Origin of the sequence: Enterococcus sp. 9E7_DIV0242 (assembly GCF_002140975.2) — a bacterium.
GTDB lineage: Bacteria > Bacillota > Bacilli > Lactobacillales > Enterococcaceae > Enterococcus_L > Enterococcus_L clewellii.
In genome coordinates, this window is record NZ_CP147247.1 from 2,605,001 (window position 1) to 2,835,686 (window position 230,686).

Genomic DNA, 230,686 nt, shown 5'->3' on the forward strand with positions numbered 1-230,686 from the left:
ATTCCTTAGAAAGGAGGTGATCCAGCCGCACCTTCCGATACGGCTACCTTGTTACGACTTCACCCCAATCATCTATCCCACCTTAGGCGGCTGGCTCCAAAAGGTTACCTCACCGACTTCGGGTGTTACAAACTCTCGTGGTGTGACGGGCGGTGTGTACAAGGCCCGGGAACGTATTCACCGCGGCGTGCTGATCCGCGATTACTAGCGATTCCGGCTTCATGTAGGCGAGTTGCAGCCTACAATCCGAACTGAGAGAAGCTTTAAGAGATTTGCTTAGCCTCGCGACTTCGCGACTCGTTGTACTTCCCATTGTAGCACGTGTGTAGCCCAGGTCATAAGGGGCATGATGATTTGACGTCATCCCCACCTTCCTCCGGTTTGTCACCGGCAGTCTCGCTAGAGTGCCCAACTGAATGATGGCAACTAACAATAAGGGTTGCGCTCGTTGCGGGACTTAACCCAACATCTCACGACACGAGCTGACGACAACCATGCACCACCTGTCACTTTGTCCCCGAAGGGAAAGCTCTATCTCTAGAGTGGTCAAAGGATGTCAAGACCTGGTAAGGTTCTTCGCGTTGCTTCGAATTAAACCACATGCTCCACCGCTTGTGCGGGCCCCCGTCAATTCCTTTGAGTTTCAACCTTGCGGTCGTACTCCCCAGGCGGAGTGCTTAATGCGTTTGCTGCAGCACTGAAGGGCGGAAACCCTCCAACACTTAGCACTCATCGTTTACGGCGTGGACTACCAGGGTATCTAATCCTGTTTGCTCCCCACGCTTTCGAGCCTCAGCGTCAGTTACAGACCAGAGAGCCGCCTTCGCCACTGGTGTTCCTCCATATATCTACGCATTTCACCGCTACACATGGAATTCCACTCTCCTCTTCTGCACTCAAGTCTCCCAGTTTCCAATGACCCTCCCCGGTTGAGCCGGGGGCTTTCACATCAGACTTAAGAAACCGCCTGCGCTCGCTTTACGCCCAATAAATCCGGACAACGCTTGCCACCTACGTATTACCGCGGCTGCTGGCACGTAGTTAGCCGTGGCTTTCTGGTTAGATACCGTCAAGGGATGAACAGTTACTCTCATCCTTGTTCTTCTCTAACAACAGAGTTTTACGATCCGAAAACCTTCTTCACTCACGCGGCGTTGCTCGGTCAGACTTTCGTCCATTGCCGAAGATTCCCTACTGCTGCCTCCCGTAGGAGTCTGGGCCGTGTCTCAGTCCCAGTGTGGCCGATCACCCTCTCAGGTCGGCTATGCATCGTTGCCTTGGTGAGCCGTTACCTCACCAACTAGCTAATGCACCGCGGGTCCATCCATCAGCGACACCCGAAAGCGCCTTTCAAATCAGAACCATGCGGTTCCGATTGTTATACGGTATTAGCACCTGTTTCCAAGTGTTATCCCCTTCTGATGGGCAGGTTACCCACGTGTTACTCACCCGTCCGCCACTCCTCTTTTCCGGTGAGTGCAAGCACTCGGTGGAAAAGAAGCGTTCGACTTGCATGTATTAGGCACGCCGCCAGCGTTCGTCCTGAGCCAGGATCAAACTCTCATAAAAAGTTTAAACTTGACAGTCTTGCGACTGTTACGCTCAATTTGTTTGCTAGCATATTGCTTGCTTGTTAAATCATGTTGTTGTCTTGATTAAATCAAGACATACTACACATTTGGTTTGTCTTACTTTGTTCAGTTTTCAAAGGTCTACTTGATTGCCTTGCAGCAACTTTTATATCATATCAAAGTTCTGATTTGATGTCAACTCTTTTTTTGAAGAAGTTGAAGTTTTTTTCTGCTTGGCTGTTGTCGTTTTGTTTCATAACAACTTTTATATCTTATCAACTTTTTTGTTATTTGTCAACAACTTTTTTATTGATAAAACAAGTTTTTTCTTTTACTCAGCTGTTATTCTATTATGCTGTTTAAAAGTGGTTGTTGTGTCTCAGCGACATGTATTAATATACCAAGTTTCTCTTCTCAGGTCAATCAAAATATTACATTTTTTTAAACTTTTTTTCATTACCGATTATTACTTGCTACATCACATGTTATCGTTCGTTTCTAGGCCGATTTCCTTCCATATTATTTAGTTTTCGGTAATGTATTTAAAATTTCTGTAATATACACGACTTTTTATCTCTTTTCGCGTTTTTTTGTTAAAATGTAAGGGACGATATTATAGAGATGGAGGATATTACCCTTATGAAAATTTTAGTAGCAGATGATGACAAAGAGATTGTTGAGCTTTTAAGTATCTATATCCACAATGAAGGATATGAAGTGGTTAAGGCGTACGATGGAAGAGAAGCTTTATCGAAAATTCGGACAATTCCGGATATCGACTTACTTGTATTGGACATTATGATGCCTATAATGGATGGAATGCAAGTAGTTAAGGAATTACGGAAAGAATCTCAGATACCTATTATTATGTTGACAGCTAAAACAACAGATATGGATAAGATTAAAGGGTTGGTCGCTGGGGCAGATGATTACGTGACAAAACCATTCAATCCATTGGAAGTAATGGCTCGTGTCAAATCAATTCTACGTAGAAGTCAGATGCAGCAAAAGGTTAATGAACCGGATGTGTTAGAAGTAGGTTCATTGATTATCAATAAAGACTCTCATGAAGTAAAAACCATTGACGATAACGAAATTCAATTGACTGCATTGGAATTTGGTATTCTTTATCTTTTGGCTAGCCATCCAAATCGCGTATTTAATGCGGACGAGATATTCGAGCGTGTTTGGCAACAAGAGAGTGTTGTTTCTGCAAAAACGGTGATGGTTCACGTCAGCCATTTACGAGATAAGATTGAAGAAGCAACTGGTGGAGAGAAAGTTATTCAAACAGTTTGGGGTGTGGGGTATAAAATTGATGCCCGCTAAACAAGGTAAGCCAGAAAAACAGCGTCGGATTGCTTTGACCTCTAAAGAAGTCAGCGAATTGTTAGCCGAAGGAATTTTGACTGTTATTCTTTTACTACTATTAAATGTCGCAATTATCGTGCTCGTTTATCAGTTCATACAGGGATCACCTGCTTTGAGAAATATTATTTTTGGAACAAAGGGTGCGTTAGCAGATTATCTTGAAACAGATGTCTTTTGGAGCTGGAGTAAATTTGTCATTCCGGTTTTCCTGATTATTGACTTTGGTGTTTTGTATTGGCGTCTGATCAGACGTTATCATCAAATGCAGCTACGCCATATTATTAGTGAACTGCACTATATTGCTGATGGCAATTACGATCACCGAATCCCATTTGAGTTAAGCGGCGACTTGGCTAAAGTCATTGCCAGTGTCAACGGATTAGTTGATAGTACGATTGCTGCCATCGAGGATGAACGACGGATCGAAAACTCAAAGGATGAGCTGATTACAAATGTCAGTCATGATATCCGAACACCACTTACTTCTATTATAGGTTATTTGGGCTTGATTGAAGATCGACAGTTTCATTCTCAAGAGGAACTACTCAAATATACTCATACAGCTTATGTAAAAGCAAAGCAGATGAAACTATTGGTTGATGACCTTTTTGAATACACTAAAGTTCGACAACCAGCTGTTCCCTTAAATGCGATTTCGTTTGATATGACTCAGCTATTAGAACAACTGGCCATTGATTTCGAGTTGGAAGCCAACAAACGAGGTATGGAGATTATGGTTAAAACAACGCCGGACTCTATTCCGATGGAAGGCGATACAGAAAAGCTTGTTCGTGTCTTCAATAATCTTTTATCCAATGCTTTGAAATATGGAAAAGGCGGAAATACGATTTTAATGGAAGCCAATAAGGTTGGAACTGAGGTCGTTGTAGCTGTTCGCAATGACGGGCCGCAAATTCCACAAAAATCGCTTGATCAATTATTCGATCGCTTCTATAGAGTAGAAGAATCACGTTCACAGGAAACTGGCGGAACAGGTTTGGGCTTGGCGATTGCACAGAGTATCGTGGCTTTGCATGGCGGTTATATCTATGCAAAATCTGATGCAAATTGGACCTCGTTCATTATTCATTTACCGATTCAACGAAATGCAGCGTCTTCCAAGTAAGTCATTGACATCTCATAGGAAATTTTGTATGCTAAGTGAAAACAAAGAGAACTAGTATTTGTAGCTCTGATTTCCAGAGAGTTTGCGGTGGTGCGAGCAAACAATCATCTATAAAGAATCCATCTCTTACCTATGTGTCTGATGAAATAAGTCAGATCGGTAGCAGCCGTTATCTGCTTAATCAAGGGCAGCCAAATTGGCTGAACTTGGGTGGCAACGCGAAATCCTCGTCATTTCGTCCCAAGATTTTTTCTGGGGCGAGGTGGCGTTTTTTATTTTAAATAATTATAGGAGGAACAACTATGTTAGATGTAAAAATGATCCGTCAAAATTTTGATGAAGTACAACAAAAGTTAAAAACTCGCGGTGTAAAGGAAGAGGTATTGGTTGAATTCTTACGCCTGGATGAGAGTCGCAGAGCGTTACTTGTAAAAACAGAGGAACTAAAAAAATATAGAAATGACGTATCTACTGAGATTGCCCAGCTGAAAAGAAATAAAGAGGATGCTACTGAAAAAATCAACGAAATGAAAGAAGTCGGTGGAAAAATCAAGGCATTGGATACTGAGATTACTGATGCAGATGAAGAACTGAAAGCTATTGCTTCTGCTTTGCCAAACCTACCGCATGAATCCGTTCCAGTTGGCGCCGGAGAAGAAGAAAATGTGGAAGTGCGTAAATGGAGTGAGCCTAAAACCTTCGATTTCGAACCAAAACCGCATTGGGAGGTCGCTGAAAATCTTGGCATACTTGATTTTGAACGCGGTGCTAAAGTTGCTGGAAGTCGCTTTGTCTATTACAAAGGATTGGGCGCACGTCTTGAACGTGCATTATATAATTTTATGTTGGATCTCCATGTCTATGATCATGGCTATACTGAAATTATTCCACCATACATCGTCAACAGTAATTCTATGTATGGGACTGGTCAATTTCCTAAGTTCCGTGAAGATGGTTTTCAACTAGAAGATACTGATTTTACATTGATTCCAACAGCTGAAGTGCCTTTAACGAACTACTACAATGGTGAAATTTTGGATGGAAAAGAGCTGCCGATTTACTTCACTGCTTTAAGTCCATCTTTCCGTTCAGAAGCTGGAAGTGCCGGTCGTGATACTCGCGGATTGATTCGTCTCCATCAATTCAACAAAGTAGAGATGGTTAAATTCAGCGATCCTGCTCATTCTTATGAAGAACTGGAAAAAATGACTGCAAATGCGGAAGAGATTTTACAAAAGCTGAACTTGCCTTATCGAGTAATGGCTTTGTCTACAGGAGATATGGGCTTCTCAGCTGCGAAAACCTATGATCTAGAAGTATGGATTCCCGCTCAGGACGTCTACCGTGAAATCAGCTCATGCTCAAACTGTGAAGACTTCCAAGCGCGTAGAGCAATGATTCGTTACAGAGATGAAGATGATAAAGTGAATTATCTTCATACGCTCAACGGTTCTGGTCTGGCTGTTGGACGGACAGTGGCTGCCATTCTTGAAAATTATCAGAACGAAGATGGAACTGTAACTATCCCTGAGGTGTTGATCCCTTACATGGGTGGACTAAAAGTCATCAGTTAAATTTTTAACTACTAAAAAATTTGAAAAGAGGGCTATGCGCTTCGCACAGCTTGAACCTCCTAAAACTGAATAAAAGCTGTTCTCAAAACAGCTTTTTCGGAAATAAGCCGAATAATCCCCAAAATAGGAACTACTATTTTCGGATTATTCGGCTTATTTTTCGGAGCCAGCTACGTTAGTCATGACTTTTTTTATGAGTACATATTAATCCCCTCTTAATAGTCGTATCAAAATCAGTTTTGCATCTTGATTTTCTATAGTGACTCCCTTAGACTTTAAAAGTGATGTATGCCTTCTTGGCGGAGACACTATTTCTTAGCAAAAGGATTTGACTGGATATGGAGCAAAACGAACTTTCTAAGCTCTCTCGAAAAGAGCTTAAAGAAAAAGGGCATTTAATCATCCCAAGTAAAAAGAAAAATACATTACTGATTCTCAGTCTTTTTTTAATAGGAATAGGTATCAGTACTCTAATGTACTATTACAATCAAGTTGAAAATCAAAAAAAAGAAGAGCAAAAAGCGATTGCTGCGGAAAAGGACTTAGAGCAGAAATTGTTGGTAACAATAGAAGAGCAACAGAAAGAATTAGGAAATGCAAAAATAGAAGATAGGACTATCAACGACCAAATCCAGCAACTGATTTACCTTCCAACCACTGCTCAAAGGAAGACATTAAAGCAGGACTTAGAAAAATTATTGGCAGAAGCAGGTAACCAATTAAATAAAAATGAATCGTTAAAACTAGTTGGTTATATAAAAAAGAACGCTCTTTTTGGGAAAATCACTACTTATTCTCCTGTCGTTGATACTTATCAAAAAGAGAAAACAGAATGGACCGTTCGTTCTTCTTCATCAGGAGAGGCGCTTTATATGAATACAGATACAGCCGATTTACCTAGTATGATGGATCTTTTTCATGAGCAAAGTAACCTTACTGCTATTCAGCCGTTAGTAAAACAACAGTTGCTGAATGAGGCAAAAGAACCCACGAAAGTGATTGATCAAATCCTGTCGTTTCCGGAAATGACCATGGAACAGAAAGTCCTTAGCTACACGCCTGACAAAGTAACCCTGTCTCTTCCAAAAAATCAATTGGGCATAACTCAAGTGAATCTCTCGTTCTCAGAGTTGTTGGACTTTACAGATTCTGAATTCATCGATCCAATAATCAGCAATGAAAATACAGCACCAGCATTAGATCCGAATAAAAAGTATATCTCTTTAACCTTTGATGATGGGCCAAATCCAATTACAACGCCCAGACTTCTGGATATCTTAAGTGAAAAAAATGTCAAAGCCAGCTTTTTTATGTTAGGGCAAAATGTGGTCAATAACCCTGATTTGGCGCGCCGAGTAGCCACCGAAGGACACGAAATAGGCAACCACTCCTATTCACATCCCAATTTGGTAGCACTAGATACGGAAAGCATACGGACACAGGTCCTAGAAACAGATCGAGCGATCGCCTTGTCTACCGGAAGAATCCCTACGGACTTCCGTCCACCCTATGGCTCTGTAAATAAAGCTGCAGCCGAGATTATCGGGCGACCGATCATTCAATGGTCTGTGGATTCTGAGGATTGGAAAACCAAAAATACACAAAAAATCATCAATCGCGTCATGAAAACTAGCTATGGCAATTCGATTATCTTGATGCATGATATCTATCCGGAATCAATTGATGCCGTCCCTCAAATTATTGATTCACTGCGGAGAGAAGGGTATGAAATTGTCCCTGTTGATGTTTTGCTAACAAAGAAAACGGCACCCTTACACCTTTATTATGGAAACAAATCTGAACAAATCATTCAATAATAGTGTAAATGATGCAACATAGAACAACTCTTTTTCACTATCTATACATTCAATTCTGCTCGATTATTCTGTTGCTGAATACACTCTTAAGAATAATAAAAAACGAGACACCGTCATTACTCTGACGATTGCCTCGTTTTTTATTGTCTCACTTTTATTGTTCTACAGAGTAGTTTGGCGCTTCTTTCGTAATTTGAACATCATGAGGGTGGGACTCTTTCAAGCCATTTCCACTCATTTGAACAAATTGTGCTTCTTCACGAAGCTGTTTCAAATCAGCCGCACCTACATAACCCATCCCAGACTTCAAGCCACCCATCATTTGGAAGATGATATCTGCTGCACTACCTTTATAAGCTACGCGACCTTCAATCCCCTCAGGAACTAACTTGTTCGCTTCGTTAACACCACCTTGGAAATAGCGATCACTTGAGCCTTTTTCCATGGCACCAAGAGAGCCCATCCCACGATATGTTTTAAAGCGACGGCCTTGATAAATTTCAAATTCACCCGGTGACTCATCTGTCCCTGCAAGCATGCTTCCCAACATCACTGCATGTCCGCCTGCTGCAAGTGCTTTGACGATATCTCCGGAATACTTGATTCCACCATCTGCAATAATTGCCTTGCCATATTCACGAGCAACAGAAGCCGCATCATAAATGGCTGTTAATTGAGGAACACCCACACCGGCAACCACACGTGTTGTACAGATAGATCCTGGTCCGATCCCAACTTTCACAACATCTACCCCAACATCATACAGGGCACGAGCGCCTTCGCCAGTAGCAATGTTTCCGGCAATCAAGGTTGCTTCCGGGAATGTATCACGAATCTCTTTGATTTTACGAATCACACCGGCACTGTGTCCATGTGCTGTATCAATGACGATTGCATCTACACCAGCTTCAAGCAATGCTTCTGCCCGCTCAAATGTATCACTTGTCACGCCAACTGCTGCTGCAACAAGTAAACGACCATGTTCATCTTTAGCAGCATTAGGAAATTCAATCACTTTTTCGATATCTTTGATTGTGATCAATCCGCTCAAACGACCATCATTATCAACGATTGGCAGTTTTTCAATTTTATGTTTTTGCAGGATTTTTTCTGCATCTTTTAGAGAAGTACCAACTGGGGCAGTAACTAAATCATCTTTTGTCATAACATCTTCAATTAGAATCTGATAATCCGTAACAAAACGCATGTCACGGTTTGTGATGATTCCTACTAATTTACGATTTTCCATCGTTTCAACGATTGGGACACCGCTGATGCGATATTTACTCATCAATGCTTCTGCATCAGCAACCGGACTTGATGGTGTCAGGAAAAACGGATCTAAAATCACGCCGCTTTCTGAACGCTTTACCTTACGAACTTCATCTGCCTGTTGTGCGATGCTCATATTTTTGTGAACGACACCTAATCCACCCTGACGCGCCATTGCTATTGCCATTTTGCTGTCTGTAACGGTATCCATACTTGCACTGATCAAAGGAATATTTAACTTGATATTTTTGGCCAGCTGCACACCCATATCTACTTCATTTGGTAGTACGTGACTTTCAGCCGGAATCAGTAAAACATCATCAAAAGTTAGACCTTTTTTCGCAAATTTCGTTTCCCAGTTAGACATTGCCTGAACCACTCCTCTATTTTAATTTTATTTATGAAAATAACAGATAATAAGCGATAAGTCAACCGCATTTTCTCGTTTATGAAATATTTCCGTAAATTTTCCATAACATTAGTTATTTCTAATTGTTCTATCAGTGAATTGATAGAATTCACCTGTTTTTTAGAAAAAGACCTGAGTCAGGATTGTTCCTAGCTCAGGTCATACTTTTAATAGAATTATCTTGCTAAACTGCTTTGCATGTTGTATTTCTTTTTGAGGAAATAACGAGCCAACAATACAGCTCCTCCAATAATGATGATAATCATTGGATCTAACACCGGATTAATACTTGTCGGTAATAAGGCTGAACCGGCAAATGCCAGTAACCAAAGGAACATCGCTCCCACCATGATTGCTCCAGATTTCAAAAAACCTGGTCGTTGTGCTTTGTTCGCTCCAGGTCTATCGTATTGATAAACATATTTATACATTAGATAAAGAACATAACCTCCAACTGTACCTCCGGCAAGCAAGGTCACCAGTCCCAATTGTTGATTGTTGTTTTTAAACAGCAGACTCGTAGCAGACATCATGATTGCCAATGCTCCAGTTAATAGCATAGCGTTGTCCAACCACATCAAAAATGGTGTCGCTGCTTCCTTTTCTGCCGGTTTATTCAAGATAGCTTCTGTCCGCTCTGAGACGGTACCAAAAAGCTGGCGCGCTGTTTTTCCGCTTTTTTGCTCTTCTACCATTACCGGTAGAATTTCATGCAAAGCCAAGGTTTGCTCTTGCTCTGAAAGATTAGCCGCGTTCATCGACTTTTTCAAGTCAAAAATATACTGCTCATTTCTTTTCGTCAAATTCTTTTCCAGCTCACGATTTTCAGCAACGATTTCCTGCAGTTTTTCCAGTTCCATTTCCTTGTGCCCCCTAAGCCTGCTGTCGCAGAACAAACTTTATCTATATAAATCCTGTAAAAGATTCTATGCACGAAAAGTTGCCCACGCGTTTACATGTAAATGTGTTTGTATCGAGAATCATATAACTCACAGATACAGATATACTCTAAACCAAAATGTTTTAACAGAATGGTACGCGCAGCAAGAATTCTATGAATTGTGACAATCCATACCCTAAAAAGTTAGCTGACCATTGCTTTAACATAAAGAAAAAGTGAATCACAATAAGCCAAGCTACTTCATGGGATTTATATACTTGGTATTTTATCATACTCTCCTCAGAGAAGAGCGATTTTATTTGAAATAATTATACATTGAAACGGAAAAGCATCACGTCGCCATCTTGCACGATATAGTCTTTTCCTTCCAGACGTACTTTCCCCGCTTCCTTCGCTGCCTGCATATTGCCGTACGTATTAAGATCCTCGAAGGATACTGTTTCAGCACGAATGAAGCCTCGCTCAAAGTCCGTATGGATAATCCCTGCTGCTTGAGGTGCTTTGATCCCTTTTCGGAAAGTCCAAGCTCGCACTTCCTGCTCTCCGGCAGTAAAGTATGTCGCAAGTCCCAATAAATCGTATGCTGCACGGATCAGCTGATCTAAACCAGATTCTTCAATGCCCAAAGCTTCCAAAAATTCAGCCTTATCTTCTTCATCCAACTCAGCAATTTCTTCTTCTGCACGAGCACAAACAACGATTACTTCGGCATTTTCATTCGCAGCAAACTCTCGAACCTGTTGCACATACTGATTATTGTCAGAATCAGATACTTCATCTTCAGAGACATTCGCCACATATAAGATTGGCTTTGTCGTCAACAAGAATAAGCTTCTTACGATTTTCTTTTCTTCATCGTCGAAATCGATCGTTCTTGCAGAAAGCCCTTCTTCCAAAACAGGCTTGATTTTATCCAAAATCGCTAATTCAGCCACTGCAGCTTTGTCTTTTGTTTTAGCAATTTTCGCTACACGAGTATGACGCTTCGTCACAGCATCCAGATCCGCTAAAACCAATTCCAGATTGATCGTATCGATATCTGCCAAAGGATCAACTCTTCCTTCAACGTGGGTAATATTCTCATCATCAAAACAACGAACAACATGACAAATCGCATCTACTTGACGGATATGACTCAGAAATTGGTTTCCAAGACCTTCACCTTTACTTGCCCCTTTAACAATTCCTGCGATATCTGTAAATTCAAATGTTGTTGGAACGGTTTTTTTAGGTTTTACCAATTCTGTCAATCGCTGTAGTCGATCGTCAGGAACTTCTACCATCCCAACATTCGGATCGATCGTTGCAAACGGGTAGTTTGCAGCTTCTGCTCCTGCTTTTGTAATTGCGTTAAAAAGAGTAGATTTCCCAACGTTGGGTAAACCTACGATACCAGCGGTTAATGCCATGTCTGTTCACTCTTCCTTTATCTCATTCTATAGTATGGAATAAATTTGTATATGCTGCACGCTTTCAAGCCCTCATAAAAACAAGCACAACTACCGTATCAGCGCGAAGTAGTAAAGATATTAGCTAATCTGATTCAATCTAATCATTGCCAATAAATCTACTGCCAACAAGCATGACAAATCTATTGTATTCTTTGGTTCCGAGTCGTTTGTTCAACCTGTTCTTAGTGCCAAGCACTTATCATTTCGTTCTATTCTTATGCCTTCTTTTCCAGAACCTTTTTCAAACGTTTCTCAAAATCGCGACGGGTCATCATGACGATATGCTGACAATTCAAACATCTGATTTTTATGTCGGCACCCATGCGAATAATTTCCCACCGATTGGTCTGACAGGCATGAGGCTTTTTCATTTCAACAATGTCTCCTAGATCATACATAGTCTCATTTCCCCTCTAAGATTCTTCTTTCTATACAAAGCATCCGTCTCCCTTTAAAATAAAAAAGCAGATAAACTTACAATACCATTTTTTTTCGTAAGTAGCAAAATCTATTTTCTTGTTTCTTTACTTTTTTATCAATAATCCAGCTGTTTTAATCGAAGCAAAACTGTCTCTGTACTGATTTTTTTTATATAGTATAATTGGGTGATCGTTCGCCGCATACTTTTTTCTTCTTTACTAAGTGGCTCCTTCAATTCAAATAGACGGATAAACAGGTATTCAATGATCAGCTGCATTCCTCCACTACCCAAATCTGCTCCCATCCGTTCTGTATCAGTAAGCTGTTCTTTTTGTAGCTCATAAATTTCTGCAGCTAAAGGACCAATAATCAGAATTTCATCCTTTTTCTTCTTCAAACAATGCAACAACTCTTCTTTGGTTTCTACCAATTGTGTGGTAGTTTCTTCTTTTCTAGTCAAAGTACCGGCCTCCTTTTGTGCTAAAGCAAAGGTATGCAGCAACACTGCATTTTCTAACGAGCCTTTATGGAAATCAGCCTGCCCATTACGCAATTTCCCTATCATTTGCCGAGAAATACCTGTAGCAGAAGAAATTTTGTAGCTGCTGACCGATGAGTTCAATAAGTCTTCAATCAGCTCTGTGTCTAATTTCATAGCTTCCCTCCTTTTTAAGCTTAGTATAGCGTAAAACACGAATTACGTAAAACCCATTTTACTATCAGGTGCGAAAAAAGCCTTTGAACCTGCCATTACGCAAATTCAAAGGCTCAAAGTTATTTGGTAGTCAACGAATTATAAACCAAATTCGTTTTCTTTCTTTTTCTTCAAAACATAGGCTGCTTGTGCAACTAAGATCATTCCTGCTGCAGCAACAACCATATTTTCTTTCTCACCAGTCTCTGGAAGAGATTTTTTCACTTTTGCAGATTTAGGCTTAACTTCTTTTGTAGCCATAGGTTGAACTGCTGGTCTTACTTCCTCAACAACCGGTACTACTGGATCTATTTGAGATGGTTCATACGGCGCTGGTTCATCAATTACTACTGGCGCTCCATAAACCAAGACAAAATGCTGATCTGTTTCACCCATCGTTACGGTAATTGGTAGGTCAGCCTCTGAAAACGGCGCACCGTTAAAGCTGATCAATTCCAATCCTGAGAATGATGCAGGCGTAAATGCGTAAACTTCGCCATATTTACCAGTATATGTTTCATCTGCAATCAATGGATTCCCTGCAGTATCTAAATAAGTCACTGTCAGTTTTGTTTCAACACGTGTATAAACGACAGGAATTTCTTGTAATGTATCTGTCAAAGTGACCGAAACTGTCCCACCACTGTACGTATATCCTGGAATTACAGGAGGGTCATAACTAACTACTTCGCCTACTTCGCCACCCAACATAACATTCGGTGCACCGTTGACTGGATTTCCAGCTTCATCAACAAAATTGATTTGTGCATCACCTGAAGCATTAAATGCTCTCATTGTAACAGTAAAATCAGTTGTTGCTGCGGTTACAGTACCAACCAAGTAAGGGTTTAAATTTTCATCTAATTCTACAGAAAAACCTGAATTAACTGGTGTGTCTACAACAAAATAACCATTTGTTGGTAGAGCGATCACGGCTACTGTTCCTTCTTCTTTACTAATGGGAGCAGTTCCAATCAATGCACCTGTTGTCTCGTCGACAAAAGAAACCTCGAAGTTTACCAATGCACGTGCAGCTTTTTCTTCTTCTACTGGAGCTTCTTTAGGTGTTTCTGTACTTTCAACAGTCTCTTCAGATACTTCTGTTTCTTCAACAACTGTATTACTTGTCTCTTCTGTTGATTCTTGTGTTTCTTCAGTTGCTACCGGCGCTTCTTCTGAAACTTCCGGTGCTGACTCAACAGGAACCTCTTCTGGTCCACTCTCTGTTGTTCCCTCTTCAGCTGCTACTGTTTCACTCGTCGGAGCTGTTTCACTAGCAACTTCCTCAGCAAATACTTGTTGAGTATTCAACATAATCGGGCAACACAAAGATAACAACGCAACATAAACTTTTTTCTTCATTCTTTTCTCCTCCTTATTTTGATACTCTTCAATTTTAACATAACAAGTGTTTCAATCAAGTCCTTTTATCAGAAGTAGTTAGAAATTCCTAGCTTACAATCTATCTCTCACTCCACAAACGTTCATAAAGATTTATTTCATATAAAAATAAAATAATATTCATTTAAAATAACGAAAAATATGCGGATTATAAATAATCCGCATAGCAAAATTTTATCTTATTCTTCATCGAATTGTATATTTAGTATATCAAGGATTCTTGTCAGATCAGACTCAGATAGATATTCTATCTCGATCTTTCCTTTCCCTTCTTTTTCCTGGATAACAACCGTCGTACCAAATTTATCCATCAAACGGTCTTCACTTTCACGAATATAGTACGGTTTTTCCTTCGCTGCTTTTTTGACCTTTTTCACAGCCTTTTTGCCTTCATCCTCATTGATTTCAGTAACCAGCTGCTCCAACTGTCGTACAGTCAATCCTTCTTTCACTGCACGATTTGCAAGTGTAAGAATGGTTTTCTTGTCTTTCAATCCTAATAGCGTTCTGGCCTGTCCCATTGACAAGGTTTCCTGTTGGACCATGTCCTTAACCAGGCTGGGCAATGTCAAAAGACGCAGATAGTTCGCAATATACGGACGGCTCTTTCCTAAACGCTCCGCAACTTCGGCTTGTGTCAACTTCAAATTCTTCATCAACATATCATACGCTTCGGCTTCTTCTAAAGCATTCAAATCTTCTCTTTGTAAATTTTCCAACACTGCAATTTGCATCATGGCTTCTTCGTCAAATTCTCTGACGATTGCAGGAATCGTTTCTTTTTCTGCAAGCTTAGAAGCACGGAAACGTCGTTCTCCTGCAATGATCTCGTACCCCTTAACAGAAGACTTACGCACGATGATTGGCTGGAAAACACCTGACTGTTTGATTGAATCTGCTAATTCACTTAAAGAGCTTTCATCAAATGTTTTTCTGGGCTGATAAGGATTTGGACGAAGATCGCTCAAGGGGATTTCTATGACTTCCTCTTTTTTTACATCAACTTCTTCCAAACTGGCAAAATCTTGAAATAATGCATCAATACCGCGTCCCAGACCTTTTCCTTTACTCATTACCCAACACTTCCTTTGCTAGAGATAAGTAGACTTCGGCACCGCGTGAACGCGGATCGTAATCAATGATCGATAAGCCGTAGCTTGGTGCTTCTGATAGTCGAACATTTCGAGGAATAATCGTATCATAAACCTTTTCACGGAAATATTTACGAACTTCTTCTACCACTTCTGCCCCTAGATTTGTACGAGCATCGTACATTGTTAATAAAACACCTTCAATTTTCAGATCCGGATTGAAGTGCTTTTGTACCAGTCGAATCGTATTCAATAGCTGACTCAGCCCTTCCAACGCATAGTATTCACATTGTACAGGGATCAAAATGGAGTCGCTCGACGTGAATGCATTGATCGTCAAATGTCCCAAAGAAGGTGGGCAATCAATGAGAATAAAATCATACTCATCCTGAACCTCTTCCAATGCCGACTTTAATCTGGATTCTCTTGCAATCATCGATGTCAGTTCTATTTCAGCTCCTGCTAATTGGATCGTTGCAGGTACAATATCAAGATTTTCTCTCGTCGTTGTCAAAATCACATCTTTCAGTGGCTGTTCATTGACTAATACATCATAAACGTCATGGGCAACGTCCGGTTTTCTCACACCTACACCACTTGTGGCGTTTCCCTGTGCATCAATATCGACCAATAATACTTTTTTTCCATAATAGGCCAAGCATGCCCCTAAATTAACAGTGGTAGTGGTTTTTCCTACTCCGCCTTTTTGGTTTGCTACAGAAATGATTCGTACCATGTATTTTGTTCCTCCATCTTATTTGATCGGCTGTTTGTTCGGTAGTCCTGGTTTTCTCGGATATTTCTTCGGTGTTTCTTTCTTCTTTTGTATCATAACGATATGTCGTTCATCATGTGTAATTGGCAATTCAAAGGATTTCTCTTGTTCAAATTTCCCGCCTAAAACAGCAATCGCTTTTTTTGCTTCAAGAAGCTCTTCTTCACTTTTGGCGGCTTTCAGTGCCAGAAAATAGCCCTCTTTTTTTACTAATGGCAGACATAATTCTGACAAGACGCTCAAACGCGCCACTGCACGAGCTGTGACATAATCAAATGCCGCTCTAAATTCTGACTTTTGACCAAAAGTTTCTGCACGATCATGGTATAGCGAGACACCTGTCAACGATAATTCTTCTATTAAATGCGTTAAAAACGTAATACGTTTGTTTAAGGAGTCTACGATGGTGACCTCCAAATCAGGAAAAACAATTTTTAAGGGGATACTTGGGAAGCCTGCACCGGAACCTACATCACAAATTTTTTTTCCGGATGAAAAATCCTCAAAAAGAGCCAGCGAAACAGAATCATAGAAATGCTTCAGATAGACTTCCTTTTTTTCTGTAATAGCGGTCAGATTCATCTTCTCATTCCACTCGACTAGCACTTCATAATAGCGTTCAAACTGTTGCATCTGCTGGTCAGACAAAACGATTCCCTTTTCCGTCAAAAACTGCTTAAATTCTTCTGGTGTCATAATTATCCTTCCTATTCGTGAAACACTAAAATGTTTCACAGTTTGCTTTCTTTACTTTAACGTAAATACCTCATTCATGCAATGGTTTTGATAATATTTAACAGCATTCTTAAATTGACAGAAGCGTCTATCTCATAATCAAGCTTGACGTATTTTCAAAACCAGGAATGGAAGTCTCAGCTCAGCAAGATGTTCGTTTACTTGCAATGATTCCATGTAAGAATAAATGTTGAATGAGGAAATCAGAAGGGAAAGGAGATGAACTGGTATACAGCAAGATTTAGGGACTATCGTTCCTAATTTTATCGATTTATGTAATAAACCAACGGATGTCTGCGTTCGTGTCTGACATCCGTTGGTTTATCTTTTTACCACCTATCTATTTCAGTCCCATATCCACATGAGGAATGTCATCCTCTAAATAGACATCGGAAATCACCTTAAAGCCAAATTTCTTATAAAAATCAGTCGCGTATTCCTGTGCGCCTAAAACAATCAGTCGTTCCGGAAAAGCTTTCTTTGCTGCTTCGAGTGTTCTTTCCATCAACAGCTCCCCGTATCCTGCGCCTCTGTATTTCTTGACTGTCAGAACTCTCCCAATATGGACTGCATCTACTTCATTAATAATCCGTGTATACCCAATGATCTCAGTTCCTTCTTGCAACCATGTATGCAGCGCTTGATCATCCTGATCATCGATTTCCTGATAAGGACAGTTTTGCTCCACCACGAATACCGCAACTCGTTCCTTCATGATCGCCAACAATTCTTCTGATGTTAATTCCGCTATTGTCTTTACCTTATATTCCATCACTATCCATCCTCTCTTTCATTCATATCTGTACTTCTCGATTTTCTTCAAATTACAGTCAATTTCATAAAGAAATGGGCTGCTATAAACATACACAATATCATAGTAAAGCTCTGTTCTAATCTCAGAAAGATGTGCCAATAGCCGCCATATATAAGATTCATCTTCCCAAAAAACAAAGATGAATAAATCATTTTCGTTAAAAAGTGTATAATTGCCGCTTTGAAGCTTCTTTAGTTTGTTGTCATAGGCTTCAGTCAGATTAAAGAGACTATCCCAATTCGCCAGTGAAATCCCCACACGTTTCATGGTTCCATCCGGCAAGGTCAACGTCATCCTGATTGTATCTGTCCCATGCTCTTTCTTGAGCCTATCAACCATGTCCTGCTCGCTTCGAGAAGATGTATAGCTTTCTCCCAACGCATGCAAAACCCCTTCTTTTAATGATTGTGTTACTTCCACACCGATACTTTTCGACGCATTTTGGATATCTGGCTTATCCACAAGGGCTGCATCTCGGTATTTTTCCGGAAAAACTGTTTGCAAAATCTCCAACGCTCTGCGTTCATCTGGTCGTTCCACCACTTTTTCTACCTCTCCGTCCAATTTTTATTATTATACTATATTATCCCATAACTGGCTGTGATCATTTCTACTTGTCTCAGACTTTGTACTGATTTTTCTGATAGGTCACGACTTTTTCTTGTGTTCTCACATACTGTGTTATACACTGTACTGTGTGAGGTGCATATATGAATATCAGCGACTGGAAATCTCAAGTAAAACGAGGAACACTTGAACTATGTATATTATCATTGCTAGCAAAAAGAGCGTACTATGGCTATGAATTAATTGAGGTATTAAGCAGTTGGGATATGATTGCAACGAATGAAAATACGATGTATCCATTACTGCGTCGCTTAACTAAAGAGGGCTACCTAGAAAGCTATTGGCAGGAAAACTATGACCTTCCCCGAAGAAAATATTATCGAATCACTGATTCTGGTATGCAGTATTTAATTGAAATGACTGGTTTATGGAAGACATTGACCAAGGCCGTCAGTGATATTCAAAATCATAAGGAGGAATTATAATGAATGAAAAAGTCACACATTACTTGCAACTGTTGAATAAACAGCTTCATCGTTTGGAAACACAGGAGAGAGCGGATATTCTTGAAGAAGTGGAAAGTCATATTTTTGAAGCTGTCAGTAATGGTGCTTCTGTTGATCATGTCCTTGAAACACTAGGTGATCCTGCCAAATTAGCAGCCTCTTATACCAGTGAGGCGATACTGAAAAATGGCTCATTCAATTTAAGCAGCTTAGCACAATTGGTAAAATTCTATTTTGTTACTGGTTTTTCCGGTATGTTCATCATTCCTATTGTCGGAATTTTATCGATTGCTTTCTACTTCTGCTCTTTCGTTGTAATTGCTGCGGGTGTAATCAAAACAATTGGTCTATTCTTCGGGTATTCTCTACCAATTTCAGTGATGAACTTCGGGTTCTGGCAAGCACCTGATTTTATGGTCCTACCGATTTGCCTGGTGTTTGGTGCTTTGTTCTATGTTGGTAGCCGCAAAATGTGGCATTGGTTGAAGGATTATCTCTTTTCAATTTCGGTTGCTCACCGCAAGCTTAAAAGCTCGAACTAAAAAGAAATAGCGAGTCAGAAGTTCACTTCTGACTCGCCTCTTTTTTTATCGATTTTTTGTTTCAAATAATGGGCTGACTGGTTTATTCTCATGGATACGTTTGATCGCATCACCAATCAGTTCGCCAACGCTGATTTCATCGATTTTATCGATTTTTCTATCATCTGACAAATAGATAGAATCTGTTACAACCAACCGTTTGATCGCTGATTCTTCAATACGTTCTAAAGCTGGTCCGGAAAGAACCGGGTGTGTACAAGAAGCATACACTTCTTTTGCTCCCGCTTCCTGTAAGGCATTGGCAGCCAATGAAATCGTTCCTGCTGTATCGATCATATCATCAATCAATACGCAGATTTTTCCTTCAACTTGGCCAATAATATTCATGACTTCTGCTACATTCGCCTTTGGACGACGTTTGTCGATAATGGCAATTGGAGCCTTCAGATATTCAGCCAGCTTCCGGGCACGAGTTACTCCGCCATGGTCGGGAGAAACGACAACCACGTCATCCCCTTGGATGCCATGATCCATAAAGTAATCTGCAATTAGAGGCGCACCCATCAAATGGTCCACTGGAATATCAAAGAACCCTTGAATCTGCACAGCATGCAGGTCTAATGTCAACATTCTTGTTACGCCAGCCTTTTCAAGCATGTTCGCAACTAATTTTGCAGTGATCGGCTCACGAGCACGAGCTTTACGATCTTGACGAGCGTAACCGTAATAAGGCATCACTACGTTGATTGTTTTCGCACTTGCACGTTTCAATGCATCGACCATAATCAACAGTTCCATCAAATTATCGTTCACAGGACTACTGGTTGACTGGATCAAGTAAACATGGGAACCACGGATACTTTCTTCGATGTTGATTTGAATTTCACCATCACTGAACTGACTGACAGATGATTTTCCTAATTCCACACCAACAGCTTTCGCAATTTTTTCTGCTAACGGACGATTTGAGTTAAGAGCAAAGATTTTCAATCTTGGATCAAAATAATGTTTTGACATTGGGACCTCCACTTTCTATTACTGAACAATTGCTTCCTTATAAATAGTAGTCATTTTTTTGAAATAAATCAAGTGATTTTCCTGTGGAAACACTATTTTGTTTTGACATTATTCGTCTTTCAAGCTTTTTTTCTCTTTCGTTTAATTATTATTGTTTTTTACCTCTCAATTGCGACCATTTTGGACACTCAATCAGGAATGTCTAAATCCCGAAGGCTATCATTTGCAGGAACACCTTGATGCTCGGATAATGGATGTAGTAACAAAACAAGAAAGGATGATTTGTATGTATCGAAGTAATGGGAATTATGAGGCATTCGCACGTCCTAAAAAACCAGAAGGTGTAGAAAATAAATCAGCTTATTTGGTTGGTGCAGGTTTGGCTTCTCTATCTGCAGCTGCTTTTCTAGTCAGAGATGGCCAAATGAAGGGTGAAAACGTCCATATTTTAGAAGAACTGCCGATTTCTGGTGGTAGCTTAGATGGTATTTTAAACCCAACAAGAGGCTTCATTATTCGTGGTGGTCGTGAAATGGAAAATCATTTTGAATGTCTATGGGATCTGTTTCGGTCCGTTCCTTCTCTAGAGGTGGAGGATGCTTCTGTTCTAGATGAATTCTACTGGTTAAACAAAGAAGACCCTAACTACTCAAAATGCCGGGCAATCGAAAACCGTGGGGAACGAATTCCAACAGATGGAAAATTTACCCTATCTGATGCTTCTTCAGAAGAAATGGTTAAGCTGTTTTTAACAGCTGAAGATCAGTTGCAGGATAAAAAAATCACGGACGTTTTTTCAGATGAATTCTTCGAATCCAATTTTTGGCTGTATTGGTCTTCTATGTTTGCTTTTGAAAAATGGCACAGTGCAATGGAAATGCGCCGTTATATCATGCGCTTCATTCATCATATTGATGGCCTGCCTGACCTATCTGCCTTGAAATTCACTAAATACAATCAGTATGAATCTTTGGTATTGCCTTTGGTCAACTACTTAGAAGAGCATGGTGTTCACTTCCAATACGATACAGTAGTAAAAAATGTTTTAACAGACTCTACTAACGAAAAAATCGTTGCTCGTACATTAGTCCTTGAAGTAGGCGGACAAGAACAAGCCGTCGATCTGACAGAAAATGATTTGGTTTTTATCACCAACGGAAGCATCACAGAAAGCACAACTTACGGAGACAATGATCATCCCGCTCCTGTCACTCATGACTTGGGTGGCAGCTGGTCCTTATGGAAAAATATGGCTGCACAAAATCCAGCCTTTGGGAAGCCAGAAAAATTCTGTGAAAACCTACCTGAAGAAAGCTGGTTTGTCTCTGCGACTACTACCACGCTAGATAATAAAGTAGCACCCTATATTGAAAAAATCAGCAAACGTGATCCATATGCCGGAAAAGTTGTTTCAGGCGGGATCGTAACTGTCAAAGACTCCAACTGGATGCTGAGCTATACCTTGAACCGCCAACCGCATTTCAAAGCACAGCCAAAAGATCAGCTGGTCGTTTGGATTTATGGTCTACTTTCAAACAAACCAGGGAACTTTATCAAGAAGAGTATCACTGAATGTACAGGAAGTGAAATTGCTCAAGAATGGCTGTACCATATGGGTGTACCTGTAGAAGAAATTGCTGATCTTGCTAATAATTCCTGTAGTACGATTCCTTGTTATATGCCATATATCACTTCCTATTTCATGGCGCGTGCAGAAGGTGACCGTCCACTGGTAGTTCCCGAAGGTTCAAAAAATCTAGCCTTTATCGGTAATTTCAGTGAAACAGAAAGAGATACCGTCTTTACAACCGAATATTCTGTTCGTACTGCAATGGAAGCCGTCTATACTTTGCTAGAGGTAGACCGCGGTGTACCAGAGGTCTTTGCCTCTTCTTACGATATCCGTACCTTGCTAAAATCAACCGGACGATTGTTAGACGGAAAGAAATTAAAAGATATTCATGTACCATGGCTGATTCGGATTCTAGAGAAAAAAGGATTGGAAAAAGCACAAGGCACAATGATTATCGAATTACTGAAAGATGCAGATTTGCTTTAGTAGACTCAACGCTGCTATTGACTTACTAGAAATACCACAAATTTCTTAATGTTCTCCATACGTAGTACTAAAAGGAGTTCGAAGGCTTTGAGCCGACCCCCAAAAGTTAGACCTGAAAATCTAACTTTTGGAGGTTTTTTTGTATGGTAAAATACAGTTTTGAATTTAAACTTAAACTTGTCCATGACTACTTATCTGGTCAAGGAAGTACATGGTTTCTCACTGTCTCCTTATTTTTTTAAATTAATCTATCGATTTTCGTATATTTTATGCCCTTTATTGTAATATTTATATTTCTTTATGTACATAAATTTGTTATTATGCTAAGTGTAACAAAAAAATTGGAGGAAGAATGATGAAGAAAAAATTATTTATCACTGCGAGCTCGCTGATGATTTTAGGGAGTCTGGCGGGGGCTATTTCAGCAAAAGCTGAGGAAAAAATACAACAAGAAGTCGGCGGGGGGATCTATCTTGTTGAAAAAGAGGCAACAAACTTTTCTACATATGTAGGCGAGCAAACAAATCAAGCTAGTGCTTGGCAGAAACAGTTGAAGGGATTGACTGAGGCAGAGAGGCAAGAAATTTCAGGATATCTTGAAAAATATGTGGAAAAATTTGCTAGTAAAGCTTCTTTGGGTAGAGGAATCATGGATACTATTCTTGATCGTATCGTTATTGAACTAGCATTTGATTTTGGTTTTAGGAGAGATGACACACTTTATTCTATGGTTGTCGGTTCTAACGCTACAGTCCCGGAAGAGAGTTTAGCTCCCTTTGTTTCATGGTTCAATAGCTTGACCAATACATCTGAACGGTATCAGACAGTCTATGAAGCGGCAACAAAACAGAATATCACGCTTTACTCAAGGTATATCGATAACGGTTCAGCTCAAACAGTGGTCGTTCATAATGGGTATCGAGCTGGTCAAAACAGTATGTTAGCTCATGCAAAAATGTTTTCTGATATGGGCTATAATGTGCTGATTCCTGATATCCGCGCACACAACAATAGCGAGGGGGCGTATATTACATTTGGTCATTATGAAAAAGAAGATCTCAATGGATGGATCGATCAAGAGGTTCAAACGAAACCAGGACAAGAAATCATTTTAGCCGGCGTTTCCATGGGAGCCGCAACAACTATCCTTTCACAGGAAACTGCTCATCCTAATGTGATTGCCTATATAGCTGACTGCGGGTATTCGTCAGTTGAGCAACAATTCAAAGATACCCTAGGACTGCTTGCGCAATACCTCGAATCCTCTTCCACGTTCAAAGATTATGATTGGAAAGGTAGAGAAGAAACACTAATCCATAAATTGAACGAGGAAAAAACAAAACCACTTTTAGGTATGGATATTTACAGTGTCTCACCCCTTGAAGCAGTCGATGATACAGGTGTTCCTAAATTATTTATCCATGGAGATGCGGATACCTTTATCCCTCCTGTAGCACAGGATTTATTATATGATAAAGCAATCGGCTATAAAGAAAAATTAACGATTCTAGGCGCTGAGCACGGTGTCTCACTGGCAACAGAACCAGAGCTATATATTCAAACGATCACCTCATTTTTAGCGACAATTGGAAAACTGGAAACAAAACATCCGGAAATAGCTGCGGACGTCAATTTGCTGAAAAACCCAACATTCATTTCTACGAACACACACCTTAAGGAATGGGCAATTAGTGTGGATAATCAACAATTTAGTACAGCTCCTTTAAATAAAAATGAATTAGGTGAGTTTATTCTTAAAAAAGAGCTTGATATCGATGTCGTTAAAGCCTTTCAAGTAGGAGAAGCACTTCGTATTTACAGTAAAAATTATAATAATTTCGGTGTGATTGGACAAATGATTCCAGCCAGAGCAGGAGAAACCTATGAATTAACCTTCTCTGCTTTGAATGATACCTATTCTCTTGTTACCTATCCAAATGTTGTTTATCGCTTGGGGGATACAACAAAAGATGAAGCTTTGAAGGGGACCAAAAAACAAAGTAGACGTCTGACTTATCAAGCGCAAAAAGATGGAGATATGAATGTCTCTTTGGGTGCAAAGCTAGGCTATAAGATATTTTTCTCAAAAGACTACGCACTTACTATTCTTTCAGAGCCTAGAGTTGTCAATGTAGACCGAACACCACCTGTCGCGGTGACAATCACAAATATCCTCGAAACAGATGAAGGGTGTATGGTCCAAGGAACAGGGGAACAAAACACAGAAATAATTATTGAAAATACAGCTGGAACCCTTTTAACACGTACTTCAACAGATGCTCAAGGCGCTTTCCAGATCAATATAGCGAAAGGACAGGAAAAACTGGTTCATTTAATTAATAAGGATTACAAAGGAAATAAAAGTGAATCCAGAATAATTGTTTTCCAATAATAAAAATAAGGTTGGGACAGAAGTGTTCAGCTTCAAGCACCAGGTAGGTACTTTTCATCATCGGTTCTGCTCAAAAGAGCAGTCACAGTGATTCTAAGCAATAAGGCGAAATTCACGAAAATTACATCATAAATTTTTGTTGAATTTCGACTTATTGTCGAAGAGCCTTGAAACACAGTGGTTTACCACTGATGCATTCTCGCTTGTGGCTCGTCGCAGTTTAGGGCCTACGAGTGTTGAGCGGACATCGACGCAGCTCGCTGCTAGTAGTTGCTTCTGTCCCACCGTTTATTCGGTTATAGATGTATAGAGGCATGTGGGATTGAGTTATGTCGCACACTCATTGAGTCAACCCTTCATGAATCTTTTCCAGATTCCACTTCATCATGGTGTAGTAGCTGTCACCAGCTTCACCTTCTTCTGCCACTGAGTCAGTGAAAATCTTACTATAGATAGGTAGCCCCGTTTCTTTAGACAAACGTTCCATACTGCGGGCATCAACGGATGTTTCAACGAATAGAACCGGTACTTCAGATGCTTTTACCGTTTCAATGATCGTCTTCATTTGCTCTGGTGTTCCCTGACTCTCTGTGTTGATTTCCCAAATATAAGCAGCTGTCAGGCCATAAGCTTTTGAAAAGTATTTAAAGGCTCCTTCACTTGTAACCAAAAGCTTTTTATCTTCCGGAATATCCGCAAATTCTGCTTTTGCCGTTTGATCCAATTCCTTTAGTTTTTTCGTATATGCCTGACTGTTTTCCTGATAGGTTTCAGCGTTGTCTGGATCTTTTTCAGCAAAAATCTGGGCAATTTCTTCACTGTAAGCAATCCCGTTAGAGATATCCAGCCATGCATGAGGATCTTCGGTGTGACTACTTTCCTGACCAGACAGATACATCGGTGTGACTGTTCGGCTAACTGCAAAATAGTCTTCATCCTCTTTTTTCCCTGCAGTCTCCATCAATTTCTCAAACCAGCCATTTCCTGTTTCCAGATTCAACCCATTATATAGAACAACCTCGGCTTCACTTGCTTTCTGGATATCCTGCGGCAATGGTTCATATTCATGTGGATCTGTGCCAACTGGGACAATGCTATGAAGATTAATCTGTTTCCCACCAATTTCTTTCGCCATATCTGCAAGGATCGAGTTGGTCGCAACAACCTGTAATTTCTCATCAGTACTGCTTTCTTTAGATGTGTCTGTCTCTGATGTTCCTGAACCACAAGCCGCCAATAAAAACAGACTTGCTGCAGCTACTACTAGTGTACTTAGTTTATACTTCATATTGTTTGCTCCTCCTTAAATCAAAAATGAGTCCTTTGGTTGGTGAAAATAGAAAAGCTAAGATAAAACACACGGCTGCTGCTAAAACAATAGTAGCACCAGAAGGGAGATTGTAGCTATAGCTGAAAAACAAGCCGACAACCGCACTCAATAAACCAAAACCACTAGCCAAGCCAATCATTTTCGGTAAGCTGTTTGTTAATTGATAGGCCGTTGCTGCCGGTGTAATCAGCATCGCAATGACTAAAATCGTGCCGACTGTTTGTAGCGAAGTGACCGCAACCAGAGTGAGTAAAAACATTAGCATATAATTGATTCCTGTTACATTCATTCCATACGAACGAGCGCTTACCGGATCAAAAGATGTCAGTTTCAATTCTTTATAAAATAAGAAAACAACAGTCAATACGATCACTCCAACAATTGCCGTCAGCAGCATATCCGAATCTCTTACAGCCAACACATTTCCAAAGAGAATATGGTACAAATCGGTCGAGCTTCGTGCAAAGGAAATCAAGATGATTCCTAAAGCGAAAAAGGAGCTGAAGACGATCCCGATCGCTGTATCATTCTTAAGCTTACTGTTTTTAGTCACAAAACCGATCAGCCCGGCAGAAACAAGTCCAAATAGTGTTGCCCCAAATATGTAGCTAGTTCCCATCATATAGGACATAGCAACGCCCGGTAGTACCGCATGGGAGATAGCATCCCCCATCAAAGACATGCCGCGTAGGATAATGAAAGAACCTATTACGCCAGCAACGATGCCTACGATCACCGAAGTGAATAACGCATTTTGTAAAAACTGATACTTCATTAATCCATCAATAAATTCACTGATCATTTTTTCGTTCCCCCATTCGTATCATTTCCACGATCTCTTCACCATATCCTTGTTTCAAATTTTCGATAGTAAAGGTCTGTGTTACCTCACCATATGCAATCACCTGTTGATTCAACAAAACCAAGTCATCGAAATAGTCGGTGACCTTGTGCAGGTCATGGTGAACAATAACAATAGACTTTCCTTCGTTGCAAAGCTGCTTCAACAAATCAATGATCATTCGTTCACTCGATGCGTCAATCCCCACAAATGGTTCATCCAAAAAGAACCAGTCTGCCTCCTGTGCCAACGCTCTAGCTATGAATACACGCTGTAGTTGACCTCCAGATAATTCACCAATTTGTCTCGTTGCAAATTCTGTCATACCAACCTTTTCAAGACAACGCCAGGCCAGTTCCTTTTCTTTTTTCCCCGGCCTGCGAATCCATCCAATTTTAGGATATGTCCCTAAAAGAACCACACCAAACACATCGATTGGAAAAGATAAATCGGCGTTTTGCCGTTGCTCCACGTAAGCAAAGCGACGCTGATTGTTTTTTAATGGTTCGTTTACATACATGATATTGCCGCTATTTTTAGAAATCAGCCCCAAGGCGGCCTTCATCAAGGTCGATTTTCCGGCACCATTTGGTCCAACGATTCCCGTCAGCTTCTTTTCTCTCAGAATCAAGTCAACGGATTGGAGTGCCTGCTTGCCTTGATACGAAACAGAGAGATTGTCTATCCATACATTCTTGTTCATTCTAAAACACCTCATTTTAGGTATATGATTATTTATTTTTAGGCTAACCTAACTTTTAAATGAATTATACCTTAATTTATGCCAAAGTCAACTGATTTACATTAAAAGCTAGAACGTTTCACGCTTATCGTTTTTATTCCCCCCCAAAAAAATAGACTGTTCGGTCACTCAAAAAACTGAGTTAGTCCCTATCTCCTCAACTTAAGAATTTTCTCTTATTAAACTCCTACTCTTCTATTTATGCCTCTTTTTTCACTATGCCTTTCTTATAATGTCAGTTTTTTTAACAAAACACTGAAATACTGTTTAGAAAACGTTATATTTTTGTTAAAATGACCCTGTACTACAAAAAAATTCTCATGAAGGAGCGTTTGTTTTGTGAAAAAGATAGGGAATAAAAAGTTTAGACACATTCTTCAATTACTTGCAGCCTCAACTCTATTGGTGGGTGGCATGACCTCAACCGCATTTGCGGAAGAGAGTAGCGCAACCCCAAAAGCTACCGGAGACGCCCAAAGATTGACCATCTTAGGAACATCCGATGTCCATGGTCAGCTTTGGAACTGGTCGTATGAAGACGACAAAGAAACAGCAGTAGGACTTTCACAAGTCAGCACTGTTGTTAAAAATGTGCGTGCAGAAAATCCTAACGGTACGATCCTGATCGACAACGGAGATATGGTTCAGGGAACGATTTTAACGGACGATCTGTATAACAAAGCACCTTTGGTCAGTGAGCCGCACCCAATGATCAAAGCCATGAATGAGATCAACTACGATGCCATGGTTTTGGGGAACCATGAGTTCAACTTTGGTCTTGATTTGATCGACAAGATAAAATCAGAAGCAACTTTTCCGATTTTGTCGGCAAATACGTATTTAAAAGGAACAGAAAACCGTTATGTCGGCGGAACCACGTTAAAAGAAATTGATCTGGATGGCGACAAGGTGACCGATCTTACTGTCGGTATCATCGGATTAACGACACCTCACATTCCAAAATGGGATGGTGCTAAAGTCGACAGTCTTGATTTCAAAGCCTTAAGATCAGAAGCTGAAAAGGCGGTTTCTGAACTGGAAGGTAGCGCCGATATCATCGTAGCCTCTATTCATGCCGGAAGAGCGGATAGTGATCCAGCGGCCAGTGCCGATCAGGTTATCAACAATGTTGCGGGAATTGATGCTTACATCCTTGGACATGACCACCGTTCTTTCTCTGAAAAAATTGAAAGTCCGAGTGGAACAACAGCTGTAGGTGCACCAAAAGATACAGGCGTCCAAATGGTGCGGATCGATCTTGATATTGAAAAGGTCAACGGCGAGTGGGAAGTGACCAACAGCGAGCCTTCGATTATTGACACTACAACAGTTGAAGCAGATGAAGAGCTGAAGGCTGCTACTAAAACATATCATGATACAACCCGTCAGTTTATTTCTGAAACGATTGGTACTGCAACTGACAGCTTCTTACCAAAAGAAGAGGTAACCGGTATTCCTGAGGCTCAGCTTCAGCCAACGGCAATGATTTCTCTGATTAATAACGTACAGAGAAAATTCACCGGCGCTCAGCTTGCTGCTTCCGCTTTATTCAAAGCAGACAGTAAATTTGAAAAGGGCAACATCTCTTATTCGAATATTTTTGATATCTATAAATACCCAAACACATTAGTCAGTGTAAACATCACTGGGGCGAACCTGCTGACCTATATGGAAAATCAGGCAAATTACTACAATGCGCCACAGCCGGATGACTTAACAATCAGCTTTAATGAATCCATTCGTGTGTACAATTACGATATTTTCTCCGGCGTTGATTATAAGATCGACATCTCCAAGCCGGAAGGACAACGAATCATCAATCCAACTATTGATGGAAAAGCAGTTGATCCGGCAGCAACCTACACAATCGCGATGAACAATTACCGTTATGAAGGGTTACTGGCAGCTGGGATCGTGACAGAAGAACCGCTTGTTTCTACCGATCCGGAAACTTTACGGGGGTATATCGCTCAATACATCAAGGATAAAGGAACACTTGATCCTGAGAAGGAAATTGAACGCAACTGGGAAGTCATCGGTTATAATTTTGATGAAGACTGGCGTGCATTAGCTGTTGAATTAGTCAACAACGGTACATTGCAAACCACTCCATCTGCGGATGGACGGACACCAAACGTGAAGCCAATTACAAAACAAGATGTTCGTGATGCAGGCTTCCAACCAACAACGGTAAATATCATGCATACAAATGATATTCACGGACGTTTAGAAGCGGCGGACGGTGTTCTGGGAATGGCACGTTTGAAGACCTTTAAAGACCAGAAAAATCCGACATTACTGATCGATGTTGGTGATGCATTCCAAGGCTTGCCGATTTCTAACTTCTCTGAAGGAATGGATATGGTCAAAATTATGAACGAAGTCGGCTATGACGCCATGGCTGTCGGAAATCATGAGTTTGATTTTGGCTTGGACCGCACATTGGCTTACAAAGACAACTTGAACTTCCCTCTTCTATCCAATAACACATATAAAGATGGGAAACTTGTTTTTGAACCTTATACGATTATTGAAAAAGATGAGAAAAAATTTGCAGTGATTGGTGTGACAACACCAGAAACAGCAACAAAAACCCATCCAAACAATGTGGTCGGCGTGACCTTTGCTGACCCAATCGAAGAAACGAAAAAAGTCGTAACTGCTCTGAAAGAAAGCAATAAGGACATCGACGCTTTCATCATTGCCGGTCATCTGGGTATTGACGAAACAACACCAAATGAATGGCGAGGGGATACATTAGCAGAAGCGATGAACAAAGCCTTCCCTGACCTAAACATGGTCGTATTGGATGGTCATTCTCACACAGCTGTTGACGGCGGCAAAATGTTTGGTAATGTCCTCTATACACAAACAGGGAATTATTTAAACAATGTCGGTCTAGTAAAAATCGATCTAAACTCAGCAGAGAAGAAATCAGCTTCGCTAGTCAAAGCGGCAGATTTGGCTGAGCTGGAAGAAAATGCAGCAGTTAAAAAAATCGTTGACGAAGCCAAAGCAAACTTTGAGGCTTGGGGTTCAGAAGTCGTTATCGAAAACAATCCTTATCTGTTTAACGGAGAACGTGACAATGTTCGGACAAGAGAAACTAATCTTGGAAATCTGGTTGGGGATGCGATGATGAGGTACGGACAGAGCGGCTTCAGTGAGCCAACTGATTTTGCTGTAACAAACGGCGGAGGCTTGCGTGCTAACATTGAACCAGGCGCAGTTACTCTAGGTGATATCATTGCGGTCTTGCCATTTGGAAACAGTATTTCTCAAATCAAAGTCACTGGTGCTCAAGTAAAAGAGATGTTTGAAATGTCTCTTCGCTCTACAGCACAGAAAGACGAAAATGGTAAGGTTATTCTTGACGATTATGGTCAGCCGAAATTGGGTGCAAACGGTGGTTTCCTTCATGTATCAAGCTCGATTCGTGTGTATTATGATTCCACAAAACAAGGAACCTTACTGGCAAATGATGAAGGCAACAACACAGAGAAAACAATTGTAGGACAACGTGTTCTTTCTGTTGAGGTCCTAAATAAAGAAACCGGAAAATTCGAGGCCATCAAAGATGACGCAACCTATAATATGGCAACTAATGACTTTCTGGCTGCCGGTGGCGATGGTTATGATATGCTCGGCGGAGAAAGAGAAGAAGGACCCTCTCTTGATACTGTGCTGACTGACTATCTGAAGCAAGCAACAACAATCCGGGTACTGGATGCCGCGACAAATATTGACCTAAGTCAATATGAAGAGCAATTCCCCGGTAAACGTATCGTTTCCATTGCTGAAGTGGACTTCAATAAGATTCCAGGAGAAGGCGACGGAACAGATGATTCTGGAACAAAAGACAGTACAACCGACAGCACAGATAAAAATACAGAAAAACCTGCTGGAGGCAACTATCCAAATACAGGAGAACGCATTGTATCCTATCTAAGTATTGGACTATTAGCAGCCGGAACAGCGGGCGCGGGCTTTTATCTTTATAACAAAAGAAAAGTATCTTAAGTAAAAAAGTTTAACAAACTTGCCTAACTAAACAATAAAAAAGCGATCCCTGTCAGAAACTGACAGCCGGATCGCTTTTTTCTCATCTATTCTTTGCCTTCAAAATATGGAAAATCTTTGGCATAGCCTTCTTTATTGACTTGTCTAGATCGCGCAATAGCTAAATCGTAGGATTGAACATCATTTGTAATGGTTGAGCCCGCAGCAATCACTGAACGTTTAGCAATGGCCAATGGTGCAATCAAATTAGAACCCGAACCAATAAAAGATTGATCACCAATTGTCACACGGTGCTTGTCTTTGCCATCATAGTTGACCAAAACAACGCCACAGCCAACATTGATATCCTTACCTAGGTCTGCATCACCGATATAAGACAAATGCCCCACTTTTGTATCTTCATCGATCGAAGCATTCTTCACTTCAACAAAGTTTCCAATATGAGCTCGCTCACCAATTTCTGCATTTGGACGCAGATGAGCAAACGGTCCGATATCTGCGTGACTACTAATGACACTTTCCTCTACAACAGAGTGTGTAATTTTCACATTATCTTTGATTATACTGTCAACAATCTCTGTTCCAGATCCAATAAAGCAATCTTCTCCGATCACTGTTCTCCCTTTGATACAGACCCCAGCTTCGATGATTGTATCTGAACCAATTACGACACCTTCATCAATATACGTATTCTCTGGATCGATAAAGGTCACACCATTCGTCATGTGCATCAAATTCAAGCGCTTGTACATGATTTTATTGGCTTTTGCCAAAGCAATACGGTCATTGATTCCCATCGCTTCATCGAAATCATCCATGCGATAAGCGGCAATTGTTGCACCATCACGTTTCATGATTTCAATAATATCTGTCAGATAGTACTCCCCTTGCGCGTTGTTGGTATCGATTTTGGAAAGTGCCGCAAATAACGCTTCATTATCAAAGCAGAACGTACCTGTATTGATTTCTTTGACTCTTGCTTCTTCTTCTGACGCATCCTTTTGTTCAACAATTTTCTCTACAATCCCTAAATGATCACGAATGATTCGACCATACCCTGTTGGATTGTCTGCTTGTGCAGTTAGTATCGTTGCACTGGCATTTTTTCCTTGATGATAGTCAAAGAGGTTCGTCAGCGTATCCGCTGTCAACAATGGTGTATCTCCTGTGATTACTAAGGTTGTTCCCTTTTTACCTTCTAGAAGCTCTGCTGCCTGCATAACCGCATGACCAGTTCCCAGCTGTTCTTTCTGTAGCGCATAATGGGTACGATTGCCCAAATGCTCTTTTATTGCGTCTGCTCCATGCCCTACGATCGTTACGATTTCAGAGGGATTTGTTTGTTCTACTTGATCGACAATGTGTTCTACCATCGGTTTACCAGCTACAGAATGAAGCACCTTATATAATTTTGATTTCATACGTGTACCTTTACCGGCAGCTAAAATAATAACGTATCTGCTGTTTTCCATCTTCGACACTCCTAAAATTTATCATATCCGTATCTATCACGGATGTGTATTCCTTCTTAGTTTAGCTTACGAGACTATCTTTTTCAACCAAACCAATTCAGAAATATCATAGACCAATTAGTAGAGAATGAACATGGACTCACTCGGGATCAGGTAATAAATCAAATCTTAAGTTCGCTTCATACTTAAATACAACTAAAACTTCTGTCTTAGGGATGAGACACAACTCAACTCCTACGCTCTATCTATACTATACCTAAAGGCGAATAAATAGTGTTCCCAAAGCAACTCTTTCGAAAACAAGCCGAATCATCCCCAAAATAGGTCAGGCTATTTCTCGGAGCTAGGCGCTTTTGTCACAATCTTTGTCATTCAAAAATACAGCTAGACCATTACACCCCTACTTTTTCACTTAGTGCTTCGTTTGCTTTTGGGTCTCTTTTTTCGTTTCTTCTGTTTTCTAAGCTGTTCCTGTTGAAGAACCAGTGCCCGCTGACGTCTTATAAAATAAAAAACGAGAACTGCTAAAACAGCCACTACCCCTAATAAAAGATACAAAAAACGATCATCCTTTACATTATTTGAAGTTAATCCCAATGCAGATTTATTTACTTCTTCTGCATTATCCTTAGTGACAGTAAATGATTCTTTAAATTCCCATTTATTTCCATCTTGATCAGCAGCAGATAGTATCAGTTCATACTCTCCAGCCTCTAACGCTTGATCTTCCCACGAAATTGCGTAGTCAAAATTAGAATTAGGAGCCATAGAAAGTCCCTGCTTTTCAGCCGTTTTTAGTACCTGTTCTTGCCCTTTTTTGCGAACAGTGGCTTTGATATCCAGCTCTTTTATATTGATGGGCTGTGTATTCTGTAAATTAACGGACATCTGCGGACGATAATTTTTTAAATCTGGTGTGATCCCTGTCAGCTTTAGCTCAGGGGTAATATTTTCTTCTTGCTCACGCAATACGACACCCAACGCGTAAGAATATGTATTATTGATTTGTCCATCTGTTCTTTCTGGTGTCTCCTGTCGAACATGGAATCCACCCAATATCATCCCTTTAAACGATTCTTTGGGAACTGTTACTTTAAATACAGCCAACGCATTACTATTCGGACCTACTGTTATCGTTTCGTCATGCGCGACAAGGTCAGAAAAAGCATGATTCAGTGTACTATCACGTTCCTGCTCTTTATCCGGACGTGTGTAATCAATAATACCATTACTATTGGTAATAGCTGTATTTGCTTCAAGAATAAATGTTTGTTCCTTATCTGAAGAATTGAATATATTGACCGTCAGCTCTTGCTCTTGGCCTGGGGTAACGATCAAATCAAAATATGTAGAGTTGCCTTCTCGTTGATTTTCTGGAAGATTCGCACTAATGGAATAGTCCACATTATTTTCTGAAGCATTTCCTGTATATGCGTAACCAAATAACCAAACCAACGAAAAAATACCGACAATTGTCATTACGTGTTTGTTTTTCATAACATTCCCTTTCTATCCATAAAACAGACTGTCTCTTTTGCTAGATCAGCAAAGGAGACAGCCAGTTGCAAGACAGAGTCCGTTTAACACATACGTTTCCCTCTATCTCGTCTTACACACTTAGAGTTTCTGACAGCTACTTAGAATAGTGGAACTAGATGCCGCTAACTAATGTATAATCGATTGTTCCGCTGTAATTGCCCTTTACAGCTGTTTCCGCAACTGATATTTTTGCTGCTGCCGGTGCAAATGTCGTATTCCCTCTTCCAACAGATGCACGCCCAACAATGTCAGCAGTTCCCAAAATATTGACCTCATTGCTGACTGTTACACTATTCTCAGCAGCTGTTGTTGGTGTACCCAATGTCAACTTGAATGCTGTTGTCGGCAAAGCAATGTCACTAGACGTTTTCAATGCTGAGGCCACAGCAGTTACACGCCAAGGAAGTGATGTATCACTATTTTCCAATCCACGTCTATCATCAACTGCCACAGGTGTTGAACTTGTTGCCTTCAGTTCGTAAAGACCATTGACCGCATCAGTAGATAAGTCTAATTCACCAAATGTCATTGCTCCGCCTGCAGAAAGTTTGAATACAGGTGTGTTTCCGTTGTTTCCACCATCATCAACACCAACTGTTGTTGTTGTTTGATTCACTGCATAAGCAGAAGGTCCTGCCAATAGTGCTGCTCCTAAAAGTAACGCGCTTAATCCAATAATTGTTTTCATTATGTGTTCCCTCCAAAATTAATAAATGTGATTATATACTATCTACTAACAACCAAGTTTTTTCCGAATGAAAAGTGCCTTGTGGTTGATTTGGTGGTAAATAAAGCCAAATATCCGAAGCCTTGATTGTGTAGGTAAATATCCCTTTTTCTGTTCCTTCACTGACAAGAACCTTACTGAATTCCTCTCCCTCTGTATTACTGTCAGAGGAATATTCTTGTCCAATGATCGTTGCTTTTTCTGCTGAAACCTTACCGATCCCCAGGTGGTAACTTATACCTTGTAGCTTCTCTTTCTTTTCATTGATAAACGGAGACAACTTCAAGTTCAGCTGCCAAGGAGAGGCCGCGGCTCTGGAATCTTCCAACTCAAGAACCAGGTCTGTCGCTGCATAATAATTATCCGCTGATTTTCTCAGCACCTTTTCTCCAAATCCTACATAACTGATTCTGTTTATTCTCAAGCTACCGGAGGATGCTCCGGAGTCTGTCACAGAAACATGTGTGTTTTCCGTGCTCTCACCATAAACAGGCCGTATGATGAATGATAGAATCATGACAAACAAAGCAACGCAGACTTTACTGCTTTTCATCATAACTGAACCATCTCCTCTTCACACAGAGCAAACCAATAATTCCGATGCCTAGAAGGATATATTGTCCTTGTATCTTTTCTCCTGTTTTCGGAAGATCCTCATTAGTATAGCTATATGTTTTATTCTTAGAAGCTGAAGCTTGCGACTCGGAAGATGAAACGGATTCTTCTTGTTGGATAGTGATACCGACTGTACTCTTCCCTCCAGTTGCTTCTACCGGATGAGCAGGCATTGAGAACAGAAGAAATAGGGAGATAACCAGATAGTTCAAACGTTTTTTTCCTTTTTTCATTCCTCTACACATCCTTTACTCTCATAGACCATCCTGAAGGGTCCAGTTGATTGTCGCTGAGTAACTGCCCTTAATCACTGTATCTCGAACCTGAAGTAAAATCCCTTCATTTTCCTGCCACGTTTTAGTGAGCGAACCATTTTGGCGAATGGTAATCAGCTGCTCATTAGGGTAATTATTGTCCGTACCTCCTGCACCAACTTCCGAATTGAACAGCTTTCCTGAAAAGCTCTGCACTTTCCCTTCCACCGTCATTGGTTGTTGAAGCGTGGCCTGTAAAATCCATGGTGAAGCGGAGGTCGATCGAAAATCAGCGACTTCTACTGTCATTTTATTTCCCGATGCACGTTCATACTCCTTCTTACCATTTTCGATTTGATTAATTGCGACTTCGCCAAAATCAAGGATGTCGGGTACTGAAACCAAGGTTAATGTGCCACGAACAGTAATATTCTTCGTAAGCTCATTCGACAGCTTTTGATTTTTATCTCGGGCTTTCACAGTCAGTCGATAGCTACCTGCAGAGAGTTTTCCGAAGTTTGCCTCAGCTGTTCCTTGTCCTAAATAACTACCTGAGTTATTTGTGTTGAAGCTCTGTTCTCTTTTCATATCCTCTGTCTGACTTGTACTCAAATCATCCAATGTAAACGAGACTATTCCCTCATCCAGAGCATTCCACTCTTCCCAGTTCACTTTTGCAGTAAAATCTTCTGTAATCGGTATCTGGTCGACGGCTTCCAGCTTCCGTAATTCTGGGGCTAGATTACTGTCCAAATAGAATACCCCTGCGTGATGCATCTCAGACAATAGGCTCCCCATATTATTTTTTGCTATTACCGCTGTATCGCCACTATCGATTTGAAGCTGCAACGGTTTACCGGATGTTTTTTCTCCGGGCTTCATTTTCACATCAAAAGCGACACTCAGTTGGTCACCTTTTATTAAAGACACCGGCTGCTTTCCTAAAAATAGCCACCATCCTTGTTGCTGTTGAATCATTCCTTCAACAGGCTGACCATTTTTTAGTAAACGGACATTTGCTGTCTCTTGTGAGAATTGTATATTGGGATCGATTTTTTTCATGATTGTTACATCATTCAAGATCCCTGTCCCTTTGATATCATTCAACGTGACTTGGTAGGTCAGCTTTTGCTCTTCGGCTACGGTACGATCAAGAACTGATTCTCCGGATTCATTGACAATCGTCTCATCCACTCGTGTAAATATCGGTCTTGGAAACTCTTCAAAAGCCACACGAGCATCCATTTTTGCAGCACCCGTGGACCCTGTAAATCCCCAATAAACAATATTTGTTCCAAAAATAAATTGCGTATCGAAGGAGATTGTTTTTTCCGGTAAATTATCCAACTTATACGTCAGCTGCTGTTGCCCTGAATCCCACTTAATCGAGAATTGATGCCAGCGATTATCACCAAATGTGTCTACTGCTTGTGCATCATTATGGTACTGAGTACGGGATGTCCCATTTTTACCATAAGTGTATTCTTTTCCCGGCATTCCCCATGCGATATGTCCATAAGGCTTGGTTCCATCATTACTGTTGGTTGTATCCTTATCCATCCCAGTCTTATTGATATGGTTATCAAACTCAATTGCCAGAGAGTTCGTGATTGCGCCTTTTATTCCCCCAGTTGTATTCGCCTGTGCCCAAACACCAAGCGATGCACCACCACCAAAAGTATTATTTCCTCTGGATGATTTGGCGAATGCATTCTTCCCCTCCGGATCGGCATGCATCACAAATGCCATACCATCTCCAACTTTTTTTTCTTCCGGCTTGGTCCCACTTTCCGGATCTTTTCCGAAATAAAGCCACATGCTCGTTGAAAAATCATAATTTAGGTCCATACGAAAACCATCTTCCGACCAAATAGCTCCATTTCCAAAAGTCGTGCCTCTCTTCGTCACATTCACAATGTCATACCCATCCATATTCGTCACATTACTTACGACACCTTGACCAGAAGTAACGGGATGAAAATAATTGTCTAATTTAATTAGGCGGTCTTTGACTTGATTAATATCGGAAATACCACCTAATGCACTGTATGGGACTATTTTTCTGCTTCCAGTATCAGAAGATTCCCCTTCAGCTGAAATTGGGATTGAAAATAGGAATACAAAAAAAAGAATGACGACCATTCCCTTTGATTTTTTCATTTTCAAAAAAGTAATTCCCTCCTTTCTCAAAAATATTTGGTTGTCTCAACTGACTCAATCAGTATATAGTCCGTTTTTCCAAATAACAAATAGGTCAATTAAAATGTACATCCAGATTACTTTCTAATCAAATCATTATTTTTTAAGTGTTTTTCTAATAATAAAAAAGGCGCCTTTTAAAAAACACTAGTTATCCCTTGTTTATTAATAATATCAACGATAAAACCTTTACAAAAACCATGACAAAAAATTTGTTACATCCTTCACACATCGTTCTTGATTTGTTATTTATAAACAAAAAACTTTCCCTTTTTTTAAAAAGGGAAAGTTTTCTTAATTATTACGATTTAATAATTGTTGTATTTTTTTACTTTTTTTATAGTTTTTTTCTATCGAAAATCACAATAGCCTAAAATAACTAGATAAACACAGATGATAAAAAATCAGTCTTTGAAATAGTTGCCGGGAACAACATTGATTGTTTTCGTTTGAGTGTCCACGTCTTTTACATACAGCAGTGAAGTATAATCATTGATTGCCCTTTGACCATTAAATTTGGATTCAGCAAATACGGTGATACCAACCAACTCTGCTTCAAATTCTTCGATCAAACTCTTCATTCCGTTGACCGTTCCGCCGCCTTTCATGAAATCATCGACAACAAGTACTCTTGACCCACGAGCCAAGCTACGCTTAGACAGTTCCATTTTTTCGATCCGCTCAGATGAACCCGATACATAATTCACACTTACAGTTGAACCCTCTGTGATTTTCGAATCTCTACGAACAATGACAAATGGAACATTCAAGTAATAAGAAACGGCCTGCGCAATCGGCACACCTTTTGTTGCTACTGTCATTACCGCATCTACTTTTTGATCCAAATACATCGACGCAATCACACGCCCAATCTGACGTAACAAGTCCGGTTGCCCCAACAGATCAGATAAGTAGACATAGCCTCCTGGTAATAAACGGTCTTGCTCAGAGAGACGATCTCCCAGCCCCATGATGAATTGCTTCGCCTCTTCATATGGAATCTTTGGAATGAACTGTACGCCACCAGCTGCTCCCGGAACAGTTTCCAACAAGCCAGTACCTCTCTGCTGGAATGTCTTTTTGATAATCGCTAAATCTTCACTGATGGAAGACTTCGCGGATTGATATCTTTCTGCAAAAAAAGTCAACGAGACTAATTTATGTGGATGATCCAACAAATAATGAGTCATGTCAATCAAACGTTCACTTCTGCGTGTTTTCAAATTTGTCACTTCCTTTTCTCTCTATCGTTCCCTATTATAAGGGTTTAGACTAAAAAATTCGAGCATTTTAGGAAAAAAAACTAAAATAGTTCGCTATTTATAGAAAAAAAAAGAAGATAGATGGCCTAACTTTCGTTTTTCCATCTATCTTCTCTATTAACGCGCTTTGATTTTTCTATTTCTTAATGTGACAGTGACCAGGTATCGAATGATATTGATGAGTAGAAAAATACCGATAAAGGTCAATGTAATCGTTGCACTTGGCGGTGTTTCCAAATAATACGAACCCGTCAATCCTGTAAGCATTCCTATCAATCCAACAACCGTACTGATTAGAATCACTGAATTGAAGCCTTTCCCAATTCTCATCCCTGTTGCCGCAGGAAGTACCATAATCGCAGAGATCAATAACGCCCCGGCAATCGGGATCATCACGGCAATCGCCACACCGGTGATCACATTAAAAAGCATCGACATCCAACGAATCGGCAAGCCGTCCACATGAGCTGTATCCTCATCGAAGGTCAGCACATACATAGGCCGTTTGAACAGAAAGAATAAGACAATCAGTACGACGAATAAAATCGCCAAAACCACGACCTGCTCCCATGTGATCGTTACGATAGACCCAAACAGATAAGACTGAATACTTGTCGCAGAATTCCCACTGTTCATATTCATCAGGACCAACGCCAACGCTAATCCACCGGACATTAAAATCGCGATGGAAATCTCAGAATAGGTGCTGTAAATCGTTCGCAGATACTCTAAAATCACTGCAGCAATAATTACGACGACCAAGGTCATAATACTCGGACTCAAATTGAAAAACAGCCCTAACGCGACACCTGCCAATGACACGTGCGAAAGCGTGTCTGCCATCAATGACTGCCTGCGGATCACTAGAAAAACACCCAGCATCGGCGCAATCACTGAAATAAACCCAGCGGCCAAAAAGGCCCGTCTCATGAACTCATATGAAAACATCTCCATTGGGAATCCTCCTTCCGGACCAAACGGATTTGTCGGTCTGCATACGCCTTAATATCCTCATGGTCGTGAGTAATCATCAGAATCGATTTGCCATGATCATGGGCATTATGCCTCAACAGACGGTAAAACTCGTTACGGGATTCCTCATCCATCCCTGTGGTCGGTTCATCCAAGATAAATAAATCCGGATCTGTCGCAAAAATTCGTGCTAAGCTGATTCGTTGCTTCTGACCGCCCGAAAGCTCGCCAATCCTCTTATTGCGCATATTCCACATGCCAACAGCCTTCAGTGCTTTTTCGACATGCAGTGTATCTTTTTCTGACAACCGCTTAAACCATTTCCCTCTTGGATAACGTCCGGACTGAACCAGCTCCAGAACAGTGCTTGGGAAACCTGCATTGAATGACGCAACTTGCTGCGGAATATAGCCTATGCTGATTTTCTTCCCCTCTGCATTTTTATCCGCGATGGAAACTGTACCACTAGTTGGCTTGAGCAATCCCATCGTACTCTTTATCAAGGTTGATTTTGCAGCCCCGTTTTCTCCAGTCAAAATAACAAATTCACCAGGATCAACATGGTAAGAAACATCTTCCAATACCGGCTCATCGTCGTAATAGAACGTTAAATTTTTTACTTCAATATAATGCATCTTACTGTAATGCCTCCTTCTTGATACACGAAAAATCAGCCTAATGTTCTTTCTTCATCCTTTTCCACATAAACAGGAAAAAAGACAGTCGATCATGTATTTATCCTCTTAGTTAATACTCTTTTTCAACGCTTCCAGATTTTCCTGCATAACAGAAATGTAATCCTTCCCGGCTTTTTGCTCGTCCTCTGTCAGACTCTCCAACGTTTGTAAAACAGAAAGCTCCACTCCTGTTTCTTTCGCCAAAGTTTCTGCTACCTTTGAAGAAGCTGTTGCTTCAAAATAGATAACAGATACCTTGTGCTCGTCGATGAATTCCTTTAGTTGAGCCAAACGACTTGGTGAAGGTTCTTGATCTGGTGAAATCCCTGAAATCGATTCTTGTGTCAAATCGTATTGGTGAGCAAGGTAACCAAACGCCGCATGCTGTGTCACAAAAGTTTTGTTTTTCGCACCAGCAAATGCTTCTTTGTACTCCGTATCTAAATCTTGCAGCTTTTCAATATATGCCGCAGCATTTTTCTCAAAGGCCTCTTTTTTATCTGGATATTTCTCAATCAATCCATCACGAATCGCTTCGACTTCTTTTTGAGCCAATACAGGATCAAGCCAGACATGAGGATCTACGTCATGACTATGGTCATGGTCTGCATGAGCTTCTTCGTCCTCATGAGCATGCGCATCGCCTTCCATCAACTCGATATCCTGACTGGCTTCAACAACCTTGACCTTCTTTTGATCAACGTTTGCCAAAATGTACTCCGCCCATGTTTCAAACTCAGTACTATTATATACAAAAACATCAGAATCGGAAATTTTTGCGATATCCTTCGCACTCGGCTCGAAGTCGTGGGCATCTGTGCCAGAAGGAATTAGCAGCTCTACTTTCCCTTCATCTCCTACGACCTGCTCCGCAAAGTTGTACATTGGATAAAAGGTTGTCATAACCGTGATTTCATCCCCAGAATCCTCACTAGATTCATTCTTGTTCCCACAAGCTGTTAAAAAGGCCGCACTTAGCAAAAGCACTCCGGCACCGATACTATATTTTAAAAATTTTCTTTTCATCTCGTTTCTCCATTCCGATTTATTTTCACAAACCGTAAAAATTACGATTTAAGAGCAAGAACTACTTTATCAGAAGAAAAAAAAAACGTCAAGACAAATAGGAAAAAAAAGAAGTATTTGTTCAAAATTCTATGTATATAGAGTGATTTGAAAAAAAGGCTGTGGCATTAGTGTGCCTCAGCCCTTTAAAACTAGATAAATGGTGTTCCAGAAGCAGTTACTAGCAGCGAGCTGCGTCGATGTCCGCTCAACATCAGTGGTAAACCACTGTGTTTCAAGGCTTTTCAACAATAAAGCGGAAATTCGCAAAAATTTATAGGACAATTTTCGGAATTTCCGCCTTATTGCTTGAAGCTGACCGCTTCTGTCACAACCTCTTGAAGAGCTTGGGGCATTATTTAAAGCCCAAGCTCTCTTTATATTAAAAAATGAATAGATGGTATGCCAGTAGCTTTACTTCAAAAATCGCAAGCAAGCATATAGAAAACACATCATCTTATGATAGCAATCGACTAATATGCCATGAGCCACGTAAAGTAGCTTTAGCTCACATCAGCCTTACTTCAACGTTCGTACAAGATAGACTTCTTCACAGAAGCCTTTCAACCCATTATAAATCCGCTGTGCTCTGGTCTTTTTATCACATAGAGCAAATACGGTTGGCCCACTACCACTCATTAGCGCAGCATCCGCACCAAATTTTAACATCCGATCCTTGATTTGTTGGACCACTGGATGCTTTTGAATCGTTACACCCTCCAACGCATTACCGATTGTCTGAGTCATTTTATCATAGTCATTAGCCATTACCGCTGCTTTCAACGCAGGAATATCCGGATGTTGAATACTGTTGAATGATAGGCTTCCAAATATCGAGCCCGTAGAAACACTCATCTTCGGTTTTACCAATACTACCCAACATTGCGGCATTGGGGGCATTTTCTCGATTCGCTCGCCTCTTCCTGTAACAAACGCTGTTCCGCCTTCGATACAGTAAGGAACATCTGAACCAATCTCACTGCCTAGATCAGCCAAATCTTGATTTGACAAACCCAAATTCCAAAGACGATTTAAGCCTCTCAACGTTGCGGCACAATCGCTGCTACCGCCAGCCAAACCAGCTGCTACAGGAATCCGTTTTTCTATATAGATTCGTACACCTGTCTCTATCTGAAATTTTTTCTTAACCAGCTCTGCCGCTGCGAACGCATGGTTCTTTTGATCGACAGGGATAAACGAGTTGTCTGTCTCGATAATAATCTGATTCTCTGTTAGTGTCTCAAAAAAGAGGCGATCCGCCAAGTCTACACTGGCCATTACCATCTCTAATTCATGGTAACCATCTTCTCTCTTATATAACGCATCCAACCCTAAATTGATCTTAGCTGGTGCTTTTTCAATTATCTCCATTTCTCCACCTATTTCTATACATGCCAGTCCTTATACACAGTCTTCTAAAATTCTAACATATGTCTTTCTGGAAGTACATACAGAATAGCTGCAGCCCCGCCTCAGGCAACAAAAAAAAGCTATGTAAAACAATCGTCTTACATAGCTTGATTTGTTCATTCTTAGACAGCTTCACCAATAAATTCAATCTCTACAGTGCGCGTCAATACATCTGAATAACTATAAGAAACTCGTTCGAACGAATTTTCATCTGGATCCAAGTCTACAACAAAAACAGAAGGGTATGTCTCAGTCAGTACGCCTGTACGCTCTGTTTGTCGCTTTCTTCCCGTTTGTGCAGTTAATGTGATTTTACTGCCAATCCGGCATTCCAAATCTTGTTTTATTGAAGCTAAAGTTGTTGGCATTACACTCACCTCAATATACATTATACTCCATTACCAAAGAAATTACAAGTTTACCACAGCACAAAAATAATTGCAACTCTCAACGATATTATTTGTTATTCATAGGAAATTTCTTCTCTTTTTTTAATCAGAAATCAATGATCTAATTTTTTTCTTTGCCCGATCATAGGCACTTCTGACTTTTATCAGCTGTACCTCATGTGTTTGAGCAATCTCACTCAATTCTTTCCCATCTATATATTCTTCAAAAGTAACACGCTCGAATGGGGAAAGAACATTGGGAAAGTCCTCCAGTTTTTCTCGAATAATCAAATAATCCAAAGCTTGTGATTCCTCGATTTGAATCCCATCAAAGAATGTTTCACCTTGTGTATCGATTTTTTGATCCAACGAGACAGCCAGCATATCCCCCTTCCGCTTGAAGGCACACTGTTTTCGGACCAGACTACGTATATGATTTTCAAAATTTAGTTTAAAAAAATTTCCAACTGTCACTTTATGCCCATCTTTAAACTTTTCTAATGAGCGAAAAAAGACGATTCTTCCCTCCTGTAACCAATCATCTCGATCAAACCCTTTCAAATAATACTTCGTTTGCATCTTGAACACCACTGGATGATACTGGCGGTATAATTGATCAAATGCCTCAAAATCCCCCTTAAGAATCTTCTCAAACCGATTCACAAATACTCCCCCTTTTTACCAATCTGTTGCTAAAAAGAGCGTAACATTTTATTAATCAAAAAAAGAAGAAAAAAAAGAAAAAAATACATAAAGACCTGTATTTTCTTCTTTTGAGAACTATTTTTTATCTAATAATATGTTTTTGTGTGATTTAACTTACAGTTTTACTTTTTTCGCGTAATATATAACTGTATGTTAATCCTTTTTGGAAAGTTCATCCAACACATCCGACAATTTGGATAGCTGTTCAAGGTTCCACGGTGAATTTCTGCGAAAACTCTGAAACTGGATATCCGACGCGTGAATTGCAATGGTTCGTTCTGTTTTTCTTATCTGATCATACAGCTCTCTGGCAGATACACGTAGCGCACCTTTGGAGAAAATCAGCCACTGCTCCGCCAGATCACTTGTCGCCACTGTTACCTGTGTCAGAAGGTCATTTTTCTCTCCGGCTGTTCGTTCAATAAAGCTATCGGCAGTCTCATCCTCTTTCGTAAAGATAACCGTCAGCTGATATTTTTTGTAACTTTGTTGAATACCAGGAACTAGCTGTGCATCAAACACAACCATAATCTCTGTACCTTCATATTTCGCATAATTCGACAATCGATGAAGCAATTCTTCACGCGCATCCTCTAGCTTATTCTGTTGCTTCAGACGGACCAGCTCCGGCCATGCGCCGATCATATTATAACCATCTACGATCAACAATTGCTTTTTCATCGATGCTGCCTCCTCATGACTTTGGATTTCTTCCTCTATATACTTCATACATTAACAGACCTGCGGCAACGCCGGCATTCAAACTTTGAACATGCCCGACCATCGGAATCGTCAGCAGTTCGTCTACCTCTTTATGCAACCCTTTGCTCATACCTCGTCCTTCATTCCCGATAATCAAAGCAACAGAACCATCTGTATTCCACCGACGATAATCAGTCCCTGTCATATCCGTTCCAAAAATCCAGAAGCCTGCTTTCTTCAAATCAGCAATAGCTTGAGTCAGATTGGTCACTCGAGCAATTGGCACATGCTCTACTGCACCCGTAGAAGCTTTTACAACAACAGAAGTCACACCGACTGCCCGATGCTTTGGAATAATAATCCCATCTACACCTGTCGCGTCTGCTGTTCGTAATATCGATCCAAAATTATGTGGATCTTCCAGACTATCCAAAATAAGAAAGAACGGTGTTTCTGATTGTGTGGAGGCCATTAGCTGGTCTAATGTCAGATACTCATACTCTGTTGTCGCCAACACGACCCCTTGATGGACACCATGATCACTCAATGTGTCCAATTTTTGTTTAGGGACCCATTTCACAGGAACGGAGTGGTCTTTCGCCGCCGCCTTCAATCGTTCCGTTTTTTCGCCAGAGCTGTCTTCCTGTAGAAACAGCTTGTTTCCTCTCTCGTTTCCAAGCGCTTCTAGTGCCGCATGATAACCAAAGACAAATTCACTCTCTTCTTTTTGCTCCGGCGCATCTACTTTCTGGTTTTTACGAGGCTGGTTTCTATCCGATCTCTTTCCTCTAGCCTTGAAACGATCATTATTTCTGTTTTGCTTCATTTGAATCGCCTACCTTCTTTATACACCAATTAATCAGTTCTTCCAAACGTTCCGTCTGCTTCAACAAATGAAGATACCCCATCAACGCCTCAAAGCCTGTAGCGACTCTATATGTCGTGATATCCGCATTTTTGGCGGAAGTATGGCTCTTGGCATTTCGTCCTCTTTTATAAATCAGCTCTTCTTCTTCCGTCAGCAGATTTTCAGCCAGCATCGTCTGAATCAGAGCAGCTTGTGCCTTTGCAGATACATAATTCGTTGCTGTTCGGTGCAGGACATTTGGTTTTGTCTGTCCTTCGGCAACCAGATAATCTCGAATATAGATTTCATAGATTGCATCACCAACATATGCTAATGCCAGACCATTCAACTGTGTGTAATCTCTCATTCTCCACGTCTCCATCTCGTTCCTTGCGCCGTGTCTTCCAAAATAATCCCCTGGTCCTTCAGCAAATCTCTAATCTCATCACTACGGGCAAAATTCCGATCTTTTCTTGCCTGAATCCGTTCCTCGATCAACTGGTCAATCTCGTCGTCCAACAGCTCATCCGATGAAAAAACGATACCGAAAATTTCCAACAGCTGCGCATACACTCTCAAGGATCGACTAATTACTTCACTGGAAACAACCGGTCTTTCGCCATACTGATTCAACCATTTTGCCAACTCATAAACAACAGTGATGCCATTTGCTGCATTCAAGTCATCGTCCATCTCTGCAATGAACTTCGCCTCTAGTGTATCTAATTCCGCCAGCATCTCTGCATCATTTTCCAGGGATGCTTCCGCAGTTTCCTGTCTAAAGGAAAGATTTTCAAAAGCGATTTTCAGCTTTTGATAATTTGCCGCAGCGTCTTTCAAGGTTACTTCACTATAGCGAATTGGACGGCGATACTGTGTTGTTGCCATAAAGAAGCGCAGCACCTGTGGATCAACTTCTTTGATCATTTCATGAACCGTAATGAAGTTCCCCAGCGATTTACTCATTTTTTCGTCATCTTCACCAATTGTTACATACCCATTGTGCATCCAGTAGTTCGCAAAAGTCTTACCGGTCTTTGCTTCACTCTGCGCGATTTCATTTTCATGGTGGGGGAATTCTAAATCCTGTCCACCGCCATGAATATCAATCGTCTCACCCAAATGTTTTGTCGCCATGACCGAACATTCGATATGCCAGCCGGGGCGACCAGGTCCCCAAGGAGAGTCCCAAGAAATCTCACCTTCCTTTGCTGCTTTCCAAAGAGCAAAATCAAGCGGATCCTCTTTTTGCCGCTGTTCTTCTCCCGTACGCTGACTCGCACCTATCTCTAATTCATCAATCGATTGATGGCTTAGCTTACCGTATTCTTTGAATTTTCTTGTCCGATAATAGATATCTCCTTTTGACTCATAAGCATATCCCTTGTCCACCAACACTTGAATAAATTGAATGATGTCCGACAAATGATCCATCACACGTGGATTTGAAGTAGCTGGCTTCACATTTAGCGCTTCTGTATCTTCTTTAAATGCTTGAATGAATCGGTCTGCTAATTCAGGCGCAGTTACACCCAGCTCTTGAGCTGCACGAATGATTTTATCATCAACATCCGTAAAGTTAGATACATAGTTTACTTCAAAACCGCGATATTCAAAATAGCGACGGATCGTATCAAAAGCAATCGCACTTCGCCCGTTACCGATATGAATGTAATTGTACACAGTCGGTCCGCAGACATACATGCGGATCTTTCCCTTTTCAAGAGGGACAAATTCTTCTTTTTTTCTGGTCAACGTATTGTAGATTTTAATCAATTTTATCCTCCCACTTTCTCTCCTTTTATTCGAACAATTTTCGCCGGAATCCCTACGGCTGTAGCATCATCCGGAATGTCGATCAGTACGACAGCAGACGCTCCGATTTTGGCACGCGCTCCGATTGTCACAGGTCCTAAAATCTGTGCATTGGCCGAAATGATCGCCCCTTTTTTTACTGTTGGATGCCGTTTGCCCTGGTCTTTTCCGGTACCGCCTAATGTTACGCCATGGAACAGAATAACATCCTCCTCTATTTCAGCGGTCTCACCGATAACCACGCCCATACCATGATCGATAAAGACACCTGGTGCAATTCTCGCTCCTGGGTGAATCTCGATTCCTGTCATAAACCGCCAGAACTGTGCGTGCATCTTTGCAAGCAAATAAAGACGATGGTTATACAGAAAATGAGAGATTCTATGACAAAATAATGCGTGTACCCCAGGGTAAGTAAGCAGAACTTCTGCTGTTGAACGTGCTACCGGATCGTTCTTCTTCACGGCAGCAACAGCTTGTTTTAACCAACCCATCAACTAATTCCCCCTATTTAAAACAATCTCTAACGAAACCTCCAACCGGTTTTAGCATTTCTGTCGACAGCCCTATTTTCAACAATCCATTCTTCCCACCGATAATCTTTTTTTACAAGCACTATTCCTTTTTATATAAAAAACGCCCTTTAAATGAGTATCTTCATTTAAAAGACGTTTCCACGCGGTTCCACTTTTTTTCGCAAAACAGAATCGTTTTGCCTTGATACAGGTAACGTCTGTCTACGTTTCCAGCTACTTAAATTTCGCTGAAACCACTCAAAGAGGCATTTCAAAGGTGCTTGATGACTATTTCCACCTGCCATAGTCTCTCTGGTAAGCAAACGTCCTTTTACTTCTTCTTTTCTGCGTGTTTTCTGTTGTATTTAATTATAAAACGTTCGTCAAGTGAGCCAACGCTTTTTCCTTACCTAACAGCTCAATTGTCTCAGCTAGTTCCGGACCATGCATCTGTCCCGAAACAGCTACACGAATCGGCATAAACAAATTCTTTCCTTTGACGCCAGTTTCCTTTTGAACAGCTTTGATCGCCGCTTTGATTGCTGGAACATCCAATACATCTGTATTTTCTAGTTGAGCTTTGAACGCATTCAACACTTGAGGAACTGTTTCTCCTGCAAGCACCTCTTTTGCCGCCTCATCCAATACAGGATGTTCATTGAAAAATAGGTCAGATAGGTTGACGATTTCTGCCGCATAGCTCATTTGAGCTTGATACAAGCTAACTAATTTTTTCAACCATTCGACTTTTTCAGCTGATGGTTCTTTCTCTACTCGACCATCGGCAATCAAATATGGAATACACATATCCGCCAAAACATTTAAATCGATTTGTTTCATGTATTGATTGTTGACCCATTCCAGTTTTTTACCATCAAAAGCTGCCGGAGATTTGCTCAAGCGCTCTGGATCAAACATTTTAATCAATTCTTCTTGTGAGAAGATTTCTTCTTCCCCAACAGGTGACCAACCCAACAAGGCGATAAAGTTGAACATCGCTTCCGGTAAGTAACCTAGCTCACGATATTGTTCAATGAATTGAAGGATCGTTTCATCTCGCTTGCTTAATTTTTTCCCTGTCTCAGAATTGATGATCAAGGTCATATGTCCGAAGCTTGGTGGTGCCCATCCAAATGCTTCATAAATCATCAATTGTTTTGGTGTATTAGCGATATGATCATCCCCACGTAAAACATGAGTGATTTTCATCATATGATCGTCTACTGCTACAGCAAAATTATAGGTCGGCATACCATCACGTTTTTGAATGACAAAATCGCCACCTGTATTGTCTGATTCAAAGACGATTTCACCTTTGACCATATCTTCAAAAGAGTAAGACGTATTTCTCGGTACACGGAAACGAATCACTGGTTCTAAGCCCTGTGCTTCTTTTTCTGCCTGTTCAGACGGTGTTAGATTGGCACATTGACCGGAGTAATGAGGCATTTCCCCTCTCGCACGCTGTGCTTCACGTTCAGCTTCCAACTCTTCTTCTGTACAGTAGCATTTATAAGCGCGATTACTACTCAACAGCTGATCGATCAGCGGCTGATAGATTTCTTTTCTTTCTGATTGGCGATAAGGTCCATATTCACCAGGATTTTCAGGCGATTCATCCCAATTGATTCCCAACCAAGACAGGTTTTCCAATTGACTCTTTTCACCATCTTCAATGTTTCTCTTCTGGTCAGTATCCTCTATACGAATAATAAATTCGCCATCATTATGACGAGCAAATAAATAATTGAATAGCGCGGTTCTTGCATTTCCAATATGCAGATGTCCTGTTGGACTTGGTGCGTAACGTACACGAACTTTTGTCATAGTCTTCTTCCTCTTTCTATTTTTCAAGTAAAGCGACCGCCATCGCTCCCATACCTTCTTCACGACCGATAAAACCCATTTTTTCCATCGTTGTTGCTTTCAAATTGATTTGATCCTTGTCAATCTTACAGGCAGCAGCAATATTTTCCTTCATTGCTTCCAGATACGGTTTCATTTTCGGCTGTTCTGCTAAAATTGTACAATCAATATTGTTAATAGTAAAGCCTGCATCCAGAACTTTTTCATTTGACTGACGTAATAATTCCAATGAATCTGCATCCTTGAAGACCGGATCTGTATCCGGAAACAAATGACCGATATCGCCCATTCCGGCAGCGCCCAACAATGCATCTGTGATTGCATGCAGCAGAATATCCGCGTCAGAATGTCCCAATAATCCCTTATGAAAAGGCAGCTCTACACCGCCGATGATCAACTTGCGGCCCTCTGCCAATTGGTGGACATCAAATCCCTGGCCAATTCTAAACATGATCGCTTAACTCCTTTTTCGTTTGACGATTGCTTCACCAATCAACATATCATCCGGTGTCGTCAATTTAATATTCTCATAGCTTCCAAGTACCATCGTCACAGGAAGTGCACTGTATTTCTCCATCAAAGAAGACTCATCTGTCCCCAAAAAATCATCTTCTTTAGACTTTTCGTGCGCAGCTAAAAGATCCTTGCCATAAAAAGCTTGTGGTGTCTGTATTTGCCATAATGTCTCTCTTGGAATCGTTTCTTGAACGGTTCCCTGAAATACTCGTTTAATTGTATCCTTGACCGGTACGCCTAGGATCGCAGTACTGGTTTCCAATACCTTGGCATGCAGAGCTTTCAATTGAGCCAAGGTAACAAACGGACGTGCACCATCATGAACCATCACAATATTTTCCAAATCCTTCATCTCTTGGAGTCCATTGTACACACTGTATTGCCGCTCACTGCCACCTGAAACAAAAGTAACAGGACAAGTCTTCTTGCTTTTCATCTTTCGTACTGTCTCCTTAAGCAGCTCTTGCTCGTTTGCTTGAGTGACCATAATGATATGTTTACATGCTGGATCTTCGTAAAATGTTTTCAACGAATATAAAATGATTGGCTTTCCCATAAGCTGCAGTAAAATCTTATTGCGAGAAGCCTTCATTCGTTTTCCTTGACCAGCGGCTAATAAAATAACTTCGTATTCTTTCATAAATTACTTCTTCTCTTTTGCCTGATCATGATTATTTTTATGTTCATCAATCCCACGCCCAGAATGTGCCGGTTTAGCAAAAATCATTCGACCGGCAGCTGTTTGCAACGCACTCGTCACAACAACAACCAACTGTTCATTCATATAATGCTGTCCGTCTTCAACAACGACCATCGTGCCGTCATCCAGATAAGCTACCCCTTGTTGACGCTCTGTACCGGCTTTGACAACCATCACATTCATGGTTTCACCGGGGATAACTACTGGCTTCACTGCATTGGCCAGAGCATTGATGTTCAAAACAGGGACATTTTGAAACTCAGAAACCTTATTCAAATTGTAATCATTTGTTACAACAACACCGTCTAAAAGCTTCGCCAGCTTGATTAACTTGCTATCTACTTCAGCAATATCCTCAAAATCACCATCATACATTTCCACAGAAATACCGTCTTCTTTCTGCAAAGCATTCAGGATATCCAACCCACGACGTCCACGCACCCGTTTCAGACTGTCGCCTGAATCGGCAATATATTGAAGCTCATATAACACAAAGTTTGGAATCAAAATGACCCCTTCCAAAAATCCTGTTTTAGCAATATCGTAAATCCGACCATCAATAATTACACTGGTATCTAAGATTTTATACTTATGAAAATGGTCCTCAACCTTGCGATCCAACACTTCACCTTCATTTTCAGGTGCAGGTTTCTTTTGACGAGCTGTAAAAATCTTTTTCCATTCCTCGATTCTCGTAGTTCCCATTCGAAAGCCCAGATATCCTAATGTAATCATTACTAAAATTGGCAGTAAGCTGTTCACGATAGGTATTGCCAAATTATACATTGGAATAGAGATGATTACTCCAAGTGTCAATCCTAAAATCGCACCAATACTTCCAAATAACAGGTACGTTAAACTCAATTCATTTAATGATTTTTCCACTCTTTTAACTGCTGAAACAATATATTTTGCTAACACTAAAGATAAAATAAAGAAAATAATTGCACCAATCAGACTGTTAGTAAAATTGTTGTTTAGCCATTGATTATCTGCCTGTTGAACCATTAGCCAAGCCGATGGTAGTAAAGAAATTCCCAAGCTTGCACCAATAATGACCATCAGTACAGTGATTACTCGCTTTTGCACATGTTCTCCCCCATTCTAGGTTTTAGTTTTAATGAGACTGAGCTCGTGTTTGATTTTTTCACCGATACTCAGTCTCAGCTCTTTCGTTCTATATATATATTCTTTTTGTATGACAAAATCTATTGTTATTGAAAGACCTTTCTTAAGGTTTCCCCTATCGTCGCCACACCAATTATTTCGATGTTTTTTGGAGGTTCCCAACCGCCTAAATTATTTTTAGGAATATATACTTTGGTGAAGCCGAGCTTTTCTGCTTCCTTTACGCGCTGCTCGATACTGTTTACGCGACGGACCTCACCTGTCAATCCGATTTCTCCGATAAAACACTCTGTCGGCTTTGTTCCCTTTTCTTTATAACTTGAAGCAATACTAACTGCCACTGCTAGATCGATAGCCGGTTCATTCAACTTCACGCCACCTGCTGCTTTCAAATAAGCATCCTGACTTTGAAGCAAGAGACTTGCCCGTTTTTCCAGAACAGCCATAATCAGAGAAACACGATTAAAGTCTAACCCAGTTGTTGTTCGCTTGGCATTTCCAAATACAGTCGGTGTGACCAGTGCCTGCACCTCGACCAAAATCGGTCGACTACCTTCCATCGCTACAACAATTGCCGAACCAGTCGCACCATCCAATCGTTCTTCCAGAAAAACTTGAGAGGGATTCGCTACCTCTTCCAGTCCTTGCTCACGCATTTCAAAAATACCGATTTCATTCGTCGAACCAAAGCGATTTTTTACCGCACGTAGGATTCGAAAGGTGTGGTGCTTGTCTCCTTCAAAATAGAGAACCGTATCAACCATATGCTCTAGCATCCGTGGACCGGCAATCGAACCTTCCTTTGTCACATGTCCGACAATAAAGATGGCAATGCCATTCGTTTTAGCGATTTTCAACAGCTCAGCGGTCGTTTCTCTTACCTGACTCACACTTCCGGCCACACTGGTTACATCCGGCTGAGTCATCGTCTGAATGGAATCAATGATTACATAATCCGGTTCAAGCTGTTCGATTGCACGAGCAATCTCATGCATATCTGTTTCTGCATAAAGATAAAAATCAACATTTGCTTTTCCTAAGCGCTCTGCTCGCAATTTAATCTGATCTGCACTTTCTTCACCGGAAACATAGAGCACCTTACCGCCAACCTCTGTCAGCTGTTGAGAAACCTGCAACAGCAGTGTTGATTTCCCAATACCCGGATCGCCTCCAATCAGAACTAATGAGCCTGGAACAACACCGCCGCCTAAAACTCGATTCAGCTCTGGAAGCTTTGTTGCTACTCTTGGTTCCTTTTTTGGTACGATTTCTGTTAAACGCTGAGGCTGTGTTTTTTTTCCGGAAAGACTGACTCTCGTCCGTCTGTCAGTAGTGTCTTGGATCGTTACTTCAGTCATAGAGTTCCATTGCCCGCAGTTTGGGCAACGCCCTAAATATTTAGGAGAAATATAGCCGCAGGATTGACATTCAAACTGAACTTTTGCTTTTTTTGCCATATGATAGCTCCCTGCTTACAATTATTTCATCATAACTGTTAATAGTTTAACATACTATGTTCCTTTTAGACTAAGAGTTGGGGTTTATCTCTTGAAGTTTAAAGAGATTTTAATTTAATAGAGAGCTCATGAAATCGTTCACTCACAATCAGTAGCTACTTGCTCTGATTAAAGCGATAAAAATCATCGCCAGTCTCATACATTTTTTGATTGGATAGATTATTGTCCGGAAGAACCAAAACCACCTGTCCGTTCCGTTTCTACATGGTCGTCATCCGCCAGTAAAAAATTCTTAAAGATTCCTTGGCCAATTCGTTCGCCCTTTTCAATGCGGACCTCTTCATAGCCAAAGTTCAAGAATTGAAACATAATATGCCCCTCATTATCAGTGTTGTTATAATAATCTCTATCGATCACACCAACCCCATTCGCTAACATCAAAAAGCGTTTTAACGGATTAGAGGAACGACTGACCAATTCAAGATACTCCGATTCACCCATGAATGCCTTAACACCAGTCTTAACTAATGTTGGTTTTGGCGCCTCACCTTTTTCTTTTTGCTGCCAAATACTTGGGACAATAACTGTTTCCGCAGCTTCAAAATCATAGCCGGCAGCACCTGTTGTTGCACGCTCCGGTAGATTGATTTCCTGCTCGTTATACACTGAAATAATTTCAAAACCACGTTGCTTCATAAATGCGTTTGCTCCTTTTCTCTTAAAAAACGTGACAAAACATCACCGTTCTTTTCCATGATTAAATAATAGAATCAATACTTGTCAGCTCTCTTAAGAACTTATGTTCATTTTAACATATTATAGGAATCGTACGAAATCATTCGTTGCATTAAAAAAAGCGGAACTTCCCATGAAGCTAGACCCTTTCGATAATTGTTCCTTAATAATCTGAGCGTACCTAAAACGTTCTGTGTTATCCGAACTCCTATAGCTATAATACGTTTTTTTAGTGCTTTCTCTTTACTTTTCCAGAGACTGTCACTATTCTTCAAACGGCATTTTTTTATTTTTGAATAAGCGCTCATATAAAATAAAAAACAGTAAGTAGAGCAATAAACCTATGCTCAGATAATGGATGGTATCCACAATCCTCAAAACATGTAAGTCGCCGCTTTTATGTGCAGTAATCTGCAGGACTGTATTCATAGAAAGACCAAACTCTTTTACCATGATCCAAAGACCTGTCATCAACAAAAATTGATGTGTAATGCTTCCTTTTGCCTGTGTCGTGTATTTGATAATGATCTGCTGATTTTCAGGAAGTTCTTCATTTTGAGCATATAATTGATTCAAATAAGTGCTGGTTCCGCTTATGAAGAAACTGAACAAAAAAACAGCGATCGGGAAAATTACAGGTAACAGCATCAGCAATAAAGAGCCGATTAGTCCAATGATATGAATGACTTCTCGATCAAGAAAAGCAAACATTTGATAGACATACCGCATCAGTAGCTTAGAGGTCAAAATCCCCAATATATATGGTACATACAGATATAACGCAATTTTGTTATTTCCGAAATAGAACGCCGTATAGAATGTCCCAAAAAGCAGGATATAATTCATACACATGCCATTGATAAATGAAAGCATATTGAGCCAAATTGGCAGCTTCCACTTGTGATGTACACTATTGATGTACCAGGCGGCAATAATCAAAAAAGCGGAAAACCCCATCATTGCAACAGTCAGATAGTTCGAATCGAACAACGCCCGTGCTAGACGAATGATGATCAATAAAATGAAATACACCAGAAAAAGTAGAAACTCTTTCATAAAAAATGTTTTTTGATCGATTTTATCTACTTTTCTATCTGGGATTGGATAACCACTGATTCCTCGAAAAGCAATTAAATAAAGAAGGGTATATTCAGTGAAAATAACTACTGTTTTCCCTGGAAAATCGAACACTAAAGCACTTAAAAATATCCCCAGTAAAACAACCAGAAAAACAAAATCAAAAAAACTCGTTTTTGCTTGTTTGATTTTCAATTCTTTTCGTTGGTACTTGATTGTTGTATTCGCTGGCGGAAGCCATGCTGCACTTAAACCGATCAGTACTGCTGACAGAAAATAACATGGGTACCACCACTCACCTAGGATGCCAAAAAAGCTGCCGATCCCACCGCAAATCAAAGAAAGAAGCAAGACATGAAGCGTTGCTAAACCTAAACGGAAACTCTTCAATAAAAAAATCCCGGTCATTCGCACCGTGTAAAATAGAACAAAGGGTAATACGCTTTCCATATCAGAACCTGTATGCATCGTCAAAAAAACTAAATACGGGACAAACGTGATCGTGTTTGTCAGGACAAACGGCACTGCTGGAAATAATTTTTGTGTCACTGACTTAGTAGAGGGCATCTTTTCAACTCCTTCTATTTCTTTTTCTACTTACAGTCTATCATTGTCGATAAACAAAATCGAAAAAAACCGTTATTTCTTTTCGTGAAAATAACAAAATGATTCTTATTATACAGATTTTATCTAAGTGAGATCGAGCCCATAATTATGTTTGTCGTCAGTAACAAGCTCCCCTTTTCCTTTACTACTATCCATTGTAAAACAAAACGTACAATAAAGAAACATATCATTACAACAATAGTCCCTTTTAGTTATTTATTTAGCAATATCTTGCCAGAATCTGAAAAAAGAAAATAAGCTCTACTTAAGCGACACGAACAGTTCGCTTAAGTAAGGCTCAAAATTTAGAAAAGGACTACTAACTCCGTTAATACCTATTTACGTATGATTTTATAAATATGATTCTAGATTTTGTTGATAACCTTTATATTTTATTGCTAGTAATCGACCACAATCGTAGGATTCTGCAAAATGGAGTAAAGCTTTATCCATTTTCCGATAGAATGTACTTTCGCTTATATGATAGTTCATACAAAGCGCCACATTTGTTTTTTTCCTGTCAATAAACTTATCGTAAACCAACTGACGCTCAAATAAATCTAATTTATCGATCCCTTTGACTATCTTTTGTAATTCTAATTCAGCATCCGTGCATTCAGGGAATGTAGCAGATAGCTCCTGTCCCGAAGCTGTTTCAAATGTAATATAGTAATTTGATGTAACTTTCAATTTTAATGATGTCTGTGCACGACGAAAAAAATGAGGATACATGCCCAGAAGTTTTTTGACATTTCTTTTCGTCTTCTTTTGGTCTATTTCAAAGAAAATAAGCATACGAGTCACTCCTTTTCATACTGTTGAAAACATCTATAAAAAGTTTCCAATCACTTAGCTATGTATGCTTATGTTATCATTCAACCAAGTAAAGAAAATTCGAAAATAATTCGCTTTATACATGATTCAAAAGCTTATTACTAGCACTGAATAATCCTTTTATCAGCATGACAGAAATGAGAGGTTTTCGAAAGTTTTGAAAATAGAAATGGATGTTCCAAACTAAAAAAAGGTAACCCGATCTCATAAAATTTACAAGATCGGGTTAGGAAAGTATTAAATGAAAAAGTTTGGTTATTGGGTATCTATAGAATACCTCGCTTAGCTTAAACCAACCTTAAATATGCAAAAATTATTTGTAGTAATCACATTCTGCGTCTGCTACCATAACAATAGTGATGAAATTAGAGTACCCAAACGGAGGATGGAAAATGAACATTTTATTATTGATCAGTGCATTATTCTTGCTAGCTGCCTGTTCCCCAAAACAGGAAGAGCAAACACTAGCAAGCTCTTCTTCTACAGCTATCTCCAGTCTTTTTAATTCCGAAAAGAATGAACTGGTTTATGATGTGGAGGATTCAGAAATTGTCGAACATATAATAGACACTATTCTATCAAGCGAACAGAAGGAACGTGAGGAGCTAACATTTCGTATCTATACCTTGAATGATTACAATGACCGAGTTATCTGGCTAACTGAAGCTAGAGCACAAGACAGCAGCAGCTATTGGCTCTACATAAAAGAAGCCGACCAGCTGACTGAGATCAACAAAAATGAATTTGAAGGAAAACGGATCAGTATTCAAAAGCAAAACCAGTCTGACTTACCACTTTATGAAGAAGACAATCTTCAGTGAGTACGTACAATTTTTATAGTTCAGCTCCCCTTAAGTCGTACATATTGACTTGGACTAGCCCTTCTGCCTTAACATTCACGAACTGGTCCCATCGCTTCTTTTAGATGCTGAAGCGATGAGGTTGTCAGCAATGCCACACTTCCACCAAACTCATTCGTAAGCTGATCCAATACCCAGCGATTCGGGTTCTTTTCTGTCGCTAGCAGTTGTTCCAGCTTCTGTCTGTTTGCAGCTGTATCATAGACAGGATTCAGTATTTCTGACGTGTTATACTGCCCTTTTAGCAGTGGCGAATAGGCAACCAACCTGAGCTCTGGATGTTCCGTTAAATAGCTTTTCATATCCGCATTCAAAGCTACTTGGGGAAATAGCTCTGCATCCATCACGGGAGAAAGATAACTGTATCGTTGCTGAATAGCGCTGAAAAAAGGCCAGTCAAACTGTTGGCAAATTTGTCGTGCACGTTCGGTCCGCCAACTAAAAAAATTGCTGCAACCCAACTCTTTTATTAAGCCTTGCTCAACCAACTCTGCTAATGTTCCCATGGTTTCTTCCTGAGGAGTAGCAAAGTCGTCCACATGTAAGTACAGTAAATCGATCGTGGTCTGCAAATGATTCAAGGAGCGGTCTACTGCGCGCAGTATCGTTTCTCTGCTCAGTCCCTCCATATTAGAAAATCCTTTCCCAGAGCTAGTGCTTAGGGCACCAAGCTTTGTTGCAATTACCAGCTTTTCTCGATCGTTTCTTTGTGCGAGCCACATCCCGATTGTTCGCTCACTCTCTCCTCCATCACCGCCATTCCATACCGCATAATTATTAGCTGTATCAATAAAATTCCCACCTAAACCCACATATTCGTTCATCAGGGAAAAAGCGTCTGGTTCGGAAATTTTGGTACCAAAATTGATTGCGCCTAAACCGATTCGGCTAACAGTTAGTGTTGATCCGATTGTTGTTACCTGCATCATTTACCCACCCTTTTCTCTTAAGAATAACGATTCATCCTTAGTATAAGGGACCGTCAAAGACTGCGGCAAGAAGGCACTTTATTGTGGTATACTTACTAAAAAGTGGTCTTTGTCCCATCAAAGGAGCAAGCAAGCTACCATGCATCCAATCAGTAGCTTTAGCCCATGAAAACGGAGGTCTACAGATGAAACAGATGGACTGGGAAGACACTTGTCCCTTAGTAACAACACAACGAATCATGGCAGGAAAATGGAAGCTTTCAATCATCTGGTTTCTTGCAGAGCATTCTGTTCTGCGTTTCAGTGAATTAAAGGCCGCCTTTGAAGATCCTACACTCACACAGAAAATGCTGACACAGCATTTGAAAGAACTTCAAGAAAATCATTTAGTGATTCGAACAGTCTATAATACCGTACCACCCAAAGTAGACTATCGCTTAAGTGAACTGGGGAAAACCTTCATTCCAGTAATGCGCGCGATGGAATCTTGGGGTGAAACCTACCAAGAACAAGTGGATGATTTCAGTAAATAAAAAAATCTTGTAATAGTCTATTTTTCCTAGACTATTACAAGATTTTTAATTATGGCTCTCTTGCAACCTGTACATCTGAATCCTTTGTTTCCTTAAACAAGTAGTAGCATAGATAAGAAACCAAAAGGACAATAGCTGCTATACACATCACTGGCAGAAACACACTAGTCGTTGTTTGCTTGAATAACAAACCGATCATCATTTGTCCCAAAGGAACTGCACACTGTGCAACTGCAATAATTGTTGCCATGACTTTGCCGATATTTTCTGTTGGTGTGATTCGTTGAACAACTGCAATTAAGTAGATTGAGATACTGCTCATTAACATACCAATCGGAACACCGGTAACCACAAAGAACATGAAACCAATCATGCTACCTGTTCCACTGCCGGCAAACGTTAAGCCTAGATTCATAACAATCAATAGCAGACCGGAAATTGTAAATGTCCAATAGAAGTTACTGAATTTCAGTTTCTTCGTCAAAGGACCCGCAAACACAGCACCTAAAATATTGGCTAAACTAAATAGCGACATACCAATACCATATACAGAATCATTGACCTGCAATACTACTCTTAAAATAATTGGTGTTCCAACGATAAAGAATGGTGTCAAAACAAAGTTGATCAGTGCAGCAATAAAGATTGTTTTCAAAATAACCTTATTATTACGAACTTCACGAAATCCATCAACTAAATCTGCTTGTAGGGTCTTTACCATACCTTTTTCCATTGCTCTCTTTTGGAATGGGATACGGATAAATGTTTCGATTATAGCTGCAAGAATAAAGAAAACTATACTGCTAGCTACCATCATTTGTGCACCCATGAAGCTGTAAAGAACACCACCAATGATCGGTGCAACAACATTCGACATGGAAAGAACACCATTGACCAACCCATTGATTTTTTCCAGTTCGCTTTCCTTTACTAACAAAGGGATACTCGCTGTTACGACAGGTGTATCCAAACTGCCTACAGCTGATAAAACAAACAATAAAATACCTATCAACAAAATCGACTGGCTAGTTCCTAAAACGAGAAACAGCAATACCGCTAAGACTGCATTCGCTACATCCATCAATACCATCAACATTCGTCGGTCAAAACGGTCCGCAATCGCTCCGCCAATTGGCGAAAACAAGACTGGAATACTAGATATCGCCAACACTGTAGCAAAAATATCTGCGCGACCCGTCTGGTCTAACACATAAAGTGACAACGCAAAACGTAAAATCGCTCCACCAAAAACTGAAATAAACTGCCCCAATACCAAATATAAAATGTTCCTCTGTTCTTTTTTCATCCCTATCTCCTTATCCTGTCGTTATTCCCCAACAATAACATCCGTTTTTCCACCCTTTCAGTGTAACATTTCTTTTGCTTTCCTCGTTCAGCCTGTAGCATGAACTTCTCTGGTACTTTAGCCCGAAAAAACCCGGTAAACAGCGTAAGACCTCATAGGTCCTTGCCATTTTACCGAGCTAATAACCACTCTTATTGCCTATTTATCTAGCATCAACAATCAAATAGACACAGGTGCGTATGTAAGATTCTCAAAGGTATCTCACTATTATTGCTAATTGCGCTGAGCAAAGCATGTGTGATCGTCTTTCCTAAGAATTCATGAAAATACTCGGTCTGACAATAACAATCCGTCTTCCAACTATGCCCGTCAAAGTACGAGGAAAAAAGCTTCTCCAATCGACGCTCCAAGCAGTCAAAATTTGGTTCCTGAATCGTTTGATTCACCGCGTATAAACGTTTAATCTTCAAGCAAAACTCTCTGTCCTTTAAAAGGTGGTCAAACACCGCAATCAACAAGGCGATTCTTCTAGGATTCTTCATTTTGATCAAAAGAAAGCTTTGCAGCTGAATAATCAATAGATGATTCAAGTGATCAAGAAAATCATATTTGTCTTCATAATGAGAATAGAATGCCTGCCTTGAAATCCCTGCTCTATTTGTTAGCTCACTGATTTTCACGTCATTAAAATTCTTCTCTTCTAAAAGGTCGAACAACGAACCACAGAGCAGCTGTTCTGTTCGCCTATACCTTAAATCCTTGATACTCATCTGCACACATCAACACCCTTACTGAATTGTCCTCAGAAAATATCTGGAAACAGGACCCACAATCAAAAGCTGCAAAGGAAAGGCACATACAGCATTTAGACTCATCGCTTGAAGATAGTTAATCAATACATTTCCTGAAAAATTTTGCTGCATGATCAAACCAAATAATGACATGCACAGAACCATCCCTAAAACCATACACCCGGAGATCACCAACGCTGTCAGAGGCATTTTCCCCTTATTTTTTCCTAATAGCTTAAACGCAATATTTTTTGCGAACGGTCCCACAATTAAAACATCTAGTACCAAAGCAACTAAAAATGCGGGTAAAAAGCCCGGTAAAATTTCGGATGGCGTCATTCCTCCCATCCCTTTATGTAGGAATGTATTATAAACACTCATTCCAAAAACCATCATTGTACACATCATCAATGTAAAAATAATACTTTCTTTTTTATTTGTTGGCAAAATCATTCTCTCCTCTATCTTTTATACTGCTACATGAGTTTGTACGACTATCTATCCATACCTCTTTCAAAAAAGTATCTTCTTTCAAATAGATAGTTACCATCTGCTTGAAATACCGCTTCACACTATTTCAAGCGGTTTCCCAATAAAACAAGGTTTATACATCTTTTTGAGCAGCGTCTACTATGGTATCAAAAATCAAGCATCTTCGTAAGCATTTTTTTCTTGAAATAATACTTTTTTTCTGCACACCCTTAGTAGCAGACTTTCATGTAAAAAAAAGACTGTTCCACACTAAAAGGTCCTTCCCTAACCGTATTGTCATTTCTCAGAGAATAGCGCATAAAAAAAGACCGAAAATATTTTTCCGGTCGCAGAACATTCAATTATTCGGTTATTTAATTAGAAGAATAAGTTGAAAAAGTTCAAAGTTGCGCTTAACCAGTATTGAACAACACCACTAATGAATGACATGTACACCCCTCCTGTCTCTTTGTAACGTAATAATAACATAGAGTTTATTTTTTGTCATCTATTTTTTTCTAAAAAACCAAAATAAACTATTTTAAGCGTGTTTTATATGTGTGAATAGAAAATAAGTATGTTCTTTTAATTGAACTATCTTGTTGTCCAATTCAAAATGTTTCACATGAAACAAATGGAAGAATCTCATACCTAACGATAGCTACTATGTAGTAGATAGGAAATGACCGCATTAATTTCTATTAGTTATTTTACTCATAGCTCTCAGGTCCCTCTGTATTCAACATTCCATTCATCTTTTTTTGTGTAACAAAAATAATTCATCTATTTCGTCTCAAAAGGACTCGACTATTTTATTTCTAAATCCAATCAAATGAATAAATATTTTAAACCTATGCAAAAAAACAAACCGCATTTTTAGACAGTCATAACTGTTCAAAAATGCAATCTGCTTTATGAGCTATTTTAAATAAATACTATAGTTCTATTTCCAATGTAGAGGGACAATTGCTTCTCCAGAAAAATTGAAGTAGCCTTCGTCTGTATCACTTCTCGCGTTCCAACTGTATCTCAATTCTGTCGTATCACTGCTCAAGTTATTCCAACTCAAAATACCATTCTCACAAGTAAAACCCTCATCGTTCGATTCATACTCTACCTCAGTATCGCCAAAATGATTTGACAAAATAACCGGATCTACCAATTGATACTGAGTCATGCCATTTTTTAGAACAATTGTTTGGCTATATCGTGCTTCTTCCAAAATAGTCAAACTCGTTAGGTTAGTCAATGGATTTAGGACCGTTAAATCTAAAATCGGTCTAAGAGAAGTATCCCCTTCGTCCATGCCAACGCCCAATTCCAAATAAATTTCCTCCAGCTGATTCATATTTTGAAAAAAGTCAATAGAATACGCCGGGGCATGCCAATCTTTAAATTCTTTTAATTTAGTCAGCTTCTCCAATGGTCTATAGTCAACCGCTTCTGATCCTTCAGAAGCATACTCAGTAATATTCTCCAAATATTGAAGGCCTTCTAAACTATATGCACCTGATTCATCATCATACTTTCTTGTTAGATCTCTTAATACATCTTTTTCTATCAACCCGTATTCTTCGTAAATTTCATCTGAGCGAACACCACTCATGTGGGCAAGCATTTCTCTTAGATCATAATCAGGAATATACGCATAGGGAGAATGATCTCGATTTTCATTCCCATATTCTGCTGAAGCCAGCAGCCCATTTCCAACCGATATTGCTAAAAGACCCAAACCAACGACACTCAACAGTTTAAAACTTTTTTTCATTTCTTTATTCTCCTTTATTTTTTCATTTAGATTATAATTTTATCATAAAAATAAAACTAAAACTATATTTAAATAAAAATAAAGAACAATAAGTAATTTTTATCAGGATAATAAATAATAATTTGCGAAGCAACTAAAACTTGAAATAATTGATATTGATTCTAGCAAATAAAAATGACCTCTAGCAACTAGAAGTCATTTTTACTCGCTATCTCTTTATATGTTTAGATCTTTTTTGTCTCTACCTTCGCAATCTTCCCCTGTTCGATATAGTCTCAAGACTTGATATCATTAGAGTTCAAAGCAAGTTATATGGTAATATAAATAGAAAAATGACTGGTCTAACTAGTCATTTAAACTCAACTAAAATCAATAAGACGGAGTCAGAAACGGAGTCAAAAAATACCCGCTGAGAAAGCAAAACAGGACAAAGTCGATTTTGTCCTATTTCTTTTTAGAAATTACTAGCTTTAAAGCTTCCATGCCTTACCTTTACATCATCTTAAGTATAAATTCTATATGTACCCTTCTATCTAGTATCCTTACTTACAATAAATTTGGTATAGAAACCAGTATCTAAAAAGGATACATACAATAATTTATCATTATTTTTATCTTTCGTGATAATAACATCCCCATTAGAATATACTGAGGTTGTACTGATTGCTTTCACGTCTTTATAGTCTACGATTGTTCCATCTTTTGTTGTCGGCTTCCCTTCATAAAAATAAGTTACTTTTGTTCCCTTAATACGTAACTCAATAGGGTTATCTGTAGAACTTACACCGAACTCCCTATAAAATCCATCAAATTCACTTTTACTGCAACCACTTAATAGTAGTATTATTAAAATAACCGCTAACCCTATAAGCATTATTTTTGTATGTCCTTCTTGCTTCGTCATGGTGTACCCCCCTTTGGCTTTTTCTTATGCTGTATATAGGCAATAACACTAATACTGATTAAAGAGTATATAAGAACTTTTGAGAAGCTTATACCCCCGCTACTCTTATTGTCTTTTAATGGACTATCTGCCTTGTCAATACGAGTAAAATTTAACATGGCGCTATTACTACCACTAGCAATAACCATCTTTAAAGAACCATCTTTCGGGTTTGTAGCTTCTCCTAGTGAGATAAAAGTGCTTTTATCCTCGTTTGTGGCTTCTATAAGCTTTGTATTTTTTGTACTTGTATCTTTATAATTATATTCCACATATTGTGTTAAACGCAACTGAAAAAGGGGCCACTGGATGATTCAAAAAGGGGCCAAAAATTAGTTTAGCCATTTCTTTGTATCTTCTACACGAAAAGATGGACCACTGAGATCCAACACATGAGCCCGATGGGCCAAACGGTCCACCATTGCTGCTGTAAGCATTGGATCTTTAAAGGTTTCTTCCCAGCGATCGAAGGACAGGTTCGTCGTGATGATCATCGAGCCGGCAGTCGTTCGATTCGAGAGAAGATTAAAGAGAATCTCGCTTCCTATTTGATCAAATGACACATAACCTAATTCATCTAGAATAACTAAGTCGTATTTGCCAAACCGGCGCTTATAAAAATTCAACTGGTTCGCACTCATGGATTCTTTTAGTTCGATGACCAAGTTAGGGATATTCGTAAAGAGGACACTTTTTCCGGAAAGACAGGCTTCCATTCCGAGAACAGTTGCTAAATGGGTTTTCCCAACGCCAGGATTGCCCATTAAAATAAGATTCTCTTTTTGATCGATGAATCGTAATGTTTTCAACTCTTTGATTTGTTTCTTCATTTTCACTTCTAAATGACTGTCCATGTAGTCATCGAACGTCACTTTACTTGGCAATTTTGATTGACGAATCAGTGTTTGAATCCGATTGTTTTGCCGCTGTTCAATCTCTAACGTAAGCAGCTGTGTAAGAAACTCCTCAAAATTTTGATCCAGGTCGATCGCTTGCTGGAGTAAAGTGGAATAGTTTTTCTTCAGATAAGGTAATTTTAATTGCTTGGCATATGCTTCGATCATTTATTGGCCGCCTTTCTCACTTGGTGGATCAGATTATATTCCTGCAGTTGGTTTCTCGCTTCATTTACCGCTCGACTAGGTGGTGTTTTAGAGACCTTATGGTCTTTCAACGCTTCTTCTTCTAACTGGATGATCAATTGATCCAAAGAGATACTTAAATGATTTTCAATAAATTGAAGAAATCTACGCGGGGTCTTTTGATAATACTGAAGAAAACAATGCCGCAACTTAGGTGTCTTCTTCAAAACAAGCGAGTGTTCCAATGACTTAGGCTTCCGTAAAAAAGTCGTTAAATAATGACGAATATCGATCGAGTATTGCTTTTCTCCCTTCTGAATAAGGTGTGTCGCGATAATCTGGCTGGAACCGACAATTTTCAGTTCATTGAGATAACGTTTCACGATGACTTTCTGACCAACCAGATAATCTGGAACGGAATAGTAGTTGCCATTCACATGGACAAAACTATATTTATCTACGGTTTGCTTTGTAGTGATACCGTAGTCATAAAATCCTCGGAGCGGCTGTAATTGTGCCTGTTCCACAGCGATCGTCGAGTCTAAGTTTAATTCAAGTATAGCTTGATCTAAATGTTTTTGGGCATGTCCAATCGATTCAAACTCATACTGTTTTGTGAACGCTTTTCGGCGTAAAACCTGCACACTTTTCTCTACGTGTCCCTTTTCATGGCCGCTGAAGGGATTGGTCACCACTGGCTCAAAGCGATAATAAAGAGCCATTTTCACTAACTCGTCATTGAGTTCCTTCTCATGTCGGCCGACAAAGCGTTTCACTACGTTTCGCATATTGTCATAAACAACCGTAGAGTAAACACCCTGAAGCTGTTCAAAGAAACAAATATGGGCATCCAAGAAAACCTGTTGGTTGGCAGATTCATAGAGCTTTCCCCAGCGGTAACCAGAAGCTGGGCAAGAGAATACCGCGATCGTCAATGTTCTCTTTTGTTGGTTGATCAGACATTTTACTTCACCAAAATCAAACTCGGTTCGATAACCCAATGGGTAAAGCTGCTTGATATACGCCTCTTTTTTTGCTTGAAGTTTTTCTCGAATATATGGACGTAATGTACTCTGTCCAATATCAAACCCTTCTGATACCAACATTTCGTGAATCGCTACAGTGGTCAATCGTTGTTTATGAGGACCAAGCTGTTTGGCTTTTAATTGATCAAATGCGAGAATTTCTTCGACCCGTTGGTCGATTTCAGGTGTATATTTTCTAGGTTGCCTATTCTCTGTTTGATAAGTTGGTGGAGCCGTTAACTGCTCTTTTTTTATCGGATTGGCAGGATCTTGTTCCAATGATCGTTGTGCTGCTTGATACTGCCGCCAGTAACGACCAACAGTTTTTCGATTGAGACCCAGTTCTTTCGCAACAGAACGTTGAGAACGGCCACCTTCCAGCAGACGAATGATTGTTAATTTATCCATAAAAGTTATCACTCCAAGACCTCCAATAAGTAAATTGATTCTTTACTTATTGTGAGTTAGTAGTGGTCCCTTTTTCAACCATCGTTTCTATGAAAAGTGGCCCCTTTTTAAACTAGCATAAACACATATTGGTTACCCGCTAGAAAGTGTAAAGTATTTTTACTAATTTCCATATGGTACACTTGACCTTGTTCGTCGGTACTCTTCCAATACCCTTGTAGACTTTTACTATTGTTACCACAGCCAGCTAGTACAGCTATAACTGTTATTAGTATTATATATAATCCCATCTTTTTAATTTCCATATTCTTCGGTGCCTTTGTCATTACTAATTGCATTCTCTTGCCCCTCTCTGATTTCATATGTAAATGAAACATGCATATCATTTTTTTCATAAAAAACAACACTATTTAGTGATATAAACGGTCAAAATTAGCAAAAAACTACTTTATTGAAAATGACTATCTGAAACAGAAAAAACTATATATATCAACATTTATAAGAGTTTTTTGTTTCATTTCAGATAGCATTTAACATAGCCGGATTCGAAAACCCGAAGAAAAACACACCCCAAGTAACTTATTTGTAGTTACTGGAGGTGAATAGGTACGGTCAGAAAAGCACGGGGTGGGGTTATTCCCATGATTAAATACTATAAATTACAATCCCATCTATAGCCGTAATAATCACTTCACCTAATCCAACGTTATAGATGTTTATAGGCTTACCATCAGTTAAGAGACTAACTTCTATAGCTCCTGTTAGAAAATCATTGTAGTAGTCTTCGTTGCCATTTCCAGACATATAAAGCTGTAAGTTTTGAACTGTTGCTGACATTGATGGAATAAAATTCACTGTTGTTCCATCGTCTTCAATGTAGCATCCGAAATACTTCGCTTTAGCTTGAATCGGGTCAGCTGTGTCTAGGTTTTCATAGTATATAGTACCCAGATTAGCTGTTTCTAGTGTTGTAGTTTCTATAGTCTCTTCTCCAGACATCACTTGATATGATGATTCTACTGTACTAGTATTCGTAATCGATTCTAAGAATGTCCGACTTTCATTTGGTTCATCATTTGTAGATTTTATTACCTCCTTATTGTCCATCTTGCCACAGCCAGATAGTAATAAGACTATTAACAATGTACTGGCTAATAAGTACTTTTTCATCTACACTCACCTATTATTAAATTCTTCATAAAAAAGCTCATCTATTGATACATCTAAAATCTCCGATAACTGCTTCATTTGGAAAGGCTTAGGAACCGTTCGTCCAGTTTGCCATGAACTGATACACTGTTGTGTTACATCCATTTTTTCCGCTAATTCTATCTGAGAAATTCCTTTCGCTTCTCTAAATTGACTAAGCTTGCTACTCTTTTTCATCTGCTCACTCCTCAGTATCATTATAAACAACAACTTGATGTATTTCAACTCATTATATAGTTTTTCATTGTTTATTATCAATAAAAACAACAAGTTGTTGTATCATTACAAAAGAGAGGTGTATCGAATGAAACAAAAGCAATATGCTAAAACAATTAGAGAGAGACGCCGGGCTTTAGGGTGGACGCAGAAACAACTAGCTAAGAGAATCCATTCAACCCAGCAGGCTGTCACACGATGGGAGACTTCGGTAACCGAACCTAGCTTAGAAAGCTTAACAGCTCTCTCAAAGGCTTTGGGAACCCCTGTAAGCCATTTTCTGGATAAAGATGTAGTCGAATCAGAAGAAGAGTTTCTTGCTCTCTATCGCTCTCTAACCCTCGAAGATACAAAACAAACAATTGAGTATATGAAACTATTAAAAAAACAAGAAGCGGAAAGAACAACTTTCAAACCATAATAAAAAGCCGGAGTATCCTTCATAATTTGGAAACTCCGGCTTTATTTTATTTTCAAGCAATAGACAATGCTAAAAATATCGACATTGAAAAGATTGTGTTAATCTTCATTGTTTCGAAGCCGCTGTATCTTATCTCTCAATCGTCGTTTCTCTCTCATTACTGAATCAAGTTGAATACTTTCGTTCTCCGCAATCTCCTCTTCCGAAAATTTCATAAAAGCATACAGAAGTAGTTTGTCCTTCTCAGCAAGCTTATTCATTATAACCTCTTCCAACTCAATATCAGCTTGACAATCTACTGTGTTATCTTTCAAATTGCTATGTTTTTTTTCGAACTCCAAAAAAATCATAGGTTTTTTATACCTATTTATTCCAGACTTTCGACCTTTTTTTATTGCCGTTTTACTTTCTTCAGATAGATAGTTGTATCTTTCGTCGAACTCTTTCTGTATTTCTTTTTGATTTTTACCTATCTTACCTTCCTCTTCTTGAATATAATGCTTCATCGTTCTTGACCGAGCATTAGACACAATATTATTCATTGCTATCTGACTCTCCGGAGAGTTACTAAGTAAAAACCGTTCATATCCATCGTCAAAAATACTGTATCCTTGTTCAAAAAATCTTTGTTTCCCCAGCATCATTTCATCACAAAGCTGATGGTTAAACTCATCTTGAGTTCGTTTTTTATTCCAACAACCTTTTTCACCAGCTACAGTGTAAAGCTTTTTAAAAGAATACTGATAAAACTCAGAATGTCTAGCTTTCCATAAAAGCTTCTTCACTAATTTGTCATTAAGACTTCTTCTTTTTTTTAATTTTGGCAAATCTTTTTCCTTCTTTCTTGTCCGTTTTTTAGTTTTTGTATTCACTATTACTATGAAGGGTTACGAATAGTAACTCTGAATAGTATCTGCACTAGGTTACAATTAAGTAGCTATTTACCCCTCTTGTTCATTTACTAAATTTAAATACTTTTTGAGAACAGAGTTTAATTAGTTTTAAACAATAATTTTTAAAGAAGATAACCTCGGAGGAGCGTTCCTCACTCCTCCTCGGTCAAGCTGAAAGGTTGTTCGGGTTTGGGGTGAATAACCCCAAGGTCTTCAAGCTACTCTTATACCTTTTTACAAAGGCTACTCAGAGAAAAAAAGAATAATTACCGGAGTATATCTGATAATCAATATGTATGTTCATCTAAGAATTGAACAATGTCAGTTTTCTTATATAAGCACAGACCATCAATAGTGATTCGTTTCAGCCCCTTCTTACGTAACTTAGCTAGTGTGTTAACTGATATCCCACCTAGAAAAATTCTAGTTTCTTCTGTAGTAAGATACTCTCCATACCGGTTAGTCAAGTCAGACATTCCTCCAATTACCTCACTAACTCCGGATACAATCTCCATCACTAGCTCATTCATATCTACATCTACAACCATTCCCATTTATTTACCTCCCTCCCAAAAAATTAACTACTTAAAAAAACAAATAATCATAATTACATATTAAACCCACAGGTGTTGACTTGCAACCCAAAAATTGAAAAAAACCTTTAAAATAAGCATTTATTGATGATAGACAATAGAACAAGAATCAAAAATCTCATACCTTCGCTTTATTGGTAAATAACAATAAAATAGATAAATACATATTTTTTATTTACTTAGTAAATATTTTGTGTTATCCTGTTGTTGAGGTGATAATTTTGAACATTTTAACTGGAGAGAAACTTTATGATTTAAAAGCCGTAGGTAAACGTATTCGAGAAATTCGTGGTGATTATACGTTAGAAGATTTCGGTTTTCTTGCTGATCGGACTAGTAAAGCAGCTGTGTATAATTGGGAAAATGGAAAAAGCCTTCCCAATAAGGAGAGGCTAAAAATTATAGCTTTGCTTGGAAAAACGACTGTCGAATGGGTTTTATATGGAAATATAGATGAATATATCTCTTCTTTATTCCTTGTCAATTCAAAACCCTATGCCAGTATAAAAGACCTGTATATAAAGTTAGGTCACGAAAAACTCTTTGACATGTATGAAATGGCTATGCCGGATATAAAGCAATCAATAATTGATAAAGTAGTTGAAAAAGCTAGGCTAAGTAATTGGAGCTACTCAGACACACATCACATTACAGATTCATTTTTAATAGTTGCAGATAGCTTGCTAAAGAGAAATCGGTACATAGATAACCTACCGCCAAACATCAAAGAATTGTTATCAGCAATTGAACAGCAAAAGCTAACAGATGATGAATTAGACTCTTTACTGACTACTATCCGGAGTTACTTCAAAAATTAAGATAAGAAGAATTTAATTCGAAAGGTGGGATGCAATGAAAAGTAGCCTGTAAACTCTCTCAGCGGGTTTTATGGCTTCTCAAGGAGGAAAAACAATGGCAACATTTAAAACGTATAAAAAGAAAGATGGATCAACTAGATGGCTCTACAAAGTTTATCTGGGCAAAGACCCTATAACTGGAAAAGAGATAAGAACTACACGAAGAGATTTCCAAACAAAGAAGGAAGCTTCTCTGGATTTAGCTCGGTTACAATTAGAAATTGAATCTAACGGTATCGGTAACCGGAATACTGTAAAAACCTACCAAGAGCTTTATGAACTATGGATGAGTCAACACAAAGAGAATATTCGAAATACAACAGAGCAACGGATTAGAAATTACTTTAAAAATCAAATTCTTCCATACTTCGGTAAACTTAAATTAGATACGATTACACCGACAATGTGCCAAAAAATACTATCTGAATGGGCAAAGAAATATAAAGCTTTTCAGAAAGTAAAGAGCTATGCTTCCCAAGTCTTCAAATACGGTATATTAATTGGTGTGATTAAGGACAATCCCATGGAACGCACGGTTACACCTAAATCCAAAACAAAGTCTTCTAAATCAATAGATGAAGTTTACACTAAAGAAGAACTTCAACAATTTTTCAATTGTCTCGAAGAACTAAAAGACGAACGTGCAATTGCATTTTTTAGACTAGCTTCCTACACCGGTGCCAGAAAGGGTGAAATACTTGGCTTAACATGGAAGGATATAGACTTCGAAGCAAAGACTATATCTTTTAACAAGACACTTATTGAACTATCAGATGGCTCTTTGCATTTGAATCCCACTAAAACTGATAAATCTAATCGGGTAATCACTATTGATGATGGTACTATAGTCATTTTAAAAAAATGGAAACGGTCTGTAATCAAAAAAAATCTATCACGTGGTATCCGAATAGATAATATGGAAGACGTTCCGGTAATTAGTACCATTAAAGCTAATAAAAAAAGGGACTTCCTATATAAAGCCTATCCGAATCATGTAATGGATAAGGTGGTTAGGAAGTTCCCTGATATGAAAATTATTAAGGTACACGGCTTTAGAAAGACTCACGCCAGTTTGTTATTTGAAGCCGGAGCACAGATAAAAGACGTTCAAGATCGTTTAGGTCACTCTTCTTCTAAAACGACAATGGATATCTACATTCAAGTATCTCAAAATCGACAAGAGGAGACTGTAGAAATGTTCTCTTCCTTCATGAACGGGTGACCGACGGAGTCAAAACCGAGGTCAATTGATAGTATGAGTGTTCAGCAACCACTATAAATCCTTTGGTACCAAGGGATTACGGCTGTACCTTCGCTATCTTTCCTTGTTCGATATACACCATCAAAATACTAAGGTCTGCTGGATTTACACCACTGATTCGGCTTGCTTGAGCAATGGTTTCCGGTTGGATTTTCTGCAGCTTTTGTCTTGCTTCTGTAGCCAATCCATTGATTGCTTCGTAATCGATATTTTCCGGAATCCGTTTTGCTTCCATTCGTTTTAGCTTCTCTACTTTTTCAAGAGCTTTTTTGATATATCCTTCATACTTAAGTTGAATTTCAACCTGTTCAATTACTTTATCTGTCAGTGGTTCATCAGGCATAGCGATGAACTGCTGAACCTCGTGATACGTCATTTCGGGACGTTTTAAGAAATCTCCAGCAAGAACACCATCCTTCAACGGAACAGAGCCCTTCTCGACTAAGAAAGCCTGTACAGCCTCAGTAGGTTTTACTCTCACTGTATTCAGACGCTTGATCTCTTTTTCTACAGCTTCTTTTTTAGCCAGATATGCGTGATATTGCTCTTCTTTAACCAATCCGATCCCGTGCCCTTTTTCTGTTAAACGCAAATCGGCATTATCATGGCGCAGAATCAAACGATATTCGGCACGTGATGTCAACAAGCGATACGGTTCATTGGTCCCTTTTGTAACCAAATCATCAATCATTACACCAATATAACCATCGCTACGCTTCATCACAAAAGGTTCTTTGCCTTGCACTTTTAATGCTGCATTGATTCCGGCAATCAGTCCTTGCCCAGCAGCTTCTTCATACCCACTCGTGCCGTTCGTCTGACCGGCAGTGAATAAATTCTCGATCACTTTCGTTTCTAAAGTCGGACGTAATTGATGAGGAACAACAACATCATATTCGATTGCATAACCAGTACGCATCACTTCTGCTTTTTCCAGTCCGGCAATCGAATGTAAGACATCGGTTTGTACATCCTCAGGCATCGAAGTGGATAAGCCTTGTACGTAGACTTCCTCTGTGTTCAGTCCTTCTGGCTCTAAGAATAACTGATGACGTGGTTTATCAGAAAATCGAACGATTTTATCTTCAATAGAAGGACAATAACGAGCCCCTACCCCTTCAACAATCCCTGTAAACATGGGCGCACGATGTAGATTATTCTGAATAATCTCATGTGTCCCCTCATTAGTATAGGTCAACCAACAAGAACGCTGCTCCATATTGTAGGCACTGTCCGGCGTACTGAAGCTGAAATGATTGGGTACTTCATCGCCTGGTTGCTCCTCTGTCACAGAATAATCGATACTGCTTGACTTAACTCGTGGTGGAGTTCCTGTTTTGAAACGATCCATTTCAAGTCCAAGTTCTTTCAAATGATCAGCCAATCCGATAGATGGCAGTGAATTATTCGGTCCAGAAGAATACTTCAATTCACCGATAATAATTTCGCCCCGCAATGCAGTTCCCGCTGTAATAATTACTGCTTTACTTTGATATTTTGCACCTGTAGAAGTCACGACACCCTGACAGATTCCGTTTTCTACAATTAGCTGTTCTACAATCCCCTGACGCAGTGTTAGATTTTCCGTCCGTTCGATCGTATGCTTCATTTCAGAGGCGTAAGCGTGCTTATCTGCTTGCGCACGCAAGGCACGAACAGCCGGGCCTTTCCCAGTATTCAGCATCCGCATTTGAATATATGTTTTGTCGATGTTACGGCCCATTTCTCCGCCCAATGCATCGATTTCTCTTACAACGACACCCTTTGCCGGTCCTCCAACAGAAGGATTGCAAGGCATAAAAGCGACCATATCCAAGTTGATCGTCAGCAGCAGTGTCTTACTGCCCATACGCGCAGCAGCCAACGCAGCTTCCGATCCAGCATGTCCTGCGCCGACTACGATAACATCATAGGTTTCTGCATTAAATTGATTCATCCAAATTGATTCTCCTTCTTTATTTTCCTAGACAGAACTGACTAAACAGCTGTGTTATCAGCTCATCTTGTACACTATCTCCAACGATTTCTCCTAAATAATCCCAACAGCGAGTCATGTCGATCTGTACTAGATCGACAGGCATTCCAGCCTGAATGCCACGAATGACCTCATCTAAGGATAGAACAGCCTGATCCAATAAAGCGATATGACGAGTATTCGAGACATAAGTCGCATCCTTCTCCCCGGTTTCACCACCGAAAAACAGATCGGCTATTTTCAGCTCTAACTGCTCCATTCCTGTACTTGATAATACTGAGACCGGTAAGATTTCTTCATTTTCTGCTAATTGGTTTAATTCGGATTTATCCATCTGTGATGGTAGATCCATTTTGTTCAGTAAAATGATCCGTTTTAACCCATCTGTTGCTGCCAATAGTTGCTTGTCTTCCTCCGTTAGTGCTTCATTTTGATTCAGCACCAACAAGATCAGATCAGATTCAGCCAACGCTTTACGGCTGCGTTCTACACCGATTCGCTCCACGATATCCTCTGTTTCACGTATTCCAGCTGTATCGATCAGTTTTAACGGGACACCGCGAACATTGACATATTCTTCAATCACATCGCGTGTTGTTCCGGCGATATCTGTAACAATCGCCTTTTCCTCCTGTAATAAATGATTCAAGAGACTTGATTTACCAACATTCGGACGCCCAATGATTGCTGTACTCAGTCCCTCGCGCAAGATTTTCCCTTGCTTAGCTGTTGTCAGCAGTCCTTCGATCTGAGCTTTGACAAATTCAGCCTTTTCCAACAAAAGCTTCGTCGTCAGCTCTTCTACATCATCATACTCAGGATAATCGATGTTCACTTCTACTTGAGCCAACGTCTCTAAAATTTCCTGACGTAGTGTTCGAATCAAACCGGAAAGATTGCCATCAAGCTGATGTAACGCCACCTGCATCGCTTTATCTGTTTTTGCACGAATCAAATCCATTACCGCTTCAGCCTGAGACAAGTCCATCCGTCCATTCAAAAAGGCCCGTTTCGTAAATTCACCTGGTTCAGCTAAACGCGCACCCTCTCTTAGCAAAAGCTGGAGCAGTTGATTTACAACAACTATTCCACCATGACAATTGATCTCGACAACATCTTCTCGAGTAAATGTTTTAGGCGCTCGCATTACTGAAACCATTACTTCATCAAGTAATTCTGTATTTTTTGGATCAACAATATGTCCATAATGAATCGTATGGGAGGAAACATCACTTAATGATTTCGCTCCGGCACGATATACCTTATCTGCAATAGCAATCGCCTCGTCACCACTCAATCGAACGATACTGATTGCTCCTTCTCCGGGAGGCGTAGAAATAGCGGCGATTGTATCAAATTCCAATGTCACTTGCTGCATGCTGTTCTTCCTTTCTATAGTTGACCCTTTAAAAATTTCTATGTATGTGATCGTGTAAAAAATTGTTGCTTACTCGTTCTAATGATACAAGAACATCTAATAGCCTGATACACCCAACGAAAATCATGTGGAGGATCATCACTCATATCTCTAAAAGTGAATGAATCGTTGTCCTTAGTCGATTTTTCGTAAAGTCAAAAACAGTTATTCCCATTTTAAACTACAAAAAAAGCGCCCACTCCACCCCTTGTTATGGGCGGATTTAGCACTTTGACTGCTTGATCCATCTGTTTTTTACAGGACATAGAATAGCACATTTTTACTCCAATGGCAACTTCAAAAATGTGAAGACATGGCTCCAAAGACTCATCTCTCCAGACTATTTTCGTTCTTTGTCACCTCCTCAATCACTTTTGATGATTATTTTCTCTTTCATTATCTATTAACTTTGCTTTTCTCACACCATATCATTACAATAGGGATAAGGAAACAACAAAGGAGGAGAAAAGTATGCCTTTTTCAAGTAAAAAAGACAGTGAACGTGAACGTACAATCATGGAAAATCGATTCAACAGCATTACATTATCTACAGGAAATGTAAATAAGAAATATATTCTGCGCGATATTATTTTTGCGACTGATTTAGTGGAAATCGATCTATTTTCTGAGGAAACCAATCCAAACGAAGTTTTCCAGAATGTCTGCAAAAAATTAAAGCAAATGGCTTTTGAATATGAAGCTGATGCGGTCATCAACTGCCATTTCGAAGAAAAATTCATCGAAAAAGATGAAAAAAAATATGTTGAAATTTTCGCTTACGGAACAGTTGTTCAATTCACACAAACAACGATCGGTTAATCTGAGCTTACAAAGCAGCCTGTGGCATTAAGTGCCACAGGCTGCTTTATTATAATACTTCCTCAACCATTGGCGGACTTTCCGTTTTTCACGTTTCTACAAATAAAACAAAAAAATACCCGATCTAAGAAGGATCGGGCTGGGAGAAGCATTACTGCTTCAACTACTTTATCATCGTATTTGTGTACGCTGATAAGAATGATTTCGTATAAAATATACTTCGTTTACTCACTTTTGTCAATGCGTTTTGGTCGAATACTGTGAATGTCACAGATTTGACATCTTTTTTTCAACAAGAACACCACAAAATTTTTATAGGTATTTTCAAGAAAATATGGACGAAATTTACAGGAAGAGGTACGATAAACAACAATAAGAGGAGGAATGGTATGCTGAATACAGTAGATATGCACTGTGATACAATCATGAAAGTTTACCAAAGTAAACAAGAGGGAACCTACGAAAAGCTTCGAAAAAATACCTTTCAAATCGATCAAAAAAAACTGATCGAAGGAGGCTATCTGCTTCAAAATTTTGCTTTATTTATGGATATAAAGGATACAGAAGATCCTTATCAGACCTGCAAAGAGATGGTTCAATGCTTTTATGATGAAATGGAAGACAACAAAGACTGGATTCTTCCTGTTACGACCTATCAAGAAATCATGGCAAATCAGCAAAATGGAAAGCTCAGCGCGATGCTCACTATGGAGGAAGGAGCACCAATTAGGGGAGAGCTCAACAAGCTAGAGGAATTTTACCAAGCTGGCGTACGAATGATGACTTTAACTTGGAATTATCCAAATGAGATTGGCTATCCCAATGCTGCCTTTTTCGATGAGCAGTCACAGCTCCTTTCAATAAAACAAAAGGGATTGACAGAGCAAGGAATTGCGATTGTTCAACGCATGGAACAGTTGGGAATGATCATCGATGTCTCGCACGGCTCTGATCAGCTGGTAGAAGATATCCTGACCTATACACAAAAACCATTTGTGGCCAGTCACTCCAATGCACGCGCTATTTGCCCTCATTTTCGTAATCTGCCGGATCATCTAATCAAGAAAATCGCCGATCGTGGTGGTGTCATTGGGATGAATTATTGTGACCTCTTCGTTACTAACAATGACAGCGAAACTTTGATTGATGGGTTAGTAAAACACATCAAACATTTCCAAACTGTTGGCGGTATCGACTGTATTGGATTGGGCTCCGATTTTGATGGGATTCCTATCACACAGGAGCTACCGGACGCTTCTGCTGTCAATAAGCTGTATCAAGCATTGGTTCGCGAAGGTTTTTCCAGTGATGAGTTAGAGAAAATATTTTCCAGTAATGTACTAAGAGTATATAAAGATGTTCTTCGTTGATGAAATGGAACCATGCAAAAAGCACAGCAAATGGATTTTGTTCCAATTACTGTGCTTTTCTTTTAGTATTAGTAATACTTCTTCACAGGCTCAACAACCAAGTAACGGTAAGGTTCATCGCCCTCTGAATGGGTTTTGATATACTCATCTTTACTCAGTGTAAAGTGGATTTGTTTCCTTTCAAAGGCAGGCATTGGTTCTAAGAATACCGGTTGTCCTGTACGTTTCACTTTCTCAGCCGTACGCTCAGCCAAACGCTTTAATATTGCCTGACGTTTTTCGCGGTAATCTCCAACATTGACAACAACTGACAGTTTGTTAGATGCCGCACGATGAATAAACACTTGTGCCAGATATTGCATCGCATTCAACACTTTCCCATGCTTCCCAATAAGAATCCCAGGCTTCTCTGTATCCAAATGGAAAATCATGTTGTCAGCCGTACGTTCAAGCCGAACCATCGCAGGAGCATTCAGCTCTTTTGAGATGTTTGTCAGATAGAGGGCCAATTCAGTAATCGCCTCATCGTCAGTTAAATCTTCCAGCACCGTTTTTTGCTCTGTTGCTGAAGAAGGTGTTACATTCACTGTCTGTTCAACAGCATCCTTCATTTCCAGCTCTTCATCCGCAGCAACGACAGCTTCTACTGTTTCTTCAACTGCTTCTGATACCTGCTCACTGACAGTTGCTTCGATGGAAACCTGAGCAGCTTTTTTTCCGAATCCAAGAAACCCTTTTTTACCTTCAGACAAAACAGTGATTTCTACAGCATCCCTTTTCAGCTGCAAAGCTCGCAACCCATTGGCAGTTGCTTCTTCGACCGTATTCCCTTCATAAACCGGCATGTCAAAACCTCCTCTATTTTAGCGCTTTTTCGTTCTTTTTTTCTTAGGATTTTTTGCTTTCTCCAGAGCTCTTTCAAGCTCTTTCTGTTGTTTTATCTTTTCAGCACGTTCTGCTCTAATCTTGAAAGGATTGTTGAGCAGTAAAGTCTGACCTACTGAGAATGCATTGGAGATCACCCAGTACAGAGACAGACCACTTGCCAAGCTCAGCCCCATCATAAAAATCATTACCGGCATAACATAGTTCATGATTTTCAATGAAGCATTTGATTCTATTTGACTCATACTCGTTAAGTAGCTACTGGCAAAAGTAAAGACAGCTGCCAAAATTGGCAAAATCAGGTATGGGTCTGGAGAGGCTAGGTTCAACCAAAGGAAGCTTCCCTCTTTCAATTCCGGTACACGTGAAATCGATTGATACAATGCCATCATGATTGGCATTTGAACTAAGAGTGGTAAACAGCCCGCATAAGGATTCACACCATGTTCAGAATATAAACGTTGCTGCTCTTCTTTGAACAGACGTTGCGTTTCTGGATCTTTTGACGCATATTTTTCCTGCAGAGCTTTCATCTGTGGTTGTAGTTCTTGTGTCTTCCGCATACTCTTTGTCTGGAAATGCATTAGTGGAAGTAGGATAACCCGAATGACCAGAGTAAAGAGAATGATCCCTATCCCGGTATTTCCTCCAACTGATAGAAATTTAATCGCTTCAGCGAAATAATAGACAATATAGCGATCCCAGATTCCTGTGCTGCTTTCACTGATCGGCGCTGTACCACAGGCAGATAAAACAAAGACCAACATGACCAGACCGGCCATCAATAATAGACGCTTATACTTTTTCACAAATCTATTCCTCTCTCATTTCAAAATTTTTGCAAGTTTTAACACGTGCGTTAAGTTCGTCATGACTTCTTCTGAAGACAGCTCTTCAACTCCTTGCCTTGCGATGACAATAAAATCATAAGATGACTCTATTTCGTCCTTCAACGCATGGACAGAGGCACGTATCTTCCTCTTTACAGCATTTCTTGTCACGGCGTTCCCAATTTTTTTCCCTACAGAGATCCCAACACGAAAATGCTCTTGATCTCGTTCTAATACATAGACAACAAATCGTCGATTCGCACAGGACTGCCTCTTTAAGAAGACATCTTGAAATTCTTTTTCTTTCTTTACCCGATAGGATTTTTTCATCTGCATCCCTTGTTTCTCTTCTTTTTACTTACCATACAATGATAGCATATTACCAATTTTTTTTTTAGAGTTTCTTTACTACAAAAAAAGCCAAAAAATTTTTAAGGTCTGTTTGATAATTTCAACAGTTTTAGGTTTTTCAAGTACCTTTACAGAAATCAAGGAACACGACTCCATTTATAAGATACATAAGCGAGTTGCCCGTTTCACTGTTTAGATAATTAGCAGAGATCTTTTCAAAGATCATTCCCTGAAAGAAGCTAATTTACTCAACTTTTGGGAATACTTTACACAACTATTCACCACTAGGTTTTTCAAATATGCCCCAACAAAAAATTAGCAAAGTTTTTTTATGACTTCAACTGTATATATTATCATTATCAGCGAATTTTTTCATCTGTTATTTCGATTCCTTATAGTGAAAAAGAACCCTTTATTATCTCTACATCAACTGTGTTGTATAAGATAATAAAGGGCTCTTTATTTATAAGCGTTATAAAAAGTTGATTTACTATTACGCTGAAATTACTTTTCTACCTTTACGACGTCTGCTTGCTAATACGCGACGACCGTTTTTAGTACTCATACGTTTACGAAATCCGTGTACTTTTTGACGTTTACGTTTATTTGGCTGATATGTTCTTTTCATTCTGATTCCACCTCCTGGATTGCCACCTATCCATCTATAATATAGACATACTTTGATAGTATAACGAATGAGGCCCCAATTTGTCAATAAATCTTAGAGAAATAATTCCTGATTTTTGAATTAAAAAGGAATAAAAGTTATCCACATTTTCTAACAAGCCGTGAATAATTTGTGGATATCTCATTTTTGTCCTTTTGCTTATTTTGGTTTTTCCATTGGTTTTTACACAAAAAAACAGGGTGTGAAAAAGTTTTCCACATCTCGTTTTTTTGTTGTGGATAATTATAGAAAAACTCTGATTTCATTGACTCTATTATCCATAAAAGTTTGTGGATAAGTATTTTTAAATGGAGTTTTCCACGATTCTTTTGACTGTTGGGGATAACTTTTTCCCCTTTTGTTAATTTATTTTCCACAATTCTTAATTGCCTGTGGAAAAAGTTCTCAAAAAATGCTAAAATCTTATTTGCGAATCATCCATATGAATCTCACTAAATCATTCATCATACCTAAAAATTTCTGTTGGTTTCTATAATAAACAATGGAAATTGTTTTTCATGCTGTTTATTAGTCGTTACATTCATATAGTTATACACAAAACTTTTCATACCCACTTATAAAGGAGGTCTCATACATGACAGATGTGGAAAGTTTCTGGAAAAGTTTAGAAACAGCCTATCAATCCGTTCTATCCGCTCCCAGCTTTGATGCATGGATAAAAACAACAAATCCGCTAAAACTGGAAAACGATCAGCTTTGGCTGGAAGTTCCTTCCGCCGTTCACAAAGATTACTGGGAAAAGAATCTGGCGGCTAAAATCGTTGAGATCGGTTTCCAGCTGACTGGAAGTGAAATTATTCCTCATTTTGTTGTCAGTGGTGACTCTGCCATGATGGCACCTGAATTGGAAGAACCAAAACCGGAACCAAAAGAATTTCTTGAACATGGGAAAAAAGCGATGCTGAATCCAAAATATTCCTTTGATACCTTCGTTATCGGTAAGGGAAATCAGATGGCTCATGCGGCCGCTCTCGTCGTTGCAGAAGATCCTGGTTCTATCTATAATCCTCTGTTTTTCTATGGAGGCGTAGGACTTGGAAAAACTCACTTGATGCATGCGATCGGTCATCAAATGCTACAAAATCAGCCAAATGCAAAGGTCAAATACGTCAGCAGTGAAACATTTACGAATGAATTCATTACCTCTATTCAAACAAAGAAATCAGAAGAATTTCGTAATGAGTATCGAAATGTAGATTTGCTGCTCGTCGATGATATTCAGTTTTTGGCAGAAAAAGAAGCAACCTTAGAAGAATTTTTCCATACTTTCAACGACTTATATAATGAAAACAAACAGATTGTTCTAACCAGTGATCGTCCGCCCAATGATATTCCGAAGTTACCGGAACGATTGGTGTCTCGTTTCGCTTGGGGACTTTCTGTCGATATTACTCCTCCTGATTTGGAGACTAGGATTGCGATTCTGCGGAAAAAAGCTGATGCAGAGCGATTGGAAATTCCTGACGATACACTGAGTTATATCGCAGGCCAAATCGATTCAAATATTAGAGAGCTTGAAGGTGCCTTGGTTCGGGTGCAGGCCTTTGCTACGATCAATGGTCAGGATATTACGACTAGCTTAGCTGCTGATGCATTGAAATCACTCAAATCAGCTGGGAACAAGAACGATTTATCCATCTTGCAAATCCAAGAGGAAGTAGCGAAATACTATCACATTCACCTGAAGGATCTAAAAGGGAAAAAGAGGGTCAAATCTATTGTTGTTCCCCGACAGATATCCATGTTTCTTTCTCGGGAAATGACCGATAGCTCCTTACCTAAAATTGGTGCTGAATTTGGTGGAAAGGATCATACAACTGTTATCCATGCGCATGAAAAAATTCAGCAATTGATGGAAAATGACCCGACAATCCAAAAAGAGGTAAATGAAATCAAGAATTTACTGAATCCTTGATTGTGGAAAACTTTCACAGTTCTTAAAAAGTTATCCACAAGTTATCCACAGTGGAAAAGTCCTGTATTCATTCTACTTTTTTACTTTTCCACACTATTAACAGGACCTACTACTTTTATTATCTTTTAATATATAATATAAAAGTATCTATGCTATATTTTGATAGCTATTATTCTAACTAAGAAGGAGTGTCGCTAACAATGAAATTAACCATCAAACGAAGTGTTTTCCTACAAGAATTACAAACAGTTCAACGAGCTATTTCTTCCAAAACGACAATCCCCATTTTAACAGGGGTAAAGATCGTACTAACAGATGAAGGATTATCATTGACAGGTAGTAATGCAGATATTTCTATAGAAAGCTTTTTGAGTGTTGAAGACGAGAAAGCGCAAATGACGATTGAACAGACAGGAAGCATTGTCCTGCAAGCTCGATTCTTTGGAGAAATCATCCGGAAACTTCCTGAAGATACCGTAACACTGGAAGTATTGGAAAATAATCAAGTAGCGATTACTTCTGGAAAAGCTGATTTTACAGTGAACGGACTGGATGCAGAAAATTATCCACACCTTCCGGTAATCGATGCCAAAAATCAAATTCAACTGCCGGTTCACCTGTTGACAAAAATCATTAATGAAACCAGCTTCGCTGTTTCTTTACATGAAAGCCGTCCTATTCTTACAGGGGTACACTTTGTTTTAGAAAATCAAAAGCTTCTAGCTGTAGCAACCGATTCTCACAGATTAAGTCAACGAATCATTCCAATTGAACAGGCTGTGGAAAACTTTAATATCGTTATTCCAGGAAAAAGCTTGCTTGAGCTTTCACGTTCATTTACAGATGAAGAAGAGATGGTTGAAATCAGCATCATGGAAAACCAAGTGTTGTTCAAAACAAAATCCATGTACTTCTATTCTAGATTGCTGGAAGGAAACTATCCTGACACCAATCGTTTGATTCCAACAAGCTTCAATACAGAAGTGGATATCTATGTACCAGAATTTTTATCAGCGATCGAGCGGGCATCTCTGCTATCTCATGAAGGACGTAACAATATTGTTCGTCTATCTGTTACTTCTGAGTCGGTCTTCCTTTATGGAAACTCTCCGGAAGTCGGAAAAGTGGAGGAGTCACTGAGCTATGAAAAAGTTTCCGGTGAGCCGTTGGAGATATCCTTCAATCCGGACTATATGAAAGCTGCCTTACGAGCATTCGGTGATACATCGATTACAATAAAATTCATTTCTGCAATCCGCCCATTTACATTGGAACCAACCGGAGCAGATCTTGATTTCATTCAGTTGATCACTCCTGTACGGACAAACTAATCTAAATAAATCGACCTCCCTTCATTTAATGAAGAGAGGTCGATTTTTATTGAGCTGTTTTTCTGAATTTTCCATAGAAACTTAAGAACAATTGACCAAGTAAGGTAATCAAACCAAGCAAAAGAAATACTTCGTTAAAATGCGCAGTAGTGAATTTTTCAATCAGCATACCACCAATGATAGGTCCCACCGTATTCCCAATCCGAACCATTTCAGATAGCCCAAAATAGAACCCTTTATCTTCCACAGTGGAAAAGCCATCAACTGAGTAATCAAAATTACTCCCTAAAAGTACTTCTCCTAAGCTTAAGGAAAGAACCATCGCTAAGAAAATCCCCCAGCTGCTACTTCGTGAAACCAACAGCAAGCTTAAACTAAACAGCATATTACTAACCATTAAGAGCTTTAATGGAGAGAAGCGTTGTGTGAAACGCAAAATAGGAAATTGTAAAATCAGAATCAATAGAGCATTCATGGAAAGCATGAGACTATACTTGCTGTTTCCGTTAGTGCCAAACATATCCGAGGTGAAAAATAGGGAAACCGTCGACTGAAACTGAGCATAGGCAAAATAGGAGAAGGCGATTCCCAGAAGAAAAACTAGAAATACTACTGTTCTTTGATTATCAGCAGGAACTACCTGTTTTGATTTTACATGTAGAGCTGAATTTTTTTCAGTGTTCTGTTGTTGATCCGTGAAAAAGTATCGATTAAGAAGAGCGGAGACTAGATAAGTCATTCCAAGTAAGATGTACATTTGCGCTGTGGACGTGTTGGGAAATAAAAGCTGCAGCAAAGGGCCTAGAAAAGCACCGATTGCTAGACAGGTGTATCTGAGGTTGAACACAAGCTTTCTATTATTTAGCGTGGAATGAAAGGATAGGACTTTTTTTACTGTAGACTCATAAGTCACATAACAAATGCCGTTTAGTCCATTTAATAATAGAAAGACCAGAAAATGGGAAGCAAAAGCAAAAGATAAATACACCATTCCCCAAAATAACGGCACTATATACAATGTTTTTTTCCAGCTGATGCGATCAGACAAGCGTCCACCAAAAGGGCCAAAAATTACGGTACAGAAAGGATTGATTCCGATAATCAGACTTAACTCCGTCGCTGAAAAATGAAAATTATTTGATAGATAAATCATCAAAAATGGCACACACATGAACATCGTAATTCGTGTAGCAATTGTTTCAGAAAGCAGTAGGATAATCTGTTTGTTCGTTTTTATTACACTCACCTCTTTTTTTCCTTATGGTATCATTGGAACTACGAGGTAGTTATTTTTGGTGAGTATTCTCACTACGAAGGAGGCGAAAAAATGGAACACTACGGAAAAACACTCAAGCAACTGAGAAAAGCCAGAAATCTGAGTCAACAGGAGCTCAGTGTAGGCATCATGAGCCGTTCCAATCTTTCACGTTTTGAAAATCAGGAATATATCCCGAGCTTTGATAAAGTGATACTGCTTTTAGAAAAGCTTGGTGTAGAGATGGATGAGTTTATTTATATCAATAACCAATACCAGACCACGTTGTATGAACAACTCTATGACCGTCTGATTTATGCGGAAAATAGAAGAAATCATGCAGAGCTTATGGAAGTAGCAGCTAAAATTACTGAGAGAAAGGAGAAGAATCGACGTTTTTATGAGCTGTATTTACTTTCTCAACTGGCGTTGTTGGAAAATGACTTGCGTTCAGAGCTGACGACTGATCAAATTTCACTAGAGATGAGGGCGGTTATACTAGATACTGAAAATTGGTTATTTGAAGATTTTAGACGATTGAACAATTTTCTGGGGATGTTTGATAGAGAAGAGGCGGTCTTTTTATATGGTCGTGCGGTAAAAGAATTCGAAAAGTATGAGGAGTTTCCCAGAGAGAACAATATTCGCATTTATTTGGCATTGAATCTGGGACAGCTGTTGGCAGAGCAAGAACAAGGAGCTCAAGCGACATTTTATTTTGAACAGGCAAAGGAATATGCTGGGAAGAGGAACAAGCTATTTCAACAGTTGACGATTGAAGCTTCTTTAGAAAAACTTTCTCAGCCTCAAATAGCTTCGGAAGAAAATAGAGGGTTTTTATCACTTTTAGCAGTATTGGAACAAATGGGCTATGAGGATACAGTAGCATCACTAAAAAAATACTATTCATAGATAAAACCAGGTGTTACTTTTCTGTATGAGTAGGAAACATATCACTTTTGCTAGAAACTAAGAGGTAAAAAATCTGTCTATTTTGCATTTATTATGTATATCCGCTATATTTTATTAAAAATAGTCTTTGTCGACAGAATTATTTTGATTGGGGGAGAGAAACATGCTGAATTATTGGTATGTCATCTATATTGCATTAACAGGTATGCTATTTCCATTAGCTAATGAGCTATTATTTTGGAAAAAACTGACACTTAAAAAGATTGTTATTTGGAATAGTGCAGTCATCCTTGCTATTTTCTCTTACCAGTTTCTCTTGGATCAAAAATATGTACAATTCAATTTTTTTGAGTATCAAATGGAAAGTTTTTTGATTGCTGCGCTCGGTTTTCTTTTTTCCTACCATTATCTTTTTAAGAATATAAAAGTAGCTTTATTTTTTACACTTGTATCGGATGTTTTTGGTAAATTAGTCTTGATTCTGATCCACAAGTTGGTTTTTCCGGAAGAAGCGGTGGGCTTTATAGATCGTTCAACAAGTGAGGACCAGCTGATGCTCGGGGTATTGGCGTTATTAGCCTCTTATATTCTATATATTGTCCTTATTCACTTATTCAAGAGGCGTGTGCAGGAAATTGCTGAAATTACGATTCTTTTTTTGATAAACCCGCGATTTACGCAATATGTGATTCCCAGCTTGCTCTTTTTGTTTATTGTACCGCTTTCTAATTATCTGACTGATCTGAATTTTGGTGTCCTTCCTTTCGTTTATGTATTGCTGATTCTGTTCTTTTCAGAATTGTTGATCATCAATCAAATTATTCAAAATACGATCACCTTCAAGATTCGTACAATGTACATTACGACATTGGAAGACTACAATAAAAATATGGCTGAAACGGCTAAAAATCTGTTGCTGTTCAAGCATGATTACAAGAATGTGCTCCTAACATTAGATAGTTTCATCGAAGCAAATGATATGAACGAGTTGAAACATTTCTTTACGGATGAGTTGATGCAGGAGAGTCGGCAAATCGATAAAGAGGACCAACAATATTTGGTGCTTTCACAAATAGATAATGCCATTATCCGCAGTTTGATTTTTTCGAAATATGTGGAGGCTAAAAGAAAAGATATCACATTTAGTATAGCAGTGACAGAACAAATTCAGACAATCTTTGAGCATCCAGTTGTTGTGACAAGAATTTTAGGAAATTTATTGGATAACGCAATAGAAGCTGCTGCTGAGAGTGAAAAAGCAACAGTCACACTTAAAATCAGCTATTTTTCTGAAAATGAACTTCAGCTGGTTCTTACAAACAGCGCCAAAGATTCGGATGCCGAGCTTGAGCAGCTAAAACAGCTGGGCTATTCGAGCAAAGCCCAGCATTCAGGTTTAGGTCTTGCGAGTATTCAAGCGTTGAGCACAGATCGGGTGTATGTTGACTATAAAAAAGGAACTGATTGGTTCGAAGCAACCGTCCATATTATCCTCTAGTGTGAACGGCTCTAAATAGCCCAGTGTAAAGATTCGTTGACCTTTACACTGGGCTATTTATATATTTATTGCTTTGCTTCAGTTAGTAATTGCTGCAGCTTTTCAGGATGGATCAAGTAATGGTTCGCATGTTTTTGAATCAATCCGTCCTCACGAAATTTTTTCAGTGTGTAGAGTAGATGCCTGTAACTGACGCCAAGATATTCAGCAATCTCTGTATGTTTTTCTTTGTAGAGGTCATCAACAGACACGGTCAGTAAAAGTTCTGCAAGTCGATACTTCAGCTCGAAGGTTTGATTGGTGGTAAAATGTTCCATCCGTTTCAATAGCTTTTTGCCAATATAGCGACTTAACATCTTTACAAAGGCAAGTTCATTCATCCATTCATTTTTTGCGTATTCTATTGGGAGTGCGAGGCAAACCGTTTGACCGATTGAAACAACATCTTTGGTTGTTTCTTCGGCACCAACTAATGTCAGCTCTCCTATAAAATCATGCTCTCCTAGGAATTGGAGAATCATGCGTTTGCCATTTGTCTGGTTTTTAAGGATCTTCGCTTTTCCGTCAAGAAGGTAAAAAAGATAACGTAAGTCTTCTGTTTCTCTATGGATAAACTCATTACTAGTGAATTCGACGATTAGGCTATGTGACAGAATTTCTTGGGTAAAAAAACTATCAGGCATAATCAGATTTTTTTGCGGGGAAACGAGATAAGCTGTTTTCTTCATAGATTTTCTCCTTTATGATGTGAGATATCTCATAGTTCTCTGAACTCATTTTAGCATACACTGACATTAATCAAGGAATAAGGAGTGTTGAAAATGACTGTTAAAAAAATTTTGTGGTCGTTGTTTTTCTATCTTATCAGTGCATTTGGTATCAGTCTAACGATTAAAGCGGCTGTTGGTGTAAGCAGCTTCAATTCACTAAATGTAGCACTTTCAGAGGTGACGAATTTAAAAGTTGGTACAATCACTACAATAATCAACCTAAGCTTTTTACTCGTTTGCTGGTTATTAGATAAGCAACGAAGTTGGAAAGGTTATCTATTGATGTTGTCTGCGCTATTGTGTTTTGGAACAGTGATCAATTTGATTTTGTACAATGTTTTAGTACATGTGTCAGTGACAGCTTACGGGTTACGGATAGTACTGTTTATACTAGGAACGGCAATTGCCGGTTTTGGTACAGGACAGGTACTTGTGTTGAACTATCTAAAATTCCCAATTGAAAATTTCTGTGTTTTAGTTGCAGATAGAACCAATAAAAGTTTTAAAACTTATCGCTATACGATTGATATCGTTTGTGTTTTCCTATCACTACTTCTATCGTTGCTTTTCCATTTACCAATCGTTGTCCGCGAAGGAACCTTGATTAGCTTATTCCTTCTTTCCAGTGTGATTGCTTGGTCGAGAAAATTACAGCTATTTCCAACAGAGGTACAGGAGACAGCAGTAGAGTAAGTAAGAGAATAAAAGCGGGGAGAAGTCTGGGACGAAAAATAAAGTCCCAGGCTTTTCTTGTCCAGCTACACAGAGAAACCTTTTCGGTATACTCCTTTATTGCCCGAAAGTTCGCAGTCTGTTCCTTTTTGATGCCATTTATTTTAAGATTTCCGAACGCAGTGTGACAGTTTTACTTGTAAAATTTTCATGGATTTTGGAAAAAAATGAAAATAACTGAAAAAGATTGTTGATTGAATTTGATTGTAAAATGCCATTTAAGAGATTTTTTTTCAAAATAATAGATTTTGTCATTTTTGCTTAGAATTGCTTAGAGCGAAAATTAGACGGATAAGTTTGTTTTATTCCTCAAAAAAGGGTATAATATTAAAGTAAAAGTGAATTTTAAATGAGGGATGAATTTTGAAAAAAACACTTATTTTAGAAACAGATTACATGACGCTTGGTCAGTTTTTGAAAGAAATCAATGTTATCAGCAGTGGCGGTCAGGCAAAATGGTATCTTGCTGACACTAGTGTTTTTGTAGATGGGGAACTGGAGAATCGTCGGGGAAGAAAGCTGTATCCCGGTATGATGATCGAAGTGCCTGAAGAAGGTACTTTTTTTATGGCAAAAAAAGAAGAGCCGACTGATGAGGCTGAATAGTATTTCTTTGAAGCATTATCGAAATTACAAAGATGCTTCATTGGAATTTCCTAAGTCACTGACGATTTTTTTAGGCGAAAATGCTCAAGGGAAAACCAATATGCTGGAAAGCATCTATGTACTTGCCATGACTCGCAGTCACCGAACAAGCAATGAAAAAGAGCTGATCGGCTTTGAGCATGATACCGCAAAAATCGAAGGCTCTGTAGAAAAGAATGCCGGAACAGTGCCACTCGAAATAATCATATCAAGTAAGGGCCGCAAGACCAAGGTCAATCATATTGAACAGAAGCGTTTGAGTTCGTATATCGGACAGTTGAACGTGATCCTGTTTGCACCTGAAGATCTATCGCTGGTCAAAGGTTCTCCCCAACTCAGAAGAAAATTCATAGATATGGAACTGGGGCAGGTCAATCCAATTTACTTGTATGATCTGGTCCAATATCAGTCTGTGCTGAAGCAGCGAAATCAATACTTAAAACAGTTAGCTGATAAACGTCAGACTGACACGGTTTATTTGGATATATTGACTGAGCAGCTGGCAGAATTTGGTGGTAAGGTGCTGTTTGCAAGACTTGTATTCATCAAAAAATTGGAGAGATGGGCCAATGAGCTGCACAAGCGAATCAGTCATGGTCGGGAAGAGCTTTCTATAGAGTATGCATCTAGCGTTGCTCTAAGTGAGGAAGACAATACGGTAGAAGCACTCCAGAAAACAATTTTGCAACAGTTACAAAGCAATAGAAAGAGAGAGCTTTTCAAGGCAACGACCTTTCTAGGGCCTCACAGAGATGACCTGATTTTTAATGTGAATGACCAAAATGTTCAAACGTATGGTTCACAAGGGCAGCAAAGAACAACTGCTTTAAGTGTCAAATTGGCTGAGATTGATTTGATGTATGCTGAGACCGGAGAATACCCGGTTCTGCTTTTAGATGATGTTATGAGCGAGCTGGATGATGAAAGACAGCTGCACCTATTGGAAGCAATTGAAGGGAAAGTTCAAACCTTCATTACAACGACGACACTGAATCATTTAACCAATAAAATTACTGTTGAGCCGGATATATTCCATGTTCGACAGGGAGAGATAGCGAGGGAATCATCGAATGACTGAAGAAGAAAAGAACATGAAAGAACGTGCCAAAGAGTATGATGCCAGCCAGATACAGGTTCTTGAAGGATTGGAGGCTGTTAGAAAGCGTCCCGGAATGTACATAGGCTCTACCAGTTCAGAAGGGCTGCATCACTTAGTCTGGGAAATCGTAGACAACTCGATTGATGAGGCGTTGGCCGGTTTTGCTACTAGCATTCAAGTAGTGATTGAAGAAGATAATAGTATCACTGTTATTGATGATGGCCGGGGGATTCCAGTCGGTATTCAGGAAAAAACCGGACGTCCGGCTGTAGAAACTGTCTTTACCGTGCTTCATGCCGGTGGTAAATTTGGCGGTGGCGGATATAAGGTATCTGGAGGACTGCATGGAGTAGGTTCCTCTGTCGTAAATGCTTTGTCAACGACCTTGGATGTAAAAGTGTATAAAGATGGAAAAATTTATTTTCAAGAGTTTCACCGTGGGGCAGTAGTCAGTGATCTTAAGGTAATTGACGAGACTGATCGTCATGGGACGACGGTCCATTTTATTCCCGATCCGGAAATTTTTACTGAAACTGTTGAGTTTAATTTTGATAAGCTGGCAACACGGGTACGTGAGCTGGCATTCTTGAATCGTGGCCTGAAAATCTCTATAGAAGATAAGAGAGACGAAACACCGAAGCTAAAGGAATACTACTATGAGGGTGGTATCAAGAGCTACGTGGAGTATCTAAATGGGACCAAAGAAGTCCTTTTTCCTGAACCGATTTTTATTGAAGGTGAACAACAGGATATCATGATCGAGGTATCCATGCAGTATACAGAAGGCTTCCATTCGAATATTCTTAGTTTTGCGAATAACATCCATACCTATGAAGGTGGGACACACGAATCTGGATTTAAGACATCTCTGACAAGAGTAATCAATGATTATGCTCGTAAACAGAAGATCATGAAAGATAATGATGAGAATTTGACCGGAGAAGATGTTCGTGAAGGATTGACTGCTGTTATTTCTATCAAGCATCCGGACCCTCAGTTTGAAGGACAGACAAAAACAAAATTAGGAAATTCAGAGGTTCGGACAGTAACCGATCGTTTGTTCTCTGAATATTTCGGGAAATTCCTGATGGAAAACCCAACAGTTGGGAAACAAATCGTAGAAAAAGGAATGCTTGCGTCAAGAGCACGTCTGGCTGCGAAAAGAGCTCGTGAAGTGACACGTCGTAAAGGCGCTTTAGAAATCAGCAATCTTCCAGGGAAATTAGCAGACTGTTCCAGTAAAGACCCGAAAAAATGCGAACTGTTTATCGTCGAAGGAGATTCTGCCGGTGGTTCAGCGAAGCAAGGACGTAGCCGTGAGTTTCAGGCGATTTTACCAATTCGTGGGAAAATTTTGAATGTTGAGAAAGCTAGCATGGACAAAATCCTTGCTAACGAAGAAATCCGTTCTTTATTTACAGCAATGGGTACAGGCTTTGGCGGCGACTTTGACGTATCAAAAGCACGTTACCACAAGCTTGTAATCATGACCGATGCCGATGTCGATGGTGCGCATATTCGAACACTTTTGCTCACACTATTCTATCGTTTCATGCGTCCAATTGTTGAAGCTGGATATGTCTATATCGCTCAGCCGCCATTATATGGTGTGAAACAAGGGAAGAAAATCACGTATATCCAACCCGGAAAAAATGCGGAGGAGGAGTTGGCAAAAACGATCGAATCATTACCAGCCTCTCCTAAGCCGACTGTTCAACGATACAAAGGATTAGGGGAAATGGATGACCATCAGCTATGGGAGACAACCATGGACCCTGAGAGACGTCTGATGGCACGTGTAAGTGTAGATGACGCAATCGAAGCGGATCAAATTTTTGAAACGCTGATGGGCGACAGAGTTGAACCGCGTCGGGCATTTATTGAAGAAAATGCCAGCTATGTTAAAAATCTGGATATTTAAGGAAGTCGGGACATGCGAATGTTCCACCCTATATTGATTAAAAGCAATACCAGAGGATATCGGATGTCAAAATGTTAAGGAGATAAATTCATGAGTGAAGAATTGCAAGAAAATATTCGCGACGTCAATCTGACCAGTGAAATGAAAGATTCCTTCATTGATTATGCGATGAGCGTTATTGTTGCTCGGGCATTACCTGATGTACGTGATGGTTTGAAACCAGTGCATCGCCGTATTTTATATGGGATGAACGAATTGGGTGTTACCCCGGATAAACCGCATAAAAAATCAGCACGTATCGTCGGGGATGTTATGGGTAAATACCACCCTCACGGAGACAGTGCGATCTATGAATCGATGGTTCGTATGGCACAGCCATTTAGCTATCGGTATATGCTTGTAGACGGTCACGGAAACTTTGGTTCTGTTGATGGCGATGGAGCTGCGGCAATGCGTTATACCGAAGCGCGTATGAGTAAAATGGCTTTGGAAATGCTACGTGATATCAATAAAAATACTGTTGATTACCATGGAAACTACGATGATTCAGAACAGGAACCAGATGTGCTGCCGGCTCGTTTCCCTAATCTTTTGGTTAATGGAACGACGGGGATTGCGGTTGGGATGGCAACGAATATTCCACCACATAACTTGAGAGAAGTTGTTGCAGCAATCGAGATCCTGATGGAAAATCCTGAGGCTACAACGAATGAATTAATGGAAGTATTACCTGGACCAGACTTCCCAACGGGTGGATTGGTTATGGGTAAATCAGGGATACGTCGGGCATATGAGACAGGTAGAGGATCGATCATTGTTCGTGCCAAGGTCGAATTAATGGATATGCCGAATGGTAAAGAACGTATCTTAGTAACAGAGCTACCGTATATGGTCAATAAAGCAAAACTGATCGAGCGTATTTCAGAGCTTCACCGAGACAAACGTATAGAAGGTATTACAGATTTGCGTGATGAATCATCTCGTGAAGGGATGCGTATTGTTATTGATGTGCGTCGTGACGTCAGTGCATCGGTTGTTTTGAATAACCTATACAAGCTGACTGCATTACAAAGTTCATTTGGCTTTAATATGCTGGCAATCGAAAAAGGTGTACCAAAAATTTTAGGCTTGAAACGTATTCTTGAGAATTATATAGAGCACCAACAAGTCGTTATCCGCCGTCGGACAGAGTTTGAAAAGAAAAAGGCAGAAGCACGTGCACATATCTTAGAAGGTCTGCGAATTGCTCTAGATCATATTGATGAGATTATTAAGATTATTCGTGGCGCGTCTTCAGATGATGAAGCCAAAACATCGATGATTGAGCGTTTCGAATTTTCTGATCGCCAAGCACAGGCAATTTTGGACATGCGTCTACGTCGTCTGACTGGCTTGGAACGTGAGAAAATCGAAAATGAGTATCAAGAGTTATTAAAACTTATCAACGAATTGAAAGATATTTTAGCAAAACCGGAAAGAATCGATGCGATCATCCGCGAAGAGCTGCTGGAAATCAGTGACAAATTTGGTGATGACCGCCGGACAGAGCTTTTAGTCGGCGAAGTATTGAGTCTTGAAGATGAAGATTTGATTGAAGAAGAAGAAATCGTGATCACATTAACAAATAATGGCTATATCAAGCGTTTAGCTAATAGTGAATTCCGTGCACAACGTCGTGGTGGACGTGGTGTTCAAGGGATGGGTGTTCACGATGATGATTTTGTGAAGAACTTAGTTTCTTGTTCAACACATGATACTTTATTGTTCTTTACTAATACAGGGAAGGTCTATCGTGCGAAGGGATATGAAATTCCTGAATACGGAAGAACTGCGAAAGGTATTCCGGTAATTAATTTATTGGGCATCGATTCCAGTGAAAGTATTCAAGCGATCATTTCTGTTACAGGCCAAGCCGAGGACGGACATTATCTGTTCTTTACAACAAGAAAAGGTACTGTGAAACGAACAAGTGTTACAGCCTTTTCAAATATCAGGAGCAATGGTCTGATTGCAATCGGTTTGAAGGATGAAGATGAGCTAGTAAATGTCTCCATGACTGATGGCAAACAAAACATGATTATTGGAACGCACAATGGTTACTCTGTGACATTTGATGAAACAACTGTCCGTGATATGGGTCGAAGTGCTTCCGGTGTTAGAGGGATCCGTTTGAGAGAGGACGATTACGTAGTTGGATCAGCTGTTTTAGCTGCTGAAGATGAAGTATTGGTTATCACTGAACAAGGATATGGAAAACGCACTAAGGCTTCTGAATATCCAGTTAAAGGACGTGGCGGTAAAGGGATTAAGACTGCAAATATTACGGCCAAAAATGGTCCGTTAGCTGGACTGACAACTGTTAAAGGGGATGAAGATATCCTGTTGATAACTGATAAGGGTGTCATTATTCGTTTCAACGTTGCAACAGTTTCTCAAACTGGTAGAGCAACATTAGGTGTTCGACTGATGAGAATGGAAAATGAAGCGAAAGTTGTAACAATGGCTGTTGTTGAGCCAGAAGAAATCGTAGAAGCTGAAAACGAAGAACAAACAACAACAGAGACACCGGAACAAACTGAGGAATAGAAGTAACTAGCGTTTGGGAGCCAAAATTCCCAAACGCTTTTTTTGTTGAATGAAAATAGTAGTGAGTAATAATTACGTATATTTACATGAAAGCCACAGAAGTGAAGGTTTAGAAAAACAAACGATCGGAAGCCAATTTATTTTCCAATAAAACGCTTATTGATTATCAGGTAGTACATTTTCAGAACACGAGATGAAAGTGTGATATTTACAAGAAAAATACTGGTTCATGTTATTTTTTGAATGAGAAGAAAACTAGTGAAAACACTTGATTTCATAAGGTTTTCCATGTATAATGAAAAATTGTGAGTAGTCTAATTTATTAGATAACTCTCCTTACTCTTAGCAAACTAAGAGTCTTAAAGTCCACAGGGAGGTGAAAATCAATGAGCCAAGTTACGAATTATGAAGTTATGTACATCATTCGTCCGAACATTGATGAAGAAGCAAAAACTGCTTTAGTAGAACGTTTCGACGCAATCTTGAAAGATAACGGAGCTGAAGTTATCGAATCAAAAGATTGGGAAAAACGCCGCTTAGCATATGAAATGAACGGATTCCACGAAGGCATCTATCATATCGTTAAAGTATCTTCTCCATCAACAGCAGGTGCAATCAACGAGTTTGATCGTCTTGCTAAAATCAATGATGATATCATTCGTCATATGATTATCAAAGAAGAAGCTTAAGAATGTTTCACGTGAAACATTTATTAGACGAAAGGAGATGCTAAAATGATTAACAATGTTGTACTAGTTGGAAGATTAACCAAAGATCCTGATTTACGTTATACTTCAAGTGGTTCTGCTGTTGCTACGTTTACGTTAGCAGTGAATCGTAATTTTACGAATGCAAGTGGAAACCGTGAAGCAGATTTCGTCAATTGTGTCATCTGGCGTAAACCAGCTGAAACTTTAGCTAACTATGCTCGAAAAGGAACATTACTGGGTGTTGTAGGTCGGATTCAAACTAGATCTTATGACAATCAGCAAGGCCAACGAGTGTATGTGACTGAAGTAGTCTGCGATAATTTCCAACTATTAGAGTCTCGTTCAACTTCTGAACAAAGACAGTCTCAAGATAATTCTTCTTTCAATTCGGGTGGAGGATTCAATAGCCAGCCACAGAATAATTTCTCAGGCCAAAATAACAACTTTAATAATAATCAATCATCTCAACCTCAGTCTAGCAACAACAACGGTAGCAGTGGTATGCCTGATTTCGATAGAGACTCCGATCCATTTGGTGGGTCAGGATCAACTATTGACATTTCAGATGATGATTTACCATTCTAAGAATTTTTGATAGGAGGGAAAAAGAATGGCACAACAAAGAAGAGGCGGACGTAAGCGTCGTAAAGTAGACTATATTGCAGCTAATCACATTGAGTACATCGATTATAAAGATATTGAATTGCTAAAAAAATTCATTTCTGAACGTGGAAAAATTTTGCCACGTCGTGTAACCGGTACTGGTGCTAAAAACCAACGTAAATTAACAATTGCGATTAAACGTGCTCGTATTATGGGATTACTTCCATTCGTAAGCGAAGAGCAATAAAATATATCATTAACGGACTGGGATTTCCTAGTCCGTTTTTATATACCCACATTTGAATTAGTTAAAGTTGAAGGGAATAAGATGAATGTTAATAGATGTATTCGATGTACTGCCCACTCATCAGCAGATGATAACGAAAAACAGAGTTGAAAGATGAGGTTGTGATAGAATTGATCAGCTTCAAACACAAAAAGTAGGTACTTTTCATCATCTGTTCTGCTCAAAAGAGCAATCACAGTGATTCTAAGCAATAAGGCGAAATTCACAGAAATGACAAGAATCACGGAATATTCCATTTCTATGTTGATTGATTCCTACTTGGTGCATCACAATTTTTGTTAACCAAGTAGGTATTGTTCATCATCTATTTTGCGTACAAACTAGTGGTTCTCAACAATTTCGACAATAAGTTTAACACTTCCGTTTCAGAGGTTGGGACAGAAGTCGGTTAGCTTCAAGCAATAAGAAGGAATTTACGGAAATTGTTCCGCAAATTTCGGCTTATTGTCGAAGAGCCTTGAAACACAGTGGTTTACCACTGATGTATTCTCGCTTGTGGCTCGTCGCAGATTAGGGCCTACGAGTGTTGAGCGGACATCGACGCAGCTCGCTGCTAGTAGTTACTGCCTCTGCGATTATTCGAAGCAAAGCAGGACATTTGAACCGCTTTTCTGTCCCACTGTTTATTCGGATTTAGGTATGCTAAGAGTCCGGGGCATTTATTTATGTCCCGAACTCTGGTTTATAAGGAAATAGAATTTTATCAGGTATATAACTTTTTTAAGTAACTAATGACAAGTATATGTGTTGTATTGCAGAATGAAAGCGGCAAGCGTTTCTTTTTGAAAGGTCTCGTGTATAATAGAACGTTGTCCTAGATTAGTATTAGGTAAAAATTGATAAAAGAGATAAAAGGGTTATAATGAAAGTTAAGAAGATTGACCTTTTTTTATTTAGGTGAAAAACCAATCATAAATCGATTATATATGCTTACTCTTAGACTTTGTTTCCGTTGGATAAACCCAATTTTGTGAGGGTATTGAGCGTTTATTGGTTAATAACAACAAAATAACTTAGGAATGTTTCACGTGAAACATTCTTTAAGGTATGATTCGCTTGGATTACAGGAAATATGGTAAAATAATTAGGGCATATCAAGAGATTCAAGAGGTATTTGATTTTTTTGGGAAGTGTAATGGAAATGTCTATAGATTCAATAGTTGTTTCCTGTCGCGTGCAATAAGATAAGTACCTAAGTGGAACTAATAACTTCTCGTGTAAGGAACGGTCTAACAAAATCTATAGAGAGGTAAATCATAACTTATTGTGAGCTATGTAAAATTTTTAAATGAAAAAAGATTTGCCACTAGACTTCATAATCAGGTTCTAGTATTGTGTTCGGATTTACATAGGTTGGAGGCTGTATAATGAAACAGACAAGGTTAAAGAGAATTACTCTTTTCTTTATATTCTTATTCATTTTTCAAATGGGGCTAGTCTTTTTCTTGAGTAATAAGGTGATAATTATTGCTATTCTGGCTGTGATTAATTTGTACTTAATCAACCGGATTTTGAACTTGATTAAAAGACTGGAATTATCAAACATAGAAAAGATAAGAGAGGCAACGATCAATGCAGAGGATTCAATTGACTTTGCTATAAATGAAGTGCCTGTGGGGATTATTACTTATAATGAAAGAACAAAGCAACCAATATGGTTAAATCCCTATGCAGAAGAAGTCTTTTATTCTTCTGAGGAACATCAGTTAATGCTGACGAAGGAAGATATCTTATCGTATATTTCATCATTTGAAAAAGGGAAAGATATATTTAAAGTTGGTAATGAGATATTTCGTTTTAAAATGAATATGGAACAAAAGACAATTACCTTTGAAAATATTACACAAGAGAGTACATTGTATCAAGAGAAAAAAGCAATGCAGACAGCTATTGGTATTGTGTCAGTTGATAATTACGATGATGTTACTGATAATATGGATGTAAAGCAAGTATCCTATTTAAATAGCTTTATAACGACGATGATTTCAGATTGGCTAGAAGAATACAAGGTATTCTATAAGCGATTGAACGCAGAACGCTACATATTTGTTAGTCAATTAGAAGATGTTGAAAAGATGATGAGTGCCAAATTCCAAATTCTTGACGATATACGGAAACAGACTGCTGAACAGGGAATTATGGGTATTACTCTTAGTATTGGAATATCCTATGGTGGCGATACATTGGATGTTACAGGAACTGCAGCTCAAACAAGTCTGGATATGGCCCTCGTAAGAGGCGGCGATCAAGTCGTTGTAAAGGAAGCGAATGGAAATAGTAAGCCAGTATATTTTGGTGGGAAATCTGCTTCTGTAGCGAAAAGAACGCGTGTTCGTTCTAGAGCGATGAGTACAGCGATCCAAGGACTTATCCAGGAATCTCCAGATGTTTATATTATGGGCCATCAATTTCCAGATATGGATGCTATCGGTTCAGCATTTGGTGTAGCTAAACTGGCAAAATTCTACGATAAAGCTGCTTGGGTCATATTAGATGAAGAGCAAAATATTCCAGATACTTCTCGTGTACTGGAAGAACTGGAAGGGCATCCAGATTTGCAGCAGCAAATCCTCTCACCAAAAGAAGCGATGAAAAGGATGAAAAATGATAGCCTACTAATTATGGTAGATTATCATAAACCATCGCTATCTATTTCAAAAGAACTATATGACAAATTCAATCGAGTGGTGATTATTGATCATCATAGACGAGGGGATGAATTCCCTGACAAGTCACTGTTATCTTATATAGAATCATCTGCATCATCTGCTTCAGAGCTTGTAACAGAGCTTCTAGAATATCAAAGCAATACAGTCAATAGTAAGCTAGATAAGTTTGATGCGACCTTGTTGCTTGCAGGAATTGTCGTAGATACAAAAAGCTTCAGTGTTCGAACAACGGCTCGAACATTTGATGTTGCCAGTTATTTAAGAACTTGTGGAGCGGATTCATCTTTAGTACAATATTTATTAAGCTCTGACTTAGCCAGCTACCTGGAAATGAGCTTACTGATTTCTAAAACCGAATACGTTACAGAAGATACCGTGCTTGTTGTTGGGGAAGAAGACAAGGAGTACGATAGTGTTGAAGCTGCTAAAACGGCAGATACGTTGTTATCGATGGCAGGGATAAATGCGGCCTTCGTTATTACCAGAAGACTTGATAAGAAAATTGGCATTAGTGCGCGTAGTAATGGGTCAATAAATGTCCAACTGATTATGGAAGCCTTAGGTGGCGGTGGCCATTTTACCAATGCAGCAACACAAATTTCTTCTGGTAGCATAAGTGAGGCGAAAGCAACACTATTGGAAGTCATTCATAAAAATATAGATGAAATGTATGATAAGGAGTGAAGGGATAATGAAAGTAATATTTCTACAGGACGTAAAGGGTAAAGGGAAAAAAGGCGACATTAAAGAAGTGCCAACGGGTTATGCGCAAAACTACCTAATCAAAAATGGTCTGGCACAGGAAGCGAACAAAGGGAGTATCAGCGCGCTATCCGGACAGAAAAAGGCCCAAGAAAAACAAGCAGCTGAAGTTTTAGCAGAAGCTGAAAAAATGAAAGAATTTTTAGAAAAAGAAGAAACTGTAATTGAGATCAAAGCCAAGGCAGGAGAGGACGGTCGTCTTTTCGGTTCGATTCCATCGAAACAGATCAATGAGGCGTTGAGCAAACAATATAAGGTAAAGCTTGATAAAAGAAAGATGGAGCTGTCACAGCCAATCCGTACATTAGGTTTTACCAAGGTTCCTGTGAAGTTGCATCACGATGTAACAGCTGTATTGAAAGTACATGTAGTGGAAGAATAAGATAGAGAAAATCAGTAAGAGAATCGTCGATACAGATGTGAATGTATCGGTGGTTCTCTTACGAAGTTTGAAGAGGTCCTTTCAAGTGCAGCGAAGGTTTTAACCATATACTTTTTCTATGATTCTTGATAGAATAGAAAGACTAGAGAAATTCATTGTAGGAGAGATAAATAGATGAACGAAGTATGGCAGGATCGAGTACCTCCTCAGAGTATAGAGGCAGAGCAAGCTGTTTTGGGTTCTGTTTTTTTGGATGCGGAAGTAATAATAGATGCAATGGAATACATAGAGCCAAAGGATTTTTATCGCCGTAATCATCAATTGATTTTTCAGGCAATGATTACCTTGAATGAACGAAATGAAGCAGTGGATGTCGTAACGGTCAAAAACAAGCTGGAAGAAGAGAATTTGCTGGAGGATGTAGGCGGTCTGAGTTATTTATCTGAGCTGGCCTTGTCTGTCCCGACAGCTGCCAATATTTCTCACTATGCAAAGATCGTTGAACAGAAATCTTTGCTGCGTAATTTGATCCATACGGCAACAGAGATTGTAACGAAAGGATTTGAGCAAGGAGAAGACGTTGAAACGATTTTGGATGATGCAGAAAGAAGTATTCTTGAAGTATCTGAGAAGCGAAATCGAAGTGGCTTTTTATCGATTGCAGATGTGTTGAATACAACTATTGCCAATATCGATCAGTTGTATCAACAAAATGAAGATATCACTGGTCTGCCAACCGGCTACCAGGCACTGGATAAGATGACGGCTGGATTACAGGCTGAAGAGCTGATTATTCTGGCTGCACGACCAGCCGTAGGTAAAACAGCTTTTGCCTTGAACATTGCCCAAAATGTTGGGACAAAAACGGATCGTGGTGTAGCGATTTTTAGTCTGGAAATGGGTGCGGAGTCTTTGGTAAACAGAATGCTCTGCGCTGAGGGCTCCATAGAAGCCAGTCACTTAAGAACAGGACAATTATCAGAAGAAGAGTGGCAGAACCTAATCATCGCCATGGGGAGCCTCTCACGAGCAAATATATACATCGATGATACACCGGGGATCAAAATTTCTGAGATTCGCGCAAAGTGTCGAAAACTGGCACAGGAAAAAGGAAATTTGGGTCTGATTCTGATTGACTATCTTCAATTAATTGAAGGATCTGGGAAAGAAAACCGACAACAAGAGGTATCTGATATCTCTCGTCAGCTGAAAAAGCTGGCTAAGGAATTGAAAGTACCTGTTATTGCTTTGTCTCAGCTCTCCCGTGGTGTGGAGCAGCGACAAGATAAACGACCGGTTCTGAGTGATATTCGTGAGTCTGGATCGATTGAGCAGGATGCGGATATTGTTGCATTCCTTTATCGCGATGATTATTACGAGCGTAGCGGAGAAGATGGGGATGACGACAGAGAACCGCCTGAAATCGATAATGTGGTGGAAGTAATCATAGAAAAAAACCGTAGTGGTGCTCGAGGAACAGTAGAGCTCTTGTTTATTAAGGAATACAACAAGTTCTCGTCACTTTCTCCACGGGCAGAGTTTTAAATGGAATGAGTATTTGAAAAAATCATACAGTGTTTATGGACTGAGGCGCCCTGTTGTGCTCTCAGTCTCTTTTTTTATAAAGAAAGAGTACGCAAAAGTCTATTATTGCTATTAAAATTCGTATTTTTTCACTGAAATTTAGAATTGAAAGAATATAGTTCGTGTTTTAGCTCGAAAATGTTTTTTATTTCGATTAATATTCGATTTTACGTTGAAAACTTCAGGTATTGCTGATACAATGTACACGGACCAAATAATATAGAATGAGGTGCTTTAATGTCATCTGTAGTAGTAGTTGGAACACAATGGGGCGATGAAGGAAAAGGAAAGATCACGGATTTTCTAAGCGAGAATGCGGAAGTGATCGCACGTTATCAAGGTGGAGATAATGCCGGACATACGATTAAATTTGATGGTACGACCTATAAACTACACCTCATCCCATCGGGTATTTTTTATAAAGATAAAATCAGTGTAATTGGAAATGGTGTTGTAGTTAATCCGAAATCATTGGTTAAAGAATTGGCTTATTTGAAGGAAAATAATGTTGCAACAGACAATCTGAGAATTTCAGATCGTGCACATGTCATCCTTCCTTATCATATTAAATTGGATCAGCTGCAAGAAGATGCAAAGGGCGATAACAAGATCGGAACAACAATTAAAGGGATCGGACCTGCATACATGGATAAGGCTGCCCGTGTAGGTATTCGTGTGGCAGATTTACTGGACAAAGAAATATTTGAAGAACGTTTGAAAATCAATTTGGAAGAAAAAAATCGTTTGTTTGTAAAAATGTTCGACAGCGAAGAAATTTCTTTTGAGGATATCTTTGAAGAATACTATGCGTACGGACAGGAAATCAAAAAATATGTAACAGATACATCTGTTATCCTGAATGATGCGTTAGACGAAGGCAAACGTGTTCTTTTTGAAGGAGCACAAGGGGTAATGCTTGATATCGATCAAGGAACCTACCCATTTGTTACGTCTTCTAATCCAGTTGCCGGTGGAGTGACGATCGGAAGCGGTGTTGGCCCTTCAAAAATCAATAAGGTCGTAGGCGTTTGTAAAGCCTATACTTCTCGTGTAGGAGACGGCCCGTTCCCAACAGAATTGTTCGATGAAACAGGGGATAGAATCAGAGACATCGGAAAAGAGTACGGGACAACAACTGGCAGACCACGTCGTGTTGGTTGGTTTGATACAGTTGTAATGAGACATTCAAGACGAGTTTCCGGTATTACGAATCTGTCGCTAAACTCGATCGATGTTTTGAGTGGGTTGAAAACAGTAAAAATTTGTACAGCTTACGAATTGGATGGAGAATTGATTTATCATTATCCGGCAAGTCTGAAAGAGCTAAGCCGTTGCAAACCTGTATATGAAGAACTACCAGGTTGGGAAGAGGACATTACTCAGTGCAAGACGTTATCTGATCTACCAACGAATGCAAGAAATTATGTGCATCGTATTTCAGAACTAGTAGGGGTTCGTATTTCTACTTTCTCAGTAGGGCCTGACCGCAACCAGACCAATGTTTTGGAAAGCGTCTGGGCACAGATTTAACGTATAGTGAAATAAATGATGTATAAAAGAACTGAAATGGGTCTTTTGATCTGTTTTGGTTCTTTCTTTGTTTCAATGGTAAATATGCGGGGACATCACAGGTTTTGTGATAAAATGGAAAGAGCAAGGAGGGAAAGTAAAATGACGTTCAAAATAACAACCGATTCATGCTGTGATTTGCCGTATGAATTATTGAAAGAAAATGATGTATCGTTTATCAGTATGACTATCACTGTAGACAATCATGAATTAATAGATGATCTGGGAGAGACGTTTGACTATACTGCTTTCTTGAGCAGCATCAAGGCAGGTGCTCTGCCAACAACATCTCAAGTCAATGTGGGGCGTTATCAGGAGTTCTTCAGACCTTTTGTGGAGGCAAAGCAACCTGTGCTATATCTTGCTTTTTCTTCTGGGCTAAGTGGCTCTTATCAAAGTGCTGTTCAAGCTGTTGCTATGCTAAAAGAGGAATATGATCAGGTGGATGTTTTCGTTGTAGATACGAAAGCTGCCAGCCTAGGACAAGGCCTGTTAGTTTATAAAGCAATCGAAATGAAAAAGAAGGGTCATTCTTTGGAAGACGTCTTACTATGGATGGAAGAAAATAAGATGAATGTCCAATCTTGGGTAACGGTGGATGATCTGAAGCATTTAGAACGAGGGGGAAGAATCTCTAAAACAACGGCAGCAATTGGCGGATTAATGAATATCAAACCAATTATTACTGTTGATAAGGATGGGAAGCTTCAAAATGTTGGGAAAGTTCGTGGACGTGGCAAGGCACTCAAAAAAGTTGTTGAGGAAACTGTCCAACGAATCAAACATCCAATAGACCAAACCTTGTTTATTGCTTATGCTGGAGATAAAGAGAGTGCAGATAAAGTCAAAGAAGAGCTAGAGGATAAAATACAAGTAAAAGAGATTCTACTCTATCCTTTGGGACCCACAATTACCGCTCATACGGGGTATGGTTGTATTGCTGTGTTTTCATTGGGAGAAACGAGAAGCTAGTTCAAAAAGAAGCAAGACAATTTTCTTAGATGGAGAATTGTTTTGCTTCTTTTTTGTTTATATGTATCAGTATTTCCTGCTCTTTTTATTTTGCGCAACTTTTTTTATAAGATGATTCGATTTCTGTTTCGTATAATAAGCTCATCAAGTAAATCGCTGGACGGTTAAGCGACAACCTGCAACTATATGCAGAGACAGGTTCGACTCCTGTTTTACTTTTAAAGACACGAACAGCAATCAAAAAACTCTATGTGGGATAGCAGAAAACCGTGTCTTGTATAAGGACGTTCACCGCAAACAAACACACTTTTAATCCAAAAAAGATGACTAGCGTCCTGTAAAAAAAGGAGCTCGGTGGAAATGACAACGGCTCATTTTCACCGATGAATGAAAAGAAGGAGGAAACAACATGTTGAACGAATTGAAAAAGATGTTTAATATAACGAAGACGGAGAACGGTGCGTATACACTAAAAAGTTCATTGAATGCGCTAGTGGATTTATTCGCTTTAGGCGGTTCATACCGGTTGAAATCTGAGCAAGAGGTATTGGCGTTATTCTATGCAGCATTTAAACAGGATAGAGATCTGGCAATGAAAACTCTTTTCTACTTGCGAGATATTCGAGGTGGACAGGGAGAGCGACGATTTTTCAGGATTGTTCTGATGGATATGGCTGTTAATGAGCCGGCAACGGTTCGTCAGCTACTGCCATATATTCCAGAGTACGGTCGTTGGGATGATGTGCTTGCCTTGCTATCTACGCCTTTGAAGGAAGCAGTTCTGACTGTTGTAACGAAACAATTTCAGGAAGATAGAAAGAATAGCGCAAATGGCCAGCCTGTATCTTTGCTGGCTAAATGGCTGCCATCGACTTCTGTCAGAAGTAAGGACCGGAAAAACCAATTGATGATACTCTTAAAAGCATGGAACATGAAGGCGGCTGTTTATCGTAAAAATCTAAGTCGCTTGCGCCAGTCATTGAGTTTGGTGGAAACGAAGCTATCCGAATGTGATTATGAAGCGATCGATTACAGTAAGCTACCATCAATTGCAGGCATGAAATATCGCCAGGCATTTTACCGCAATGATATGGAGCGCTACATGGCATTTTTGGAACAGTTGAAAACTGGTAGTGCTAAAATCAATGCTGCAACGCTTTATCCAGCTGATATTGTCGGCAAAATTCTTCAATCAAGTGGCATTGCAGAACATAGAGAATTGTATAATGGTTTGTGGGCAAATCTGCCTGATTATATTGGTGATCGAAGAGAGAATTCATTGGCTGTGGTCGATGTTTCCGGATCAATGACAGGCAAACCGATGGAAGTAGCCATTGCATTAGGGATCTATTTGTCTGAACGCAACCATGGCGAATTCAAAAATCATTTTATGACATTTTCAGAAGAGCCTGAGCTGTGTGCTTTGGAAGGAAGAGATTTTGTTGAGAAGGTTCAGAATCTGAGAAGGGCCTCATGGGGCTATAACACGAATCTTGAGAAGGTATTTACAGTTATTCTTTCAGCAGCGAAACGAGCACGTTTTTCTCAAAAGGAGATGATAGACAAGCTGTATATTATCTCTGATATGGAATTTGATGCAGCAGTTTGTGGAAGCAATCGTAATTTCCAAAGAGAGACTATGTTTAAAAAGCTGAAAGGCATGATGAATCGTGCAGGCTATCAGATGCCGGAGATTGTTTTCTGGAATGTCAACGCGCGGCAGCAGCAATTGCCGGTTTCTGCCTCTGAGAAGTATGTGAAGTTGGTTTCCGGTTATAGTCCATCGCTATTTAAGGATTTATTGGAAGATGCGACGATTTCACCGGAAGAATTTATGCTGAAGGTGATCACTGCTGAAAGATACGAAGCGATCCATGCGGCATGAAAGAGAATAGGAAGACGCACATAAGTGAGTAGGGAGAAAGAATGGCTCCTTGAATACTTATGTGCGTCTGTTTTTTTCTTTATAAGAAATGATTATATTCCAGCATTGGATTGCTTTTTATGTAATCGACGGTCATAATCTCAAAACACAGGATAACAGGATTCGAATAATTGAAAAGTTTTTGAAAGTTATCTAGCTGTCTTGAAATAGAGTCATAAGCCGAGATTGGTTCGACAGTGAGTAGGCCCTTGAGCAGTAGACTTTCACGCGTTGCAGATTGGAATACATAGAGACTGCCTTTTCTGTTCTTATGTGCATTTTTAATGGTTTTACTATCAGCATTCAAATAGAATTTCATAGAATGATAGCTTTGCCTCAACAAGGGGCGAGAAATAATTTTAGAATGAGGAAAACCAGCTTGATCACCTGTGTTCAATATCATGAAGTCACTTTCGCAAAGGATGCGCTCGGTTTCTTTGTTCATCGTATCTTATCCTTTCGATTTTCGGGAACAATTTATCAACGATATATTATTAGATAAACGATAATATGTTCTAAAAGAACGAAAAATAGAAATATGTTATTAAATAAAAACAAGACTTGAGATTCTTCGAATCTCAAGCTTGTCTTACATTTAATTATTAGTAATTGCCGTTAAATAATTGATCCAGCTGTTTTTGAACATCTTTGTTTTCAAGAAAATCATCGTAGGTCGTATCTGCACGGTCAACAACGCCTTTATCAGATACTGCGATGATCCGATTAGCTAAGGTTTGAATGAACTGGTGATCGTGAGAACCGAATAGAATTGCTCCCGGGAAAGCAATCAGCCCGTCGTTCAAAGCAGTGATCGATTCCAAATCAAGGTGATTGGTAGGATCATCAAGCACAAGAACATTGGATTTAGAAAGCATCAGCTTAGAAAGCATGACACGCACTTTTTCTCCACCGGAAAGAACCTTCACGGATTTCAGCACTTCTTCTCCAGAAAACAACATTCTACCTAAGAAGCTGCGTAGGAACGTATTATCGTCTTCTTCTTTACTGGCAAATTGACGCAACCAGTCAAGAATCGTTAAATCTGTATCGAAATCGTTGCTGTTGTCTTTTGGTAGATAAGCCTGACTGGTTGTTACACCCCAACGAACAGTTCCACTGTCAGGAGTGATTTCACCCATAAGAACTTTGAATAGAGTGGTAGTCACAATATCATTATCGGCAATGAAAGCAACTTTATCATCTTTATTCAAGGTGAAACTGATATTATCCAAAACTTTCTTTCCATCTAAAGTAACAGAAACATTCTCTACTTGCAGTAAATCATTACCGATTTCTCTTTCTGGTTTGAAGCCAACGAAAGGATAACGGCGAGAAGAAGGTTGAATATCGTCTAATGTGATTTTATCCAACATTTTTTTCCGAGAAGTTGCTTGTTTTGACTTAGACGCATTGGCACTGAATCGTGCAATAAAGTCTTGTAATTCTTTGATTTGCTCTTCTTTTTTTGCGTTTTGATCGGATTGAAGTCTGGCAGCTAATTGGCTTGACTCCAACCAGAAATCATAGTTCCCTACATACAGTTTGATTTTACCAAAGTCTAAATCGGCCATATGCGTACATACTTTATTTAAAAAGTGGCGGTCATGGGAAACGACAATAACAGTATTATCAAAATTAATCAAAAACTCTTCCAACCATGCAATAGAACGAGTATCCAGTCCATTGGTAGGCTCATCCAGAAGTAGTACATCTGGTTTACCGAACAGAGACTGAGCAAGTAAGACTTTGATTTTTTGACCAGCTGTCAGTTCACTCATTTTCTGATCGTGCAGGTTTTCGGGAATATTCAGACCTTGCAGTAAAACAGCTGCTTCCGGTTCAGCTTCCCAACCATCTAATTCAGCGAATTCACCTTCCAACTCAGCAGCACGAATACCATCCTCATCAGAAAAATCTTCCTTCATATAGATAGCGTCTTTTTCTTTCATTACTTCATACAAACGTTTATGTCCCATGATCACGGTTTCCAGAACAGTATATTCTTCATAGTCGAAATGGTTCTGTTTCAAGGTTGCCATACGCTCATCAGGACCTAATGTAACCGTTCCTGTCGTTGGCTGGATTTCTCCTGACAAAATTTTCAGGAAGGTCGATTTTCCGGCACCATTTGCACCAATCAATCCGTAGCAGTTGCCGGGATTGAATTTAATATTTACATCATCAAAAAGTTTGCGGTCAGAGAACAACAAACTTACATCATTTACAGTAATCAATTTTTTTCCTCGCTTTTCTATTATTACTATATAAATCTCACTAACTAGAGAATCATCTCCCCTATTTTTTGTACAATGTATCAAATTAATAGGATTTATATAGAGCCTCTCTGCATTATAGCGAGGAAACCCTTAATTTTCAAGAAGTTTCAGTGGATTCTTAGATTGATCAGAAGAGAAAAAAGAGAGGAAGAACGGAAATGTTCCTGTTTGATGAAAAATGTTCAAAAGAAACAGCAGGCTGTCAGGAAAATTAAAAGGATATTAGTGTACTTTTTTGACGATACACTGTATGATACACATGAGGAATTAGTGTATCGTTTATGGTGAGGGGATAAATGATGAAAAGAATTGAAAAAATCTACTTATATGTAAAAGAAAAAACGGAAAAGATGTCGGCATCAGAACTATCTATGGGGTTTGGGGTCACAACGACTGAGCTGTCAGAGGCACTGGATATTCAGCGAACAAATGCCAGTAAGGACTTGAATCAGCTTGTTCGAGAAGGTCTTCTTGAAAAGCTAGATGGTCGACCAGTAAGGTATGTGGATAAATCTGTTAGGCAGTATCAACCACTCAGAGGGCATGTAAAAAGCTATCGAGAGAGCGAGCAGAGGGAGACTACCTCGAAAACAGTTTGGTCTGTGAGTGATTCAGATCATAGTAAAAGCAATTTACCGTTGGATGATATTTTTCAACAAATGATCGGTGCTGCCGGAAGTATGAAAACACCAGTTGAGCAAGCGAAGGCAGCCATCTTGTATCCGCCGAAGGGGTTAAATTGTTTGATTGTTGGTCCTACAGGATCAGGAAAGACATACTTTGCTCATGCGATGTTTCAGTTTGCTCAAAGAAACAATATCGTTCATGATCAGAAAGAACTGATTGTCTTTAATTGTGCAGACTATGCCCACAATCCGGAGCTGCTGATGTCACATTTATTTGGGTATGTTGAGGGAGCCTTTACGGGAGCAACTGCAACAAAAAATGGCCTTATTCATGAAGCAGACGGCGGTATTCTATTTTTGGATGAAGTTCATCGTCTACCACCTGAAGGCCAGGAAATGATTTTCTATTTTATGGATCACGGGACATATTCTCGTTTAGGTGAGACGACCAAGACCAATCATGCAGATGTTCGAATCATTTGTGCGACGACTGAAAATCCGGCTTCTGCGTTGCTGAATACATTTGTCCGAAGAATTCCGATCATCATTCAGCTGCCCCATTTTAATAATCGGCCGGCGAAGGAAAAGGTTGAGCTGGTCAAAATCATGGTTGCGATAGAAGCCAATCGAATCCAACGAAAAATCACCTTAACAGAAGATGTGGTCAAGGCATTGATCGGAAGTGTCACCTATGGCAATGTTGGACAGTTGAAGTCCAACGTCCAGTTAGTTACTGCCAGAGGTTTTTTGACGCATATCGATCAGCCGGAGATGGTCATAGCGATGTCTGAGTTGACTGACGGAATCAAAGATGGCATGCTGCAGCTGGCAAATAATCGTGATGAGCTGGCGGAGCTTTCGCAATATTTAGAGCCTAAGATGGTTGTGTTACCCAATGAATCATTAGTGACTGTTCAGTCGGATTCTTATGAGCTTCCGTATAATTTATACGAGATCATCGGTGATAAAGCTGCCTTGCTTAAAGCAGATGGGTTGGATCAGGAAGTGATCAACAACTTCATTACAACAGATATCAATGTTCATCTAAAGTCGTTTTATCGAAACCATGGCTTTACGTTTGATACAGAAAAGAAACTGGCAGAAATCATGGATCAGCAAATTATTGATATCACCAGAAAAATTTTCAGCTTCTCCAAAGCAAAGCTAGGCTATGATTTTCAGTCCAACTTTATTTATGCAATGAGTTTGCATATCAGCTCCTTCTTGAAACGTATTCAGATTGGTGATAAAAGACAGCATGACTTAAATGAAAATTTAAGAAATATGGTTTTGGATTATCCGAAGGAGTTTGAAACAGCACAGGAGATCAAGGAAATGATCGAAGAGGCTTATCAGCTGTCTATTCCAGAATCAGAGACGTATTATATTGCCGTTTTACTGATTTCATTAAGAGAGAATAAAAGTGCCGGCAGAATTGGTATTGTAGTTGCCGCTCATGGGAAAAGTACAGCCACAAGTATGGTCGAGGTTGTGGAAAAGCTACTGAATGTCGATAATCTGAAAGCTGTTGATATGCCGCTTGAAATGAAGCCGCAGGAAGCTTTGACAGAGATCATTCAAGCTGTTAAGGTCGTGGATGAAGGAAGTGGTGTGATCTTACTTGTCGATATGGGTTCACTTGGGACCTTTTCAGATGAAATCATTCGACAGACAGGTATTGATGTACGAACAGTTGATATGGTCACAACACCAATTGTATTGGAGACGGCCAGAAAAACAACTCTTTTGGATACACATTTAAATGATCTCTATGATTCTTTGAAGAACTTCCATGGCTATGCAGGGATGAATACACTGAACAATAGAGAATTAGGCTTGCCGCCAATCAAGAAAAAGATGATTTTGGCAATCTGCGCATCGGGTGAGGGGACTGCCCAACGCATGAAAGAACTGATTGAAGGCTATTTGACACCGCAGACCGAGCAGCATCTTACGGTTGTTCCTTGCTCGATTTTGGATGTAAGTAAGCGGTTGGAGAAGTTAAATCAGCAGTATCATATTGTCGCAACGACCGGAATCACTGATCCTAAAATCAATGTGCCGTTTATTCCGATGGAGACCTTCTTTTCCGGAGAAGCGGCAGAAGTGATCGACCACCTTGTGTATGATGATGAGCTGGCGATTCATGACATGAGTATTGATGAAGAGACAGCCAAAAGAATTTGTGTTGATTACATGGAACAAAGCTTTACCTTTATCAATGCACAAAAAGTTTTACCGTTGTTATGGCAGTTTGTAGACACAGTCCAGACAAAGCTGAATTTGGTAGAATCCTATACCTTCTATATAAACATGATCATGCACATGGCTGGTGTACTGGAAAGAGCCTTGCGACAAGATCCTTTGAACGTGGAAGTGGCGTTGTTAGAAGAAATGAAGCAAGATACCTTTTATAGAGAAATTTTGAAGGCTGTATTAGTCTTAAATGAAGCATTCAAATTGAAGATTGCAGAATCTGAAATTTATTACATGGTACACATGGTTCATAATTCACAAAAAGATATACAGAAAAATACAGATGATTTATTCGATTGAATACACAAAAAAGATACACTGTTGAAATGACACAGTGTATCTTTTTTGTAGTTTAAACCTTGATTTAATTGACTTTACACATCAATACACTAAGTTGGCACGATACTTGCTTATAATAAGGTGGATCAACATTCCAAGAATCAAAGGGCTTTATTTTGGCATTATCTTTCGGAACATAGTATTTTAAATGTACATTGAGAGAACCGCCTTCTAATGATGCCTTCTTCCCCAAGAACATAGAGGATTGGACAAAAGGAGTGCAGGTTTAGATGGATATTCGTCTAGCAAGAATCGATGATCGACTGATTCATGGTCAGGTCGCTACGGTATGGACTAAGAGCATGAATATCAATCGTATTTTGGTGGTCAGCGATACAGTGGCACAGGATATGCTGCGAAAAAAATTATTGATTCAAGCTGCGCCGCCAGGAGTCAAAGTGAACGTCATCACAGTGGATAAAATGATTCAGGTTTATCCGGATGAACGCTTTGACAGCAGTTTTAGAGTGATGTTGCTCTTCACAAATCCTGAGGATGTCGAGCGCGTCGTAAGAAATGGCGTTCAACTGGAAACAGTGAATATTGGCGGGATGAGCTTCACCCAAGGAAAAAAGATGATCACAAACGCTGTAGCAGTGGATGCACGAGATATTGAAGCATTCAAGTATCTGGATTCTCTGGGAATCACTTTGGAAATAAGAAAAGTTGTTGCGGATAGTAAAGTGCAATTGATGGAGCAGTTGAAGAAGGAACAAATGCTGTGACACAAAGGATTGAAATATTGTTGCATAGCCGAAAGCGATGAAAGATTTATAGAAGATGTTTTAAGCATTGAAAGGATGTGGTTCGGTAAAAAAAGTGTGATATGAAACGCGTTTATTATTGTATTGTTTCCAAGGGTTTTTATTTTCCATTATTTTATCACTGAACTTTTTATTTCATATGACTCGGAAGTAATGCGTTTTGGAAAGAATCAGATAATACAAAAGAAAGTCAATAAGTATAGGAGGTATACAAATTATGGTAGGGATTATTCTTGCAAGTCACGGAAAATTCGCCGAAGGAATTTTACAATCAGGTTCCATGATTTTCGGTGAACAGGAAAACGTAAAAGCTGTGACACTAATGCCCAGTGAAGGCCCAGATGATTTAAAAGCAAAACTAACTGAGGCAATCGCAACGTTTGATAATGATGAGGAAGTATTGTTTTTAGTCGATTTGTGGGGCGGTACACCGTTCAATCAGGCCAACAGTCTTTTTGAAGAACGCAAAGACAAATGGGCAATCGTCAGTGGGTTGAACTTACCAATGTTGATTGAAGCTTACTCTTCACGTTTTTCAATGAACTCAGCACAAGAGATTGCTGCACATGTTTTAGGTGTTGCCAGAGAAGGTGTGAAAATCAAACCGGAAGAATTAGAGCCGGCTGAAGCACCAAAAGCAGTTGTTGAAGATGGCCAACCAAAAGGCGCATTGCCGGAAGGAACAGTTGTTGGTGATGGCAAAATCAAATACGTTTTAGCACGTGTAGATTCTCGTTTGCTTCATGGACAGGTAGCGACAGCGTGGACGAAATCAACACAACCAAACCGTATCATCGTGGTTTCAGATGCTGTTTCAAAGGATGATCTTCGTAAGAAATTGATCGAACAAGCTGCACCTCCAGGGGTTAAAGCGAATGTTATTCCAATCAAAAAAATGATTGAAATCGCAAAAGACCCTCGTTTCGGCAACACAAAAGCCTTGTTGTTGTTTGAAAATCCGGAAGATGTAGTCACAGCAGTAGAAGGCGGCGTGGACATCAAAGAATTGAATGTCGGTTCAATGGCCCATTCTGTTGGTAAAGTTGTAGTAAGTAAAGTTCTGTCGATGGGAACGGAAGATGTTAAAGCTTTTGAAACATTAGAAAGCAAAGGCATCAAGTTCGATGTACGTAAAGTACCGAATGATTCAAAAGCAAACATGGACGAAATTTTGAAAAAAGCAAAAACAGAATTAGCAAACGCATAATTATCTATGAATTACGACGAAATAGACGATACAAAGTTGAGTAGTCAGTGTACTTATTGAATACCCTAGCTGCTCTTCATGATGAATCGTTTCACGCAATTCATACAAAACAAAATTCATATTTATAGGAGGTCTATCATGTCTGTTATTTCAATAATATTGGTAGTATTAGTTGCCTTTCTAGCTGGTATGGAAGGAATTCTGGATGAGTTCCAGTTCCACCAACCACTGGTAGCTTGTACGTTGATCGGTTTAGTAACCGGTAATTTGGAAGCCGGGATCGTTCTTGGCGGAACCCTTCAAATGATCGCTCTTGGGTGGGCAAACATTGGAGCAGCCGTAGCACCGGACGCAGCTTTAGCATCAGTCGCATCAGCAATTATTTTAGTATTAGGTGGACAAGGTGTTAAAGGTGTTCCTGCGGCGATCGCAATTGCGGTTCCTTTGGCTGTAGCTGGTTTGGTTTTAACTATGATCGTTCGTACATTGGCTGTACCGATTGTCCATTTGATGGATGCGGAAGCTGAAAAAGGAAATATCAGAGGCGTAGAAATGTGGCACATCGTAGCCGTAGCTATGCAAGGGGTACGTATCGCAATCCCAGCAGCAGCACTATTGTTTATTCCAGCTGAAACTGTTCAATCTGTCTTGCAGTCAATGCCTGCTTGGTTGACAGATGGTATGGCAATCGGTGGTGGAATGGTCGTTGCCGTTGGTTACGCAATGGTAATCAACATGATGGCAACAAAAGAAGTATGGCCATTCTTCGTTATCGGTTTTGTTGTAGCAGCGATTTCACAATTGACACTGATTGCACTTGGTGCATTAGGTGTTGCTCTAGCACTTATCTACCTGAACCTTTCTAAAATGGGCGGTTCTTCAAATGGTGGCGGTGGCGGAAATCATGGTGATCCGCTAGACGATATTCTTAACGACTATTAACCTTGAAGGAGGAGAAAAAAATGGCAGAAAAAGCTCAAGTATCAGAAAGAATCGAATTATCTAAAAAAGATCGTTTAGCCGTTGCGTGGCGCTCTACCTTCATTCAAGGTTCTTGGAACTATGAACGTATGCAAAATGGCGGTTGGACATTCGCAATGATCCCAGCGATTAAAAAATTATATAAATCTAAAGAAGAACGTACTGCGGCATTGAAACGTCACTTAGAGTTCTTTAATACTCACCCATACATTGCTTCACCAATTCTTGGTGTAACTCTGGCTCTTGAAGAAGAGCGTGCAAATGGTGCACCGGTTGATGATGTGGCAATCCAAGGGGTTAAGGTCGGAATGATGGGACCTTTAGCCGGTGTTGGTGACCCAGTATTCTGGTTTACAGTAAGACCGATGCTTGGTGCATTAGGTGCATCGTTAGCAATGGGCGGAAGTATTCTTGGTCCAATCATTTTCTTCGTAGCTTGGAATGCAATTCGTTGGGCGTTTATGTGGTATACACAGGAATTCGGTTATAAAGCCGGTTCTAAAATCACAGAAGACCTTTCCGGTGGATTATTGCAGGATGTAACAAAAGGTGCATCGATTCTCGGGATGTTCGTACTGGCGGCACTGGTTCAGCGGTGGGTGTCCATCAAGTTTCTACCGGTCGTATCTTCTGTTAAATTGGATGATGGTGCCTACATCGAATGGGACAAACTTCCAGCTGGCGGTGAAGGAATCAAACAGGCTTTCGAGCAGGTGAATTCCGGATTAGCTTTATCCTCTGAGAAGGTAACAACCTTGCAGAATAACTTGGATCAATTGATTCCAGGGCTAGCTGCATTGCTTCTTACATTGTTCTGTATGTGGTTGCTTAAGAAAAAAGTTTCTCCAATCGTTATTATCCTTGGCCTATTCGTAGTAGGTATTCTTGGACACGTGGTTGGATTACTGTAAAACAGAGCGAAGGGGCTGGACAATTGTTTGTCCCGGCCCCTTCTTGATTTTTTATAGGTACATAGCATTCTTTTATTTAAAATAGCGTATTTACTCAGATAACGGTATAATAAATGAATCGAAATAGCGAGAATGGAGTGGGTATAATGGTTCAATCACTGAATACAAAAGTAGATTTGGTAATAGATGCGACGGCCTATACAGGACTTACTGATTATGGACAGCTCATGGTTGGTGATAAAGGGTTTGAATTCTACAACTCACGAGATACACGGAAGTACATTCAAATTCCTTGGGAAGAAGTAGAGTATGTGATTGCTTCTGTACTTTTCAAAGGAAAATGGATTCCCCGTTATGCTATTGAGACAAAGCAAAATGGAACCTTTACCTTTGCATCTAAAGAACCTAAAAAAGTACTACGAGCTATAAGGGAGTATATCCCTTCAGATCGTATGGTTCAATCCTTGGGCTTTTTCGACGTTGTGAAGCGTGGCGTACAAGCGAAGTTTAAAAAAGGATAGTCTCTAAATCAATCGATCCATCAAGTTGCGATTCTTTTGATACTCAGGATAGAATTCCACGAGACATAGGCAATTATTCCATTTATTTTCAGACGGGCTCATTAGGAAAATAAGAAAATTAAAGAGCTGACAGGATTTGTAGGACAAGTTTTCGATAAAAAACGAAACTGAGTCTACTGGTGCAGCATAGATAAAACGATTGAGATGAGAGTGATTTCAGTCGTTTTTTATATGTTCTTTTATCAAAAGTGAAAAAATAACAGCATTACTTTTGACCAAAATTTCTTATCGGAGTACCATAAACAATGTAAGAATAAACGAAAGAGGTGAAAAAAATAATGGATAAAAAAGCAACGGGTTTTGACTGGGGTTCGTTATTATTAGGGATTTTGTTTGTTATCGTTTCATTGATGTCTTTTCAAGACCCAACGGGAAATTTACTGGCGATCGTCATGATTTTCGCTATATTTGCCATTATAAAGGGTGTATTTGAAATTTTTGTCCGGAATCGCTTGAAGGAATTGACAGGGTATAAGACTTACATGCCTCTGATCTTAGGTGTTATCGACATTATTCTGGGGATTTATCTTCTTTTTAATCTGCAAATAGGAATTGCTGTGTTACCTTATGTCTTTGCACTATGGTTCATTCTGGATTCCTTCTTCAATTTGTTCACATTGGACTTGGCAAAAGCTTTCCACACTGGGTACTATTGGTTGAGCTTGATCGTAGATATTTTGGGGATCATTTTGGGTGTTATGCTCTTGTTTAACCCACTATCTTCTGCGCTAACATTGAGTTTTCTGGTAGGTTTTTATTTTATGATGTTTGGAATCACGTATATCGTTTATGCGTTTCATTGAAAAACGAGACAATGAATAAGCACTTTTACTTTCAAGTAAACCAAAAGCTTCACTCCGCGTTGATCGTGGAGTGAAGCTTTTATGTATTAGGAGGTTGGGAGTAAGGAAAGTAGCGCCTCCTTTATTTATATAAAGTCTTGTTAATTGACGGATTTTTTAGGTCCTTAGTAATATCTACGACATTTCTTTTGAGGGCTTGAAATCAGGTGCACTAACCATACAGCTATAGCTAAAGGAATGACGATCTTCAATGCTAACCATAAAAGTGTTCCCACAACACTTACGATCATGCTGATAGCGATACTTCCAATAATAAAGAGTCCAATCAATTTCAATACGTTTCCTACCAAGTTGTTATTCATTTTATATTCTCCGTTCTCTGTTTGTTTTCTATATTAAGAGTATAGCAAGGCATAAAAAAACAGACATCGACCTCAAGACCGATTTGTTCTCCATCTTTAGATGGGCATATTAATTGTTTTTATGACTAAAGGCAGTAAAATGAGAAGGAATGGGGTGTGGAATATGTCGAAAACAAGGATAGAGGCATTCACAGATGCAGTAATAGCGATCATCATGACGATTCTGGTATTAGAGCTGTTACCGCCAAAAACGGACAATTGGCAAGCGTTATTTGATATTGGGCACAAAATTTTTATTTATATCATTAGCTTTATCATGCTGGCGATTTACTGGAACAATCATCACCATATGTTCCAATTAGTACATAAAATTAATGGTCGGGTGTTGTGGGCAAACAACTTTTTCATTTTTACTCTGACACTCATACCATTTGCCACAGCTTGGGTAGGAGATTTCTTGGACAGTCTCGTGCCGGAGCTTTTGTATGGAGTGGTCATTTTATTGGCAGATGTAGCTTACTATATTTTGATGAAGGAATTGATTCGTGCAGAAAAAAACAATTCTAAATTGCGCGTTATTCTAGATAAATATTATAAAATGTATCTATCCATCGGACTTAATCTTTTGGGGCTGTTGTTAGGTTGGTTGATCCATCCTTATTTTGTCTTGATTGTTAATATCGGCATTTTAATCATGTGGTTCGTTCCTGAGAAAAGAATCGAACAAGAATATAAAAAGTAGGAGAAACACAGTTGCCATCAGAAATGGTAAATGTTGCTCTTATTGAAAAAATTGAAGGACACGAAAGTAGTGAACTATTTTCGTGTCCTTCAGTTTTTTTATTGAGGTATATTTCTGAAAATTTCAAGTATGTGAAAAGGCAGTGCCCTATTTTTACAGCAAGCTGTTGTTGAGTTGGCGGTACAAATAATATAAAATAGGATGTATATACTATTCTGGCCTAAACAGAATAATATATGTAGCATTTTTTAAATAAGCAGATTCTCAAATTTTTCTAGAACTTTACTATTTTATGAAAAGAATCCTATTTTTTTTGGTGTAAAATGAATAGTGGGAAATAATGCAGAAATACAGTACATAGAATGAATTCACTACCTAGATTAGGTAAAACAATAGACAGAGTAGATATGAAGGGATTACTAATCGATTATGGAGAAATTAAGTAAGCAATCATTGGGGAGTAAGAAAATCTTTTTAAGAAAAGAAATAGAGCAGGAACGTTTAGGCGAAGAGATTTATGTAGAAGATATTCTATGCCAGTATTCTGTCTATTTGGTAAGGAAATTTGAAGAAAAAGAAGATTACCTGGAATTGTCACAGATGGAATTGCTGCTGACGGATCTACCGGAGCGATTTAATAAGGCTTTTACAGATGTTGTTGTCAAAAATTTATATGTTCGTACAACAGTCAAGGCTGTTTATGTTACTTTACTACTTGCTTTGCCTCAGCCGTTGAGTAAATTCCAAATTACTGAGCTGAAGGATTGGATGGGAACCTTAACGGTGTCACCTCTAGCCTTGGAGCATACATCAAATTTTACAAGTACTGGAAGTCAAGAGAATGTGATGGTGCGTGAATGGCAGGAGACGAATAGTGAAGTGCTGTTGCTGACAGAAATGATGAATCAGTTCAATGAAAGTCTGACAGAGATTTATACTGAGCTGCAGGTAATGAAGAATCAGAAGACACCGCCTAAAATGCGTGTCGTTAAAAGCGAAGCAGCTGTCAAGACGGTCAAAGAAAAAGAGAATGAAAATAGTAAGCGACTAGATGAAGCGATTGCTAAGGTAGATAAGATGAACGAAGCCTTTGAAGCCTTCCAAAAACAGATTGTGACACAGGTTGAAGAGCTTCAAAAGGTCGAAGTTAAGCCTGTAGAAACGAAGACGCCTCCGAAATTCAAGATATTTTTTGATGGGCAGAGAAAAGAAGGAACAAAGCTTGAACAGCAGTTGAAGGAAGTACTTGATCGAGTGGAGACTCTGGCGGATCGAACGGATTTCTCACAAAAGGAAGTAGAGAAGCTGGGAATGAAGGTAGAGAAAGAATCACGAAGAGCCAGAGAGCTGTATAGAGCGCAGACTGAGAATGTTCAGCCAGCGAAAGAACAATCAAGGTTGGAAGAGAAAGTGGCTTTGACGAACAAAGATATCCGGACTATTTCCAGTCAGCTTAAAGAAATAAATAAAAAGCTGAGTACTGTTGAGACAAAGGTTTCAGAAGCAGAACAGTCGCCGGAAGAGATTGCTCAAATCGAGAAGGACCATGATCGATTGCATGCAACAGCTTCTGAAACGATGAAACTGAATCAAGTAATCGATCAATTGACGGAAAGAGTTCAAAATGTACAAAGTGAATTGACGGATGTGAAACAGAACAAAAAGAAAATTCCTGTCGTGAAGCTTAAAAAAAGCGAGACGCAGAAAAAGCTAGCAGAGCAGCATCAGCAGGATCAGGAACAGTTGAAAGCTAATGCTGTGGAAATCAAGAAGCTTAGTCAAACTGTTGGCAAGGTAGATGTTCAGCTGATACAGGCGCATCAGAAGATTGCTGAACTGGAGCAGAAAATCCGGACAAACGAACAGGTTTCAGTGAATCGAAGAAAAGAACTTGAAGCAACAATGGTTTATCAACAAGATGAGAAACCATTAGTGGCACAGAATGTTCAGATGGATAAGCAGCCGCCGATGCAGCCGCAACAGCCGGTAGGACAAGGATTTGCTCCTATCCAATCAGAAGCAAGACCGCAGTCACGACCAGAGGCAACGAATCAGGCCAATAATCAACGGCAACCTTTGGGTTCCAGAGAGTTTCCGTCGAAAGAGGACTTTTTGCAGGCATCTAGACCGATACCACGTCAGCCACAGCCAGGTCCGAGACCAAATCAACTACCACCTGCTGGTGCTGCTCCTGCTTATGAAGAACCGTCTACGGTAACCCTATCGATTGAAGAGATGCTGAATCGGGTTTCTGACCATCCTAAGCAGCAGCCTGTCATAAATGCAGCCAAGCCATTGCAGAGTCAGAAAACACCAACATCGTTACGCCGGTTGAAAAAGCTGGAATCAGACATTACCGCTTGTTTCAAACGCGTGCAAAATGGTATTGGTAGTCGAGGCATGATTGCTAAAGAGGATGTTTATGCGAATATTCGTCAGATTGAAGTCATCCCCTATCTTTGGTCAATGATCTATACTGGGGAGCACCCACAGGATATTCAATTAAACAATGAAATCAGCTGTTTACAGCTAGTGAATGGAGTACCCGCATTTCTGCGAGAAATAGAAGAGATAGCTTCGAAGCGAAAAGTGATGGGCAAATGGATTTATGCGCCTAAAGAACTGGAGCAGAAGATGGAAGGCTACAAAATGCTGAATGAGTATTTCGAGCTCTATCTTTCCAATACACCAAGCTGATGCTGTGATAGCTAAAATGAATCAAACGCACGTCTCATACGACAGAAAATTCTGTTCAATGAGACGTGCGTGTTTATTTTTGTGTTAAGTTAGCCATAAAGCGAGCCTATCCATTACGTTGATGACTTGTTTGTCCTGTGTTTCTTTCAGAAAGTCATGTGGAAGGTCATATACGGGGACGAATAAATCCTGCGTATTTTTGCGAACCAATCGTTTGCTGTATTTGAATGGAATTTCCTGATCTGTAGTACTTGCAGTACTGAATAGAGGTGGAAATTGTTGTAATTTTTCTCGACTTATCGTCAGTTTAGGACGGTTTTGCTCTGTTAGTCCATAGTAGTCTGCTAATTTTTGATTCTGTACAGCATAGATGTAAAGGAGGTAACGTTGTAACAATGGATCATCCCAGACAGGGATATCCATTTCGACACTTTGAAGCTGAGCTTCTGTAACGAGGACATCAGATAGATTTCTTTTCATATTGATGAAATCAAGGTCTGTATACCCGTAAAAGTTGATCAGCTGTTCTGGTAAAGCAGCTGTTTTTTGATCGATCAAATGACTGGTCAGAAGCATCATCAGATAGCTGCCGGCAGAACGTCCGCAAAAACTAAACGGCTGCTGTCCAATCAACTCGTGGATAGAATGGAAGCTCTGAACCACTCCAGAAGAAATTTCTGACAACGTATTGTTCGGTGCGAGGCGGTAGTCTATCGTAATCACTGAAAAGCCTTTATCTAAAAATAACTGTTTCAACTGCTTTGGCAGGTCACTTTTACTACCATATACGAGACCACCCCCATGAAAGTAAAGCATATATTTTTTATTTGGTGTATCCGCGTGAAACCATTCGATCGTTCCACCTGTAGTAAGTTGTATTGTTTCGGACATAGGGACTCTCCTTTACTTTTCCTGTAAAATCATTGAGGCTGTTTTTTTAGGTATATCCTCAAATTGCCTCAAGATTTCTTCATTTTCAATAAATAGGTACCTATTTCGAAATTCAGAATCTGGGTGGGATTTGTCAGATCGATTTCCAAATAGTCCTCTATTTTATTTAAGCGATAACGAATCGTTTTAGAATGTAAAAATAGGGCTTCAGCTGTTTTTTTATAGTTACGATTACTTTTGAAAAAGGTATATAGGGTTTCGAAAAGATCATAATTTTCTTGACGTAAAGCCACTAATTTGGGTGAGATCAATTTCTCGATTGCCTCTAATTGCTGCTCGTTCATGAAATAGCGAAATATCCCCAACTCAGAGACCTCTACAACCTGATCGATATAAAACTCCTGATTAAAGCGGATCGTATCCAAACATTCGATTAAAACGGTTTTCAGTTCTTCCTTTTTCTTTACCGAGCTTACTGCAAACGTCAGATTCTTATACTCGCTAAAAGTATCTTTAAACAGCTGCATCAGCTCTCTTTTTTGAATGGACAAATCCGGCGAAGCTAGATTATAAAGCAAGACAAGATAGTTATGGTGTTCAAAGAAAATAACATGTTCCTTCAAGGTTCGCAACTTGTTTCGGATCTCTTTTTGTAATAGTCGGCTGTTCAACGTATTGGTTGAAAAAGCGATACCTTGATAATAGGGATAGGCATTCATATCTGCTTCATTTAGTAGACTGTTCAGCTCATCAAGATTCCCCGGCGTATTCTGCAGGATCGCATCAGCCAAATTATTTAAACGCGTAAAACGATCCTTTTTGATCAGATATTCCATTTGCAGCTTTTCCTGTAGGATATCAATCGCATTTTCTATAATCATCAAATCTGTTTCCTTAAAGTCCGCATCGTTCTGGTACACCAACAAAATACATTTATCTGTGTATTGATTGAGGATTTCCGCCTTCAATGCAGTGATTTCCTGCGCATTTTTTTGAGAGAAAAGTGTAAGCAGTTCATAATGATTTTTAGTAAACTCTGTATTTTTCATGGTTGTTTGGCGTGTTACAACCATTTCTTCATTGAGTGTACCATAAGTAATGTGGATACCACGATCAGGAATTTTCAATGCACAATCTTTTTTGATCAGCAAGTGAAACTCACGCATGATTTGATCAAAGGAGGACAGGTTTCTCTCGATTTTTGTAAAGCGCTGACGAACATCATAGTAGGTCCGTAAAACATGGGATTGGTAATTGAGCATAGGTTCATAGATTGCCAGCATGATTTTTTCATAGGTCAAGTCTTGTTCGACCTTGATTAAGGGGATTTGAAAGGTAAAGCAGAGATCAATGAGCCATTCGGGAATCATTGTGATCAAGCGATCCATTTTTACGACGAGACCACTGATCCCTATGTTGTGCATTTTTTCAAAAAAGTCTGTTAACTCTTGTTCCTCTAGATTATTGAATGCATAAAACGAGGTCAAAATCAGCTGGTTTTGCTTACTCCATTTTTCAATGTCAATGGCTTCCAGAACCATTGCCGAGTCTACTTCATTTTCTAATCCAATCTCTCCGGTCAGCAACTTACTGCTTCTAAATATTTCCAAGGACATCAGTTCCTTTATTCTCATTATATTCTCCTTTTTCCGCTTTATGGATAAAAATTATCTCTTTATTTTAGAATATCATCTAATGTAAACGCAAACAAGAAAATTTAAAATAAAAGTGTAATCAAAACTGGAGGAGGATAACGATGTTAAAGACAGTTATTTTAAAAAATAATTATCAGGATTCGATCAACTTGATGCTGCTAACAAATAGTATCAATGCTCTTGACGAAGTAACTATGAGTCAGATTATGATGGGGACTGATGCGAATAAGGACATTCTTCAAAATACCGAGCTTCTGACAAAAGAAGCTGCTTCTGCGTCACCGAATGATTTGATGATCGTTGTTGACAGCGAGCAAGAGGATATTATGGATTTGGTATTACCGGCAGTTCATGCATTCCTTGATGATTTATCCGCAAAAGGCAGCAGCGAGAAGCAGACTGCTTCGACTTCATGGCAGGAAGCACTTGAGAATTTACCGGATGCTAACGTAGCTTTATTCAGTATACCAGGGGAATACGGTGCACCTGAGATGGAAAAAGCGTTACGTAATGATCTACATGTCTTTTCTTTTACGGATAATGTAGCAATCGAAGATGAGGTTCGTTTGAAGAAGCTGGCGCACGATAGAGGCCTGCTAATGATGGGGCCAGATTGTGGAACTGGAATTATTTCCAGTATCCCAATTGCATTCACGAATGTCATCAGTCCCGGGAACATCGGTGTTGTCGGGGCCTCCGGAACAGGAATCCAAGAAGTAACAACGATTATTGACCGTTTAGGCGGCGGTGTTGTTCATGCCATTGGTACAGGTGGACGTGATCTGAGTGATAAGGTTGGTGCTGTTACAGTTAAGGATGCTATCGTTGCTTTAGAAAATCACGAGCCGACAGATGTGATTTGTGTGATTTCTAAGCCGCCGGCAAAAGAAGTGCGCGATGAAGTGGTGCAATTGTTGCAAAGTATCTCTAAACCAGTTGTTGCGATTTTCCTTGGTGAAAAACCGACAGAGCATGAAGGCAAAGTCTACCTTGCTCATACATTAGAGGAAACAGCAAAAATTGCCATGGCTTTAGCAAATGAGGAAACCGTTCAAGCAAATTATCAGGAAGAAATCGTCAAACCAGATATTCCTGTCTTAACAGAAGACAAGGTTGTCAAAGGGCTATATTCAGGTGGTACATTGGCGGCTGAAGCTGGTATGCTGATTTCAGAAGCCTTGAACTTGGAAGGGCTAATCAAAAAAGAAGGGTACATCTTGCAATCACATGGGTATGATGTCATCGATTTGGGTGATGATATTTATACGCAAGGCAAGCCGCATCCAATGATCGATCCGGATGTACGAATCAATAAAATTCACGAATATGGACAAAACCCGGAGACAGGGGTGATCTTACTTGATGTAGTGCTTGGTTATGGCGCACATCCAGATATGGCTGGAGCATTATTGCCGGCAATCAAGGAAGAGCAAGAGAAGGCAAAGGCAGAAGGTCGTGAGCTTTACTTTGTGGCGACAGTCGTCGGTACAACGAAGGACCCACAGAATTATGACGCAACTGTTCAGCTGTTGAAGGATAATGGTGTATTTGTTCAGGAAAGTAATGCCAAAGCTGTTCGTTTGGCACTAATGCTAAAAGGCATCGATTTGAATGAAGCAGATAAAGGTCAGGTTCCTTATCAAGGCAGTACGATTGATATTCCACAGGTCAGCGACAAGGTCATGGAGCTATTGAATACGAAGCCAAGAATCATTAATGTAGGTCTGCAAAGCTTCAACGAGTCGATTCAAGAATTTGGCGGTAAGTCAGAACAATTCAACTGGCGACCACGTGCTGGTGGGAATAAGAGAATGATCAAGCTTTTGAACGAGCTGGATAATCACTCAGAAAAGATCGAGCTGGAAAACCAAAAGGTAACAGATAAAATCAAGAATGCACAACCGTTCCTTGTCGATGTTGTTTTGGCTAAAAGTGTTATTCCAGAATTAAATGAGGCACAGAAAACCTTGCTTCATGCGGGACCGCCGATTCGCTATGAAGAGATGACTGGCCCAATGAAGGGTTCTTGTATCGGTGCAGCTCTATTTGAAGGCTGGGCGGATAATGAGAATGATGTCAAGAAGATGCTGGAAGCTGGAGAGATTCGCTTTATCCCTTGTCACCATGTTCATGCAGTCGGACCAATGGGCGGTATCACGTCTGCAAATATGCCGGTGCTAGTGGTTGAAAATCGTTTGGACGGCGCAAGAGCATACTGCACGATGAATGAAGGAATCGGCAAGGTACTACGGTTTGGCGCTTATTCAGAAGAGGTTGTGACACGTCTGGTATGGATGCGTGATGTATTAGGACCAACGATTGCTCAAGCCTTGAAGAAAACAGACGAAGGAATCAATCTAAATGTGTTGATTGCTCGTTCGATTACTATGGGAGATGAATTCCATCAACGAAATATTGCTGCATCTCTGAACTTCCTGAAAGAAATTTCGCCATTGATCATTGAACTGTCTATCGATGAAAAACAAAAATACGATGTCATCAAATTCTTGGCAGATACGGATCAATTCTTCTTGAACATCATGATGGCTACAGGAAAGGCGATCGTTGATACTGCAAGAAAAGGAACGAAAGGAACGATTGTGACAACGATGACGCGTAATGGGGTTGATTTTGGGGTACGAATCGCTGAAACCGGTGATAGATGGTACACCGCTCCGGTAAATACGCCGAAAGGGCTATATTTCACAGGCTTTACCGAAGCAGACGGTAATCCGGATATCGGAGATAGTGCTATCACTGAAACGGTTGGTGTTGGCGCGATGGCAATGGTCGCTGCACCAGGAGTTACACGCTTCGTGGGTGCGGGAGGCTTCCAGGACGCACTGGAAATCTCTAATGAGATGGCAGAAATCTGTGCCGGACACAATCCGACCTTCACAATCCCAACGTGGGATTTTCAAGGTGCTTGTTTAGGTATCGATATCCGTAAGGTCGTTGAGACAGGAATCACACCGATCATTAATACAGGGATTGCCCATAAAGAGGCCGGAGTCGGTCAGGTGGGTGCCGGGACAGTAAGAGCACCGCTCGGCTGTTTTGAAAAAGCTCTGGAAGCTTATGCTGAAGAGCTGGGCATCAAAATTGATGGCTAGTATACGAATCAGTGAAGGAATCTTTCCGATTGATCGGTTTGGAAAAATGGGCCGTGTGCACAGTGTATTTCAGCATTCCTTCAATATCAAAGTCGGCAAACAGTTACTAAATATTTCTAATCATCCAAGCTATTTGTCCGGCTTTGGTATCTATTTACCTGATTCATTGTTTCAAGAAATCTATCCGTTTGTTCAACAGGGAAACATTGTAAAAATCGTCAAGAATGAGGTGACGATCTATAGCTTGGCTGGTCTCAAGTCAATTTTACTTAAAGACGCAGATGTTATTTCTTTGAGACTGGCTGAACTGATTGTTCAACCGATGCAGCTGAAGCAACTGGAAAAGCAGTTGACGATGCAGCATTTAGAGAAAGCAATTGGTCTGGAACAAGATACGAAAACAACTGCTATTTTTGAGATGCTTCGTGGTGATGAAACACTTCAATCATCTACTGATTGGGCTGAGGCAGTGATTCATCTAGTTGGGCGTGGAAAAGGGTTGACGCCCAGCGGCGATGATATTCTAACCGCGTATCTTTCTATTCTGTCCATGGTTGGTGATCCACAGGCTGAAGCATTAGCTTCAGCTCTCACCGATCAGGAGCTGTCAACGACTGATATCAGTAAAGCTTATATTATCAGTTCTATCCATGGTTATGTGAACTCATTGGTTTATCAATTATTTTTAGACTTACAGAATCAGGAGAGTGCAGCAGTAATAGAGAGAGCAATCGAAAATATTCGAGCAATTGGTCATTCATCTGGAACAGATTTGTGCTTTGGGTTATTACTCGGCTTACAAAAAATTAATAGGAATGAGGAGAAATCATGGAGAATACCGCAGTAAAAGTAAATGATCACTACTGGAAAAAAGTTGTCGCCATCTTCTTTGTCGGTTGGATATTGATGTATGCGACACGGACAATTTTTAATCCGATCATGGGAGTAGTTGGAGAGGAATTTGGTTTAAGCAATACACAGTTGGGCCTGGCGAACAGTATGTTTTTCCTAACCTATGCGATTGCTCAGATTCCTTTTGGGATGATTGGGGATAAAATCGGACGTAAGCTAGTTATTGCGATCGGCTTTGTTGTGTTAGCAGCAATGACATACTTAAGTGGGATTGCAACGACATTTGTTATGTTCTTGATGATTCGAGCGTTTGCCGGAATTGGTCAAGGAGCGTACTATGGACCGCAATACGCGTTATCGACAGAAGCAATTCCAACCAATAAACGGACATTGGGGAATGCAATCATTAATAGTGGGATGGCTTTCGGGACATCAGGTGGTTACTTGCTTTCAAGTAAATTAGTTTTGGAAAATGGGGAGCATTGGAGCAAGCCTTTCTTTATCATGGCGATTCCAACATTGATCGTAGGTATTTTATTCTATACTGTTTTGAAAGAAAAGGTCATTCGTCCGGAAGATGAAGGAAAGAATCATACACAGACAGGTAAGCAGGAAAAAATTTCATTAAAATCGATTTTCTCGAATAAAAATTTACTAGCTGCTTTTATTTTATGTTTTACCAGTATTTATGCAAACTTTGTAATTATTACTTGGCTACCACAATTCTTGATTGCTGAGCGTGGCTTTGAAGGTGCGAGTGTCGGGTTTATTTCTTCTCTGGTTCCTTGGGCGTCTATTCCAGGTGCGTTGATTTTTGCTCGATTGAATGACAAGACTGGGGCAACGAAAAAATTAGTTTATACATTAGTACCACTGGCTATCTTATCCGTCTTTTCAATTGCGTTTGTGACAGACCGGACGTTATTGATTGCAATGCTGATTCTTTATGGATTGACGGGTAAGCTAGCACTAGATCCGATCCTCGTTACATTCGTTACAAAAAATGCACCCGCGGGTTCTTTAGGAACGACCTTGAGTGCGTACAATTTTATCGGTATGTCCGGTTCTATTCTGGCACCATACATCACGGGCTATTTGGCAGATTCAGTGGGATCGATGCAAATAGGGTTCTATCTATCCTGTGGGTTACTTGTTATCGGCTTACTCGCCTTTGCAGTGCTAGCTAAGGTGCAACCGTTGAAAAGTAAATAAAGAAGAACCAGTACTCTATCATTAAACTATTACGAGGAGAATTACTATGAGTTTAAATGTTATCGCTCTTGGAGGAAATGCTATTTTAGAAACAGATCCGACCGATGAAGGGCAGAAGGCAGTAATAAAGAATGCAGCAAAATCCATTGCTGATTTTGTAGAGAACGGCGAGGAGGTCATTGTCTGTCATGGCAATGGACCTCAAGTTGGCAATTTACTGTTACAACAAAAGGCAGGAGAAGATGAAAAAAATCCTGCGATGAAGCTGGATTCCTGTGTTGCTATGACACAAGGGAGTATCGGTTACTGGCTGCAAAATGCATTAATCAATGAGTTTGCTGAACGTGGTGTTGCAAAACCCGTCGTCTCTATTGTGACACAGGTCAGAGTGGATGCGGATGATCCGTCATTCAAAGAACCAAGCAAACCGATCGGACCATTTTATAGTAAAGAGGAAGCCGAAACAGAGGCTGAAAAAGATGGTTCTGTTTATAAAGAAGATGCCGGAAGAGGCTATCGAAAGGTCGTTGCCTCACCTATACCGCAAGAGATCGTTGAAAAAGAAGCGGTACAAGCATTAGTTCAAGCTGGTGTATTAGCAGTTTGTGGTGGTGGCGGTGGTGTTCCGGTGATTAGAGAGGGAAATCAATTGGTTGGTGTCGAGGCAGTCAATGACAAAGATTTTTCTGCGCGTGTATTGGCTGAAACGATTGAAGCCGATCGATTGATTATTTTGACAGGTGTGGATAATATTTATATCAACTACAATCAGCCGAATCAAAAAGCATTAGAAGAGATCACCGTTGCTGAAGCGGAGGGCTATATCAAAGAAGGCCATTTTGCAGCTGGCAGTATGCTGCCAAAAATCGAAGCGGCTGTAGGGTTCGTGCAGGGATATGCCGAGCGAAAAGCTGTGATTACCTCGATTGAAAATTTGAAGAATATCAGTGATGGTGAAGGGACGACAGTTATCGGCAAGTAAACGGGGGAAAAAGCTATGGCACCAAAACGAATTTCTATGATTACCCAAATCGTTATTGCAGTGATACTAGGCATTATTTTTGGTCTGGTTTTACCAGACGCTGCACGTTACTTGAAACTAGTTGGCGATATTTTTCTAAAATTGATGCAGATGGCAATTCCTTTATTAGTACTGGGGCAAATTGTTCAGGCGGTCGGTGGAATCAAGCCGAAAGAATTGACTAGCTTAGGTGGGCGTACGATCATGGTATTTGGTCTATCATCACTATTTGCTGCCGTCTGGGGTATTATTATGGCTGTCTTTTTGAAGCCGGGCGTCGGTGTGTCGATCGATCAGCTGGAAGATCCATCAATGAAAGCACAGGAGCTTTCGCTAACAGATACCTTGTCCGGTTTCTTTCCAAAAAATATCTTTGAGTCGTTAGCAGAAGGCTCGATCATTCAAATTATTGTTTTTGCTCTCTTTTTCGGATTAGCATTAAGTAAATTTATGGCAAGTCGTCCGGAGTCGAAGCTATTTCAGCTGATTATCGACTTCAATGAAGTGATCATCAATATTATCCACTATGTGATGTTTCTGGCACCACTCGGGATTTTTGCGCTGATCTCTTCAACAATCAGCAGTCTGGGAATAGCAATCATTCTGCCGCTTTTGAAATATCTGTTGGTTTATGGCATTGGCACAGTTTTACTATTGGGGATTTGGATAGGGTTTATCAGTCTGTATTGCCGAGTGAATCCATTGCAACTGATTCGCAACATGAAGAGCATGTCGGTCATGGCGTTGGCAACAACATCATCTGCCATTACTTTACCAATTGCTATGGAGGAGTCGCGGAATAAATTGGGGTTGAGCGATCGAATCACCAATCTGGTATTACCACTTGGTATGTCATTGAATAGCAACGGATCGGCGATGCACATGAGTATTACTGTTATGACGATCGCACAAATGTACCAGATGGATTTTGATCTACAGCGCATGATTTATCTTGCAATAACAGCCACCTTCGTTTCTCTGGCAAATGCAGTCGTTCCCGGAGCTGGACTGGTCTCGCTTGCGATCATTGTTCCACAAATGGGGTTACCAATAGAAAGTATTGCCATCTTTGCCGGAGTAGAATGGTTTGTCGGGATGCTGAGGACGATTTTAAATGTGAACTCAGATGTCTATTCAGCCATCGTTGTTGCGAAGTCAGTAAATGAGATCGATTATTCTACATTTAATAGAGGGGAGAGCTGAACGAAAGGGGGCTGGCCAAGAGTGGTCTGTTTTAAGAAATAAGCCGGAGTATCCGAAAATGGCCACTTGAAGTGAGACCTAATAGTTAGACCAACTACCAATTGGAGAAATCTGATTGGTAGTTTTGTGCTGTCAGTCTTTCCCGATAGTGAACAGGACTACAGCCAAGTTTTGTTTTAATTCAATCATAATTATAGTAATCGATCCAATGAGCAATTGCTTCTTCTAAGCTTTCAAAACTTGTATATACCATGCCGTGATATTCAATAAACCAAAAAAAGTTTTCCATCGATGCGTTATCGAAACAGTTCCCTTCTCATGACATACTTTGAAATATTCCTTCATCCGCAAATTCTTTTCGGTATTGTTTCATTTGGTAAGTCCAGCCTCTTCCTACGATTAGTTAAGAGCAAAGAGTTTATTCATGGGAGTACACGATTAAAAGATCAATGGATTGGGATGCTTGATTGATAATGTTTTCATGCATGTGTTGTCAGTTGCTCAATAAACCGATTACAGGTACTATTAAGGAGACAAGAGGGAGGGAATAACGATGGATACCGCTTCTGTAAAGCCTAAAAAATACAAAAAAAGTACTCGATTCAGACAGATCACGGGTGTATTTATGAAATACAACGTCCTGCCCAATCTCATGAAACAGACGCATCCGGAAGAGGTCAGACAGGCATTTGAAGAATTAGGGCCCACATTTATCAAAATTGGACAGATGCTTTCTGTTCGAACAGATATTTTACCCCCTGCTTATATAGAGGAACTGAAAAAACTGCAAGATAATGTGAAAACAGATGATTACTCAGAAGTAAAAAAAATCATTGAGGAGGAAACGGGAAAACCGTTGACAGCGTTGTTCTCTTCCTTTGATGAAACACCGTTAGCATCGGCTTCGATGGGACAGATTCATCGAGCAACATTGCAGACAGACGAAGTGGTTGCAGTCAAAGTTCAGCATGTTGGGATACGCGAAGAGATTATGCTGGATTTATCGTTACTGGAGCGAGCGTTGCCTCTTATTAAGTATATTCCTGAATCAAAGGTGATTGATTTGAAGGATATCTTTTTAGAGATTAAGGAGTCGCTGCAAAAAGAGTTGGATGCGCTACAGGAAGCTGCAAATGGCGAGCGTTTCTTTAAGCTGAATGACGGGTGGGATATGATCAAAGTTCCCAAAATATATTTGGAATATAGTACGCCGAAAGTGCTAGTTATGGCGTTTGTTCAGGGAACGAGCATTCGAACCTTTTTTAAAGAGCCTCTATCAACGGGGGAACATCCAACATTACGAAAAGAGTTTGGCGATACACTGGTTCGTAATTTTATCAAACAAGTATTTGAAGATGGTTTTTTCCACGCAGATCCGCATCCGGGGAATATTTTTGTTCAAAAAATTGAGAAAGCAAATCAGGAGACAAAAACGACGAAGGAGCGGCATCTTCATAAGGATTTTGAGCAAGGCGGCTTGGATTTCCTTTATCGTGAGGAAGCACCGCTACTACCCTACCGTTTAATCTATCTTGATTTCGGTATGATGGGTCAATTAAGCGAAGGAATGATCAAAAAGCTGACAGCTGTTATGGACAGTCTTTATCGAAATAACTCCAAGGCTACCGGGCGAGCGATTCTACAGATTTGCCGACAAATCGGTCCGATGGATGAAGAGCATTTTCATGAGCAGCTTGGGTCCTTGCTAGATCGAAATTATGGAGTAAGTATCGGTGACTTAAATCTCCAAACCTTATTTTTACAGATTATCGGCATTTGCCATGAGAACAATTTGCAGGTACCTCAGGAAGTGACGATGTTGATCAAGGCTGTGGTAACGTTTGAAGGGATGATTCGAGAGCTAGACCCAGATATTTCACTAGTCGAAATTTCGGCACCCTTTGCTCAGAAATATTTTACAGAGAAAATTGATTGGTCAATGGAGTTGAAGCGGGCAGCATTAGATATGCTTTATTCAGCGAAGGCAGCACCTCAAATTCCTAGCAGAGCGTTGGATGTACTGGATGATTTAGCTAAAGGAAAATCTAAGGTCAATGTTGAACTAAAAAGGCAGGATGAGCTATTAAGTCGGATCGAGGGAATGGTCAATCGACTGGTTATTGGGTTGATTTTATCAGCGTTAATCATTGGTTCATCGTTGTTGGTCGAGTTTCATGATGGGCTTACCGGGCAATTTGTTTCGATATTAGGCATTCTGGGTTACGCGATTGCGTTTTTCGCGATCCTCTTTCTGATTTACGATATCTGGCGAAAGCATCGGAAACGTAAATAAGTATTTTTTAGAAGAAGAGAAAATGAGGGCATAAAAAAGGGAGAACACCTTCTTAACCGAAGTTTAGAAGGTGTTCAAGGGGAGATAGTTAGAAAGAAGTTTACTACGCTCGTCTTTCCACTAAAGTCAGTATAACAGAAAATTTCCTGAAATTACCTTTCAATAGAGTGAGACAAATTTTTGGTTTTTGACATTTTTTTCGTCTTGTTAAATAAATCACTTACGTTAAAAGTGACTGGCAGTTCAAGGGCTTCATGTGGTGAAATCGAACAGGACTGAGTCAAAATCTTTTACATAGTACCGGATGTTTTTTCGTCCGCGCTGAATAATGGTGTGTCCTTCTTTTTCAAGCTGTTCCTTTTGGTACTCAACACCTCCAGGGAATTTCGGCTGAAGCTCACCATGTGCTTTCAGTGTACGCCAAAACGGGGTCAATTCAGTATCACGCTGACTACTGGCCCAAGCGGCAATCGATATGAAAGCACCTGCGGTTATCGGCTCAGTAAAGTCTGCATGATTTTGCTTTGCCAGATACGCTCGAATAACTGGTGTGGTGACAACTTTTCCTTTGGGGACTTGCTTCATCAGTTCATCATAAGCAAGCGGTGGAGCAAAATACATTCTCTTACCACCATATTTTTCAATGGCTTTTTGGTCAGTAATGATTTTGGTCTTCGGCATATCTTTTGGGTCTGACAACATGGCGTTAAAATCTTTTTGGTCTTCATTTGCCATAATACTTCCTCCTCTAGTTGGATTTCCGAGTGGACAAAAGGCTATCTGTCTCTTTAAGCTAAAGATAGCACAGATTTAGTTAACAGCCAATGAGACAGTTGTAAATAATTTGGTAAAAATAGTCGTTCATTACAACTGAATAGAGGAAGAGCGTGCCGATTGATTTTGTGGAATAAAGCAAAATGGATCGGCGTATTTTTTTATATATTTTTAGTAAGACGTGAGCGGTGTGTTTCTTTTATCAAGTTATCCCCAGTCAATGCAAAAAAACGTCCTAATCACTAATCTTATGTAGTGAATAAGGACGCTTTTGTGAAAGCTTTTTTACTGTGCAGGTAGTCGTTTCCGACGTTTTCTATTCTTGGTCTTTTTCTTCTGCGTCTTACCTGTAACCTTCACAAACAGGACAAAGCCGCCTATACAAAGTACGAAGAGTGTTGCGCCGATCGCAAAGCCTTCTGGGAGGTACACTAACTTGATTTCATGTTTGCCTTCGCTGACAGGGAAGCTGACGAAAGCATCCTTAAATGCTGTAATAGCGACTTTCTTTCCGTCAACGTAAGCAGACCAGCCCTTATCGTAAGGAATCGTTGTAAGAACGATCTGTTCCTTAGCGGTATTGACTGTACCAGTTGCTTTTCTTCCAGAGGTAGTCAGCTCAACGCCATTACTTTGAATAGCAGTAACAGCTGATTCAAAGGCTTGTGTATCAAGCCCAACCACTTTAGGCTCCATAAAACTGACTGCTTCAGTTCCATAGAAGCTAACAGAGAAAGTAACCGTTGTGGGCTCTTCATAATAGCCGATATTGTAGTATTGGCCAGTGATATTGATCTGTGATTTTTGACTGACACCGTCTACTGTCACAGTTGCACTGGAACTTTCTAACTGACCGAAATCTGTTGGAAATAGGCTGAGATAAGCCTGTGTATGGGCAGGAACAGTTACATTCCAAGTCAGTTCCTTCGCAACCTCACCTTGTACTTCTCGATAGGTCACAGAATTTGTGCTCTCTTCGATCTTGACGTTTTGCTGGTTGATAAGCGTTGGAGAATAGAAGGTAAAATAGGTTTGTTCTTGCTGTGCCAGATGGTTAAATAGTTCTGTCTGGCTACCCAGATTGTCATTTTCAGGCTGCTCGATTCCATAAATATCCGCATCGGTCAGAAAGCCTAGTGGTAATGCATTGCTGTTTTCATATAAGGATAGCTTTCCTGATTCTCCAGTTTGAGAAAACCCATATTTTAGAGGATCATTTTCAGCAAGATTATACTTGATGCCCATCAATGCATCCATCAATAGGGTATTATTCGGATAGCGAATATTCAAGCTGGTTCCTCTGGAACGGAAGCCTAACGAATCCAGATAAGCAGAGGAATTTCGATTTCGAATCGAAGAAAATAGACTGATGCCGCTATATCCGTAATTGATACTGTCATTTGAAGACACCGGGTTTAAATTTTCCAAACGATAAAAGGTATCGTTCTCTGTCTTTGTTTGATCCACGAGCTTCTTTATAGCTGGATAAGGTTCGCTATATAAGCTTCGCGATGCATAGTTCCAGTCATCTAAAATCCCATTGACCATGGCGCTGGTATTGATTGTTGCTTCTGCAATAACCAGCACCAGTAATAGGGTCGTCAGGTAACGTCCAGGTACTTTTTTCAGCTGATAAAAGGCGATTCCGGCAAGGTACAAAAGCAGGAACAGCACTGTGATGACGAAAGTAGTGATTGAGATATAGTCGTAGCTTCCAGTTGGTTTTGATCCTTCTGCTAAAGCAAGAAAGGCAATGAGTAGGATCGTTGTTCCGGAAAGGATGCCCAGATCATCACTCTTGAACTTCTCCCAGCCATATCCGGCCAATAAAACGACCAGAAATGAAAATAAAAAGCTATAACGGAACAAAAACATATTTGGTGCGTGCATCCCATGCCAAAATAGATTCAAGGGTGCAATGTAGAAGCTGGCGATCAAAATTGCAAAGAGACTACCGAAGAGCAGCTTGTTCTTCAATGGGATTTGCCGTGTTGTAAAGTAGAAAACAGCGAAAATCAAAGGTAGTAATCCGACATAAATAAATGGGATCGAGCCATATTTGGTCGTATCATAGACCCCAATCATATTTTTCATTACAATATCCCAAAATGCAGTTGCCTCTGTTTTGAATTTGGTCACTTCCGACAAGGTCTCCCCATTAGACAGCAGGTCAAACAATGTTGGTAGGATAATAATCATTGACGCACCACCAGCAAGAAGCGAGGTAATGCCATAAGGTAGAATCGTTTTTTTGTACTGCTTCCAATTTGTCAATAGACGAGCAATAAAATAAAGAACGGAAAAAATACCGATCATAAAGCCCATGTAAAAGTTTGCGATAAACAGCAGTAAATAACTGACGAATAGCAAGATTGGCTTTCTTTCATCCATTAATCGATGAATCCCCCAGATGACTAACGGCAGGTAGACGAACGCATCTAACCACATAATGAGTTCGGAGTGTGCAGTTGCAAAGGACATCAAGGCGTAGGGAACGCTAAGTGTGACGTGAGCCCACTTATTGATTTTGAATGTATGGGAGGCAAGGAACCAGAAAGATAGTCCTGCTGACCCGATTTTTAGTAACGTGATTAGATATAGAGCATCCGGCATATTCTGATTACTAAAGAAAAAGACGATCGGTGTAAATAGACCACCCAAGTAATAAGAAATCATAGATAGATAGTTAAGCCCCAGAGAAGCATTCCATGTATAGAAAATACTTTGTTTGCCATGTAGAACGTTATTGAAGCTGGCGTGAAAATTCGAAAATTGTGAAAAAGCATCACTGGCTAATACACTACGGCTGCTTCCAGGATAAATGCCAATACTTAGGTAAACTATAGCCATTATGAAAAAAGGAATAAAGAAGCTAGCAGCCATATATGGCCAGTTTTCCTTGATAAATCGTTGTAGTTTATTTTTCATTTAGAGACCTCACAACCCAATTAATATTCGTATACGACTAGTACTAAATAAAGGAGAAACAACTGGTTTCTATCTGTTGCTACGACTGTTAATAGAAGCCCTTTAAATAATGAGTCATTTAGTAAAATTCATATAGTACTTAGTTTAGCATATTCAAATAAAATATAGCCAATAGAAGGAAAATTTCATAAAATATTCATGAAATTTGGGTATTTACAAAGAATTATGTGTAAGGTCATGTTTGAGTAAGTAAGCAAAAAAAGAAGGGTGTCCCCAACGCACGTAGCTTTAAACGCTAAACTGCTTTGGGACCACCGTTCATTTGGATATAAGGAACTAAGACATATTGAGTCACAGTCTCCAAGATTTCTATTTATCTACTTGGTTTGCTAAAGCTCGTTTGATATGCAAGGTTAAAAAGACGACCTCACTTTCAGATAGTTGAATGTCAAAGGCGCGCTTGATGATAGTGCGTAGTTTATCCGCATGTTCAAAAGCAAGGGGATATTTTTTTTGAACAAAATCATAGAGCTCATTATTTCCAGAAGAGGTGTTCTCGTTTTGGACAAGTCGAAAGGCAAGAAATTGGATATGGCGGAAAAAACTGGGCTGCGTCTTTTTCAACGAAGCTGGCGATGTTTTTAACTGCTGTCCGATAATTTTTGCTAAGTAATCCAATGCATCAACAAAACGATTCACGTAAGGAAATTGCCAATTTGAGTAAATGATGATCTCTAGGAGCTGTAGAAAATCATGTGTAGTAAGTGGTCTGTCAGAGTATGTCCCAATGATATATACAATTTGTTGGGTAAATAAATATTCCGCTTCAAAAAACAGATGGATAATGGGAAATTGACGTTCAGAAAGTGTAGAAGTTGCCTCACTTGCAGTAGTCAAAAAATCATAGAACGCTTCCTCGAAATAGAAATCTGAACGAAAGAGCCGGCTCTCTTTGTAATACGCTGAAACCAGCTCAAATACGGGTGAATCGTTTAATGTTGCAGTTGTAAATAAAGAGGTAGTTTTTGATGATTTACACGTAGTCATGATTGTTATCTCCTTTTCTAGAGTAGTAGGTTTGATTTTGTCTTGTTGAAAAAGAGAGACGCATCTTCAAAATACGTGAGGGGTATTGGTTGTCTCTCATATAATTTTCTAGCGATATCTCTTTCATTAGTTTTAGTGTAAACTGTCTAGTAACTGGACAGTCAATTGATTTATAACACTATAAAAAAAGAAGCGGAGGGTCATGGGATGAATGACAAAGCAGATTACCTATCCATCAGCGAATTTGCAGCGCTGTCTGGGATAAAAAGAAAAACACTGATTTACTATGATCAAATCGATCTTTTGAAGCCGCGAAAAGTCAGTGATAAGGGGTATCGTTATTACCACTACCATCAACTTTATGCGATAAATATGATTATTTTTTTCAAAGATATCGGGATGTCTTTAGAGGAAATCAAAGAGTACAGTCAACTGCAATCAGCAGATCAGATTATTGCATTGATTCAGAACCAGAAAGAAAAAATCAGACAGAAGCAGCTGTATTACAATCGAATGGAAAAGATGGTGGATCTTCAGATTCAATCACTGAAGGAAACGGAGCATGTTGATTCAGATTCGATTGCATTGACATACCATGAAGAAGTGCCGTTATTTTTCAGTGACAAAAGCTATCACAGCGTAAATTCTCGAGTGTCTGTATCGTTAAGTGAGTTGTATCAGCAATGCAGTGCGGCCGGCTATGAATTTCCGTATCCATCCGGAATGGCGATTTTCATGGATGAGACCTATATAGTAGAAAAGTCTGCCACTCGGTACTATGTTAAAGTACCCGAATCAGTTGCAGTCCGTCCAAAAGGTCGGTATTTAGAGTACTATGTTCGGGGACATGCGGAATATCAGATTGGGCATGAGAAGTTGATTGAATATGCTAGAAACCATGGATTTTCTATGACCAATACGTTGTATATAGATTTCATTCAAAATGAGTTAGTTGCTGAAAATTTTGATGATTTCATTATGAAAATGATGATTCAGGTTGAAGGAAATGAAAAGGAACAATAATGGAAGGATGTACTGATTTTTGAGAAGCGCTTATGCTATACTATTGTGAAAAAAGTCAAAATGGCTTTTGAATGGGAGTGAAGAGATGGGAGAGATCAAGCTAGTGGTTCCTACGATTACTTATGAGGAACAAATAATTGCGTACAGAAATGAATTTTTAGAAAATGGAGATAGCATGGATGGGACGTCCTTTTTAAGAGAGTATGAACAGGTTTCGGAATGGTTGGCATTCATTGACAGGAATAGTCGTGAGGAAACAGTGACTGAAGGCTTGGTTGTAGCAACGGAATTTTTGGCTGTTCGTTCCTCCGATAATCGGCTGGTAGGGATGATCGATGTTCGTCATACATTAAATGATTACCTTTTAAAATTTGGTGGGCATATCGGTTATTGCGTGCGAAGAAGTGAGTGGAATCAGGGATATGCTAAAGAAATGCTGCGAGTAGCATTAGATTATTGCCGTACGATTGAGCTGAAAAAAGTGCTTGTTACCTGCGTTAAAACCAATCCGGCTTCTGCAAAAGTCATTCAGTTTAATGGCGGCAAATTGGAGAATGAGCTTGTGGATGAAACAGATGGAGAAACGGTTCAACGATATTGGATTACGTTGTAAGAATAACGAGGTTGTGACAAACGCGCTCAGCTTCAAGCAATAAAGCGGACCATCTAAAAATATGAGTAAATATTTTTAGATGGTCCGCTTTTTTCTCAGAACTTAGCATGTCTGGCACAATTTCTTTTCCACATGTGTATAACTTATTTTAACCATTGTTCGACTTTTTCGTAATCTGAGCCAATATCAGCGAGAGAATGGCTGTCAGAACCATAGATTAAAGGAATCCCTAAATGACGGGATTTTTCTAAAATCCAAGGCTGTGGATAACTCTGTGCATAACCTTTTTTTCGGAAGCCGGCAGTGTTTAAATCAAGCTGATAGTTTCGTTCTTTCACTTGCTGTAATAACTCATCAATCAGAGCCACCGTTTTTGGCGAATAATCTGTGGGTTCTTCAAAAAATCGTTCGAATTTCTGACACAGAGAAATGTGCCCCAAGCGTGTCGGCTTCCAGCGACCAAGGTCAGCGTTTAAAGACTGTAAAACCCTTTGATAGTATAGGTTTTGAGCGTTTTGAAACGAACCTGAGGGCACGGTGATTCCATCTCGATATTCCTCAAAAGAATAGTCGATTCCTCGTAGGCCATCTTGCCCCGGAAGAAAGTGAACAGATAGAACACCATCGTCGGTTAGAGGACCATATTCATTCAGAAAATCGGTTGTCCAACCTTCAAATTCAGGGAAGTAATCAACCTCAAAGCCAATGTGGATAACTATATCCGAAGCATATTTTTTTCGTAGAATAGTCATTCGTTTGAAATAGTTATCCACATCGTTTAACGCCATAGAAGCAGTTGTCCACATGTCCAGATCCCCAGCCGCGATATCCTTGATTGCAGGGGGTAACGGTGCATGCTCGGTGATGCTATATTCGTTGAATCCTAACTGAATCGCTTTTTGAATGAGAAGCTCTGTGTCTTCCACGGTCCCGTGTGGACAATATTCAGTATGTGTATGTCCATCATATTTCATAGAATAGCCTCTTTTCTACTGTCGATACTGACCGTCACCATAGACAATGTATTTTGTCGAGGTCAGCTCAGCTAAGCCCATGGGCCCTCTGGCATGTAGTTTTTGTGTACTGATACCGATTTCTGCACCAAAGCCAAAGACGAAACCGTCTGTAAAGCGTGTCGAAGCATTGGCATAGACGGCAGCTGCATCTACTTGTTGCAAAAATTGCTGCGTCGCAAAATAATTATCGCTGATGATGCTTTCAGAGTGCTTGGTATTATATGTGTTAATGTGAGTAATGGCTTCATCTAAGGAATCCACGACTTTAACAGCCAATATATAATCCAGAAATTCAGTTTCCCAATCGGATTCAACCGCAGGAATTGCATCTTGGAAAATGGCTAAAGCTTGTTCGTCTGCTCGTAATTCGACGTTGTACTCCTTTAATGCCTGTTCAATCACTGGTAAAAATTCTTCTGCAACATCTCTGTGGATAAGTAAGGTTTCAGCGGAGTTGCAGACGGAGGGACGCTGACATTTTGCGTTGACAATAATATCTGTTGCCATTTTCAGTTGCGCATCCTTATCGATGTAAACATGACAGTTCCCTGTTCCAGTTTCGATTACCGGAACCGTTGCTGTGTTTAAGACTGTTTTGATCAGATTCGCACCTCCACGGGGAATCAATACATCCAGGTAACCATTCAAAGTCATCAGCTTTTGTGCCGTTTCTCTGGAGGTGTCATTAACAAATTGGATGGCAAATGGAGAGTGGCCTTTTTCTTCCAACGCTTTTTGTAAGACAGAAACGAGTACCTGATTGGAATGAAAGGCCTCTTTTCCACCTCTCAAAATCACTGCGTTCCCAGATTTGAAGCAAAGACTGGCAGCATCTGTTGTTACGTTTGGTCGAGATTCATAGATGATCCCAATTACTCCTAATGGAACACGTTGCTTCCCAATCATCAATCCATCTTCGTTTTTCCACATTTTTTCGACTTCACCGATTGGATCATCCAATGCCGCTACTTGCCGAATGCCGTCAGCCATGGCAAGTATACGCTCCTCTGTCAGACGCAAGCGATCGAGCATGGTTTCTGAAATGCCGTGGTCAGAAGCGGCAGCCAGGTCTTTTTGGTTGGCTTTCAGAATTTCCACAGTATGCGCTTCAAGCTGTTCAGCCATATAGACCAGCAGTCCATTCTTTGTTTTTGTATCCATCAATCCAAGGGTGAATGAGGCGGCTTTTGCCTGTTTCCCCAGCTGTATTAAATCAGTCATGTTTCTTGCTCCTTTCATGCTATAAAAATTAATCAAACTTTTTTTGTTTGATAGGTGACAAAGTAGTCGATTTCTAGGTCAATGGCCCCTCGATAAAGAGGGTACCGATCGTTTTCCCTGCCAGAATATCAAAAATGATCTGGGGCTCTTTGCCATTCGCCAATACCATCATACTGTTGTGTGCCAACACGCGCTCAGCAGCTCTCAATTTACTATACATACCACCTGTGCCAAAGCGACTGCCCTTTCCACCAGCTTGCTGTAAAAGAGTTTCGTCGATCTGATGAATCTCCGAATATAAAGCAGCCTCTTTATTGGTGATCGGATTATCCGAAAAGAAGCCATCTATATCAGAGAGCATAACCAACGCGTCTGCATTGATCAGTTGAGTAACGATTGCTGACAGCTGATCGTTATCGCCAAATTTTGTCAGGTGATCCAGTTCGTCAATTGCGACTGTATCATTTTCATTGATGATGGGAATGATTCCCATCTGCAGCAGCTGTTCCATCGTATTGACAACATTTCGGCGACTTTCAGGAAACTCAATGACATCTCTGGTTAACAGCAGCTGACCAATCTGTTGGCTATAGACTGAAAAACGCTGATTGTAGATGTTCATCAATTCAGTCTGACCAACAGCAGCAACGGCCTGCTGTTCGGGGATGGTCGGGGGTCGCTGATCCAGATTCAGCTTGTTTAAGCCGACGCCAATGGCTCCGGATGAGACAAGAATGATTTCTTTTCCTTGATTTTTTAGATCAGTCAAAGTAAATGCCAGCTGATCGATTGCCTTCAGGTTGATGTTGCCATTTGGGTAAATCAATGTACTGGTACCAACCTTAATGACGATCCGTGTTGCTTTTTCTAACTGTTTCCGCATAATATCCCTCCGCTTGTTCCCTGATAAATAAACCTGTAACAGAAGTGAGTTTCCGTCCATGTTGCAGTTGAAATGCCCAGTCGAAAGAGTTGGCAATGTCTAGCTACTCATTCATAGGGGTCAGAACAGAAGCTTCTTGAAACAACTACTTGTCTTTCAATCTTACTTCGTGGGTTACTTATTTTTTAGGTTCTAAGAAAGCCGGGACTATGGATTGACATAGTTCCCAGCTCTCTGGATTGTTCTTCTATTTTACTTCTTTATTGTGAGTTTGTCTCTAAATCGTGTAAAAATAATCCACTGAGAAGTTTTGGTTCAAACCAGGTTGATTTTGGCGGCATGATTTTTCCAGCATCTGCTACATTTAGTAGATCATCCATGGTTGTTGGATAAACCGCAAAAGCTGCCGTCCATTGTCCGCTGTTGACTAGTTTTTCCAGTTCAGCCATGCCACGGATTCCACCAACAAAATCAATGCGCTTATCAGTTCGAACATCCTGAATGTCGAAGATTTCAGCAAACACATGGTTTTGTAAAAGCGAAACATCCAAGCCAGCTACAGGATCATCTGACAGCATATGTTCTTTAGCTGTCAGTGTGTACCATTTGCTATTTAGATACAATCCAAAGCTTTTCGGCTGTGTCGGCTTTCCTTTGTTTGTTTCAACAAATGTGAAGTTCTCTTCCAGCTGTTCAAAGAAATCATCTGGAATCGGAACATTCACAACGCGATTATAATCAAGGATTTCCAGCTCTTCTTTTGGAAAGATGACAGAAAGGAAAAAGTTGACCTCTTCTGTATCACCAATTGTAGGATGAGCTGCCTTGAATTTCTGACCAACTTTTACAGCTGATTCTGTTCGATGGTGACCGTCAGCAATATAAAGGGCTGGAACCTCGGAATCAAAGGTTTTTACTAATTTTTGAATCAATGCCTCATCATCAATGACCCATACTTTATGAGCCACTTCGTGGAAGCTGACAAAATCATACACCGGCGCATGCTCTTGTTTCCAAGTGTCCATGATTTGCTGGATATCGCTTTGCGCGCGATAGGTCAGGAAAATCGGGCTGGTATTGGCATCACAGGCTTCAATGTGCCGAATTCGATCCACTTCTTTTTCCGGTCGTGTGAATTCATGCTTTTTGATTTTACCATCTGTATAGTTTTCAATTGAGGTACACGTTACAAGGCCCGTTTGCGCTCGGCCGTTCATCGTCAGCTCATAAAGATAAAGTGCCGGCGCTCCCTCTTGGATCAGCCATTGCTTTTGTAGAAAATCTTTCAGATTTTCTGCTGCTTGTGCGTACACCTGATCGTCGTAAGGCGATAAGCTTTCCGCCAAGTCGATTTCCGCTTTATCTATATGAAGATACGAGTAAGGATTGTTTTTTCCAAGCTCCCGTGCTTCTGCAGAGTTCAGCACGTCATAAGGTAATGTTGCGATCTTCTCACTCAGCGTATCTGTCGGTCGGATAGCCTTAAATGGATGAATCTGAACCATTAATAGCTCACCGCCTCGTTGTTTTTGATTGTACGTACTTTAATGATATTCTCAGATTGTTGGATTTTTTCCGCAACATCCGCAATTTTTTGTTCATCTGTTTCAGCAATATCAACTAATGTATAGGCATAGTCATCACGACTTCTGTTGATCATGGTATCGATATTGATGCCTAAGTCAGCGATGCCTGTAGAAATTTGTCCTAGCATGTTTGGTACATTTTTATGAATGATCGTGAAGCGATGTGGCGAATTAAAAGCCATTTCTACTGTTGGAAAATTGACAGAGCGCTTGATATTTCCTGTTTCCAAGAATTTTTTCAAGGTGCGAGCTGCCATTTTTGCACAGTTGATCTCTGCTTCTTCCGTAGAAGCCCCTAAGTGCGGTAGTACCATGATCTTTTCGTTGTGCAGTAAGCGCTCATCGGCGAAATCTGTAACAAAGTTGCCGATTGCCCCCTGATTGACCGCTTCGACGACCGCATCTGTATCGACTAATTCGCCTCGTGCGAAATTCAACAATACAGCTGTTTCTTTCATTTTTGCCAACTCGTCTTTTCCAATCAGATGGTGGGTATTTTCTGTCAGTGGTACATGAACAGTGATGAAGTCACAATTGGTAAAGATTTCATCCATACTTTGCGCTCGTTTTACCCGACGAGAGATACTCCAGGCCGTATCAACTGAAACAAATGGATCATACCCGGTGACGTCCATACCCAGGCGGTAGGCATCATTGGCGACCATGGCTCCGATCGCACCTAGTCCGATGACGCCCAGACGCTTGCCTTCCAACTCAGTGCCGGCGAATTGTTTCTTTTCCGCCTCTGCTTGACTTTCGATATCAGGACCGGACAAGGTTTGTACCCAATTTGCGCCTTTTAGAACAGGACGAACAGAAAGCAGGAGGCAAGCGACAACGAGTTCTTTTACTGCGTTGGCATTCGCACCTGGTGTGTTGAAAACAACAATGCCATTTTCTGTACACTTCTGCACAGGGATATTATTCGTTCCGGCACCGGCTCGTGCAACACCGAGAACAGAAGATGGAAAATCATACGAATGAAGTTTTTCACTACGTAAGACAATACCAGCTGGTGTTTCTGTTTGATCGACAGAGAATTCCGGCGTATTGAATCGTGCGAGACCTTCAGGAGCAATAGCGTTGAATGTTTTGATATCGAACATATTAGTTGTTTCCTCCATTTTCTGCTTCAAATTTTTTCATAAATGTAACAAGAGCTTCGACGCCTTCTTTAGGAAAGGCGTTGTATAGGCTAGCACGCATACCACCAACAGAACGGTGGCCTTTTAGATTCTCAAAGCCTTCACTAAGTGCTTCTTGATTGAATTTTTTATCCAATTCCTCACTTCCGGTCACAAAAGGAATATTGTTGATTGAACGGAATTTAGGATCTACAGGCGAAGAGAACAATGCCGATTGCTCGATCTCATCATATAGAAGTTGCGCTTTTTCTGTATTCAATTTTTCCATTTGAGTAACGCCGCCCAGTTCCTTGATCCATTCGAAAACCAGCTTCGCCATGTAAATCGCAAAGGTTGGCGGTGTATTATATAAAGAATCATTTTTCGCTTGAATATCGTAATCTAGCATAGCACTTAAAACATCTGTTTGGCCGATCAAATCGTCACGAACGATGACAACCGTTAGTCCTGCCGGTCCGATATTTTTTTGTGCCCCGGCATAAATGAGACCGAAATCAGCGACATTGTAATTAACAGATAAAATATTGGAAGACATGTCTGCTACCAGAGGGACATCTCCTGTGTCTGGTAGATCAAATATAGTCGTTCCTTCTATTGTGTTGTTTGTTGTGATATGGACATAGGCTGCATCCTGTGGAATAGCCTCTTTTTTAATTTCAGGGATATACGTGAAATTCTTGTCTTCACTTGAAGCAATTACTTCTACTTCGACATTATCGATTTTTTTCGCTTCGCTAATTGCTTTTTTAGACCATGAACCTGTATTTACATAAAGGGCTTTTTTATTTTGAGCCAGGTTCAGTGGAATCATCGTGAATTGAAGACTTGCACCGCCTTGAAGAAATAGCACCTTGTAGTTATCAGGAATAGTCATCAATTCTCTCAACAGGGATTCAGCTTGTTGGATAATTGTTTCAAATAAGGAGGAACGATGGCTCAACTCCATTACGGACATACCGCTGTTTTGGTAATTCACTAATTCCGACTGAGCTTTCTCCAAAACACTTTTTGGTAAGATGGCCGGGCCTGCAGAAAAATTGTACACTGTTTTCATACGTTACTCTCCTTTAATTTCATGATTTCTACATTTGGAAGGTTCGATACCTTCTATGCTTTTAATCAAGCAATAGTAAATGTGAAGACCATTATAACAGAAAGACAACATTAAAAAAAGATTAAAAAAGAGATGTATGCGTTATTTTGGAATATTCTGAAAAATGTTTTATAAATAGTTCTTTGTGTTTGCTATTATTTTCTTTTGAGAGAGTTAATAAAATTGAAAGTTTGAATGTATATCTTTTTTAAGGGAAAATGAAAAAAATTCTAATAAATGAATCCGTTTTCGTTATCTCTGTCTTACGTTGTTGCAATCTGGAAAGGGAGTCGGTATTATTGAAGCATAAGGAGAAAGAAGTGTTTCTTTATGAAATTTAGTGAAAGGTTAGGGTGTCTTTAGGTGAAAAAAAAGTTAATGTATGTGTTTCTAAGTACAACCTTGTTGGTTAATTATGTCAGTCCAATGATTGCATATGGGATAGGCGATGAGCAAGAACCCCCTGTTGTTCAACAAGTAAATGAGGATACGAATAAGACCCAAGAAACGGTGGGCTCTTCTGTAGAAGAAGAGACAGAAGTATCAGCAACGGATGAGGGAGTAGAAACAGCATCTTCAGAACAGGAAAATCAGGTACAAGAAAGTCAAGCTGAGGTAACTGAGTCTTCAGTCGTTGAAGAAACGGAAGCATCTGTAGTGGAAGCGGAGCAAGAGCCAGCGAAAGCTTTAGCAGAAGTACTTTCTGCTAAAGCGGTTCAACAAGGGAAATATAATATTTATTCAGCTGGGAATTCAGCCGGTATGTTGAGTGTCACAGATGGTTCGAAAAGTAGTGGTGCTCGGGTAGAATTGAATAGACAGCTATACCATAGCCGCAGCCAGTTTGAGGCTGTTCCAGTGGATGGGACATGGTTTATCATCAAAAATGTAAATTCTGGTTTAGTACTGGATGTTCAAAATGGCTCCAAAAATAATGGAGCAGCTGTTCAACAATATAGTCACAATAATACGGATGCACAAAAATGGCAATTTGTTGATGCTGGAAATGGTTACGTTTATATCCAGTCTAAATTGGGAACAGTGCTAGACTGCACAAATGGCGGAACTGGATTTGGAACAAGAATCCAGACATACGCCTTAAATCATACCAACGCGCAGAAATGGCGTCTGGATACAAATACCGAGCCGGTTTTGAAGAATATTGCTACCGGGACCTATCAGATAACGGGGTCGGGGGTAAATAAAGTATTTTCTACCAATCATTTAACAAAAGATAATGGCGCAAAGGTATCCTTGTATTCTTCAGTATATAACAAAGCAAACGAATTTAATTTGGAAAAAACATCTGATAACTGGTACTATATTGTCAATAATTACTCCCAAAAAGCGTTGGATATAGCAGCTGGAAGTTTAGCTAATGGTGTTGCGATTCAACAGTACGCAAAAAATGGTACAGATGCACAGAAATTTAGATTTATTGATGCTGGTGGTGGCTATGTTTATATCCAGTCAAAGCTGGGAACGGTTCTTGATAGAGCAGCTGGCGGTACAGCTGACGGAACAAAAATTCAAACCTACACCTTAAATCAGACAGCTGCTCAAAAGTGGAAGCTGGAAGCACCTAAGGGACCTAGCACGGTGGCTGTTCAGGATGGTGTTCGCTATCTAGTATCGTCTAACATAAACACCAACTTAGTGTTGGATGTTACGGGCGGTGGTACTGCAAATGGAGCCAACATTCAATTGTGGACAGAAAATGCTGTAAACCAACAAAAGTTCGTCATTCGTTCAGCAGATGCAGGCTGGTATAGGTTAGTTAATGAAAGATCTGGAAAAGTCCTTGATGTTTCAAATGGAAGCGTAGCGAATAAAGCGAATGTTCAGCAATATACATGGAATAATACCGATGCCCAAAAATTTAGATTCATTGATGCTGGTGGTGGGTTGTGTTATATCCAAAGTAAATTGGGTACCTATTTAGATGTGGCGGCCGGACAAAATAAAAATGGTGCGAATGTTCAAATGTTTAGTTTAAATCGGACAAATGCGCAAAAATTCCGTTTGGATGCGCTGAATAAAACGAATTATGTCCGTACGACGATTTTGAGCAGTACAACTGCGAGAGTGACAGTCTTTAACTCAAGTGTTGCTGCTTCTTCTATGAAATTCCCAACGTGGAGTGAAACAAATGGTCAGGACGATATCAAATGGCTGAACGGTAGTAAGAGCTATGATGGTTCATGGACTGTTGTTGTCGACAGTAAAGAGTTTAAAAATGGTGGAAAGTACACTACACATGTTTATGCCAATGGAAACAAAGCATTAGGTGGCACTTCATATACCTTGGAAAAGAAAGTGGTTCAAGATGATAATGCGATTCGTCTATCCAAACCACCTCACTATTATTCACAACTAGATCCGAGTTGGAGCGGAATTACTTATGGAAGGTACAAGTTCGGACCAACCGGATGTGTACCAACGAGCATGGCAATGGTGTTAAGAGGATCTTATGGTATAAACGTGTCACCAGTTGATACGGCAAACAGAATCTATCAGTATGGGGGCTTTAATCAACAATACTACGGCTCTTCTGCAACGGATCTATTCCGTGGGATAAGGTCTTATGGAAGAAGTATCAGTAATATAAATAGCTTAAATGAACTTAATGATTATTTAGCTAAGGGATATCCAGTAATCATGTTTGTAAACGTAGGGATTGGGCATGCTGTTGTTGCACATAATTACTCGAATGGGAAAACAAATGTTTATGATCCGTATGGCAAACAATTCTATAATGGCTGGGTTTCAACAAGCACTCTTTGGAACACGCCATCTACAGACTACAATCTTGATTGGACACAGGGCAGACCTTACTTCGTTATAAAATAGACAGTAATAGATATAAGAGATGAATCGTAAGAAATTATTCATATCCTTAAGAATAGTTCGCTGTTTATAGCTTGTAACTAGTAGTATTTAGGCGTACTCATATAGAAAGATGGAGGAACATACGATGAGAAAAATAGTATCTCTATTTCTCGCTGTTTTACTGGTCGGAGTATTGTCAGGTTGTACTAAGTCTGAGAAGAAGAGTACAGATAAAACAAAAGAGACAACCTCACAAACGACACAACGCTCGGACAGTTCTACAAGTGAAGCACAGACAAGTACAACAGAGTCAATAACTGAAGTTTCTACTGTAGACGATGCTAGAAAACTAACACCTGATAAAGAAGCGTCTATTTTAAGACGAGAGCTCTATGAAGCGGGAATTAATTCAAGTGAAATGTCTGATGCAGAAATAGAAGAATATGCTGTGAAAGCAAAAGAAGAGAATCTGGATTTTATCACATATATTCAAGAAAAGGTTCTTAAATAATTACGGCTACACTTGTAATATGGATTAAAGAAAGGGCTGTGACAGAAAAAGCTGCTTCGGAAACACCGTTTATTCGGTTTTCCGGAGTTGCAGCTTACCAATGTCACAGCCTTTTTTGTGCAAAATAAGCATATCAAAGCTACTTATTTAGATAGCGTATAGAAAGTTTTTAAAAGAAAAGTAGCAGTTTTACTATAATTCAGTCATACATTATTCATAATTGGCGACTAAAATAAGAATCAAATAAAAGACTTTTCTTCAATTTCATTTTTCTCCTAAACGGCTGAAAACCTCCTCCGGTTTTCAGCCTTGTGTGTGTAATTAGAAAGAAACGAGGTTGGGACAGAAGCGGTTAGCTTCAAGCAATAAGACGGAATTTACGAAAATTGTTCCACAAATTTTTGCTAAATTTTGGCTTATTGTCGAAGAAGTTGCTTCTGACCCACCGTTTATTCGGAATTAGGCATGCTAAAAGTCCGGAAATTTATTTATGTCCCGGACTCGTTTCTTTTTTTAGTATCAATGAAAGGAGGAAGCATTGGTGCAGGTCTAGCTAGACAATCAAAGATCATCCACTTAAAGTCTGATCGAGCTTCTTCCACTTTTTTAATCGTCTATTCTTTTCTTCCCGTTTTGTTCGGCAAGTAGATCACGAATTTCTGCTAAGTAATCTTCTGCTGTTGGATCGTCTTCGACTTCTTCCACAGGCTTCTGCATTTTGTTTGCTGCTTTAACAATCAGGAACAAAACGAAAGCAGTGATAATAAATGTAATAATAGCACTGATAACAGAACCGACATTAAAATCAACGCCTCTAACATTGAAAACCATCGAGCCGAACGCATCGTCTGCACTTGTTTTTCCAGTAGTCAACACAACGATTAGACTGACAATTGGCGTAATCAGCCCTTCGACAACCTTTGTAACGATAGCTGTAAACGCGCTACCTATAACGACCCCGACAGCAAGATCAAGGACATTTCCTCGCATCATGAACTCTTTAAATTCTTTGAACATGTGATTCCCTCCTCTATATAATTCAGTATACTCAAAATTAGAATAATTTTAAACGAAAAAAGTTTGAGCGTCTAAAAGTACAGAAAGCTATGCTATAATTGTAAAGAATTACTGAATATTAAAAAAGTCTTTAAATCCTTTGGGTTGATTGAATTCCCGAGGGATATTGATTACTATAAAACAACAAAGAAAGGGCTGAGAAAATGTCAGTTAAATTAGCAAAAGGTGTTAATCTGCATGTTCTTCCGACTGAAAAATATAAAACGATACGTATTTTTATGCGTTTCAATACATTGTTAAATCGTGAAACGATTACCAAACGAACATTATTGACCAGTCTGTTGGAAACAAATAGTCTTCATTATCCAACGCAAACACAAATGAGTGAGAAATTGGCTGAGCTGTATGGTGCAAGCTTTGGCCTGAATGTAAATAAGAAAGGGAACCAGCATTGGTTGAATGTATCGATGAGTATTGTCAACGATAAGTATTTGAAGAATACCCATGTCTTGGAGGAAGCTGTTGCCTTCATCAAAGAGGTTCTTTTTTATCCGAATATTGTTGCCGATCGATTTGAGCAAGAAACCTTTGATAGAGAAAAAGAGAATACAGCTGCTTATTTGAGTAGTGTGAGTGAGGACAAGCAAGCTTACGCCGCACTTTCTCTGCAAAATCTTTATTTCGATGATTCAGAAGACCAGAAAATTCCAAGCTTTGGGACGTTGGAAGATTTGGAAAAAGAAACAGCTGAAAGCCTTGCTGAATATTATCGCCAGATGATTCAAGAGGATCAGGTGGATATTTTTGTATTGGGTGATGTGGAGGAAGCACAGATCCATTCCTTATTCTCTGCCTTGCCATTTACAGATCGTGAAGAAGGGATCGGAGATATTTTCTATAGACATACTATTGATAATATCATTAAAGAGCGTTCTGAAAGAGAAAAATTGGCCCAGTCCAAGCTGAATATCGGCTATGATACGAATGTATTTTATGGAGAAGCCTCTTATTTTGCTTTGCAGTTGTTTAATGGTATTTTCGGCGGTTTCCCACATTCCAAGCTATTCATGAATGTCCGTGAAAAAGAGAATCTGGCCTATTATGCGTCGAGTAATGTCGATACGTTCCGCGGTATGCTGAGTGTGCAGACTGGGATCGATGGGAAAAATCGTGAAAAGGTCTTACGTTTGGTCTCAGAGGAATTGGAAAATATCCGTTTAGGCAAAGTTTCAGAAGAGGAACTGCAACAGACGAAAGCTATGTTGAAAAACCAGTATTTGTTGTCGCTTGATAATGCGGGTGCAGTGTTAGAGTCTGCTTACATGGCATTTCTACTACCAGATACGTATCTGGAGCCGGAGGAATGGATTCGTCGGATGGAGGCTGTTACCGTTCAGGATATCCAAAAAGTAGCGGAACAGATAAAAATGCAGGCGATTTTCTTTTTGGAAGGGGGAGCAGAATAATGGAGAAAAAGGTATATCCTCAGATCAACGAAACTCTGTATACAGAGGTGTTGGACAATGGGTTAACAGTTTATCTGCTACCTAAAAATGATTATCATAAAACCTATGGCTTGTTTACAACCAATTACGGATCAATCGATAATGAATTTGTTCCATTGGGCAGTTCAGAATTTACCAGAGTGCCGGATGGGATCGCTCATTTCCTTGAGCATAAGATGTTTGAAAAAGAGGATGGCGATGTCTTTCAGGCCTTTGGCCGTCAAGGGGCATCTGCCAATGCGTTTACCAGCTTTACGAAAACCAGCTATCTTTTCTCAACAACAGATCAGGTAGAAAAAAATCTTGAGACATTGCTGGATTTTGTTCAAGCACCCTACTTTACAGAGGAAACAGTAGAGAAAGAAAAAGGGATCATCGGTCAGGAAATCCAGATGTATCAGGATGATTCTGATTGGCGTTTGTTTTTTGGGATACTTGGCAATCTGTATCCGAAGCATCCACTTCATATCGACATTGCGGGAACGGTAGAAAGCATCGACCAAATCACAGCAGAAGACTTATATACGTGCTACCATACATTTTACCATCCAAGCAACATGACGCTATTTGTTGTTGGAAAAATGGACCCGGAAGAAATGATGGCGTTCATCCGTGACAACCAAGGTCAAAAGACTTTTGAACAAGCAACCCCGATTCAACGTCATTTCCCCTCTGAAACAGCAGCAGAAATCGTGCGTGAAAGCTCGATTACCATGCCTGTTCAACGGAAAAAAGTCTTGGTTGGATTAAAGGGCTTAGATGAAGTACCGGAAGATGGTGCTGCGCTACTGAAATATAAAACAGCGATGAGTCTCTTTTTACAAATGCTGTTTGGGAGTACTTCTCAGAATTACCTGAATCTTTATAATGCTGGTTTACTTGATGATAGCTTCAGCTATGAGTTTAGTTTGGATCGCAGCTTTCACTTTGCGGACTTCGGTGGAGATAGTGACCAACCAGAACAACTGGCAGAAGAAATCGAAAAGATTTTGCTTGGGTATGAAGAAAGCAGCGAATTGACAGAAGAAAATTTGAATTTATTGAAGAAAAAAATGATTGGCAAGCATTTCCAATCGTTGAATTCTTTGGAATATATCGCAAACCAATTTTCTCAATCTCTTTTTGGTGATGTGACATTGTTTGATATGTTGACTGTTATTGATCAAATTAAACTTTCAGACATCAAAGCAGTCGCAAAAGTTTTTGTGAAAAAAGAAGGCTTGAGTCGTTTTTATATTTCCCCCGAGTAATGGAACCAGTATTCTCAATCTGAACAGATGGTCTGCCAGAAGAAGCTTCTTCAAACTTTAACTGGGATTTAACAAAAATTTACTGAGGTCCCTTTTGTGATTTTTGATTTTATTTTTTGAAGTATTCCATTTCTGGCAGTCCCTCTTTTGTTTGTTGCTCACAGCCAACTCATCAAGGAGTGAATATGAAAAAGGCATTGATAATCGGGGCAAGCGGAGGGATTGGAACCGCAATTGCAGAGCTGCTCGCAGCACAGGGCTGGTCCTTGTATTGCCATTATCATAAAAATGGCGAAAAAGTAGAAAATTTGGTAAGAAACTTTCAAAAATGTTATCCTCAGCAAGATTTTTTTATGGTATGCTTAGATATGTTGGATGAGGCAATGCTTCCAACTTTTTTCGACCAATTATTTCAGGTCGATGCAGTGGTTTTTGCTAGTGGATTTACGAGCTATGGTTTGTTAATAAATCAAACAGCAGTGGAAATAGATAATCTTCTGAAGATTCATTTGAAAACACCCTTGTTGATTTGTCAAGAGCTGCAGCAGAAGTTAAGCAGCAGCGGCCACGGCAGAATCGTTTTTATCGGTTCTGTTTATGGGCAAAATGGCAGCAGTATGGAAGCTGTTTACAGTGGCGTTAAGGGTGGACAAGAAGCGTTTGTCCGAGCATACAGCAAAGAGGTCGGCAGCTTGGGAATCACGGTGAATACCGTGGCACCGGGAGCGGTAGCGACCGCGATGAATCAACAATGGACAATGAATGAGAAAAGACAAATAGAAGAAAAGACGGCAATCGGAAGAATGGCGCGACCGGAGGAAATAGCCGGAGCCGCAGCCTTTTTGCTTTCCGATCAGGCAGATTATATAACTGGAGCGACCATCCCCGTTAACGGGGGCTGGTATTGAGGAATTTAGATAGACTGGAGAAGATGAGTAAGTGGCCAGTGTGAATATAGGAAAAAAATTAAGAGAAGCACGACTACAAATGAATATGTCCTTGGACGAGCTGCAACAGATCACGAAGATCCAAAAGCGTTACCTGATGGCAATCGAAGAAAATAATTTTGATTCTATGCCTGGCACTTTTTATGTTCGTGCATTTATTCGTCAATATGCCAGTGCAGTGAATCTTGATGGAGAAGAGCTTATCAATTATTTTGATGGAAAAGATCTTCCAAAAGAAGTTGACCTGGCAGCAGAGTATAAGACATTAGAAGAATCGCGGACTCAAATTTATGAAGAAGAGCATGAAAATCGTTTGTTCAAAAGTCTTCCTGCGATTATTCTATCGCTCTTTGGTCTGGCAATTGTTGTTGTCGTATTTTATGCGATGTGGCAGGATCAACGGGCGAATCCGATCATTGATGTGCCCGAATCTACAGTGACGATCGAGCGTTCCTCTGAATCGACCACAGAAACAAGTACCACCTCTTCAACAACAAGTTCGACGATGGAAAGTTCAACTGTAGAGAGTAGTAAAGAGCCGGAACCAACGGCTACAGTCGCCTATATCAATGAAGAGAACAGACTTGTGAATATGAGTGCTACAGATGTTGCTGCACCTGCGAAATTCACATTTACAGCAACCACGGCTAACTCATGGGCAGGCGTAATCATCAATGGCGCGTATGTCTTCCAGTATACAGTTCCTGCCGGACAGACACAGGAGTTTGAACTACCAGCCGGTACGACAGCGGTAACTATTGCATTAGGTGCATCTGAATACATGGATATGAAGCTGAATGGTCAGCCGGTCATTTTCAATCCAAATGATACAGGAATTGGGGAACGCAGTATCGTAATGACACTTGCTTATAAACAATAATAGCTTGTTTAGTAGACGATTATAGAGGACGTTGGGCTGGAAGACGTTTCTGGTCCGACGTTTCTCCATTTCCATGTGCAAAGAGAGCTTGGGAGGAGTCAGATTCCTCCCAAGTTTTTTGGGTTCTATGTCAATTTGTGTTGGTAGGACAAAAAACTGAATAAAATCATAGAACTTGGAATAAAAATCAGAGATATTCTGGTTTTGTTTCAAGTTCTTTTTAGAAATAGGAGGACCTCTGCCAATTATCTGGGCAGCTGGCCGGAAGCGACTTGGCAAAAAGCGCCAATTCCATTCCTAAATCGAGTCAAAGTAGCTGTACATGTACTTGGATAACAGCTACTAATTCCCGATTTACCTTTATAGCTGCAGAGATATTGGTTGTGAGCCTCCTTTTAATCTTGAGAAAAAACAAGACCTTGAATAATATAAATACGAGAACGAAAATGATAGAAATTACGGTAGCCATAAGCAATCCGTTTGATTACCTTAATCTTGTTATTCAACCCTTCTGTAATCCCATTAGAAAAAGAAAAACTGAACGCATTGGTAATTCCTTGCTTGTGCTTCTTGAAGAATCTCAACTTCTTTTTGAACCAGAAAGGCAGTCGGGGATCTAGTGTATCAAGTTCTTCAAAGAAACGCTTAGCTTCGCGATGAGTAAAGGCATATTTAAGAAACTGAATGGTATCGTAAGCAATACGCAAGGTTGAATCGTAGCTAAGTAATTCATCGACAATGTCTGTCTGAGTTAATGGACGTTTGAATAGTGAATGATAGGGACGATGTTGACTATCCAATTCAACTGAATCTTTTAGAAGTAACTTCCAATACCGTTTGAGTCGACGGTATTGCTTCTGTTCTTGTGGTGAGGAATGCCGAAAGGCATTCATTGTCTTTATCCGTAGTTGATTTAATGCTCGATTCATTTGTTGGACAATGTGAAATCGGTCAGTAACGAGTTGGGCATTTGGAAACACGGACTTGAGTAATTGATCATAGCTCGCATTCATGTCCATGACTAGGTACTTTACGTTTTCTCGGGCTTCTTTTGTGTATCGCATAAAGTGTCGGGTTAAGTGCGTCAGTCGACGGTCTTCAAGTACTTCAAGAATCTTGTTGGTTTCTCCATTAACACAAATAAAACTCATGGCCCCTTCGCAAGATTTCATTGATTGGAATTCATCAATACATAAAATCTTTGGAAGAAATCGCCAATTTGGAGAATAAGAAGCAGCTAGCTCCTCCATTAAGCGAAGAACCGTCACGTCTGAAACGAAATGTTTTTGGGCAATCTCTTTCCTAGAAACATTTTTCTTTAAATCAAGTATGATTTGGAGACAGAGTTGCTTTGATAAATGATGGTGTTCTTCAACTAACTCTGTCTGAGCGTGAAAAGTTGAGTGACACTCATGACAACGAAAGCGCGAACGTCTCAGTTCCAATAAAGTCAGACGACCATTAAATGCAGGTAATTGAGTGTGTGTCCGATGGTAACCATTTTTGATGATCTGCCCTTGATTTTTTATCCCACAGTTTTTGCAATGTGTAGGTATATACGTAAGTGTTGCTTTGATGACCTGAGCTTCAACCCCTTTTAGGTGTCTGTATTCAAGCCAATCCTCTCCAAAGGAGAGATGTTTATCTGTTAGTCCAAGCAATAATCTGGTATTCTTATCCATAGAGGAACAACCTTTCTGATGATTTGTGATTTTGGTCGATTTCATTTTATCAGTTTGTTGTTCCTTTTTGGTGTTTAAACACTTAAAAAGTGTTGGTAGATTTTCCTTAAGGATTTTCCACCAACACAATATATTATAGAACCGTTTTTTGATGTAGTCATTTTTCAACACATAAGTTTTTTTGTTTTTGAAGGGTTTATCGTGACAGTGTATGTTGAATAACGTAAAATAGGATAGGAAAGTGAGGAATGAAAGTTGAATTTACCAAATAAATTGACTGTACTTAGAATTTTGATGATCCCGATTTTTATCATAGTTGTTAGCGTACCTATGGATTGGGGAACAATTACTGTGGGAGATGCAGGGCTTGAAATCACACAATTGGTGGGTGCTATTATTTTTGCAGTAGCCAGTATTACTGACTGGTTAGATGGAAAGATTGCCCGTGCACGAGGCCTTGTAACGAACTTTGGGAAATTTGCTGATCCATTGGCGGATAAAATGCTAGTAATGACAGCTTTTATCATGTTGGTTGGACAAGGCAAGACACCTGCTTGGGTAGTAGCAATTATTGTCTGTCGTGAACTGGCAGTTACCGGACTTCGTCTGTTGCTTGTTGAAGGTGGAGAAGTAATGGCAGCGGCTTGGCCGGGGAAAGTCAAAACAGCAACACAGATGATCGCAATCATCTTGCTTTTGATCAATAATATTCCATTTAACCTGATGGGGCTACCTATGGCAGATATCATGCTATATGCCTGTTTAGTCTTTACAATCTACTCTGGTGTAGATTATTTTGCCAAGAATGCAGAAGTATTCAAAGGATCAATGTAGGAAAAAACGTTGAATAGATGTGTTTAAGCGTCAATCTTTTTTTCAGTTTCAAACACAAGAAGCGTCTAGGACCTTGTTTTGTCCTAGACGCTTTTTCTATTACAGTATGAAGCAGCCTACTTTCTGATTTAACTCTTAAGATGGCAGCCAGGGACCTAAGATAAAGGTTGCAGATATCACCGCAACAGCGGTCAATAAAAAGATTACGCTAAGGATGAAGGCCAGATTCCTTTTGGTAGCGGCTCCTCTTCTTGAACGTGCTGGTTTGATGCTGCTTATTCTGGTGAATATGATCAAAATGATAGAAAGAGTGAATGCTACGGCAGCAATGGTGTATTCTTTCCAAGCCAGTTTGACGTTATCCAGAAATGAAGTTGCTGTTTTTGCTAATATCTTTTCTTTTATTTCCTCTTTTTCTACTATTTGATACTTGACGCTTGGAGAAGGAATACTGGTCGAAACCTGATTTAACTGATTGGATAGAATCAATTGCTGATTATCTGACAGAATATATTCCGGCTGAGTTCCCTTCTGTAGCAGTCCATAGAACTCCTGTTTTAAATCAATTTCTTTATCATTGATCGTCTGAGTACCAGCATCTAACAGCTTCTTGTATTCAAAATTAGTAAAACCGTAATCAAACAAGGCATTTCCGAAAACATGGCGCTGACTCTCTCCCCCGCCATCATCCCAAGTACCGACACCTAAAACAACTTCGATCAGTCGGAAATCGCCATGTTGCGCGGTAGCAGCATAACTATAAGCTCCCTCCGGACTGGCCCCTGTTTTTAAGCCATCTTCTCCCTCATAGCCAAAGGCAGCTCCGGGAATTGATTGATTTGAATTTTCCAAAACAGTGGCATATTCCGTATTTTCCATTACAGTAACTTGAAATTTATTTGTATACTCCAGCACATCAGGGTGATCTTTTAGTAGGTGATAGAACATCAACGCCAAATCTCTTGCCGTTGAGACATTGTCCGCTTCAGGATCAATCCCCGCAGGTGCATAATGCCCATTGAAGGCGCTGGCAGCAGCCCCACTTGGATTGTAGAAAGTTGTTTTGGTCATGCCAAGCTGAGCTGCTTTGCTATTCATCATGCCAATGAAGGCAGCAGCATCGTTGTTAGATACTAAGTTTGCCAACATGACGGTTGCAGCATTAGATGAAGCAAGTGTCGTCATATAAAGCAAATCAGCAACAGGGTAAGTAACACCGGCAACGATTGGCGAATTGCTAAGCTCATAAATTTGGGAAATTGCCTCATCATCAGCAGTTGCTATGACGGGCGTATCTAAAGCCAGCTTTCCTTCATTGATAGCATCAAACAATAGATAAACTGTCATCATCTTGGCAATGCTTGCCGGATACCAAGCTTGGTCCGCTTGATCCTCCCAAATGACTTGCCCAGAGTTGGCTTCAATTACGATTGTAGCAGCGGGACGATAGGCCTCCTCTACTGTATAGCCGGCATTTCTTGCTAGTGTCATGATATCCTCTGGTGTTTGAGGGAGCACGGTTTCCTGTGATTCATTGGTTGATTCAGAAATTGTTGTAGAAATTCCTTCTTCAGCAAAACCGGAAGAAAACGGAACGAAAAGAGCAGCAGTTAATGAAAATAATACGCTATGTAGTAGGAAACGTTGAATGTTTTTGTTCAGCATAGTTACTCCTTTTTAGATAGAATTTAAACTATTGGTCATCGGGCTATTTTCACCGATACTATTGAATGTTCGGAAGTGTCTCTAGTTTCCAGATACTTCTCTGGATGTGCGCATCGATTTTCTTCATCAAAAACAACGCACAAGGCTGCTTCCTGCTCATCAGTCAATGCATAGACTATCTCATTATAGTTCATATCTACCTGATATAACCAGTCGTTTTGGGAATTTTTAGAAATTGGATACTGTTATTTATTTTATCTGAGCAAAATTGATTGGTTATAGTCACCCAATCCACTAGAAAATGGAGTCGAGCATTTTGTAGATAGTTTTTCTTTTTACGAATATACATATCTATTCTATCGGAAAATGAGTGAAAGAGGGATGTTTTTTTCATTTTTATATGAGATTTTTTTAGTCTGGATGGCTATTTTGCTTTTTCATTAAATACTAGGGCAGCAGGGGAAAGAAAAAGCTGTCGCTTTTTCGGAGGATAAAATATAAAAAGCAGCAATAACTGAGAAAAGGCGCTAATTAAGTGCAGCCTTCTCTCAGTTATTTTGCTGTCATGCTTTAGCTTAACTTATAAGGTAAAAGAAAAATCAACTCATCTAAATCCTGCTCTGTTCTTACTTCAATCAGAATGCTGCGCCCTTCTGTATAAGCGGTTGTTGCTTCGACTCTCTGCTTTAAATCTGCCGTTATGGACTCATTGTTTAAGAGCATATTGATCGCTGTTTCTCCTAAAACGATGGTTGCTCGAAAATGCTTATCACAGGGTTGTCTATAAAGCAGAACCCTCTTTTTATGCGCATCAATCCAAGTCCAACCAGCTTTTTTTGTTGGGAATTTCCAATAGCCTGTCGTTTCCGGACATAAAGCTTTTAGTGTGTGGTCCGTTTTTTCCCATAAAGAAAAGGTGTCACCTAATACTTCCGGTAGCTCGCTAACTTCAGGTTGCTGCTCTTTGTTGCAGAAATAACTGATTGTCATTTGCGGTCCTCCTTGTAAGCAATAATTGTTGGGTTTGGGGAATGGATAGCAGGATTGGACTCACTCTTGTCATTTCTCATTCAAAAAATGAATAATAAGTGTTTTGATTAGATAACGCGTTCTCTTTGATTGTATCGTGTTGCTTAACGATGTTCAATATTTTTTCAGGAAATCAGCAAGCCAAGCAAAAATCTTTCACTTACTAAAAGTAAGTGATATAGTAAAGATAGCAAACAAGCAAGGAGTGACATCGAATGAAGACACAGACATTTTCTATTAATCAGGCAGCTCATACTGGGGCGGTAGGCCTAAAAGTAGCAAATTTAGATAAACAAGTTGATTTTTATACAAATATAATTGGGTTGGAGGTACTCACAGCCACTCAAGAGCAGGCAGTGTTGGGAAACAAAGAAACAGGAACAGAATTGTTGTTTTTGAGAAAAATCGCAACGCCAGCTATCAGAAAAAGAAAGACAGGTCTATATCATACAGCCTTTCTTTTGCCGACACGTAAGGATTTGGGTAATACGCTTTTTTCTTTGCTGAAAAAAGAAGCTGCGATTATCGGTGCATCAAATCATGGGTATAGCGAAGCAATCTATTTGGAAGACCCAGAGGGAAATGGGATCGAGATTTACCGAGATAAACCAAGAAGTGAATGGAATATTCAGGATGATGGCCGAATTTCTGGCATCACTGTTGAAATGGATGTAGAGGGGGTTTTGGCAAGCCGGGACGAACAGACGGATAAGTTTCCTGCTGGGACAGTTGTTGGTCATGTCCATTTGTCAGTCAGTGACCTTTTGAAAACAGAGCAGTTTTACCAAGCGGTATTGGGCTTAGGCCTGAAGGACCACTTTGGCGATCAAGCCAGCTTTTTCGCTGCCGGTGATTATCACCATCATATCGGGACCAATGTCTGGACGGGGAAAAATATCCCTGCACCCGATGATCGGGATTTAGGCTTGGATTTCTTTACCTTGCTTGTACCCAATCAAGCCGCATTAACTGAACTAAAGAAGAATATTGAGAGAGAAGGCGTAGAAATTATGCAAACAACGGACCATTCTATCGTATTATTGGACCCTAACGGACTGACTGTAAAGATTGAAACAGAACAATAACTATCTTAAGTACGTAGTAGTTGATTTTTGATTGAAGACATTGGCAGAAAGAGATGCCAGTGTCTTTTTCTATTTGTCAGAATTAAGGCTGCTGAAAAATGAAAAGCTGCATATTTCTTGTTATAATGAGTAAAAACTAAAGCGTACCAGAAAAGATCAAAGGGAATCCAACGTTTAGAATTATAATGAAAATAGCTATAGATACTATCCAAATAAACAGTCTTTTTAGTTGTCTTCTAAACAAAAATTGACAAAATTTATCAAGAGAAGAATAGTAAGTATGCCTCAAGCGAAAAAATTGGCACAATGGCTAGGCTTAGAAAAGAATGACATCAGTAAGGAGAGTGAGACACATGAAATTGCTAAAGCTGCAGCCATCAGACTACTATGATTTTTTTCCGTTCATTCAAAAAAGTCGATTGGTTCTACCATTCTATGAAACCCATTCAGAGGCACAAAATGCACTGCTTATACAACTGAAAGAAGAATCAGAGGTTTATGTAGCAGTGAAGAAAAATCAGCCGCTATTTTTTATGACGCTAAAAGAGAAACAAATCTTGAATATATTGGCGGTTGAGACGTTTATGGGTACCTGGCAGACATTGTTTGATGGGATCGAGTTGATCTATAAAAGAGTATTTGCATCGGAAGCCTGCTTACAATTTCCTAGGCCATTGAGCGAAGTCGAAAGCAGGCGATTGATTCAGCAAGGTTATCAACTTTCTAACACTACTGCTTGTAAGAAGCTTCATTATAATACAGCATTGGTGTTAGGTGGCGGTGGAGCTAGAGGAGCGTATCAAATCGGTGTTTGGCAGGCACTAAAAGAGGTTGGAATACCTATTCAAATTATTACAGGAACTTCCGTGGGTGCGTTGAATGGGGCTTTGATTGTACAAGATGATTTTGAGCGAGCCAAAGAAATGTGGGAGAAAATCGAAACCAGACAAATTCTTTCTTTTCCTATGAAAGATAATACGCAGAACACATTGCCTGAGCTGTTACGACAGATGGCGTCCTTCACGGTGGCAGCCATCCAATCCAAAGGTGTTTCAACGAAACCGTTACAGCAATTACTTGATGATACCTTTTCACAGACAAAGCTGGAGCAAGCAACGCAGCAATTTTATCTGGTAACCACAGAGCTTCCGGGAGTAACTGAGAGAGTCATTCATTTTAATCGTTGTAAAAATGACCAGTGGAAGCAATGGTTATTGGCCTCCGCTTCTTTTTTTCCAGCGATGGCAGCGGCGCAAATCGAGGGGAAATACTACGTTGACGGCGGGTATCGAAACAACATTCCTGTGGATGCAGCACTAGCGAATGGGGCGACAGAGTGCATCATCGTGGATGTTAAAGGGCCGGGGATAACAAAGCATACTATCCTTCCAGAAGGACAAAGCTGTATTTCGTTAAAAACACCATGGTCGTTAGGAACGGTGTTACTGTTTGATGGTGCACGTTCGATCGTTAACATCAAGCTGGGCTATTTGGAAATGATGAAAGCACTGGAAAAATACAGCGGCTATTGGTACACTTTTGATGAACCATTATCTAGTATCAAAGAGTTCCAGCGGCAGTTTTTTCAGTATCTCAAAAAGAACTATCAGCTGTCTTTATGGAAAAATAGAGAAGAACGGAAAAGATTCTATCAGAAATTGCGTAAATATTATAAAGACAGGGTGTATGAAGAAAATATCAGTCTGGCTTTATTGGAGCTGCTAGGAAAATCTACTGTAGTTCCACCAGATCAGCTCTACACATTTTCTGAATTTGTGCAGCTTTTGGCTGACCAAACAGATAAGCAAGAAGACACCTTTGCAGGAATGATTTCGGTTCAGGAATGGCTTGGAAAATATTATGATGATTTTTTCCTATTGTCAGAGAAGCGACAGCTTCAGCTGGTTAAGCAGCTTTTAGTTGTTGATCTAGAAGAGAAGAAAAAGCGGCTTAAGGGGTTGCTAGAGCAACTGCCGATAATTACCTTGCAGGTGTTAATGAAAGAGTTTATACAAGAAGGAGAATGGTATTAAGAGGGCTAAAGCACTGATAGAGCGGTGTTTTTAGCCCTCTTGTTACCTGCTTTTTATTTTTGACCTTGAAATTGACCTTGAAGCATTTAACTTTCCATGTAGTTTGCAAAAACATCACCGGTTCTTTTGATGGTTTTTTCAGTTACATGGGTGTAGATATTCATGGTTGTTTTAATATCTCTATGTCCTAATCGTTCTTGAACCTCTTGTAGTGATGCTCCACTTTCAAAGAGTAATGAACAATGAGTGTGTCGGAATCCGTGAACCGTTATTTTTCTTAAATCAGTTCTCTTGTACACGCTTTCTATCCACCATTGTGTTATTGATGGGGTAAAAATCTTGTTGTCTGCAGTAGTGAAAATGAACTGGTCGATATTTGAAGTGTTACGACCATGGACGAAATACCGCTTCTTTTGCTCTCTGCGCCATTCTCTTAAAATCTGTACCGTTCCGTCATCCAAACTTATTGTTCGTGCTGAGGTAGCTGTTTTAGGTGTCTGTACGATTACTTTTGCATGTTCATCTACAGAAAGTGTTTTTCCAATAGTGAGTAGCTGCTTATCAAAATTAATATCTTTCCATTGCAATGCTAATGCCTCACTTTTTCGCATACCGGTATAAGCAATTAATCGAAAAAAAATAAAAATTTTTTGATCTGATAATTTTTTTGCAGTTAATAAAAAGTTTTGAAGTTCTTCTTTAGAATAATAATTTATCTTCTTTTCTGATTCTTTCTTTCTTGGAAGAGTAGTTTTACCCATCGGATTTGATTCAATTAGTTCAAGAGAAACGCCATATTTCAACACTTGATTTACTAACAATCTAAGGTAGCCATAAGACTTGTACTTCGATTGCCATTCATTGACTGTTGTTTGACAAAAAGAAACACTCAGCTTGTTAAGTTTAATGTCTTTAAAAATAGGTAAAATCTGTCTTTTGGCGTGATTATTTGCTGCTGCAACTGTTGAAGGTTTTACGCTTAGTCGGTATTGATCCAACCAAAGATTGTACAACTCTCCAAAAGTAACAATTTTCTTTTTATTAAATCCGTTTTCAATCACATCATACTGTAGCCGCTTTTCAGCAAGCACAGCCTCTTTTCTCGTGTTGAAGTTTCTTCTAGTTGTCTGCAATTGCTTTCCTGTCACTTCGTCTGTACCGAGGTATGTTTTAAATAACCATTTTTTAGTGCCGTTTTTAAGTTCATATTGTTTGAATGTCGCCATTTTTATTTTCCTTTCATCGTCAGTTAGGCGCTGCGAGATGTTAGGATATATAAGCGTTGCATCACTCCCTTCAATTTGATAAAATGGGTATAAGAAATAGCCCACCATCATGGGCGTGTTTTTTTGTTTCACATTACTCAATCTTTTGTCAGAGGGGAGAGTAGTGTGTTTTTTTATTTTACAGGAAATTCGGCTTTTCCATATTCGGTGCCAAGCATATCTTTAGCAGTCAGTGTTACTGGTGTTTCTGTATCAGTTAAAGTGTAGGCAACGGCACTAGCAACTGTTCCGCCAGGTTTAATTTCTGCCATTTGAGAATCTAAGAACTGGTTGTCAGGTAAAGAGGCGACATTCAATTTGTTTACCATATTAGGATCATTGTCCTGAACAGCCTCAAAATTGAAAATCCATGCATTATTTGGAGTAACAGGATTAGAATTGTCATAATCTGGATTAACTAAAGTATCGAACCAAAAGGCTAATACCGGACTATCTCCATACTCGTTTCCAGCTTCACCAGGTTGGATAACTCTATGATCAGTAATTCGAACAGAATAAGAGTTCCCTCTAAGCATTGTTCCATCAAAGAAAGAATCTGAAGCAGTTGCGACAAAATCACCAGCAGGCTTTGTGCTGCTTTCTTGAACTTCCGAATTTTTACTAACTTGTGTTGTTGAAGAACTAGAAGAAGTTGCAGATTCTTTTTCTTCATCGCCACCACCACAAGCGGCAAGTAAAAATACACTTGAAAATAGTAAACCTAAACCATATACCTTTTTCATTTTATAGTTTCCTCATTTCTATGATATAATATTTTTACAATAAGTCTCACGAAAATGAGGCATAGGCTAATCAGTATTTACGGTACTGGTTAGCTTTTTTTCAAAAACCTTTCAAACTCAATAGGAAGTCCATAATAGTTTAAAATAGAGTAAGTGTTGTTTATGCCATGATCGTCGTGTGATCCGTCAACAATTAATCGTGTTGCGAAATAATTAGCTTCTTTTTCTATCTTAAGTTCTGATGTGATTGATGCTGCTGATAAATGCGGTGTATTAGCTGCAGGATGTAGAACCGAGTGTCCTAATTCATGAGCGCACGCAAGTATCTTATCTTGCCAGCTAAGCTTAGAATTAATGTAAATCACTTTTACATTGCGAAGCCGAGTGTAAAAGCCGTAGATGTCGCCTAAATCTTTTTCAATTACAATGACGTTCTTCTCTTTAGCTAGTTTAAAAGGGTCTCTTGTTTCATAAATACGTAACAGGTTAGCAATAATTTTATCAATCGATTCTATTTCCATGATATCGACATCCTTTTCGGGGTAAATGATACGAACGCTTGTTCTCTTTTTTAATATTACACCGAAAAAATGTAATTATCAATTACATTGCAATGATAAAAATTTTAATCTTTATCTTCTTTATAACTTTCTCCACGATATTTTTTAGGTGTATATCGTTTCTTCGCTTCAATCTTTGTGATTCTTAATGCCTGTTCTAACGCACCGATTAAAAGCTCACGTGTTTCTGGATCAAGTTCGCCATCATCTTTTGAGAACAATGCAACTTTACCGTTACTACCGACATCCTCGATCATCTGTTGTAATTCTTTTTCGAGGTCTCTTTCATCTTTTTCAGTTAAATCATAATAGTGCTTCTTATCGGTACGGCCTAACAGATAATCGGTTGAGACGTCAAAGTAATCCGCTACTTTTTGTAATGTTTCTGCTTTTGGACTTTGCGACTGCCATTTGTACAACGCATTTTCACTAAATCCAAGTTCTAAAGCAACATCTTTCAAACTTTTATCTCTTTTTTTTGCTAGTTCTTTTACTCTGTCAAATAGCATGATACAAGCCTTTCCGCTGTACGAAAAAACAAAAAGTATATTTTTGGATATTTTATCGTTGACAAAAGTATACAGTTGTATTATATTTATCTCGTAAGCTAATTGAGTTAGCTAATAAGCGACAACAAAGACACCAATATAATTAAACATTTTCAGAGTCGGGAAACTGCTGGATGTATAATACAGGCTTGTTTTTTGTCTTATTTAGCTATGTATAAATAGTATACTATTGGATAATTATTGTCAATATAATTAGCTAACTTTATTAGCATAAATCTCAAAACAGGAATGGAGGGGTGATTAATGTCACAGGATTTTATTATTCAAGTTCGGGTTAGTCTAGCAAAACACGGGAAAACTCCTGCTTGGTTAGCTGGGAAATTGGGTATTTCTCGACCGTACATGTCGGACATAATGAACGGAAAAAGAAGTGCTTCACCACAAATAGAGCCAATAAAAGCAGTTTTAAAAACACTTGATAAGGAGGAAAACACATGAACGAGAATGACAGCAATGTATTTTCTAGATGGTTCGAAAACAAGCTACTGGATTTGGTAGAAAAGTTGTTCAATCGATTCATGAGCATGAAAGAACAACAAACTACGCCAGCAGGGTTCATCAAACAAAAAAACGCATTGAAATTTTATGATGGCATAGATGCAAAAACGTTAAGTGAATATGAAGCTTTAGGGCTTAAACGTTGCGAACCTATAGAGGGTGGAAACGTGTTTTATGAGATTGCAGAACTCAAACGATTTATGCGCAAGTATCAAACAAATAAATAAGCAGAATAGGCGCTGCGAGATGGGAGAAACACATGAACAAAAGAGGACTAGCAGCAATCGGTCATGTTAAGGACATACGTCGCACAGTAATCAAACTACAGATTATCGGTTACTTATCATTACTAGCGTTGATCATATCGCTGATATGCAATTTGATCGCAGTTATTTAGGAGGGAAAAAGAAAAATGAATTTGAGAAGAAAAAGAGAAATCGAAAAAATTCAGAATGAAATGCAAGAGTTACTTGAACGCCTTGAAGAAATTCAAGAAGAGGAAGAAGAATATCGAGATAATATGCCTGAGAATCTGCAGGAATCTTTCCGATATGAAGAATCAGAGGAAGCTTCTGGAAATTTGGATGATGCATATTCAGAAATTGAGTCAGCAATTGAAACGTTGCAACTGATTACAGAATAGAGGGATGAAATGTGGAAGAAGAATGGCGCTATGTGAAGCATGATGGAAAAGAACGATTTTCCTATCAAGTTTCATCAAAAGGCAGGATCAAATCATTACTGACTCCAAAAGCGACGATATTAAAAACTCGTGTAAATCAGTGGGGTTACGAAATAATCAATCTCAAAATAGGAGTAGAAACAAAAACGAAGCAGGTCCATCGTATTGTAGCTGAGGCGTTTCTTGGGAGCGACTTAGTGAAGAGCCAAGTCAATCATAAAGATGGAAATAAGCTTAATAATTGCCTTGATAATCTTGAGTGGGTAACTCCGAAGGAGAATGCGGAACACGCTAAACGAATGCAGCTAAGGAAGGCTAGGACTCATGTACAACTATCTGACAGAGAGAAAGATGCGATCTTGTACTTAACTACATTGTCAGAAATCACATACCTAACAATAGCGACCGCATTTAGCGTAAATAAACGGACAGTATCAAAAATAGCGAGTGAGTGGAGAAAAGAAAAAGCCTCAGACACGCCGGCAAGCAAGGTCTGAGACATAGACAATTATTCTTTCGTCCATTCTATCACGAATAGAAAGGAAAAATCAATCATGTATGAAGTAGAAGTGCTAGAAGACTATCACGGTAGAGAAATCTATAAGAATGATATGACTATTTATTTTGATGTCGTATTCAGAAGGATCGACGCAAGCAAAAGAGAAGTAGCGGATCATCGCGCCTTTGTCCCCGACGGGGAAATGGAAGATTTTCTGGAAGAGCTAGCAACAAACGAGAAATATATCTCAATGGATTTGATTGGAAGCGGCTCAGAAGTTTATGAACGATATGGAGGCTATGCGAATGGCTGAGAAAAAACAAGAATTTGAAGTAGCAGAAAACCACATTTTTAATGTGCTTTATCAGATTGATGTAAAAAATGTAGTTGAAAAGAAAAACAACCTCACTTATCTATCTTGGGCGTGGGCATGGGCGGAAGTATGCAAAAGATACCCTGATGCAACGTACAAAATTGAACGTGACGAAATTACAAAAATGCCATATCTATATGATCCACAAACAGGATATATGGTTTTTACGCAAGTAACTATTAAAAATCAGACACATGAAATGTGGTTGCCCGTTATGGATAGTGCCAACAAAGCGATGAAAGACAGCCAATACACATATACAGTTGCAAATTGGGAGTACGATCCTGTGAAAAAGAAAAAAGTGAAAAATGGGGAAACAGACAGAACTGTTGAAGCAGCAACTATGTTTGATATTAATAAAGCGCTCATGCGCTGTCTTGTAAAGAACTTGGCTATGTTTGGTTTAGGTTGTTTATGCTAGTTTAAAAAGGGGCCACTTTTCATAGAAACGATGGTTGAAAAAGGGACCACTACTAACTCACAATAAGTAAAGAATCAATTTACTTATTGGAGGTCTTGGAGTGATAACTTTTATGGATAAATTAACAATCATTCGTCTGCTGGAAGGTGGCCGTTCTCAACGTTCTGTTGCGAAAGAACTGGGTCTCAATCGAAAAACTGTTGGTCGTTACTGGCGGCAGTATCAAGCAGCACAACGATCATTGGAACAAGATCCTGCCAATCCGATAAAAAAAGAGCAGTTAACGGCTCCACCAACTTATCAAACAGAGAATAGGCAACCTAGAAAATATACACCTGAAATCGACCAACGGGTCGAAGAAATTCTCGCATTTGATCAATTAAAAGCCAAACAGCTTGGTCCTCATAAACAACGATTGACCACTGTAGCGATTCACGAAATGTTGGTATCAGAAGGGTTTGATATTGGACAGAGTACATTACGTCCATATATTCGAGAAAAACTTCAAGCAAAAAAAGAGGCGTATATCAAGCAGCTTTACCCATTGGGTTATCGAACCGAGTTTGATTTTGGTGAAGTAAAATGTCTGATCAACCAACAAAAGAGAACATTGACGATCGCGGTATTCTCTTGCCCAGCTTCTGGTTACCGCTGGGGAAAGCTCTATGAATCTGCCAACCAACAGGTTTTCTTGGATGCCCATATTTGTTTCTTTGAACAGCTTCAGGGTGTTTACTCTACGGTTGTTTATGACAATATGCGAAACGTAGTGAAACGCTTTGTCGGCCGACATGAGAAGGAACTCAATGACGAGTTAGTGAAAATGGCTCTTTATTATCGCTTTGAGCCAGTGGTGACCAATCCCTTCAGCGGCCATGAAAAGGGACACGTAGAGAAAAGTGTGCAGGTTTTACGCCGAAAAGCGTTCACAAAACAGTATGAGTTTGAATCGATTGGACATGCCCAAAAACATTTAGATCAAGCTATACTTGAATTAAACTTAGACTCGACGATCGCTGTGGAACAGGCACAATTACAGCCGCTCCGAGGATTTTATGACTACGGTATCACTACAAAGCAAACCGTAGATAAATATAGTTTTGTCCATGTGAATGGCAACTACTATTCCGTTCCAGATTATCTGGTTGGTCAGAAAGTCATCGTGAAACGTTATCTCAATGAACTGAAAATTGTCGGTTCCAGCCAGATTATCGCGACACACCTTATTCAGAAGGGAGAAAAGCAATACTCGATCGATATTCGTCATTATTTAACGACTTTTTTACGGAAGCCTAAGTCATTGGAACACTCGCTTGTTTTGAAGAAGACACCTAAGTTGCGGCATTGTTTTCTTCAGTATTATCAAAAGACCCCGCGTAGATTTCTTCAATTTATTGAAAATCATTTAAGTATCTCTTTGGATCAATTGATCATCCAGTTAGAAGAAGAAGCGTTGAAAGACCATAAGGTCTCTAAAACACCACCTAGTCGAGCGGTAAATGAAGCGAGAAACCAACTGCAGGAATATAATCTGATCCACCAAGTGAGAAAGGCGGCCAATAAATGATCGAAGCATATGCCAAGCAATTAAAATTACCTTATCTGAAGAAAAACTATTCCACTTTACTCCAGCAAGCGATCGACCTGGATCAAAATTTTGAGGAGTTTCTTACACAGCTGCTTACGTTAGAGATTGAACAGCGGCAAAACAATCGGATTCAAACACTGATTCGTCAATCAAAATTGCCAAGTAAAGTGACGTTCGATGACTACATGGACAGTCATTTAGAAGTGAAAATGAAGAAACAAATCAAAGAGTTGAAAACATTACGATTCATCGATCAAAAAGAGAATCTTATTTTAATGGGCAATCCTGGCGTTGGGAAAACCCATTTAGCAACTGTTCTCGGAATGGAAGCCTGTCTTTCCGGAAAAAGTGTCCTCTTTACGAATATCCCTAACTTGGTCATCGAACTAAAAGAATCCATGAGTGCGAACCAGTTGAATTTTTATAAGCGCCGGTTTGGCAAATACGACTTAGTTATTCTAGATGAATTAGGTTATGTGTCATTTGATCAAATAGGAAGCGAGATTCTCTTTAATCTTCTCTCGAATCGAACGACTGCCGGCTCGATGATCATCACGACGAACCTGTCCTTCGATCGCTGGGAAGAAACCTTTAAAGATCCAATGCTTACAGCAGCAATGGTGGACCGTTTGGCCCATCGGGCTCATGTGTTGGATCTCAGTGGTCCATCTTTTCGTGTAGAAGATACAAAGAAATGGCTAAACTAATTTTTGGCCCCTTTTTGAATCATCCAGTGGCCCCTTTTTCAGTTGCGTTTAACATAGGTCTCTATATTTATGCCGGAGAAGACATGCCGGAAGATATCTCTATGTTGGACTTAGCAAGCGAAAGAAGTAAAAAAATTTTTCATGGTGCATTGGAAAAGCTTGCATCTAAGTACGAGAAAACAGCTGATGAAGCGCTGACTCTCTTAACTGAGACCGCTAAAATTACTGCTGATGATTTTAAATGGACCAAGGGAGACTTGGGAACGTTAAAGCGTGGTATGAATTGGCTTGAAGAGCAGTACAAGAATCCAGTTGATGAACAATGAAACTATTCGGAAAAGTAACCAAAATATCAGGGAAAGAAATTACTCTTTCCCTTGATGATGAATCGGATATCAGAAGGTTGCAGACTCTTTCTGACGGCGCTCAACCATTAATCGAAGTAAATGTACACGATCAACGTGAAATACGCGCAGACCAAAGAAAAATGGCTTATGCAATCTTTGAAGATATAGCAATTTTCACAGGCTCGCCTCCGGACATTATAAAGGGTTACATGAAAAACGGATTCGAGAGTACAACGGGAATTGAGTTTTCTTTAGCAGATACGACCGTTGAGGTCGCAACAGCATTTCTAAGCTATTTAATTTCATTTATGTTTGAACATCGAATACCGTTCAGAAAAGGCTTTGAGCCGTTGCCTGAGAATACGAGCTTTTATCTGTATAGCTGCATCAGAAAGCGAGTGTGTGCAGTTTGTGGGAAAGAGCACGCTGACATACACCACGCCGTGAACTTTGTCGGTATGGGTAACAACCGCCGAAATGTGAATCATCTCAAGTCGAAGTTTATCAGTTTATGCAGAGAACATCATAACGAGATTCATGTTAGAGGGCTGACGGAATTCATGCAACATCATCATGTAGCGCCAATCAAATTGAAAAGCGATACGTTGATTCGTTTAGGTCTGATGTCCAAGAAACAGGTGGAACAATTTGAAGTTGAATAAAAAAAGAAGAATGGGAATCAATCCCATTCAACCAATTCATCATCGCCCTTCAAAAGCACTTTACCATTGCCAAATTCAATTGTTTGAATTGAAGCCGAAGTAGGAAATTCTCCATCATCAGGGTCTATTTTTGTTTTAATTTCCAAATTGACAGTTGAATTTTCATCCATTTTTTCTAAATGTGCAATTAATTCTTTAACTAACATAAGAACACCTCGTTTGTTTTATTTTAAAAATACCATTTTGAATAAAAAAAGGAAAGGGGAACAAAATTGTCTGATAAGCAAAAGAAGCGTTACTACTGGCTAAAACTTAAAGAAAATTTTTTTGAAGAAGATACTATCACGTGGCTAGAAGAGCAGCCAAACGGGAAAGAACACTGCTTAATCTATTTGAAGCTGTGTTTAAAATCTTTAAAAACTGATGGCGTGTTAGCTAGAAACGTTGGAAATATGATGATTCCGTATGACGCTGAAACGTTAGCGAGAGTCACGAATTCAAGTCCAGATACAATTAAAGTAGCTATGGATTTATTCGAAAAAATAGGGTTAATACAGATTCTTAATGATGGAGAAATCTATCTAAATCAACTAAACGAACTAGTGGGAACAGAGACAGAATATGCAAAACAAAAGAGGCTTCAAAGAGCTAAAGTGGACAATGTCCAGAAAGTGTCCGGACAACGTCCCGAAAATGTCGCCCAGAGTATAGAGTTAGAGAAAGAGTTAGATATAGAGTTAGAGAAAGAGTTAGATATAAAGAAAAAAGAACCGACTTCCAAGAAGCCTAAACCTACTCGTCATAAATATGGCGAATATCAAAATGTTCTTTTGTCAGATCAAGACATGGAAAAATTAAAAGAAGAGTTCCCAAATGATTGGGAGCAGCGGATAGAAAAAGTTTCTGGCTACTGTGCTTCTACAGGCAAGAGCTACAAAAATTATTTAGCAACAATCAGACAGTGGGCTAAACGAGACAATCAGTTACCACAACGAGTATTTAGTAACCGACAGCCAATCAGACAAGAGAAGATACCTGATTCGATAGCTAATCCGGTACCAGAGGAAAAGCTATCTGCAGAACAGCAAGCAAAGATAGATAAGCAGATGGAAGACTTTCTAAACCGCAGAGGGAGGAACTAAGAAATGACAAAAGAATTAGGAAGCATGGAAACGCTAAAACAAAGCATGAAAAACATATATGGATTTCAAATCGTTGAAGAGGACGGGAAACAGTCCATTAAGTTGCCGGAAGCCGTTATGCCGGAATTTGTAAAAGAACGAATCCGATTTTTCACGAAATACAGAGAGGATGGCATGAACTTTTTCGGATGTCTTAACTGCATTCTTGCATATGACGAAGAAGAATGGAAAAAAGAGTTTGCTTTTGGTGCCTATGAAGAATGGCTACCAGTAACAGAAGAATTCAAGCAATGGCGAGATACTTACCATGCTGATCGTGGCGGAGAGGTAGCAGTAGCTATTTTATACGGAACTTGTGAGGAGGTTGAACACGATGATTAACAATGTTGTTCTAGTCGGGCGTCTCACCAAAGATCCCGATTTACGATATACCAGCAGCGGCTCAGCGGTCGCTACTTTTACACTAGCAGTAAACAGAAACTTCACGAATGCAAGTGGAAACCATGAAGCCGATTTCATCAATTGTGTAATATGGCGTAAACCTGCTGAAACTTTAGCGAACTATTCACGAAAAGGTACGTTGCTTGGAGTAGTTGGCAGAATACAGACACGATCCTATGACAATCCGCAAGGTCAAAGAGTTTACGTCACTGAGGTTGTAGTTGAGAATTTTCAGTTACTAGAATCTCGCTCACAGAATGAGCAGAGAGGCGCCGAAGGAGCTTCACGGGGATTTAGCCAAACGCAACAGCAGAACACGCCAGAGAGCTTCCAACAAGCTCATGGAGCACAAGGGACATTACCGGGAACGGAAGTTCCGGAATTCGCTGGTAACGACACTGATAGTTCAGATGAATCAGATGATTTACCGTTTTAAGAGAGGTGCCTACAAATGGATAAAAAACTAAAAAGAGAATTGTTTAAAGAGAACTGTTTAGCAGCGGAAATGAGAGACGAAAGAGCGTTGGAAATTGTTCGAGCAGTCTCTAAAGAATCTGGAAAAGTTGGCAGAAAAGGTGTCAAGGTAAGAATCATCTACAAGAATGGTAAATATAAAGATTATCGGACAATTTCTGAGTGTGCTCGACATACTGGAAAGTCGGAAACAGGTATTAAATATTGTCTGGATCATAGAACAAAAGACAAGCTAGGGCGACGATTTGAGTTTGTAGAGGAGGACGATTGAATGATTAAACGAATCAGAGACATTGAACATCTAAGATTAATTTACACAGCTGATAAACCTAAAAATAATTGTGGCGATGTTATAGACGGAAAACTAGTCAGAGCATTTGCATGTACATCGAGTCCTTTAATGTTCCTGGATAAAGAAGGCAGAAAAATTGTAACGAACGAATGGTTCGTTAATCACAATAACGAGCTGATTTATGATATCAAGAAAAATAACTGGGTAAATATGGATATGTACAGTGATAACAAATCTACTGTGACGGACAATATTTACTATTTGGAGAGTGAAGCGGAATGAAAGAACATCAAAAAGTAGTATTAAATTATCTTAAGAAGTTGCACACCGAAAAGAACCCGCCGTTCCTAATATTTACCCGCTTTGGCTGGGAACACTTCGGGGCAGAATTGCCGGAGGATGTAGCTGAAAACTATCGAAAATTCAATGATGAAGAAGAGTTCGAAGTGTTGAGAGAATTTTGTGAATGGGGTTTAGAGGTTACAGTGGAAGTTGATACCTCAGAAGCAAAAGCAGCCTTTGACGATATGTTTGATGATAGCGTGCATAAGTTTATGAGGAGTGAAGTGGAATGAGAGAAATAAAGTTTCGGGCATTTGTAAAAGATACTAAAAAGATGTTCCCTGTTCATAGTCTAGAATTCTCTAGTCTGGAAGAGCAGCCGGTTGAAGTATCAGGATGCGGCAATGTGGATTGCGGAACATGTACTGATTTTTATGAGTTGGAGCAAGTTGAACTCATGCAATACACAGGCACAAAAGACAAGAACGACGTGGAGATTTATGAAAAAGATTACGTCCGTTTTGGCGGGATTATAGCCCTTGTTGTGTGGAGTGATAAGTATTGTCAATTCAGACTTGATGATGGAACAGCAACTATATCTCTAAATATTCATCACAAAAGCGATTATGAAGTCATCGGCAACATATGCGAAAATCCTGAGTTGCTATGAATGAGGATTTAACTGAAAACGACAAAGAAATTATCCTGTATTTCAAAATGATTCAAAAACTATCCAACGATGTATCTGAGCTGGTCGCTACAGATGATTTTATGATGACGGGTGTTTTAGAATCAATTGAAAAACAGATAGATTTCATCAAGGATATTTATAAAACAGATTTTTAGGAGGCTGAGAAATGAGTAAGGTAGATGAAAATATAGGGAAATACAAAGCAAAATTTGAAAATTGCATGAGCTATATAAAAGGAAAACGAGCATGCATGGCTTCTAAAATTCCTGAGATCAAGAGAGAGGCAGAACTTCTTAAGGAAGTAATTGATGATTTTGAAGAAATCCGAGTGGGACAGGAAGAAACGCGACTCAGCATCACCGATACACTTGATGTGATTGATGATTCTGTAAAATACAATAATCTTCAAAAAAGCTTCAAAAGTGCTTGTAATAAATCAGCTGATGAAGTGTTAGACGAGGTTATCAAATATGGCCCACCTTCAGTGCTGCAAGCAGAGCAGGAAGAGCTGCAGAAGAAAGCTGATAAGTTTGATGAACTGAGTGATGCCGAATGGGATGAAGATGATGTCATCTTGATTATGACTGAGTTTCACGATGAGTATTTAGTCGACAGCGAAAACTCTGTGGAAATAAGTATCAAATATGCTCATAAGATCATTGAGCTGTTCCAAGTGGGTGTAGCAGCTGAAATTAAAAGGCAGAACAAGCCTGTCAAACTACCGGGATTCATCGTCGCAACAATGAAAAACTATGATTCACTTCAATATATGCTAACCGAGGAATATTATAGCGATTGCGATTCTTCCGAAGAAATTTTTGATGACAGTGTGTACTGCTGGATTGCTGATAATTTTGATTTGCTGTGTCGTGCTTGGATTACTGGTAACTACACAACAAAGCAGGAACCGAAATACATGGTGATATTTATTGAATCAGAAGATGATCGACAAATTCTTTTTAGAAAAGGGAAGGAATACGAGGTTGATTTTGAATCCAACAATGAAGGGTATTGGGAGCAGCATTTTACTGAGAAAGAGATTAAGGCGCTAAATAAGAATGTTTGGTCACTTGCAGAAGAAATAGAGGAGGAAACAAAATGAATGGGCGTTGGTTAGTGTATTCACCAGATGGAGATATAGAATGCATCGGAAGTAGAGAGGAATGTTTGCCTGTCTATGAAGAGGCTGTTGAGTTCTATACGTCAGGTGATTTTTCAGAAATAGACGAAAGCGATGAGGGCTACCAAGTGATTCTCGCAAAGCTAGACACCGCTTCTGGATGGTTTGAGAATCCGGAAGGTACATTTTCATTTGAAGAACACAGTGGAACAGATTTTGATGACGAAAAATGAACTGTTTCCAAAATGGAAATAGCCACAATAAAAGTGGTACGTGTAGTAAATGCACGTGCCACTAAGGAGGAAAAACAATGAAAGTAAATCTATCAAGAGCAAATGTATACCATGTCGATGATTGTGATTATGTAGTAGCTGCTACAGCTGAACAGGCGTGTGAGTGGTCTAAAAATGAATATGGCGAGGATTGCGGAAACTGCGCACATATCGTCGATGCAACTAAGAAGGACTTTTTAGATACAGAAATCGAAGTAACGGGAGATGTGATTCTTGAGTATTTTAAAAGGAATACAGGCAAGAGCATAGGAGGACTGACGATGACAGAACAGAAGAAAGTTAAAGTTCACATTGAAACTGGCTATGCAAACGGAGATATTACTGATGAATTGGAAGTATCAGCTCAGACTTCAAGAGAAGAAGCCGAGGAGATTGCGCGCGATATATTCAATAATAATGTTAGTTGGGGATGGAATGAAGAAGATTTTAAGCCAGCCGTTCAAGAAGCAAAAGTCGGGGAGTATTACACCGATGCCAAAAGGGCGATGGTTTACAGAATCGAGAAAATTAATGGATCGAGTGAAACTATAGATGTTATTTTGTTAACCAAGGAAAGAGTGATTATCACTGATTTATTTTTTGGTTATGATCTTACAGGAGATAGACCAGCAACCACAGAGGAAATCGCACTCTTCAAACGTGCAGAGCATTTTCACAGCAAAGGTAGAAAGCTGAATGAGTTTGAAGTCTTCGATTTTGCATTAGTGACTAAAATACGAACAGTTTTCAGAGTCAAAGATGTTTATTCTAGAAATGATGTACCCTTTATAGGCGATCACGATGCAGAGTTAGAATTTCCTGTATCTGAATGCGTGATCTTTATGACAGCGGAAGAACTGGAAGCAGCAACGCAGGAGGCTAGGGGATGAACATATTTGAATTCATGGGAGAGCATCCTATACTCACGGTTTTCATCGTATTCATGATGTATTACGCAATTTTGAATATTTGCCAAGCGATTGTTTTGAGAAAGAAAGGGGAGTAACAATGTTGAACAAAGAAAATATCTTAGGTTTCATAGCGGATCATCAAGAAGAAATTGACGAGCTGGAGAAAGAACTAACAGGAATTACAAATGAAAATGTAATAAATGCAGTCCAACAACGATTGAGTTATCTGCGTGATAATAAATACCACTATGAACTGCAAGCGAGAGCATGGAAGCTTATTGACTAAATAAATCGAAAGGAGTCGGAGGTTTGCCGGCCGGCATGAAAGATATCTTTACTCCTTTTGTGAATAATATGACACTACAGATTTTAGAATTGTTCGGCGGTATTGGATCGCCATTTAAAGCCTTATTGAATTTAGGCATAAAAACAAAGTCAATTGATTATGTTGAAAAAGACGAAAAGGCAGTAAGAAGCTACAACGCGATGTTTTCTGAACATCAAAAATATACAACTCAATCTGTTGTGGGATGGAATTTGAAGCCTGATATTCTCGTACATGGCAGCCCATGCCAAGATATCAGTATTGCCGGTTTACAAAAAGGAGCCGACGAAGGAAGCGAAACCCGATCAAGCCTTATGTGGGAAACAATCAGAATTATTCAGCAGTTCGGAAAATGGCGTCCGCCAGTTGTGATTTGGGAGAATGTAAAAGGCGTGCTTCATAAACGGATGCGAAAGAACTTCAACAGATATCTTGAGGAGATGGAACGAATGGGGTATTCGAATAGTTTCAAGGTTCTGGATGCTCGCGATTTTGGACTACCACAAGCGAGGGAAAGAGTTTTTATTATCTCTACGCTAGGACAACAATTTAACTTTGAATTATTGGGAAAAACACCAATGAAAAATATCGCATCTTTTTTGGAAGATAGCAATAGCGTAAAAGAAGTTTATACGGTCACTCAGCCGAGCATACTATCAGTGATAGGCAAGAAAGGGATTAAGAGGGCGACTATTATTGAAGATTTCGCCTATACTATCACCACGAGACAAGACCGAAGTCCAGCGCAAATTATTGATTGTGGGGATCATTACAGATATCTCACAGAATTGGAATGCTGGCGGTTGCAAGGGTATAGTGATGAAGATTTCTACAAAGCAGCGTCAGTACATGAACGGAGAGGGCGGTTTATCATGCCTCTTTATAAACAGAGTGGCAACAGTATACCGGTACCGATATTTGAAAGTATTTTCGAGGTGCTGCTATGAAACGAATACTAAACTATCCAGGTAGCAAATGGCGGCTCGCTGATATCATCATAGAAAATATTCCACCACACACAACTTACCTTGAACCGTTTTTCGGCAGTGGCGCAGTGTTCTTCTCAAAGGACCGATCGCAGATTGAAACAATCAACGACTTGAATGAACGAGTGTATAACTTTTTCAAGGTTTGTAGAGAGCAACCGGAGCAGTTGGCGAAACTTACCTACCTCACACCACATAGCAGACAAGAACAACAATTGAGCGATAAAGATGGCGGAAGTGAATTAGAAAGGGCTAGAAAGTTCCTAGTTCAATCATGGCAGACTGTCGGAGGAGTTCAGAGGCATAAGAGCGGTTGGCGTTCAAACATTGACAAGATCGGCGGTAAACTCCACGAATGGAATGAGATACCGGAAAGAATCATGGAAGTAGCTGACCGACTAAAAGATGCACAGATAGAAAATCAAGATGCAGTCAAACTGCTACAGCGTTACAGTAGAAAAGACGTTTTCGCATATGTTGATCCACCTTATCTGCTTTCAACCCGTAAATGTCGATATTATGAAACTGACATGGAAGACGAGCAGCAACCAGAACTTTTAGAAGTCCTTAGAGATTTTGAAGGAAAGTTTATTCTTTCCGGCTATGCCAACGAACTGTATGACGAGATATTGAAAGACTGCTATAAAGTCTATATCAATGCTCAGGCAGAAGGTGGCCAGAGTCGCACAGAAGTCTTATGGATGAACTACGAGCCAAGCGGTCAAATGACTTTGCTATAAAACTGCGTATATAACTAAGAGGAGGTCGAGAGAATGGAATTAACTGAATTTGAAAAGGAAATGTATAAAAATGCTACTGCGTCTATGGAGTCTGTATGTCGGCAGTTAGAATTGTTTGAAATTCAAGTATTGCCGGCTGATACAGTGCTTAAGCATATTAGAAATCAAGTTAATGAATTTAAAGAGGTCGAGCAATCGTTGATCGAGAAATATCGCGATTGTCCAATAATGGACACAATCAACGCAGAACTAAACGAAAGAGTGAAACGTAATGAGCTATAGCATGTTTATCACGTTACTGGCAGTCGGAATTATTGCGATGTTTGTGTATGTTGCTTATAGAGAGAAGAAAGGAGACTGACGATTTGAGAAAATCAACGTTTAATTATATCAAGGATATCCTAGCGGATTATCCGGAGACAGACGAACATATTCGAAAACGTGAAGAAGAACTACGTTATCCATATCGTGAGTCTGACATCAATAGAGACATCAAGGGAACAAAAGCCAGTTATGATGTTCAAGATAATCTGATGATTACGATTGAGCAGGATAAGAGATTGGCAGGCCTTGAGAGGAACAAGAGAGCCGTTGCTGATACCTTAGAAGAGTTTGATAAGGACACAGAAGTGATTATTAGAGAGTTGTACATGAAGAAACGCCCGAAATATACAATGCAAGGATTGGTTGTGAATGGGTTGATATACTGCAGTAGGAGAAAAGCATTCGATTTAAGAGATGACTTCTTTAAAGAAGTAGCAAGCAAACTTAATTTAAATATGTAAATTTGCACTTTCTTTGCACTTTCGACCCTAATTTCCTTGATAAAATGGTAGTATCAAAAAGTTTAAACATCACAGGAGATCACGTAAACAGGAAAAGCTCTGTTGATGTTTAGCTTGTAGTCGCTCGCAGATTGAACTTATTCCAAAATAAAATTAAGGTAGGTGTATTCCTTCTACTTAAATCTACATCAATCTGTGAGCGATTAAATGAACAGAACCTCGCACTCTCTGAGTACCAAGCGAGGACAGGAATTAGAAGGCCGGTATGGCTGCGGTGTATCTGGCGAATAAAGCAAGTTCGATTCTTGCATACGCTGTTAATTAGATCGCTTAGGCGGTCTTTTTGCTTTGATTAAGGAACTGACCGGGGGCCTTTTATTCTAGCCGCCCCACGGAGAGGAGAAAACCAGATGACAGCAAGAGCAGATAGACAAGGACCGCACAGAGTAGCCTTTGAGAAGAATAAGAAGAGACTACTCAAGACAGAGAACACCTGTGGTATATGTGGGCACCCAATAGATAAACGATTGAAGTCTCCTGATCCAATGTCAGCGGTGGTCGATCATATAGTACCAGTCAGCAAAGGTGGGCATCCATCGGACATTGCTAACCTGCAGCTCGCTCATTGGACATGCAACAGACAGAAGTCTGACAAACTATTCAACAACAAGCAACAAGAACAACAAGGAACAAAAGTATTAGGTAATAGGAACTTACCACAATCAATTGATTGGTCTTCTTATTCATCGTAGAAGTCCATGATTAAGGACAAGAGCGACGAGAAATAGACAGGGGGGTACTACCCTACCCGCGCTTGCGGCCGAGGTTCACGCCGTCACTGTACATATTTTCTCGCGCGACATTGAAAGGAGCTGAAAAAGTGGAAGAAAAAGGTATTGGATATCTAAGAACAAAGCTGAATTCACGCAAAAAAAGAGTGGATATGCGTTATGAGCAATACGCTATGAAATACACTGATCCATTAATGGGCGTTACTATTCCCGAAGAAATAAGAATACGCTATCGATCGATTTTAGGTTGGTGTGCTAAAGGCGTAGACAGCTTAGCGGATCGTTTGGTATTTCGTGAATTTACGAATGACGATTTTATGGTAAATGAAATTTTCCAAGATAATAACCCGGACGTATTTTTTGACAGTGTTGTTCTATCTGCGCTAATCGCTTCTTGTAGTTTTGTCTATATCTCACAAGGAGAAGATGGCAACGTAAGGCTGCAAGTCATCGAAGCAAGCAATGCGACTGGGATAATTGATCCTATCACGGGGCTGTTAACAGAAGGTTATGCTGTATTGGATAGAGATGACAAAGGAGCGCCAATTTCGGAAGCGCATTTTTTACCCGGAAAGACAATTTATTACATTGACGATAAAGAGGCTTCAACAATCGAAAGCAACGTTCCGCATCCGCTGCTAGTGCCTATCATTCATCGCCCGGATGCAGTTAGACCTTTTGGGCGTTCTCGCATTACACGAGCCGGGATGTACTATCAACGCTATGCTAAACGAACGTTAGAGCGCGCAGATATCACAGCAGAATTTTACTCGTTTCCGCAAAAATGGGTAGTCGGGTTGAGTAGTGAGTCTGAGCCATTGGATAGTTGGAGAGCTACAGTTACAAGTATGCTGCAGTTTACCCAAGACGAGAACGGGGAATCTCCGAAGTTAGGACAGTTCACAACGTCAAGCATGACACCATTTACCGAGCAATTAAAGACTGCTGCTGCTGGGTTTGCAGGAGAAGCAGGGCTAACATTAGATGACTTGGGGTTTGTGTCTGACAATCCGTCCAGCGTTGAAGCAATCAAGGCGAGTCATGAGAATTTACGACTTGCCGGACGGAAAGCACAACGTAGTCTAGGTTCCGGTTTATTGAATGTCGCCTATATAGCAGCTTGCTTAAGAGATGACCACCCATTTGCAAGAAGCCAATTTATGAATACAAAGCCGAAATGGGAGCCTCTTTTTGAAGCAGACGCGAATACATTAGGTCTTGTTGGAGATGGAGCAGTCAAACTTAATCAAGCTGTTCCGGGGTATGTAAATGGCGAGACAATTAGAGACCTAACAGGGTTGAAAGGAGCTGATGGTTAATGGTTCAGGATGTTGTACCGGACCTCTTAGAATCTATTGAAAGTCAGTTTGACATCCGAGCCTCAAACAGTGCCAACTTAAAAAAAGCTGTAGCTATGTTGAAAGAAAATAAGGCAACGTATCTCGATGTGAACGGATTTGCGATTGAGGTAGGCGACATACTAGCTGATGTTTTAGCGAAAAATCTTACTGCTGCCAGCTTACCGGATGGGAAAATGCACTATAACATTGCTGACAGGCTGCTAAACCCGACTATGAAGAAAAATCACGATTTAATTTCTGGCTTTGCTTATGATGTACAAACTCAACTTAACCAAAATGCAAATTTGAGGTTAAAAGCACAGGTTCCAGAATTAAATCAGGATCGTATCGATGGAATTGTGAACCGTGTTTCTTCTGAGGATGATTTTGAGGCGATCAAGTGGATTCTTGATGATCCTATAGTAAATTTTAGTCAGAGTATCGTGGATGATTCCATCGAAAAAAACGCGAGCTTTCAATCTAGGTCAGGACTCAAACCGAAGATAACTCGCAGAGTATCAGGTCACGCCTGTAAGTGGTGTCAGAAACTTGCTGGATCATATGACTATGAGGATGCGCCGGATGATATTTACCGCAGACATGAACGTTGTCACTGTACAGTAGAATACGATCCAGGCGACGGAAGAAAGCAAGACGTATGGTCGAAGTTTTGGAGGAACTCGAAGAAGAAAGAAGAAAAAGAAAATCGAAAGAATCTTAATGCAAAAGACGACAAAACATTGAGAACCGAAGCGCTAAAGAGACGTATAAGAGATATTAATATCAAGACGGCTACACCTCACGAGTTAATCAGCATAGGGGAACAAGTGAATGACCTGTATAAAATCGATAGCTTATTAGGGGATAAAGAGAAATTAACCGAAATATTCAGTAATTTCAGGCCAATGTCAGGCAAAATACCAAAAGAAACATGGTATAATAGGTCTAACAAAACAGTTAAAGCCCAGCTAGAGGAAGCATTTTCCTATTATCCGAAAGATTGGGCAGATTTGCTAGAACAAAATAATCAAAGATTATTTGCAGGAAAGACAAATAGAGGTTTTTTCTCCGGAGAATTACGCAATTCTAGCGGCAGGCAGCTACTGAGAGGGGCAAGGCCGGGGGAAGGTTTGAGCATTTATGCTGATGGCACGAGGAAAACGACTGCTTATCATGAAATAGGTCACTTGGTGGAACATCTTAATCCTGATTTGTTGCGAATAAGCAAAGAGTTTGTCGCATATAGAACTGAGGGAGAAGCCAAAACTAGTCTTACGGAAATATTTCCTAAATTTGGCTATAGATACAGCGAATATGCTAAACGAGATAATTTCATAAGCCCATATATTGGGAAAGAATATCAATACGCCAGCGAAGTATTAAGTATGGGGCTAGAAAGTATATACGAACCCGGCAACGGACAACTTTTTGAGATCAGCAAAGATGATGTATGGTTTTATAAAAGTATAGCGGACGATCCGGAGTATTTAAATTTGATTATTGGAATGATATTGAAAGGATGATAAACGATGAATGAAGTTGACAAGCTTTTCAAAGAAGCGGATACGCTAAAACAGAATTATCGGAATCATTTCAATATGGATATTCCAGACAATATAATAGGCTGGTGGAATCCGTTAAACATAGCTGACCATCCAGAAGAATTGGAAGCAGGTATAAAGGCTATGGCCGAGGATGTTCAGCAAGCTATTGATACGAATACACCCATTGAAGAAATTCCAATCGAATCATGGGAAAAAATAATTTTCTAAGCGCTCAGCGAAAGCTAAGTGCTTTTTTTGTACCCAGCGATAGGGTTACCATGCTGAACAGGATTGAAAGGGGTAAGCTATGACTACTAAAGTGCGATTTGGTAATCAGCATCCTACTCAATCGGTAATTATTCCATACGAACACAGTCTATGTCAAAAAGCGATAGGCTATTATGAAAAAACTGGTCGTAAATGTTACGAGTGGCAGCTAAATTTATTAGAACCTATTATGGCAATTGATGACGACGGCTTGTGGGTACACCAAAAATACGGTTTTTCAATTCCGCGGCGAAATGGTAAAACAGAAATAGTATATATGGTTGAACTTTGGGCACTAGAAGAGGGATTAAACACTCTGCATACAGCGCACAGAATTAGCACGTCTCATTCTTCATTCGAAAAGATGAAAAAGTATCTTGAAGATATGGGCTATGTCGAAGGCGAGGATTTTAATTCTATAAAAGCCAAAGGGCAGGAACGCTTAGAACTGTATAAGAGCGGAGGGGTTATCCAATTCCGTACTAGAACATCATCAGGTGGGCTGGGTGAAGGATTTGATTTGCTAGTTATTGACGAAGCTCAAGAGTACACAACAGAGCAAGAATCAGCGTTGAAGTACACGGTCACTGATAGCGACAATCCTATGACGATCATGTGTGGTACACCACCGACACCAGTTTCTAGTGGAACTGTATTTACTAGTTATCGGGAAAAAATCCTGTTTGGGCAGGGGAAATATTCTGGTTGGGCTGAATGGTCAGTTGATGAAGAAAAAGACATTAATGATATAGAAGCTTGGTACAACTCTAATCCATCGATGGGCTATCATTTAAATGAACGTAAGATAGAGGCGGAGCTAGGCGAGGATAAGCTTGATCATAACGTTCAACGTCTTGGTTATTGGCCTAAATACAATCAAAAATCAGCTATTTCAGAAACTGAGTGGCAAGCGTTGAAAGTTAAAGCTTTGCCAAGCTTAAAAGGTCCATTGCATGTTGGTATAAAGTACGGTAACGATGGCGCGAATGTTTCTATGAGCATTGCGGTGCGTACCCTGTCAGGAAAAATCTTTGTTGAATCGATCGATTGTCAATCTGTACGGAATGGGAATCAATGGATCATTAACTTTCTAAAAAATGCAGATGTTGCGAGTGTGGCGATTGACGGAGCGGCTGGACAAAACATTCTTTCAAGTGAAATGAAAGATTTTAAACTGAAACCGCCGATTTTACCAAAAGTTTCAGAAATCATCGCTGCAAACTCAGCATGGGAGCAGGGAATATTCCAAAAGGGTATCTGTCACACGGATCAACCGTCGCTCACTGCAGTAGTAACCAACTCCGAAAAACGAAACATTGGTACGAACGGCGGTTTTGGGTATAAGTCACAGTTTGATGATATGGACATTAGTTTAATGGATAGTGCTTTATTAGCACATTGGGCTTGCAGCAATGTTAAGCCTAAGAAAAAACAACAAGTTAGGTATTAAGCGACTCTATTTTAGAGCCGCTTTTTTAATACAAAAAATTACCGAGACAGCCGGGTAAGCTGGGAAAGGATTTTTATTATGTCAGAATTTAAAGCAATTGAAACGCAAGAGGAACTGGACCGAATTATCCAGGACAGATTGACTCGTCAAAAGGAATCATTAGAAAAACAATTTTCCGATTACGAGGAAATCAAAACACGCAATGCGGATTTAGAAAAACAGGTTGGTACATTGCAAACGGCTATTGAAGAATCGAAAACAAGCGCTGCAGATTACGACAAACAATTGAGCGAATTGAACGGGAAACTTGCTGGCTATGAAACAGCAAATTTACGCACAAAAATCGCTTTGCAGAACGGTTTGCCGTTTGATTTAGCAGATAGACTCGTTGGAGATAACGAAGAAACTTTAAAAGCGGATGCTGAGCGACTGGCCGCATTCGTTAAGCCAAAAAACGCAGTACCACCATTGAAAAACACCGAGAAACCTTTAGGCGATGAGAAAGACAATGCCTATAAATCATTAATAAACAATTTAAACACAGAAGGAGAGTAATTTATTATGACATTATCAAGAGGTAGTCTATTTGAACCGGAATTAGTAACAGATTTGATTAACAAGGTAAAGGGAAAAAGTTCTTTAGCCATTCTATCGCAACAAGAGGCAATCCCATTTGATGGAAAAACAGAGTTTATTTTCACAATGGATTCTGAAATCGATATTGTGGCAGAAAATGGGAAGAAAACACACGGCGGCGTGTCAATCGCACCCGTTAAAATGGTGCCTATCAAGGTAGAGTATGGCGCACGTGTTTCTGACGAGTTTATTTATTCCTCAGAAGAAAAGAAAATTGATGTAATCAAATCATTTAACGAAGGTTATGCTAAGAAATTAGCGCGTGGTATTGATTTAATGGCGTTTCATGGGATTAATCCACGTAGCGGCGCAGCATCAACTGTAATCGGAACAAATCACTTTGACAGCAAGGTAACTCAGACAGTCGAATTTTCACAAGCTGATCCAGACGCAAATATCGAAGCTGCAGTATCGATGATTCAAGGAGAGGAAGGCGTAGTTACTGGTTTAGCTGCCGATCCTGCTTTTTCTGCTGCACTTGCTGCAATGCGCACTGGGGGCGATACGAATATTCGTTTATTCCCTGAGCTGGCTTGGGGCGCTAATCCGGGTTCTATCAATGGACTAAAAGCGGATATTAACAACACTGTATCTGGTGGCACAAGTGATGTTGCGATTATTGGGGATTTCGTTAATTATTTCCAATGGGGATTTGCAAAAGAAATTCCGTTAGAAGTCATCAAGTACGGCGATCCGGATAACAGCGGACAAGACTTGAAAGGGTACAACCAGGTTTATCTGCGCTCAGAAACATTCTTAGGATGGGGAATTTTAGACGAAACCTCATTTGCTCGTATCATTAAACCAGCTGCAGGAGGTAATTAACCATGGAATATAAAAATACAAAGACAGGGGCTACTTTTAGTAGTCCTTGTAAAATTAGTGGTGGTAATTGGGTACTATCCAGCGATTACGCTAAAAAAAATATCGAAGTAACTTCTGCAGATGATAAAAAAGTCATCATTGAAGACGAACAACCAGAAGAAGCAGAATTAATCAATACTGCACCAGATGAAATTACTAAAAAGCAGATTATGCAGGAGCTGGATGCCTTTGAAGTTGAATATAATCCGCAAGCAAAGAAACAAGAGCTATATGATTTGATGATGCAGCAAGGGAAGTGATCACATGAGTGATTTTGCTACATTGGACGATATAGAAAAATTGTGGCGGCCGCTAAAAGCTGACGAAAAGGAAAGGGCAGGAGCGTTGCTTTCTGTCATTTCCGACTCGTTACGCGAGGAAGCTTTCAAAGTCGGCAGAGATTTAGACGAGATGGTAAAGGAACGTCCTTCATTTGCTAATGTCGTGCGATCTGTGACCGTTGATGTGGTCGCGCGAACACTTATGACCTCAACTGATCAAGAGCCTATGACACAGTTCGCAGAGGGCGCATTAGGCTATAGTGTTTCAGGTTCTTATCTAGTACCCGGCGGTGGCTTGTTTATAAAGACTTCTGAACTTAATCGTTTAGGGCTACGCCGTCAACGATATGGAGTGATTGATTTTTATGGGAAAGATTAAAGGAATAACCATTCAATTAGTCGATAAGGTAAAAGTGGGAGTTGATCCATTTGACAGGCCGATTTATGAGAATCAGCAGATCGATGTTGATAATGTACTTATTAGCCCGGTTTCTTCTGACGATGTGGTAAACCAGCAAAATCTTACGGGGAAAAAGGCTGTTTATACATTAGCTATTCCTAAAACTGATACCCATGAATGGGAAGATAAAGAAGTCTTATTTTTCGGTAAACGTTGGCGTACATTTGGAATACCGCTTGAAGGTATCGAGGACCTTATACCGCTTGACTGGAATAAGAAAGTGATGGTGGAACGCTTTGAGTAATAAAAAAGGTTTTGAATTGAATCGAGCCGGTGTTGCTGAACTGATGAAGTCAGAAGCAATGCAAAAGGTGCTATCAGATAAAGCAACAGGCATTAGGAACCGCTGCGGCGATGGATATGAACAAGATATCTATGTCGGACAGAATCGGGCAAATGCGATGGTCAGCGCTGAAACCTACAGAGCGAAAAGGGATAATATGAAGAACAACACAATTTTAAAGGCGGTACGATAGATGATTGAACTTGTGATAAAACAATTTCTTGATAGTCATTTGTCTGTACCGTCTTTTTTAGAACGTCCTGCAGAATCTCCGGATCGCTTCGTTCTCTTAGAAAAGACAGGCGGCGCAAAAAGTAATTATTTGCCGTCTTCGACCTTTGCTTTTCAAAGTTATGCGGAATCCATGTATGAGGCTGCAAAGCTAAATGAGGAATTAAAAGAGGCAGTTGAGGACATGATCGTTCTTGATGAAATCAGCGGTATTAAATTAAACAGTGACTACAACTACACAGATACAACGACGAAAGAATACAGATATCAAGCGGTATTTGATATCAATCATTATTAATCAGGAGGAAAAAACACATGGCAAAAGCAGAAAATGTTTCGACAGCAAAACCTAAAATTGGAGGGGCTATCTATTCCGCGCCACTAGGAACAAAATTACCAACGACGGCAATCGCTGAGTTAGATGCGGCATTCAAGAGCCTGGGTTATGTCTCAGAAGACGGATTGACAAATGCTAACTCAATGTCTAGTGAAGATATCAAAGCATGGGGCGGCGATATCGTCGCTTCTGTAGAAACGGAGAAAACAGACACATTCACTTATACTTTGATTGAGTCCACAAACGTTGATGTACTGAAAGAAGTGTACGGAAATGATAACGTGACGGGAGACTTAGATACAGGGATTGCAATTAAAGCAAATTCTATTACGTTAGAGGAACATATAATTGTTGTCGATATGGTTTTAAAGGGCGGAGTCTTGAAGCGAATTGTTGTTCCTAACGGAAAAGTATCCGAACTGGGAGAGATTACGTATACAGATACTGACGCTGTAGGATATGAAACAACTTTAAAAGCTATTGCAGATAACGCTGGGAACACGCATTACGATTACATGCAAAAGCCTACACCCAGTTAAACCCCAAAACCTGATCGTTTTTGACATAGCTAAAAATAGCGCAATAATTGAATGGTTAGGCGCAAATGGGGATGTTTTACTAAATGACATAGTGATAGCTGAGGGCGTTACTTCTCCGCATATCATAGAGGATTTAGAGAGCAACACAGAGTATACAGTAAAAGTTGTGAACAGAGGCGGAGAGAGTGAAGAAGTAACGTTCGCTACAAAAGAAATCACGTATAAAGAAGTAACTATTGCATGTGATTTTAATGGGAAGATGGCTGGAAGCGTGGTCGAGAATCCGCATATTGCTAAAAATGTTGCTCATGCAAATCTGCAAAACCCTGCCTCATCTCTGTGGAGTGAATTCACACAAAATAGTTATAACGCTATTGCAGAATTAGACAACTCAGTCAGCAAATCATCCACCTCTGATAACGAAAAAATTGCACAAGCGTTATTCTCTTTCGATGTCACTGAAGCTATTGAGAGGTACGATAAGAACTATTTTGTTGATAGTAATGCAACAACGATAGCTGAAAAAGTGAGTCTGATTTTAGAGAAACAAAAGTCCATGACATTCAACGTTTATGGTTTCAGTAGTGGTGCAACAGGTAACAAAATTACTGTACACAGACGAGCGGGATCTGTTTGGATAGCAGCGAATGTTGGTGATTCAAACGCGGTACAACGTGTAACAGGTACCTACACCGATGGAAGATTGCTGATGGCGGACGGCAATGTTTATATTTTAGCAAGTGCTACAGCCAGTGACGGTATAACAGCAAGTGTATTAAACATTGACTACGCAAACTTAGAACTAACAATACTAGTGGAAGAAGATTAGCAGACGCTAGTCTTCTTTTCGTTTAGGGAGGAAAACAGAATGATTATTACAGGTAAAACGAAGTCAGGATTTAGCTATAAAATTCAAAAAGAACGGGTTGAAGACTATGAGTTTATTGAACTGATTGGAGAAGTAGAAGAGAATCCAACCGTATTACCAAAACTTTTGAAAATGCTATTCGGTAAGGAACAAACGGAAAAACTGAAAGAGCATTTAAGAACAAAAGATGGTTTTGTTCCAGCAACAAAAATGATCGAAGAGTTTGGAGAAGTTTTGAATAATCCTAAGCTAAAAAACTCTTAATCCTTGCTAGCATGATACGTTTTGATGAAGAATCATTAATGTGCGATCTTGCAGAAACGTATAATATATATGATTACAAACAGTTACCTCCAACTAAGGTAGCTGTTTTTTCTTGTGGTTTAAGGGATAATTCGCGGATCAAAATGAAAATGAATAATCAAATAGTTCCTTTAGAAACTACATTGTTGGCTGGTATCGCTGATAGGTTGAGTGTGCTCGTATGGTCGGAAACTAAAGACGGCCAAAGAGGAAAGAACAAACCGAAATTCATTTTAGATTCACTTAGCGGAAAACCACCAGTCAAAAAAGAAGAAATCGTATTTAACTCTAGCGAGGAATTTGAAAAGACAAGACGAAAATTATTAGAAGGTATAGATTAGGAGGAAAGGGGATATGGCAACAGAACTAGGAAAAGCATATGTTCAAATTGTACCCTCAGCTCGTGGCTTGTCAGGAGCGCTTAGGGGTCAACTTGATCCAGAGGCAGAATCAGCAGGACAATCAGCTGGTTTAAAAATAGGTACTGGTTTGAAAGTTGCTGCCGTCGCTGCTGTCGCCGCAGTAGGTGCAACTTTAGGGAAGGTCATTTCTTCATCACTTTCAGAAGGGGCCAACCTCCAACAATCGCTTGGTGGTATTGAAACGCTGTTTAAAGGTAGTGCTAATAAAGTTATCAAATATGCAGATGAAGCATACCGTACTGCAGGCCTATCAGCTAATGACTACATGGAGAGCGTGACCAGCTTCTCAGCAAGTTTGTTACAGTCTATGGGCGGAGACACAGAAGCTGCAGCAGACAAAGCAAACATGGCGTTAATTGATATGTCAGATAACGCAAATAAAATGGGAACGAGTATGCAAGATATACAAAACGCTTATCAAGGATTTGCAAAGCAAAACTATACAATGCTTGATAACTTGAAACTTGGTTACGGTGGTACTAAAACCGAGATGGAAAGATTACTGGCGGATGCTGAAAAGCTAACCGGTATAAAGTACGATATTAACAACCTTGCGGACGTGTACGATGCGATTCATGCCGTTCAGGAAGAACTCGATATAACAGGAACAACAGCCAAAGAAGCAGCAGAAACATTCAGTGGTTCCTTTGCAGCAATGAAATCAGCATTCTCTAACGTATTGGGTAACTTGGCACTAGGAAGAGACATAACACCTTCTTTGCAAGCTTTAGCAGAAACAACCTCTACTTTTCTACTTGGAAATTTCTTTCCGATGGTAGGGAACATACTATCTACATTACCTAGTGCAATTGGTACTTTTATATCAGCGTCAGCCCCGATGATTGGGGAAGCATTTGACAGTCTATTAGCTAGTTTAAATATTGATATACCTATTTTTGACACGATAGAAACCGCACTAAAAAAAGTAGGTCTAGTTATAGAAACGTTTAAGACTTGGACAAATTTGTTCGACAATACAAAAGGAAGCGTGTTTGATTTAAGAGATTCATTTACGGAATTAATGCCTATGTCATTATATGCTGATATAGCAGATTTAGCGTATGAATTTGGAGAAATGGTCATGAAATTCCAAGAGGGCATGGCTACTGTTGCGTCTGATTTGGCAAGCTTGGGGGCTTCAATTGTTTCAGGGTTGGGCAATGCCTTTGCAACAATAGCCCCTGTTTTTATAAGTAGTTTCGGGAAAATATTGTCACAAATACCGGGATTATTAAGTACAGTAATAACTTCCATAACTCCTATTGTTGATATGATAGGCGAAGCAATTACAAGGCTGGATTTTAGCGGTATACAGGCATTTGCAGAAGCAGTAATACCAGCTGTAACTGCCGCATTTGAAACGATGATGACGATTGTGCGACCTGCAATTGATCAACTCATAGAATCATTTGTTAATATGTGGAACGCGGCACAACCATTCATTTCTGCGCTTGCTGAGCTATTAATGCCTGTATTGCAGATAGTGGCTTCATTCTTGGGTGGAGTGTTTAAAGGGGTGCTAATGGGTGTCTCAGCGGTATTTGATATGATTGCTGTTGCAGTTCAGTTCCTTACTCCGGTCGTACAATTCTTGGTAGGTGTGTTTCAAGCTTGCTTACCTGTCTTTCAAACGATTGCGGAATGGGTCGGTGTTGTTATCGGTCTTTTTGCTAATCTAGGATCGGTCGGGAGTGGTTTGAGCGGGATGTTATCAAGCGCTTGGACCAACATACAATCAGCTATATCTACAGCAGGAACAATTATTTCTGGTGTAATCAACGGGATTAAAACTTTCTTTAGCTCGCTTGGAAGTGCAGGCAGTGTATTAAGCGGCCTCATTTCAAATATTTGGGGCGTTATTCAATCAGTCATTTCGGCTGCCGGAAGCGTAATACAGGGAGTTCTAACTGCTGTCGGAAGTGGATTTTCAGGTATGGGAAGCGTGGTATCTAGCGTAGGCTCTCAAGTGCAAGGAGTAATCAATAGTATAAAGAATTTATTTAACAGCTTGAGAAATATAGATATCAGTGGTGCAGGTAAAGCAATCATGGATGGGTTCCTAGGCGGACTGAAAGGCGCTTGGGGAGCTGTTACTGATTTTGTCGGTGGTATTGCTGACTGGATCGCAAAAAACAAAGGTCCTATCTCCTATGATAAGAAATTGTTGATTCCTGCTGGTAATGCAATAATGGCCGGATTAAACAAAGGACTACAAGAGGAGTTTAAGGTAGTCAAATCAACCGTCTCAAACATGGCAAACGAGCTAGGAGATAGCTTTGATATGTCGGATAATTTCGATTCTTTTAGTGACATAGATACTCAAAGAAGTATTATGTATGACATTTCAAAAGGATTTGAAAGAGACAAAGCTTCTCTAATTGATGACAAAGTAGACAAGCAACCGATAGAAATTAAAGTGCCTGTATATCTTTATCCGGGAGCGACAAAAGAAATCGGCTATGCTACAGCGCCGCACGTTTTAGAAGCGAACAAAAACAGAGAGTATATTGTTAATGCAGTGAGAGGTGGGGCTTAATGGTAAAGTTTGTATCAATGAAAAAAACTTTGTCAGTAGTATTCGACGGTCACGAACTGGCAGATTATTTAATCGTTGCGCCGGGCTTTGATCGAGGGATAGGCTCAAGTCGTGACATTAATTTGCAGAAATTAGGAGAAAGAAGAGGGAAAGAGTTTTTGTCAGTTACTAATGACGAAAGCTCTATTTCTATGCCTTTTTCTTTAGTGGATAATGTGCTTGAAAAACGCAGAGAATTAGCAAGAATTCTTGACGTTGATGAACCGAAAAAATTAGTTTTCGGAGATGAACCTGACAAATATTATTTAGCGATTCCTTCGGATGATGTTCCTTTTTCTGATAGTAAGTATTATGGAAGCGGCACAATAACATGGCTAGTTCCGGATGCTGCAGCGCATTCTACAGTAATAACCCCATTTCCATTAAAGAAGAACACTGATGGTATCTATGAATTTGAAATCGATAACGAAGGCTCAGAGAGTGTGCCGATCACATACAGATTGAAGAATACGAAAGATAACGGATATGTGGGGATCGTTTCGGAATACGGGGCAATGCAATTCGGGAAAATCGATGAACTGGACGGAGAAGACTACAAGCAAAATGAGAAACTTATAAGTACAAGAACTTTCAGCAGTTATCCGGATTTCTCAGGAGCAAACCCACAGGATCAAAACAAGTTGGCTAACGGTAAGTTAGTTCAGAACTCTTTAGGGTTAGCGCTAAACACAGTTGGAACGGGAGCAGTAACTTTTAACGGCGGTATGAAAATGATAAATATTCCTGCGGATTCAGAAGGAAATACCAGCGCTAAGAACTTCTATTGCTATTTCAATTCATGGTTCGAGACAGGATTACAAGGTCAAACAGGCTGTATCAACATTAGCTTTTTTACTGCAGATAACAAGCTGATTTGTTCATACATCATTGAGAAGATAGATGCTTCTGGAAATACCGCTCGTGTCATGTTTCAAGTCGGCGGAGGAAATCAACCTGTATACAAACAAATCGATTTTATCCCATCATTCAGAGATGATCAGAACCCCTTCAATAATTCGAGAGGTCATACTGATTTGATAAAGACTGGCGATACGGTAGAAATGTACTGGTGGGGCAAGCGTTTTGCAGCTAGCTCTCCGCAAATTAAAGATATGGAATGTGCAAAAATAGGCGTTTACATCGGTCAGTATAAAAATAGAAATCTTGGCAACCAGTTTGTTACTCGCTGCTACTTAAGAGAATTGAATTTCTCGAAAATGAACGTTGATAAGTGGCGAGATGTTCCGAATCGATATTCTCCAAATACAGAACTTGTTGTAAATGGAGACGAAACAAGAATTTATGTCGATGGAGTCACGGCACTTGACGATGAAGTCAAAGGAACACAGTATTTTAAGGCGCCACCAGGCAAGACGAAAATACAGGTCTATGTATCTGATTTCAGTGAGCTTGACTTGTCAGCTTGTACAGCAGAGATAAGGGAGGCATGGATTTAATGAATGAAAATGTAAGAATAGCGGTTCGTGACTCTCTTGATCGGCAAACACTCACGTTTCTGGATAACTCAGCAACAGGCACACTTCATTATACAAATGACACGCTCAACCGATTTGTTGAAGGCGACGCAAGTGTATTAACAATTGATGTAGCAAAGACTCATGAGGATGTTCAATATCTGACGTGTGGCAATAAGCTTGCGTTTATCTGGAAGAATAAAGACTACTGGATGAACATTATCGATGTAGAAGAAAATGAGTATCAGCTTACTGTTATCGCTTTTAGTCTTTCGCTTGAGTTGAACAATGAAACTCGCGGAGAGTATAACAGCGATGGCGCAATGAGTATTGAACAGTATATCAGAAAATTTGATCCAGAAAGAACTTTGACTATCGGACTTAACGAAGTATCAGATAAGAAAATTTCATATGAATGGACCGGCACTCAGACCGTGCTTGCTCGTCTCTATTCGATCGCTAACGTATTCAGTGCAGAATTTGAGTTTGTTACTAAGCTAAATGACGACTACAGCTTAAACAGCATTACATTGAATATCTATCGTAAGCATTCAGATACAAGCCAAGGTATCGGAGAGAACAAAACGAATGTGACATTGAGGTTTGGCAAAGAAATCAAGACGATCACACGGAAAGAGAATATCAAGGAAATCTATACAGGTATTCGTCCACGTGGGAAAGATGGTTTAAATTTAGTCGGTTATATAAAAAAGGAATACGATAAGAACAACTTGCTAGAGTATTACACCGATGGAGATTTAATCAGAGCGCCACAGGCTCGTGATCGATTCCCTTCTTTCGCCGCCCAAACAACCGATATGTATATCACATATGACTGGGAAACGGAGTACAGCACACAAGAAGCTTTATATGGGGCTGCACTTGCTGAACTGAAAAAGCATTGTGTACCTGAGCTTGAGTTTACTGTAGACGGCTACTTTGACACAAATGTAGGTGATACTTTAACGATTGAAAACAATAAATATAAGCCTATTTTGATCATAGAAGCACGTGTGACTGAGCAAATAGAATCGTTTACCGATCCAAGCAAAAACAAAACGACATTCTCGAATTTTAAGGAAATCGGCAGTCAGATTGATTCTTCTTTGTTGGCGAAAGTTCAACAGCTGATCGATGCAAACAAGAAATATGAATATCAGATGATTAGCGACAATGGCACAGTATTTAAAAACGGAGAAGGGCAGACAACTTTAAAAGCTCGTGTTCTGGACGGTGTAGAAGACATTACAAACAGCCTATATGTTGTTTGGTACAAAGACGGTCAACACCTCGTTGATGCTCAGAGTATTACCGTCAAAGCAGCAGATATCAATGAGAAAGCTGTATATCGCTACATTGCTACAAACGTTTCAGGCTCAAACAGCGGAGGCTTTGAGGTCACTGTCACGAATGTTGATGACGGGAAAGGTGGCAGAGGGGTAGTATCAACCGTCATTACTTACCAGAAATCAACTTCCGGAACCACTGTACCAATAGGAACATGGAGTAGTTCAATTCCTTCTATTGCAGCTGGTGAATATCTATGGACTCGAACAATATTTAGTTATACGGACACAACGACTAGTACAGCTTATTCGGTTGGACGTATGGGTGTTAATGGTAGTCCGGGAAAAGATGGAACAGATGGGGTAGGTGTAAAACAAGTAGACGTTCACTATCAAGCAGGGTCTTCTGGTACGTCTGCACCTACAGGAACATGGACAACCACAGTTCCGTCAGTATCAGCTAACCAATATCTATGGACCCGAACAACGACAACATACACAGACAATTCTACTAGTATTGCCTATTCAGTCGGTAAAATGGGGGCTAACGGTTCGGATGCTAAGTTGCTCTATTTATCTGCTACAGCTGAAACAATGAATTTCAATCCGGACAATACACCGAAAAATACAACGATCACTATTTCGGCTAAATTGCAAAATGTAACAGGAACCGCAACTTTTAAAGCAATTCCATACATCGGTACTACAGCGCAAAGTGAAATTGCTTTAGGAGGCTCCGGAAATGACCGGACGTTGACAAGCGCTCAATGGAGTAACAAGCAATGGGATTTCATAGCTATTACAGCAACGTTGAGCGGATTAACTGATACATTGTCTATTGTAAAGGTTACTGATGGAGAGGACGGTACGGACGGGATTAACGGGTCAGGACAATTGTTATTCAATCCTAATTGGGAAAATTATAACAGTTCTGGCAATACGTCAACGATGGGATGGACATACAACGCCTATGCTAAACGGTTAGCAGCGGAATCTGATAATCCAACCTTACCAATAATGAGAATAGGGGAAGGAAGTACAGCGTCGAGATATATTCGAAGTGTAAACATTCCTGTAGTTCCAGACACTTATATCAGGATTCAAGGAGAAGCGAGATTTAGCACTGTTACAGTTAACACTGGATATTTTTCTGTAGTTAGATTTTACGAAGCTGGAAAGGCTGCTGAGAACGAGACGCAACTGGCAGGAGCGAACAGTTATTTTCAACTTAATAACGTTTCAAATGGTTCGCTCGTTAAGGATGTGGTAACTACACCTGCATCAAATACAACAGTTGCGAACGTTTGGACACCTTTTACTCACACTATCAAAGTTCCTGCGGGTGTCTCTAATATGAAATGGTTTGCTTGGAACGGACAAGCAGTCGCAACAGCATATACGGATTTCAGGGGCGTATCAATAACTACGTACAAAGAAGGCGAGAAAGGCGATCCAGGTATAATCTATTCTGACGCTGAACCAAACCCAAAAGAAAAAAATATGATGTGGCAAAAGCCAGGCGAACCGTTGAAACGCTGGAATGGCGCTACGTGGGTTATTCATCAGTTTATGGCAGATAACATCTATGCAACAAATTTGACTGTTACCGATGGAAAATTTGAAAAGCTTGAGGGTACTGAAATCCACGGATCATTATTTAAGAATACGTTTAGCAATTACAGCTCTGTTCAAGACGCAATGAGCGGTTACACTCAAATTCAGGGCGCAACAGTAGAGTCTCGTTATACGGGAGATACGACTGGATTAGAAGGATATTGGAGTCTAACGCCGACTGGTTATAGTATGGGGATGAAGCAAAAAAACGGGAATTCAAATGGAATAGATTTATACTATGACCGTTTAGTTTTAAGACAAAACTCAGATTATGTAGTTTTAGATTATGCTACTATGCGCGATTCTGGCTGGATCACTATCCCCTGGGCACGAACGGGAGTAAGCGGCACGCTACAATATCGCTACTACTTGGGAACGTTCACTTGTCGTTTGATTGATTTTGTGTTTAATGGAACAACATCTAGCGCGTCCCCGCTGGCTCGTATTCCTTCGAGTGTATTTGTGCCAACAGCTTCACAGATGCACCTTATCCCACTTTGGAACAATTCAGGAACAACCGATACTATTCAAGTTAATGCGGATGGTGGAATTCATAAAGTATCAAACAACGGAGGAACTACGATGGCACGGGCTTCGTTCGTTGTATTTTAATAGAAGAAAGTAGGCGAAATATGAGATTTTTAGGCTTAACACTTGGAGAGATAGCAACCTTAATCGGATTGCTAGGCGGAGGATTTAGCGGAATTATGTTTCTGTTCAAGGCCATCGTCATCGCGCCGCTTAAGTCATCTATCGATAGCTTAGAGAAATCGGTCACGATATTTTCTAGGCAATTAGAGGAAAGTAAAGCTGATAGACAGATATTGCATCAGCGAATCAATAAAATGGATGTACGTGTGACTATTTTAGAAGAGCACGATAAATGGGAAGAAACGCATAGAAAGGGCGGACAACATGAACAATAAAACGTATGATTATTTGAAATGGATTGTATTGACAGTAATGCCAGCTTTAGCGGTGCTGATTTCAACAGTAGGCGGAAGTCTTAAATGGGAATATACGGAGATCACAGTGACGGTATTAAATGCCGTGACTGTATTTTTAGGCGCTTCTTTGGGTGTTTCCAGTATTAATTATCAAAAAAATGGAGATGATGAGTGATGGTTAAGATTTTACTGATAGCCGGCCATGGCGCCGGCGATCCCGGTGCGGTTGGATGTGGGTTACAAGAAGCAGTTGAAACTCGTGACGTCGTAAATCGTCTAGCGCCTTTACTGAGAAATAAGGGTGCAGATGTCACGGTACTAAATCAGAATATAAACGCTTATGCTTCAATACAAAATAATTCAGTTCCTTTTTCAAGAGGGTACGACTATGTATTCGAGGTTCATTTCAATGCTGCAGGTGCAACCGCACAAGGTACAGAAATCTTTGTGACTAACGCAGAGAGCGCAACAGATGTAGAACAAAAAATCATGAGTAAATTAAGTAAGTTTTTTGTCAATCGAGGCGTAAAGCGTACGGATTTTTCAGTAATATGGACAGCAAAAAGCATGGGAATGAGTAGCGCTTTGCTTGAGGTCTGCTTCATTTCTAGTAAAGAAGATATCGCAGTATATAATGCTAATCGTCAGGCTATCGCTCAAGCAATCGCAGACGGCATTGCTGAGGGTTTCGGACTAAGTACATCATCTACAAATACAAGCAACAATGATACAACAAATAAAACAACCAAATTGGAGGAAATCAACATGGAATGCATTATTCAGAAAAATAAATCTCAATACTACTTTGATGGAACATCGATCAAAGCACTTGCGAATCCGGCAGAATCACGAGCAGTCGGAGACGTTTACAAGGCTATTAACGGAAAGAACATCACTGTAGTAATTGTAACTGATGCGCAATTTGAGAGCTTGAAAAACTTAAGCAAACGTAAAGCGTTGTAAATAAATCATCAGTTAACTTTTAGAGCAAGGTTTAGGTTGATGATTTTTGAAGGTAGTTGTATTTTAGTTTAAGGACGAATGAGTGTAGTTGAAAAATACCATCAAAATTTGTACTTTGGTTGAATCGTTGTGGTTGTTAAAAATCATCAATTATTGTGAAATAGTTGTAAAAAATAGCAAAGCCCTTGTTACTTAATCAGAGCAGGGGCTTTGCTTATCTCACAGCGCCTAATTTTTGACCTTGAATTTGACCTTGAAGCAGTTCATGTATATTACAATGTATATACTAATAAATTGCTATGCTTTGATTAAAACAAAGCGAAAAATTACGTATTCCTATATAATAGAAGAAAAAGATTTAAGAGTTTATACAAGAAGGAGAAGATAGTAAATGGCTCAAGAATTTTCATATGAAATCGTAGAAGAAATTGTTGTTCTTTCCGAGAATGCGAAAGGATGGCGTAAAGAATTGAACTTGGTAAGCTGGAACGATCGTCCACCGAAATTTGATTTACGTGACTGGGCGCCGGACCATGAGAAAATGGGTAAAGGGATCACATTAACAAATGAAGAATTTGAAACACTGCGCGAAACCCTGAAATCTATGTAGAAAGGACACCCTGTCAATGAAAAGTATGACTGGATTTGGGAAAGAAACACTGCAACATGATGTCTACCATATTGATGTTGAAATCAAGACAGTCAATCATCGTTTTTTGGATATGCAGCTGAGAATGCCGAAAGAAGCGAACCCTTATGAGTTGGGCATTCGCCAGCTGATCAAGACCAAATTGCAACGTGGACGTGTAGAAGTTTATGTCAATCTGCAGAAAAACAGCAGCAGCAATAAAACTGTTCACATCCATTGGCCGCTGATTCATCAGCTGCTTCAAAGTATGGAGACAGAGTTGGTAGATAATTACGCAATTGAGCAATTTGATCCATCCACCAGCTTGAATCAACTATTGAATAATTCGGATTATGTTGAGGTCATCGAAGAAAAGACGGACGATACACAATTGGAAGAGCTACTGTTGAAAGCTGTTGAAGCAGCTGTGGAAAATGCGGATAGCAGCCGACAGCAAGAAGGCGAGAAGATCCGCCAAGTGCTACTTGACTATAGTCAAGAGTTTTCAGCTAATGTCGAGAAGCTGACCACATTTACTACGCTGTATGAAGCGGACTACAAGGAAAAGTTCGAAGCGAAACTGAAAGACTGGCTGTCTGCGCATGTAGATGAAACTCGTTTACTGACAGAGATGGCGATTCTTTTGGAAAAAGGCGATATCCATGAAGAGCTTGATCGCTTGATGATTCATATCGATAAGCTGGACCAGCTATTGGCACAATCCGCTCCGATAGGCAGAGAACTGGATTTTCTGATACAGGAAATGAATCGGGAAGTAAATACGATCGGTTCAAAGTCGAGTCCGATCGAAATTAAAAATTTTGTTGTACAATTAAAAACGATTCTGGAAAAAATCCGTGAACAGGTCCAAAATGTAGAGTAGGGGTTATTTTTTCACCATTTGCCTTTTTCAGTCTATAATGAATATGTAAACTGATGAAGAGGTGAGAAGAATGATAAATTATTACGATGTGACATTTCATGAATTAAGTGGGAAATCCGTTATCAAAAGAGAAATTCCTTCTGAAAAAGAAGCCTTCGATGTCTGGCAAGATGCCTGTGATTCGTATACAGAAGAGTATTTGAACATCCGAATCAACGAAGATAAGTTCGTACAGATGAACCGAAAATACATTGTTCGTGTCGATATCGAAGAGGTAGATGGTCCAGCAGAAAAGCAGATCAAGCGTCATGATGAGCTGATGGGCGTGGTTAACACATTGTCGAATATGGGCTTTTAAAAAAACAAGAAACTGCAGGAAATACTAGCGAGGCTAAAGTCTCGCTGGTGCTTCCTGCAGTTTTTCTATGATATTTTGAGTTTGGATTGCCCCGAAAATGAACTTTTATAAGGCATACAACAAGCTATCCCAAAACTGGATAGCTAAGAAGAGTATCACTCTAAAGAGTAATATGAAAAATAAAAGAGGTTGTTATTGGTATGCGAACATAGTAAATTAAAGTTGATGTATTATCAATAACTATTAGTAGGAGATGATTGAATGAATAAACCAGATATCAAAGTTTTTAAGATCAAGCACCCCTCTTTTTTATTTCTTGGAATAGAAAATGAAATAGTCGGATCAATTGAAAATGCTGATTTTGTTACTATTTGGAATAAATTTTTCGAAGTAGGAGGATTTGATAAAATCAGGCCCTATCAAAAGAATTTTAATCCACCAATGGTTATTTATCATCAAAACAACTCTGATAACCTAATCTATTTTATTGGTTCAATAATCGAAAGTGTGGAGAAAGTTCCGAAGGGCTATAGTGCTTGTGTTTTTCCAGAATGTGAATTTCTTGTAATTACAACTGATTGGCTACAAACTGAGGAAGAAGCACTTGGGGAACATGGGCTTGGGCAATGTGGTGAATATGAAAAGATTGTAGATATCCCAAAAGGATATATTCGCTATGATAAAGGAGATAGTCAATACGTATTAATTGAAAAAGAAAATTTTAATACTAAAGAGGGGCACCGATATGAATTTTGGGTCCCAATCAAGAAGATAGATGATAAGAACTAGTGAGATAGTTCATCTAAGCACATTTGAAAAACTAGTTACAGGGGATATTCAAAAAAGTTGTTAACTCTTTTATTCTATATTGAAACAAATCGTTGATCAAAAAATATGTGTCCGCATATTAGAGAAATCTCTAAAGCTATAAGTGATCTGCTTTAAGCTTTGGATGTGCTATACAGGTTCTCTAGGTGATTATCCGAATAAGGCGAAATCATCGTTAAACGAATACCCATTTCGTGTTTATAAAGGGCTTTTTTACGTGGTGAATTTCTTTTAGAAGCTAAAGGGTCCACTGAAAGCCCACTATCTTTGGTTTCATAAGCACTCAAAAAGCTTGATAATAGCGGTAATTGGCTCTTAATTTTTCAGAATTGCTCAGCTTAACAAAAATTTTGCTTATTCTCTTCGAAAAAACAGGGACCGATAGACTTATTTCTATCAGTCCCATAAATGATGGAACCTTAATTTTTTAAAGAAACAATTACTTGAACAGGCTTAGTCTTCTTTCTCGAATTCTTTTTTTAATTCTAAAATATCAGCTAGGGCTTTTTCGCCATTCATATTTCCAAAGGTTCGCATATCAAGATCACTGCAAGGAATGTTCAAGGGTTCAAGAAGTTTTTGCAAACTTGCAGTTTTATACCTTACCTGGGGACAAACCAACACTTGATCAACATAAGGCTGAAAAATGGGTGTGAGAGCTTGATGATTAATTTCTCCTTCACCACCATAAGCAATCAGTGTTGGATAAGTGTGAGACAGGTGCTCAAAATCACTAATAACGTCGGTCAGATGTCCGAAATAAACTTCTGCTGGATCAGCGGCTTTTGAAATCTTTTGGCAAAACATGCTGGAAGTCATACCGCCAGCGCAACAAATATAGATTAACATGAAGTATTCTCCTTTATAAATGTTTTTAAAATCTGCAGAAATTGATCTGGTTGTTCTTGGAAAGGGGCGTGTCCGCAATTCTCTAAAGCATGATAGCTAATGAATGAATTTCTTTCCACTTTCAGTTGATGGGAAATTTCTTTTTCAGAACAAATTGGATCATCTATTCCTTGAATTATACAAGTGGGAATCGTAGTTGAAAGAAAAACTCCCGCCAAGTGATCGGAAAAAAACCAGTCACTAATCTGTAAACTATATCGTAAAGATTTTGACGTGTTAGTACTTGAAAGAATATATCTTTTTACTTCAGGATGATCAAAAAATTCTTTTGGATCTAGTGTTCGTAAAGCTGAGAATTTCTTATTAAAGGGTTCAGAAAGATGCTCGATATAGTGCTGTTGCCTTTTTTGAAAAATGGCTGCAGCATGAGTTGAGCTAAAAAAAACAGCCGGACAACTAAGTAATAGACCTTTGACACAATTAGGGTGTTCACGAATTGTTTGTAAAGCCAAATAACCGCCAAAGCTTCCACCGAATAACCAAAGCTCTTTTTGAGGATATTTTTTTTCAACAAATCTAATTATCTGATAAACATCATTTACAAGATCTTTTTTTGTCATTTTTTTATCAGCAGGAAAAAGAGATTTACCCGAACTTCGTTGATCAAAATAGAGACATAAATAACTAAGTTCCAGTTCTTTAAAAGCTGGTATCTCTCTTAAAGGAGCATAGCCGCTGCCTGGCCCGCCATGTAATAGGATGATGAGCTGAGATGAAGTTTTGTTTCCAGCAAGTAATGAGTTTATTTTGATATCAGGAGCTGTTTGAATAAAGAATTCCTGTTCCATTTTATACTCTCCTTTGTCACCATGTAGTGACGTGTTTGGCATTAGTATAGCATAAGCATGAATAAAAAAATACGGTTGAACTGATAATCAATAGAGGTGATTGTACTAGTGCGAGAGTTCGTCGAAAGGAATTGAGAGGCGAGGGACAGTAAATAAGCGATCATATGAATATAAAATGGATGTCCATTTGTCTGATAATTCCATGTTTCAAAATGGATATGTCGTTTTGTTGCTTGCAGATGTATGTTGTAGTGAAGGTGTAGTTTTAGAGAAGTACATAGGATAGTTTAAAAGGAACAATAGCTAGGACTAGCTGAGTGATTTGAACTCAAAAATGATTAGTAACTGAATCGGACCGGTTGAAACGGTAGCGTGATCCGAAATCAAAATAGATGAAATCCAGAAGGGACTATGAAAAATGTTTTATTTTATAAAAACTAAATTAATAGATCGTCTCACAAAAAGAAATATATTTAGCATTTATAATTTGGATATTGATAGTGGCACTAAGAGCATCACTATATCAGATTTATCTTTGATTCGCTTTTTTTTGAAATTTACTCCACCTAAAGACCATTTATTTTGTAGGATCAGGAAATGGAGCGATGATGTTTTTGTTAATATATCTTGTAAAAGCAATAAAAAAAATTGGGATTCCTGTACTAAAAATTTGTATACAGTAAGTGAAATTGTAAATGACAATAATGAAGGTTACGTAAGAGATTTTTTATGTTTGATAGTCGATGAAGATTTTTATGATAACAATAACGGGTTTACAGATATACTCAATCACACTGTAGATTTTATAAACAGCAGGAAAAAAGAGTACCAGAGGATTTGTTCAATAGATAGTGCTATTTATTTCGAACAAGATTGTACTGTAAATAGCTTCAAAGTGGTTTGGGGACAAGAGGATTATATTAATTACATTCTCTATGATATTGGTTAAGTGAACTAAATACAGTAATAACGCTAAATTTGATTAGTTGGCTAAAGATAGTATGAAATGGGGAGCTTATTAAAAGACATGTCATAGGTTAAGAGCAAAGAATCTATAATTACTTACTGGCTATCTTAAAAAAAATCAATAGCCGATATAATAATTGGCTATAGGAGGAGAAAAATATCGGAATTATTCATTTGGAGAGAGAAGGAACAAGCAGTATAACTTAAAATTCGAGTATTTCTAAAGTTATTAATTATTAGTAAATTGAAAAACTTGTATATACATGTTATAATTAATTTAACTTAAAATGAAACCCTTTTCAAAGAGGCCAAAGAATATTTTCGTATAGAACGGAGAGAATGAAATGAATGTTAATCCCCACGATATTAAGTTAGTAGCTGTAGATATGGATGGAACGTTTGCGCGAAGCGACTATACCTACGATGTATCGAGATTTAAGCGCATTTTGTCTAGAATGAGAGAAGCTGACTGTCAATTTGTCGTTGCAAGTGGCAATCAGTATTATCAATTACGTTCTCATTTTCCAGATTACTACAACGAATTGAGCTTTGTTGCCGAAAATGGGGCTTTGGTGAAGGACAAGAACGAACTCATTTTTTCAGTAGATATACCTAAAGAAGCAATCCTATCATTTCTTGAGTTATGTAAAGAATATCCTGAAATAAAAAATGTCATGTGTGGAGTGAACAGTGCTTATTGTGAACGAGGAACTGTTAGTCAAGATTTTTTTGAATTAACCAATATCTATTACCATAGACTAAAATGGGTAGATGACTTTGCTCAAGTTGAAGATCAAATTTTGAAGTTTGCTCCTACAGTACCAGTAGAAAAAACAGAGTATTATTGTGATTTATTTCGCGATAAATTGAACGGCTTGCTGGTTCCTACTGGCAGTGGCCATGGATCGGTTGATTTAATCAGCCCTGGCTGTCACAAAGCTTCAGGTATAGAAAGATTAGTTCAACGTTGGGGGATCACTCCGGAACAATGTGTAGCTTTTGGTGATGGCGGAAATGATTTGGAGATGCTGGAATATTGTGGAAGAGGCTATGCTATGGATAATGCACCAGATAATGTTAAAGCCATTGCAGACTATGTTTGCCCTTCAAATGATAAGGATGGGGTCCTAATTACGTTGGATCAATTATTTCCAATGGGATAATTGATTTTCTGAGGATTTAGTGTGAAAACTAATCCATCTAGGATAAGAAGCAGTCCAATAAATAAAGCGCACACCAAATAAACGTCAAAAACGACAGGTCCGACGATAAAAAAGTTATTTAGATGAGTGGTGCTAAGTCTTTTCTAACAAAATCATCTGGTAATAAACCTTCTGAAATGAGTAGTTTGGTTGCTTGTTTAAGAGCTTTATCTTTCTGCTTTTGAATAAGATTGTCTGGCATGTCAATCTTATACAAGTCAGTCGGATTCCAAACTTCTCCAGTCGAAAGCATATGGTAAATAGCTGTAAGCATCATCCGAGCGATTGCGATGATCGCGCGCTTTTTACCTCGTCGTTTATAAATACGCTCATATTTTAAACGGTAATAGGGATGCTTCTCTTTCGCTTTTACCGCAGCGTGAGCACACTGGACAAGTGTTGGTTTTAAATAAACGCCAGCTCGAGAGATGCGGACAGATTTCTTTTTACCAGCAGATTCATTACTACTAGGAGAAAGTCCTGCCCAGCAACATAATCTTTTTGACTGTGAGAACTGAGACATATCAATGCCAATTTCAGAAATAATTTGGATAGCTGATTGGCGACGAATCCCTGGAATCGTCTCTAGTAGTTGAATAGCTGGTTCGTAGGGTTCAACCATTTGGTCCAATAGGTAATCAAGGAAGCTAATCGAGTGATCAAGGTAAGTTTTGTGTTCTTCAATCAGTTGAATTCGAATAATCTGTTCATTTGTAAAAGAGTAACCTTCAATTGATTGGATGAGCTCCTGTCCTTTAGGCTTCATGCTTCCATGAAGCAAGTCGAGCACATGATTCGGATCAAACGCTTTACTTGAAATCAAATAATCTCGGACTCTCTTAGAGCTGACACCAAACATGTCAGAAACTACAGAGTCCATGGCAACATTACCAACGGTAAAGGCATTTTGAAGTCGATTTTTCTCGCTAGAACGATGACTGACTAATCGGGTCCGATAACGAGTAAACTCACGCAAGACTCGAACATCTTTTTCAGGGATAAAACTGCCTCTTACCAATCCCATACGGAATAGTTCGGCAATCCATTTGGAGTCCTTCTTATCATCTTTGTTTCCTTTTACTGCACGAACCCATTTGGGGTTCGCAATCGTGACGTTCATCACGTCTTCAAGCAAATTGGAAACGGGGACCCAGTACTTACCGGTACTTTCCATACAAACATCGTAGCACTTGCATTCTAACAGCCAGTCTTTCAATGCCAGAATCTGGTTGTTAAAAGTTGAAAATCGTTTTTTCTGATAATGCGGCGTTAATTCGCCAGCTTTCGTGGTGATGACGGTAGCTATTAAAAAGCTTTTGTGCACATCAATACCACAACAAACGGGATAAACGACTTTCATGATTCTTCGCCCCTTTCTATAAGTAGCGGAGAGGCAGTGACTGGCCGGGGCAGCATTTAACAGAAGTTGTTAAAACAATGATTAGTGTGCGGACTCTAACGTTCCACTCATTTGTGCTTGAATGCCCTGGCCTTACACTGGTTAGAATACTGGTTTAAACCGGAGGTTTCCTACAACTTACCTCACCGTGCTTTGTAGTGTGCCTCTCCTAGTTCCATTATAAACTGAAATCCGCATCAGTTTTCATTACTATTTGACTCGATGAGCGGAGCGAGTCGAGATGGAGGTTAGGATGATAAAAATTGATCGACCTATCTATGATAGGCCTCAATATAATGCTGTGTTTGTCCAGAGCTAGATTGGATCCAATCGGTTTTCTTCTTATTCTGATTGTTTAGTTGATGAGCATGTTGGAAGGTTAGGTATAAAGATGAAAGTGATCCCGTAAATATAAAGCAGTGAGAGGGGAATTGATCATCTTGTCGCTGCTTTTTAATATGACTTAAACTGTGTAAATCACATGATGTATCCTAGTTCAGGATGCTATAAAAAATATACGGTTTTATCTAAAATGATGTATTTATTTTACAAAAATGATTGATTTTTTTTTAAAATGGGTTTTCGTAGGATTGATATATATGTTATTATGAAAAAGTATTTTAACAAAAAAGAAAAAGGAGAGTTATTGATGAAAAAAAAGATCTTTTTGAAAATTAGTTCTTTGGTAATTGTTGGAGTAACAAGTTTGGTATTAGGTACAACAGGTGCAAATGCGGCGTCATTTGAAGACATGAAAGAACATGTGGAATCAGGTGAAGGTCAAATATATAATCCGATTTCAAACGAGATTATGGACGAAGAGAAATCATTAGAATATGTTCAATACATTGAAGAAGCTGTTGAAAATCCAGATAGTGAAGAAATTCCAGAAGAAACACAAATTGCAGCTTTTATTGAAACCAAATCTGATAATCCAATACAATTACAAGAAGATGCTATATTTCCTGCAAAAATGGCTAGAGGAGCACATCCTCCAACCTCAAAACCAGTTGTGGTGGACGACTTTGCAAGACCTTATCAATCAAATACATTTTCTGGTAGTGGTTGGAGATTTAGTGGAATGAGATTTACAGTGAGAAACGTAAGTAAGAACCCATATTTTGGAGTGAGAGCAACCTTAGATACGTTTACTTTTTTCAATGGGATGCATGATGTGTTTGTGCCAGTCAGTAATACTTTTGTATACACCATTTCAAATTTCAGGGGAACACCACTTGATGGCTATTTTGCTACATGGAATCCTGTTAGCGGAAGCCGTTATTATATCTATTAAATAGTGCTAAAATCGAAAAATCAGAGAGCAATTGTGTGCTGCTTTCTGATTTTTTTGATTTTTCAAGAATTTTATGAAACCTTTTGGTCTCTTTTTTACTCTTATAAGTATAGGGAGGAGGAAAAGAAATTTATGGAGAAAGATTTACAAGTGGAATTAGTTAAAAATGCCAAAATGGGAGATGCTGAATCTTTCGTTCGGCTATGTCAATGCTATCAAATCACCTTATATAATTCCGCATATAAAATCCTTCAAAACAGTGAAGATATTTCGGATTGTTTACAGGAAACAGAAATTATTGCATGGAAAAATATTAATACGCTTAGAAATGAAGCCGCATTTAACTCTTGGATATTTAGAATCATGGTAAATGTTGCAAAGGCTATTTTAAAAAGAAGGGTTGAAATAATTCAACTTGAAGAAAACGATATAATTGTAGAAGAAAAATACTATGGAGAGTCGGAACTAGAACAAGTGTTTAAGCGTTTGCCGGAAAAATATAAAATTCCAATAGTTTTACACTATTATGCAGGTTTCAATATTAAGGAGATCGCACACCAACTAAATTTACCTAAAAATACAGTAAAGACAAGGTTGGCACGTGGAAGAGAACGATTAAAAATTTTATTGGAAGGAGAACAAAATGACTAATAAAAATATTGATTTTATTAAAAGCGAGACAGAAATACCAGAAGATGTGTTACAAGATTTAGAGAAGAACAGGCAGAAGATATTGAACCATGAGATAGAACAGAGAAGAACGAAAACTAGCTATAGAAAAGCAATACTGTTAACAATTTTCGCAGCAGCAGTAATAATGCTCTTTTTAATTAATCCACAAGTGAATTCGGCTATAAAAAGGGTATTAGGGATCAGTGAAGACCCCGGTGTTGCGGCAATAGAGGAAAACAGTATAGAGAATACGTTGAATTTGGTAAGTGAATCTAATGGCTTAGAGATAACGATGACCAAGTTTGTTACAACAAAAAGAAAAATGGCATTTGATTATCAATTTAAAATGGATGAAAAATTGAAAAGCTTACTAGAGAAGAACAATAAAACTGCTGATCCGTGGGCTAAGACATTTGAATTCATGGATATTGAACTATACGTTGAGGGGAGTGATGAGAATATCTATGGAGGTGTATTTGGGGGTTCTACCAGTCGGATAGAAGGGGATATGTTTTATGGGTCGTATATCGCAGATTTTATTAATGATACTATCCCAGAAAATGCCAAATTAACATTGCGTATCACTCGATTAGCTTGGCAAGATAAAGAAGAGGTCGCAACAAAGATGTCAGATGCAATGGCAGATCCAGCTAAGACATTTACAGTAGAGAATGCTGTTGAATATGTCGGAGATTGGGCATTCAATATTGATTACAAACCACTAACACAAACAGCTACTCCAGAAATAACCAATGTGAATAATCTTAGTGATATTCAAGTGAAGAGCGACGCACTACAAACAGTAGTGAAATTCAAAGCATCGATCACTGAAGATAGTAGATCAGCAGTTACAATTTACAAAGATGGTACTAAAATCGATGGCGTGATGGAGATGGGAAGTCAGTATCCTGATGAAGTGAACGTTACTTTCAGCTTAAGTGCATTAGACAAAACAGACTCAATTTATAAAGTTCAATTAAACGAGATAGACTCATTTGGCGAACCAATTCAGGAAATAGGATATTTCGAATTAAAGAATGAATGAGAATTCAGGGTTTCAATATAAAAAATGACTGATGATCAGCTTTCGTATGAGAGTTGATCATTTTTGTATTTCAAAGTACAGGATTTTATACTAAACAATGTATCATTCAATTATCATTCGTTTAATTCCCCTAAAACATTAGCCTGCCAAATGAAATAAACGTACGTATCCCATTAATAGCTAACCGTTTTAGATTAGCTGCTGCTCTCTTCGCTAACCCAACCACAGTGGATACAAGGTTGATAGCCATTTAGAAGGCTTGCGGCGCGTTTCGAAGCTTGTATAGCCTTTATATGAATAGATATGCTCAAGCTTCCATTCGTTCGATTTCACTTGTTTTGTTTTCAGCAGTTCTAGTAATGGCTGAGTATTCTCCTCGTGGAGCACCTGCCCTTTTCCTGCAATGTATACCAAATCTGTCAAACTTAAGAAATAGCTCTGCGGAAATGCTGACGAAGTAATATGCTTGCTGATCGGTGTATCCGATGTCAGGCGCAAGAAGAAGCGATGCTGCAACATATAAGCAAGTCCTTGTTTAATCAGTTGATCCACCTCCGGATCAGCTGTTTTTTGATATTCTTGCCAAGTAATCAAGGCTCGAATTGTTTTTCCAATACCTATATAACAAGGGACAGCATTCAGACAACCGCCATGTTTTTTGATTCCTTTTCCAGCCCAAGTGGTTTGCTGATTTCTTTCAAATAGTTGGTAGTTCTTGATCCAGTGCAAGGCTCGTTGTGCGGAAGGATAATGGCTTAGTCCTAAACGAGCATAGGCTTCCAGCAGCAAGGCATTGTAACAGGGAACGATTTGGTCTACTTCACCAGTATAAGAAAAACCTTCGGATGTTGCTAATGTATTTTCTACGTAGTCTATCAGTTTTTGTGTATGATCCAGACGTTCAATATAAGGAATTTCTGCAAGGCCAATGAGATGAAATAAGTTAGTCAAACCATTCGTTGAAACAGGTTGTTCCGTCAGCTTTTTTACAAGCTGGGAATCGTTCAGCCATTGATCAATCAACACGGTATCAAGTGGTTCTTCTTTTTCATGAGCTAACCGGAGCTTTAGTGCAGTATCCATGAAATACCTCATTTCTTCTTTCAAGTTAGTTGAATTGGTAAGCAAAGAATGACAACTCTATTTCTATCTTAAATGAATAATTGGCGTTGTAAGGTCTATATAGTCAACTATACCTTGTCAAAGAAAGAGGGACAAGAGCGCTTATTTAGAAAAATCTTTTTTACTTAAATATATTGCTACAATGGTTGCTAGAATCATAGCAAGTACTATAATAATGAAAAATCCCAGAGCACTGTCTTTTCCCGGTAATCCGCCGGTATTCATCCCCCAAATTCCAGAAATCAGTGCAGGAATAGAAATGCCTAAGGCTGCTGAGTCTAAGTATTTCATCAAATGATTGAGGTTGTTGTCCATCATATCACTGAATAGCCCGCCGATAGTTTCAAGAAGGTCACGATAGATACGAATCATTTTATCTGCATGTCGTTGTCGGAGTTGGATATCGTAAACTAAGCTATCGTCCTCTAATTTGTTTAAAAATGTTTTATTTCTCCACAATACTTCCAGTGTATCGTGTTGATCTTTTAATGTATGATCCAAATACACGATATCTCTTTCTGCATCAGCAAGGCGAAACAGCTCCTTATTTTCTGTGGTCTTACGAGCAGCTTGATCCAACTGATTGATTTTGTCTTTGATGGATTTAAGTTCTTTAATATAGTGTGTATAAATAGTTAGTATCGAGTAGGCGATTATGTATTCAAAGCTAGTCAATTGCGACTGCCATTTTTTCAGCAAATGCTCAGTAACGAACCCTTTCGTAGATGTATAAGTAATCAGCAGAGTGTCTGAATAGATAAAGGAAACAGGCGCGATTCTCTGTTCAATTCTTTTTTCTGTGTTTGCAGTGAGGTTTAGAAAAACAAGCGATAAATTATTATTTAATTTAGTTTGTCGTAAATGTTCGATTCTGGATACTTCTTCTGCTTCATCACTCCCAATAAAAATATCATCATAATTTATATCCTCCTTAGCACTTTCATTTGAACTAAATCGAGAAAAAATCGAGCCACAGTCCAAAGTTCCTTTTCAGTAAATGAGTGACAGTCAATGAATAATCCTTCTTTTGGTTAATCAAGGTACTTTTCAAAATAATTTTATAAAAAAAGTTGTTCATTTGAAAATTAAATGCTGTTTATAGAATAAATACAGGTGAAAAAGAAAGAATTACGTAAATTTCATTTTATATTTTTTAAAAAGTGCGTTTTTTTTGAAATAAATATCATTTAGTTTTAATCTAAATCTTAAGGAAAGAAAGGGGAGATCATTTATGCAAATGGAAAAAATACCTGTTGTAAGTGCTTCTGATGAACATTACGCACCGTTTTTATGTGTAATGATCACTTCTATATTGGAGAATACCTCTCCAAATACCGAAATCGATTTTTACATATTAGATGACCAAATCTCACGGAAAAGTAAAAACTATCTGAGACAGACGGTAAATATCCATTCGAATCAGGCGACCATTGAGTTTATTCCCGTTAACAGTCAGCTTTATGAAGATTTTTTAGTCAGTGATCATATCACGACAACGGCTTACTTTAGGATATCCTTACCCAGTCTGCTTAAGGAATATTCATACAAAAAGATCCTCTACATTGATGCAGATACCTTGGTTCTTGACGATATCAGAGAACTATATGATAGCCCATTGCATAACAAGGTAATTGGTGCAGTGATCGATCCCGGTCAAACGAAAGCTTTAGATCGACTGGGGATTCACTCCACTGATTATTATTTCAATTCAGGAGTAATGGTTGTTGACTTGGAAAAATGGCGTGAACAGAACATAACAGAGAAGACGTTGAATTTTCTCACAGAGCATGGGGATCGAATTCTATACCATGATCAGGACGCACTGAATGCGGTACTGTATGAACAATGGGCACCGCTTCATCCTAAGTGGAATATGCAGACGTCTTTGATTTTTGAACGACATCCGGCACCTACCAATGAATATGAGCAGCTGTATAAAGATGGGATTGCGGCACCGTCCATTATTCATTTCACTGGGCATGATAAACCGTGGAACACGCTGAAAGGACACCCGTACCAACAGTTATATATGGAAAAGTTAGCCGAGACGATTTTCAAAAAAACGAGAGAGGAAGTGGCATCTAATGAATGAAGAAAAAATTACGATCGTATCTTGTAGCAACGACGCTTTTGTTCCACACCTAACGACGTTATTCGTATCTATTCTGGAGAATACAGAGGAACCTATGAGTCGCTTTTCTTTCTATATTATTGAAGATAATATCAATGAAAAAAATAAACAGCTACTCATACAAAGTATGAATAGCTACAATGCTGAAGTGACTTTCCTTAGTGTAGATATGAGTAAATTTTCTCATGTTGTAGAGAGTGATCGGATTCCGCGTACAGCTTATTTTCGTATTGTTGCGCCTGAACTGTTTCGAGGTAAAGGAATAGGAACTATTCTTTATTTGGATTGTGACATGGTAGCAGTTGCTGATATTGCGAATCTATGGGCGCTTGATTTATCAGATTACTTATTGGCTGCAGTTGAAGATGCCGGCTTCCATCATCGTTTGGAAAAAATGAAGCTTCCAGTAGAGTCGGCACTGTATTTCAATTCTGGTTTTATGTTGATAAATGTAGAAGCGTGGTTAAAAAAGGAGATTACGTTCAGAGTGCTGAATTTCATTGAAAATCATCCTGAAAAACTGAGGTTTCATGACCAGGATGCGTTAAATGCAGTATTATGTGAACAATGGCTGCAGCTTCACCCTAGATGGAACGCTCAAAGCTATATTATGGAAGGTTCGAAGAAGCATCCGTTACCTGAAGGTGAAAAGGAATATGAGGAAACGCGTAGAGAGCCTAGTATTATCCACTATTCCGGTCATGTTAAACCATGGCATGCAGAATTTGATTCACCAACATTGAAGTATTATGAAACGTATTATGGGTTGACTGCATTTCCGGCACATAAGCAATTTCTTGTAAAAGCCTATGATTACCCCAAAATGATTCGAAATAAAGTGGAATAACTGATAGAGAACAGCGGTCAAAGAAAAATGATCGCTGTTTTCTGTGTGATAGCTATTTGTTTTACGTCCCTATCCTTGTTAATTTCCGAAGAATAGTCAGCTACAGGCTTTTTATGTGCTAGAATAGAGTTGATGCTATTTTAGGAGAAGTGAAGAATGTTTGGATTTAAAATTGGACTTAGAACAATAAAGACAGGGATCAGTGTGTTTCTTTGTATTTTAATCAGCTTACTACTTCGTCGGGAAACGTATGTCGTTTCAGCGATTACGGCTGTTTTTACATTGAGAGAAGACATGGTCAATACGCTGACCTTTGGGAAACATCGAGTCGCGGGTAATTCGATTGGTGCGCTTACCTCGGTTTTGGTGATTTTTTTGTTTGAGCTGTTTGGGGACTCAGGTATAGTACAGCTGATTGCCGTGCCATTGGTTATTGTTGCGATGATTACAGTATTAGTAAGATTCAGGTTTCAAGAGGGGATCGTTGGGGCAACAGCAACGCTTTTGACGATCGTTTTTATGATTCCGGAAGATTCGTCCTATGTTTATGCGTTGAATCGAGTAGTCGATAGCTTCATTGGTATGGGGGTGGCAATTGGTGTGAACTATTTGCTTCCATCAAAAATGGAAACAATACTTGCGACTGTTCAACAGAAGCTTAGTGGAGAAGATCAACAGGAATTGGATTGACTTGTTTAGCACGTTCTTTTCAATTGATCACTCTTCTGATAAAGAAGTGATTAGTTGAACCCGGACTTCTTTCTTTTATTGAGATGCTTTACTTTCAGTTGGAATGAAAGTAGAATAGGCAAAAAGCACATAGATAGCTCTTATTTTTTGAAACAGGGCATTTTCTTAGAAAAGCTTAATGATAAAGTCTTGAAAATTGCTGAAAAAAAGTGCATTATAGAAATAATGATAAAGAGAGCTATGTAAACCCTGTTAACTGATTTTTAGTAAGAATCTGAATCTTATTTAACAGGAGTTATATAATTGAAAGGAAGTCATCATGGCAGATCGCGGATTACTAATAGTATTGTCAGGTCCTTCTGGCGTTGGTAAAGGCACGGTTCGAAAAGCGATTTTCGAAAGTGAAGAGCACGATTTTCAATATTCTGTTTCTATGACCACTCGAGCAAAGCGCGAAGGTGAAATAGAGGGTGTAGATTACTATTTCCGAACACGGGAAGAATTTGAAGCAATGATCGAAGCAGGAGAAATGTTGGAGTACGCGGAATATGTAGGCAATTACTATGGCACACCGCTGTCTTATGTAAATCAAACCTTGGATGAAGGCAAAGATGTTTTTCTGGAGATCGAGGTGCAAGGCGCACAGCAAGTCAAAGACAAAGTGCCCGATGGGGTGTTTATCTTTTTGACGCCACCAGACCTTTCAGAATTAAAATCCCGCATTGTTAATCGAGGAACAGATGATATGGCTGTCATCGATAAGCGGATGCAGGTCGCAAGAGAAGAAATCGAGATGATGGCTCTTTATGATTATGCTGTGGTGAACGATGAAGTTCCTCTAGCTGTTGATCGAATCAAAAAAATCATAACAAGTGAACACTTTCGTGTAGATCGCGTGATTGGAAAATATATTAAAATGTTGAAGGAGATGTAGCCTTATGATGCTAAAACCATCTATTGACTCATTATTAAAAGAAGTACCATCAAAATACTCATTGGTTATCCTGGCGAGTAAACGCGCACATGAATTAGAAGCTGGCGCACAGCCAATGCTGGAAGGTTTTGAATCTGTAAAAAGCGTAGGACAGGCATTGGAGGAAATTGATGCGGCATTAGTTATCAATGATCCAAACCCTGAGGAAAAGCGTGAGCGTCTGCGTATGGCGAAAGAAGAACAACGCATGATCAAGGATCAGGAAAAAAAAGAGCTTGAAGATCGTATTCGCGAAGAAAGCAAACTGTAATTGATAGAAGAGAGTGGGGCAGAAGTCAGTTCGATGGCAGCTCCATTCTCTTTTTTAGCGAGTAAGGAAGGAAAAAGATGATGGAGAGTTAGTGGGAACTAAAACAAGGCAGTGTCTAGCGATCCTCTAATGAGGTGGTTACAGGTGCATGCTTCGATTCTCAGCACGTGGAAAATCGCTGTCACAACTTTGTGAACAAGACAAACGCGGGATTCTTTAGTACAATAAGCAAAGAGATTTTCAGTACATAACCAAGAAAGGATGAAGGATCGATATGAAAAAAGTTGCACAAGTGATCGTAGATGTACCGGCAATGCAGACAGATCAGCCGTTTACATATTTGATTCCTTCTATATTAACGGATCAAATTGCTGTTGGGATGCGAGTGGAGGTGCCTTTTGGTAAGTCAGGCCGTCGTGTTCAAGGTTTTATCACAGCGATCGATCAATTGGATCAGCAAGGACTTGAAGCTGCTGAGTATGAATGGAAAGAAATTGTTTCAGTGTTGGATTTAAAGCCTGTATTAAATGAGGAAATGCTGGCACTGGCTGATTATATGAAAGAAAAGACCTTTGCCTTTAAAATTACATGTTTACAGACGATGTTGCCAAGTGTGATGCGTGCCGCTTACCATAAGTATATTTTTCTGACAGATGAGATAGAGGAGGCACTTCAAGACGAATTATTTTCCGGACTTGATGAGATTTCCTGGGAGGAAGCTGAAGCACGGGACCTTCTTCCTCAGTTGATGAAGCTGCGAGCACAGCATAAAGTCGATATCCGTTACGAGGTTCAGACGAAGAACAAGGTAAAGGTGACTCGGTACATCCAACCTGCACTGGCTTTTGAGCGATTGGAAGAAGAAAAAGAGGCGTTACGCAAAGGCTCGAAAAAGAAAGGGGAGTTGTTACATGTTCTTCAAGTGCTAGGGGTGGAGCAGCAGGCTTCTGTGAAGGAAATGAAGGAAAAAGGTTTTAGTACAGCAGTTCTTAATGATGCTGAGAAAAAGGGTTGGTTGTGCTACATAGAGAAAGAGACATATAGAGACCCATTTGCAAATCAACATTTTGAAAAAACAGTTCCTTTTGCCTTGAATGATGAGCAACAAACAGCAGTCAGCAGTATTCTTCACTCGATGGAAACAAGGTCTCCAGACACCTACCTTCTTGAAGGAATCACAGGAAGTGGAAAGACAGAAGTGTATCTGCAGGCCATTGCAGAAGGACTACGGCAGAAGAAAACAGCCATTATGCTCGTTCCTGAAATTTCTCTGACACCGCAGATGGTGCAACGGTTTAAAAGCCGTTTTGGGGATCAGGTCGCTGTGTTGCACAGTGGCTTATCTCATGGTGAAAAATATGATGAGTGGCGCAAGATCGAGCGCGGCGAAGCTCAAGTGGTCGTCGGTGCGCGTTCAGCGATATTTGCTCCGTTAGATAATTTGGGCGTCATCATCATTGACGAGGAGCATGAAGCGAGTTATAAGCAGGAAGAGACGCCACGTTATCATTCGAGAGATCTAGCGATTTGGCGTGGCAGCTATCATGGTTGTCCTGTTGTTCTAGGAAGTGCGACACCGTCGCTAGAGTCCAGAGCACGAGCGCAGAAAAAGGTCTACCAACATTTGTTGTTAACTCAGCGAGCAAACAGCGCAGCATCGCTTCCACAGATTGATGTAGTTGATATGCGTGAAGAGGTTCAACGTAAAAATGCTTCGACCTTTTCTACGACTCTTCAAGAAAAGCTGATTGAGCGAATGGCTCGTAAAGAACAAAGTGTTCTGCTACTGAACCGTAGAGGGTATTCTTCTTTTGTAATGTGTCGAGATTGCGGGTATGTATTGCCTTGTCCAAACTGTGATATCTCACTAACGCTTCATATGGATACCAAAACAATGAAATGTCACTACTGTGGACATGAAGAAGGAATTCCTCACCGTTGTCCCAATTGTAATAGTGACAAAATTCGTTATTACGGCACAGGGACTCAAAAAGTAGAGGAAGAGTTGAAGACGCTATTTCCTGAAAGCAGAGTATTACGGATGGACGTTGATACGACACGTCGTAAGGGTGCGCATGAACGAATCTTGTCTGCATTTGAGAATCAAGAAGCCGATATTCTTTTGGGTACACAGATGATTGCAAAAGGGTTAGATTTTCCTAACGTAACATTGGTAGGTGTGTTGAATGCGGACACGGCATTGAATTTGCCAGATTTTCGTTCCAGTGAGCGCACATTTCAACTGTTGACCCAAGTCAGTGGGCGAGCCGGCCGAGCTGAAAAACCAGGCGAGGTCGTGATTCAATCCTTTAATCCAGAGCACTATGCGATACAGCTGGCGAAAGGGCAACAATACGAAGCATTTTACCAGAAAGAAATGCAGATACGGCATCGAGGAGATTATCCACCATTTTATTTTACCGTTCAAATAACTGCCAGCCATCCTGAAGAAAACGTGGCTGCGAAACAGATGTTTGTGATCATGAAGGAGCTGCAACAGGGATTGTCTGACCAAAGTATTTTATTAGGGCCGACACCCAATGCAATCATGCGGATCAAAAATCGGTATTACTATCAAATGATCATCAAATATAAACAAGAACCACAGCTGCAAAGCCTGTTGAAGAAAATCTTATCGGATACCCAAGCAGCCACAGCGAAAGGGCTAAAAGTATCGATCGATGCAGAACCGATGAATTTCATTTGATTCAAATAGAATAGAAAATAAGAATGCAAAAATTCTTGGTACTATAATTTGAGAAGCACAGAGGTCGAATGGTCTTCTAGTATTCTGATGAAGGAACTATTAGAAAAAAATTGTGCCTACGGTTCTCATTGCACTGCGATCCTCGCCACAAAGCATTAAGCCTAGATCGCTTGGATATCGGACCACCAAAATAAAAGAACTAGTCAATGACTTGAGTAGTTCTAACACTAAACAATAAAGAAGTACCATTATTCTGTTGAAGGAACTATTAGAAAAAAATTGTGCCTACGGTTCTTATTGTATTGCGATCCTCGTCACAAAGCATTAAGCCTAGATCGCTTGGATATCGGACCACCAAAATAAAAGAACTGGTCAATGACTTGGGCAGTTCTCACATTAACTAATAAAGGAGTTTTACATGCGTTATCCAATTGTGCTTTACCCTGATGATAAGTTGACTGTCAAAGCGAAAGAGGTCACGTTGATTACAGACGAGATCGTCCGTTTGCTGGACGATATGTATGAAACAATGACTGCCCACGATGGCATCGGTATTGCTGCACCTCAAATAGGCAAGAACTTGCAGCTAGCAGTTGTTGAGATAGATGAGGAGACAGGTCTTTTCGAGTTGATCAATCCTGAAATCATTGAAAAAAAAGGAACAGACATTGATGTTGAGGGCTGCCTTAGTATCCCGAACAAATTTGGAACAGTGAAAAGAGCGGATGAAGTAACGGTTCGCTATTTTGATCGAGAAGGCGAAGAGATTGAAGTAACCGCCTATGGTTATTTGGCTCGTGCATTTCAGCATGAAATCGATCATTTAAATGGAGAATTATTTATTGATAAAATGCTTGAGGAGATTGCACCAGAAGACTTAGACTCATATATGGAGGGAAAGCTAAATGACTAAGATTGTTTTTATGGGAACGCCAGCATTTTCTGTTCCAGTGTTGGACGGATTAATCGAAGCTGGCTATGATATACAAGCTGTGGTGACGCAACCAGATCGTCCGGTCGGAAGAAAAAGAGTGCTTACAGCTCCTCCGGTAAAGGAAGCAGCAGTGAGACATGGATTACTAGTTTTACAGCCGGAAAAAATATCCGGATCAGAGGGGATGGAAAAAGTCATTGCGTTGGCGCCTGACCTTATTGTGACAGCAGCCTTTGGGCAATTCTTACCGGAACGTTTGTTGCAAGCACCAAAAATGGGCGCAGTCAATGTTCATGCATCTTTATTACCGAAATATCGTGGTGGTGCACCTGTGCATTATGCAATCATCAACGGCGAGAAAGAAGCCGGCGTAACGATTATGGAAATGATTAAGAAAATGGACGCTGGGGGTATTTTCTCGCAACGCAGCATTCCGATTACAACAAAAGATGATGTAGGAACGATGTTTGACAAGCTGAGTGTGGTTGGAAAAGAATTGTTGCTAGACACATTGCCGGCTATTCTATCCGGTGAGCTGAAGCCTACCCCTCAAGATGAAGACAAAGTGACTTTTTCTCCTAACATTAGTCGAGAACAGGAACAAATCAATTGGCAGAAAACAGCGGAACAAATCGACTGTCAGGTCAGAGGGATGCGTCCGTGGCCGACAGCCTTTACGACCTATCAAGGGACAAACTGGAAAATTTGGGAAACAGAACCTATTGATGAAGTAACCGATGCGCAGCCTGGGACGATCATCAAGCGTACAAAAAAGGAATTGTGGATTGCCTGTGGTGAAGGAACTGTTCTTTCTGTGAAAAGCTTGCAGCCTTCCGGTAAAGGCCGACTGGCTGTACAGGAATTTCTAAATGGTTCCGGTCAAGCAGTACAGGAAGCAGATAAGGTGGGCTAGCATGGGAAAACGAGTATCAGCAAGAATCAGAAAGTCTGTGCGCTATACGGCGATGCAGACGATTGAGCGAATTGATAAGGGTGGCGCGTATTCGAATCTACTATTGAGTGAGATGATTGAAAAATCGAACTTATCGGATCAAGACAGCCGATTGTTTACAGAATTAGTTTATGGAACGGTCAGCAGAAAGTTGTTGTTAGAGTATTTTTTGACGCCTTTTATCAAGAAGCCGCAAAAGGTGGATAGCTGGGTCAAAAATTTATTGATTTTATCCCTCTATCAATCCCTTTATTTAGATAAAATTCCTGACCATGCCATCATCAATGAAGCCGTGGAAATCGCAAAGCAAAGAGGAAATATCGGTGCAAGCAAATTTGTTAATGGTGTATTAAGGAGCATTCAAAGAGAAGGAGTTCCTTCCCTTGATGCAATCAAAGATCCGTTAGAACGATTGTCAGTAGAAATCAGTATGCCGTTGTGGCTGACGCAAAAATTAGTTGACCAAATCGGGATGGTTGAAACGCAGAAACTAGGTCTGTCATTGTTTGAGCGGAGTCATGCGAGTGCGCGAGTAGATGCTCGTTATGTCAATCGTTCCGAAGCAATCGAACAATTAGCCGATGAAGAAATCGAAGCGGAAGCAAGTCGTATTTCGCCTTATGGTGTGATTGCTAAAAAAGGATTTATTGCAGGCAGTACATTATTCAAAGAGGGACGCATTACGGTTCAGGATGAGAGTTCGATGCTCGTTGCTCCGGCAATGCAGATCGAGAAACAGCACAAGGTTTTAGATGCCTGTGCAGCACCGGGCGGAAAAACGACCCACATTGCGACATTTTTGGATGAAGCAGCAGGAGGCTTAGTTACAGCCTTAGATATCCATCAGCACAAGGTAAAACTGATCGAGGAAAATGCGACGAGACTGCGTGTTGAAGCCGTGGTTGCTGCAGAAAAAATGGACGCACGAGCAGCGAAAGACAATTTTTCTCCGGATAGCTTCGATCGTGTGTTAGTCGATGCTCCTTGTTCAGGATTAGGATTAATGAGACGAAAACCGGATATTAAATACCATAAATCTGCAAAAGATTTTGACCAATTACCGAAAATTCAGTTGGAAATCCTTGAAAGTACTGCACAAACGCTGAAACAATGGGGTATAATGGTCTATAGCACATGTACAATCACAAAAGAAGAGAATCAGGAGGTTGTTGCGGCTTTTCTGGCAAAACATCCTGAATTCAAAAAAATCGATGTAGCGGTCAATGAGATTCTTGATTCGTCGATTGAAGAGCAGATGCTGACAATCTATCCGCATCAATTCTTAACAGACGGATTCTTTATTTGCTGCATGCAGAAAGTTTCTTAAATGAGGTGAAACAAGTGGAAATCAATTTTCAAACAGATGTTGGGCGTAAAAGAAATACGAACCAAGACTATGCAGGAGTATTCAAAAATAAAGTGGGGATATCATTAGCTATCCTGGCAGACGGTATGGGTGGACATCTTGCCGGTGATATCGCAAGTCAGATGGCTGTGAATCATATTGGTGAGCGGTGGACAAACAGTGATATCGTGTCTGCTGATAAAGCTGCGCAATGGCTGATACAAGCAATTCAGTCAGAAAACGAAGTGATTTATGAAAAAGGACAATCTGTTCCGGAGTATGCCGGTATGGGAACAACCATCGTCAGTGCTGTCTTGCTGAATGAGTCTTATGTTTTGGCGAACATCGGCGATAGTCGCGCGTATTTAGTGCGGAATAAACAGCTGATTCAGCTGACCGAAGATCACTCGTTGGTAAATGAGCTGGTGAAGTCTGGAGAAATCACTCAAGAAATGGCTGCGAATCATCCACGTAAGAATGTACTGACTCGTTCTTTGGGAATGCCGAATACTGTGGAAGTTGATGTTGCCAGTCATTTAAGAGTTGATGATGATTATATTTTACTGTGTTCAGACGGGTTGACGAATATGGTTTCTGAAGAGGCCATTTTGGCTGTGCTTTTGTCTGATGATACGATTGAACAAAAGGTAGAGACGTTGATCTCTTTGGCAAATGAAGCAGGTGGCGTTGATAATATCACTGCATTGATTATACATTTTGATAAAGATGAGGAGGAGGACCGATGATAGAGATCGGCAGAAAATTAAATGGTCGCTATCAGATCCTTGGCAACATAGGCAGTGGGGGTATGGCCAATGTTTTCCTTGCACGTGATTTGATTTTGGATCGAGATGTAGCAGTTAAGGTACTGCGCTTTGACTTTCAAAATGATCAAGCTGCTATTCGACGTTTTCAAAGAGAAGCATTGGCAGCGTCTGAGCTAGTTCATCCGAATATTGTCAGTGTTTATGATGTTGGTGAAGAAGATGGATTGCAATATTTGGTTATGGAATACGTGAAAGGGATGGACCTAAAGCGTTATATCCAAACACATTATCCAATTATGTATGCAACGGTTGTTGATATCATGGAGCAAATTCTTTCAGCTGTAGCCTTGGCGCATGCGCATCGAATTATTCACCGTGACCTGAAGCCGCAAAATATATTAATTGATGAAAATGGTGTGGTAAAAATCACGGATTTCGGGATTGCTATTGCATTATCTGAAACATCGATTACTCAAACTAATACGATGTTGGGCTCTGTTCACTATCTTTCTCCGGAACAAGCGAGAGGAAGTATGGCAACCAACCAGTCGGATCTTTATGCAGTCGGAGTTATTCTGTATGAGATGCTGACAGGAAATGTGCCTTTTGACGGCGAGTCGGCCGTAACAATTGCGCTAAAACATTTTCAAGAAGAAATCCCGTCAGTACGTGCTTTCAATTCAAATATTCCTCAGTCTTTGGAGAATATCGTGTTGCACGCTACAGCAAAGGATCCGGCAGATCGTTACAAATCAGCAGAAGAAATGTCTGAGGATCTTTATACGGTCCTTTCGCCGGATCGTCTGAATGAGCCCAAATGGGAGCCAACTGCATTAATGGGAGAGACAAGAGTATTGACCCCATTGACCGAAGACACACCGATGCCTGAGGCGTTTGCAGAGATGGATGGACCGAAAGAAGAAGACCTGGCTACTGAAGAAGAGCCGGAAGAAACTAAGGATAAGAAACCGAAGAAGAAAAATCGAAAACGACTGATCTTTATCATTATTGGGTTGATCCTGGCTTTGATTATTGGTGTGGCACTTTACTTCGCCGGCTCTCCGAAAAAGGAAGTTGCTGTTCCAGATGTTCGTGGAAAAACGGAACAAGAAGCACGTCAGATGCTGCAAGATGCCAAGCTGGAAGTCGCGAAGGAAGTAAAAGAGCTTCCGGATGACGAAATCGAAGCAGGCAAGGTTTCTAAAACAGACCCGGAAGCACAAACTGATGTAAAAGAGGGGAAAACAATCGTTCTCTATATCAGTACAGGAAATAAAAAAATTAAAATCAATGATTATTCCGGTGATAGTTATAAAGATGCTATTGAGGAAATGAAGAAGCTCGGTTTTCCTGAAAGTAATATCAAAATCGAGAAAGAGCATAACTTAGAGGTCGCTGCGGATAAAATTATCAGTCAGACACCGGAGAGCGGTTCAGAGGTCGATCCTAAAAATGACCAGGTAACATTGACTGTCAGCATGGGGCCGGAAAATGTCACGTTGGATAATTATGTCGGCTATGGCTACGATAATGCTGTTGCAGCTCTTGTTGCATTGGGTGTCAATGAAGGAAATATCAAGTATGCTGAAGAGGCAAGTGACTCTGTTGCCACGGGTCTGGTTATTTCGCAAAATCCAGGTGCAGGTACTTCATTTGATCCAGTCAATGATACGATCACGCTGACTGTAAGCAAAGGCTCGGACAAAATCAGTATTGGTAATTACACAGGGTATAGCTATGATGAAGCAGTCAATGCTCTTGTTTCTGCCGGTATCAGTGAAAGCAATATCAGCAAGAAGGAACAGGAAAGTGACACAGTAGAGAAAGATGTTGTTATCTCTCAAAGTCCGGCGAATACTGCTGTAAGCCCTAATGATAAAGTTACGTTGACCGTGAGCAAGGGTGCAAATACGATTGAAGTTCCGAATGTGGCTGAAATGACTAGGCAGACGGCGAAATCAGAGCTAGAGAAAAAGGGCTTTGTGGTTGTGGAGCAAATAGAAACGTCAGACAAGACAAAAGATACTGTTATCCGAACCAATCCGACCGCAGGCACGAGATCGAAAAAAGGAGCAACTATTACAATTTACTATTCAAGTGGTCCTTCGGCAGAGCCACAAAATGATGCTGCTGTAGACGAGGATACAGCAAATCAATAACAATATAGGAGAGGGATAAAAAAGTTTTGATAAGAATAAATGCATATTGTTTTACAAAATGTACAAAATAATTTATAATTGTTTTATACTCTAAGAAACTTTTTTAACTCCTTGTCTGCCTCATTTCGTGAGGCAGACCTCTTTTTTATTTGCAGAGGAATAAATTTAGCGATAATCTGAAGGTTGTGATCTAGTGGGAACCTTGCATTTTACGCTATTTTCTTGTATATTCAGTGTGGTTAGGAGTGATAGATTGAACGGTCAAATTAGAAAAGCATTGAGCGGATTTTACTATGTATATGCAGAAGGGGAAACCTTTCAGACGAGAGCTCGAGGGAATTTTCGGAATCGCAAGATCACACCGCTAGTTGGTGATGAGGTGATTTTTGAAAGCGATAACCTGACGGATGGTTATCTGTTAGAAATACTTCCTAGAAAAAATGAGCTGGTTCGCCCAGCCGTAGCAAATGTTGATCTTGGTGTAATTGTGATGAGTGTAGTGGAACCGGCATTTTCGTATAATTTACTGGATCGTTTTCTGGTAACCTTAGAGCATAAACAAATTCGTCCAGTGATTTATTTGACGAAAGCGGATCTTTTAGAAAAGGATCAGCTCAAGCTGTTGGACGAAATCAAGGCAGTTTATCAGCCTTCTTATTCAGTGATTATTGGTGATCAAACAGCAGATGATAAGCGCTCTATTCGTGAATTGGAACAATACTTACCAGAACAATTGACAGTATTTATGGGGCAATCAGGAGCTGGGAAATCGACATTGTTGAATAGGATATCACCAGAGCTCCAATTAGCAACAGGAGAAATCTCGGAGGCGCTTGGGCGTGGGAAACATACGACGCGCCATGTTGAGTTGATCCCGCTTTATGAGGGACTGGTGGCCGATACACCAGGCTTCAGTTCTATTGAGTTTTTGGAAATGGAGGCAGTCGATCTACCAAAGCAGTTTCCAGAATTTGTAGAAGCGGCCCATTTATGTAAGTTCAGAGAATGTATGCACAGCAAAGAACCTGGCTGTGAAGTCAAGAAACGTGTAGAATCTGGTGAGATTGCTCAGGTGCGGTATAATAATTACCTCCAATTTTTAGCGGAAATCGAAGACCGTCGCCCTGTATATAAGAAAAAGAAATAACGGAGTTTATTAGTATGAAAACGAGAGGCAGCTTCGCTTGCTTTTTCGAACTATAAGGAGGAAGAATATATGAAAATTGCGCCATCGATTTTAAGTGCAGATTTTGCTAATTTAGCCAGAGATATCCAATTGGTAGAAAAATTGGGTGCAGACTATATCCATGTGGATGTGATGGATGGACAGTTTGTTCCAAATATTACCTTAGGCCCTAATATTGTTTCAGCGATTCGTCCAGTGACGAAGCTGCCGTTGGATGTTCATTTAATGATTCAACAGCCGGAGAACTTCATCGAAGCATTTGCGAAAGCGGGAGCAGACATCATCACAGTGCATCAGGAAGCAACACCGCATATTCATCGTGCCATGCAGATGATTAAAGCGGCTGGTGTAAAAGCAGGTGTGGTCATCAATCCGGGAACGCCGCTTTCAGCGATTGAAGAGGTACTGGATCTGGCAGATTTAGTATTGATCATGACCGTGAATCCAGGCTTCGGCGGCCAAAGCTTTATTGATAGTCAGTTAAGCAAGATTGCACAATTGAAGGCTTTGAGAGCAGAACATGGCTATAGCTATGAAATCGAAGTAGATGGTGGTATTGTTCCTGAAACAGCTGAAAAATGTAAAGAAGCCGGAGCCGATGTGTTTGTGGCAGGTTCTTATATTTACAATGCAGAAGATCCGAAAGAGCGGATCGATGCACTGAGAGCTGTGTTGGACAAGTGAATATTCTATTAGTCGCCGGTGGCTCCAAGAAGGATTGGCCTCAGATCGATTTTTCGGATTATGCTTTTTTTGTAGGTGTGGATCGAGGGGGACTGCTTCTTTTGAAGGAAGGTCAGTCATTAGATTTGGCGGTTGGCGATTTTGATTCTCTATCACAGGAAGAGCGTCTGCTGGTGGAAAAGAAAGCGAAGAGAAGCCAAACGTCTCAGGCTGAAAAAGATGATACAGATACACAGCTGGCACTTGAAGAAACACTAAAGCTTTTTCCAAAAGCTTCTATTACAATCGTCGGTGCAACAGGTGGGCGTCTGGATCACTTTTTAGCGAATCTATGGTTACCTATGGAGGCGCGGTTTCAACCTTTTATCAGACAGATTGTTTTGAAGGATGAACAGAACACCATCAGCTACTATTTACCGGGTGAGTACACAGTCAAAAGAGAAGCCGATAAAAAATATTTGGCTTACTGCTGCCTGACACCTGTGGAAAATCTTACACTAAAAGACAGCAAGTATTTATTGGACAGACAACAAGTACCTGTACCAACCTCGTATGCTAGTAATGAGTTTGTTGGAGAAACTGCTATGTTCTCTTTTGATTCCGGCGTGATTGCTGTGATTCAAAGTAAAGACTGATGATAAACTAAACAAGTAAAAGTCGATTAATCCTGGTTCTATGTCAATTTGTGTTGATAGGACAAAAAACTGAATAAAATCGTAGAACTTGGAATAAAAATCAGAGACATTCTGGTTTTGTTTCAAGTTCTTTTTTAGAAATAGGAGGACTTCTGCCAATTATCTGGGCAGCTGGCCGGAAGCGACTTGGCAAAAAGCGCCAATTCCATTCCTAAATCGAGTCAAAGTAGCTGTACATGTACTTGGATAACAGCTACTAATTCCCGATTTACCTTTATAGCTGCAGAGATATTGGTTGTGAGCCTCCTTTTAATCTTGAGAAAAAACAAGACCTTGAACAATGTAAATACGTGAACGAAAATGATAGAAATTGCGGTAGCCATAAGCCACTCGTTTGATTACCTTAATCTTGTTGTTCAACCCTTCTGTAATGCCATTAGAAAAAGAAAAACTGAAAGCATTGGTAATTCCTTGTCTGTGCTTCTTGAAGAATCTCAATTTCTTTTTGAA

Annotated in this window: 221 protein-coding genes, 1 rRNA gene, 2 pseudogenes and 2 other annotated features (1 of these 226 only partly in view); of the genes and pseudogenes, 132 read left to right on the forward strand and 92 right to left on the reverse strand. The window is 39.6% G+C overall.

The features are described from left to right. Window positions 1–9: 9 nt before the first annotated feature. Window positions 10–1,569, reverse strand: a 16S ribosomal RNA gene (locus A5888_RS12430). Window positions 1,570–2,210: 641 nt separating this feature from the next. Between A5888_RS12430 and A5888_RS12435 the strand changes: the two genes are divergently transcribed. From A5888_RS12435 to A5888_RS12450, 4 genes are all read left to right on the forward strand, one after another. Next, window positions 2,211–2,900: a response regulator transcription factor gene (locus A5888_RS12435; RefSeq protein WP_086348374.1), complete on the forward strand. Its 690-nt coding sequence runs from the start codon at window positions 2,211–2,213 to the stop codon at window positions 2,898–2,900. Beyond that, window positions 2,890–4,068 (forward strand): sensor histidine kinase, encoded by a 1,179-nt coding sequence (locus tag A5888_RS12440; protein ID WP_086348375.1) that lies wholly within the window; start codon window positions 2,890–2,892, stop codon window positions 4,066–4,068. The genes A5888_RS12435 and A5888_RS12440 overlap by 11 nt, the downstream gene beginning before the upstream one ends. A 38-nt stretch (window positions 4,069–4,106) precedes the next feature. Next, window positions 4,107–4,314 (forward strand) — a binding site (T-box leader). 56 nt (window positions 4,315–4,370) lie between these two features. After that, complete coding sequence (gene serS, locus A5888_RS12445) at window positions 4,371–5,642, forward strand: serine--tRNA ligase (protein ID WP_086348376.1); 1,272 nt, start codon at window positions 4,371–4,373, stop codon at window positions 5,640–5,642. A gap of 338 nt (window positions 5,643–5,980) precedes the next feature. After that, entirely contained in the window at window positions 5,981–7,459 is a 1,479-nt protein-coding gene (locus A5888_RS12450; RefSeq protein ID WP_086348377.1) for a polysaccharide deacetylase family protein, read from the forward strand. 154 nt (window positions 7,460–7,613) lie between these two features. Here A5888_RS12450 and guaB read toward each other — a convergent pair whose 3' ends face one another. The 11 genes from guaB to A5888_RS12505 form a co-directional block, all read right to left on the reverse strand. Then, window positions 7,614–9,098, reverse strand: a complete 1,485-nt coding sequence (gene guaB / locus A5888_RS12455) for an IMP dehydrogenase (RefSeq protein WP_086348378.1) — start codon at window positions 9,096–9,098, stop codon at window positions 7,614–7,616. Window positions 9,099–9,316: 218 nt separating this feature from the next. Next, window positions 9,317–10,000, reverse strand: coding sequence for a DUF1129 domain-containing protein (locus A5888_RS12460; protein WP_086348379.1), 684 nt, complete (start codon window positions 9,998–10,000; stop codon window positions 9,317–9,319). Between the two features lie 349 nt (window positions 10,001–10,349). After that, window positions 10,350–11,450: a redox-regulated ATPase YchF gene (gene ychF, locus A5888_RS12465; RefSeq protein ID WP_086348380.1), complete on the reverse strand. Its 1,101-nt coding sequence runs from the start codon at window positions 11,448–11,450 to the stop codon at window positions 10,350–10,352. Window positions 11,451–11,707: 257 nt separating this feature from the next. Beyond that, window positions 11,708–11,890 carry a DUF951 domain-containing protein gene (locus tag A5888_RS12470; RefSeq protein ID WP_086348381.1) on the reverse strand — a complete coding sequence of 61 codons (183 nt, stop codon included), beginning with the start codon at window positions 11,888–11,890 and terminating at the stop codon, window positions 11,708–11,710. A 137-nt stretch (window positions 11,891–12,027) separates the two neighbouring features. After that, the gene (locus A5888_RS12475) at window positions 12,028–12,567 is read right to left on the reverse strand and encodes a hypothetical protein (protein ID WP_249274440.1); all 540 of its coding nucleotides are present in this window, start codon (window positions 12,565–12,567) and stop codon (window positions 12,028–12,030) included. A 138-nt stretch (window positions 12,568–12,705) separates the two neighbouring features. Then, entirely contained in the window at window positions 12,706–13,968 is a 1,263-nt protein-coding gene (locus A5888_RS12480; RefSeq protein ID WP_086348382.1) for a MucBP domain-containing protein, read from the reverse strand. A 218-nt stretch (window positions 13,969–14,186) separates the two neighbouring features. Then, the gene (locus tag A5888_RS12485; protein ID WP_086348383.1) at window positions 14,187–15,080 is read right to left on the reverse strand and encodes a ParB/RepB/Spo0J family partition protein; all 894 of its coding nucleotides are present in this window, start codon (window positions 15,078–15,080) and stop codon (window positions 14,187–14,189) included. Then, window positions 15,073–15,834: a ParA family protein gene (locus A5888_RS12490; RefSeq protein WP_086348384.1), complete on the reverse strand. Its 762-nt coding sequence runs from the start codon at window positions 15,832–15,834 to the stop codon at window positions 15,073–15,075. The genes A5888_RS12485 and A5888_RS12490 overlap by 8 nt, the downstream gene beginning before the upstream one ends. A gap of 18 nt (window positions 15,835–15,852) precedes the next feature. Continuing rightward, the gene (rsmG, locus tag A5888_RS12495) at window positions 15,853–16,569 is read right to left on the reverse strand and encodes a 16S rRNA (guanine(527)-N(7))-methyltransferase RsmG (protein ID WP_086348385.1); all 717 of its coding nucleotides are present in this window, start codon (window positions 16,567–16,569) and stop codon (window positions 15,853–15,855) included. Window positions 16,570–16,948: 379 nt separating this feature from the next. Next, entirely contained in the window at window positions 16,949–17,380 is a 432-nt protein-coding gene (locus A5888_RS12500; RefSeq protein WP_086348386.1) for a GNAT family N-acetyltransferase, read from the reverse strand. Between the two features lie 18 nt (window positions 17,381–17,398). Then, the gene (locus A5888_RS12505; protein ID WP_086348387.1) at window positions 17,399–17,965 is read right to left on the reverse strand and encodes a hypothetical protein; all 567 of its coding nucleotides are present in this window, start codon (window positions 17,963–17,965) and stop codon (window positions 17,399–17,401) included. Window positions 17,966–18,132: 167 nt separating this feature from the next. Between A5888_RS12505 and A5888_RS12510 the strand changes: the two genes are divergently transcribed. Both A5888_RS12510 and A5888_RS12515 read left to right on the forward strand, forming a co-directional pair. Next, entirely contained in the window at window positions 18,133–18,474 is a 342-nt protein-coding gene (locus tag A5888_RS12510) for a PadR family transcriptional regulator (RefSeq protein WP_086348388.1), read from the forward strand. Beyond that, complete coding sequence (locus tag A5888_RS12515) at window positions 18,474–19,037, forward strand: DUF1700 domain-containing protein (protein WP_086348389.1); 564 nt, start codon at window positions 18,474–18,476, stop codon at window positions 19,035–19,037. Before A5888_RS12510 ends, A5888_RS12515 begins: the two co-directional genes overlap by 1 nt. Before the next feature lie 45 nt (window positions 19,038–19,082). On the opposite strand, the gene A5888_RS12520 is transcribed toward A5888_RS12515, so the two are convergent. Then, window positions 19,083–20,054, reverse strand: coding sequence for a ribose-phosphate diphosphokinase (locus A5888_RS12520; protein ID WP_086348390.1), 972 nt, complete (start codon window positions 20,052–20,054; stop codon window positions 19,083–19,085). A 286-nt stretch (window positions 20,055–20,340) separates the two neighbouring features. Here A5888_RS12520 and A5888_RS12525 point away from each other — a divergent pair, with 286 nt between their 5' ends. Next, entirely contained in the window at window positions 20,341–22,113 is a 1,773-nt protein-coding gene (locus A5888_RS12525) for an oleate hydratase (RefSeq protein WP_086348391.1), read from the forward strand. 355 nt (window positions 22,114–22,468) lie between these two features. Beyond that, window positions 22,469–24,505, forward strand: a complete 2,037-nt coding sequence (locus A5888_RS12530) for an alpha/beta hydrolase (protein ID WP_339101638.1) — start codon at window positions 22,469–22,471, stop codon at window positions 24,503–24,505. A 340-nt stretch (window positions 24,506–24,845) separates the two neighbouring features. On the opposite strand, the gene A5888_RS12535 is transcribed toward A5888_RS12530, so the two are convergent. Genes A5888_RS12535 through A5888_RS12545 form a run of 3 tightly spaced genes read right to left on the reverse strand, consistent with a single transcriptional unit; the run spans window position 24,846 to window position 27,379 of the window. Next, window positions 24,846–25,793 carry a metal ABC transporter substrate-binding protein gene (locus A5888_RS12535; RefSeq protein WP_086348393.1) on the reverse strand — a complete coding sequence of 316 codons (948 nt, stop codon included), beginning with the start codon at window positions 25,791–25,793 and terminating at the stop codon, window positions 24,846–24,848. Further along, the gene (locus tag A5888_RS12540; RefSeq protein WP_086348394.1) at window positions 25,783–26,637 is read right to left on the reverse strand and encodes a metal ABC transporter permease; all 855 of its coding nucleotides are present in this window, start codon (window positions 26,635–26,637) and stop codon (window positions 25,783–25,785) included. Before A5888_RS12540 ends, A5888_RS12535 begins: the two co-directional genes overlap by 11 nt. Beyond that, window positions 26,627–27,379 carry a metal ABC transporter ATP-binding protein gene (locus A5888_RS12545; RefSeq protein ID WP_086348395.1) on the reverse strand — a complete coding sequence of 251 codons (753 nt, stop codon included), beginning with the start codon at window positions 27,377–27,379 and terminating at the stop codon, window positions 26,627–26,629. Before A5888_RS12545 ends, A5888_RS12540 begins: the two co-directional genes overlap by 11 nt. Window positions 27,380–27,790: 411 nt before the next feature. Here A5888_RS12545 and A5888_RS12550 point away from each other — a divergent pair, with 411 nt between their 5' ends. Continuing rightward, window positions 27,791–31,438: a 5'-nucleotidase C-terminal domain-containing protein gene (locus tag A5888_RS12550; protein WP_422389749.1), complete on the forward strand. Its 3,648-nt coding sequence runs from the start codon at window positions 27,791–27,793 to the stop codon at window positions 31,436–31,438. Between the two features lie 86 nt (window positions 31,439–31,524). Here A5888_RS12550 and glmU read toward each other — a convergent pair whose 3' ends face one another. The 26 genes from glmU to A5888_RS12680 form a co-directional block, all read right to left on the reverse strand. After that, entirely contained in the window at window positions 31,525–32,910 is a 1,386-nt protein-coding gene (gene glmU / locus A5888_RS12555; RefSeq protein WP_086348396.1) for a bifunctional UDP-N-acetylglucosamine diphosphorylase/glucosamine-1-phosphate N-acetyltransferase GlmU, read from the reverse strand. Between the two features lie 408 nt (window positions 32,911–33,318). Continuing rightward, window positions 33,319–34,407 carry a DUF916 and DUF3324 domain-containing protein gene (locus tag A5888_RS12560; protein WP_086348397.1) on the reverse strand — a complete coding sequence of 363 codons (1,089 nt, stop codon included), beginning with the start codon at window positions 34,405–34,407 and terminating at the stop codon, window positions 33,319–33,321. Window positions 34,408–34,561: 154 nt separating this feature from the next. Then, window positions 34,562–35,137 carry a hypothetical protein gene (locus A5888_RS12565; RefSeq protein WP_086348398.1) on the reverse strand — a complete coding sequence of 192 codons (576 nt, stop codon included), beginning with the start codon at window positions 35,135–35,137 and terminating at the stop codon, window positions 34,562–34,564. Window positions 35,138–35,168: 31 nt separating this feature from the next. Further along, on the reverse strand, window positions 35,169–35,732 hold the full coding sequence (locus A5888_RS12570) for a WxL domain-containing protein (protein ID WP_086348399.1): 564 nt from the start codon (window positions 35,730–35,732) through the stop codon (window positions 35,169–35,171). Next, window positions 35,716–36,024: an LPXTG cell wall anchor domain-containing protein gene (locus tag A5888_RS12575; RefSeq protein WP_170924724.1), complete on the reverse strand. Its 309-nt coding sequence runs from the start codon at window positions 36,022–36,024 to the stop codon at window positions 35,716–35,718. The genes A5888_RS12570 and A5888_RS12575 overlap by 17 nt, the downstream gene beginning before the upstream one ends. Window positions 36,025–36,045: 21 nt before the next feature. After that, complete coding sequence (locus tag A5888_RS12580) at window positions 36,046–38,205, reverse strand: lectin-like domain-containing protein (protein WP_249274465.1); 2,160 nt, start codon at window positions 38,203–38,205, stop codon at window positions 36,046–36,048. A 443-nt stretch (window positions 38,206–38,648) separates the two neighbouring features. Beyond that, the gene (gene purR, locus A5888_RS12585) at window positions 38,649–39,467 is read right to left on the reverse strand and encodes a pur operon repressor (protein ID WP_339102081.1); all 819 of its coding nucleotides are present in this window, start codon (window positions 39,465–39,467) and stop codon (window positions 38,649–38,651) included. Window positions 39,468–39,623: 156 nt separating this feature from the next. Continuing rightward, window positions 39,624–40,460 carry a metal ABC transporter permease gene (locus A5888_RS12590; protein ID WP_086348403.1) on the reverse strand — a complete coding sequence of 279 codons (837 nt, stop codon included), beginning with the start codon at window positions 40,458–40,460 and terminating at the stop codon, window positions 39,624–39,626. Then, a complete protein-coding gene (locus A5888_RS12595; protein WP_086348404.1) occupies window positions 40,433–41,113 on the reverse strand; it encodes a metal ABC transporter ATP-binding protein in 681 nt (226 codons plus the stop codon). The genes A5888_RS12590 and A5888_RS12595 overlap by 28 nt, the downstream gene beginning before the upstream one ends. A 108-nt stretch (window positions 41,114–41,221) precedes the next feature. Further along, a complete protein-coding gene (locus A5888_RS12600) occupies window positions 41,222–42,181 on the reverse strand; it encodes a metal ABC transporter substrate-binding protein (protein ID WP_086348405.1) in 960 nt (319 codons plus the stop codon). Between the two features lie 558 nt (window positions 42,182–42,739). Beyond that, on the reverse strand, window positions 42,740–43,591 hold the full coding sequence (gene ispE, locus A5888_RS12605) for a 4-(cytidine 5'-diphospho)-2-C-methyl-D-erythritol kinase (RefSeq protein ID WP_086348406.1): 852 nt from the start codon (window positions 43,589–43,591) through the stop codon (window positions 42,740–42,742). Window positions 43,592–43,752: 161 nt separating this feature from the next. Further along, on the reverse strand, window positions 43,753–43,998 hold the full coding sequence (locus A5888_RS12610; protein WP_086348407.1) for a Veg family protein: 246 nt from the start codon (window positions 43,996–43,998) through the stop codon (window positions 43,753–43,755). Between the two features lie 123 nt (window positions 43,999–44,121). Then, window positions 44,122–44,682, reverse strand: coding sequence for a sigma-70 family RNA polymerase sigma factor (locus tag A5888_RS12615; protein ID WP_086348408.1), 561 nt, complete (start codon window positions 44,680–44,682; stop codon window positions 44,122–44,124). Between the two features lie 195 nt (window positions 44,683–44,877). Beyond that, entirely contained in the window at window positions 44,878–45,405 is a 528-nt protein-coding gene (locus tag A5888_RS12620; RefSeq protein ID WP_086348409.1) for an NYN domain-containing protein, read from the reverse strand. Window positions 45,406–45,418: 13 nt separating this feature from the next. Next, complete coding sequence (gene rlmB / locus A5888_RS12625) at window positions 45,419–46,252, reverse strand: 23S rRNA (guanosine(2251)-2'-O)-methyltransferase RlmB (RefSeq protein WP_086348410.1); 834 nt, start codon at window positions 46,250–46,252, stop codon at window positions 45,419–45,421. Beyond that, a complete protein-coding gene (locus A5888_RS12630) occupies window positions 46,233–46,640 on the reverse strand; it encodes a Mini-ribonuclease 3 (protein ID WP_086348411.1) in 408 nt (135 codons plus the stop codon). The genes rlmB and A5888_RS12630 overlap by 20 nt, the downstream gene beginning before the upstream one ends. Continuing rightward, a complete protein-coding gene (cysS, locus tag A5888_RS12635) occupies window positions 46,637–48,049 on the reverse strand; it encodes a cysteine--tRNA ligase (RefSeq protein WP_086348412.1) in 1,413 nt (470 codons plus the stop codon). Before cysS ends, A5888_RS12630 begins: the two co-directional genes overlap by 4 nt. 2 nt (window positions 48,050–48,051) lie before the next feature. Next, entirely contained in the window at window positions 48,052–48,582 is a 531-nt protein-coding gene (gene epsC, locus A5888_RS12640; protein WP_086348413.1) for a serine O-acetyltransferase EpsC, read from the reverse strand. A gap of 167 nt (window positions 48,583–48,749) precedes the next feature. Then, window positions 48,750–48,960 (reverse strand) — a binding site (T-box leader). 12 nt (window positions 48,961–48,972) lie between these two features. Next, on the reverse strand, window positions 48,973–50,430 hold the full coding sequence (gene gltX, locus A5888_RS12645; RefSeq protein WP_212647184.1) for a glutamate--tRNA ligase: 1,458 nt from the start codon (window positions 50,428–50,430) through the stop codon (window positions 48,973–48,975). 16 nt (window positions 50,431–50,446) lie between these two features. Beyond that, on the reverse strand, window positions 50,447–50,920 hold the full coding sequence (gene ispF, locus A5888_RS12650) for a 2-C-methyl-D-erythritol 2,4-cyclodiphosphate synthase (protein WP_086348415.1): 474 nt from the start codon (window positions 50,918–50,920) through the stop codon (window positions 50,447–50,449). 6 nt (window positions 50,921–50,926) lie between these two features. Beyond that, on the reverse strand, window positions 50,927–51,625 hold the full coding sequence (gene ispD / locus A5888_RS12655) for a 2-C-methyl-D-erythritol 4-phosphate cytidylyltransferase (protein ID WP_086348416.1): 699 nt from the start codon (window positions 51,623–51,625) through the stop codon (window positions 50,927–50,929). Window positions 51,626–51,628: 3 nt separating this feature from the next. Beyond that, entirely contained in the window at window positions 51,629–52,774 is a 1,146-nt protein-coding gene (locus A5888_RS12660) for a PIN/TRAM domain-containing protein (protein ID WP_086348417.1), read from the reverse strand. Window positions 52,775–52,899: 125 nt separating this feature from the next. Next, window positions 52,900–54,270: a DNA repair protein RadA gene (gene radA, locus A5888_RS12665; RefSeq protein WP_086348418.1), complete on the reverse strand. Its 1,371-nt coding sequence runs from the start codon at window positions 54,268–54,270 to the stop codon at window positions 52,900–52,902. A gap of 219 nt (window positions 54,271–54,489) precedes the next feature. Continuing rightward, the gene (locus tag A5888_RS12670) at window positions 54,490–54,966 is read right to left on the reverse strand and encodes a hypothetical protein (RefSeq protein WP_086348419.1); all 477 of its coding nucleotides are present in this window, start codon (window positions 54,964–54,966) and stop codon (window positions 54,490–54,492) included. 303 nt (window positions 54,967–55,269) lie between these two features. Further along, entirely contained in the window at window positions 55,270–56,649 is a 1,380-nt protein-coding gene (locus A5888_RS12675) for a hypothetical protein (protein ID WP_086348420.1), read from the reverse strand. Window positions 56,650–57,039: 390 nt separating this feature from the next. Further along, window positions 57,040–57,483 (reverse strand): ArpU family phage packaging/lysis transcriptional regulator, encoded by a 444-nt coding sequence (locus A5888_RS12680; protein ID WP_086348421.1) that lies wholly within the window; start codon window positions 57,481–57,483, stop codon window positions 57,040–57,042. A gap of 431 nt (window positions 57,484–57,914) precedes the next feature. Here A5888_RS12680 and A5888_RS12685 point away from each other — a divergent pair, with 431 nt between their 5' ends. Continuing rightward, entirely contained in the window at window positions 57,915–58,343 is a 429-nt protein-coding gene (locus A5888_RS12685; protein WP_086348422.1) for a hypothetical protein, read from the forward strand. Between the two features lie 68 nt (window positions 58,344–58,411). Here A5888_RS12685 and A5888_RS12690 read toward each other — a convergent pair whose 3' ends face one another. Further along, window positions 58,412–59,308, reverse strand: coding sequence for an aldo/keto reductase (locus A5888_RS12690; RefSeq protein WP_212647185.1), 897 nt, complete (start codon window positions 59,306–59,308; stop codon window positions 58,412–58,414). Window positions 59,309–59,496: 188 nt separating this feature from the next. Between A5888_RS12690 and A5888_RS12695 the strand changes: the two genes are divergently transcribed. After that, window positions 59,497–59,844 (forward strand): winged helix-turn-helix transcriptional regulator, encoded by a 348-nt coding sequence (locus A5888_RS12695; RefSeq protein ID WP_086348424.1) that lies wholly within the window; start codon window positions 59,497–59,499, stop codon window positions 59,842–59,844. A 49-nt stretch (window positions 59,845–59,893) separates the two neighbouring features. On the opposite strand, the gene A5888_RS12700 is transcribed toward A5888_RS12695, so the two are convergent. From A5888_RS12700 to A5888_RS12745, 10 genes are all read right to left on the reverse strand, one after another. Further along, entirely contained in the window at window positions 59,894–61,150 is a 1,257-nt protein-coding gene (locus A5888_RS12700) for an MFS transporter (protein ID WP_086348425.1), read from the reverse strand. 212 nt (window positions 61,151–61,362) lie between these two features. Beyond that, window positions 61,363–61,920: a TetR/AcrR family transcriptional regulator gene (locus A5888_RS12705; protein WP_170924726.1), complete on the reverse strand. Its 558-nt coding sequence runs from the start codon at window positions 61,918–61,920 to the stop codon at window positions 61,363–61,365. Between the two features lie 18 nt (window positions 61,921–61,938). Beyond that, the gene (locus A5888_RS12710) at window positions 61,939–62,388 is read right to left on the reverse strand and encodes a DUF2798 domain-containing protein (protein WP_086348902.1); all 450 of its coding nucleotides are present in this window, start codon (window positions 62,386–62,388) and stop codon (window positions 61,939–61,941) included. A gap of 967 nt (window positions 62,389–63,355) precedes the next feature. After that, a complete protein-coding gene (locus A5888_RS12715; protein ID WP_339101639.1) occupies window positions 63,356–64,180 on the reverse strand; it encodes a hypothetical protein in 825 nt (274 codons plus the stop codon). Window positions 64,181–64,709: 529 nt separating this feature from the next. Further along, window positions 64,710–65,084, reverse strand: coding sequence for a hypothetical protein (locus tag A5888_RS12720; RefSeq protein ID WP_339101640.1), 375 nt, complete (start codon window positions 65,082–65,084; stop codon window positions 64,710–64,712). Further along, window positions 65,081–65,413 carry a hypothetical protein gene (locus tag A5888_RS12725; protein WP_339101641.1) on the reverse strand — a complete coding sequence of 111 codons (333 nt, stop codon included), beginning with the start codon at window positions 65,411–65,413 and terminating at the stop codon, window positions 65,081–65,083. The genes A5888_RS12720 and A5888_RS12725 overlap by 4 nt, the downstream gene beginning before the upstream one ends. Before the next feature lie 42 nt (window positions 65,414–65,455). After that, window positions 65,456–66,187, reverse strand: a complete 732-nt coding sequence (gene istB / locus A5888_RS12730) for an IS21-like element helper ATPase IstB (protein ID WP_086347227.1) — start codon at window positions 66,185–66,187, stop codon at window positions 65,456–65,458. After that, complete coding sequence (gene istA, locus A5888_RS12735) at window positions 66,184–67,638, reverse strand: IS21 family transposase (RefSeq protein ID WP_086348506.1); 1,455 nt, start codon at window positions 67,636–67,638, stop codon at window positions 66,184–66,186. The genes istB (A5888_RS12730) and istA (A5888_RS12735) overlap by 4 nt, the downstream gene beginning before the upstream one ends. Window positions 67,639–68,283: 645 nt before the next feature. Next, the gene (locus A5888_RS12740; RefSeq protein ID WP_086348427.1) at window positions 68,284–68,808 is read right to left on the reverse strand and encodes a hypothetical protein; all 525 of its coding nucleotides are present in this window, start codon (window positions 68,806–68,808) and stop codon (window positions 68,284–68,286) included. Between the two features lie 6 nt (window positions 68,809–68,814). Beyond that, window positions 68,815–69,024: a helix-turn-helix transcriptional regulator gene (locus A5888_RS12745; protein WP_086348428.1), complete on the reverse strand. Its 210-nt coding sequence runs from the start codon at window positions 69,022–69,024 to the stop codon at window positions 68,815–68,817. A gap of 127 nt (window positions 69,025–69,151) precedes the next feature. Here A5888_RS12745 and A5888_RS12750 point away from each other — a divergent pair, with 127 nt between their 5' ends. Further along, window positions 69,152–69,484, forward strand: coding sequence for a helix-turn-helix domain-containing protein (locus A5888_RS12750; RefSeq protein WP_086348429.1), 333 nt, complete (start codon window positions 69,152–69,154; stop codon window positions 69,482–69,484). A gap of 98 nt (window positions 69,485–69,582) precedes the next feature. On the opposite strand, the gene A5888_RS12755 is transcribed toward A5888_RS12750, so the two are convergent. After that, window positions 69,583–70,311 carry a hypothetical protein gene (locus A5888_RS12755; protein WP_339101642.1) on the reverse strand — a complete coding sequence of 243 codons (729 nt, stop codon included), beginning with the start codon at window positions 70,309–70,311 and terminating at the stop codon, window positions 69,583–69,585. Window positions 70,312–70,664: 353 nt separating this feature from the next. After that, complete coding sequence (locus tag A5888_RS12760; protein WP_249274442.1) at window positions 70,665–70,931, reverse strand: DNA-binding protein; 267 nt, start codon at window positions 70,929–70,931, stop codon at window positions 70,665–70,667. A 260-nt stretch (window positions 70,932–71,191) separates the two neighbouring features. Between A5888_RS12760 and A5888_RS12765 the strand changes: the two genes are divergently transcribed. Both A5888_RS12765 and A5888_RS12770 read left to right on the forward strand, forming a co-directional pair. Then, window positions 71,192–71,788, forward strand: a complete 597-nt coding sequence (locus A5888_RS12765) for a helix-turn-helix domain-containing protein (protein ID WP_170924727.1) — start codon at window positions 71,192–71,194, stop codon at window positions 71,786–71,788. Window positions 71,789–71,882: 94 nt separating this feature from the next. Then, on the forward strand, window positions 71,883–73,049 hold the full coding sequence (locus tag A5888_RS12770) for a tyrosine-type recombinase/integrase (RefSeq protein WP_086348433.1): 1,167 nt from the start codon (window positions 71,883–71,885) through the stop codon (window positions 73,047–73,049). Window positions 73,050–73,125: 76 nt separating this feature from the next. On the opposite strand, the gene mnmG is transcribed toward A5888_RS12770, so the two are convergent. Both mnmG and mnmE read right to left on the reverse strand, forming a co-directional pair. After that, on the reverse strand, window positions 73,126–75,024 hold the full coding sequence (gene mnmG, locus A5888_RS12775) for a tRNA uridine-5-carboxymethylaminomethyl(34) synthesis enzyme MnmG (RefSeq protein ID WP_086348434.1): 1,899 nt from the start codon (window positions 75,022–75,024) through the stop codon (window positions 73,126–73,128). Between the two features lie 19 nt (window positions 75,025–75,043). Beyond that, entirely contained in the window at window positions 75,044–76,441 is a 1,398-nt protein-coding gene (gene mnmE, locus A5888_RS12780) for a tRNA uridine-5-carboxymethylaminomethyl(34) synthesis GTPase MnmE (RefSeq protein ID WP_086348435.1), read from the reverse strand. A 510-nt stretch (window positions 76,442–76,951) separates the two neighbouring features. Here mnmE and A5888_RS12785 point away from each other — a divergent pair. After that, entirely contained in the window at window positions 76,952–77,299 is a 348-nt protein-coding gene (locus tag A5888_RS12785; protein WP_422389724.1) for a heavy metal-binding domain-containing protein, read from the forward strand. Between the two features lie 389 nt (window positions 77,300–77,688). Continuing rightward, window positions 77,689–78,669 carry a dipeptidase gene (locus tag A5888_RS12790; RefSeq protein ID WP_249274443.1) on the forward strand — a complete coding sequence of 327 codons (981 nt, stop codon included), beginning with the start codon at window positions 77,689–77,691 and terminating at the stop codon, window positions 78,667–78,669. A gap of 68 nt (window positions 78,670–78,737) precedes the next feature. Here the strand turns inward: A5888_RS12790 and jag are convergent, their stop codons facing one another. The 4 genes from jag to rpmH all read right to left on the reverse strand — a co-directional run bounded on the left by jag (window position 78,738) and on the right by rpmH (window position 81,363). Beyond that, window positions 78,738–79,514, reverse strand: a complete 777-nt coding sequence (jag, locus tag A5888_RS12795) for an RNA-binding cell elongation regulator Jag/EloR (protein ID WP_086348436.1) — start codon at window positions 79,512–79,514, stop codon at window positions 78,738–78,740. An 18-nt stretch (window positions 79,515–79,532) separates the two neighbouring features. Then, window positions 79,533–80,363, reverse strand: a complete 831-nt coding sequence (locus tag A5888_RS12800; protein ID WP_086348437.1) for a YidC/Oxa1 family membrane protein insertase — start codon at window positions 80,361–80,363, stop codon at window positions 79,533–79,535. Window positions 80,364–80,378: 15 nt separating this feature from the next. Continuing rightward, window positions 80,379–80,714, reverse strand: coding sequence for a ribonuclease P protein component (gene rnpA / locus A5888_RS12805; RefSeq protein ID WP_086348906.1), 336 nt, complete (start codon window positions 80,712–80,714; stop codon window positions 80,379–80,381). Window positions 80,715–81,228: 514 nt separating this feature from the next. After that, the gene (gene rpmH, locus A5888_RS12810) at window positions 81,229–81,363 is read right to left on the reverse strand and encodes a 50S ribosomal protein L34 (protein ID WP_002356012.1); all 135 of its coding nucleotides are present in this window, start codon (window positions 81,361–81,363) and stop codon (window positions 81,229–81,231) included. Window positions 81,364–81,997: 634 nt separating this feature from the next. On the opposite strand from rpmH, the gene dnaA reads away from it, so the two are divergent. Together dnaA and dnaN are read left to right on the forward strand one after the other, a co-directional pair. Beyond that, entirely contained in the window at window positions 81,998–83,338 is a 1,341-nt protein-coding gene (gene dnaA / locus A5888_RS12815) for a chromosomal replication initiator protein DnaA (RefSeq protein ID WP_086348441.1), read from the forward strand. A gap of 200 nt (window positions 83,339–83,538) precedes the next feature. Further along, a complete protein-coding gene (gene dnaN / locus A5888_RS12820; RefSeq protein ID WP_086348442.1) occupies window positions 83,539–84,669 on the forward strand; it encodes a DNA polymerase III subunit beta in 1,131 nt (376 codons plus the stop codon). A 46-nt stretch (window positions 84,670–84,715) separates the two neighbouring features. Here the strand turns inward: dnaN and A5888_RS12825 are convergent, their stop codons facing one another. Then, window positions 84,716–85,915 (reverse strand): MFS transporter, encoded by a 1,200-nt coding sequence (locus A5888_RS12825; protein WP_086348443.1) that lies wholly within the window; start codon window positions 85,913–85,915, stop codon window positions 84,716–84,718. 81 nt (window positions 85,916–85,996) lie between these two features. Between A5888_RS12825 and A5888_RS12830 the strand changes: the two genes are divergently transcribed. Together A5888_RS12830 and A5888_RS12835 are read left to right on the forward strand one after the other, a co-directional pair. Beyond that, window positions 85,997–86,836: an Rgg/GadR/MutR family transcriptional regulator gene (locus A5888_RS12830; RefSeq protein ID WP_086348444.1), complete on the forward strand. Its 840-nt coding sequence runs from the start codon at window positions 85,997–85,999 to the stop codon at window positions 86,834–86,836. Window positions 86,837–86,999: 163 nt separating this feature from the next. Continuing rightward, window positions 87,000–88,334 carry a sensor histidine kinase gene (locus A5888_RS12835; RefSeq protein ID WP_086348445.1) on the forward strand — a complete coding sequence of 445 codons (1,335 nt, stop codon included), beginning with the start codon at window positions 87,000–87,002 and terminating at the stop codon, window positions 88,332–88,334. A gap of 65 nt (window positions 88,335–88,399) precedes the next feature. On the opposite strand, the gene yeiL is transcribed toward A5888_RS12835, so the two are convergent. Next, window positions 88,400–89,062 (reverse strand): transcriptional regulator YeiL, encoded by a 663-nt coding sequence (gene yeiL, locus A5888_RS12840; RefSeq protein WP_086348439.1) that lies wholly within the window; start codon window positions 89,060–89,062, stop codon window positions 88,400–88,402. 93 nt (window positions 89,063–89,155) lie between these two features. Here yeiL and A5888_RS12845 point away from each other — a divergent pair, with 93 nt between their 5' ends. The 14 genes from A5888_RS12845 to A5888_RS12910 all read left to right on the forward strand — a co-directional run bounded on the left by A5888_RS12845 (window position 89,156) and on the right by A5888_RS12910 (window position 107,530). Continuing rightward, a complete protein-coding gene (locus tag A5888_RS12845) occupies window positions 89,156–89,797 on the forward strand; it encodes a YczE/YyaS/YitT family protein (RefSeq protein ID WP_086348440.1) in 642 nt (213 codons plus the stop codon). Between the two features lie 402 nt (window positions 89,798–90,199). Then, window positions 90,200–90,442, forward strand: coding sequence for a S4 domain-containing protein YaaA (gene yaaA, locus A5888_RS12850; RefSeq protein WP_086348446.1), 243 nt, complete (start codon window positions 90,200–90,202; stop codon window positions 90,440–90,442). Next, a complete protein-coding gene (gene recF / locus A5888_RS12855; RefSeq protein ID WP_086348447.1) occupies window positions 90,429–91,559 on the forward strand; it encodes a DNA replication/repair protein RecF in 1,131 nt (376 codons plus the stop codon). Before yaaA ends, recF begins: the two co-directional genes overlap by 14 nt. Beyond that, window positions 91,552–93,501, forward strand: a complete 1,950-nt coding sequence (gyrB, locus tag A5888_RS12860) for a DNA topoisomerase (ATP-hydrolyzing) subunit B (RefSeq protein WP_086348448.1) — start codon at window positions 91,552–91,554, stop codon at window positions 93,499–93,501. Before recF ends, gyrB begins: the two co-directional genes overlap by 8 nt. Before the next feature lie 90 nt (window positions 93,502–93,591). Continuing rightward, window positions 93,592–96,087, forward strand: a complete 2,496-nt coding sequence (gene gyrA / locus A5888_RS12865; RefSeq protein WP_086348449.1) for a DNA gyrase subunit A — start codon at window positions 93,592–93,594, stop codon at window positions 96,085–96,087. 386 nt (window positions 96,088–96,473) lie between these two features. After that, window positions 96,474–96,776, forward strand: coding sequence for a 30S ribosomal protein S6 (gene rpsF, locus A5888_RS12870; RefSeq protein ID WP_086348450.1), 303 nt, complete (start codon window positions 96,474–96,476; stop codon window positions 96,774–96,776). Between the two features lie 45 nt (window positions 96,777–96,821). Beyond that, window positions 96,822–97,382 (forward strand): single-stranded DNA-binding protein, encoded by a 561-nt coding sequence (gene ssb, locus A5888_RS12875; protein WP_086348451.1) that lies wholly within the window; start codon window positions 96,822–96,824, stop codon window positions 97,380–97,382. 25 nt (window positions 97,383–97,407) lie between these two features. Beyond that, window positions 97,408–97,647 carry a 30S ribosomal protein S18 gene (rpsR, locus tag A5888_RS12880; RefSeq protein WP_086348452.1) on the forward strand — a complete coding sequence of 80 codons (240 nt, stop codon included), beginning with the start codon at window positions 97,408–97,410 and terminating at the stop codon, window positions 97,645–97,647. A gap of 1,427 nt (window positions 97,648–99,074) precedes the next feature. Continuing rightward, the gene (locus A5888_RS12885; protein ID WP_086348453.1) at window positions 99,075–101,060 is read left to right on the forward strand and encodes a DHH family phosphoesterase; all 1,986 of its coding nucleotides are present in this window, start codon (window positions 99,075–99,077) and stop codon (window positions 101,058–101,060) included. Window positions 101,061–101,067: 7 nt separating this feature from the next. Beyond that, window positions 101,068–101,520 carry a 50S ribosomal protein L9 gene (gene rplI, locus A5888_RS12890; protein WP_086348454.1) on the forward strand — a complete coding sequence of 151 codons (453 nt, stop codon included), beginning with the start codon at window positions 101,068–101,070 and terminating at the stop codon, window positions 101,518–101,520. Window positions 101,521–101,694: 174 nt separating this feature from the next. Further along, window positions 101,695–103,065 (forward strand): replicative DNA helicase, encoded by a 1,371-nt coding sequence (dnaB, locus tag A5888_RS12895; RefSeq protein WP_086348455.1) that lies wholly within the window; start codon window positions 101,695–101,697, stop codon window positions 103,063–103,065. Between the two features lie 276 nt (window positions 103,066–103,341). Further along, window positions 103,342–104,634 (forward strand): adenylosuccinate synthase, encoded by a 1,293-nt coding sequence (locus A5888_RS12900; protein ID WP_086348456.1) that lies wholly within the window; start codon window positions 103,342–103,344, stop codon window positions 104,632–104,634. A gap of 141 nt (window positions 104,635–104,775) precedes the next feature. Next, window positions 104,776–105,645 (forward strand): DegV family protein, encoded by an 870-nt coding sequence (locus A5888_RS12905; RefSeq protein ID WP_086348457.1) that lies wholly within the window; start codon window positions 104,776–104,778, stop codon window positions 105,643–105,645. Window positions 105,646–106,054: 409 nt separating this feature from the next. Continuing rightward, entirely contained in the window at window positions 106,055–107,530 is a 1,476-nt protein-coding gene (locus A5888_RS12910) for a DUF2828 family protein (protein WP_086348458.1), read from the forward strand. A 79-nt stretch (window positions 107,531–107,609) separates the two neighbouring features. Here the strand turns inward: A5888_RS12910 and A5888_RS12915 are convergent, their stop codons facing one another. Both A5888_RS12915 and A5888_RS12920 read right to left on the reverse strand, forming a co-directional pair. After that, window positions 107,610–108,014 (reverse strand): pyridoxamine 5'-phosphate oxidase family protein, encoded by a 405-nt coding sequence (locus A5888_RS12915; protein ID WP_339101643.1) that lies wholly within the window; start codon window positions 108,012–108,014, stop codon window positions 107,610–107,612. Window positions 108,015–108,171: 157 nt separating this feature from the next. After that, window positions 108,172–109,803, reverse strand: coding sequence for an ABC-F family ATP-binding cassette domain-containing protein (locus A5888_RS12920; protein ID WP_086348461.1), 1,632 nt, complete (start codon window positions 109,801–109,803; stop codon window positions 108,172–108,174). 341 nt (window positions 109,804–110,144) lie between these two features. Here A5888_RS12920 and A5888_RS12925 point away from each other — a divergent pair, with 341 nt between their 5' ends. The 7 genes from A5888_RS12925 (at window position 110,145) to A5888_RS12955 (ending at window position 118,313) form a co-directional block, all read left to right on the forward strand. Next, window positions 110,145–113,027: a sigma-54-dependent transcriptional regulator gene (locus A5888_RS12925; protein WP_086348460.1), complete on the forward strand. Its 2,883-nt coding sequence runs from the start codon at window positions 110,145–110,147 to the stop codon at window positions 113,025–113,027. A 269-nt stretch (window positions 113,028–113,296) separates the two neighbouring features. Next, window positions 113,297–113,791 carry a mannose/fructose/sorbose PTS transporter subunit IIB gene (locus A5888_RS12930; protein WP_086348462.1) on the forward strand — a complete coding sequence of 165 codons (495 nt, stop codon included), beginning with the start codon at window positions 113,297–113,299 and terminating at the stop codon, window positions 113,789–113,791. A 256-nt stretch (window positions 113,792–114,047) separates the two neighbouring features. Continuing rightward, the gene (locus tag A5888_RS12935) at window positions 114,048–115,037 is read left to right on the forward strand and encodes a mannose/fructose/sorbose PTS transporter subunit IIA (RefSeq protein WP_086348463.1); all 990 of its coding nucleotides are present in this window, start codon (window positions 114,048–114,050) and stop codon (window positions 115,035–115,037) included. Window positions 115,038–115,175: 138 nt separating this feature from the next. After that, entirely contained in the window at window positions 115,176–115,979 is an 804-nt protein-coding gene (locus A5888_RS12940) for a PTS mannose/fructose/sorbose transporter subunit IIC (RefSeq protein WP_086348464.1), read from the forward strand. Between the two features lie 20 nt (window positions 115,980–115,999). Next, entirely contained in the window at window positions 116,000–116,929 is a 930-nt protein-coding gene (locus A5888_RS12945) for a PTS system mannose/fructose/sorbose family transporter subunit IID (protein WP_086348465.1), read from the forward strand. 146 nt (window positions 116,930–117,075) lie between these two features. Beyond that, window positions 117,076–117,450 (forward strand): DUF956 family protein, encoded by a 375-nt coding sequence (locus tag A5888_RS12950; protein WP_086348466.1) that lies wholly within the window; start codon window positions 117,076–117,078, stop codon window positions 117,448–117,450. 338 nt (window positions 117,451–117,788) lie between these two features. Then, window positions 117,789–118,313 (forward strand): HdeD family acid-resistance protein, encoded by a 525-nt coding sequence (locus A5888_RS12955; RefSeq protein WP_086348467.1) that lies wholly within the window; start codon window positions 117,789–117,791, stop codon window positions 118,311–118,313. Between the two features lie 164 nt (window positions 118,314–118,477). On the opposite strand, the gene A5888_RS12960 is transcribed toward A5888_RS12955, so the two are convergent. Further along, on the reverse strand, window positions 118,478–118,675 hold the full coding sequence (locus A5888_RS12960; RefSeq protein ID WP_086348468.1) for a hypothetical protein: 198 nt from the start codon (window positions 118,673–118,675) through the stop codon (window positions 118,478–118,480). Window positions 118,676–118,838: 163 nt separating this feature from the next. Between A5888_RS12960 and A5888_RS12965 the strand changes: the two genes are divergently transcribed. Beyond that, the gene (locus A5888_RS12965) at window positions 118,839–119,417 is read left to right on the forward strand and encodes a TMEM175 family protein (protein ID WP_339101644.1); all 579 of its coding nucleotides are present in this window, start codon (window positions 118,839–118,841) and stop codon (window positions 119,415–119,417) included. Between the two features lie 429 nt (window positions 119,418–119,846). Next, entirely contained in the window at window positions 119,847–122,114 is a 2,268-nt protein-coding gene (locus A5888_RS12970; protein WP_086348469.1) for a hypothetical protein, read from the forward strand. Between the two features lie 84 nt (window positions 122,115–122,198). Here A5888_RS12970 and A5888_RS12975 read toward each other — a convergent pair whose 3' ends face one another. Then, entirely contained in the window at window positions 122,199–123,005 is an 807-nt protein-coding gene (locus tag A5888_RS12975; protein ID WP_086348470.1) for an alpha/beta hydrolase, read from the reverse strand. A 68-nt stretch (window positions 123,006–123,073) separates the two neighbouring features. Then, on the reverse strand, window positions 123,074–124,639 hold the full coding sequence (locus A5888_RS12980) for a PucR family transcriptional regulator (protein ID WP_086348471.1): 1,566 nt from the start codon (window positions 124,637–124,639) through the stop codon (window positions 123,074–123,076). Between the two features lie 122 nt (window positions 124,640–124,761). On the opposite strand from A5888_RS12980, the gene fdrA reads away from it, so the two are divergent. The 6 genes from fdrA (at window position 124,762) to A5888_RS13010 (ending at window position 134,354) form a co-directional block, all read left to right on the forward strand. After that, a complete protein-coding gene (fdrA, locus tag A5888_RS12985; RefSeq protein ID WP_086348472.1) occupies window positions 124,762–127,773 on the forward strand; it encodes a DUF1116 domain-containing protein in 3,012 nt (1,003 codons plus the stop codon). Continuing rightward, window positions 127,739–128,620 (forward strand): DUF2877 domain-containing protein, encoded by an 882-nt coding sequence (locus A5888_RS12990; RefSeq protein WP_339101645.1) that lies wholly within the window; start codon window positions 127,739–127,741, stop codon window positions 128,618–128,620. The genes fdrA and A5888_RS12990 overlap by 35 nt, the downstream gene beginning before the upstream one ends. Then, window positions 128,602–129,837 (forward strand): MFS transporter, encoded by a 1,236-nt coding sequence (locus A5888_RS12995; RefSeq protein WP_086348473.1) that lies wholly within the window; start codon window positions 128,602–128,604, stop codon window positions 129,835–129,837. Before A5888_RS12990 ends, A5888_RS12995 begins: the two co-directional genes overlap by 19 nt. A gap of 46 nt (window positions 129,838–129,883) precedes the next feature. After that, window positions 129,884–130,819, forward strand: a complete 936-nt coding sequence (arcC, locus tag A5888_RS13000) for a carbamate kinase (protein WP_086348474.1) — start codon at window positions 129,884–129,886, stop codon at window positions 130,817–130,819. Window positions 130,820–130,834: 15 nt separating this feature from the next. Next, entirely contained in the window at window positions 130,835–132,061 is a 1,227-nt protein-coding gene (locus A5888_RS13005; protein WP_086348475.1) for a dicarboxylate/amino acid:cation symporter, read from the forward strand. Window positions 132,062–132,614: 553 nt separating this feature from the next. Then, window positions 132,615–134,354 (forward strand): ABC1 kinase family protein, encoded by a 1,740-nt coding sequence (locus A5888_RS13010; RefSeq protein WP_086348476.1) that lies wholly within the window; start codon window positions 132,615–132,617, stop codon window positions 134,352–134,354. Window positions 134,355–134,606: 252 nt separating this feature from the next. On the opposite strand, the gene A5888_RS13015 is transcribed toward A5888_RS13010, so the two are convergent. From A5888_RS13015 to A5888_RS13025, 3 genes are all read right to left on the reverse strand, one after another. Then, entirely contained in the window at window positions 134,607–135,089 is a 483-nt protein-coding gene (locus tag A5888_RS13015) for an MGMT family protein (RefSeq protein ID WP_086348477.1), read from the reverse strand. A 324-nt stretch (window positions 135,090–135,413) separates the two neighbouring features. After that, window positions 135,414–138,056: a YfhO family protein gene (locus tag A5888_RS13020; RefSeq protein ID WP_086348478.1), complete on the reverse strand. Its 2,643-nt coding sequence runs from the start codon at window positions 138,054–138,056 to the stop codon at window positions 135,414–135,416. A 369-nt stretch (window positions 138,057–138,425) separates the two neighbouring features. Beyond that, window positions 138,426–139,103 (reverse strand): PRD domain-containing protein, encoded by a 678-nt coding sequence (locus tag A5888_RS13025; RefSeq protein WP_086348479.1) that lies wholly within the window; start codon window positions 139,101–139,103, stop codon window positions 138,426–138,428. 207 nt (window positions 139,104–139,310) lie between these two features. Between A5888_RS13025 and A5888_RS13030 the strand changes: the two genes are divergently transcribed. Together A5888_RS13030 and A5888_RS13035 are read left to right on the forward strand one after the other, a co-directional pair. Next, window positions 139,311–140,126: a MerR family transcriptional regulator gene (locus tag A5888_RS13030; RefSeq protein WP_086348480.1), complete on the forward strand. Its 816-nt coding sequence runs from the start codon at window positions 139,311–139,313 to the stop codon at window positions 140,124–140,126. Window positions 140,127–140,211: 85 nt separating this feature from the next. Continuing rightward, complete coding sequence (locus A5888_RS13035) at window positions 140,212–140,739, forward strand: GNAT family N-acetyltransferase (RefSeq protein ID WP_086348481.1); 528 nt, start codon at window positions 140,212–140,214, stop codon at window positions 140,737–140,739. A gap of 143 nt (window positions 140,740–140,882) precedes the next feature. Here A5888_RS13035 and hisJ read toward each other — a convergent pair whose 3' ends face one another. The 6 genes from hisJ to serC form a co-directional block, all read right to left on the reverse strand. Then, window positions 140,883–141,713, reverse strand: a complete 831-nt coding sequence (gene hisJ, locus A5888_RS13040; protein WP_086348482.1) for a histidinol-phosphatase HisJ — start codon at window positions 141,711–141,713, stop codon at window positions 140,883–140,885. A gap of 15 nt (window positions 141,714–141,728) precedes the next feature. Next, a complete protein-coding gene (locus A5888_RS13045) occupies window positions 141,729–142,976 on the reverse strand; it encodes a glutamate-5-semialdehyde dehydrogenase (RefSeq protein ID WP_086348483.1) in 1,248 nt (415 codons plus the stop codon). Window positions 142,977–143,049: 73 nt separating this feature from the next. Further along, window positions 143,050–143,859, reverse strand: coding sequence for a glutamate 5-kinase (gene proB / locus A5888_RS13050; RefSeq protein WP_086348484.1), 810 nt, complete (start codon window positions 143,857–143,859; stop codon window positions 143,050–143,052). 260 nt (window positions 143,860–144,119) lie between these two features. Next, entirely contained in the window at window positions 144,120–145,364 is a 1,245-nt protein-coding gene (locus tag A5888_RS13055) for a DUF1015 domain-containing protein (RefSeq protein ID WP_086348485.1), read from the reverse strand. Continuing rightward, a complete protein-coding gene (locus A5888_RS13060; RefSeq protein ID WP_086348486.1) occupies window positions 145,364–146,551 on the reverse strand; it encodes a phosphoglycerate dehydrogenase in 1,188 nt (395 codons plus the stop codon). The genes A5888_RS13055 and A5888_RS13060 overlap by 1 nt, the downstream gene beginning before the upstream one ends. Before the next feature lies 1 nt (window position 146,552). Then, entirely contained in the window at window positions 146,553–147,644 is a 1,092-nt protein-coding gene (serC, locus tag A5888_RS13065; RefSeq protein WP_086348487.1) for a 3-phosphoserine/phosphohydroxythreonine transaminase, read from the reverse strand. A 402-nt stretch (window positions 147,645–148,046) separates the two neighbouring features. On the opposite strand from serC, the gene A5888_RS13070 reads away from it, so the two are divergent. Then, window positions 148,047–150,533, forward strand: a complete 2,487-nt coding sequence (locus A5888_RS13070; RefSeq protein ID WP_170924917.1) for an RICIN domain-containing protein — start codon at window positions 148,047–148,049, stop codon at window positions 150,531–150,533. A 124-nt stretch (window positions 150,534–150,657) separates the two neighbouring features. Beyond that, window positions 150,658–151,023: a hypothetical protein gene (locus tag A5888_RS13075; protein ID WP_086351166.1), complete on the forward strand. Its 366-nt coding sequence runs from the start codon at window positions 150,658–150,660 to the stop codon at window positions 151,021–151,023. A gap of 606 nt (window positions 151,024–151,629) precedes the next feature. Here the strand turns inward: A5888_RS13075 and mscL are convergent. Continuing rightward, a complete protein-coding gene (gene mscL / locus A5888_RS13080) occupies window positions 151,630–152,040 on the reverse strand; it encodes a large conductance mechanosensitive channel protein MscL (protein WP_086351168.1) in 411 nt (136 codons plus the stop codon). A gap of 203 nt (window positions 152,041–152,243) precedes the next feature. Between mscL and yfmF the strand changes: the two genes are divergently transcribed. The 4 genes from yfmF to A5888_RS13100 all read left to right on the forward strand — a co-directional run bounded on the left by yfmF (window position 152,244) and on the right by A5888_RS13100 (window position 156,622). Beyond that, window positions 152,244–153,506, forward strand: coding sequence for an EF-P 5-aminopentanol modification-associated protein YfmF (gene yfmF, locus A5888_RS13085; RefSeq protein ID WP_086348488.1), 1,263 nt, complete (start codon window positions 152,244–152,246; stop codon window positions 153,504–153,506). Beyond that, the gene (gene yfmH / locus A5888_RS13090) at window positions 153,506–154,795 is read left to right on the forward strand and encodes an EF-P 5-aminopentanol modification-associated protein YfmH (RefSeq protein WP_086348489.1); all 1,290 of its coding nucleotides are present in this window, start codon (window positions 153,506–153,508) and stop codon (window positions 154,793–154,795) included. Before yfmF ends, yfmH begins: the two co-directional genes overlap by 1 nt. 185 nt (window positions 154,796–154,980) lie before the next feature. After that, window positions 154,981–155,703: an elongation factor P 5-aminopentanone reductase gene (gene ymfI / locus A5888_RS13095; RefSeq protein WP_086348490.1), complete on the forward strand. Its 723-nt coding sequence runs from the start codon at window positions 154,981–154,983 to the stop codon at window positions 155,701–155,703. 40 nt (window positions 155,704–155,743) lie between these two features. Next, the gene (locus A5888_RS13100; RefSeq protein WP_339101646.1) at window positions 155,744–156,622 is read left to right on the forward strand and encodes a helix-turn-helix domain-containing protein; all 879 of its coding nucleotides are present in this window, start codon (window positions 155,744–155,746) and stop codon (window positions 156,620–156,622) included. Window positions 156,623–157,017: 395 nt separating this feature from the next. Here the strand turns inward: A5888_RS13100 and A5888_RS13105 are convergent, their stop codons facing one another. Then, window positions 157,018–158,304, reverse strand: coding sequence for an ISL3 family transposase (locus tag A5888_RS13105; protein ID WP_086348038.1), 1,287 nt, complete (start codon window positions 158,302–158,304; stop codon window positions 157,018–157,020). A 255-nt stretch (window positions 158,305–158,559) separates the two neighbouring features. Between A5888_RS13105 and pgsA the strand changes: the two genes are divergently transcribed. After that, the gene (gene pgsA, locus A5888_RS13110) at window positions 158,560–159,138 is read left to right on the forward strand and encodes a CDP-diacylglycerol--glycerol-3-phosphate 3-phosphatidyltransferase (RefSeq protein ID WP_086348492.1); all 579 of its coding nucleotides are present in this window, start codon (window positions 158,560–158,562) and stop codon (window positions 159,136–159,138) included. Between the two features lie 135 nt (window positions 159,139–159,273). Here pgsA and A5888_RS13115 read toward each other — a convergent pair whose 3' ends face one another. Next, window positions 159,274–160,803 carry a DUF1958 domain-containing protein gene (locus A5888_RS13115; RefSeq protein ID WP_086348493.1) on the reverse strand — a complete coding sequence of 510 codons (1,530 nt, stop codon included), beginning with the start codon at window positions 160,801–160,803 and terminating at the stop codon, window positions 159,274–159,276. 570 nt (window positions 160,804–161,373) lie between these two features. Further along, a complete protein-coding gene (locus A5888_RS13120; protein WP_086348494.1) occupies window positions 161,374–161,793 on the reverse strand; it encodes a DUF3788 family protein in 420 nt (139 codons plus the stop codon). 254 nt (window positions 161,794–162,047) lie between these two features. Here A5888_RS13120 and A5888_RS13125 point away from each other — a divergent pair, with 254 nt between their 5' ends. Both A5888_RS13125 and A5888_RS13130 read left to right on the forward strand, forming a co-directional pair. Beyond that, the gene (locus tag A5888_RS13125; RefSeq protein ID WP_086348495.1) at window positions 162,048–162,917 is read left to right on the forward strand and encodes a VOC family protein; all 870 of its coding nucleotides are present in this window, start codon (window positions 162,048–162,050) and stop codon (window positions 162,915–162,917) included. Between the two features lie 353 nt (window positions 162,918–163,270). After that, window positions 163,271–164,950 carry a patatin-like phospholipase family protein gene (locus A5888_RS13130; protein WP_086348496.1) on the forward strand — a complete coding sequence of 560 codons (1,680 nt, stop codon included), beginning with the start codon at window positions 163,271–163,273 and terminating at the stop codon, window positions 164,948–164,950. Between the two features lie 86 nt (window positions 164,951–165,036). Here the strand turns inward: A5888_RS13130 and A5888_RS13135 are convergent, their stop codons facing one another. From A5888_RS13135 to A5888_RS13150, 4 genes are all read right to left on the reverse strand, one after another. Then, the gene (locus A5888_RS13135) at window positions 165,037–166,176 is read right to left on the reverse strand and encodes a site-specific integrase (protein ID WP_086348908.1); all 1,140 of its coding nucleotides are present in this window, start codon (window positions 166,174–166,176) and stop codon (window positions 165,037–165,039) included. Window positions 166,177–166,349: 173 nt separating this feature from the next. Beyond that, the gene (locus tag A5888_RS13140; protein ID WP_086348497.1) at window positions 166,350–166,958 is read right to left on the reverse strand and encodes a DUF5067 domain-containing protein; all 609 of its coding nucleotides are present in this window, start codon (window positions 166,956–166,958) and stop codon (window positions 166,350–166,352) included. Between the two features lie 89 nt (window positions 166,959–167,047). Further along, entirely contained in the window at window positions 167,048–167,479 is a 432-nt protein-coding gene (locus A5888_RS13145) for an ImmA/IrrE family metallo-endopeptidase (protein WP_086348498.1), read from the reverse strand. A 104-nt stretch (window positions 167,480–167,583) separates the two neighbouring features. Then, window positions 167,584–168,027 carry a helix-turn-helix domain-containing protein gene (locus tag A5888_RS13150; protein ID WP_422389725.1) on the reverse strand — a complete coding sequence of 148 codons (444 nt, stop codon included), beginning with the start codon at window positions 168,025–168,027 and terminating at the stop codon, window positions 167,584–167,586. A 303-nt stretch (window positions 168,028–168,330) separates the two neighbouring features. On the opposite strand from A5888_RS13150, the gene A5888_RS13155 reads away from it, so the two are divergent. The 11 genes and pseudogenes from A5888_RS13155 to A5888_RS13205 all read left to right on the forward strand — a co-directional run bounded on the left by A5888_RS13155 (window position 168,331) and on the right by A5888_RS13205 (window position 173,864). Next, a complete protein-coding gene (locus A5888_RS13155) occupies window positions 168,331–168,525 on the forward strand; it encodes a helix-turn-helix domain-containing protein (protein WP_086348500.1) in 195 nt (64 codons plus the stop codon). Continuing rightward, the gene (locus A5888_RS13160; protein ID WP_086348501.1) at window positions 168,522–168,812 is read left to right on the forward strand and encodes a hypothetical protein; all 291 of its coding nucleotides are present in this window, start codon (window positions 168,522–168,524) and stop codon (window positions 168,810–168,812) included. The genes A5888_RS13155 and A5888_RS13160 overlap by 4 nt, the downstream gene beginning before the upstream one ends. A 32-nt stretch (window positions 168,813–168,844) precedes the next feature. Next, window positions 168,845–168,982, forward strand: coding sequence for a hypothetical protein (locus tag A5888_RS13165; protein ID WP_170924729.1), 138 nt, complete (start codon window positions 168,845–168,847; stop codon window positions 168,980–168,982). A 15-nt stretch (window positions 168,983–168,997) separates the two neighbouring features. After that, entirely contained in the window at window positions 168,998–169,228 is a 231-nt protein-coding gene (locus tag A5888_RS13170) for a hypothetical protein (protein WP_086348502.1), read from the forward strand. An 11-nt stretch (window positions 169,229–169,239) separates the two neighbouring features. Beyond that, window positions 169,240–169,764 carry an HNH endonuclease gene (locus A5888_RS13175; protein ID WP_086348503.1) on the forward strand — a complete coding sequence of 175 codons (525 nt, stop codon included), beginning with the start codon at window positions 169,240–169,242 and terminating at the stop codon, window positions 169,762–169,764. A 57-nt stretch (window positions 169,765–169,821) separates the two neighbouring features. Then, window positions 169,822–170,079 (forward strand): hypothetical protein, encoded by a 258-nt coding sequence (locus A5888_RS13180; protein WP_086348504.1) that lies wholly within the window; start codon window positions 169,822–169,824, stop codon window positions 170,077–170,079. After that, window positions 170,072–170,548, forward strand: a pseudogene (locus A5888_RS13185) (DUF1071 domain-containing protein); the annotation flags it as partial. The gene A5888_RS13180 and the pseudogene A5888_RS13185, both read left to right, overlap by 8 nt. Before the next feature lie 124 nt (window positions 170,549–170,672). Further along, the gene (gene istA / locus A5888_RS13190) at window positions 170,673–172,127 is read left to right on the forward strand and encodes an IS21 family transposase (protein WP_086348506.1); all 1,455 of its coding nucleotides are present in this window, start codon (window positions 170,673–170,675) and stop codon (window positions 172,125–172,127) included. Then, window positions 172,124–172,855 (forward strand): IS21-like element helper ATPase IstB, encoded by a 732-nt coding sequence (istB, locus tag A5888_RS13195; protein ID WP_086347227.1) that lies wholly within the window; start codon window positions 172,124–172,126, stop codon window positions 172,853–172,855. Before istA (A5888_RS13190) ends, istB (A5888_RS13195) begins: the two co-directional genes overlap by 4 nt. Window positions 172,856–172,902: 47 nt before the next feature. Next, a pseudogene (locus tag A5888_RS13200) lies at window positions 172,903–173,181 on the forward strand (DUF1071 domain-containing protein); the annotation flags it as partial. After that, entirely contained in the window at window positions 173,178–173,864 is a 687-nt protein-coding gene (locus A5888_RS13205) for a putative HNHc nuclease (protein ID WP_086348507.1), read from the forward strand. The pseudogene A5888_RS13200 and the gene A5888_RS13205, both read left to right, overlap by 4 nt. Window positions 173,865–173,881: 17 nt before the next feature. Here A5888_RS13205 and A5888_RS13210 read toward each other — a convergent pair whose 3' ends face one another. Next, window positions 173,882–174,070 (reverse strand): hypothetical protein, encoded by a 189-nt coding sequence (locus tag A5888_RS13210; RefSeq protein WP_086348508.1) that lies wholly within the window; start codon window positions 174,068–174,070, stop codon window positions 173,882–173,884. 66 nt (window positions 174,071–174,136) lie between these two features. Between A5888_RS13210 and A5888_RS13215 the strand changes: the two genes are divergently transcribed. From A5888_RS13215 to A5888_RS13420, 42 genes are all read left to right on the forward strand, one after another. Further along, window positions 174,137–175,006: a phage replisome organizer N-terminal domain-containing protein gene (locus A5888_RS13215; RefSeq protein WP_086348509.1), complete on the forward strand. Its 870-nt coding sequence runs from the start codon at window positions 174,137–174,139 to the stop codon at window positions 175,004–175,006. A gap of 3 nt (window positions 175,007–175,009) precedes the next feature. Beyond that, window positions 175,010–175,387: a hypothetical protein gene (locus tag A5888_RS13220; protein ID WP_249274445.1), complete on the forward strand. Its 378-nt coding sequence runs from the start codon at window positions 175,010–175,012 to the stop codon at window positions 175,385–175,387. Next, a complete protein-coding gene (gene ssb / locus A5888_RS13225) occupies window positions 175,380–175,883 on the forward strand; it encodes a single-stranded DNA-binding protein (protein WP_086348510.1) in 504 nt (167 codons plus the stop codon). The genes A5888_RS13220 and ssb (A5888_RS13225) overlap by 8 nt, the downstream gene beginning before the upstream one ends. Before the next feature lie 15 nt (window positions 175,884–175,898). Continuing rightward, window positions 175,899–176,192, forward strand: a complete 294-nt coding sequence (locus A5888_RS13230; RefSeq protein WP_086348511.1) for a hypothetical protein — start codon at window positions 175,899–175,901, stop codon at window positions 176,190–176,192. Continuing rightward, window positions 176,193–176,495 carry a hypothetical protein gene (locus A5888_RS13235; protein WP_086348512.1) on the forward strand — a complete coding sequence of 101 codons (303 nt, stop codon included), beginning with the start codon at window positions 176,193–176,195 and terminating at the stop codon, window positions 176,493–176,495. Then, entirely contained in the window at window positions 176,492–176,788 is a 297-nt protein-coding gene (locus A5888_RS13240; RefSeq protein ID WP_086348513.1) for a hypothetical protein, read from the forward strand. The genes A5888_RS13235 and A5888_RS13240 overlap by 4 nt, the downstream gene beginning before the upstream one ends. Next, the gene (locus tag A5888_RS13245) at window positions 176,785–177,165 is read left to right on the forward strand and encodes a YopX family protein (RefSeq protein ID WP_086348514.1); all 381 of its coding nucleotides are present in this window, start codon (window positions 176,785–176,787) and stop codon (window positions 177,163–177,165) included. Before A5888_RS13240 ends, A5888_RS13245 begins: the two co-directional genes overlap by 4 nt. Next, window positions 177,162–177,341, forward strand: a complete 180-nt coding sequence (locus A5888_RS13250) for a hypothetical protein (protein WP_086348515.1) — start codon at window positions 177,162–177,164, stop codon at window positions 177,339–177,341. The genes A5888_RS13245 and A5888_RS13250 overlap by 4 nt, the downstream gene beginning before the upstream one ends. 11 nt (window positions 177,342–177,352) lie before the next feature. Beyond that, window positions 177,353–178,288, forward strand: coding sequence for a DUF1642 domain-containing protein (locus tag A5888_RS13255; protein ID WP_086348516.1), 936 nt, complete (start codon window positions 177,353–177,355; stop codon window positions 178,286–178,288). Next, window positions 178,285–178,539: a hypothetical protein gene (locus tag A5888_RS13260; RefSeq protein ID WP_086348517.1), complete on the forward strand. Its 255-nt coding sequence runs from the start codon at window positions 178,285–178,287 to the stop codon at window positions 178,537–178,539. The genes A5888_RS13255 and A5888_RS13260 overlap by 4 nt, the downstream gene beginning before the upstream one ends. A gap of 77 nt (window positions 178,540–178,616) precedes the next feature. Next, window positions 178,617–179,468 (forward strand): DUF7167 family protein, encoded by an 852-nt coding sequence (locus A5888_RS13265; protein ID WP_086348518.1) that lies wholly within the window; start codon window positions 178,617–178,619, stop codon window positions 179,466–179,468. Between the two features lie 118 nt (window positions 179,469–179,586). After that, window positions 179,587–179,775, forward strand: coding sequence for a hypothetical protein (locus A5888_RS13270; protein WP_086348519.1), 189 nt, complete (start codon window positions 179,587–179,589; stop codon window positions 179,773–179,775). Between the two features lie 35 nt (window positions 179,776–179,810). After that, window positions 179,811–180,761: a DNA cytosine methyltransferase gene (locus A5888_RS13275; RefSeq protein ID WP_249274446.1), complete on the forward strand. Its 951-nt coding sequence runs from the start codon at window positions 179,811–179,813 to the stop codon at window positions 180,759–180,761. Continuing rightward, on the forward strand, window positions 180,758–181,540 hold the full coding sequence (locus tag A5888_RS13280) for a DNA adenine methylase (RefSeq protein WP_086348520.1): 783 nt from the start codon (window positions 180,758–180,760) through the stop codon (window positions 181,538–181,540). Before A5888_RS13275 ends, A5888_RS13280 begins: the two co-directional genes overlap by 4 nt. 33 nt (window positions 181,541–181,573) lie before the next feature. Beyond that, window positions 181,574–181,822 (forward strand): hypothetical protein, encoded by a 249-nt coding sequence (locus tag A5888_RS13285; RefSeq protein WP_086348521.1) that lies wholly within the window; start codon window positions 181,574–181,576, stop codon window positions 181,820–181,822. 83 nt (window positions 181,823–181,905) lie between these two features. Continuing rightward, complete coding sequence (locus A5888_RS13290; RefSeq protein WP_086348522.1) at window positions 181,906–182,325, forward strand: transcriptional regulator; 420 nt, start codon at window positions 181,906–181,908, stop codon at window positions 182,323–182,325. A 410-nt stretch (window positions 182,326–182,735) separates the two neighbouring features. Beyond that, the gene (locus tag A5888_RS13295) at window positions 182,736–183,077 is read left to right on the forward strand and encodes an HNH endonuclease (protein WP_086348523.1); all 342 of its coding nucleotides are present in this window, start codon (window positions 182,736–182,738) and stop codon (window positions 183,075–183,077) included. Window positions 183,078–183,205: 128 nt separating this feature from the next. After that, window positions 183,206–184,435, forward strand: a complete 1,230-nt coding sequence (locus A5888_RS13300) for a phage portal protein (protein WP_086348524.1) — start codon at window positions 183,206–183,208, stop codon at window positions 184,433–184,435. After that, window positions 184,435–185,979: a hypothetical protein gene (locus A5888_RS13305; protein ID WP_249274447.1), complete on the forward strand. Its 1,545-nt coding sequence runs from the start codon at window positions 184,435–184,437 to the stop codon at window positions 185,977–185,979. Before A5888_RS13300 ends, A5888_RS13305 begins: the two co-directional genes overlap by 1 nt. 6 nt (window positions 185,980–185,985) lie before the next feature. Then, window positions 185,986–186,228: a hypothetical protein gene (locus A5888_RS13310; protein ID WP_086348525.1), complete on the forward strand. Its 243-nt coding sequence runs from the start codon at window positions 185,986–185,988 to the stop codon at window positions 186,226–186,228. Window positions 186,229–186,307: 79 nt separating this feature from the next. After that, a complete protein-coding gene (locus tag A5888_RS13315) occupies window positions 186,308–187,717 on the forward strand; it encodes a DEAD/DEAH box helicase family protein (RefSeq protein ID WP_086348526.1) in 1,410 nt (469 codons plus the stop codon). 78 nt (window positions 187,718–187,795) lie between these two features. Then, on the forward strand, window positions 187,796–188,272 hold the full coding sequence (locus A5888_RS13320; protein ID WP_339101649.1) for a capsid assembly scaffolding protein Gp46 family protein: 477 nt from the start codon (window positions 187,796–187,798) through the stop codon (window positions 188,270–188,272). A 6-nt stretch (window positions 188,273–188,278) separates the two neighbouring features. Then, window positions 188,279–189,178, forward strand: a complete 900-nt coding sequence (locus A5888_RS13325; RefSeq protein ID WP_339101650.1) for a phage major capsid protein — start codon at window positions 188,279–188,281, stop codon at window positions 189,176–189,178. 2 nt (window positions 189,179–189,180) lie between these two features. Beyond that, window positions 189,181–189,477 carry a hypothetical protein gene (locus A5888_RS13330; RefSeq protein WP_086348528.1) on the forward strand — a complete coding sequence of 99 codons (297 nt, stop codon included), beginning with the start codon at window positions 189,181–189,183 and terminating at the stop codon, window positions 189,475–189,477. A gap of 4 nt (window positions 189,478–189,481) precedes the next feature. Beyond that, complete coding sequence (locus A5888_RS13335; protein WP_086348529.1) at window positions 189,482–189,877, forward strand: phage Gp19/Gp15/Gp42 family protein; 396 nt, start codon at window positions 189,482–189,484, stop codon at window positions 189,875–189,877. Next, on the forward strand, window positions 189,864–190,202 hold the full coding sequence (locus tag A5888_RS13340; protein WP_086348530.1) for a hypothetical protein: 339 nt from the start codon (window positions 189,864–189,866) through the stop codon (window positions 190,200–190,202). Before A5888_RS13335 ends, A5888_RS13340 begins: the two co-directional genes overlap by 14 nt. Window positions 190,203–190,245: 43 nt before the next feature. Then, entirely contained in the window at window positions 190,246–190,434 is a 189-nt protein-coding gene (locus tag A5888_RS13345) for a hypothetical protein (RefSeq protein WP_170924756.1), read from the forward strand. Beyond that, window positions 190,435–190,770: a hypothetical protein gene (locus A5888_RS13350; RefSeq protein WP_086348532.1), complete on the forward strand. Its 336-nt coding sequence runs from the start codon at window positions 190,435–190,437 to the stop codon at window positions 190,768–190,770. A 17-nt stretch (window positions 190,771–190,787) separates the two neighbouring features. After that, window positions 190,788–191,348, forward strand: a complete 561-nt coding sequence (locus tag A5888_RS13355) for a phage tail protein (RefSeq protein ID WP_086348533.1) — start codon at window positions 190,788–190,790, stop codon at window positions 191,346–191,348. Between the two features lie 166 nt (window positions 191,349–191,514). Further along, the gene (locus A5888_RS13360) at window positions 191,515–192,177 is read left to right on the forward strand and encodes a hypothetical protein (protein ID WP_249274448.1); all 663 of its coding nucleotides are present in this window, start codon (window positions 191,515–191,517) and stop codon (window positions 192,175–192,177) included. A 39-nt stretch (window positions 192,178–192,216) separates the two neighbouring features. After that, window positions 192,217–192,480, forward strand: a complete 264-nt coding sequence (locus A5888_RS13365; protein ID WP_086348535.1) for a hypothetical protein — start codon at window positions 192,217–192,219, stop codon at window positions 192,478–192,480. A gap of 149 nt (window positions 192,481–192,629) precedes the next feature. Continuing rightward, window positions 192,630–192,860, forward strand: coding sequence for a DUF5361 domain-containing protein (locus tag A5888_RS13370; protein ID WP_339101651.1), 231 nt, complete (start codon window positions 192,630–192,632; stop codon window positions 192,858–192,860). A 13-nt stretch (window positions 192,861–192,873) separates the two neighbouring features. Beyond that, window positions 192,874–195,477 (forward strand): phage tail protein, encoded by a 2,604-nt coding sequence (locus A5888_RS13375; protein ID WP_086348537.1) that lies wholly within the window; start codon window positions 192,874–192,876, stop codon window positions 195,475–195,477. Then, the gene (locus tag A5888_RS13380; protein ID WP_339101652.1) at window positions 195,477–196,973 is read left to right on the forward strand and encodes a distal tail protein Dit; all 1,497 of its coding nucleotides are present in this window, start codon (window positions 195,477–195,479) and stop codon (window positions 196,971–196,973) included. Before A5888_RS13375 ends, A5888_RS13380 begins: the two co-directional genes overlap by 1 nt. After that, the gene (locus A5888_RS13385) at window positions 196,973–200,503 is read left to right on the forward strand and encodes a phage tail protein (protein WP_086348539.1); all 3,531 of its coding nucleotides are present in this window, start codon (window positions 196,973–196,975) and stop codon (window positions 200,501–200,503) included. Before A5888_RS13380 ends, A5888_RS13385 begins: the two co-directional genes overlap by 1 nt. A gap of 20 nt (window positions 200,504–200,523) precedes the next feature. Continuing rightward, complete coding sequence (locus tag A5888_RS13390; RefSeq protein ID WP_086348540.1) at window positions 200,524–200,817, forward strand: hypothetical protein; 294 nt, start codon at window positions 200,524–200,526, stop codon at window positions 200,815–200,817. Continuing rightward, entirely contained in the window at window positions 200,807–201,013 is a 207-nt protein-coding gene (locus tag A5888_RS13395) for a phage holin (RefSeq protein ID WP_086348541.1), read from the forward strand. The genes A5888_RS13390 and A5888_RS13395 overlap by 11 nt, the downstream gene beginning before the upstream one ends. Continuing rightward, window positions 201,013–201,801, forward strand: coding sequence for an N-acetylmuramoyl-L-alanine amidase (locus A5888_RS13400; RefSeq protein ID WP_086348542.1), 789 nt, complete (start codon window positions 201,013–201,015; stop codon window positions 201,799–201,801). Before A5888_RS13395 ends, A5888_RS13400 begins: the two co-directional genes overlap by 1 nt. A 391-nt stretch (window positions 201,802–202,192) precedes the next feature. Beyond that, window positions 202,193–202,411 carry a YdbC family protein gene (locus A5888_RS13405; RefSeq protein WP_086348544.1) on the forward strand — a complete coding sequence of 73 codons (219 nt, stop codon included), beginning with the start codon at window positions 202,193–202,195 and terminating at the stop codon, window positions 202,409–202,411. Between the two features lie 16 nt (window positions 202,412–202,427). After that, entirely contained in the window at window positions 202,428–203,312 is an 885-nt protein-coding gene (locus A5888_RS13410; RefSeq protein WP_086348545.1) for a YicC/YloC family endoribonuclease, read from the forward strand. Between the two features lie 70 nt (window positions 203,313–203,382). Continuing rightward, window positions 203,383–203,670, forward strand: coding sequence for a hypothetical protein (locus tag A5888_RS13415; RefSeq protein WP_086348546.1), 288 nt, complete (start codon window positions 203,383–203,385; stop codon window positions 203,668–203,670). 261 nt (window positions 203,671–203,931) lie between these two features. Beyond that, window positions 203,932–204,459, forward strand: coding sequence for a GyrI-like domain-containing protein (locus tag A5888_RS13420; RefSeq protein ID WP_339101653.1), 528 nt, complete (start codon window positions 203,932–203,934; stop codon window positions 204,457–204,459). Window positions 204,460–204,951: 492 nt separating this feature from the next. Here the strand turns inward: A5888_RS13420 and A5888_RS13425 are convergent, their stop codons facing one another. Continuing rightward, complete coding sequence (locus tag A5888_RS13425) at window positions 204,952–205,347, reverse strand: PTS sugar transporter subunit IIB (protein WP_086348548.1); 396 nt, start codon at window positions 205,345–205,347, stop codon at window positions 204,952–204,954. Further along, the gene (locus A5888_RS13430; RefSeq protein WP_170924731.1) at window positions 205,341–206,195 is read right to left on the reverse strand and encodes an alpha/beta fold hydrolase; all 855 of its coding nucleotides are present in this window, start codon (window positions 206,193–206,195) and stop codon (window positions 205,341–205,343) included. The genes A5888_RS13425 and A5888_RS13430 overlap by 7 nt, the downstream gene beginning before the upstream one ends. Window positions 206,196–206,613: 418 nt before the next feature. Between A5888_RS13430 and A5888_RS13435 the strand changes: the two genes are divergently transcribed. Then, a complete protein-coding gene (locus A5888_RS13435; protein WP_339101654.1) occupies window positions 206,614–207,144 on the forward strand; it encodes a hypothetical protein in 531 nt (176 codons plus the stop codon). A 361-nt stretch (window positions 207,145–207,505) separates the two neighbouring features. Next, window positions 207,506–208,324, forward strand: coding sequence for a Cof-type HAD-IIB family hydrolase (locus tag A5888_RS13440; RefSeq protein WP_086348550.1), 819 nt, complete (start codon window positions 207,506–207,508; stop codon window positions 208,322–208,324). Between the two features lie 118 nt (window positions 208,325–208,442). Here the strand turns inward: A5888_RS13440 and A5888_RS13445 are convergent, their stop codons facing one another. Continuing rightward, a complete protein-coding gene (locus A5888_RS13445) occupies window positions 208,443–209,723 on the reverse strand; it encodes an IS110 family transposase (protein ID WP_086349540.1) in 1,281 nt (426 codons plus the stop codon). Window positions 209,724–210,411: 688 nt separating this feature from the next. Between A5888_RS13445 and A5888_RS13450 the strand changes: the two genes are divergently transcribed. The 3 genes from A5888_RS13450 (at window position 210,412) to A5888_RS13460 (ending at window position 212,773) form a co-directional block, all read left to right on the forward strand. After that, window positions 210,412–211,056 carry a hypothetical protein gene (locus tag A5888_RS13450; protein WP_086348551.1) on the forward strand — a complete coding sequence of 215 codons (645 nt, stop codon included), beginning with the start codon at window positions 210,412–210,414 and terminating at the stop codon, window positions 211,054–211,056. Between the two features lie 132 nt (window positions 211,057–211,188). Beyond that, window positions 211,189–211,707, forward strand: coding sequence for an RNA polymerase sigma factor (locus A5888_RS13455; protein WP_339101655.1), 519 nt, complete (start codon window positions 211,189–211,191; stop codon window positions 211,705–211,707). Then, on the forward strand, window positions 211,700–212,773 hold the full coding sequence (locus tag A5888_RS13460) for a hypothetical protein (RefSeq protein ID WP_249274449.1): 1,074 nt from the start codon (window positions 211,700–211,702) through the stop codon (window positions 212,771–212,773). The genes A5888_RS13455 and A5888_RS13460 overlap by 8 nt, the downstream gene beginning before the upstream one ends. A 213-nt stretch (window positions 212,774–212,986) precedes the next feature. Here the strand turns inward: A5888_RS13460 and A5888_RS13465 are convergent, their stop codons facing one another. Together A5888_RS13465 and A5888_RS13470 are read right to left on the reverse strand one after the other, a co-directional pair. Further along, window positions 212,987–213,856, reverse strand: coding sequence for a hypothetical protein (locus tag A5888_RS13465; protein WP_086348552.1), 870 nt, complete (start codon window positions 213,854–213,856; stop codon window positions 212,987–212,989). 141 nt (window positions 213,857–213,997) lie between these two features. After that, window positions 213,998–214,876, reverse strand: coding sequence for a magnesium transporter CorA family protein (locus tag A5888_RS13470; RefSeq protein WP_249274450.1), 879 nt, complete (start codon window positions 214,874–214,876; stop codon window positions 213,998–214,000). Window positions 214,877–215,132: 256 nt separating this feature from the next. On the opposite strand from A5888_RS13470, the gene A5888_RS13475 reads away from it, so the two are divergent. From A5888_RS13475 to A5888_RS13540, 14 genes are all read left to right on the forward strand, one after another. Continuing rightward, window positions 215,133–215,987 carry a glycosyltransferase family 8 protein gene (locus A5888_RS13475; protein ID WP_170924757.1) on the forward strand — a complete coding sequence of 285 codons (855 nt, stop codon included), beginning with the start codon at window positions 215,133–215,135 and terminating at the stop codon, window positions 215,985–215,987. Continuing rightward, window positions 215,980–216,873 (forward strand): glycosyltransferase family 8 protein, encoded by an 894-nt coding sequence (locus tag A5888_RS13480; RefSeq protein WP_086348554.1) that lies wholly within the window; start codon window positions 215,980–215,982, stop codon window positions 216,871–216,873. Before A5888_RS13475 ends, A5888_RS13480 begins: the two co-directional genes overlap by 8 nt. A gap of 156 nt (window positions 216,874–217,029) precedes the next feature. Next, window positions 217,030–217,563 (forward strand): FUSC family protein, encoded by a 534-nt coding sequence (locus tag A5888_RS13485; protein ID WP_086348555.1) that lies wholly within the window; start codon window positions 217,030–217,032, stop codon window positions 217,561–217,563. Window positions 217,564–217,882: 319 nt separating this feature from the next. Beyond that, a complete protein-coding gene (gmk, locus tag A5888_RS13490; RefSeq protein WP_086348557.1) occupies window positions 217,883–218,497 on the forward strand; it encodes a guanylate kinase in 615 nt (204 codons plus the stop codon). A gap of 4 nt (window positions 218,498–218,501) precedes the next feature. Further along, complete coding sequence (gene rpoZ, locus A5888_RS13495; protein WP_086348558.1) at window positions 218,502–218,807, forward strand: DNA-directed RNA polymerase subunit omega; 306 nt, start codon at window positions 218,502–218,504, stop codon at window positions 218,805–218,807. A gap of 274 nt (window positions 218,808–219,081) precedes the next feature. Next, complete coding sequence (gene priA, locus A5888_RS13500) at window positions 219,082–221,514, forward strand: primosomal protein N' (RefSeq protein WP_086348559.1); 2,433 nt, start codon at window positions 219,082–219,084, stop codon at window positions 221,512–221,514. 418 nt (window positions 221,515–221,932) lie between these two features. Beyond that, window positions 221,933–222,427 carry a peptide deformylase gene (gene def, locus A5888_RS13505; RefSeq protein WP_086348560.1) on the forward strand — a complete coding sequence of 165 codons (495 nt, stop codon included), beginning with the start codon at window positions 221,933–221,935 and terminating at the stop codon, window positions 222,425–222,427. Then, on the forward strand, window positions 222,420–223,361 hold the full coding sequence (gene fmt, locus A5888_RS13510; RefSeq protein ID WP_086348561.1) for a methionyl-tRNA formyltransferase: 942 nt from the start codon (window positions 222,420–222,422) through the stop codon (window positions 223,359–223,361). Before def ends, fmt begins: the two co-directional genes overlap by 8 nt. A 1-nt stretch (window position 223,362) precedes the next feature. After that, a complete protein-coding gene (gene rsmB, locus A5888_RS13515; protein ID WP_086348562.1) occupies window positions 223,363–224,727 on the forward strand; it encodes a 16S rRNA (cytosine(967)-C(5))-methyltransferase RsmB in 1,365 nt (454 codons plus the stop codon). 14 nt (window positions 224,728–224,741) lie between these two features. Beyond that, window positions 224,742–225,491 (forward strand): Stp1/IreP family PP2C-type Ser/Thr phosphatase, encoded by a 750-nt coding sequence (locus A5888_RS13520; RefSeq protein ID WP_086348563.1) that lies wholly within the window; start codon window positions 224,742–224,744, stop codon window positions 225,489–225,491. Then, window positions 225,488–227,671 carry a Stk1 family PASTA domain-containing Ser/Thr kinase gene (pknB, locus tag A5888_RS13525; protein WP_086348564.1) on the forward strand — a complete coding sequence of 728 codons (2,184 nt, stop codon included), beginning with the start codon at window positions 225,488–225,490 and terminating at the stop codon, window positions 227,669–227,671. The genes A5888_RS13520 and pknB overlap by 4 nt, the downstream gene beginning before the upstream one ends. Window positions 227,672–227,924: 253 nt before the next feature. Further along, window positions 227,925–228,818: a ribosome small subunit-dependent GTPase A gene (gene rsgA / locus A5888_RS13530; protein WP_086348565.1), complete on the forward strand. Its 894-nt coding sequence runs from the start codon at window positions 227,925–227,927 to the stop codon at window positions 228,816–228,818. 69 nt (window positions 228,819–228,887) lie between these two features. Beyond that, window positions 228,888–229,541: a ribulose-phosphate 3-epimerase gene (gene rpe / locus A5888_RS13535; protein ID WP_086348566.1), complete on the forward strand. Its 654-nt coding sequence runs from the start codon at window positions 228,888–228,890 to the stop codon at window positions 229,539–229,541. Continuing rightward, window positions 229,538–230,176, forward strand: a complete 639-nt coding sequence (locus A5888_RS13540) for a thiamine diphosphokinase (protein ID WP_086348567.1) — start codon at window positions 229,538–229,540, stop codon at window positions 230,174–230,176. The genes rpe and A5888_RS13540 overlap by 4 nt, the downstream gene beginning before the upstream one ends. 309 nt (window positions 230,177–230,485) lie before the next feature. Here the strand turns inward: A5888_RS13540 and A5888_RS13545 are convergent, their stop codons facing one another. Further along, a protein-coding gene (locus A5888_RS13545) for an ISL3 family transposase (protein ID WP_086348568.1) crosses the window boundary here: on the reverse strand, window positions 230,486–230,686 show its final stretch. It continues 1,086 nt past the right edge of the window; the window shows 201 of its 1,287 coding nt (coding positions 1,087–1,287); its start codon lies off the right edge, out of view — the gene reads right to left on this strand; it ends in the stop codon at window positions 230,486–230,488.

Excerpts from the sequence above, each read along its gene's own strand:
- A5888_RS12530 (WP_339101638.1), top strand. The coding sequence starts at position 22,469 with ATGAAGAAAAAATTATTTATCACTGCGAGCTCGCTGATGATTTTAGGG.
- A5888_RS13160 (WP_086348501.1), top strand. The coding sequence starts at position 168,522 with ATGAACGAGAATGACAGCAATGTATTTTCTAGATGGTTCGAAAACAAG.
- gmk (WP_086348557.1), top strand. The coding sequence starts at position 217,883 with ATGGCAGATCGCGGATTACTAATAGTATTGTCAGGTCCTTCTGGCGTT.
- radA (WP_086348418.1), bottom strand. The coding sequence starts at position 54,270 with ATGGCAAAAAAAGCAAAAGTTCAGTTTGAATGTCAATCCTGCGGCTAT.
- A5888_RS13320 (WP_339101649.1), top strand. The coding sequence starts at position 187,796 with ATGTCAGAATTTAAAGCAATTGAAACGCAAGAGGAACTGGACCGAATT.
- istB (WP_086347227.1), top strand. The coding sequence starts at position 172,124 with ATGATCGAAGCATATGCCAAGCAATTAAAATTACCTTATCTGAAGAAA.
- yfmF (WP_086348488.1), top strand. The coding sequence starts at position 152,244 with ATGTCAGTTAAATTAGCAAAAGGTGTTAATCTGCATGTTCTTCCGACT.
- dnaN (WP_086348442.1), top strand. The coding sequence starts at position 83,539 with ATGAAATTAACCATCAAACGAAGTGTTTTCCTACAAGAATTACAAACA.
- A5888_RS13015 (WP_086348477.1), bottom strand. The coding sequence starts at position 135,089 with ATGGCAAATGAAGACCAAAAAGATTTTAACGCCATGTTGTCAGACCCA.
- A5888_RS12675 (WP_086348420.1), bottom strand. The coding sequence starts at position 56,649 with ATGCCCTCTACTAAGTCAGTGACACAAAAATTATTTCCAGCAGTGCCG.
- A5888_RS13410 (WP_086348545.1), top strand. The coding sequence starts at position 202,428 with ATGAAAAGTATGACTGGATTTGGGAAAGAAACACTGCAACATGATGTC.
- istA (WP_086348506.1), bottom strand. The coding sequence starts at position 67,638 with ATGGATAAATTAACAATCATTCGTCTGCTGGAAGGTGGCCGTTCTCAA.
- A5888_RS12945 (WP_086348465.1), top strand. The coding sequence starts at position 116,000 with ATGGCAGAAAAAGCTCAAGTATCAGAAAGAATCGAATTATCTAAAAAA.
- rpoZ (WP_086348558.1), top strand. The coding sequence starts at position 218,502 with ATGATGCTAAAACCATCTATTGACTCATTATTAAAAGAAGTACCATCA.
- A5888_RS12745 (WP_086348428.1), bottom strand. The coding sequence starts at position 69,024 with ATGAAAAAGAGTAGCAAGCTTAGTCAATTTAGAGAAGCGAAAGGAATT.
- A5888_RS13285 (WP_086348521.1), top strand. The coding sequence starts at position 181,574 with ATGGAATTAACTGAATTTGAAAAGGAAATGTATAAAAATGCTACTGCG.
- A5888_RS12490 (WP_086348384.1), bottom strand. The coding sequence starts at position 15,834 with ATGGTACGAATCATTTCTGTAGCAAACCAAAAAGGCGGAGTAGGAAAA.
- A5888_RS13375 (WP_086348537.1), top strand. The coding sequence starts at position 192,874 with ATGGCAACAGAACTAGGAAAAGCATATGTTCAAATTGTACCCTCAGCT.
- dnaB (WP_086348455.1), top strand. The coding sequence starts at position 101,695 with ATGAACGAAGTATGGCAGGATCGAGTACCTCCTCAGAGTATAGAGGCA.
- istB (WP_086347227.1), bottom strand. The coding sequence starts at position 66,187 with ATGATCGAAGCATATGCCAAGCAATTAAAATTACCTTATCTGAAGAAA.
- dnaA (WP_086348441.1), top strand. The coding sequence starts at position 81,998 with ATGACAGATGTGGAAAGTTTCTGGAAAAGTTTAGAAACAGCCTATCAA.
- serS (WP_086348376.1), top strand. The coding sequence starts at position 4,371 with ATGTTAGATGTAAAAATGATCCGTCAAAATTTTGATGAAGTACAACAA.
- A5888_RS12525 (WP_086348391.1), top strand. The coding sequence starts at position 20,341 with ATGTATCGAAGTAATGGGAATTATGAGGCATTCGCACGTCCTAAAAAA.
- A5888_RS13485 (WP_086348555.1), top strand. The coding sequence starts at position 217,030 with ATGTTTGGATTTAAAATTGGACTTAGAACAATAAAGACAGGGATCAGT.
- A5888_RS12680 (WP_086348421.1), bottom strand. The coding sequence starts at position 57,483 with ATGCTTATTTTCTTTGAAATAGACCAAAAGAAGACGAAAAGAAATGTC.
- A5888_RS12900 (WP_086348456.1), top strand. The coding sequence starts at position 103,342 with ATGTCATCTGTAGTAGTAGTTGGAACACAATGGGGCGATGAAGGAAAA.
- mnmE (WP_086348435.1), bottom strand. The coding sequence starts at position 76,441 with ATGCAGCAAGTGACATTGGAATTTGATACAATCGCCGCTATTTCTACG.
- A5888_RS13325 (WP_339101650.1), top strand. The coding sequence starts at position 188,279 with ATGACATTATCAAGAGGTAGTCTATTTGAACCGGAATTAGTAACAGAT.
- A5888_RS12485 (WP_086348383.1), bottom strand. The coding sequence starts at position 15,080 with ATGAGTAAAGGAAAAGGTCTGGGACGCGGTATTGATGCATTATTTCAA.
- A5888_RS12570 (WP_086348399.1), bottom strand. The coding sequence starts at position 35,732 with ATGATGAAAAGCAGTAAAGTCTGCGTTGCTTTGTTTGTCATGATTCTA.
- A5888_RS13075 (WP_086351166.1), top strand. The coding sequence starts at position 150,658 with ATGAGAAAAATAGTATCTCTATTTCTCGCTGTTTTACTGGTCGGAGTA.
- A5888_RS13165 (WP_170924729.1), top strand. The coding sequence starts at position 168,845 with ATGAACAAAAGAGGACTAGCAGCAATCGGTCATGTTAAGGACATACGT.
- A5888_RS13045 (WP_086348483.1), bottom strand. The coding sequence starts at position 142,976 with ATGACTGATTTAATACAGCTGGGGAAACAGGCAAAAGCCGCCTCATTC.
- mnmG (WP_086348434.1), bottom strand. The coding sequence starts at position 75,024 with ATGAATCAATTTAATGCAGAAACCTATGATGTTATCGTAGTCGGCGCA.
- A5888_RS12565 (WP_086348398.1), bottom strand. The coding sequence starts at position 35,137 with ATGAAAACAATTATTGGATTAAGCGCGTTACTTTTAGGAGCAGCACTA.
- A5888_RS13250 (WP_086348515.1), top strand. The coding sequence starts at position 177,162 with ATGAATGAGGATTTAACTGAAAACGACAAAGAAATTATCCTGTATTTC.
- A5888_RS13135 (WP_086348908.1), bottom strand. The coding sequence starts at position 166,176 with ATGGCGACATTCAAACAATATGAACTTAAAAACGGCACTAAAAAATGG.
- A5888_RS12785 (WP_422389724.1), top strand. The coding sequence starts at position 76,952 with ATGCCTTTTTCAAGTAAAAAAGACAGTGAACGTGAACGTACAATCATG.
- yfmH (WP_086348489.1), top strand. The coding sequence starts at position 153,506 with ATGGAGAAAAAGGTATATCCTCAGATCAACGAAACTCTGTATACAGAG.
- A5888_RS12950 (WP_086348466.1), top strand. The coding sequence starts at position 117,076 with ATGGTTCAATCACTGAATACAAAAGTAGATTTGGTAATAGATGCGACG.
- A5888_RS12475 (WP_249274440.1), bottom strand. The coding sequence starts at position 12,567 with ATGAAATTAGACACAGAGCTGATTGAAGACTTATTGAACTCATCGGTC.
- A5888_RS13420 (WP_339101653.1), top strand. The coding sequence starts at position 203,932 with ATGAATAAACCAGATATCAAAGTTTTTAAGATCAAGCACCCCTCTTTT.
- A5888_RS13275 (WP_249274446.1), top strand. The coding sequence starts at position 179,811 with ATGAAAGATATCTTTACTCCTTTTGTGAATAATATGACACTACAGATT.
- A5888_RS13345 (WP_170924756.1), top strand. The coding sequence starts at position 190,246 with ATGAAGTCAGAAGCAATGCAAAAGGTGCTATCAGATAAAGCAACAGGC.
- A5888_RS13260 (WP_086348517.1), top strand. The coding sequence starts at position 178,285 with ATGAATGGGCGTTGGTTAGTGTATTCACCAGATGGAGATATAGAATGC.
- A5888_RS12715 (WP_339101639.1), bottom strand. The coding sequence starts at position 64,180 with ATGAAAAAAAGTTTTAAACTGTTGAGTGTCGTTGGTTTGGGTCTTTTA.
- rsmB (WP_086348562.1), top strand. The coding sequence starts at position 223,363 with ATGGGAAAACGAGTATCAGCAAGAATCAGAAAGTCTGTGCGCTATACG.
- A5888_RS12905 (WP_086348457.1), top strand. The coding sequence starts at position 104,776 with ATGACGTTCAAAATAACAACCGATTCATGCTGTGATTTGCCGTATGAA.
- rpsR (WP_086348452.1), top strand. The coding sequence starts at position 97,408 with ATGGCACAACAAAGAAGAGGCGGACGTAAGCGTCGTAAAGTAGACTAT.
- A5888_RS13210 (WP_086348508.1), bottom strand. The coding sequence starts at position 174,070 with ATGTTAGTTAAAGAATTAATTGCACATTTAGAAAAAATGGATGAAAAT.
- ispF (WP_086348415.1), bottom strand. The coding sequence starts at position 50,920 with ATGTTTAGAATTGGCCAGGGATTTGATGTCCACCAATTGGCAGAGGGC.
- istA (WP_086348506.1), top strand. The coding sequence starts at position 170,673 with ATGGATAAATTAACAATCATTCGTCTGCTGGAAGGTGGCCGTTCTCAA.
- A5888_RS13355 (WP_086348533.1), top strand. The coding sequence starts at position 190,788 with ATGGCAAAAGCAGAAAATGTTTCGACAGCAAAACCTAAAATTGGAGGG.
- ymfI (WP_086348490.1), top strand. The coding sequence starts at position 154,981 with ATGAAAAAGGCATTGATAATCGGGGCAAGCGGAGGGATTGGAACCGCA.
- A5888_RS12590 (WP_086348403.1), bottom strand. The coding sequence starts at position 40,460 with ATGGAGATGTTTTCATATGAGTTCATGAGACGGGCCTTTTTGGCCGCT.
- A5888_RS13305 (WP_249274447.1), top strand. The coding sequence starts at position 184,435 with ATGGTTCAGGATGTTGTACCGGACCTCTTAGAATCTATTGAAAGTCAG.
- A5888_RS13335 (WP_086348529.1), top strand. The coding sequence starts at position 189,482 with ATGAGTGATTTTGCTACATTGGACGATATAGAAAAATTGTGGCGGCCG.
- A5888_RS13385 (WP_086348539.1), top strand. The coding sequence starts at position 196,973 with ATGAATGAAAATGTAAGAATAGCGGTTCGTGACTCTCTTGATCGGCAA.
- A5888_RS13445 (WP_086349540.1), bottom strand. The coding sequence starts at position 209,723 with ATGAAAGTCGTTTATCCCGTTTGTTGTGGTATTGATGTGCACAAAAGC.
- jag (WP_086348436.1), bottom strand. The coding sequence starts at position 79,514 with ATGCCGGTTTATGAAGGGAATACGGTCGAAGAAGCAACTGCCAATGGG.
- rpe (WP_086348566.1), top strand. The coding sequence starts at position 228,888 with ATGAAAATTGCGCCATCGATTTTAAGTGCAGATTTTGCTAATTTAGCC.
- A5888_RS12580 (WP_249274465.1), bottom strand. The coding sequence starts at position 38,205 with ATGAAAAAATCAAAGGGAATGGTCGTCATTCTTTTTTTTGTATTCCTA.
- A5888_RS12480 (WP_086348382.1), bottom strand. The coding sequence starts at position 13,968 with ATGAAGAAAAAAGTTTATGTTGCGTTGTTATCTTTGTGTTGCCCGATT.
- A5888_RS13475 (WP_170924757.1), top strand. The coding sequence starts at position 215,133 with ATGGAAAAAATACCTGTTGTAAGTGCTTCTGATGAACATTACGCACCG.
- A5888_RS13125 (WP_086348495.1), top strand. The coding sequence starts at position 162,048 with ATGAAGACACAGACATTTTCTATTAATCAGGCAGCTCATACTGGGGCG.
- A5888_RS13180 (WP_086348504.1), top strand. The coding sequence starts at position 169,822 with ATGTATGAAGTAGAAGTGCTAGAAGACTATCACGGTAGAGAAATCTAT.
- A5888_RS13310 (WP_086348525.1), top strand. The coding sequence starts at position 185,986 with ATGAATGAAGTTGACAAGCTTTTCAAAGAAGCGGATACGCTAAAACAG.
- A5888_RS13035 (WP_086348481.1), top strand. The coding sequence starts at position 140,212 with ATGGGAGAGATCAAGCTAGTGGTTCCTACGATTACTTATGAGGAACAA.
- A5888_RS13405 (WP_086348544.1), top strand. The coding sequence starts at position 202,193 with ATGGCTCAAGAATTTTCATATGAAATCGTAGAAGAAATTGTTGTTCTT.
- A5888_RS13025 (WP_086348479.1), bottom strand. The coding sequence starts at position 139,103 with ATGACTACGTGTAAATCATCAAAAACTACCTCTTTATTTACAACTGCA.
- A5888_RS12440 (WP_086348375.1), top strand. The coding sequence starts at position 2,890 with ATGCCCGCTAAACAAGGTAAGCCAGAAAAACAGCGTCGGATTGCTTTG.
- A5888_RS13350 (WP_086348532.1), top strand. The coding sequence starts at position 190,435 with ATGATTGAACTTGTGATAAAACAATTTCTTGATAGTCATTTGTCTGTA.
- A5888_RS12935 (WP_086348463.1), top strand. The coding sequence starts at position 114,048 with ATGGTAGGGATTATTCTTGCAAGTCACGGAAAATTCGCCGAAGGAATT.
- A5888_RS12535 (WP_086348393.1), bottom strand. The coding sequence starts at position 25,793 with ATGAAGTATAAACTAAGTACACTAGTAGTAGCTGCAGCAAGTCTGTTT.
- A5888_RS12930 (WP_086348462.1), top strand. The coding sequence starts at position 113,297 with ATGGATATTCGTCTAGCAAGAATCGATGATCGACTGATTCATGGTCAG.
- A5888_RS13340 (WP_086348530.1), top strand. The coding sequence starts at position 189,864 with ATGGGAAAGATTAAAGGAATAACCATTCAATTAGTCGATAAGGTAAAA.
- A5888_RS12610 (WP_086348407.1), bottom strand. The coding sequence starts at position 43,998 with ATGCCAACAACTTTAGCTTCAATAAAACAAGATTTGGAATGCCGGATT.
- A5888_RS13265 (WP_086348518.1), top strand. The coding sequence starts at position 178,617 with ATGAAAGTAAATCTATCAAGAGCAAATGTATACCATGTCGATGATTGT.
- serC (WP_086348487.1), bottom strand. The coding sequence starts at position 147,644 with ATGAAAACAGTGTACAATTTTTCTGCAGGCCCGGCCATCTTACCAAAA.
- rpsF (WP_086348450.1), top strand. The coding sequence starts at position 96,474 with ATGAGCCAAGTTACGAATTATGAAGTTATGTACATCATTCGTCCGAAC.
- A5888_RS12575 (WP_170924724.1), bottom strand. The coding sequence starts at position 36,024 with ATGAAAAAAGGAAAAAAACGTTTGAACTATCTGGTTATCTCCCTATTT.
- rpmH (WP_002356012.1), bottom strand. The coding sequence starts at position 81,363 with ATGAAAAGAACATATCAGCCAAATAAACGTAAACGTCAAAAAGTACAC.
- A5888_RS13020 (WP_086348478.1), bottom strand. The coding sequence starts at position 138,056 with ATGAAAAATAAACTACAACGATTTATCAAGGAAAACTGGCCATATATG.
- A5888_RS12435 (WP_086348374.1), top strand. The coding sequence starts at position 2,211 with ATGAAAATTTTAGTAGCAGATGATGACAAAGAGATTGTTGAGCTTTTA.
- A5888_RS13220 (WP_249274445.1), top strand. The coding sequence starts at position 175,010 with ATGACAAAAGAATTAGGAAGCATGGAAACGCTAAAACAAAGCATGAAA.
- A5888_RS12790 (WP_249274443.1), top strand. The coding sequence starts at position 77,689 with ATGCTGAATACAGTAGATATGCACTGTGATACAATCATGAAAGTTTAC.
- pknB (WP_086348564.1), top strand. The coding sequence starts at position 225,488 with ATGATAGAGATCGGCAGAAAATTAAATGGTCGCTATCAGATCCTTGGC.
- rsmG (WP_086348385.1), bottom strand. The coding sequence starts at position 16,569 with ATGACACCAGAAGAATTTAAGCAGTTTTTGACGGAAAAGGGAATCGTT.
- A5888_RS13270 (WP_086348519.1), top strand. The coding sequence starts at position 179,587 with ATGTTGAACAAAGAAAATATCTTAGGTTTCATAGCGGATCATCAAGAA.
- A5888_RS13235 (WP_086348512.1), top strand. The coding sequence starts at position 176,193 with ATGATTAAACGAATCAGAGACATTGAACATCTAAGATTAATTTACACA.
- fdrA (WP_086348472.1), top strand. The coding sequence starts at position 124,762 with ATGTTAAAGACAGTTATTTTAAAAAATAATTATCAGGATTCGATCAAC.
- rlmB (WP_086348410.1), bottom strand. The coding sequence starts at position 46,252 with ATGAAGCAAAACAGAAATAATGATCGTTTCAAGGCTAGAGGAAAGAGA.
- glmU (WP_086348396.1), bottom strand. The coding sequence starts at position 32,910 with ATGGAAAACAGCAGATACGTTATTATTTTAGCTGCCGGTAAAGGTACA.
- arcC (WP_086348474.1), top strand. The coding sequence starts at position 129,884 with ATGAGTTTAAATGTTATCGCTCTTGGAGGAAATGCTATTTTAGAAACA.
- A5888_RS13105 (WP_086348038.1), bottom strand. The coding sequence starts at position 158,304 with ATGGATAAGAATACCAGATTATTGCTTGGACTAACAGATAAACATCTC.
- A5888_RS13460 (WP_249274449.1), top strand. The coding sequence starts at position 211,700 with ATGACTAATAAAAATATTGATTTTATTAAAAGCGAGACAGAAATACCA.
- A5888_RS13280 (WP_086348520.1), top strand. The coding sequence starts at position 180,758 with ATGAAACGAATACTAAACTATCCAGGTAGCAAATGGCGGCTCGCTGAT.
- A5888_RS13115 (WP_086348493.1), bottom strand. The coding sequence starts at position 160,803 with ATGCTGAACAAAAACATTCAACGTTTCCTACTACATAGCGTATTATTT.
- A5888_RS12965 (WP_339101644.1), top strand. The coding sequence starts at position 118,839 with ATGTCGAAAACAAGGATAGAGGCATTCACAGATGCAGTAATAGCGATC.
- A5888_RS13430 (WP_170924731.1), bottom strand. The coding sequence starts at position 206,195 with ATGGAACAGGAATTCTTTATTCAAACAGCTCCTGATATCAAAATAAAC.
- A5888_RS12915 (WP_339101643.1), bottom strand. The coding sequence starts at position 108,014 with ATGAACAAAGAAACCGAGCGCATCCTTTGCGAAAGTGACTTCATGATA.
- A5888_RS13365 (WP_086348535.1), top strand. The coding sequence starts at position 192,217 with ATGATTATTACAGGTAAAACGAAGTCAGGATTTAGCTATAAAATTCAA.
- A5888_RS12770 (WP_086348433.1), top strand. The coding sequence starts at position 71,883 with ATGGCAACATTTAAAACGTATAAAAAGAAAGATGGATCAACTAGATGG.
- A5888_RS12995 (WP_086348473.1), top strand. The coding sequence starts at position 128,602 with ATGGAGAATACCGCAGTAAAAGTAAATGATCACTACTGGAAAAAAGTT.
- A5888_RS12960 (WP_086348468.1), bottom strand. The coding sequence starts at position 118,675 with ATGAATAACAACTTGGTAGGAAACGTATTGAAATTGATTGGACTCTTT.
- A5888_RS12980 (WP_086348471.1), bottom strand. The coding sequence starts at position 124,639 with ATGAGAATAAAGGAACTGATGTCCTTGGAAATATTTAGAAGCAGTAAG.
- A5888_RS12685 (WP_086348422.1), top strand. The coding sequence starts at position 57,915 with ATGAACATTTTATTATTGATCAGTGCATTATTCTTGCTAGCTGCCTGT.
- A5888_RS13130 (WP_086348496.1), top strand. The coding sequence starts at position 163,271 with ATGAAATTGCTAAAGCTGCAGCCATCAGACTACTATGATTTTTTTCCG.
- A5888_RS12740 (WP_086348427.1), bottom strand. The coding sequence starts at position 68,808 with ATGAAAAAGTACTTATTAGCCAGTACATTGTTAATAGTCTTATTACTA.
- A5888_RS12500 (WP_086348386.1), bottom strand. The coding sequence starts at position 17,380 with ATGGAATATAAGGTAAAGACAATAGCGGAATTAACATCAGAAGAATTG.
- A5888_RS13055 (WP_086348485.1), bottom strand. The coding sequence starts at position 145,364 with ATGGTTCAGATTCATCCATTTAAGGCTATCCGACCGACAGATACGCTG.
- rplI (WP_086348454.1), top strand. The coding sequence starts at position 101,068 with ATGAAAGTAATATTTCTACAGGACGTAAAGGGTAAAGGGAAAAAAGGC.
- A5888_RS13005 (WP_086348475.1), top strand. The coding sequence starts at position 130,835 with ATGGCACCAAAACGAATTTCTATGATTACCCAAATCGTTATTGCAGTG.
- A5888_RS13370 (WP_339101651.1), top strand. The coding sequence starts at position 192,630 with ATGAATAATCAAATAGTTCCTTTAGAAACTACATTGTTGGCTGGTATC.
- A5888_RS13315 (WP_086348526.1), top strand. The coding sequence starts at position 186,308 with ATGACTACTAAAGTGCGATTTGGTAATCAGCATCCTACTCAATCGGTA.
- hisJ (WP_086348482.1), bottom strand. The coding sequence starts at position 141,713 with ATGAAATATGATGGACATACACATACTGAATATTGTCCACACGGGACC.
- A5888_RS12910 (WP_086348458.1), top strand. The coding sequence starts at position 106,055 with ATGTTGAACGAATTGAAAAAGATGTTTAATATAACGAAGACGGAGAAC.
- A5888_RS13230 (WP_086348511.1), top strand. The coding sequence starts at position 175,899 with ATGGATAAAAAACTAAAAAGAGAATTGTTTAAAGAGAACTGTTTAGCA.
- A5888_RS13330 (WP_086348528.1), top strand. The coding sequence starts at position 189,181 with ATGGAATATAAAAATACAAAGACAGGGGCTACTTTTAGTAGTCCTTGT.
- A5888_RS12540 (WP_086348394.1), bottom strand. The coding sequence starts at position 26,637 with ATGATCAGTGAATTTATTGATGGATTAATGAAGTATCAGTTTTTACAA.
- A5888_RS13415 (WP_086348546.1), top strand. The coding sequence starts at position 203,383 with ATGATAAATTATTACGATGTGACATTTCATGAATTAAGTGGGAAATCC.
- A5888_RS13480 (WP_086348554.1), top strand. The coding sequence starts at position 215,980 with ATGAATGAAGAAAAAATTACGATCGTATCTTGTAGCAACGACGCTTTT.
- A5888_RS13060 (WP_086348486.1), bottom strand. The coding sequence starts at position 146,551 with ATGTTCGATATCAAAACATTCAACGCTATTGCTCCTGAAGGTCTCGCA.
- A5888_RS12520 (WP_086348390.1), bottom strand. The coding sequence starts at position 20,054 with ATGTCAAAACATTATTTTGATCCAAGATTGAAAATCTTTGCTCTTAAC.
- A5888_RS12970 (WP_086348469.1), top strand. The coding sequence starts at position 119,847 with ATGGAGAAATTAAGTAAGCAATCATTGGGGAGTAAGAAAATCTTTTTA.
- A5888_RS13465 (WP_086348552.1), bottom strand. The coding sequence starts at position 213,856 with ATGGATACTGCACTAAAGCTCCGGTTAGCTCATGAAAAAGAAGAACCA.
- A5888_RS13205 (WP_086348507.1), top strand. The coding sequence starts at position 173,178 with ATGAAACTATTCGGAAAAGTAACCAAAATATCAGGGAAAGAAATTACT.
- proB (WP_086348484.1), bottom strand. The coding sequence starts at position 143,859 with ATGCGGAAACAGTTAGAAAAAGCAACACGGATCGTCATTAAGGTTGGT.
- A5888_RS12545 (WP_086348395.1), bottom strand. The coding sequence starts at position 27,379 with ATGAACAAGAATGTATGGATAGACAATCTCTCTGTTTCGTATCAAGGC.
- guaB (WP_086348378.1), bottom strand. The coding sequence starts at position 9,098 with ATGTCTAACTGGGAAACGAAATTTGCGAAAAAAGGTCTAACTTTTGAT.
- epsC (WP_086348413.1), bottom strand. The coding sequence starts at position 48,582 with ATGGGTTGGTTAAAACAAGCTGTTGCTGCCGTGAAGAAGAACGATCCG.
- A5888_RS13170 (WP_086348502.1), top strand. The coding sequence starts at position 168,998 with ATGAATTTGAGAAGAAAAAGAGAAATCGAAAAAATTCAGAATGAAATG.
- A5888_RS13120 (WP_086348494.1), bottom strand. The coding sequence starts at position 161,793 with ATGACAATCAGTTATTTCTGCAACAAAGAGCAGCAACCTGAAGTTAGC.
- A5888_RS12760 (WP_249274442.1), bottom strand. The coding sequence starts at position 70,931 with ATGGGAATGGTTGTAGATGTAGATATGAATGAGCTAGTGATGGAGATT.
- A5888_RS12830 (WP_086348444.1), top strand. The coding sequence starts at position 85,997 with ATGGAACACTACGGAAAAACACTCAAGCAACTGAGAAAAGCCAGAAAT.
- A5888_RS12695 (WP_086348424.1), top strand. The coding sequence starts at position 59,497 with ATGAAACAGATGGACTGGGAAGACACTTGTCCCTTAGTAACAACACAA.
- A5888_RS13390 (WP_086348540.1), top strand. The coding sequence starts at position 200,524 with ATGAGATTTTTAGGCTTAACACTTGGAGAGATAGCAACCTTAATCGGA.
- gltX (WP_212647184.1), bottom strand. The coding sequence starts at position 50,430 with ATGACAAAAGTTCGTGTACGTTACGCACCAAGTCCAACAGGACATCTG.
- A5888_RS13435 (WP_339101654.1), top strand. The coding sequence starts at position 206,614 with ATGTTTTATTTTATAAAAACTAAATTAATAGATCGTCTCACAAAAAGA.
- A5888_RS12845 (WP_086348440.1), top strand. The coding sequence starts at position 89,156 with ATGACTGTTAAAAAAATTTTGTGGTCGTTGTTTTTCTATCTTATCAGT.
- A5888_RS13140 (WP_086348497.1), bottom strand. The coding sequence starts at position 166,958 with ATGAAAAAGGTATATGGTTTAGGTTTACTATTTTCAAGTGTATTTTTA.
- A5888_RS13295 (WP_086348523.1), top strand. The coding sequence starts at position 182,736 with ATGACAGCAAGAGCAGATAGACAAGGACCGCACAGAGTAGCCTTTGAG.
- A5888_RS13240 (WP_086348513.1), top strand. The coding sequence starts at position 176,492 with ATGAAAGAACATCAAAAAGTAGTATTAAATTATCTTAAGAAGTTGCAC.
- A5888_RS12620 (WP_086348409.1), bottom strand. The coding sequence starts at position 45,405 with ATGAAAAAGCAATTGTTGATCGTAGATGGTTATAATATGATCGGCGCA.
- mscL (WP_086351168.1), bottom strand. The coding sequence starts at position 152,040 with ATGTTCAAAGAATTTAAAGAGTTCATGATGCGAGGAAATGTCCTTGAT.
- A5888_RS12720 (WP_339101640.1), bottom strand. The coding sequence starts at position 65,084 with ATGACGAAGCAAGAAGGACATACAAAAATAATGCTTATAGGGTTAGCG.
- A5888_RS12595 (WP_086348404.1), bottom strand. The coding sequence starts at position 41,113 with ATGCATTATATTGAAGTAAAAAATTTAACGTTCTATTACGACGATGAG.
- A5888_RS13150 (WP_422389725.1), bottom strand. The coding sequence starts at position 168,027 with ATGCTATTTGACAGAGTAAAAGAACTAGCAAAAAAAAGAGATAAAAGT.
- A5888_RS12940 (WP_086348464.1), top strand. The coding sequence starts at position 115,176 with ATGTCTGTTATTTCAATAATATTGGTAGTATTAGTTGCCTTTCTAGCT.
- A5888_RS13145 (WP_086348498.1), bottom strand. The coding sequence starts at position 167,479 with ATGGAAATAGAATCGATTGATAAAATTATTGCTAACCTGTTACGTATT.
- A5888_RS13030 (WP_086348480.1), top strand. The coding sequence starts at position 139,311 with ATGAATGACAAAGCAGATTACCTATCCATCAGCGAATTTGCAGCGCTG.
- rnpA (WP_086348906.1), bottom strand. The coding sequence starts at position 80,714 with ATGAAAAAATCCTATCGGGTAAAGAAAGAAAAAGAATTTCAAGATGTC.
- ispD (WP_086348416.1), bottom strand. The coding sequence starts at position 51,625 with ATGAAAGAATACGAAGTTATTTTATTAGCCGCTGGTCAAGGAAAACGA.
- yeiL (WP_086348439.1), bottom strand. The coding sequence starts at position 89,062 with ATGAAGAAAACAGCTTATCTCGTTTCCCCGCAAAAAAATCTGATTATG.
- A5888_RS13245 (WP_086348514.1), top strand. The coding sequence starts at position 176,785 with ATGAGAGAAATAAAGTTTCGGGCATTTGTAAAAGATACTAAAAAGATG.
- priA (WP_086348559.1), top strand. The coding sequence starts at position 219,082 with ATGAAAAAAGTTGCACAAGTGATCGTAGATGTACCGGCAATGCAGACA.
- A5888_RS13010 (WP_086348476.1), top strand. The coding sequence starts at position 132,615 with ATGGATACCGCTTCTGTAAAGCCTAAAAAATACAAAAAAAGTACTCGA.
- A5888_RS13450 (WP_086348551.1), top strand. The coding sequence starts at position 210,412 with ATGAAAAAAAAGATCTTTTTGAAAATTAGTTCTTTGGTAATTGTTGGA.
- A5888_RS12470 (WP_086348381.1), bottom strand. The coding sequence starts at position 11,890 with ATGTATGATCTAGGAGACATTGTTGAAATGAAAAAGCCTCATGCCTGT.
- A5888_RS13255 (WP_086348516.1), top strand. The coding sequence starts at position 177,353 with ATGAGTAAGGTAGATGAAAATATAGGGAAATACAAAGCAAAATTTGAA.
- A5888_RS12700 (WP_086348425.1), bottom strand. The coding sequence starts at position 61,150 with ATGAAAAAAGAACAGAGGAACATTTTATATTTGGTATTGGGGCAGTTT.
- A5888_RS12460 (WP_086348379.1), bottom strand. The coding sequence starts at position 10,000 with ATGGAACTGGAAAAACTGCAGGAAATCGTTGCTGAAAATCGTGAGCTG.
- A5888_RS12990 (WP_339101645.1), top strand. The coding sequence starts at position 127,739 with ATGCTGAAGAGCTGGGCATCAAAATTGATGGCTAGTATACGAATCAGT.
- A5888_RS12450 (WP_086348377.1), top strand. The coding sequence starts at position 5,981 with ATGGAGCAAAACGAACTTTCTAAGCTCTCTCGAAAAGAGCTTAAAGAA.
- A5888_RS13440 (WP_086348550.1), top strand. The coding sequence starts at position 207,506 with ATGAATGTTAATCCCCACGATATTAAGTTAGTAGCTGTAGATATGGAT.
- A5888_RS12835 (WP_086348445.1), top strand. The coding sequence starts at position 87,000 with ATGCTGAATTATTGGTATGTCATCTATATTGCATTAACAGGTATGCTA.
- A5888_RS13395 (WP_086348541.1), top strand. The coding sequence starts at position 200,807 with ATGAACAATAAAACGTATGATTATTTGAAATGGATTGTATTGACAGTA.
- recF (WP_086348447.1), top strand. The coding sequence starts at position 90,429 with ATGAGGCTGAATAGTATTTCTTTGAAGCATTATCGAAATTACAAAGAT.
- A5888_RS12975 (WP_086348470.1), bottom strand. The coding sequence starts at position 123,005 with ATGTCCGAAACAATACAACTTACTACAGGTGGAACGATCGAATGGTTT.
- A5888_RS13425 (WP_086348548.1), bottom strand. The coding sequence starts at position 205,347 with ATGTTAATCTATATTTGTTGCGCTGGCGGTATGACTTCCAGCATGTTT.
- A5888_RS13380 (WP_339101652.1), top strand. The coding sequence starts at position 195,477 with ATGGTAAAGTTTGTATCAATGAAAAAAACTTTGTCAGTAGTATTCGAC.
- A5888_RS13455 (WP_339101655.1), top strand. The coding sequence starts at position 211,189 with ATGGAGAAAGATTTACAAGTGGAATTAGTTAAAAATGCCAAAATGGGA.
- fmt (WP_086348561.1), top strand. The coding sequence starts at position 222,420 with ATGACTAAGATTGTTTTTATGGGAACGCCAGCATTTTCTGTTCCAGTG.
- A5888_RS12955 (WP_086348467.1), top strand. The coding sequence starts at position 117,789 with ATGGATAAAAAAGCAACGGGTTTTGACTGGGGTTCGTTATTATTAGGG.
- A5888_RS12510 (WP_086348388.1), top strand. The coding sequence starts at position 18,133 with ATGAATATCAGCGACTGGAAATCTCAAGTAAAACGAGGAACACTTGAA.
- ssb (WP_086348451.1), top strand. The coding sequence starts at position 96,822 with ATGATTAACAATGTTGTACTAGTTGGAAGATTAACCAAAGATCCTGAT.
- ssb (WP_086348510.1), top strand. The coding sequence starts at position 175,380 with ATGATTAACAATGTTGTTCTAGTCGGGCGTCTCACCAAAGATCCCGAT.
- A5888_RS12515 (WP_086348389.1), top strand. The coding sequence starts at position 18,474 with ATGAATGAAAAAGTCACACATTACTTGCAACTGTTGAATAAACAGCTT.
- def (WP_086348560.1), top strand. The coding sequence starts at position 221,933 with ATGCGTTATCCAATTGTGCTTTACCCTGATGATAAGTTGACTGTCAAA.
- ispE (WP_086348406.1), bottom strand. The coding sequence starts at position 43,591 with ATGGAGATAATTGAAAAAGCACCAGCTAAGATCAATTTAGGGTTGGAT.
- A5888_RS12670 (WP_086348419.1), bottom strand. The coding sequence starts at position 54,966 with ATGAAGCAACGTGGTTTTGAAATTATTTCAGTGTATAACGAGCAGGAA.
- A5888_RS12750 (WP_086348429.1), top strand. The coding sequence starts at position 69,152 with ATGAAACAAAAGCAATATGCTAAAACAATTAGAGAGAGACGCCGGGCT.
- A5888_RS12705 (WP_170924726.1), bottom strand. The coding sequence starts at position 61,920 with ATGAGTATCAAGGATTTAAGGTATAGGCGAACAGAACAGCTGCTCTGT.
- A5888_RS12630 (WP_086348411.1), bottom strand. The coding sequence starts at position 46,640 with ATGAGAGATTACACACAGTTGAATGGTCTGGCATTAGCATATGTTGGT.
- A5888_RS12885 (WP_086348453.1), top strand. The coding sequence starts at position 99,075 with ATGAAACAGACAAGGTTAAAGAGAATTACTCTTTTCTTTATATTCTTA.
- A5888_RS13155 (WP_086348500.1), top strand. The coding sequence starts at position 168,331 with ATGTCACAGGATTTTATTATTCAAGTTCGGGTTAGTCTAGCAAAACAC.
- gyrB (WP_086348448.1), top strand. The coding sequence starts at position 91,552 with ATGACTGAAGAAGAAAAGAACATGAAAGAACGTGCCAAAGAGTATGAT.
- ychF (WP_086348380.1), bottom strand. The coding sequence starts at position 11,450 with ATGGCATTAACCGCTGGTATCGTAGGTTTACCCAACGTTGGGAAATCT.
- A5888_RS12600 (WP_086348405.1), bottom strand. The coding sequence starts at position 42,181 with ATGAAAAGAAAATTTTTAAAATATAGTATCGGTGCCGGAGTGCTTTTG.
- A5888_RS12690 (WP_212647185.1), bottom strand. The coding sequence starts at position 59,308 with ATGCAGGTAACAACAATCGGATCAACACTAACTGTTAGCCGAATCGGT.
- A5888_RS12560 (WP_086348397.1), bottom strand. The coding sequence starts at position 34,407 with ATGAAAAACAAACACGTAATGACAATTGTCGGTATTTTTTCGTTGGTT.
- gyrA (WP_086348449.1), top strand. The coding sequence starts at position 93,592 with ATGAGTGAAGAATTGCAAGAAAATATTCGCGACGTCAATCTGACCAGT.
- A5888_RS13400 (WP_086348542.1), top strand. The coding sequence starts at position 201,013 with ATGGTTAAGATTTTACTGATAGCCGGCCATGGCGCCGGCGATCCCGGT.
- A5888_RS12925 (WP_086348460.1), top strand. The coding sequence starts at position 110,145 with ATGAAAAGAATTGAAAAAATCTACTTATATGTAAAAGAAAAAACGGAA.